The organism is Aeromicrobium changchenzhani (genome assembly GCF_057586615.1).
Window position 1 is genome coordinate 110,978 of the sequence record NZ_CM172480.1, and the last position, 228,132, is coordinate 339,109.

Here is a 228,132-nt window from a genome sequence, read left to right on the forward strand (position 1 = left end):
ACACGCTCTTCAACGGGGGACCGGGTGCAACTGGCCGGTCTTACAGCGATTACGACACGATCGTCGACTCGATCCGAACGAAGCTCCTGACCCTGCCGGCCGAGACCGTCGTACGCACTGGCCACGGCGACTCCACCACGATCGGCGCGGAAGCTCCCGGACTGGCCTGAATCCGGGCCGGCGGGGAGGTTCGTGCCACTCGCCGCAAGGGCGGTTGGTCGACGCGGTTGGTCGTTGCGGGGCATGATGGTTCGTATGGACGTTCTTGATCGCTTGCAACTCGATGTACCAATCCTGCAGGCGGGTATGGGTGGTGGCGTTTCCGGTGGTGCCCTCGCGGCCGCAGTTGCTGCCGCCGGTGGACTGGGCACCCTTGGGCTGGCCTCGCCGGCGACACTGATCGACGGTATCGAGATGATCCGCGAGCAGGCACCGAATCGGGCGGTCGCGGTCAACCTGTTGATGCCGTTCGTCCATCGCCGCCACATTGATGCCTGCCTGAAACAGCGGATCGACGTGGCGGTGCTGTTTTATGGCGGTGATGCTGAGCTGGTGAGTGAGTTGCAGGCCGCCGGAGTATTCGTCATGGCCCAGGTCGGCGTTGCGGCCGAAGCATCGGCGGCAATCGGATGGGGCGTCGACGGATTGATTGCCCAAGGCATCGAGGCCGGCGGCCATCTGCTCGGTCGGGAGCAGGCACTCGACTTCCTCGGAACGGCTCGCGACATTGCCGATGATCGACCGGTGTTCGTCGCTGGCGGGATCGCCACCGCCGCGGACACGCATACGGCATTGGCGGCCGGTGCGTCTGGGGTCGTGGCCGGCACGCGCTTCCTGCTCACCCACGAGTCCGGCGCACATCCGCTGTATCAATCACGGGTGCTCGGCGCGGCCGAGACCTTCGAGACGACACTGTTCGGTTTCGGCTGGCCAGCCCGCCACCGCGTGATCGCCAACGCCGCGACCCGTCGCTGGTGTAAATCCGACGGCAGCCTCCGCCGCGCGCCCGAGATCATCAACAATTTGAGTGCCAAGTTAACCCGCATCATCACCGATTCGATGATCGAGATCCTGCCTAAACTGCAACAGTCACGCATCCCGGCACTGTCGCCGACGCCGCCGCTCGCCGGAATGCGCGCGGCAACGGTCGACAACACTCCCCTCTATGCCGGCAACTCGGCATTACGGATCGACTCGATCGTGTCCGCCGCCGAAGCAGTCGCACTACTCGCTGACAACTGATCGATCATCGCCGGACGGCCAAAATGGGGCTACGGTGACAGCATGAGCGTTGAGGTCAAAACCGAACAACTGGGTGAGGCGCTCCAAGGCTATGGCTTCGCCTATCTCATCACGGTGTCTGCTGAAGCAGAGTCTCATGTTGTAGCGGTGACCCCGACGCTTGTTGATGACTCACTCGTACTCACCGATCTGGGTCGTCGTACCCGTTCGAATGCCGCTGCCCATCCCGCCGCGACTCTCGTGTGGCCGCCGAGGCAGACAGATGGCTATTCGTTGATCGTTGACGGCGAAGCCACTCTCAACGATGCGGGCCTGAGCATACGACCGTCACGCGCAGTGTTGCACCGCCCGGCGCCTCGACCCGACGGTGCGGCAGAACCGTCGACCGGCTGCGAATCGGACTGCATCGAACTCTGACTCGGCCCCATTCAGCGGGATTGCCGAGTGGCGAAAGGGGTGGGCGGGTACGTTGGTCAGCTGAGGTCGGTCAGCAGATTCCCGCGTTCGGCCCGACGACGGCGCTGCTCGGCCGGATCGGGGACGGGCACGGCGGCGATCAGCTTGCGGGTGTAGTCGTCATGCGGATTGCCGAGCACCTGTTCACGGCCACCGATCTCGACGAGCTTGCCGTTCTGCATGACCGCGACCCGGTTGGCCAGTGAGTCGACGACGGCCAGATCGTGGCTGATGAACAAGCACGCAAACTGCAGACGTTGCTGCAATTCCTTGAACAGTTCCAAGACCCGGGCCTGAACCGACACATCGAGTGCCGACGTCGGCTCATCGGCGATCAACAGATCCGGATCGAGCGCCAACGCACGGGCCAAGCTGACCCGCTGCCGCTGGCCGCCGGACAACTCGTGGGCAAACCGTTCGGCATACGCGCCGGGAAGTTCGACGCTCTCGAGCAGTGCGCGAACTTTGGCATCAAGCTCCTTGCCGCGCAGTTCACTCTGTACGCGTAGCGGTTCGCCGACGCTCTGGCCGATCGACATCCGCGGATTGAGCGATGACGCTGGGTCCTGGAACACGAAGCCAAACCGAGCACGCAGTGGCCGAAGTTGGCGATCGCTGAGTCCGGAGATTTCCTTGCCACCGACGCGGATCAGGCCACTCGTGGGTTGTTGCAGGCCGACCGTGGTGCGGCCGATCGTCGACTTACCGGAGCCGGATTCGCCGACAAGACCGAGTACTTCTCCGCGCCGTACCTCGAATGACACATGGTCGACGGCGCGGAACGCTGGCTGCCCGAACTTACCGGCAAATTCCACGACGAGGTCGTCGACGGCCAGAACCACCTCGTTGTCGTTGACCTGACCGGGGCCATCTTCCTGGCCGAGGTGTGGCACGGCATCGAGCAACAACCGCGTGTAAGGATGCTCCGGCGCGGTGAAGATCGCATCGACCGAAGCCTGTTCGACAACCTTGCCGCGATACATGACCACGACCCGGTCGGCAATGTCTGCGACGACGCCCATGTTGTGGGTAATCAGCACGATCGCGGTACCCAACCGGTCACGCAAAGACAGCAGGAGTTCAAGGATCGCGGCCTGGACCGTGACGTCGAGTGCCGTCGTCGGCTCATCGGCGATGATGACGTCGGGATCGCAACAGATCGCCATCGCAATCACGACGCGCTGCTTCTGCCCACCGGAGAGTTGGTGCGGGTAATAATCCACTCGCTTGGTCGGATCGGGCAATCCCACCAGGTCGAGCAGTTCAATCGCGCGGGCACGAGCGGCTTTCTTGCTCATCTTGTCGTTGTGCGCCTGGAGACTCTCGATGATCTGCCAGCCGACTGAGTAAACCGGGTTGAGTGCGGTCGACGGCTCCTGGAAGATCATCGACACCTTGTCGCCACGAATTGGGCGCAACTGCCGATTGGATAGGCCGAGGAGTTCACGGCCCTCGAGTTTGGCCGAACCCGTGACATGAGCGGTGGGCGGTAGGAGGCCGAGTACGGCCCGGGAACTGACTGACTTACCGGAGCCGGACTCGCCGACGACCGCGACGACCTCGCCGGGCGCTACCTCGAAGCTGACGCCGTTGACGGCGTGCACGGAGCCGGAGTCGGTCTGGAATGTCACCGATAGGTCGGACAGCGAGAGGACAGCAACGCGTTTTTCACCCGACGCGGATCTCGATACGGACGCTGAGTGCCCTACTCGATCGTCGGTGGCAGCGGTGACGGGGATTGACGGCCCTTCGGCAGCGACAATCGCGTCGAACTCATCGGCGATCTCCTGCTCATCAGCCGATGTTGTCTCCGCGCCACGCGTACGTAGCAAGGGGTTGACGATATCGTTGAGACTTTCACCGACAAGCGTCGCGCCGAGCACGATCAGGACGATCGCGAGGCCTGGGTAGACGCCGGTCCACCAAATCCCCGAAGACGCATCGGGCATCGCCTTGTTGAGGTCATAGCCCCATTCGGCGGCCGCGGACGGTTCGATGCCGAAGCCGAGGAAGCCCAAGCCCGCGAGCGTCAGGATCGCCTCGGATGCATTGAGCGTCCCGATGATCGGCAACGTCTGGGAGACATTAGAGAAAATGTGCTTGAAGAGGATGCGCGGCGTACGGACGCCGACGACGCGGGCCGAATCGACGTAGGGCTCGACCTTGACCGCGACTGTGGCGTTGCGGATGACGCGGTAATACTGCGGGATAAACACCACCGTGATTGAGATGGCCGCCGCAAGGATTCCGGCGAGCGCACCGCTGCTGCCACCGGACAACACGATCGACACGACGATCGCGAGGAGCAGCGACGGGAACGCATACAGCGCATCCATGATCAGCAAGAGCACTCGGTCGAGCCAGCCGCCGAGGAAGCCGGAGATCAGGCCAAGCGGTACGCCGACGACCCCAGACAACACGACCGCAAGGACAATGACTTCGACCGCGGTACGGCTGCCGTAGATGACTCTGGACAACACATCGGTGCCGCCGACGGTCGTTCCGAACCAGTGTGCCGCCGATGGCGCCTGCTGGGTTCCGAAGATGACGCCATTGGCGCGGTCGGCGTTGAACGGATAGGGGGCAAGCCACGGCGCGAAGATCGCGATGAGGACAAACAGCGCCATGAGAACGAAGCCGAACAGCAACATGAAGCGCTGCAGTCCGTGGCTCGAGCGAATGAGCGAAAACATGTCAGAACCTCACTCGTGGGTCGACGAACGCGACAATCACGTCGATCAAGAAGCTCGTGATCGACACGATGACCGCGATGACGGTCACGATGCCTTGGACCGCTAGGAAGTCGCTCGCGATCATGTATTGGGACAGCTCGTAGCCCAGGCCCTTCCACTCGAATGTCGTCTCGGTCAGGATCGCCCCGCCAAGCAGTAGTGCGATCTGCATGCCCATCACGGTGACGACGGGGACGAGCGCATTGCGGAAGGAGTGTTTGTTGAGCACCCGTCGCTCAGAGATGCCGCGGGCCCGCGCCGCAGTGACATAATCCATCCGCGAGGTCTGCAGCAGATTGATCCGAATCAGCCGGATGAACACCCCAGCAGTTAGCAGACCCAGCGCAACTGCAGGTAGCACGGCATGTTGGAGCACATCGAGGATGTAGTCCGGATTGCCCGAGATGAGTGCGTCGACAATCATGATGTGGGTTCGCGGATGAACGTCTTGGAGTGCGAGCTCGGTGAAGGTGGAGGCTCGCCCCGAGGACGGCCAGCCGAATGGTGTGAAGGCTAATTTGAGCAGCAGGCCGACGAAGAACACCGGTGCCGCATACACGAGAATCGAGAACAGCCGAATCGCAACATCGGGGAGCCGGTCACGATAACGGGCCGCGAGCCGGCCGAGCGGGATGCCGATGATGAAAGCGAGCAGCAGCGACCAGATTGCGAGCTCCAGGGTGGCCGCGCCGTTCTGCTTCAGAATCGTTGACACGGCGCGATTGTCGGTGAGCGTGTGACCGAAATCGCCGTGCAGAATGTTGGTGATGTAGTCCCAATACTGGGTAAGAATCGGTCGATCAAAGCCGGCCGCATGTTTGCGCTCGGCGATCTGCTGAGGGTTCAGCCGCCCGCCAAGTGCGGCGGTGATCGGATCACCAACGACGCGCATCAGGACAAACACGAGCGTCACCAAGATCCAGATCATCGGGGCGATCAGGGCCAGCCGCACCAGCAGATAACGGGTGAGTGGGCTCAGCCGTCCCCGCTTGGGTGAACTACTGGCGGGAGGCCCGGTGGGGGTGAGTATTTCAGCAGTTGCCATGACGCAAAAACCTTGTCAGATGCGTTGAAAGAGGGGCGGGTTCGGCGTGTGCCGAACCCGTCCCTCCTCGCTTGGTGATGGGTTGATCAGCCCTTTGACAGCGATGTGAAGCGGAACTTGAACGAAGCGTCCAAGGTCTTGTCGAGGCCGTCGATGTTGCTACGACCGATCGCAACCTGCGAACCGGTCAGCAACGGCAGATAAGGAATCTGCTCGGCGACCCGCTGCTGAACCAAACCGAGCGTCTTCTCACGCGCGGGCTTGTCGGCATTGGTGCGCTCGCTGTCGAGCAACTTCGTCATAGCCGGGTCCGACCAATCGGTCTTGTCCTCGTTGTAGTGCGACTGGGTGAAGTTGCCACCCTTCTTCGCTGCAACATCGTACGGCGACAGGAACGGTGACAGGTAATTGTCGGCGTCGGGGAAGTCCGGGAACCAACCGAGCTGGAACACCGGGTAGGCGTCCTTCGGATAATTCTTGGCGTATTCAGTCCACGGATCAGAGCTGAGATTGATCTTGAACAGCCCGGTGGCTTCGAGTTGACGCTTGACTGCCTGGTATTCCTGATCGGAGTTGGAACCGTAGTGATCGGGGTTCCATTCCAGCGGGACCGTGGCGGGGGTCTTGACGCCCGCATCGGCGAGGAACTTCTTGGCCGCATCAAGATTGGGCTTGTCGCCATACAGATCCTTGAACGGCTCAGTAGCACCGGCCTGGGCCTTCGGAACCATCGAATACGCCGGCGTAAAGGTGTCCTTGTAGACCTGCGTCGACAACTCCGAACGATCGACCGACGACGCGATGGCCTTCCGAATGGCCAGCTTCTGCGTGTTGTCCTTGCCAGGCATTGTCTTCAGGTTGAACACGATGTAGCGGAGTTCGCCGCCGGCACCGGTGTGCACCTTGACGCCCTTAGCCTTCGACAGATCGGCGATGTCGGTCGGGGTCAACGAGCGGAACGCCACGTCGATGTCGCCGTTCTTGATGTCCAGCTTCAGGTTCTCTGGCTTGGCGTAGTAGCGCATCGTGATGGTGTCTTCTTTGGCCTTGCCATAGGTGCCCTGATAGTCCGGGTTGGCCTTGAACTCCGCGATCTGATTCTTGTTGTACTTGGCAATCGTGTACGGGCCGGAGAAGCCGTTGGCCTTGATCGCGGCGTCATCATCGAGCACCTTGTCCGCCGGATAGGTCTCCTCATCGACGATCGGACCGGCCGAGGTCACCAGGATCTGCGGGAAGGTCTGGTCGTTCGGCGCATTGAGCGTGAAGACGACCGTCTTGTCATCTTTCGCCTCGACCGATTTCATCGCGCCGAGCAGCGAGGACGGACCGTTGTCAGCGTTGATGGTGACGATGCGCTTGAACGAGTAGGCAACGTCCGAGGCGGTGAGCGCGTTCCCATTGGCGAATTTGAGGCCGTCTTTGATCGTGCAGGTGTATTGGGTCGGCTGCGTGAACGCGCACTTGGAGGCCGCATCAGGCGTCAACTCGGTGCTGCCGGCCGGAAAGTTCAGGAGGTATTGATAAACCTGCGTCTGAACCGTCATCGAACCGTTGTCATATGAACCAGCTGGATCGATCGAGATCACTTGGTCGGTCGTGCCGACAATAAGACCCGACGCTTTGTCGCTGGTTCCGGACCCACAGGCTGAGAGCACCATGCTCACGAGCGCCGCGCTGGCGAGGAGTACTGCTCCCCGACGGATCTGTTTCATTCTTCTCCTACTGTCATGCCGAGCATGCGGCGTGGAAAGTTGGCCCGCTTGGCCGAACCCGCGTCCAAATAGTGGACAGTGTCGTCTTGGGCACGCTACACCTAAAACTGGCAGTCCTCGGGGCGCCAAATATTTCAATTTGACTACCTTGCGACTGTCGGCGGATGGATCCGTGACGGTAGTCTTGGCGCCATGACCCACAATGAACATTTGGCCTCATTCGATCCTGAAATCGCGGCCGCGATCGATGCTGAGCTCAACCGCCAGCAAACGACGCTCGAAATGATTGCATCGGAGAACTTCGCCCCGGTCGCCGCGCTCGAAGCGCAGGGCAGTGTCCTGACCAATAAGTACGCCGAGGGCTACCCCGGCAAACGTTATTACGGTGGCTGTGAATTTGTTGATGTCGTTGAGACGATTGCGATCGACCGGCTCAAAGAGCTGTTCGATGCCAGCTATGTCAACGTCCAGCCGCACTCGGGCGCCACGGCCAATGCGGCCGCGATGCACGCCACGATTTCCGCTGGCGACACGATTCTGGGTCTGGATCTGGCCAATGGTGGTCACCTCACCCACGGCATGAAGCTCAACTTTTCCGGCAAGCTTTATAAGGTCGTGCCCTATCACGTCGTCGTTGATACCGGCTTGGTCGATATGGATGAGGTGCGCCGGTTGGCGCACGAGCACAAGCCGCAATTGATCATCGCTGGGTGGTCGGCCTACCCGCGCCACCTCGACTTCAAATTGTTCCGTGAGATCGCCGACGAGGTCGGTGCGAAGCTCATGGTCGACATGGCGCACTTTGCCGGACTCGTCGCTGCCGGACTCCACCCGAGCCCGCTGCCATACGCCCACATTGTCACCACGACGACGCACAAGACGCTCGGCGGACCACGTGGTGGCGCCATTTTGACCAACGACGAAGCGGTCGCCAAGCGCATCCGTTCGGCCGTGTTCCCCGGCCAGCAGGGCGGACCGCTTGAGCATGTCATCGCGGCCAAAGCCGTTGCCTTCAAGATGGCGGCCGAGCCAGCGTTCAAGGAGCGGCAGCAGCGCACCATCGAGGGCGCCAAGATTTTGGCCGCGCGCTTCATGGCCGACGACATGGTCAATGCCGGTGTCACCGTCCTGACCGGCGGCACCGACGTGCACCTTGTGCTTGTCGACCTGCGGGCCTCCGAGCTTGACGGCAAGCAGGCCGAGGACCGGCTCCACGAAGTCGGCATCACGGTCAACCGCAATGCCGTTCCCAATGACCCGCGGCCACCGATGGTGACCTCGGGCCTGCGCATCGGCACCCCGGCCTTGGCCACCCGTGGCTTCGGCGCCGAGGAGTTCACCGAGGTCGCCGAGATCATTGCTGCGGCGCTTCAGCCCGGGGACATCGACACCGCAGGGCTGCGCAAGCGCGTGACGGTGCTGGCTGAGCGGTTCCCGCTCTACGCGGAAATCAAACCCTTCACGCAGTGACCAATTCTCCGCGAGCGTGGCGCCTGTGGTTTCGCCCAACGCTTCTCGGCCTTCATACCTTCGCGATCGTCGCAGTTGCAGTCTGCGTCGTCGCGGGCTTGTGGCAGATGGGTGTCTATGACTCCCGGCAGCAACATGAGCGCGCCGACAAGCAGCAGGTGGCGACGGTCGCGCTTGAAGGATTGTGGGGGGCCGACGATGCGTTCACCCCTGAACTCAACCACCGTCCGGTCACGGTGAAGGGACGTTTTGCGGCTGCCAAAGATCAGGTGTGGGTTGCCGACAAGATCGAGGCCGGGCGTACCGGTTATTGGCTACTCGCCCCATATATCGTTGCCGGCGGCGATCAGGCCCTGATGGTCGTACGTGGTTGGTCGCCGACCGCGGACGCATTGCCTGACGTACCGGCGTTGACCGAACTCAGCGGCGTACTCGAAGCCGGTGAGGGCAGTGGCGCGCCGCTGGAGAATCACGTGATCGGAACGGTGCGCCTACCGGCGCTGATCAATGCGCTGCCGTTTGGTCTGTATTCGGGCTATGCGGTCAGTACGACGCCGGCCGCGGCCGGCGGCCTGACGATGGTCACCCCACCGCTTCCCGATGTCCCGTGGACCGCCGGGCTGCGCAACCTCATGTACGCGCTCCAGTGGTGGGTGTTCGCTGCGTTCACGGTCCTGATGTGGTGGCGAATGTGCACCGAAAGCGTGGCCGCAGCCAAGCAGAAGGTAATCTGACCACGTGCCAAACAACAACTTCAGGGCAGCTCTTCTGCGTTACCGCGTCATGGCCAATATCGTCGGCACCCTGCTCATCGTCCTGGTGCTCGTCGGACTCCCGCTCAATGAGTTGCATCGGCTCAATGAAGCTTGGTTCCCCGAAGGGACCAATGCGCAGCAGGTGGGTTCATGGATTTCGCAGTACCTTGGCGTCGCGCACGGCTGGCTCTACATGATCTTCTTGGTCATGGCGGCGCTGTTAGCCCGCAAGTCCAAGTGGTCGATCCCGTTCACGGTCACGACATTGCTCGCCGGAACGGTCCCGATCGTCAGCTTCTGGGCCGAACATCGCGCCACCAAGGCCGTGCAGGCCTCGAACCCCGAACTCGTCTGACTTCCCCCGTCACCCCGGAGGGGTCAGCGGCCGGTGAAGACTGCCTTGCCGGGTCCGTCGTCGAGGAATGACTTCATGCCGTTGCGCAGGTCCTCGGTCTCGAACAGGGCAGATGCAATCGTCGTCGTATGAGCGTTGGCCTCGGGGATGTCGCCGTGTTCGAAGTGCCGAAGGATGTCCTTGGCGGCGCCGAATGCCATCGTCGGTCCGACCGCAAGATTGGTCGCGAACTCGATAGTTGCTTCTTCGAATCCTTCGACCGGCAGAATGCGGTTGACGACATTCCATGACTCCATCGCGACTGCGTCGTAGGCAGTCCCGGTGAACACCAACTCTTTGGCACGGCCGACGCCGGCACGACCGGCAAGCCGCTGGGTGCCACCCATCGTCGGAGTGAGACCGATGACGCGCTCGACGAGTCCGAATTTGGCCTTCGGGGTCGCAAGGATGATGTCGCAAGCCAACGCAACCTCGAAGGCCCACGTCAAAGTGAGCCCATGTGCAGCGAAGATTGTCGGATAGTTCAACGCGGCGATCCGGTCGGGCAGTTCGAGCATCCGGTCATAGAGCGCTTTGGTGTCGGCGACCGACGTACGTGCTTGGAACTGTGACACGTCGACGCCGCCGGAGACGACCTTGCCCTCGGCGCGGATGATCAGCGCGCGCGGCGGTTGTTCGGCAAGCGTATCGAGGGCTTTATCGAAATCGTCGTGGAGTTCGAGCGAATACAGATTGACCGGGGGCGCACTGAAAGTCAGCACCGCGACATGATCGGCGGTGCGGGTGATCTCGATGCTCACTGAAGACCGAACGGGTCGATCTTCTTGGTGGCTTCCTTCGGTGTTTCCACCGGATCTGCGAGGTTCACCCGATCCTTGGTCGGTTCCGACTCGAGAACTTCCTCAGCGGTCTGGATATGAGTGGCCGATGGCGCAGGGAAAGGCTCGGGTTGGTCAGCGACTGGCTCAGCGACCTCGACGACCGGCTCAGCAGTAACCGGTGCTGGCGCAGCGGCAGGCTTGGACGCGGGTACAACCGGGGCCTCGTATGAACCGCCCTTGTCGGCGATCGCATTCTTAACGGCCGCGGCAATTCCAACAACGGAGCCGAGCAGGATTAACTTGCGAAGCAGGTGGCGCTTCTTCTTTGTCTGTGTCGTGGACATGATCCAAACCTACCTTCAAATGCCCAATCGGGCCGGGGCGGTGCACCCGATGAGAGTACTTGGCCGCACATGTGAGAATAGTGCGAACCGATTGAGAGGACCACAACGTGGCTGAACAGCTTATTGCGACCTTGAAAACCAACAAGGGCGACATCGCGATCGAACTTTTCCCGAACCAAGCTCCGAAGACCGTCGACAACTTCGTTGGTCTCGCCGAAGGCACGAAGGAATATCACGCGGATGGCGGCAAAAGCAGCGGGCCGTACTATGACGGCCTCGGCTTCCACCGCGTCATCAAGAACTTTATGCTCCAGGGCGGTTGCCCAATCGGCACCGGAACCGGTGGACCGGGATTTCAGTTCGCCGATGAGTTCCACCCAGACCTGCAGTTCGATCGTCCGTATCTGCTGGCAATGGCGAATGCCGGACCGGGCACGAACGGATCGCAGTTCTTCATCACGACGATCCCGACCGACTGGCTCAACCGCAAGCACACGATTTTCGGCGAGGTGCTCGACGATGAGAGCCGTAAGATTGTCGACGCCATCGAGGCAGCGCCGACCGGTCGTGGCGATCAGCCAGTCGAGCCGATTGTGATCGAGACCGTGCAGATCGAACGGCGCAGCTGAATTATGTCCGAACCCGCAGCCGCTGACCAGCGGTGCTACCGGCATCGTGATCGCGAGGCCAACATCGTTTGTCAGCGCTGCGGGCGCAACATCTGTCCCGAGTGTATGCGGGACGCGTCGGTCGGATTCCAATGTCCTGACTGTGTGAAGGAAGGCGCGAAATCTGTGCGCGCGCCCAGAACCGCGTTCGGCGGCACCATCGCACAACACGGTGTCGCGACGATGGCGTTGATCGGTATCAATGTCGCGGTATTCATCGCGATCTTGGCCGCTGGCGGCAACTCGAGCCTGCCCTTTGAGAACGGCGCGATGCTGCCGCTCACCTCGACCGATCAGGCTGGCCATGTGCTCACCGGAGTCGCCGACGGCGGCTACTGGCGATTGCTCACTGCAGCCTTCCTGCACGAAGGCATCCTGCATATCGCCTTCAACATGTATGCGCTCTATCTGTTCGGTCCATTGGTCGAACGCGCGCTGGGGATCACCCGCTATCTGGCCTCATACTTCACGATGGCGATCGGGTCGTCAGCGTTCGTCTACTGGCTGGCCGCTGAACACGGGTTGACGATCGGCGCCTCGGGCGCGATCTTTGGCCTGTTCGCGATGGCACTCGTGTTCTTAATCAAAGCCAAGCAGGATGTCCGCTATCTCTTGGTCCTGTTGGCAATCAATGCGTTCATCAGCCTGCAGGGCAATATCAGCTGGCAGGGCCACCTTGGCGGCTTCCTTACCGGCCTCATCCTGGGTGCCGGTTTCGCTTATGCACCGCGGGCCAGGCGGCAGCAGGTGCAGATCGCGATGTTCGTCCTGTTGTGGGTCGCGATCATCGCCGCGACGGTTCTGCGTACCGTCCAACTAACCAGCTGAACCCGCCGAGTGGCGCAGCGATGACGGAAATTGACGCTTGTTTCGTCATCCTTGCGCCACTCGGCGGGGGACGGACGTGAATTACATGGTTGTGGTTACCCACAGGGTTTATCCACAGTGTGGATAATGACAGTCGTGTAACTCATTCCCACTTCATGGCGAAGCCGAACGATGCCACGATGAAGCTCATACCGATTACGAGGTTCCAACTGCCGAGACCGGTGATCAACGGGATGTTCACATCGATGCCGTTGGTTGTGTAGAAGACGACGATCCAGACCAGACCGATCAGAGCCGACGCCATCATCGCCGGGCCAGCCCAGCGATTGCCGACACGCTTGGGCTGCGGACCTTTGGGTTGCTTGGGCATTTTCGGGATTCTCTTCGCCACGGATCTTCCTTGATGTCGGGACGTGGCGTCGGGGCCACATTGATTGCTGCTCTGGGTTAGCGTAGTCGCCGGAAGCAGATGTGAGGAGTGCGGTATGGCCAAGAGTAGGGTTGGAGCGCATGCTCGCGACCATTGGCCGCTTGCCGTCTTGACGATATTTGCAGTGACCGGCTTTCTCTTCGTTGCTAGTGCTGTGACCGCAGGTGGCTCCGATCTGCGACCGGCCGGCGATGACGTGACGTCACTACTCAGCTCCCGTGCGCACCGCATTGATGTACGTCGTGAGACGGCGGCCCAATTGCGCACCGAGATTGACGCGCTGTCGGGGACGGTTAGCGACAAAGCATTGAAACGGCAGTTGAAACGCGCCGACAAAGCTCGGGCGGCGACCGGGTTGACGAAGATCAGTGGCTCGGGAATGCGGGTCACTCTCACCGACGCTCCGCGGTCCGTCGTGGTGCCCGGTCTTGACCCCAATGCACTCGTGGTCCATCAGCAAGACATCCAAGCATTCGTCAATGCATTGTGGTCAGGTGGCGCCCGCGCAATCACGTTGCAGGGCGAGCGACTGATCTCGACCACCGGAATCAAGTGCGTGGGCAACACGGTCGTTCTTGACGGTGTGCCGTATTCACCGCCGTATGTCATCGAAGCGGTCGGCGATGAGTCTTCACTCGACTACGCCCTGTCCACTTCCTCAGATGTCGAGACGTATGGCAAATATGTGGCGGCCTACGATCTCGGACTCAAGGTGGAGAAGCTTGACTCGATGACCGCAAAGCCGTATGCCGGAACGGTCGCATTAAAGTATGCGGCCGTCCCGGCGAGCTAGCGACCGCTAGCCGTCGGCGCCATCCGTCGGCGGTACGTCGGGGGTGGGCGGTGTTTCAGATCCAGGATTGGTCGACACAGTAATCGTGACCGTGTCGCCCGGCGATGCCGTTTGACCTGCGGGTATCGACTGAGCGGTCACCGTGTCTTTCGGTTCGGTGGAGGCTGGATCTTCTTTCACTGTGCCCTTGAGCTTGGCGTCCTTGAGTGCTGCGAGCGCATCGTCCTTGGTCATGCCCGCGAGATCAGGGACCGTGACCCGGCCCTTGGACACGAAAAGCGTCACCGAACCGCCAACGGGCACCGACTGGCCCGCCAGCGGCGTACTGTTCAGCACCTGACCCGCGGGTGCAGGATCGTCGACTTCCTTCTTGATGACCTTGAATTTGTATTGATCGGCCTCGAGTTGCTGTTTGGCGACCTTGTATTGCAGCTGCCGGACATCAGGCATCGACACCGCTTCGGGACCGGTGCTGACGACCAGGTCAATTGCGGTGCCCTTCTCTGCTGAGTCGTCGGCTTTGGGCTTCTGCTCGGACACAAGGTCTGCCTTGACGTCAGCGGACGGCTGCTTCTCGACGTTACCGAGGACAAATCCCTTGTTTTCCAGCGACCGCTTGGCGGTGTCTAGGTCCTTGCCAACCACATTCGGCACCGTGACCATGACCGGTGGCGGCTCCTTGGTCATCTGCATGACCGCGAAGATCGCGCCGCCCAACAAGATGAGTGCAACCAAACCCCAGGCCCACCAGCGCCCGTTGCCCTTCTTGTCATTGTCATCGTCGTCGGGAGTTACCGGAAGCGTTCCGGTCGGCGGCGGCAGGACCGCTGCTGGAATCGTCGTCGTGGCCGCTGGCATCGCCTGAGTGGCCGCGGCAGGCGCTTCGATCACGTGGCCGGCATTGAGCCGTTCAATATCCATCCGCATCTCCGCGGCACTCTGATAGCGATCATCGGTGCGCTTGGCGAGCGCCTTGGCCACAATGGCGTCGATGCTCGCACTGACATCGGGATTGAGTTGCGACGGCGGGCGCGCTTCTTCGCGTACGTGTTGGTAGGCGACCGACACCGGGCTGTCACCGACGAACGGTGGGCGACCGGTCAGGAGTTCGTACAGCAGGCAGCCGGTCGAATAGATGTCGCTGCGCGCGTCAACGGTTTCACCGCGGGCCTGCTCCGGGGAGAGGTATTGTGCTGTGCCGATCACGGCGGCGGTCTGGGTCATCGCTGAGGACGCGTCGGCGATCGCGCGGGCGATCCCGAAATCCATCACCTTGATCTGGCCGGCCGGGGTCAGCATGACATTGGCCGGCTTGATGTCACGGTGGACTATGCCCGAACGGTGCGAATAATCCAGGGCGCTCAGAACATCGGCGGTGATGTCGAGCGCGCGTTCGGGCAGGATCTTGCGACCATCGCGCATGACGTCGCGCAACGTCTGCCCTTCGACGTACTCCATGACGATGTAGGGCGCGACGTGGCCGTCCTTGCCGAGCGCCTCGCCGGTGTCATAGACGGCAACAATGGCCGGATGATTGAGCGAAGCGGCCGATTGCGCCTCGCGGCGGAAGCGTTCTTGGAAGGTTGGATCGGTCGCGAGGTCCGAACGCAGTTGCTTGACCGCGACGGTACGTCCCAGCCGGAGATCACGGCCGACTCGTACGTCGGCCATGCCGCCGCGTCCGAGCAGGCCACCGAGTTCGTAGCGATCGCCTAAACGTATGGGCTCGTCGGGGGTTTCGGTCATAGTGTCATTCTCCGAAGGGGTTGAGGGAAGTGTGGATTGATCCAAGTGGGTCGCGCCCATCGGCGTTCGGGCGCCAAGCTGACTCGGGGTCTCGCAAATAAATACTCACTTGTTAAGCACTGCCTCCATTACTGCGCGCGCAATTGGTCCGGCGAGTTTGCCGCCGGCGATCTCGCTTCGGCCGGTGTTGCTTGATTCAACCAGAACCGCAACGGCCACCTTGGGATTCTTGGCGGGCGCGAACGCTACGAACCACGCGTAGGGCGGACGTGATGGGGTTGATTGGGCGGTGCCGGTCTTAGCAGCGACCTCGACGCCGGGGATGCGGGCCACCGTCGCGGTCCCACGGTCGACGACACTCACCATCATTTGCCTGAGCTTCGCCGCGTTGCTCGAACTCATGGCCTGGCTGAGCCGGGACGGGGTGGTCTGGTCGAGAACTTTGAGATTGGGTGAGCGGAGGGTTTTAACAATGTATGGCTTCATGACGGCGCCGTCATTGGCGATGCCAGCGGCGACGAGGGCCATCTGTAAGGGGCTGGTGGCGACTTCATACTGCCCAATGCCGCTCTGTGCCAATTGGGTGTCTTCGAGCTTCGTCTCTCCGCTGGTGAAGTGACTATCACTGCCGGCCAGACCGTCGAGGGGATCAGTGCCGAAACCGAATTTGGCGGACTGCGCGGCGAGATCGTCTTGGCCGACGCGCAAGGCCAAGTTGCCGAAGGCCACATTGCATGACACTTCAAGCGCCCGCTGGAAGGTGATCTTGCTGCCGCCACAATTGCTGTTGTTCTCATTCGTGAGTTTGTATTGCTTGCCGGGGAATGACAGCGTCGCGCCGGCCTTGATCTTCGTGTCCGGATCCACGCCGAGTTTATCGAGCGCCGCGGCTGCGGTGACGAGTTTGAAGGTCGAACCAGGCGGCAAAATCTGCTGCGTTGACCGATTGATCATCGGCTGGTTCTTGTCGGCATTGAGCTTGGTCCAGGCTTTTTGGACCTTGCTGAAGTCGTGGCTGGCGAGAACGCTGGGATCGTAGCTGGGTTGATTGGCCATCGCCAAGATCGCACCGGTGCTCGGATCAAGGGCGAGGACTGACCCTTTGGCGTTCTTGCCCAGCGCGGCGAGACCGGCGGCGGCCGTCTTCTGTGCCAGTGGATCGATCGTCAGTTCGACGCTGCCGCCCTTGGGCTTCTTATTGGACAACAGGTCGACGACGCGGTTGACGAACAGTCGATTGTCGCTGCCCGAGAGGACGCTGTTTTGTGACCGTTCGAGGCCCGATCGGCCGTAAATGTAGGAGTAGAAGCCGGTGATCGGCGCATACAGTTCGCCGTTGGGATAGCGACGCTGGAATTTGTATTCATCCTTGCTGGAAACGCTCTCGGCGATTGGCTCACCCGCGACGAGAATCGCGCCGCGATCGCGTGAGAACTCCTCGTTGATGACGCGCCGGTTGCCGTCATGCGCGTTGAGACTGTCAGCGTCGACGAACTGGACGTAATTGATGTTGAGCAGAAGGGCCAAGAACATGACAAGGCAGGTGATGGCCATGACGCGGATTGGCTTGTTCATATCGCCTTCACCACCTGAGTGGGTTCATCGCGGTCGAACGTCTCGATCTCCGGCGCGGGGCGACGTGTCTGATCGCTGATGCGCAGCAAAAGGGCAATAATGGCCCAATTCATCAGGATCGAGGAGCCGCCATATGAGAGAAATGGGGTGGTGAGTCCGGTGAGCGGGATCAGCCGGGTGACGCCGCCGACCACAACGAACACTTGGATCGCGAGCGAGATCGCAAGTCCTGCGGCCAAGAGTTTGCCGAAGGCATCTCGGCAGACCAGGGCGATGCGCAAGCCGCGTTCGACGATCAGGCCATAGATCACCAGGATCGCCATGAGGCCGGCAAGGCCAATCTCCTCGCCAAGGGAGTCGGCGATGAAGTCTGAGTAAGAGAACGGTGTGAGGTCGGGATTGCCGAGGCCCCAACCGCGTCCGAGCACTCCGCCGTGGGCGAGCCCGTAGAGCCCGCTGACCAGTTGGCCGTTCTGATCGAGATTGCCGAATGGGTCGAGCCAGCCATCGACGCGTACCTGCACGTGTCCGAAGAAGGCGTAGCCGAAATAGGATCCCGCAAGGAAAAGGGCGCCACCGACCAGCAGCCAGCCCGGACGCTCGGTGGCTATGTAGAGAAGTACGACGAACAGGCCGAAGAACAGCAGGGATGAGCCGAGATCGCGCTGGAAGACAAGAATCCCCAGGCTCACGAGCCAACCAGCGAGGATCGGCCCGAGATCCCGACCTCGTGGCAGATCGATGCCAAGAACCCGACGACCGGCCAGTGCGAGGGCGTCGCGTTTGACGACGAGGTAGCCCGCGAAAAAGATCGCGAGGCAGATCTTTGCCGCTTCACCAGGTTGGAAACCCATGGGGCCGACATGGATCCAGATGCGTGAACCATTGACGGTGCGACCGATCCCGGGGATGAGCGGCAGGATCAGCAGGACAATCGCGGCCAGACCGAAGGTGTAGGTCGACGCTTGAAGGGTCCGATGATCGCGGACGATGATCAGAATTGCGGCGAAGGCGATGAGGCCCAGCAGGGTCCACATGAGTTGGGGATTGGCCAGCGCCGACCAATTCGGGTCGCGCGCGCCGCGTGCAAGGTCGATGCGGTAGATCATTGCCAGCCCGATGCCATTGAGGCAGATGACCAGCGGTAACAAGACCGGATCGGCATACGGGGCGACTCGGCGAACGATGACGTGCGCGATGATTGCGAGTGCAATCAAGCCAGCGGTGAGCTTATAAACGCCGGCCGGGATGGTTCCTTCGACGCCAAGACCGACCGCGCAGTAGGCACCGATCCCAATCAGGACCGCGAGAATCGTCAGGAAGAATTCGGCACCGCGTCGTTTCCGCGGAACCCACGTCGGTGTTGCGTTGGCCGATGAGCTCATAGGCGTTCCACGAACTGGCCGAGGGTTGCCTTGGTGGTGGCTTTCTTGGTCGGCTTATCAGTCGGTTTCGGTTTGTTGGTCGGTGTTGGCGTTGGTGCCGGCGGCAAGAAGGCTTCGAGATTCGCGACGATTTCGCGGGCGTCCGTGAGGCTGGATGCCTCGATGCCGGCGCGAATCTGCTTCTGGCGGAAATCTGAGAGTGACGACGTTTTGATCGTGGTCACGGTATTGACATGCTGCAAAGCCAAGCCGGGTACGTCGGCTTGTACGCCGCGGTAGATCGTGACGTAGCCATTGTTTGACGCGACGAAGTATTGCTTCTGGCTCCAGTCGTAGGCGACCTTGCCGACACCGGCGAGGATCGCGGCGAGCACGATGAGACCGATCAACCACTTCAGCCAACGAAGCCGTGCGGGTGGCCGCGGAGCGTAGCGGGCTTCCTCCGGATCAAGCGGAACGGGAGGACTGTCCTTGCCCAGGTCAGCGCCGGTGCGAGGCCGTGGCTGGCCGGCGGCGGCACCGACAAGCTGCGGCTGACCGTTGGCGCAGGACAGACTCTCGTCAATCGGGTCGTCGGCGGCAACCATCTCGCCGATGACAACGGTGATGTTGTCGTGGCCGCCGCCTTCGAGTGCGAGTCGGACCAATTCGGTCGCGGCAAAGTCGATCGTCTCCGCGCCGAGGGCCGTGGCAATGAGGTCATTGTCGACCATGTCGGGCAGGCCGTCACTGCACAACAGATAACGGTCGCCGAGCTCGGGCTCCACGATGCTCAGGTCCGGATCGTTGTCGTCGCGGCCGAGCAGCGCGCGTAGAATCAGCGAGCGATGTGGATGGTGGCGGGCCTCGGCGAGAGTGATCCGGCCCTCGTCGACGAGGCTCTGCACGAACGTATGGTCGTCGCTGACTTGTGTGAGTTCGCCGTCACGGAGCCGGTAGGTGCGGGAATCGCCGATGTGCGCCATCGCGAACTTCTTGCCGTCCCAGAGCAACGCATCGAGCGTCGTGCCCATGCCTTCGACGGCCGGTTCCTGCTCGATCAGTTCGCCGAGTCGGTCGTTGGCACGGAGTACGGCGCCGGCGAGCACCTCGACCGAATCACCTTCCAGTGGTCCGTCCAGTTTGCGGATGACATGCATCGCCTCGGAGGACGCAAGGTCACCTGCTGCGGCGCCGCCCATACCGTCGGCGAGGACAAGAAGACGGTTGCTGGCGAAGCCGGAATCTTGGTTGTTCGTGCGCCGCAGGCCGGTATCGGTCAGCGCTACGTAGCGGTACGTCAGCTCAGTCATGGGCTATTTCCGTAGTTCGACGATGGTTTTGCCCAGGCGCACGGCGATGCCTATTCCGATCGGCGTCGGGGCGGTGAGGCGCTGGCTGCCGAGGTAGGTGCCGTTCGTCGAGCCGAGATCTTCGACGAACCACTGCTCGCCGTTGGTGGCGAAACGGGCGTGGCGGGTGGATACATAATCATCATCAAGTCGTATGGCCGCATCGGTGCCGCGACCAAGCAGGATCGGTTTGTCGCCGAGCGGGACACTCTGACCGGCATTGGGACCGGAGATGATCTGTAATTTGGTCGGGGTGCCACGTGCGGGCTTGCGCGGTTTGGTCTTTGCGGCTGGCCGCTGTTTGGCTTTCGGCGCACGCGCGGGTGCGGGAGCCTTCGCGCCGAAGATGTCGGAGCGGATCACCGACACCGCGGAGAGTACGAACAGCCACAGCACCGCGAGGAATCCGAGCTTGATCAGCGTCAGGGTGAGTTCGGACATCAGCGGTCCGACTTCTTGGCGATGCGGATCGTGAGAGTCGTGTTGCCCATACGGATTTCGGAGCCGTCGATGATTGCCGCATTGGACACTCGGCGACCATTGACGATGACCCCGTTGGTCGACTGCAGATCGATGATCGCGACGGCGGTTTCGCCCTCGACGTTGTAGATCTTGATCTGAGCGTGGCGCCGTGAAATGCCCGGATCGTCGATCCGGAGATCGGCTTCGGCGCCGCGGCCGATGACAACGCCGGGCGCGGTGAGCGGATGCTTCATGCCGTTGACCTCAAGGATCACCTCCGAACGAGTCAATGCGGTGTCGGTCATACTTTGTCCGGCGACCGGCGTGACTGACGCATTGGTCGAACTTTTGACCCGAAAGCGCCCGGTGCCCAGGTCGCCGGCCTGTTTGAAACTGATCGCAATTGGCCCGGACAGCGTGTAGCGCTGTTCCTTGACATGTTCCTGCACGAGGGTCGCGAGCTCGCGTGCGAGGGTGTCACCGAACTGGGTCAGTCGTTCGTGGTCGGGAAGCGAGAGCTCGACGACGAAATCATTGGGAACGAGCTTGCGCTCCCGCGACAAGATGTGAGCAGAGTTGTCGACCTCGCGCTGGAGCGCAGCGGCGATCTCGACCGGCTGCACAGCGCTGCGGAAGGCGCGCGCAAATGCGCCGGTGACAGCACCTTCGAGGCGCTGTTCAAAGCGTTGTAACACTCCCGCCATCGGACATCACCCCTTCGTGGTCACTGGAATACCTTTGAATCGTATCGGTCGGGTGTCAATCGTTGGTGATCCGGCGCAGCCGTACGGACGAATTAACGATGCAATTGGCCTGTTAGAGTTGTGCCTCGGTTCAGACATGACAGTTGGATCGATCAATACAGGTGACGCGCGAGTGGCGGAATGGTAGACGCGCTGGCTTCAGGTGCCAGTGTCCGAAAGGGTGTGGGGGTTCGAATCCCCCCTCGCGCACCCAAGTTTCTCCCGCCCTTGGTGGGCGGTGGATGAGCAACCTAATTGAGTCGTCATTACGTTGCTGAGGCACCGCCCAGCAGCGTAATTGACTCGTCGCGCATCTGGATCTTGCGGATCTTGCCGGTCACGGTCATCGGGAAGTCGTCGACGACATGGACATAACGCGGGATCTTGTAGTGCGCGAGCTTGCCGCTGCAGAACTCGCGCAGCAGCTCGGCATCCAAGGACGCCCCGGCCTTGAGTTGAACCCAGGCCATGAGTTCCTCGCCGTACTTCTCATCGGGAACACCGATCACCTGCGCGTCGACAATGTCCGGATGCGTATAGAGGAATTCTTCGATTTCACGCGGATAGATGTTCTCACCGCCGCGGATCACCATGTCTTTGATGCGGCCGACGATCGAGAGGTAGCCGTCGGCGTCTTTGATCGCGAGATCGCCGGTATGCATCCAGCCATCGCGCAGGACCTCGGCAGTTTTCTCCGGGTCATTCCAGTAGCCGAGCATGACTGAATAGCCTTTCGTGCAGAATTCGCCGGTCTCGCCGGCCGGCAATTCCTCGTCGGTGAACGGGTCAACGACTTTGACCTCGACGTGCGGATGCGCGGTTCCGACGGTTGACACCCGCTTGTCGAAGGTGTCATCGACACGGGTTTGAGTCGAGACCGGGGACGTCTCGGTCATGCCGTAGGCAATCGTCACCTCGGGCATGTTCATCTCGTCGATGACACGTTTCATGACCTCGGCGGGGCAGGGCGATCCGGCCATAATGCCGGTACGCAGGGAGGTCAGGTCGTAGGACGAGAAGTCCGGCACCGCGAGCTCGGCGATGAACATGGTCGGCACGCCATACAGCGATGTGCAGCGCTCGGCCTGAACCGCCTCAAGGGTCAGAACCGGGTCGAATCCGGGTGCCGGTATGACAACGCACGCGCCGTGGCTGGTGGAGGCGAGGTTGCCCATAACCATACCGAAGCAGTGGTAGAACGGCACCGGTACGCAGATTCGGTCTTGCTCGGAGTAGCCCAATATTTCGCCGACGAAATAGCCGTTGTTGAGAATGTTGCGATGGCTGAGCGTTGCGCCCTTGGGGAACCCGGTCGTGCCGGAGGTGTATTGGATGTTGATTGGTTCCTCGGCTGACAGCGCCACGGAGATCGGCAGGGTGTCGACGTCGCCGGCTCCGTCAATGAGCGCTTGCCAGGATCCGTCACCGATGAATACGACGTCCTCGAGAGTCGTGATGTCGGGGCGGACCTCCTCGATCATGGCCCGATAATTGCTGGTCTTGAACTCGATAGCGGACACGAGCAATTTGATGCCCGATTGGTTGAGGACATAAGCGAGCTCGTGGGTCCGATAGGAAGGGTTGATGTTGACCAAGATCGCGCCGATGCGCGCAGTCGCATATTGGATCAGGAACCACCCCACGCAGTTCGGTGCCCAGATCCCGACCCGGTCGCCCTTCTCGATGCCGATCGCCAGCAGGCCGCGGGCGAGTTCGTCAACCCGATCCTCGAGCTCGGAATAGGTGAAGCGGGTCTCACCGGCGACATCGACAACGGCTTCGCGTTGGGGCCAGTCGGCGACCGCGCGGCGCAGATTGCTGTCGATCGTGTCGGTTAGGAACGCGGTTTGGGAGCCATCGGAATTCGTAGTCACCCTCTATTTGTGCCACGCTCTCGGTCGTCGCGCAAGGGTCGGCGGCGCTGGCCGGCGGGATGCTCCGATAGCGTTGGCCGCATGATTTCTTCTCGGGTCCTGCTGGAAATCGACGGTCCAGTGGCGTATGTGTGGCTCAATCGGCCGGACAAGCTCAACGGCATTGACCTTGCCGTGTTGCATGATTTGGTCGTTGCGGCCAAGAAGATCCGCCGGGACCGAAACGTCCGCGCGGTGATCATCCAGGGCAACGGCGATGCGTTCTGCGCTGGCCTCGATTTCGCGAGCGTGCTCAAAGATCCAGTCAAAGTCCTGCGATCGTTCGTCGCCAATCCGATCCGCGGGACTAATCTCTTCCAGCAGGCCAACTGGGTCTGGCGGGAGCTCCCAGTTCCGGTGATCGCCGTGACCCATGGCCGCTGTTACGGCGCCGGTTTGCAATTGGCGCTGGCGGCTGACTTCCGGTTCACGACGCCGGATTGTGAGTGGTCGGTGCTGGAGGCCAAATGGGGTCTTGTGCCAGATATGAGCGGCACGGTCGCGTTGAGTGAAGTCGTCACCGCCGATGTGGCCAAACGACTGACCATGACCGGCGAAATCATCACCGGCAAGGCCGCGAAACAGATCGGCCTCGTCACCGGTTCCAGCGCCGATCCACTCAAGGATGCACTCAAACTCGTCGAGCAATTGTCGACGCGTTCGCCCGACTCGGTGGCAGCCTCCAAAAGACTGCTCAACGAAACTCGGCGCAGCCGGCCGCGCCGCGCCTTCCACATCGAGCGGGCTCTTCAGCTGTCGATGTTGCTCGCGAAGAACACCAAGATCGCGCGTCGCGCCGGCTTTGCTCGGGAAGCTGCCGAGTTCGGTCCCCGGACTTTCAACGGCTGAGCACTTTAAGGGCTGAGCAGCGCATACGTCGTGGTTGTTAGGCTAACTGCGTGACCGATCCCCAGCTGCAGCCCGAACCTTCGAAGAAGGTTGCCAATCAGTACGAGCGCGATTATGACTACACGCAGTATTGGAACAACCGCGACTACGAGAACGATGCCGAGCGCATCGCGATCCGTCGGCTAATTGGCACGCGTCGCTACCGGCACGCGGCCGACATCGGCGGCGGCTTCGGTCGGCTGTGCCTGCTGCTGAGCGAGTATGCCGATCGGGTCACGCTCGCCGAGCCGGCGCTTAGTCAGCTCGAAGCGGCCAAGGATGTGTTGAAGGGGACTGACATCGAGCAGGTCCAGATGCAGGCCGATGACCTCAAATTCGAGGATGGATCGCTTGATCTGATCACGATGGTTCGCGTTATGCACCACATACCTGAGCCGAGTGAAGAGTTCGCTGAGATCGCGCGCGTGTTGGCGCCGGGCGGCACGGCGATCATCGAGGTCGCCAACTACGGGCACTTCGTCAACCGGATGAAGCACAAGCGGGCCAAGAAACCGCTACCGACTGAGCCGGTCAGTATTCGGTCTGCCTCCGATGAAGCCGATGCGATTGCGTTCGTCAATCACAACATCGACACGGTGCTCGGCCAATTACGTACCGCTGGGCTTGAGCTTGACGAGAAGCTATCGGTGTCGAATCTGCGCAGCCAGAAGATCAAGAAGGTCGTCCCGCACAAGGTCATGCTGGCGGTCGAGAAGGTCACCCAGAAGCGGCTCGCCAAGAACAACTTCGGTCCCAGCATTTTCCTCAAGCTCACCAAGGCCTAACCGCCCTCCCCAAGATTTGGCCGATTTTGCCCATTTTCGACGTTAAAAGTTCGAGAAAACGGAATGATTTCGGCCAAATCTTGGGGGCTGGACGTGGGTGCTGATTCACTGGGGTGGTGGAATCGACCTACACGACTGTCGCGCGTGCCGCCACCGCCGAGCTTGAGATCAAACGCTCGCGCTTTCGCTGCGATGTGGCACGGGTCGACACCGATCGGGATGCGCGTCATTTCATCGCGGACATTCGGCGGCAGTTCCGCGACGCCACCCATCACTGCACGGCATTCGTGCTCGGACCAACCGCTCAAATCCAGCGCAGTAACGATGACGGTGAGCCTTCCGGCACGGCAGGTATGCCGATGTTGGGCGTGCTGACCGGACGTGGGCTGAGTGACGTGGTCGCCGTCGTCACACGTTATTACGGTGGCACCCAACTTGGCGTGGGCGGACTCGTCCGTGCGTATGGCGATGCGGTTTCGGCCGCGCTTGACGAGGCCGGTGTCCGTCAACGGGCGATGCATCGATTGATCGAGGTCACAGTTCCGGCCGCCGATGTGGGCAGACTCGACAACCAACTTCGTTCGATCGTCCAGGTTCGCGACATCTCGTACGGCGAGCTGGCGACTTTAATGGTTGCTGTGCCAGTCACCGAGGTCATTGGTTTCCATGACAAGCTCGCGGCCTTTACCTCAGGTGCGGCGACCGCCGTTGAAATCGACGACGAATGGGCAGATTGCGTCTGAGCGGTGGCCGATTTCCTCCCGTTTCTGACGCCGGAACGTCGATAAAAGGGATGGTTGCGGCCAAAGCTGGGGGACCCGATTCGGTGAGCATCGCCAAAAAATACAGTATCGTCCGTTGGCGTGGAGAGTTCTTATGTGGTGGTCGGCGCCGGGATGGCGGGTCTCGTCGCTGCTGACCGGTTGGTAACTGCGGGTCACGACGTCACCGTTCTTGAGGCCCGCGATCGGGTGGGAGGACGCATCCTGACCGAGGATGTGCCGAGGTTTCCTGGCCTGCGAGTGGACTCCGGCGGACAATGGGTCGGGCCGGATCAGCGCGCATTGCAGGGCGAGTTAGACCGGTTCGGGTTGCGGACGGTCGAGCAGAACGACGGACGTAAAACCGTCTTGAGCATTCGTGGCCGGATGACGCGTTACACCGGAAGCACGCCGAACCTGGGGCCACTGGTGTTGGCGGATGTGGGCCAATCGCTGTTGCGTTTCAACCGGCTTGCCGCTCGGATTGATCTGCAGCAGCCGTGGGCAACACAGAATGCAGAGCGACTCGACAGCCAGACGTTCGAGACGTGGATTCGCCATACCTGCCGGACGCCCAAGGGCCGGCAGTTCTTCCGGATCGGGTGCGAGGCGGTGTTCGCCACTACGGCTGGCAATCTCTCCCTGCTGCATGCGCTGTTCTATTGCAAGTCGGGTGTCAGCTTCGAACATTTGTTGAGCACTCAGGGCGGTGCTCAACATGCGCGGGTGGATGGCGGTATGCAGCAGGTTGCCGAACGACTTGGTGCGCAGCTCGGCAATCGGGTTCGGCTCGGTGAGCCGGTGGAGTTCATCGGCCAGGACCCCGAGCACGTACTCGTGCGCACGACCGAGGGAAGTTATTCGGCGAGCCAGGTGATCGTGGCAGTCCCACCAACGTTGGCCGGACGCATCACCTACGATCCGCCGATGCCACCGGTGCGGGACTCACTGACCCAACGGATGCCGCATGGTTCGGTCATCAAGACCCACACTGTTTATCAACGGCCCTTCTGGCGCGATGAGGATTTGAGCGGTGAGGCGGTTGCGGACACCTCGCCGGTGAAGGTGGTTTTCGATGCCTCCCCAGTCGGTGTTGACGGGCCCGGCGTACTCCTGGCGTTCATTGAAGGCGCTGATGGGTTGAAAATGTCGTCGCGGACAGCGGAGCAGCGCACTGCTGCAGTGACCGGCGCGTTGGTCCGACTGTTCGGCGAGCAGGCACGGAATCCACTCGCGTACATCGAGAAAGACTGGACTGCGGAGGAATGGACTCGTGGTTGCTACGGAGCGCACCTCCCACCCGGTGCGTGGACACAGGTCGGCGCGGCATTGCGGGCACCTGTCGGCAGGATTCACTGGGCCGGCACGGAGACTGCGGTGCGCTGGTGTGGCTATATCGACGGTGCCATCAGTTCGGGTGAGCGGGCAGCCGTCGAGGTTTTGCGAGATTTGGCCGATTTCCCACCATTTCCCGCGAGAAAAGCTTGAAAAATGGGATGATTTCGGCCAAATCTTGGGGACGCGGGTTAGGCGTGCGGGGTGCGGATCCGGCGGATTCGGAGTAGCGCGATCGAGACGAGGACAAGCCACACGCCCATCAAAGTGACCTCGATGCGTTGTGGCACGCCGAGGTGGTCGTTGACCAAGAACAGTTCGAACTCGAATGCGGCGCCGACCGTTCCGGCCCAAGCCACCACGATCAGAGCCGCGACGACCAACGCGGTCCGGCGCAAGACGACCGGTGCGCCGATCTGCCAGGCTACGACGAGCAGGCACAGCATTGTCATGGCGAAGAAGAAATCCTCGCCGGCGCTGGTGACGGCGTGCAGGGTGTCAGCGAAGCCGAGTTGCCCGCGATCGGACAACCGGGCACATGCCGCCTTGGCGGTGGCGGCGCACGGCAACGGTGATTGGGAGTCCGAAATCGTTGAAATCCCAAACAACAGCAACGACACCCAACCCAATACTGCCCAGCGGGTTCGGATCGTTGAGCGCAACGCGGCGATGCTGCCAATAACGAGCAGGATTCCCGCCGCCAGATCGATCCCGCGGAACACCCATCGATTGGGCTGGTCATCGGCGGAGAGTTCGCTGATGTAGCTCGTGGCCGCACTCAAATGGGTTGGCACGATCCACTGAATGAACCAGGCGGCATACAAGATTCCGCCGACCGCAATCGAGATGGCAGCGATCCGGCGGGTCACCGTTCGCCTCGGCGGATCGGCCGGGTCAATGGGAACGGCAGCGTCTCGCGGATGCTCCGACCGGTCAACAGCATGACGAGCCGGTCGACGCCCATACCGAGGCCGCCGGTCGGCGGCATGCCGTATTCGAGTGCCTCGAGGAAATCTTCGTCGAGTTCCATCGCTTCGATATCGCCGTGTGCGGCTTTGACTGACTGGGCGCGCAACCGGCGACGCTGCTCGATTGGATCGGTCAGTTCGGAGTATGCGGTCGCCAGCTCCATCCCGAAGGCGACGAGATCCCATCGTTCGACGAGATCGGGATTGTCGTCGCGGGACCGGGTCAGCGGCGACACCGAGGTTGGAAAGTCGATGTAGAACGTCGGCATGACAGTTGCCGCTTCGACAAGTTGTTCATAAAGCTCGAGGACGATCTGACCGGCATCCCAGGTGTCCTGCCAGGGCACTCCGACGCCGTCGCTGAGCTGTTGCAGCTCGGCGATGCTCGTGGCTGAATCGATCGGAGTGCCAAGCGCCTTGGACACGGCCGTATGCACCGAGACCACGGCCCATTTCCCCGATAGGTCGACCGCGTCGAAGCCACCCGAATCATTCGGACGCATCGCGATCGATGTGCCGTACGCTGCGGTCGCCGCCGCTTGAATGAGCTCGCGACAGGTGTCGAGCATGCCGCGATAGTCGCTGTGTGCCTGATAGGCCTCGAGCATCGTGAACTCGGGATTGTGGGTTCCATCGGCGCCCTCGTTGCGGAAGGTTCGGCCAATCTCAAAGACTCGTTCCATTCCACCGACGCAGAGTCTTTTGAGATAGAGCTCGGGCGCGATGCGCAGATAGAGATCGAGGTCATAAGCGTTGATGTGCGTCAGGAATGGGCGCGCATTGGCGCCGCCGTGGACCGGCTGAAGTACGGGCGTCTCGACCTCGAGGAAGCCCTGTTCGTGCAGCGAGGTGCGCAACTGGCGGAGGACATTGCTGCGCAGGCGGGCCAGATCACGGCTGTCTGGATTGACCGCGAGGTCGACGTAGCGCCGGCGCACGCGGCTGTCTGGATCGGTCAGCCCGAGCCATTTATTGGGCAATGGATGCAGGCATTTGGCGCTCATCCGCCACACGGCGCCATGCACGCACGGAGTGCCGGTCTGGGTATGACCAGTCGTGCCGCTGAAGTCCGCCAGATCGCCGAGGTCGAATTGACGAGCGAATCCGGTCAGAGCAGGAATGCCGAGACTGGCCTGATCGAGAACGATCTGCGCGTCTCCGCTCCAGTCGCGCAGGTCGACGAAGATGACGCCGCCGTGATCGCGCATACGCATGATCCGGCCCGAAACCGTGACCGCGGTGGCGGGCTTGAGCGCGGCCACGTCGACAGCGTTGTGGGTGATCGTCGCCGCCGACGGATAGGCTGCATCGCCCTGCTCGGTGACGCGAGCCAATTTGTCCAACCGGGTCCGCATCTGCTCGGACACGGGTCGTTCGGCGACCATCCGGCTGCGCTCTTCGGCCTGGTGTTGGACGATCGCCGCCAACTCGGTGGCGCTCAATCGCGGCGGCTGAATTCCGCGCCGGGAGCGCAGTCGATCAGGAATATTGACGAAGCCCTCGGCGATCCCCGAGGCGAAGCCGACACGGACCAGCATGCGGGCGTCGTCGTAGCAGAGGAAACGTGGATTCCAGTGCGGCCGGAATTTGACGTTGGACCGGTACAGCGCCTCAAGTTGCCACCACCGTGAGAGCAGGATCAGCGCTCGACGCCAGGCGCGAAGGACTGGTCCAGCGCCGATGCGGCTGCCCTCTTCGAATGCCGCGCGGAAGACCGCGAAGTTGAGTGAAATGCGGGCGATCGAGAGTGCTGGGCCGCGCCGGGCGAGCTCGGCGACCAAGAATTCGATGACGCCATTGGGCGCTTGCGGATCGCGGCGCATCAGGTCCAGTGATACACCGCTTGCTCCCCACGGCACGAATGAGAGGAGCGCAATCAGGTGGCCGTCGGGGTCGAGTGCCTCAACCAGCAGGCAATCACCATCGGCCGGATCGGCGAGTCGGCCGAGCGCCATTGAAAAGCCACGCTCGGTCTCATCGCCACGCCATTTCTCGGCACATTCGGTGACCAATTGCATGTCCTCGGCCGGAACCTTGCGGTGGCGGCGGACCCGCATCGTGATCCCGAGTCGCTCGATCCGGCGTACGGCCTGGCCTACGACGTGCATGTCGCGGCCCTCGATCGAGAATGGTCCGGTTTCGATGATCGCCTCGTCGCCGAGCTGGATGGCATTGAGTCCGGCCGCTTCGTAAGCACGCGCGCCGGCCTCACTGGCGCCCATGACCGCGGGCGTCCAGGCATACTCATCGGCAAGCGCCTGCCAGGCGGCGATTGCCTGCGGCCACGCCTGAGGATCGCCGATTGGGTCACCGCTGGCCAGGCATACGCCGATCTCGACGCGATAGAGAATTGCGGCTTTGCCACTTGGCGCGAACACGACGGCTTTGTCGCGGCGGGTCGCGAAATAGCCGAGCGAATCACTCGCTCCGGACGTCGCAAGGAGCGCGCGTATGGCTTCTTCCTCGGCCGGCCGCAAGTCAGCACGCATCCGCTGTGACTGGAACACAATCGCCACGGCGCCCAGCAGGGAGATCGCGCCGAAGAAGCCGAGCAGGTCGCTGACCCAGTCTTTGGTCTTGCCGTCGAAGGAGGAGTTCTCAATCAGCCCACCAAAAACTTTGTTGACGGTCCACGCGAAGCGTTGGCTGCCCGGGAGGCTGCCGTGCAGTGCCTCAACGATCATGAAGCCACCGATAACGCTGACGGCAAGGCTGGCGGCCAACACGGTAAGCGCCTTCAGAAACGAGGCCTTCCGTACGCGCGTGCGGAAATGTTTGCGCGCCACCAGCACCAGCAGCAATCCGGCACCGGCAATGACGGTCGCGGTCACGCCCTTGAAGCTGTAGGTACGCAGCAATCCCTCGGTCGCCCCGAGATTGATCGTCAGAAATACGGTGAGCGCCCACCAACCGGCGCGTTTGCGGGTTGTGGCGGCCGCCGCCAACAGGCCGAGGAAACTCGCATATGCGAGGTTGGGCGAGAACAGCAAAATGTAGTTGTCGACGAAGTCGATCAGCGGTTCGGCTACGTGCCGCAATCGGGGTATCACCGCAAGGACCGCACAGGCGATCGCCCACACGCCCAGGAACAGGCCGGTCGCGCGCGGTACCCATTCGAGTGAACGGTCGCGGCCACGAACAGCCATGATCACTTCAGGACGTCGAGTCGCTTCAAGACGTTGCGTACGTGTTTGAGCGATGATTTTGAGGCGAGGCCAGTCGTGTCATGGAAGTAGAGGCCATCGCCGAGCAACTGAATCGTGCGTGCCAACGACTCATCATTGAGGTCGTCGGCGAGGATCGTGAACCAGGCATCGCGCAACTCGGCGAGGGCGAGCGCCGCCCGGGAGTCGTTCTCCTGCGCGATCCGGCCGGCGGCGATCAGTGCCCGGTCAAAGTCGCTGCCCGAGTCGACTGAAGTGGTCAGGTAGTAGTCGACCGGGCCCTGCTTGGCGGCGCGCATGCGGTCGGCATCGACGGCACCCTGCTCGCGCAGTCGGTTGAGCATCGACTCAACCAGATCGTCCTTGCTGTGAAAGTGATAGAGCAGTCCGCCTTTGGAGGTTTCCGCCTTCGTCGCCACGGCGTCGAGCGTTGCGGCGCGGCTCCCCTCGGTCACCAAGAGTTCCTCAAACGCATCGAGGAGGCGATCTCTGGTCGAACGTTCCGGTGCCGTCATGGTCGACAGTCTAGCGATGTAGATCACGTCATTTCAGTTTGGCGACTGTACCGGCCAGCCGGTACAGTAATCAGGTTGTGTTTGCGTCTACGAGAGGAGGAATCATGACCACGATCGAGCATCTGTCACACCCTTATCGAGGCGGTGAGCCGCAGCGCGTACGGGCCGGCGTACGCGAATGGATCGCCCTAGCCGTGCTCATGATTCCGGTGCTGCTCACGTCGATCGACAACACCGTCCTGAGCTTTGCGCTGCCGCAGGTTTCGACCGCGCTCAAACCGACCGGCACGCAACTGTTGTGGCTGGTCGACATCTATCCGCTGATGCTGGCCGGTCTGCTCATTCCGATGGGCAGCCTTGGTGATCGTTTTGGCCGCCGGCGTCTGCTCGTCATCGGCGCGGCTGGTTTTGGTCTCGTGTCGATCTTTGCGGCCTACAGCCCCTCGGCCACTTCGCTGTTGCTGGCGCGCGCGATGCTCGGCGTGTTTGGTGCGACGCTGATGCCGTCGACCCTCTCGCTGATCCGCAACGTATTCCTCGATCGGCACGACCGCCGGCTCGCGATTGCGACCTGGGCGGCGATGTTCTCAGGCGGTGCCGCGCTCGGTCCGATCGTCGGCGGCTGGCTGCTTGAGCATTACTGGTGGGGCTCGATCTTCCTCATCAACGTGCCGCTGATAGTCCTGTTCCTGCTGCTCGCGCACTTCTTCCTGCCGGAGTCGAAGGACCCCAACCCCGGCCGGGTCGACGGGTTCAGCATCGGTCTGTCGATGACCGCGATGCTACCGATCGTGTTTGGTATCAAGCAGTTCGCCGAGAACGGTCCGAGCGACCTAGCGGTCGGATCATTCATGCTGGGGATCATGAGCGCCGGCGCGTTCATCCGCCGGCAGGGCCGGCTCGCGACGCCCATGCTCGACCTCACGCTGTTCCGCAATCGTGTCTTCAGCGGTGCGATCATGGCCAACCTATTGAGCCTGATGGGCTTTGCCGGCTTCATCTTCTTTGCCGCGCAGTTCCTCCAACTCGTCGTCGGTCTCCGCCCGTTGGCAGCAGCCATGGCGTTGCTGCCTGGGCTCATTGTGACGGTGGCGTCGGGTTTTCTCGCCGTACGACTGGTTCGCTTCATACCGGTGCATCTGCTGGTCAGCGCGAGCTTCGTTCTGTCAGCGACCGGGTATGCGATCGCGGCCTTCGTCGGGACTCCGTCGATGCTCTCGATCATGATCGCGTTCACGGTGCTCGGCCTGAGCATCGGAATCGCCGAAACGCTCACCAACGATCTGATGCTCACCAGCGTCGCTCCGCACAAGGCGGGGGCGGCGTCGGCAATATCGGAGACTGCATACGAGATTGGCGCAGTGCTCGGCACCGCCGTCCTTGGCAGCATCCTGACGGTGACTTATCGTGGCAATTTGCGGGTCCCCATGGAGGCTCGCTGGGCCAATGGGCAGTCCGAGTTCCAGACCCTCGGTGGCACGTTGGAGGCGGCAGCGCACTATCCCAACGTCATCGGTTCGGACTTGGCGCATTCGGCTCAGCTGGCCTTCGATCTGGGTATCCAACGGTCGTCCGCGGTGGCGATCCTAATTGCGTTGGCTGCGGCCGTGCTGTCCTACCGTGCGCTCCGAGGGGTTCAGCGCGACGACTGAGCCGATGTTGCCTGCGCACGTATGTTGCCTGCGCACGTATGTTGGAAGTGGCCAGCCGGTCATCGAGAGTCTGGAGTGCAACGTGCCCATTACCGCCAGCGGTTATAGCCACATCCGGATCACCGTCACCGACAACATCGCACTTGAGCTGACCGCACCGACTCACTGAGCCAATACTGGGTGGTGCCCGGGACGTCGAGATTTCGCCGATGACGTGCTTCGCCGATGGTCTTGATGGCACGATGACCACATGATCAGGTGGATTGCGGTCTTGGCAGTGTTCCTTGGCGGCGTTGGATTTGCGGTGCTCGCGGCCGCATTCAGCGCATGGTGGCTGGTCGTTGCCGTTGTGCTGTTGGCGTTCGGGCTGCTCGGAATCTACGATCTGCTGCAACGCCGTCACAGCGTCACCCGGAGCTATCCGATCATCGGGCATCTGCGTTTCTTGCTCGAGACGATCCGTCCCGAGATGCAGCAGTACTTCATCGAGACAGCGACCGATGGTGTCCCCTTTGACCGCGAGACACGTGACCTCGTCTATGACCGCGCCAAGGGTGCCAAGGGGGAGGAACCGTTCGGCACCAAGCGTGATGTCAATGCCGTCGGGTACGAGTTCGTCGCGCATTCGATGCGGGCGAAGCCGGCCACCGACGCGATCCCACATGCCACGCTCGGTGGTCCAGAATGCACCCGGCCGTATGACATCGCGCTGCTCAATGTGTCGGCAATGAGTTTCGGCGCTCTGTCAGGCAACGCGATCGAGGCGCTCAACGGTGGTGCTGCGCTCGGCGGATTCGCCCATGACACCGGCGAGGGTGCCATCAGCCCCTATCACCTCAAACATGGTGGCGATCTGATCTGGGAAATTGCTTCGGGCTATTTCGGGTGCCGGACCGAAGACGGTCATTTCGATCCCGAACGGTTCGCCGCAAATGCGCAGCGGCCGACGGTCAAAGCCATCTCGATCAAGATCTCTCAGGGCGCTAAGCCGGGCTTGGGTGGCCTCTTGCCCGGTGCCAAGGTCACCGCGGAGATTGCGGCGACCCGTGAACTTCCGGTCGGTAAGACAGTGGTGTCGCCGCCAACTCATACGACCTTTTCGACCCCAGTCGGGCTGATCGAATGGATCGGGCAGCTGCGTGAACTCAGTGGCGGGAAGCCGGTCGGCTTCAAACTGTGCATCGGCTCAAAACGGGAATTTCTCGCGATCTGTAAGGCCATGGTTGAGCTGGAGTCGTACCCCGATTTCATCATTGTGGATGGCTCCGAGGGCGGCACTGGCGCCGGCCCGGTCGAGTTCGAGGACAACGTCGGTATGCCGCTGACCGAGGGGCTGATGTTCGTCCAGAACGCGCTCGTTGGCTCGGGCGTACGTCAGCACATCAAGATCGGCGCCAGTGGCAAAGTCGCTTCCGGCATCGACATCGTCAAACGACTCTGTCAGGGCGCCGATTTCACGATGGCGGCGCGCGCGATGATGTTCGCGATCGGCTGTATCCAGGCGCAGAAGTGCCACACCAATCGCTGTCCGGTGGGTGTTGCGACGCAGGACCCGGGGCGGGCTCGGGCCTTGGTCGTTGAGGACAAATTGATCCGTGTACGCAACTTTCAGGCCGGTACGGTGGGCAGCGCCAAGCAGATCGTGGCGTCGATGGGGCTCGACTCATTCGACCAGCTCAATCCACGTAAACTATTTCGCCGCGTAAACCCGAATGTCACCCAGACCTATGCGGATCTGTATGAGTGGCTTAAACCCAATCAGCTGTTGGTGGCACCGCCGACGAGTTGGTCGCATGATTGGGACCTGGCCAATGCGCACGACTTCGCCCCCGTCCACATCGACGAACGCGTAGTGACGCCCGCCCAGTGATTCGACCCGCCCCTCGGACCAACGGTGAGGGTTTTGGACCGCATACCGACATCAATCCCTCATTGTTCGTCCACGGTGGTTTCGGTGGATCAGGTGGGAATGAGGCTTCGCGCCTTGCTACCGGAGGTGTCCAGCGCTTCGCCGAGCTTGGCCAAGGCAGCAGCAACCTGAGCGAGGACGCCTGCCATATTGAGCAAGTCTTGGCCGAAACCGGTCAGGTCGGCACCAACGTCGGTTAGGCCGGCGGCGGCGCCGGTTAACTGTCGGGCCGGACCACCCATCAGTGGTACTTTGCCGAACTCATCGGCCGCGCGGTTGATCAGTCCTGAAGTGTGAGTGAAGCCGCTAGACATTGCGCCGAGTGATCCGGCGCCGTGCGCCATCGACACCATCATTCCGCCGTTGCCGTCCTCGCCGACGAGGGCGACCGACGCGGCTCGCGCCTGCGTGGCAGCCTCACTAAGCCCGGTCGACAGGGTGGTCAAGAGATCTGGCAACTGCCGGGCGAACTTGGCTGCGGCGATCAGATCGTCCTTGCTTTCCCAAACGAAGTCGACCACGACTGGGAGTTTGCGTGGGTCGACCGTACCTAACAGTTTGCCAAAATCGACCATAGTGCCCGTCCTTCCAGAAATGTCCGCTCAGTCTAGGACCCGAGCAGTGCGTTCGCCGCCATGTTCGCGAGGAGTTCGCGCATACGCGCGGCATTGATTCGAGCGCTGTACGGAGTCGAGTTGATCAGGCCGAATGTCGCCTGCGCCGCCGCGCGGGCTTCGGCCTTGTCCAGAACGGGGCGCAGTTGCCGAAGCGTTGTCACCCAAATGTCGATGTAGGCGAGTTGGAGTGCGCGCACATCCTTGCGTGCGATCTCGCCGAGATTGGCCCATTCGCGTTCTTGAATGATGATGAGATCAGGATGGTCAAGCGCGAACTCGATATGCCAGTCGATGAGCGCGTTCAGTGCGGCGCGGGAATCATCGGCGGCTGCGGAGCGTGCTTGACCGGTGACCAACAAAGTTTCGCTGATCGAGGTCAGCGAGCTGGCCAAGATCTGGTCCTTGCTGTCGAAATGTTTGTAGAGCGCCGGGCCGGAGATGCCACAGGCGGCGCCGATGTCATGCACCGAAACGCCGTGGAAACCGCGTTCGGCAAACAGTTTCGCGGCGATGTCGAGGATTTGCTGTTGGCGCGCCGTGGTCATGTGGCCAGCGTAGACCATTTAGGTTAATGAGTGTTAACCTAAAAATATGCGTGAACTCGTCTCCGAACTCCATGACCGACTGGCCGCCGTGCGCCTTGGCGGAAGCCAAGCGTCGCGCGACCGCCACGTGTCCCGCGGCAAACTTCTCCCACGAGATCGCGTCGACCACCTACTCGATCCGGGCTCGCCGTTCCTCGAGTTATCGCCGCTGGCCGCATACGGACTGTATGGCCGCCCCGAAGACGAATACAGCGTCCCAAGCGCGGGCCTGATTGCTGGCATTGGGCGAGTCGAAGGGCGCGAATGCGTCATCCTCGCCAATGATGCGACGGTCAAGGGGGGCACCTACTATCCGATGACGGTCAAGAAGCATTTGCGTGCCCAGACGATCGCCGCCGAGAACAACTTGCCCTGTATTTATCTCGTCGATTCCGGCGGCGCCTACCTACCGATGCAGGACGAGGTGTTCCCCGATCGGGAGCATTTCGGCCGCATCTTCTTCAACCAGGCCAATATGTCTGCCCGCGGCATTGCCCAGATCGCGGCGGTCATGGGGTCGTGCACGGCTGGCGGCGCCTACGTACCGGCGATGAGCGATGAGACCGTGATTGTCCGTAATCAGGGAACGATCTTCCTCGGTGGCCCACCGCTGGTGAAGGCCGCGACCGGCGAGATCGTAACGGCCGAGGACCTCGGTGGCGGCGACGTCCATGCGCGCCAGTCCGGTGTCGTGGACCATCTTGCCGATGACGACACGCACGCACTCCAAATCGTTCGCTCGATTGTCCGTACGCTCGAGCGCCAGACGCCGCCGAGCTTGGCTCGCTATGAGACCGAGGAGCCGGCCGAGGACCCCGAAGGGTTGTATGACGTCGTCCCGATGGATACGCGCAGGCCCTACGACGTACGCGAAGTCATTCGGCGAGTTGTCGACGGCTCGCGGATGCACGAATTCAAGCCGCTTTATGGCGAAACGCTGGTCTGTGGTTTTGCCCGAATCTGGGGCTACCCGGTTGCAATCGTGGCAAACAACGGCATCCTGTTCTCCGAATCCGCGCTCAAGGGCGCGCACTTCATCGAACTCGCCAATCAGCGCGGCATCCCACTCGTATTCCTGCAGAACATCAGCGGTTTCATGGTGGGTCGCGAGTATGAGGTCGGCGGCATCGCCAAGGATGGCGCCAAGCTCGTCACCGCGGTCGCCTCCAGCGTCGTACCCAAGTTCACTGTCGTGATCGGCGGTTCGTTCGGCGCCGGCAACTATGGCATGTGCGGTCGCGCCTACGATCCGCGCTTCATGTGGATGTGGCCCAACGCTCGTATTTCGGTCATGGGCGGCGAACAGGCTGCTTCGGTCCTTGCCCAGGTCAAGCGTGATGGTATCGAGAAGCGCGGCGGCGACTGGCCCGTGGAGGAAGAGAACGCTGAGAAGGACGCGATCCGCGTCAAGTTCGACGAACAAGGCTCGGCCTACTATTCCACCGCCCGGCTCTGGGACGACGGCATCATCGATCCGATCGACACCCGGCGCGTGCTCGGCATGGGACTCGAACTGGCCGCGCACACACCAATCCCCGAGCCGCATTTCGGCATCTTCAGAATGTAAGGCTGGTTACGGTCATGAATTTCTCTTCTGTACTCATTGCCAATCGTGGCGAGATCGCGGTCCGGGTGATCCGGGCTTGTCGCGAGGCGGGTCTACGCAGCATCGCGGTTTGCTCCGATGCGGATAGCGCGTCGCCACACGTACTACTCGCCGACGAGGCGGTCCGAATTGGTCCAACTCCGGCTGCGGAGTCCTATCTCAACATCGAGCGAATTCTCGAAGCGGCTCGTACGTCCGGCGCTGAAGCAATCCATCCGGGTTATGGCTTCCTGTCTGAACGCCCCGAGTTTGCCCGCGCGGTAGTCGAAGCAGGCCTCATTTTTATCGGTCCGAATGCCGATGTGATGGACCAGATGGGTCGCAAGGATCACGCCCGGGCAATCGCCGAGCGGGCCGGCGTACCCGTCAACCCGCAGTATGACGAAGCTGCTGTCCCGGCTGACGCCTATCCGGTGCTGGTCAAGGCCGCGGCCGGCGGTGGCGGCAAAGGTATGCGTGTGGTGCGGGCCGCCGACGAGTTGGCTGCGGCGATCGCCGCAGCTCGGCGCGAAGCTGCCTCGGCCTTCGGCGACGACACCTTGCTGATCGAGCGTTATGTCGAGGGCGGGCGGCACATCGAGGTGCAGGTCATTGCCGACCAACACGGACACGTGCTGCACCTGGCCGAACGGGACTGCTCGGTCCAGCGGCGGCACCAAAAGGTCATCGAGGAAGCGCCGGCCGAGGGGATCCTCGACGCGGTCCGGCAGACGCTGCATACGTCGTCGGTCGCGCTGTGCCGCGAGGTCGGCTACACCAATGCGGGGACCGTCGAGTTTCTCGTCAAGGGCGAGGACGCCTATTTCCTGGAGATGAACACCCGCCTGCAGGTTGAGCACCCCGTCACTGAGGCAATCACGGGGGTCGATCTGGTGCAGTGGCAGTTTGCGGTCGCCGCCGGCGAAGAGTTGCCGCTGGCCCAGGACGAGATTGGCGTCGATGGGCATGCGATCGAGGTCCGCATCTATGCGGAGGATCCTTACACCGGTTTCCTTCCGCAGGGCGGCGTCGCGCATGAGGTTTTCTGGCCGCTTCATCAGGCTCGAGTCGAAGAAGCGTTCCGCAGTGGCCAGACCGTTTCCACCGCCTACGACCCGATGCTTGCCAAGATCATCGTCCATCGCGCCAATCGTGCCGAAGCGCGCACCGCGATGCTCGAAGCACTCGATCACACCGGCGTTTTCGGCGTGACAACAAATGTCGGTTTCCTGCGCCGCATCGTGGCTGGCGAGGAGTTCGCAGCCGGCGACATTAATACCGGCTGGCTTGACAGCGACGGCTCCATCGAGGTCCGGACCAAGCCCGAACTCCCGGCCGAAGCGGCCGAGGCTGCCGCCCGCCGGTGGGCGCAGACCGTGGTCGTTCCCGATGAAGATCCGTTCGGCGTGGGTGATTCTTGGCGCTCAGGTGGGCCCGCAGGCCAGATTCACGTGCGCCTCATGACTGGCAGCGGTGAACTCCTGGACTATTCCTTTGAGCAGGCTGACGCCGCGACCAACGATGCTGTGCCGATAGAACATTTGGTCGTCGCTGACCCACGCGGCGTCTCGATTGCTTGGCAAGGTGAGTCATGGCGGCTCGACCTACCCGATCCGATGCGCAAACTCGCCGCCCTCGCCTCGACCGAAGCTGATGTCCTTTCGCCCATGCCCGGCACCGTCCTCGAGGTCACTGTCGCGGTTGGCGATGAAGTCGTCGTGGGCCAGACGCTTGGCATGGTTGAGGCGATGAAGATGGAACTTGCACTCAAGGCTCCGTATGACGGCCTGATCGCTCATGTCGGCGCGATCGTCGGCGAGCAGGTGCCATTGGGCCATGTGTTGTTCACCGTGGATCCGGTCGATGTGGCCGAGGTGTCCGCATGAGTTTGCCAATGGTTGTGCCTGATCCATCGCTGCCGTCGCGGGTCACGATCTACGAGGTCGGCGCGCGTGATGGACTGCAGAATGAGTCGCTGGCGGTGTCGACGGAAGTCAAGGCCGAATTCATTGCGCGGCTGATCGACGCGGGATTATCGATCGTCGAAGCCACGAGTTTTGTTTCGCCCAAATGGGTGCCCCAGTTGGCCGATGCGGCCGAGCTGGTGTCGCGGCTCGACCTCAATGGACCGGTGCAGCTGCCGGTCCTGGTGCCGAATGAGCGGGGCCTTGATCGGGCGCTCGACGCGGGCTGCACACATGTCGCGGTGTTCGGTAGCGCCACCGAGACCTTCGCCGCCCGCAACCTCAACTCGACCCTTGACGATCAATATGCGATGTTCGAGCCGGTCGTCACCCGCGCATTGGCCGCCGGCGCGGACGTACGCGCTTATCTCTCGATGTGTTTTGGCGACCCGTGGGAGGGCGCCGTCCCGGTTAATCAGGTCGTCAACGCTGGGCTTCGGTTGCTTGAGATGGGGGCATACCAACTCTCCCTCGGCGACACGATCGGCGTCGCCACGGCGGCCCACGTCGGCGCGCTGCTCGATGCCTTCGGTGCGGCCGGTGTCGGCGTCGACAAGTTGGCCCTGCACTTCCATGACACCTACGGCCAGGCGCTGGCCAACGCCCACGCCGGACTCGTCAACGGCGTCACAACTTTCGACGCTTCGGCTGGCGGGCTGGGCGGCTGCCCATATGCGAAGAGCGCAACTGGCAATCTCGCCACCGAGGATCTCGTCTGGATGCTGACCGGCCTCGGCATCGAGCACGGCGTCGACCTTGAATCGTTGGCCACGACGAGTCATTGGATGGCCAGCCAGCTCGGTCGCCCCAGCCCCAGCGCCGTCGTACGAGCCCTCACCGCCTAACCCGTCGCCGAGTGGCGCAGATCTGTCAGCGAGAGGCGCAAATTCGGGGATTTTGGGCCCGGAAAACCCCGAATCTGCGCCACTCGCGGGGTGGGGATCGCGGGGGTGGGGCTACTTCTTCCGGAAGCGTCGATCTTTTAGCTGGTCTGCTGTGTAGGTGCCGATGCCATAGGTCGAGGCGCCATCGCTGGCCGCGCCGACTCCGCCACCGAGCAGCGGTATGCGTCGGCCGATCAACGTGGCAGCGCGCCGACCGGCGACCTTGCCGAAGAGTTCGGTCGTGACCTCGGCGGCGATGTTTCGATCCAACTGAGGATCATGCACCGGTGAGGTCGCCAGCGCCATCGGCGAGGACGGAATCTTCTTGCCCTTGATCAATTCATCGACCGTGTCTTTGCCGAGCATGCACGCAAGGATCGCGTTGCGGACCCGCGGATCCTCCAAATCGTAGCCACGAAGGTGCGCGATGCCGGCCACGAGATGGCACTGCACCAGGGTCACACCGACAACATTCGCCGGTATAGCGATCGTCGCGGTGGTGACCCCACCGAGATTGGTGACAAAACCCTGAGCACCGGCGAGCGCAGTATGCAGCCGGATGAGGCTACGGATTGCGTTCTCGATATCACCGCGCTGGGCGACGAGTTTGGCATTGGCCGATAGCGCGGCAGATTTCATCGGGCCATAGCCATCAATCGCGTGATCCAATAGGGCTCGAATGTAGTTCGACGCGAACTTCGGCCCGAACTTCGTGCCCGCCGACCCTGCGACGCTCTTACCGATTCCCATGCTGCTCAGCATAGGTGCTGACCTGTGACGATGGTTAGGCTTCTAGGCGTGGGACAGTCATGGTCGGAGTCCGTCGGTACGCCGGAGTGGCTCAGCGAGGCGCAGGAGTGGATCCATGATGCCCTCGCCAATCACCAACTGAGAATTACCGGCCGGATCGAGCAGCCACGCATACGGCCGTGGTCAACCCAGCTGATCGTCCCCACCAACGACGGACAGATCTGGTTCAAGGCCAACTGCCAGCCCAACCGATTTGAAGCCCGGCTGCAGCAGGTACTCGCGGGACTCACCCATGGCAACGTCGCGACTCCGTTGGCGATTGACCCCGTCCGCGGTTGGATGTTGACCCGCGACCATGGCCCGTCGCTCGGCGATCAGCATGAGCCGACGCTCTCGGACTGGCAGCGCATCGTTTCGCATTCGGCGCAGATGCAGCGACTGCTCGCGGACGAGGCGCCGGTCGTATTGGCCACCGGCTTACCGAACTATTCGCCGTCGACCGTCGTCGAGAGATTTATTGGTCTGGTCGAACGCCTCGGCGGTCTTCCTGCCGAGCATCCGAGCCATCTCAACCGGAACCAGATCGTACGCCTTGAGCTGGCCCAGGATCGAGTCGAATACGCGGCCACACGATTGGACGAGGCTCCGATACCCGCGACTTTCGTCCAAGGTGATCTGCATCCGGGCAATGTATTCATCGAGCGCGAACAACTCAAACTGTTCGACTTCGGTGATGCGCAATGGGCCTTCGCCTTGGAGGAACTGAGTGTGCCTTGGGGCTGGATCGCAGACAAGCACACGGTCGAATGGGAGCCGGTCCGTGATGCGTATCGGGAGCACTGGCGTGATCTGGTCACTGATCGTGAGTTCGACGCATTGTGGGGCGCAACCGGAATCGTGCAGGCAGTCAATCGCAGCGCGACCTGGTGGCGCGCCCTGCATGGCGCGTCCGCCGCGGAATTGATCCAGTGGGGCGGTAGCCCGGCGTCCCATCTGCGCAATGTGCTCGAGGCGCCGATGAACCCGAGGCATGGATGAGGCCGCAGGCAGTTCCGCCGAGCAGTTGGAACTTCGAGCCGAGTCAATGGCCGCACGACGATTGCGTTGCGGCCGGCGCTGATCTCGAACCGTCGACGATCCTGCACGCCTATTCCAAGGGCGCTTTCCCGATGCCGGGCGATGACCTGTTGCTCTGGTGGTCGCCGCTGCACCGCGGCGTCCTAGAACCGGGCGCACTTCGGATAACGCGATCGCTGCGTAAGTCGATGAAACACTTCACCATCACGACCGATCAGGATTTTGAAGCGGTCATCGATGCCTGTGCTGATTCATCGCGTCCCGGAGCGTGGATCGACAGCGACATACGGACCGCGTATGTGCGTCTGCACCGACTCGGTTGGGCGCATTCGGTCGAAGCCCGGGACGACGCCGGTGAGCTCGTTGGCGGGTTGTATGGATTGTGTTTGGGTCGATTATTCGCCGGTGAATCGATGTTCCATCGACGTACCGATGCGTCAAAAGCAGCACTCGTCGGGCTAGTCGACCTGCTCGAAGACACCGCCGATTGGCTCATCGACGTCCAATGGCAGACCCCGCATTTGGCCAGCTTGGGCATCACGACATGGCCTCGTGACCGCTATTTGGCGGCCATTCAGGACCGAATCGGACCCCCATTTCCTCAAATTTGGCGATAAATCAAGGGAATTTACCCAAAACACAGGGTATGTCCGGGGTTTTTGCGTCAGGAATCCATACACTTAGTGCCGTATTAGACCCGAGATCTATGAGGAGTACCCGTGGCTATCAATCGCAGTGACTTGGTTGCAGCTCTCGCTGCCAAGGCAGACACCAGCAAGACCGAAGCCGATTCGATCCTGTCGGCATTCAGCGAAATCCTGATCGATGCCGTGAGCAAGGGCGAAAAGGTTCAGATCCCCGGCATTCTTTCGGTTGAGCGCGTCAAGCGTTCGGCGCGTACCGGCCGCAACCCCGCGACCGGCGAAGCACTTCACATTCCTGAAGGCTTCGGCGTCAAGGTCAGCGCCGGCTCGAAGCTCAAGGCAGCTGCCAAGTAAGACCACCGCAGAACCCAGAAACGCCGCCGGGCTTCCGGCGGCGTTTCTGCGTTGTCCGGATCGGTGTTCAGACGATCGGGCGGCTGGCTTCTTCCCAGGCGATCATGCCGCCGGCGACGTTGCTGGCGTGATGACCGTTGGCGACGAGCCATGCAGTGGCGCGAGCTGATCGGCCGCCAGAATGGCAGATGACGAGGGTCTCGACCTGTGGGTCAAGCTCGCCGTGCCGATCGACGAGTTCGCCGAGCGGAATGTGGGTGGCGCCGTCGATGTGCCCGTCGGCCCACTCGTGGTCTTCGCGCACGTCAAGAACCAGCAGATTTGCCGGTAGCGGATTAGGGATGACATCGACAGTAACTGTGGGTATGTCTTGCTCGTTCATATAGCTATACTGCCGGTTCGGACGCGGACCGCGACAGACAGGGGGCGGTTATGAATGAGAGCTATCCGCTTTACCTATTCGGCACTAGTTATTTGGGCCCAATTCGCCAAGAACGGCACCGAAGCTGTATTTTTGGTGCTATGCAATGGAACGGGAACGATACGGCGTGCGCCGGCGCGATCCCTGACGGTGCCGTCGGGGGCCTTAGGTGAAGCCGTCCGACACGATTCGACTCCCATTTGAGATGTCGACGCCGAGCATTGCGCGCACCAAGCTTGCGGGCTTCCTGACCATTAATCGCGCCTCACCAGAAGTCATCGATGATGCCTTGATCGTGATCAGCGAGATGATCGCCAATGCGGTCAGCCACGGGCTCCCCACGTCCGACGGCACAGTCGAAATCTCCTGGACGATCAACTCCGGCCTGCTGGAACTGAGTGTTTTTGATGCCGGCGAAGGTGCCTCGCTTAAGCCGATTGACTTCGATGAAGACTCGTTAAGCGGTCGCGGCCTCTCGATCATCAACCGTGTCGCCGATCGCTGGTGGGTCGACATGAGTGGCGGCACCCGCGTCAGCGCAGAACTCGGGCTAAGCGCGCGCCGCTAGCCACTCAATCGCGCAGCAATCATTCGCCGGGCGCGTATGCCGAGGACATCCAAGTCGGTTTGCCTACTAGAGTCCTCACCCATGGGTAAAAAATCACGCCGCAAGGTCAAAGTCGTCAAAGAACAGATGCCGTATGTCGTGCGGACGTTCGCGGGGCTGCCCGGTGAATGCGACCTGATCGCATTGCGCGAAATGGTTCCGGCGGCGACCGGAACGCTCAAACTCCGCGATTCCGATCGGGTTATTCGGATGTGTTCGCTGCTTCCCGGCGCGACGCCCGGCATCGTCCGACCCGACGGGGAGATCTGGGTTGGCCTGCAGGTGACCCACAACTTTGGCGACATCAGCCGCGATCTTGCCCATGTCGTTGAGTTGGCGCTCGAAATCGAGCCGGGCAATCCGGTCGTCATGGATGATCCCGGCGTCGGCCCGCGACTGCAGGACCTGGTCGACGATTCGGTGCCATTCGCAGTCGAGGTGCATGCCGGTTTCGACTTCTGGATGGTTGAGTCCGAGCGCACCAACGACACCGAAGCGTTGCTCGAATCGGCCAATAATTCGGCCGATCCGACCACCCGGTTGACGAGCGTCGAAGCCGCATACTGGACCGTCATGGGTGGACGTACATTCCTTCGTTGGGTCATGCCCGAGGATGAGGATCAAATCCTTAACGCGCTGGCCCGGTTGCACGTACGCGGTGAGTCATCACTTGGTGAGGGCAACCGGCTGATCGGAATGTTCCGCACGCACGCGCTGCTCGTCCCGGTCTGGGAGCTTCCCACCGGCGTTACTGCTGCTGATGTCGAGCAGCCGGCTGCCGACTTTAAACAACGGCTTGATGAAGCGCTCGCCGACACGACCGCATTGACTGCCGAGGAACGTTCGGCCCGTAGCGGACTCGCGAGCCGTCAACTTACGATCCGCTAACCCCTCCAACCCGCTGAGCGAGTTACTGCGGCTGGGCGGGCTGGCGGGTTGCCACGTTGAAACGATTCCACACGTTGATCGCGGCGATCGCGAGGACCAGCGTGCCCAACTCCTGCTCGTTAAAATGCTTGGCCGCCTCGGCCCACACGTCATCGGGCACCGGGTCGGGCTGATCAGCAATCCGGGTGACACACTCGGTCAGCGCAAGCGCAGCGCATTCGGACTCAGTGAAGTAAGGAGCCTCGCGCCACGCAGCCACCGACCAGATGCGCTCATCGGATTCACCGGCCTTCTTGGCGTCGCGGGAATGCATGTCAACGCAGAAGCTGCAGCCATTGATCTGGCTCGCACGTAGATAGATCAGTTCGAGCGGCGGCAACGCGCTGCCCTCGGCTGCGTTGTGGGCCGCCTTGCTCAACTGGATCATCGCGTCCATGGCACCTGGAACGACCATCGCGGGTTGGTTCATGCGTGCTGGTGGCATTATTGCTCTCCTTGGTTGATTCACCTTCGACTATGCCACCGTGATTTCAACCGGTTCGACCGCTGTCACATGCTTATGCGGGATCGTGAGTCACAGCGGATCGCGCTCGATCGGGCAGGACATGCAGCGTGGGCCGCCGCGTCCCGAACCGAGTTCGGAGCCGCTGATCGCGAGCACCTCGATGCCATGTGCCTCAAGACGTGCGTTGGTCTGTTCATTGCGCTCATAGGCGACCGCAAGCCGAGGCCCGACCGCGAGGGTGTTGTTGCCGTCGTCCCATTGCTCGCGCTCAGCCGTGACCGGGTCGAGGCCGGTGTCGATCTGGTGCAAGGTGTCGATGCCCATGGCGTCAGCGGCGGCCTCGAAGAACGGCCGGGCGGGAGCCACCTCGAGGTCGTCGTCACCCCAGGTGACAGCGAGCGCACGTAGCGACGTTGCCATGTTGGGATACATGATCACGGTGTCGACATCGACCATCGTCACGATCGTGTCGAGGTGCATTGTCGCGCGCTCCTGAGCGATCGGCACGGCCAGCAACGTATGGGCGAGGCCAGCGGCCAGCGACTCTCGGGCGAATCGCTCGAATCCGGCCGGGGTGGTGCGTTCGCCAACGCCAACCGCGATGACACCGGGTGCAAGCAGCAAGACGTCGCCGCCCTCGAGATGTTCGCGATGCGCGCCGTGGACCTGTGGAGATCCAGCGAAAAGTGGATGGTGTTGATAGATCAGTCCAGTTAACTGGGTCTCACGGCTACGCGCAGGCATCGCCAATGAGGTCACCGCAACGCGGTCGCGCAGCCATACCGACGAGTCACGGGTGAACAGCAGATTGGGCAATGGCTCAATGATGAAGTCCTCGGGTGCCAATAGACTCGTCACGATCCCGCGGAAGTTTGTGACCTCGTCATTGCGTACGCCTGAGGTGAGCATCAGAGCCAGTCGATCGGGAGCGAAGCCATCGAGTATCGCGGCAACATGCCGCCGCAAACCGTCACCAAGATGTAGGCCCGAGGTGGCCTGCTCGATCGCCTGTTTGCGCGCATCTTCAAGGCCGAGCGTCTCGGTCAGTAGATCGATTAGATACAACACCTCAACGTCATGTGAGGTCAGGGCCGCAGCGAATGCATCATGTTCATCCTGCGCGCGACCCAACCAAGGAATGGCGTCGAATAGCAGCGAATCGTTGTTGTGTGGTGTCAATCGGGCGAGTTCGGGACCCGGCCGATGCAGCATCACTTTACGGAGTCGTCCGACCTCACTGTCCGCGCCAAAACTCATGTCTCCACACTACGGCGAAACGCGATGTGGCGGTTCGACACGGGCGGGGCATACGCTCGTGTTGTGGATTGGACTGAATATGATGCTGCGCTGTTCGACCTCGATGGGGTGATAACACCGACCGCCGAGGTACATATGCGTGCCTGGCAACAGATGTTCACCGAATATTTTGCGACCCACGAGGTCACCCCGCAGTACACGACCGAAGATTATTTCGCCCAGCTCGACGGCAAACCGCGCTACGACGGCGTGCGCTCGATGTTGCAATCGCGCGCGATCACGTTGCCCGAAGGCGAGCCAACCGATGCGCCCAGCACGCAGTCGGTATGCGGCCTCGGCAACCGCAAGAATGCCGTGTTCACGGAGCTGCTTGAGTCCGAGGGCGTGACCGCCTACCCGGGTTCGGTGCGCTTGGTCGAATTGCTCAAGGATCGCGGTATGCCGATGGCGATCGTGTCGAGCTCGGCCAACGCCGCTGATGTGCTGGCTGCTGCGGGCCTCCAGGCGGACTTCGAATTCGTTGTCGGCGGCAAGGAGGCCAAGGCCGCCGGACTCGCGGGCAAGCCAGCGCCGGACACATTCCTGTATGCCGCAGAGCGATTGGGCGTGCCAAAAGAGCGCGCCGTCGTGTTCGAAGATGCCCTCTCAGGGGTTGCTGCTGGCCGTGCCGGAAACTTCGGCCTGGTCGTCGGCGTGGACCGCGGCGCAGGCGCGGACGAACTCCTCAAATCCGGCGCGGATGTCGTCGTAAGCGATCTGGCGGAGCTGCAGTGATCATTGATGCGACCGGCCCCGAACCGGGCGAAGACGGACCCCCCGATGTCGCACCACCCGTCGCAGATTATCTCGATCGGTTGCGTTTCCCGGTCGATGAATGGCGCTTTCACGAGGCGCAGTTTGACGATTCCGATCTAGGCCGCACTGAGACACTGTTCGCGCTCGGCAACGGATATTTGGGAATGCGCGGCAATGTCGAGGAGGGCCGCGAGACCCATTCGCATGGCACATTTCTCAATGGTTTCCACGAAACCTGGCCGATCCAGCACGCCGAGGAGGCATACGGCTTCGCACGTGTCGGGCAGACGATCGTCAACGCACCCGATGCCAAAGTCATACGGCTGTATGTCGATGACGAACCGCTGCTGCTCCCGGTCGCCGATCTTCTTGACTACAGCCGGACCCTCGATTTTCGTAGCGGAGTCCTTGAGCGCGAGATCCTGTGGCGGACGCCCGGGGGCAAACGCGTACAGATCCGATCGAAACGCATGGTGTCCTTCACCCAGCGCCACTTAGCGGTCATGACGTTCGAGGTCACCCTGCTCGATGAGCGCGCCCCGGTGGCGATCTCCTCGCAAATTCTTAACCGGCAAGACGGGGAGGACGAATATCACGTCCGCGAGGCCGCGATGGGCGAAGGAGTCGATCCGCGCAAGGCCGGTCGTATACCGCGTCGTGTGCTGGAGCCACAGGAGCACGATTTCAATGCAGACACCGATCGGATCACGCTGGGCTATCGCTGCGCTCAATCGAAGATGACGCTCGGTGTCGCAGTTGACCACACGATTGAGACCAGCAATCACTACACAAAGCAGATCCAGGTCGGCGAAGACACCGGCAAATTGACCTACCGAATCGACGCCTATCCGGGGCATCCGATCACGCTCACGAAGGTTGTGGCCTATCACACCTCACGCGGTGTGCCGTCCCGCGAGCTCATCGATCGCTGTCATCGCACGCTTGATCGCGTCGTGGAAGAAAGCATCGATCATCAGTTCAAATGCCAGCAGATCTGGCTCGACGGATTCTGGGAACGTTCGGACGTCGAGGTCGCCGATCAACCAGAGATTCAACAGGCGCTGCGCTGGAATCTGTTCCAGGTTGCGCAGGCCAGTGCTCGGGCCGAGGGCAACGGTATACCGGCCAAGGGCGTCACTGGTTCGGGCTATGGCGGTCACTACTTCTGGGACACTGAGATCTATGTCTTGCCGTTCCTGACTTACACGACCCCGCAGGTATCCCGAGCAGCATTGCGCTTTCGCTACGGGCTGCTGGACGCCGCACGTAAGCGCGCGGTTCAACTTTCCCTGCGTGGTGTGCTGTTTCCCTGGCGCACGATAAATGGGGAGGAGGCTTCTGCCTATTACGCTGCCGGCACCGCGCAGTATCACATCGATGCGGATGTCGCCTATGCGTTGAGCCAATATGTCAACGCAACCGGCGACGAAGATTTCCTCAAACGTGAGGGCATCGACATCTTGGTTGGCACCGCTCGTATGTGGGCCGATCTGGGGTTCTGGCGGGAAGAGGGAGAAGGGGAAGACGGCACGTTCCATATTCACGGAGTGACCGGTCCGGATGAATACACGACCGTCGTCAACGACAATCTGTTCACAAATGTCATGGCGCGCTTTAACCTTCGGCACGCGGCCCATTCGGTCCAGAAAATCAAGGAAACGGACCCGGCCGCATACGAGCTGCTGGTCCGCCGACTCGAGCTCGATGAGCGTGAAATCGTCGAATGGCGCAAATATGCCGATGCGATGGCGATCCCGTTCGATGCCCACATCGGCGTGCATCCACAACACGATCACTTCCTCGAGCGCGAGGTGTGGGACCTACCGAAGACGCCACTGGACAAGCGGCCGCTGCTGCTGAATTACCATCCGCTGGTCATCTACCGTCTCCAAGTGATCAAGCAGACCGATGTCGTGTTGGCATTGTTCCTGCAAGGGGACCACTTCACCGCGGAGGAAAAATTCAATGATTTCAGCTACTACGACCCGATCACAACCGGTGATTCGACGCTGTCGGCGGTCGTGCAGTCGATCATCGCGGCCGAGGTGGGCTATCACGAGCTCGCATTGCGTTATTTCTACGCCGCGCTGTTCGTCGATCTGGCCGACCGGCACGCGAACACCGCCGATGGCGTCCATGTCGCGTCGACCGGCGGAGTGTGGAGTGCGCTCGTATGCGGTTTCGGCGGCTTCCGTGACCAGAGCGGTGAGTTCTCGATCGACCCCCGATTGCCCGACGATTGGTCGTCGCTGGTTTATCGGGTGACGATCAAGGGCACTCGGGTACGCGTCGAAGTGACAGCTCAACAGATCGAGTTGACCGTCGAGGACGGTCGAGCGGCCAGCTTCGTCATACGTGGGGAGAACGTCACGGTGACCGCAGACGAGCCCGCACGAGTCGAGCTGAAGGGTCAAGGTCCGCGGGTTGAGGGCGAGCCCAAACCACCATGGGGCACGCGCCGCGCCGATGGCACGATCATCGAGGCGACCGTCCCGAGCGCAGACTGATTCAGCCCGTCAACATCCCGTATCTACACTACAACTCCGGCGCTTACACGACGGTATGGACCCCGTCCACTATCACGATCCAGATCGACGGCAAGACGTGTGTGAACAATCGTTGGAATTCCGGGGATCCGAAGATCGGTCCCTTTGACTAGCCGTTCTTCCTCGCGCTGACCCAGGCTCTCGGCATCGGCGGCAATGCGTTTAACGCCGCCTCCACGCCGTTGCCCGCGACGACGCAGGTTGACTACGTGCGGGTTTGGGACGGAGTGCCGACGGAACCGACGCAGGCGAACAACTCTCTTGCAGGGGCCGACCGCTATGACACTGCAGTCAAAATCTCCCGGTAGACCGTTCAAACCGGATGTCACGGCCGTCGTGGTGGCCACCGGCAAGGGCTTTGTCGACGGGCTGTCGGGCAAGTCCACCGGCGCGCCGTGCGACAGTATGGTGCTATGACAACGCGCGAAGAATTTATCGCTGGCCTGCCGAAGGCAGAGCTCCACGTTCACCATGTCGGCTCTGCCTCACCGGCGATTGTGGCGGAGCTGGCACAGCGACATGCTGGCGCAACGTCGGTACCTACCGACCCGGAACGGTTGAAAGATTTCTTCACCTTCACTGATTTTGCGCACTTCATCGACGTCTATCTTTCGGTCGTCGATCTGATCCGCACGCCCGAGGACATCTGGACGCTCACCTATGAGGTCGCCCGTGACCTGGCCAAACAGAATGTGCGGTATGCCGAGTTGACGCTGACGCCCTACACATCGGTGATCCGTGGCATCGCTCCGGAAGCCTTTTGTGAGGCCGTCGAGGATGCGCGGATGCGGGCTGCGAAGGACCACGGCATCGAGCTGCGCTGGTGCTTCGACATCCCGGGTGAATCGGGTCTGCCAGCTGCCGACCTGACGATCGATGTGGCGCTCAAGCAGCGCCCGGATGGGCTGGTCAGCTTCGGTCTTGGCGGCCCCGAGATCGGTGTCCCGCGTCCGCAGTTCCAGCCGCACTTCGAGCGTGCCCGCGCTGCTGGGCTGCACAGTGTTCCACATGCTGGTGAATCAACCGGGTCGGAGACAATTTGGGATTCAATCCGCTCGCTCGGCGCCGAACGTATCGGCCACGGCATCGCCGCCGCACAGGATCCCGAACTCATGGCGCATCTCGCGGCGGCCGGCATACCACTGGAGGTGTGTCCGACCTCGAACGTCTGCACGCGTTCGGTGCCGTCGATCGAGGCGCATCCGCTGGCGACACTGGTAGCCAATGGCGTGCCGGTGTCGATCAATTCTGATGATCCGCCAATGTTCGCCACAACGCTTAATCAGGAATACGCGGTTGCCGCTGACCTGCTTGACCTTGATTTCGGTGGGCTTGCCGATCTGGCCCGCGCGTCTGTTCGTCAGTCCTTCCTCGATCCCGAGGGCAAGGACGCCATCCTTGAGGAGATTGATTCCTATGCCAAGCCATCGAGCTGATATTCCTGCGACTGATCCGGAGGACTGGCAGGATGAACCAGTGATTACCGTGTCGTGGAACCTCGCTTCGGGCGAGAAGGGCGTTGTCGAGCTTGTCGGAGATCAGAAATGGATCTTCGGTCGGGCTGAGAGTGATAAATTCACGCTTGGCACCGATGCGACCAACGTCAGCCGTTCGGCGCTGATCATTCGCGACAGTGGCCCGGGCCCGGTTGTCTTCCGCGGTCAGCGCGACAACGGTTGCTCGGTCGGCGTGCTGATCGACACCGGTGAGACCGTGTGGCTCGATGAGGGCACCGCCCACAATCTGACCGCCGACGCACACAGCATCGAGTTCTATATCGACGACGACCTCTATCTCAACGTCAATGTGTCGTTCGATGCGCGCCCCTCCGTCGTCGAACGGCAAAGCCTCTAACCGTCAACACCCCCCGCGCCGCTTTCGCCGAGTGGCGCAAATTCGGGGATCTCCATCGGTAAAAACCCCGAATCTGCGCCACTCAGGGCACAAATCTGCGCCACTCGCGGGACGCGGAGTCTCGGCGAGCAGTGCTCAGGTCAACGGGGCTGGGGCCAGCGGAACGCGGATGAGCAGCACTCCGGGTTGAATCTGTGCGGTCATCTCGCTGCCTTCGCCGACCGGATCACCATCGAGCTGCATCGGCGTCGGCCGTTCAGCCCGTATGACGATCTTCTTGCCGGTCATACGGTCGAGCTTTTCGTTCGTACGCTTCTGTCGGCTGATGACACGGATGACAATCGCCAACCAGCCGAGGAACCGCTTGGGCGCGATGACGACGACATCGAGCAACCCGTCGTCAATCTCCGCGTCGGGGAGCAGCGGAATACCGCCCTGGAGAAAGCCGACATTGCCGACCACGATCGTACGGGCGCGGAACTTAACGAATTCGCCGTCGTCGACCGAGATCGAAACCCGTACTGGCGCGAAGCGCAAGGCCTTGACCCCTGCGACGAAGTAGGCGACCCAACCGACCTTGGCCTTGAGTTGGTCATCGACGCCGTTCATGATCGCCGCATCCATACCGAGCCCGGCCATGACCAGGAACACGCTTTCTTCGGTCGAATCGGTCGTGAAAGTCGCCAGATCGATCGCACGATCCTGCCCGGAGAACACGACGTCGAGCGCATCTTTGACGTTCAGCGGGATACCGAGGTTGCGGGCAAGCAGGTTGCCGGTGCCGTGTGGAAGGATCCCGACGGCCACACCGGTGCGGGCGATCTCATTGCAGACAATGCGGATCGTGCCGTCGCCACCGGCGGCAACGATCATGTCGACGCCGGACTCGAGAACCTGTTGCGCCTGGCCGGCGCCAGGGTCCTCGATCGTCGTCTCCCAGAATGTCGGTTCAAGCCAGCCGTCACGTGCGGCGGCTACGCGTACGCGGTCCTTGAAGATTTCGATGTCGCCGACTTTGATCGGATTGAACACGACCGCGACCCGTTTGCGGCCGGTGCCGACGATCGCGGCCAAAGCATGCGGGTGGCGGGCGGCATCGCCCATCATGACCGCCCACAGCGCGAGCACAATGAAGCTGCCGAGACTGAGGCCAGCGATCACGTCGCTGAGATAGTGAACGCCGAGGAAGATTCGATCGGCGGCGATCGCGAGGCCGAACAGAACCCACAGGGTGATGATCAGGCGCCGCTTCCAACCGCGGCCGGTCAGGATGATCGTTAGCAGGATCGCGACCGTGCAGAACAACCCGGCGCCGGTGGCATGACCACTCGGGAATGAATAGCCGCCGATTGTTGACAACGGCTCCGACCAGTGCGGACGATCGCGCGAGAAGAGCTGTTTGAGCAATGCAGCGCCCGGCACTTCGATCGCGGTGGCAAGCACGATCCATGCGGTGATGCGGCGCTCATGGCGCCACCACGCATACGCCGCAATGACGGCCATGACGACGATCAGTGTTGTCGTACTGAAGATGGTGGCCACATGCTTCAGGAAAGCCACCCAGGTGTCGTTGCCGCTGCTGATGTCATAAGCCGTTTGGGCGACATTGCGGTCGATAGTGCGCAGGAATGATGGGTCGGAGCCCACGAGCGTCGCAACCGTGACGAAGATCAGCGCGAGGACGCCGATAAACGTGCCAACGAGCCCCGGCCGGGTCGGCTGGGCGCGGCGCAAATCGAACGGCACAGTCGTTCCTCTTCGGTCGGGTTGGCGTAATGGTGCAGTCGTCCTAGGTTAGTGGACGCCGCTGCGCCGATGAGTGCCGCGCCGATAGGATTGGTATGTGATTGATCCCAAGCTCCTTCGCGATGACCCCGAATCGATCCGCCTGTCGCAACGTCGCCGCGGAGAGTCCGACGAGATCGTCGACCAACTCGTCAGCGCCGATGAACGCCGTCGAACCTCGATCGCCGCGTTTGAGTCGGTCCGCGGTGAACAGAAGAATCTCGGCAAGCTCATCCCCAAGGCGCAGGGCGAGGAGAAGCAGCAACTGTTGGCGCAGACCAAGGTGCTCAGTGACCAGGTGAAGGCTGCGGCTGTCGAGCAGGACGCCGCGGCGCTTGAGTTCGATGTGCTGATGCGGTCGCTGCCGAACATCACCTCAGCGGAGGCACCGGTTGGTGGCGAGGACGATTTCGTCGTACTGGACACGGTAGGAACGCCGCGTGATTTCGCGGCCGAAGGGTTCAAGCCGAAAGATCATCTTGAGCTTGGCCAGATTCTCGGCGCGATCGACACCGAACGCGGCGCCAAGGTCAGTGGCGCCCGCTTCTATTACTTGACTGGTTCGGGCGCGCGGCTGGAGTTCGCGTTGACCCAACTCGCGATGGCCAAGGCAGCCGAATGGGGTTTCATTCCCATGATTCCACCGGCGCTGGTCAAGCCCCGTGCGATGGAGGGCACCGGGTTCCTCGGCCAAGCGGCCGACGATGTCTACTACCTGCCCAAAGACGATCTCTACCTTGTGGGCACGAGTGAGGTTCCGCTCGCGGCCTATCACTCCGACGAGATTCTTGAGGCCGACACATTGCCGCTTAACTACGCAGCGTTCAGCCCCTGTTTCCGTCGTGAGGCGGGTTCATACGGCAAAGACACCAAGGGCATTTTCCGCGTGCACTGGTTCGACAAGGTTGAAATGTTCGTTTACACGACCCTCGAGAATGCGGCCGCGACGCATGAACGGCTCCTTGCCTTTGAGCGTGAATGGCTCGATTTGCTCGAACTTCCTTACCGCGTCATCGACGTGGCTTCGGGTGATCTCGGCGCTTCGGCGATCCGTAAGTTCGACTGCGAGGCGTGGATTCCGACGCAGGAGAAGTATCGCGAAGTGTCCTCGGCCTCCAACTGCACCCAGTTCCAGAGTCGGCGCCTCGACATCCGGGTGCGCACGGACGAGGGCACCGTTCCGGCCGCCACGCTCAACGGCACGCTGTGTGCCATGACTCGTACGATCGTCGCGCTGCTAGAGAATCATCAGCAAGCCGACGGATCGGTACGGATGCCAGCCGCACTCGTCCCGTTGGTGGGCGCAACGTTGGAGCCAGTCAGTTGACCTTTTCACCCAAGCTGATCGCGCTTGACGTTGACGGGACACTCGTCGATGGCGATAACGTCATGAGCCCGGCGGTGCATGACGCGGTCCATGCGATCCGTGCACGCGGTATCGAAACGGTCATCACGACCGGTCGCTCAATGCCGGGTGTCATGGACACCGTTGGCCTACTTGACCTCCCCGGGGGCACCGCAATTGCCAGCAATGGCGCCGTCGTGTTTTCGTTCAACCCGCCGACCGTCTTGCAGTCGGTGACGTTTGATGCAGGTCCGGCGGTGCGAATGGTGCTGGAGCAGGTACCAACGGCGATGGTCGCGGTTGAGGACGTTGGGGTCGGCTATCGGGCCAACAAACCGTTCCCGGACACCCAGATCAGCGGAAGTATCACGTTGCACGATCTCGATGAGCTCATTGCGCATCCGGTTGCGCGCGTCATCATTCGGGCCCCGGAGGTGCCGACCGACGAGTTTGCGGCAATGGTGCACGATCTCGGCTTGACCGGGACGTCCTACTACATCGGTTATTCGGCCTGGCTCGATCTGGCTCCCGAGGGCGTCTCGAAGGCCTCCGGGCTCGAGTTTGTCTGTGAACGGCTAGGCATCGCACGGGCCGATGTCCTTGCCGTCGGGGATGGTCACAACGACTACGAAATGCTCGAATGGGCCGGCCGTGGTGTCGCGATGGGCCACGCCCCCGATCGGATCAAGGCGGTGGCTGACGCGGTCACCGGCACAATCGACGACGACGGCCTCGTCGCCGAGCTCGCGCGATACCTCTAGTCGCCAAATTTCGGGGATCGGGGATTAAATGAGGCGACTCGACTCGAGCTCGTCGAAGCAATCGAGGACCTCTTCGACCGTTGGCGTACGCCGGATTGGCTGATCAGCCTCGGGCGCCTGAGACCCCCGGGCCCGACGCAGGTGGCGTTTGACCGTGGAGGTCGAGCAGCCGAGGCGTTGAGCCAACTGGATGCAGGTGTCATCGGGGTGCGCATTCCGCGCCAGCAGCACCGCTTCGTGGTCGATCGGACCTGAGCCCGTACGTGGTGCAGCCAGCGGCCCTGCGTTCGGTTGCATGATCTCGATCCCCAACTTGCGTCGGATCGACATCCGGTCGGCCTCGGTCGTACATGCGGCAAAGCCGAACACGTCGACCTCAACGACCGCCCGATATAGACAGTCGACAAGGAACGGGCAGCCGGCGCAATTGCGATGCGCATCTGCTCGTTGTCGGTCGAAGTGATCCCATTCGGCTCGAGTTGCAGTAGTCCTGGTGGGTGGACTCTGCAATCTCTCGTCGAGATACACCTCTGGTGTGTGCGCGCATGGCGGCACATAGGTTTCTTCCAAGATGGTCATGGGCTCCCTCTTCCCGTCTCACCAAGGAAAAGCCTAGAGGTACATTCCGCCTGCCGCATCAGAACGGCCAGATGTAGTCGAATCGTTATTTTCCGGCGCACCATCGGGAGCAGACCCCGGCAAGGCCAACCGGATGTTCTGCAGCTGCGACTGGGCCGCGACTTGCTGGGCATACAGGGCGGCTTGAATGCCGTGAAAGAGCCCTTCGAGCCAACCGACGAGCTGGGCCTGGGCGATACGAAGTTCGGAGTCGCTCGGTGCCTTGGAGTCGAATGGCAGGCTCAGACGCTCGAGTTCTTCGACGAGTTCGGGCGCGAGGCCGTCCTCGAGTTCCTTGATCGACTGGTCATAAATATCACGCAACCGGACGCGGCTGGCCTCATCGAGCGGGGCCGCCTTCACTTCTTCGAGCAGCTGACGGATCATTCCGCCGATACGCATGACTTTGGCTGGCTGTTCAACGAGATCGGCAATCGGCGATGCCTTGTCGACAACGCGGATCGGCTTGCCGTCCTGTCCGATGACCGGGGACTCCTGCTCACTCATATGTCCACAGTAACCAGTTGGGAAACTATGGTGCTCAGACTTTCAGTAGCACCTTGCCGATGTGGCTGGAATCCTCAATCATCTGATGCGCAGCGGCGACTTCCTCGAGCTCGAAGATCCGGTGGATCACGGGCTTGATCGTGCCGTCACGAAGCAGTGGCCAGACTTGGCCGACCATGTTGTCGACGATTACTGCTTTCTCCGTGGTTGGTCGAGCGCGCAGCGAGGTCGCCATGATCGCGGCGCGCTTACGCAGGAGTGAATTGAGATTAAGTTCAGCCTTGATACCGCCCTGCAAACCGATGACGACTAGGCGCCCTGCCGTGTTGAGGACCGAGATGTTTGCGGCAAGATATTTTGCGCCGATGATGTCGAGGATGACGTCCGCGGCGATGCCCTCGTCGGCAAATACTTGGGCGAAGTCCTGTTCGCGGTAGTTGATCGCCAGATCGGCGCCGAGATCGCGGCAGAAGGCGAGCTTCTCGGCAGTGCCCGCAGTGACGACGACGCGCGCACCGAAGGCCTTCGCGAGTTGGATCGCCATCGTGCCGATACCGCTGCTGCCGCCGTGGACCAGTAGCGTCTCACCCGGCTGCAACTTGGCCATCATGAAAACGTTCGACCAGACCGTCGAGGCGACCTCCATGAGGCCGGCGGCATCGACCAGATTGACGCCGATCGGAACGGCCGCGACCTGACCGGCCGGCGCGATTACATACTCGGCGTAGGCGCCACCGGACAACAGCGCGCAGACCTGTTGGCCGATTTGGAAATGCGTCACGCCTTCGCCCATGGCCTCGATCGTGCCTGAGCATTCGAGTCCGAGCACGGGGGTCGCACCCGCCGGTGGATCGTAGAAGCCTTGTCGCTGCAGCAGGTCGGCTCGGTTGACGCCGGCCGCGACAACCTTGATGAGCACTTCGCCGGAGTCGGGCTCGGGTATGGGGATGTCGACGACAGTGAGGGCATCGACCCCACCTGGTTCGTTGACCACAATTGCACGCATCCCCACACCGTAGTTGTATGGCCGCTGCTTGTGCGAGTCGGGAATCTCAGCGGGGGCTGACATAATAGTTGTATGCGCGTAGCTCTCATCCAGTTCGGTCCGGTGACCGACACGGCTGCCAACCGGGCCACGATCGATCAGCGGCTCGGTGAATTGAGCGCCGACGACGGCCTCGATCTAGTCGTTCTGCCCGAAGCCGCGATGTTTGACTTCGGCCGCCCTGACGACGATCTAGCTGCCGCGGCCGAGCCGATCGACGGCCCGTTCAGCGCCCTCTTGTCCGATCACGCTCGTCGATTGGGTGCGACTGTCGTGGGTGGGATGTTCGAGGCGACCGACGGATTGCCGTACAACACTCTCGTCGCGTTCGGACATGATGGCGCGCTCGTGCAGACCTACCGCAAGATTCACCTCTACGATTCATTTGGTTATCGCGAATCTGACCGGATGCGTCCCGGCCCAATCGACCCGGCGGTGCTCAACATCGCCGGGCACACGGTCGGCCTCATGACCTGTTATGACCTCCGGTTCCCTGAGCTTGCCCGGGCGCTTGTCGATGCCGGCGCGGAAGCGTTCATAGTTCCTGCGGCTTGGGTTCAAGGCGAGGGCAAACTCGAACACTGGACGACGCTGCTCCGTGCGCGCGCAATCGAGAACACCGTTGCCGTGATGGCCGCCGCGCAGTGTGGCACGCGCTACGTCGGTAATTCATTGGTTGTTGATGCTTTGGGTTCTATTATTGATGCGGCGGGTGATGATCCCGTCATCCTGCGCAGCGATCTCGATTTCGACGAGATTGCGCGCGTACGCCAGCAGAATCCTTCGTTGGCCAACCGACGGATCCGGAGTCCTAGATGAGTCGAACCCCGCCTGGTGGGCGCCGGCGACTCGATACGACGGTTCCTGCCGACTACGACATGCCCACCCGCGAACCACGTATCGGATCACGGTCGCTCGTCCGGCGGATCATCCTCGGTCTTTTCGTCCTGTGGGTTCTGGCCGCGCTTGCGGCCGCCACGGCCGTTGTCGCGGTTGGCGCGCCAGCGGGGATCGAGCGACCGGCAGCACTGGTTCTCATGGTCACCTTTGCAATCGGACTAACCCATCGCGGCGGCGGCCGGATGCGGCTCTGGGTGCCACTGGTCGCCGTGCTCGGCCTGGCGACCGTGGTCATCCAGTCGAATATTTTGCTGGCGGCCTCGGCGGCCATGACAGCGATTCTTGGCGCGGTTCTCGCGGTGGTCAACACTCGCCCGGCGAGGTCATTGCTGGCCGCAGTCCGCGAATATGTGATTGCGCTGATTGTCGCGTTGGTCGGTACGGTGGGCGTTGCCGCCTGGAATGCGCCGGTCAACTATCAACGCTTTAACCTTTTCGTTATCGGTGGGGCTCTGACTCTGGCGATCGCGATGATGTGGAACCTCGGCGCGGGCCTGCATGGCGTCGGCAAACAAGGGCTATTGATTCCGATCGGCTTCGCCATCTTGCTGGTCATTTTGTTCACCTACAGCAGCTTCGTGCGTGCGCACGGCTCCCAGTCCGTCGTCGATACCATCGGCAACATGGTCGTCTGGCTGCGGCAGAACATCGGCGGCGTACCGCGCCCGGTCGAGGTGTTGATCGGTTTCCCGGCGCTTTTGGTCGGCGTCAGCGTACGCGCGAAACGCCGCGAGGGCTGGTGGATTCTGGTGTTCGCGGTTATTGGCACCTCGGTGGTGACAACGTCGCTTGTTACGCCCAGCGCGCTGCCGTCGTATATCGCCCTGTCGACCCTTTACTCGGCTGTATTGGGACTGGTCGTCGGCCTTATCGCGCGGCACATTGTCATCCAGGAACGCTCTTCGAGGGCGGCCCGTGCGATCGAACAAATCGAGCGGATCGAACCACCTCGCATCGCGCCACTGAAGTAATGAAACAATCGCTGAGGGCACCCGGTTTCGGTCGGGTGACTTGGAGGGGTGCCGGAGTGGCCGATCGGAACCGCCTTGAAAGCGGTCGTTGGCGGAAACGTCAACCGCGGGTTCGAATCCCGCCCCCTCTGCGCTATGGAAATGATGACTGCTTCGACGACCTACCGGCTTGATCGGCGCTTCGCCCTGCAACTTTTTGGATGGCGCATGGTGTTGGCTGGCGTCAGCGCGATAGTCACCTATCTCGGTTTCGGACTGGGTGGCTTTGGCCGAACAGTCGGCTGGGCGTTCCTCATACTTACGTTCGGCTTCGTCTTGCTTGCGGTGTGGTCGATGGCGCGGCCGCCGCTCGTCGCGAAGCTCACCGCGCAGGGGTTCAGACTTGGCCGGGTGGCGATCGGTGAGATGCGCTCGGGGCACTGGTCCGCGGTCGAGAAGGTCGACAGTCAGGCGGGCCCTTCGGGTCTCCAGCTGGTTGTCGTTCTCGACGGTGGTGCAACCGGGGCCGTGCCGCTGATGCTGGTCCCACGTCGAGCCAATGATCTCCAGCAGGATTTCCATGCGCGGTTGAACGTCGCCAACGGCTACAAGCGCATCAATTAGCTCTCGGCCCCACGATTTGAAGCCTTGGGCACCTATGATCGTGCTGTTTCGATCGCAAAGGCTTCAAATCGCGTCGCAGGTGTCCCGATTGGCTTCGAGATAGTTCGACCGGGTAGCCTATGCAAGTTGCTGCTTTGGTGTTTTTGGCCGATGGAGTGACATGGAGGTGTCGCATAGTGGCCTAGTGCGCCCGCCTGCTAAGCGGGTTGAGGTTTAAACCTCTCGCGAGTTCAAATCTCGCCACCTCCGCCGTAAGGCAAGTGAACATGTTCCGTAGGAATTAGGAGTTCACTCCGCCGTAAAAGCAAGGAGCAAGGCTCGGGAAACTAGCCTTGCTCCTTTGCTAGTTATTGGGCAACGCGAGCAGGGCGGAACTCGCTCCGCCGTAAGGCGCGGACCCTTCGGAGGCGGGAAGGACCGGGTCCAACAGGCTCAGGCCGAGTTCAGTACGAGTAGGACTGCTCCGGCGCCGACCAGTGTGACTCCGAGCCATTGCAACGGCGCGAGGCGTTCTCCGAGTAGAAGCACCCCGAACAGCGCCACCAGGATCACGCTGAGTTTGTCGACGGGAGCAACGAGCGCCGCCGGGCCAAGTTTGAGCGCCCGGAAATAGCAGATCCACGAGGCCCCGGGGGCTAAGCCGGACAGGATCAGGAAAATCCATGTTTTGGTCGACAACTCGCCGGGCGAGTGAAATTTGCCCAGCGCCATGAGAATCAGCCCAAGCGTGAATAAGATGACCACGGTACGGATGAAGGTCGCGACATCTGAGTCGACGCCCGCGACGCCCACCTTGGCGAAGATTGCCGTCATCGCGGCAAAGACAGCCGACAGTAGCGCCCAAAAGGTCCACGTTCCGACGAAAGCAGTCTCCATGAATGGTCCATTCGAGTCGACCTGTGCGGAGAATTCCGACAGGATCACAGTATGCGCGTTCATCACCTGAGTTGTGGGTCCATGCACCCACCGTTTATGTCCGAAGTCATCTGCCATGTACTGCTGTGCGAGAGCGACGACGGTCTGGTGCTGGTCGACAGCGGCCTGGGTGTCCACGACTTCGCCATGCCAAAACGTATGGGGCCGGCCCGTTTCTTGCTTCAGCCGTCCCGCGATGACGCCAAGACGGCGCTACACCAGATCGAGGCACTCGGCTTCTCAGCGGGCGATGTCAGCCATATCGTCCTGACTCATATGGATTTTGATCACATCGGCGGTATCGCTGACTTCCCCGCCGCAACGGTCCATACGACGACCGAAGAGTACGACTGCGCGGTCGTCAATCCGGACTTTATGTCGAAGCAGCGCTATTCTCCGCAGCAGTGGGCTTACGGTCCGACGATCAAGACCCATGCGGGCCCCGGTGAGGCGTGGCGCTTTGGCCTGAGCGGCATCGACGTGTTGCCTGGAATCACCTACCTGCCGATGCCTGGCCATACGAAGGGGCACGCCGCAGTGGCGGTCGATGCGGGCGAACGCGGCCTTCTCATCCACGCTGGCGATGCGGTGTTCGATGCCAGCTCGTATGCGGATGTGTCGCCGTCGGGTCGAGCGCTTACAAAAATGGGTCTGATCCGAACTTTCGAAAAAGTCATGGCCGCCGATCGTAAGAAGATCGCCGGCAATCATGCGACGCTGGCGCGGCTCAACAACGAAGACGGCGTGACGGTCTTCCCCGCCCACGACAAGCGCATTCTTGACGATCTCGCCGGACGCTGATGCAGCGCGACTCAGAACAGCGAGATGAGCTGGCCCCGACCTTCGCGTAGGGTTTCTCGATACGACTGACGGATTGAGCATCAGCCGCACCTTCGCCGCGAGCCGCGAGCTCGTGTTCGACGCCTGGACTCGACCAGAGCATTTCTCGGTTTGGTTCGGTACCGCCGCCGTTGAGGTACCGCTCAAGACGTTGACGATGGACGTACGGCCCGGCGGTGCATGGAGCGCTGTGATGCTACCTGCCCGACGGCAGCACGATCGACTGGGTCGGTGAGTATGAGGTCGTCGATCCGCCAGCGCGGCTGGCATTCACGATGACTGACAATCCTGCGGGTCCAGCTCGTGGCCTCGTGACTGTGCTGTTATCCGAAGTTGACGCTGGCACCGAGATGGCCATGACGCAGGCCGGCATGGACTTCACCGACGAGCAGGTTGCGCAGACTGTGGCCGGCTACAACGGTTTCTTCGACACGATGGAGCAGGTCCTCGCTCAACTGGCGTGACGCACAGGCAGAAGAGGCCCCGCGCAAACGCGCGGGGCCCCTTGCTGTCTTGTTTTGATGCTCAGGCGTTGAGGCGCGCCTTCAGGCCGTCGAGTTCGGTCCAGAGAACGGCCGGCAGGTCGTCGCCGAACTTCTTGAACCATTCATCGATTTGCGGGATCTCGGCCTTCCACTCGTCGGTGTCGACGGCGGATGCCTTGGCCAACTGATCTTCGGATACATCGAGGCCGTCGACATCGAGGGCGCCGGGAGCGGGCACGTAGCCGATCGGGGTCTCGACGGCTTCAACCTTGCCTTCGAGGCGATCCACGACGTACTTGAGAACGCGGCTGTTCTCGCCGAAGCCGGGCCACAGGAAGCCACCGTCTTCGTCACGGCGGAACCAGTTCACGTAAAAGATTTTCGGCATCTTGGCGGCATCGTTGTTTTTGCCCATGTCGATCCAGTGGCTGAGGTAGTCACCGGCGTTGTAGCCGATGAACGGCAGCATCGCCATGGGATCGCGGCGAACAACGCCGACCGCGCCGGTCGCGGCGGCCGTGGTCTCCGAGGAGAGCGTGGCGCCCATGAACGTGCCGTGGTCCCAATCGCGGGCCTCGGTGATCAACGGGATCGTGGTCTTGCGACGGCCACCGAACAAGATTGCGTCGATCGGGACACCATTGGGGTCGTCATATTCGGGCGCAACAATCGGGCACTGCTTGATCGGCGTGCAGAAACGGCTGTTCGGGTGCGAGGACGGTTCGTCCGAGTCAGGAGTCCAATCGCGGCCCTTCCAATCGGTCAGGTGGGCCGGCTTCTCGTCGGTCATGCCCTCCCACCAGACGTCGCCGTCATCAGTGAGGGCGACGTTGGTGAAAATCGAGTTGCCCTTTTCGATCGTTTCCATCGCATTGTGGTTGGTGCCGTAACCGGTGCCAGGCGCAACACCGAACAGGCCGAACTCGGGGTTGACTGCCCACAGACGGCCGTCCTTGCGGATCCGCATCCAAGCGATGTCGTCTCCGACGATCTCGGCGGTCCAGCCGGGGATCGTCGGAGTGATCATTGCAAGGTTGGTCTTGCCACAGGCGCTGGGGAACGCAGCAGCGACGTACTTGACGGTGCCCTCGGGGTTGGTGAGCTTGAGGATGAGCATGTGCTCGGCCATCCAGCCCTCGTCGTGCGCGATTGCCGAGGCGATGCGGAGCGCGTAGCACTTCTTGCCGAGCAGGGCGTTTCCCCCGTAACCCGAGCCGTAAGACCAGATCGTGCGCTCTTCGGGGAACTGCACGATGTACTTGGTGTCATTGCACGGCCAAGAGATGTCGGCCTGGCCATCAGCGAGCGGCATGCCGACCGAGTGAAGAGCAGGAACGAAGTCCGCGTTCGTCGATTCGATCGCGCTGAGGACTTCGGCGCCGATTCGGGCCATGATGCGCATTGAGGTGACGACGTATGCGGAGTCGGTGATCTCGACACCGAACATCGGGGATTCAGCATTGATGTGACCCATGACGAACGGGATCACATACATCGTGCGGCCCGTCATCGAACCGTCGAAGAGCGGCCTGAGCGTCGCCTTCATCTCACTCGGGTCCATCCAGTTGTTGGTCGGGCCGGCGTCGGCCTCATCAACACTGCAGATGAAGGTGCGAGCTTCGACGCGTGCAACGTCGGAAGGGTCGGAGGCACACCAGAAAGAGTTGGGCTTCTTGGCTTCGTCAAGCTTGACGTAGGTGCCGGCTTCAACGAGGTCGCCAGTGAGTTTGTCCCACTCGGCGTCCGAGCCGTCGACCCATTGGATACGGTCCGGCTTGGTGAGGGCGGCTACCTCATCGACCCAAGCCTGAAGCTTGGTGTGAGTCGAACGGTAAGTTGTTTCAGTTGTATCTGCAGACATTCTTTATCGTTCCTTCTCGCGCATCGCGGGCCAACCGCATTGACTCGCACTCTCAGTATCTGTGCCATCGAACTGAGTAGCTGATGTGGATATGGGGGGCTGTCAAAAATCGATTACGGACCCTTCGAGCGTACGCCCGATCGTTGTCCTGTGGGGCTGGGGGGCCAGTGGAATCGGTCACATGCTGGACAGTCGAGGGGTGTCACGATTGACCGGATTTCATTCGGAGTGTGTGACACGCTAGACTTTTGCAGGCCTTCGGGCCGCGCGCTCGTAGCTCAACGGATAGAGCATCTGACTACGGATCAGAAGGTTGGGGGTTCGAATCCCTTCGAGCGCACCATGTCGCTCCTGCCGTTATTGGCAGGAGCGATTTTTTTTGTTGTGCAGACCACAGACGTGCAATCCGCGGCTTTAACAAAACTCAAAGCGGGGTCCTTAGGGTTGGCTGTTTCTCGCCCTGAATCTTGAAGGACCGGTCTGTCATGCCAAATGCTCGAAATTTGTTGATTGCTTTCGCGGCTGTCGGCGGGTGGGGTCATTATCATCGCGTCGGCCTACGAGGACACCGGTAAGCAATTGGGTGAAGCCGAAGTTCGTACCGACTGTGGAAAGAGTTGACGACATGCATTCATACGCGAAGAAGATCTGGATCGCTGCCGCTGCTGCAGTGTTGATGGTCGGCCTCACTGCCTGTGGGGGTGATTCAACGCCTTCTGCGGATTCGTCCACGAGTGGCAAGGCTGCGAGTGGCGATAGTGATCGCGCGTTCGGAGTTGATTCGAGCGGCATGGGCACCGCGATCAAGGCCGGCACCAAGGCTGATCGGGTCGAGTTCAACGACGGTACTTTTCGGGCGCACTTCAAGTCCGGAAGCACCGAGGACGCCGTCGCCTGGACCAAGTGCGGTGTGCTCCAACTGCTTGGCGCGGGTGAGAACCTTTTCCTCGTCTTCCCCGACGGCGAACTCGACTGTTCCAAACGCAACGCTGACTAACTGGGCCGGTCCGCGGACTCCAACTCAACAACTTTCAGGTGCAACATGAGGATGAGCCGAGTGTTTGGATCGGCCAGATCCACGGCGCAGGACTTTGCCGCCCGTTTCAGCCTATTGCGCATGGTGTTGGGATGAACATGGATTGCTTTGGCGGCCGAGGCGTAGTCCCCGCCGGCAGCAAGGAAGGCCGCTGCCGCCTCAACCAGTCGTGTGTCATGGGTTCGGTCGTAGGCGCGTAGAGCTGTGAGCGGGCTCAGCTCGTTGTGTGTGTCCAGGAAGCCCGCGGCCTGGAGCGCGATGACGTCGGCGAGCCGCTCGCGCAGGGTTGCAACTGTGCCGACACTGCCAGTGGCGAGTAGCGCACCTAATGCGAGGTCGGCATCGCGGCGGGAGGCATTGATGTGCTGGGGATCGTCAACTTGTTGGCCCAACCCAATGGTTAGTTGACGTCCTTGTCGGGAGCGGGCTAGGAAGCCGGTCAAGATTTTCTGGGTTCGCTCCAGATTGGCGCCCACCACGGAATACGTCGCGTCGTCGAGGTGGGCGGTGATCGAACGCGGTGCCATGGCCCCGAGGTGGATTGCCACCGACCGAGCCAACCCTGACTCGATCACTTCGCCGGGGCCGGAAATGGCCGCGACGACCAACGGGGCCTGCAGATCAAGTTCGCGGGCGGCCTCGACCGCTCGCGTGCCGCCCGCCAAGAGCCGAAGCACCAACCCACGGCGTTCGCGCGATGATGCGTCGGAGCGCTCGCGTTCCTCGCCGATTAGCCGGCCCACGATCGGTGCCGCATAGTGCAGCACGGCTTCCTGTTCGGCGGTTGGTGCCCGTTGGACCGCAGCCCAGATCGAGCCGAGCAACATACCGTTCTGGCGAACTGCGATGACGGCACGAGGCGTCATGCTTGCCGCCGGCAGATCAACGTAGACGACGTCATCGGTGGCTTGGAGCCGGTCGAAGACGCCCGCCGCAGCCAGCGCGGTGCGGAACTTCAACGGAACTTGGCGCGACAAAATCGTGCCAATGCGAGCCTCGTCGACGGCTTGTTCGCCGCCGGAATAAGCCATCACGATGGTGTCGGGGTCCTCGATTGTTACGGGTGCGCCGAGTAGTTCGGCGATCGAGTTGGCGATGGCTGCGAGCCCGCCATCGTTGAGCTCCATACCCGCAATCTACGCGCCTTGGCCGATTGCACAAGACGTACGTCACAACGCTGGCCGAATTGTCATCCCCAGGCCCGAAATCAAAGGCCAGAATGGAAGTATGAGTGCACCCAAGAATGTCATCGTTGTCGGCGCCGGAATGGTCGGCCTTGCCACTGCCTGGCATCTTCTTGAAGACGGCGTCAACATCACCGTTGTCGATCGCGTCGGCGTTGCCGCTGGCTCGTCTTGGGGTAATGCCGGTTGGCTGACTCCGGCGCTAACTTTGCCCCTGCCCGACCCATCTGTGCTCGCCACCGGTATCCGCGAGACGCTGAAGCCCTCGTCGCCAGTCTATGTTCCGTTCACGCTGAATCCGCGGTTGATCAAATTCCTAATCGGCTTCGCCCGCCACTGCACACCGGGCAAATGGAATCAGGCGATGGATGTCTACAGCGAGGTCAACAAACTCGGGCTGAGTGCCTATGACGAACTGCACGATGGCGGCGTCAAAGAGATGACGAAGAATGCTGATCCATTCCTAGCCGGTTTCAATTCTGAATCCGACCGCGACAGCCTCGTCACCGAGCTTCGCCATGTTGTGGAAGCCGGCGGGGAGAGCGATTACGAACTGTTGTCCGGCGCCGAGGCTCGTGCGCTTGAGCCAGCGCTCGGTGACGGTGTGACCCACGGGATTCTGCTGCGCGGCCAACGTTTCATCAACCCCGGTCGCTTCGTCCACTCGCTCGCCGACTCCGTCCGCGAACACGGCGCCGAGATTATCGAAGGCCGCACCGTGCTTGACGTCAAGGACCGTGGCGCTGCCGGTGTTGATGTCATCACCGACGGCGAAACGCTGCACGCCGATGCAGTTGTCCTTGCGACCGGCACCTGGCTGGGCAAACTCGCTCGCGAGTTCGGTGTGAAGAAAATCGTCCAGGCCGGACGTGGCTACAGTTTCACCGTCCAGCCCGACCATATGCCAGTCAACCCGGTTTATTTCCCGGCTCAACGCGTCGCCTGTACGCCGTTGGGTGACGGTTTCCGGGTCGCCGGAATGATGGAGTTCCGCAAGCCAAGTGATCCGCTGGACCCGCGCCGGATCAAGGCCATCATCGATGCCACCGCGCCGATGCTAACCGGCGTCGACTGGGATGCGCGCACTGACGAATGGGTCGGTTCGCGGCCATGCACTGCGGACGGGCTGCCGCTCATCGGTGCGACGAAATCGCCGCGGGTCTTCGTCTCTGGCGGTCACGGTATGTGGGGGGTCGTGCTCGGCCCACTCAGCGGCCGGCTGCTTGCCCACCAGATCACGCGTGGTGAGACCCTGCCAGTGATGCAGTACTTCAATCCGCTGCGCTGAGCGGGCAACCGTGCTGATTGCGCCGGGCGCACTTCAAGGACGCTAGGATCGACGACGACGCAACGTCACTCGGTAGGAGCGATCATGATTCGTCTGTGGCATGGGGCTCTTGCGGTGCTGGTTTCGTTCGCGTTGGTCGGACAGATCGCGCTCACAGCTGACCGGGATCGTAGCCTGATCAATTTGTTCAGTTTCTTCACGATCGAATCGAATCTCCTGATTCTGATCGCGTCGGTTCTGCTCGCCATACGGCCGGATCGGCATGAGCCGTGGTTTGCGGTCCTACGATTGGCCGGACTTACCGGCATCACGGTCACTGGAATCGTCTATGCGACGGTGTTGGCTGGGAGCGCGGACTTCACCGGCGTCGAATGGTTGTACGACAAGATCTTCCACTATGCAGTGCCGGTCGCCGCAATCTTGGGATTCGTCTTGTTCCGGCCGCGGACGCGCTTCGCTCGGAGCGACATGGTGTGGATCGCTTGGCCGCTTTGGTGGTTGGGCTACACCTTGATCCGCGCCGGTGTCAGCACGCCGGACTTCGTTATTGCGAACGGGCAACACTCATATGTGCCCTACGACTTCCTTGACGTCCAACGGCACGGCTCCGCATACGTGATCGTCAGCGGGATCATCGTCACGGTGCTGCTGGTCGGCATCAGCTGGCTGTATACGAAATTCAGCAGCCGCGCTGACTTGCTTACGTCATAAGAGTCGAGGGCTATAGACCTCGCGCGTTATGACGTAACGCGACTCGGCGCGCCAATGAGGCCGCGCTTGTCGGCGAGCACCTCGAACAGATAGGTGCAGAACGGCGGGATACTTGAGCCGATCGCGACAACCGTGGTCTTGAGGTTCCAGTCGAAGGTCTTGCGGGCGAGGAAGCAGGAGATGACATAGCTGATGAAGATGACGCCATGGATCATCCCCATCACCGGCACGCCGCCTTCGATTCCTGAGTTCGGATCGTCCTGAACGACGTACTTAAAAAACATCGCGATCAGGAGTCCCGCCCACGAGAAAGCCTCGGCGACCGCAACAGTGCGGAAGATCGAACGCATACGGGCAGAGGTCATATCGGCTAGAGTCACGCGTCCAACCGTACCCACGTAACACCAATGTCATGAATTGCGGCGACAATAGGACCATGGCATTCCTGCTCCGCGTCGAACTTCCCGACACTCCCGGATCGCTGGGGGCACTTGCGTCGGCACTTGGTGGCGCTGGCGCCGACATCGAAGCGATTGAGATCGTTGAGCATCGCTCGGATGGTATTGCCGTCGATGACGTGCTGCTCGAACTCCCACCGGATGTCATGCCCGATGCGCTCGTCACAGCTTGTCATCGACTTGATCGCGTGCTCGTCCACTGGGTTTCGCGCTATGCCGCCGGTGCCAATCTGCGCATGGATCTTGAGGCAGTCGACACGTTCACTCAGAATCCGCGCCACGCGCTCGAACGGCTTGTGGAGGTACTCCCTGACACTTTCCGGATGGATTGGGCGCTCACGCTGCGCACCGTCGACGGCAAGCCGGTCATTCGGCATCGGTCTGCGGCCGCACCGGACACGCTTCCCGATGGGCCACAGTGGCTTGACGTTCGCAAAGCCAAAGTGCTGCCCGAAATTGCCGAATGGGACTCGATGATCGTCGCGGCGGTGCCTGGCGTTGATCGTGCCGACGAACCTTTCGTCGTGCTCGTCGGCCGTCATGGCGGGCCCGCCATTTTGACCTCTGAGCTCGCTCGCTTGGCCCACATGGTCGGTCTGGCTTCCAGCGTCCAAACCGTTTGACCTGTCGGCGCGCCTAATGCTTGGGCGTCACCGGCGTATGCGCGTGGTGGCTGCGGCCAAGGGCGGCAACTTCCTTCTCCATCTGCGGCACCGTCTTCGTTGCCATGCGTCGCATCAGCGGCCAGACGATGGGCGAAGCTGTCAGCGCTTTGGTCCAATTGGCGGCAAGCACGCCCTTGGGGACATACACGCGTGACTTGCGTTTGGCGAAGCCGGCGATGATCAGTTCGACACAATCGTCGACCGTTGTCGTGCCGTTGGCGGGCCACGGCAACTTCTTACGGATCTCCTTGAATGACGGCAGATCGGCCTCGGCATTTCGGACGATGTCGGTGTCGATCCAGGACGGATGGCAAACACCGACGCCGATTCCGAGATGGGCGACCTCCTGCTTGGTCGCGAGTCCCAGCGCCTCGGCGCCAGCCTTGCTGGCGTTGTAGGACGCGAGCCCCGCAAGCGGAGTGAAGGCGGCGAGGGAAGCCACGACTAACGCGTAGCCCTTGGTCTTTTCAAGGTGCGGGATTGCCGAGTGTAGGGTTCGGTAGACGCCGTTTACGTTGACGTCGATAACGCGTTCGAAGGATTCGTTGTCGATCTGGCGAACCGTGCCGTAGGACGCGATGCCCGCATTGGCGAGGACGTAGTCAAGACGGCCGAAATGATCTGCGGCCGCGTCGATCGCGGTGGCGACGGCCTCAGCATCGCGGACATCAGCCTCCCACCATGCGGCGCGATCGCCAATAGCGGCAGCCACTTCGGCGAGCAGTTCGGGTTCGAGACCGACCAGCGCGACGCTGCCACCCCGGGCCGCGAACTCGCGCGCGACGCCCGCGCCGATCCCGCGTGCGGCGCCAGTGATCAGGGCAACTTTTCCGTCAAAACGCTTCGTCATACGAATCAAGATACCGTCGGTATCTGGTATGCGCCACTATCGGTGTCAGATATCTCATTCGCTGTCCGATGGGCTCGTGTCTGCGCCCACAGATAAGGTCGGCGCATGAGCGTTTCGGACATCTTTGATGAGTCAGCCTGGCGGGTAGTGCCCGGATTCGAAAACCTAGTCGACCTGACCTATCACCGTGCGGTTGATCAGGGGACCGTACGCATCGCGTTCAACCGCCCCGAAGTCCGCAATGCATTCCGGCCGCAGACTGTCGATGAACTTTTGGCCGTGCTCGAGCATGCGCGTATGAGTTCGGATGTCGGGTCCGTGTTGCTGACCGGCAATGGGCCCTCAGCCAAGGACGGCGGCTGGGCCTTCTGTTCCGGTGGTGACCAGCGCATCCGCGGCAAGGCTGGCTATCAATATGCCGAGGGCACGACGGCCGACTCGGTTGACCCGGCGAAGCTGGCACGACTGCACATCCTGGAATGCCAACGGATCATCCGGTTCATGCCGAAGGTTGTCATCGCCGTCGTACCCGGCTGGGCGGCCGGCGGTGGCCACAGCCTGCACGTCGTATGTGACCTGACGATCGCCTCGGCCGAACATGCCCGCTTCAAGCAGACCGATTCAGATGTCGGCAGCTTCGATGGTGGCTTTGGTTCGGCCTATCTGGCCCGTCAGACCGGACAGAAGTTCGCTCGCGAGATCTTCTTCCTCGGTGATGAATACACTGCCGATGATGCCTATCGCATGGGTATGGTCAACAAGGTCGTCCCGCATGCCGATCTCGAGCGCACTGCGCTGGAATGGGCCGCGAAGGTCAACTCCAAGAGCCCGACCGCACAGCGGATGCTCAAGTATTCGTTCAACTTGATCGATGATGGATTGGTCGGCCAGCAGGTGCTGCTGGGCGAGACTACGCGGTTGGCATACATGACTGATGAGGCCCAAGAGGGTCGTGATGCGTTCCTCGAGAAGCGCAAACCCGACTGGTCGCCATACCCGTACTACTACTGATCTGACCGACGTACACGTCCTATCGAGCAGGGCATGCGAAAGTGTTTGTATGCGCTCATCGCGAAACTTGCTGATCGTGGCTGGCCTACTCCTCGTCGCTGGTGTCCTGCTCGTGACGACGGCAAACAGTTCCAACTCGTTCGGCTGGTTCGCCTACGCGCCTTTGAATGACTCGGTCGCGCCCGGCTGGTTCGTTGTGCTGAGCGTGGGCCAGCTGATCGGCTGGATTGCCGGCTGGCTGGCAAGCCTGATCGTCACCGCGATTATTGTGCGTCGTTTCGCGGGCCGACGCTCAATTGGCAAAGAAGATTGCCCGGAGTGAGCCGCGGCTTCCGACGTGAGTGGAGGGATCGCGGCCCAGGTCAAGTTGACCACCACGTGAGATGTGGATCTCACTGGGTGGCCCGACTTCTGCGGAGCCGATACTGTGCATCAGATGGAGACTGTCGCTGAAGAACAGGCCCACCCTGGGGCCCGTCTGGGTGTCGTCGCCGAGTCAAGCCCGGGTGAGACCCGTGTCGCTGCGACGCCGGCGACCGTACGCCAACTGATCACCCTCGGCTACGAGGTATCGATCGAATCGGGAGCCGGTTTGGCCGCGAGTTTTACCGATGCTGCCTATGCAGAAGCAGGCGCGACGATCGGTTCGACCACCGAGGTGTGGCACAACGACATCGTGTTCAAGGTCAATGCGCCGAGCACCACGGAGCTAGATCTCCTCGCCGACGGCGCAACGCTCATCAGTTTGCTCAACCCGAGACTCGACCCAGATCTGGTTGAGGCACTCGCGCAGCGGCCGATCACAGCACTTGCGATGGATGCCGTACCGCGCATCTCGCGCGCCCAATCGCTCGATGTGTTGAGTTCGATGGCCAACATCGCCGGCTATCGCGCGGTTGTTGAGGCGGCCCATGTCTTCGGACGTTTCTTCACCGGCCAGATCACGGCGGCAGGCAAAGTTCCGCCGGCCAAAGTTCTCGTTGCCGGTGTTGGTGTTGCGGGTCTTGCCGCGATCGGCACCGCCAGCAGCTTGGGCGCGATCGTACGAGCGACCGATCCGCGTGCAGAGGTTGCTGATCAGGTTGCCTCGATCGGCGGCGAATATCTTGTCGTCGACGTCGAGACCGAACAAAGCACCGATGGCTATGCGAAAGCGACCTCGGAGGATTACGACCGGCGGGCCGCGGAGATCTACTCCGAGCAGGCCGCCGAGGTCGACATCATCATCACCACGGCGCTGATCCCCGGCCGCGCCGCACCGATCCTCATCACCGCTGACGATGTCGCGAGCATGAAGCCCGGCAGCGTCATCGTCGATATGGCTGCGGGGCTTGGCGGCAACGTTGTTGGATCGAAGGCCGGCGAGGTCGTCGTCACCGACAACGGGGTCACGATCATCGGCTATACCGATCTGGCCGGGCGTCTCCCCACACAGGCCTCACAGCTCTATGGCACCAACCTGGTCAACCTGATGAAACTGCTCACGCCGGGCAAGGACGGTCAGATCGTCCTCGACTTCGACGATGTCGTCCAGCGCGGCATGACGGTCGTACGCAATGGTGAGAAGACATGGCCGCCGCCACCGGTTCAGGTGTCAGCCGCGCCAGCTGCGTCAGCCGTCGAAGTCAAACCGGCCGAAGAAAAACAACCCATGACTGCAGCGCGCAAATTTACGCTGATCGGCATCGGGATCGCGGCGCTGTTCTTGGTTAACGCGTTCGCACCACAGCCATTGCCGCAACACTTCACGGTGCTCGTGCTGTCGATTGTCATCGGCTACTACATCATCGGCAAGGTGCACCACGCGCTGCATACGCCGTTGATGTCAGTCACCAATGCCATCTCCGGCATCATCGTGGTCGGCGCCGTCATCCAAGTGATGCAGGACGACGTGACAACCCAGGTCATCTCCTTTGTGGCGATCCTGTTGGCCAGCATCAACATCTTTGGCGGTTTCGCCGTCACTCGCCGCATGCTCGCGATGTTCTCGAAGGGCTGATCTTTCACACATGACCGCTGTATCTGTTGCCAGCGCGGCCTATATCGTCGCTGCTCTGCTGTTCATCCTGAGCCTCGCCGGCCTGTCCAAACACGAATCCGCCCGCCAGGGTGTCGTCTACGGCATCGTCGGTATGACGATCGCGCTCGCCGCGACAATCTTCTTGGCGATCCAACATGCCGAGTCATTGGGCGTCACGCTTCTCATTATCGCGATGCTGATCGGCGCGACGATCGGCCTGCAATTCTCCCGCACGGTCGAGATGACCGGTATGCCCGAACTCATCGCGCTACTGCACAGCTTTGTCGGTCTGGCCGCCGTGCTTGTCGGCTGGAATGGCTACCTTGAGCCCGGCCATGTGCCAGCCAATCTCGAGGGCATCCATCTTGCCGAAGTGTTCATCGGCGTGTTCATCGGCGCCGTCACGTTCACCGGCTCGATCGTTGCCAACCTCAAACTGTCGGCCAAGATGAAGTCCGCGCCGCTTGTGCTGCCGGGCAAGAACATCATTAACCTCGGTGCGCTCGTCGCCTTCGTGGCGCTGACCGTCGCTTTCGTGATCAGCCCCAACATCTGGTTGCTCATCGCCGTGACCGCGGTTGCGTTGGCGCTTGGTTGGCACCTCGTCGCGTCGATCGGCGGCGGCGATATGCCGGTTGTCGTGTCGATGCTCAACAGTTATTCGGGTTGGGCCGCTGCGGCTGCGGGCTTCCTGCTCAACAACGACCTGCTGATCGTCACCGGTGCGCTGGTTGGCTCTTCCGGTGCTTACCTGTCCTACATCATGTGCCAGGCGATGAACCGCTCGTTCATCTCGGTTATCGCCGGCGGCTTCGGTGCGGTTGCCCAGAGTGGTGATGAGAAGGACTACGGCGAGTACCGTGAGACGACCGCAGTCGATACGGCTGATCTGCTCAAGGATGCTAAATCGGTCATCATCACGCCCGGCTATGGTATGGCGGTCGCACAGGCCCAATACCCAGTCGCTGATCTCGTACGCAAACTTCGTGATCGTGGCATCGACGTCCGTTTCGGTGTCCACCCAGTCGCCGGTCGTCTCCCCGGCCACATGAACGTTCTCCTCGCCGAGGCGAAGGTTCCCTATGACATCGTCCTCGAAATGGATGAGGTCAACGAGGACTTCGCCGAGACGTCGGTCGTTCTGGTCATCGGCGCGAATGACACGGTCAACCCGGCTGCTGCCGAAGATCCGTCCAGCCCGATCGCTGGCATGCCGGTGCTGCGGGTCTGGGAGGCCGAGAACGTCATCGTGTTCAAGCGGTCAATGGCACCTGGCTATGCCGGCGTGCAGAATCCGTTGTTCTTCCGCGAGAACACTCAGATGTTGTTCGGTGACGCGAAGGAACGTGTCGAGGAAATCATCCGCGACCTCTGATCGCCGGTCACCCACCCGCTGACCTCACCAACTCAGCGGGTTAAGTGGAAGTTAATCAACGACACCGTACAAGCGGTCGCCGGCGTCGCCCAGTCCGGGGACGATGTAACCCTTCTCGTCGAGCTTCTCATCGAGACCGGCAGTGACCAGCAGGACGGGGATGTTGACGCCTTCGAGCTCTTTTTCGACGCGGGCGATGCCTTCGGGTGCCGCGATCAGACATACCGCGGTGATGTGATCGGCGCCGCGATCGACCAAGAACTGGATCGCCATCGTGAGCGTGCCGCCGGTGGCCAGCATCGGATCAAGGACAAAGCACTGCCGTCCGGCCAGATCATCGGGCAACCGCTCAGCATACGTCTCGGCGAGGAGGGTCTCCTCATTGCGAATCATGCCCAGGAAGCCGACTTCGGCGGTGGGCAACAGCCGCTGCATACCCTCGAGCATGCCGAGGCCGGCGCGTAGGATCGGTACGACGAGCGGATGCGGATTCGACAACCGAACGCCCGACGTCGCTGCGACGGGGGTCTCGACTTGGACCGGCTCAACCCGGACGTCGCGCGTTGCTTCGTAGGCCAGAAGCGTCACCAACTCCTCGGCGAGCCGACGGAAGGTCGGCGAATCGGTGCGCTTGTCGCGCAGAACCGTAAGTTTGTGGGAGATCAGCGGATGATCGGCGACGTGAACCTGCATGGCATGAAGCCTAGCGTGAAGTCTGGGTCCTCTGGCACCATCACAGGTGGAACATCTAGGGCAATCGAAAGAGGCGTCGTGGACGAGAACGATGTGGACTTCGCCGTTGCCGCCTATCGCGACGAGGGTGTTTGGCAACTCGCCGAGATCGATACTGGCCTCGCCGGCGACATCGATGACCTGTTGGCGGTCCTTAGACGTTTCCCGTCGGAGTCGGGCGTACTCGGCCTGGTGTCGGTAAGCGACGAATTTTTCGTTGTCGTGCGGGTCATCGGATCGAAGGTGCGTCTGCTCCTCTCCGATGTGACCGCCGTAACTGACTGGCCACTCGCCAGCGGAGTTGCCGATCTCCTCGACGTACCCGATCCCGAGGATGACGACCAACCGCAGCCGGCCGGCGATCTCGACATCATCAGTGATCTGGGTATGCAGGCGATCGAGCTCGGTGTTTTGTGTGATGATCACGATCTTTATCCCGAGGATATCCTCGTGGACATTGCGCGCCGCATCGGATTCGGCGAAGACTTTGAGGCGTTGATCGGGTGACACGAAAACCAACTCCGTGGGTCGCAGCAATGGCTGAGGCGATCAGTCTCGCCCGCAGTGCCACCGATCACGGTGATGTTCCGGTTGGCGCGATCGTGCTCGATCCTGACGGCGCGATCATCGGGACTGGATTCAACACCCGTGAGAAGCTCGGCGACCCGACCGGTCATGCGGAAATCAATGCGATTCGCGCGGCGGCGGAGACGTGTGGCTCGTGGCGGCTTGAGGGTTGCACGCTCGTCGTCACCCTTGAACCCTGCACGATGTGCGCAGGCGCGATTGTCGCCGCCCGCATCGAACGCCTCGTGTTCGGCGCGTTCGACGAAAAAGCCGGGGCCGTCGGCTCCTTGTGGGATGTCGTGCGCGACCGCCGACTCAATCACCGCCCCGAAGTGATCAGCGGCGTCCGCGCCGACGAATCAACCGTGCTCCTGCAAGAGTTCTTCGCCACCCACCGGTGACAGTTTCCCAGGATATCGTGGGAAACCGTCACTCTTCACAGGTTGCAACCTGTTAGAGGAGACAGTTTTCTGTGAGAAGTTAGGGCGTGTTTCGGACATCCGAGATCATCGGGCTCGTCCGTATGTTCGCTGCCGCCGAACCGTGTCTTGTAGCGGCCGAGTTGCCGGCCCAAATATGTGGTTGGCCGCCATGAGATCGCCATTGAATGTAGTGGATTCATCGGTGTACCGTCGCGGACGGGTTGAGTAGATTCGCAGACATGACAGGCTCTCGGCACCCGGATCTGGCTGGGCGTCATGCGCTGGTCACCGGAGCGGCAAGTGGTATCGGCCGCGCCTGTGCGCAACGGCTGGCCGACGCCGGCGCCCACGTGACAGTCGTGGACCGGAATTCAGTCGGAATCCACGAGGTGGCACGTGCCGTGCAGGGCGAAGCGTTGGTGGCCGACATGTCTGACCCCGCCTTCATCGACCGCCTCGACCCGGCGATCGACATTGTGGTCAACAACGCCGGGTTCCAGCACGTAGAAGCATTGACCGAGTTTCCCCGGGAAACATTCTCGGCGATCTTGCGCGTCATGCTTGAGGCGCCGTTCTGGGTCATCGCCCATGCATTGCCACATATGTACGCAGCCGGATGGGGCCGAATCATCAACATTTCTTCTGTCCACGGGCTCGTTGCGTCGCCTTATAAGTCCGCTTATGTCGCGGCCAAACACGGTCTGGAGGGGCTGTCCAAGGTAACCGCGCTGGAGGCCGCCGAGCATGGGGTCACCTCCAACTGCATCAACCCGGGATACGTGCGTACGCCGCTCGTCGAGAACCAGATCGCCGCACAAGCGAAGGTCCGAGGAGTGAGCGGGCAGGACGTCATCGAGCACGTGTTGTTGGAACGGTCGGCGATCAAGCGGCTGCTCGAGCCCGAGGAGGTCGCTGAGATGGCGGCATTTCTATGTAGTTCCGCTGCGGCCGCTGTGACTGGGGCCTCCATGGTCATGGATGGCGGATGGACCGCCCACTGACGCAGCGAACGCCTACTCGACGTATGTCGGCCGCACACGAGACAATCGGTGCCATGTGGACCGACTATCTTGAACTGCTCGCCGTGGACGCCGCCGCCATCGAGTACGAAGGCCCGGTCCTTGCCGCCCGAGAGCGTGGCGAATCTGCTGAGGACATCGAAGAACTCGAACGCGGCAAGGCCATCGCGCTTCGGGTTCGGGACAAGTTGCTGACCCAGCAGCGCCGCGGCCACGAGATCACCGCCCTGTATGAAACCGCTAACGACCTAGCTCGATTGACCGATCTTGACTCGGTCCTCGAAGCGATCGTGCACCGCGCCCGCCAGGTCCTAGGGACGGACCTCGCTTACCTCACGATGAACGATCCCGAGCGTGGCGACACCTATATGCGGGTCACGGATGGTTCCACCTCGGCCGCATTTCAGCAGGTCCGGCTCGCGATGGGCGAAGGCCTTGGTGGCCGTGTGGCACAAAAGGCGATGCCCTACTCGACCTCGAGCTATTTCGAGGACGAGCGCTTCGACCACACGCATGCCATCGACAGCGCGGTCAAGGAAGAGGGATTAGTCGCCATCCTCGGCGTCCCATTGAGGCTCGGCAGCCATGTCATCGGCGTACTGTATGCGTCCAACCGGAGCAAGAGACCGTTCTCCCAGGCCGAGGTGGCGTTGCTCGGCTCGCTGGCGGCTCATGCTTCAGCGGCTATCGACAAGGCACGGTTGCTTGAGGAGACCCGAATTGCGCTCCAGGAGTTGCGCGACGTCAACGTGCTGCTCCGTGACCACGGTGAGTCAGTCGAACGGGCCGCCGCAGCCCACGAAAGGATGGCCCAGCTGGTGCTGCGCGGTGGTGGTGTGGAGGATGTCGCGCTGGCCCTTGTCGAGGTGATCGGGGGACCGCTCCTAGTGCTGGACGAGGAAGGTCGGACGCTCAGCAAAATTGGTGACGTGAAGCGTCCCGCGAACTCCGATCTCGTCAAACTCATCGCCGCATCGCAGTCCAGCGGGCACGCCAAAAGTTTGACCAGCGGCAACGCGACCTGGTGGTCGTGTGCCATCAGCGCCGGGCCGCAACATCTGGGCGCGCTCCTGCTGCAACGCACCGACGGTTTCGAGGACGCCGACCAGCGCATCTTCGAGAGTGCTGCGGTCGTGACCGCCCTACTGATGCTGAGTCTGCGCTCAGGCGTAGAGGCCGAAGACAAGGTGCGCGGCGAGCTGCTCGAGGACATACTTCGCCATGGAATTGCGGATATCGAGGGGCTGACTGAGCGTGCGCGCCGGCTCGGCAATGACTTCTCACTGCCCCAGACCGTCCTCGCCATCGACCCCGAGGGTGCCGATCGCCCGCGCCTCGCGCGCGCCGTCGCGGGCATTGCCAGCCGACACGCTGGCCTGTCAGGTTTGTATGGCGGCCGGATCGTGCTCGTCGTCCCCAACGCCGATCCGGGTGACATGGCACGTGACCTGGCGCAGAAATTGAAGCAGAACCTCGGACATCCGGTCACGGTCGGCGCAGCGGGACCTGCGACTGGACTTGCAGCGATCACCGCCGCCCATGCCGAGGCGATCCGCTGTGTCGGTGCACTCCGGTCACTAGGCCGAGCTGGCGATGGCTCGGGTGCATCGGAACTGGGGTTCGTCGGCCTCGTTCTCGGCGAGGAGCCCGATGTGCGTAGCTTCATCACCTCGATGTTGGGTCCGCTCTTCGACTACGACACCCGTCGCGGCAGCGATCTCGTGGGGACGTTGCGTACGTATTTCGTTGCTGGTGGCAACCTGTCTCGCACCCATAAGCTGTTGCACTTGCACGTCAACACCGTCACGCAGCGACTTGAGCGAGTCGGCCAGCTCATCGGCACGGATTGGCAGCAACCCGAGCGTCAGCTCGAGCTGCAGGTGGCGCTACGCCTATATCAGATCGCGAACGTCGACGCCACGTAGTGGATTAAGTACCCATATAAATACTGGTAATTGTGGATAGTTACCCCATATCAGGGTGTGACGTACGTCGCTAACGTTGAGCAGGTGACGCCACCCATGATCAGCACCCACTCGCTTGCCAAGGATTTCCATGGCTTCCGGGCTGTCGACGGCGTCGACCTTGATGTCAAGGCCGGCTCGATGCATGCGCTCGTCGGGCCGAACGGCGCGGGGAAGACTACGCTGTTCAATTTGCTGAGCGGCTTCATTCAGCCGTCCGAGGGACAGATCGTCATCGACGACATCGATGTCACGTCGATGGCCCCAGAACAGATCGCAAGAACGGGCGTGGCCCGTTCCTTCCAGATCACCAGCCTGTTCGCTGAACTCTCGTTGATGGAGCACGTTGAGTTAGCGATCCAGGGTCGAGCCGGTGACGGTATGCGGTTCTGGCGCTCCGATAAGCGGCTGCGCGACTACGGCGATGAGGCCCATGATTTGTTGTGCCAGGTGGGACTCGACGAGCATGCCGCCCGTGCCGCAGGCACGCTGTCATACGGACAGAAACGAGCACTTGAGCTGGCCCTCGCGCTTGCGCTCAAACCCAAACTGTTGCTACTCGATGAGCCAACCGCTGGCATGGGCATCGAGGACATCGCACGCACGATCGACCTGATCGCTCGGGTCCGAGAAGGACGCACCATCGTCATGGTCGAGCACAACATGAAGGTGGTCGGTAGCCTCGCAGACCGGGTCACTGTGCTTCAGTTCGGCCAGGTTTTGGCGTCGGGAAGCTATGACGAGGTCCGCATTGATCCCCGTGTTGTGACTGCGTACCTAGGAGCCTCCGTTGCTTGAGATCAGTGGGGTTTCCGCACGATACGGCGAGGCGCGAGTGCTTGAGGACATCTCTTTTGAGGTCAAGCAGGGCGAGATCGCCACCCTGGTCGGCCGCAATGGCGCTGGCAAGACCACTCTCCTGCGCTGCTTGATGGGCATCCATCGTTCGATGGCGGGTCGAGTCGTGTTCGACGGAGTCGACATCTCGCACCGTCCCGCACATGCACGCGCACGGCTCGGGCTGGGCTATGTACCCGATGACCGGGGGATCTACGCGAGTCTCACGGTCGAGGAGAATTTGCTGCTACCGCCGGTTGGCAAGTCGGGTGGCTGGCCGATCGACAAGATCTACGAGACGTTCCCGGTCCTAGCCGAGCGTCGCCGCCAGAGCGGCACCCATCTATCCGGCGGTGAGCAGCAGATGCTGGCGATCGCTCGGGTACTGCGTACTGGCGCGAAGATGCTGCTTGCCGATGAGCCCACCGAGGGCCTGTCGCCACTGCTTGTCCAGCAGATCGGCGACATCTTCCGCAGCGTCAAGGAAAACGGCGTCACGGTCCTGCTGATCGAGCAGAACCTGCACTTCGCCACCACCTTGGCCGACCGTCACCATCTGATTGTCAATGGCCGCATCGTCGAGGCACTGGCGAACTCCGAAGTGAGGCAGCGCGAGCACGAACTCCTCGAATACCTCGGCATCTAACCGAATCTCACCAAACAGATAGGGATCGTTCATGAAAACACTACAGAAGGCCGCCGCCGTCGCATCCACCATGGCCATGGCTTGCGCGATGACAGCCTGCGGCAGCGGCGGTCCCGGCGGAGGCTCCGGGGACAAGATCAGCGGGGACAAGGTAGTGCTCGGCGTCATCACCGATCTCTCGGGCGTTTATTCCGAACTTGCTGGCGAGAAGTCGGTGGCGGCGGTCGAGATGGCCGTCGCCGACTATAAGAAGAAGTATGGCGACAAGGCGGTGACCGACAATATCAAGGTGGTGTCGGCCGATCACCAGAACAAGCCAGAGATCGCCAACACCAAGGCGCAGCAGATGTATGACCGCGACGGCGCGGATGCAATCTTCGATGTGCCGACGTCGTCGGCCGCACTGGCAGTCGCCAATATCGCCAAGCAGAAGAAGAAACTGTTCTTCGACATTGGCGCGGGCACCACCGAGCTCACCGGTGCTCAGTGCAATGCATACACCTATCACTACGGCTACGACACCTACATGCTTGCTCACGGCACGGGTGCAGCCTTGACGAAGGCAGGTGCGAAGAACTGGTACATCATCTACCCCGACTACGCCTTCGGCCAGGACATGAACAAGAGCTTCGTCGCGGCCATCAAGAAGGGTGGCGGCAATGTCGTCAAGTCCGATGCGACGCCATTCCCCAATGACAATTTCTCCACCTTCATGACGAAGGCGCCAGGGCTCAACCCGAAGCCGGACGTACTCGGAACCATGCAGGCCGGCGGCGATCTCGTCAACGTCGTCAAGCAGTACAACGAGTTTGGGCTCAAGGCCAAGGGCGTCGGTCTTGCCGTCGGGCTGATGTTCGACACCGACATCGCGTCGATCGGGGTGGATGCGCTTTCCGGCACCCAATTCACGACCGCCTGGTTCTGGAACCTTGACGATAAGAGTCGTGCCTGGGCCGACAAGTTCAAGGCGAAGACCGGCGACCGACCGACCTTCGACCACGCAGGCAACTACTCTGCGGCCACCCAATACCTCGAGGCGATGCAACGGGCCGGGACCGATAACGCCGACAAGGTCAACAAGGAGCTCAACGGTCACAAAGTCAATGACTTCTTTGCGCGCAACGGCACCATCCAGGCCGGCGATCACAACCTGTCACACGACGCCTATCTCGTGAAAGTCAAGGAAAAGGCCGACATGAAAGAAGCCTCGGACTTCACCGAACTCGTCAAGACCATCCCGGCCGACGAGGCCTTCCAACCAGCCGCTGACAGCGGCTGCTCGATGGGCTGACCGCGCCGATGACTGAATTGCTCCAGCAGATCTTCACCGGACTCGTGAGTGGCAGCTTCTACGCCCTGCTCGCCCTCGGGCTCTCGGTGATCTTCGGAATGCTCGGTGTGGTCAACTTCGCCCACGGCGCGTTCTACATGCTGGGGGCATTCGGCGCGCTGACCGCGCTGAACACCTTCCACGTCAACTTCTGGCTCGCACTTGTGCTGGTCCCAGTTGTCCTGGGGGTGTTCGGCATGGTCATCGAGCGCACCATGGTCCAGTGGCTCACCGCGCTCGACCCGCTGTACAACTTCCTGTTGACGTTTGGGCTCGCGCTGATTCTGCAGGATCTTGTACGCCTCAAATACGGGGTCTCCTCGCAGCCGTACTCCCGCCCGGATGCGCTCAAGGGATCGTTCAATCTCGGGCTGTTTGACTATCCGCGTTACCAGGTGTTCGTTCTGGTCTTCTCCGTCGCGCTGTCGATCCTTGTATGGGTCGTGCTGACCCGAACGCGGGTCGGCATGATCGTGCGGGCGTCGACCGAGCGACCTGAGCTCACCGGCGCGCTCGGCATCAACGTCGGACGGTGGATCACGCCGGTGTTCGGTTTTGGCGTGGCGCTCGCCGGGCTTACCGGAGTCCTCGCGGCACCGATGCGGGCGATCAACTCCGGTATGGGTGCCGATCTGATCATCGTCGTGTTTGCGGTGGTGGTCATCGGCGGGCTCGGCTCGGTCTTTGGCTCGGTCGCGGCCGGCTATCTCATCGGCATGCTGACCTCGATCGGCAACTACTACTTCCCGTCACTCTCACAGAGTTTGGTGTTCGTCCTGATGGCACTCGTGCTGCTGTTGCGCCCGGCTGGTCTGTTCGGGGCTAAGGAGAGCGTCTCGTGATCATCTCGCGGTTCATGCAATCGGCGCGGCCGACACAATGGCTGTTGCTGGGGATCGGCGTACTCGTCGCTTTGGCGCTGCCGTGGTTCATTTATCCGCCAGTCGCGACCGACATCATCGCGTGGGGTCTGTTCGCGGTCGCCCTCGACCTGCTGCTCGGCTACACCGGCCTGCTCTCGTTCGGCCACGCCGCGTTCTGGGGCGTTTCGGCCTATACGACCGGAATCATCTCCATCCATTTTGGTGTTCCCTTCTACGTGTCCGTGCTGGGTGGCGGACTCATGGCGGCACTGATTGCCATCCCCATCGGCTATCTTTCGGTGCGCCAGTCGGGCATCTATTTCGCGATGGTCACACTCGCCTTCGCTCAACTGATCTATTACACGGCCAATCAGTGGAGAGCTGTGACCGGTGGCGAGAACGGGCTGCAGGGCATACCCCGCAATCTATTCGGTGTGGACTTGTCGGACTCATTCACTTTCTACTACGCGGCCTTGCCGGTCATCATGCTCGGCGTGTTCGTCGCCTGGCGGATCGTGCACTCGCCATTCGGCCGAGTCATTGTCGCGATCCGGGAAAATCCGGACCGTACGCGCTCGCTCGGCTACGGCATCGGCCAGTACAAGATCATCGTTTTCGTGTTATCGGCTTTCCTCGCCGGCATCGCGGGTGGCATCTTCTCGACCAACCATGGCTTCGCATCGCTGCAAGAGGTCTACTGGACGACGTCGGGCAAGGTTGTCGTGATGGTCGTCCTCGGCGGTATGGGCACGCTGTGGGGAGGTTTGCTCGGCGCTGGCATTGTGGTGCAACTCGAAGACTTTCTGGCCACCGCCGGCGTCGATGCCAATGGCATTGTGACCGGCTCGATCTTCATCCTGACGGTGTTGCTGTTCCGCAAGGGCATCTGGGGCACCGCCTCGGCGTTGGTGCACGCTCGAAGACGGCGCCGTGCGGCCGATCCAGTAGCCGATCCTGAGGCGGAGGAATCTTCGCCGGTCGAGGCGGGTCGTACGCTGTCCGAGTGAAGGCAGAGGCATACCGACTGGTGGAGGCGCCACGGCGACTGACGCTTTCGGACCGGTTCTTTGGCCGTTTCAATCGGGTTGGTTTGCGCGGCGTACTCGCCGACACCAACCGGCTGGCGGCCCGGGCGGACGTACCGGGCGAGGCGGTCAGCAGTGGTCTGGTTTGGCAGCGTTCGGATGCCCAAACGAAGCGCTGGTACCCACAAGGCATCACAACGTCGGCCGATGCCTATGGCGCCGACACTGACGCGGGACGTTACGAGGGGCGACCCGTTGTCATCGTGAGTTGGTATGGCCACGGGCGGCTCGGCTGGCTGCTGCTCGGCTCCCGGATCTCGGTGCTGGACCTGTCCGATGAGGATGCGCCGCGCTACCGACACGTGCTGCTGGTGGCGCCGCGGCGTCTTCTCGGTAGCAACTGGCTGCGTCCCGTACGCGTTCATGCTGGCGGCATCGTTTGGTACGGCCGTTATCTCTATGTTGCCGGGACCAAGAAGGGCGTGCTGGTATTTCGGCTTGATGACATTGTGCGAGTCCAAAACCGTGCTCGTACTAGCGGCTATCGTTATGTTCTGCCGCAGTTCACGTCGTTCATGGCCCAGAACGATCCCGACGCAGCGCCGATGACATATTCGTTCATGTCGCTGGATCGGACCGGTGCGGTTGACCACCTTGTTGCCGGTGAATATGGGCGCAAGGGCGGGACTCACCGGCTGATGCGCTTCGCGCTGGACCGCAAAACCCAATTACTTAACACCGACCATCGAGGACATGCCAGTCCGGAGAGCGCGTTCGATCGGCAGGTCGAACGTATGCAGGGCGCCGCGCTGGTCGACGGGACCTGGGTGCTGACCGCCAGCCGTGGTCAAGAGAACCCCGGCGACCTTTGGGTCGGCCAACCCGGTGAATTCACGATCCGCCGTGGAGTGTTGCCGCCAGGCCCCGAGGACATCACGTTTTGGCCTGGGCGGGGCGAGCTTTGGAGCCTGTGTGAGTGGCCGGGACAACGGTGGGTCTTCGCGATCGACGCGAAAGTTTTGACGGCTGATTCCCAGACGAACCAATGATGGGCCAAGATGGCGGCATGCACCCACTTCGCGAATTGAGTCTTGAACAACTCCGCCGCCGTACCAGCATCAAGTGGAGTTTCTACGAACCCGATGTGTTGCCGTTGTGGATCGCAGAGTTGGATGTCAACATCGCCGAACCGGTCAAGGAGGCGCTGCTCCGCGCAGTGCGTGACAGCGACACCGGTTATCCGGACCTCGTGCCCTATCCGAAGGCGCTCGCCAGCTTTGCTGCCGACCGCTGGGGTTGGACCGGCCTCGATCCGGCACGCACCTCCCAGGTCGCCGATGTCATGGTCGGGGTCTCTGAGGTGATCCGACTCATCTCTGCGCCCGGCGATCCGGTCGTCATCAGTCCGCCGGTTTATCCGCCATTTTTCGGCTTCATCGCCCACGCAGAGCGGTCGATCGTTGAGGCGCCGCTCGGGGAAGACGGCCGGCTCGATCTGGTCGCGCTTGAAACGGCCTTCGAGCGGGCAACGTTCGGCGGGGTTCAGGTCACCTACCTACTGTGCAATCCGCACAACCCGAATGGCGTCATCCATACGTTCGAAGAATTGTCTTCGGTTGCCGAACTGGCCACGCGGTATGGGGTCAGGGTCGTCGCCGACGAGATCCATGCGCCATTGGCGGTTGGGACATTCACGCCATACTTGTCCGTCCCCGGCACAGCAAACTCGTTCTCGGTCATGTCGGCGTCGAAGGCGTGGAATCTGGCCGGCGTCAAAGGTGCTGTCATCGTCGGCGGCGAGGGCACGGTCGACGATCTGGCGCGTATTCCCGAGATCGTCTGGCATGGGCTCAGCCATTTGGGTGTCATCGCCCATTCGGCGGCGCTGAATGATGGGCGCGACTGGCTCGATGCGCTCAAGGTCGACCTTGAAGAGAACCGCAAGCTGCTCGCGTCGTTGTTGGCCGAGCAGTTGCCGGAGGTCGTATGTCATTCAGATCCAGGCACGTATTTGGCTTGGCTCGACTGCCGGGCTCTCGACCTCGACGACGACCCGGCGGCAGTATTCCTTGAGCGTGGCCGGGTCGCACTCATCCCAGGTCCCGATTTTGGTTCGCCCGGCGCAGGTCACGTACGCCTCAACTATGGAACGACGCCGGAAATCCTTGCCGAGGCGGTCCGCCGTATGGCGTCAGCCGTCTGACTTTGGCTAACCGTCCCCAGGATTCGGACGCGATTGGGGGTTCACTGCCGACGTCTAGTAATCTCTTTCGCGGTGGCGTGTCCGAGCGGCCGAAGGTGCAACACTCGAAATGTTGTGTGGGTTTATCGCCCACCGTGGGTTCAAATCCCACCGCCACCGCCATAGAGAAACCCCTAGTTTTCCCCGGAATGCCGGCGAATCTGGGGGGTTTTCTTTTTGCTCAAATATCGGTTTTGGGCACACTTTTTTGACGATGCCCGATGTGGGTGAGAAATGGGCCATTTCATTGTGCTGAGAGGTGCTCGCGCGACTCTCGGCAGCCCAGAAGAGAGCGTTTCGCCAGGCACCTAGATCGAGTCTGGCCCGACACCGATCCTTCAACAAGTGTCTAGTAGCCGCGTATGACTGTTAATCGTAAGGCGCCTCTGGGCCTGATTCTGGGTCTTTTGCCGTCCTGTATGCCGAACCCCAGCTCCGGACACCCCAATCTGTGAAACCAGATCGGCTGCTTTACCGCCCGCATTCCCGCAAGCCGGGCCTTGGCCGGGCGCCCGTAAGAGGATCTGTAACCGGGGCAGGATCCTTCATCGGTTGCGTTGTGGGTTTGGTGTTGTTGTCGCTGTATGTGGGCAGTGCGCACGGCGGCGTTAGTGTTGCGATGTCTGCCCGCATGGGTTGACGTTTCGCCGAGGATTGTCTTGAATATTCCGGTACAAGAATCGCATCAGTGTCATGTCAATGCCGCGATGGGGATTGTTGGTAACGAGGCGAGGCTGTCCGGTCGCGGTGCCACGTTATGGTGGGCGCATCAAGCGCTGGGGGGTGTTGAGGTGGTGGCACGCACCGCGGGGCCGTTCGATTATCATCCGGTCACTGGCGACGCGATTCGTGCGTCAGCCGAAGCACCGGCCCACAATGCTGGTGTGATCCAATCCTTGGTCGGTGAGCTTGAGATCGATGAGAAGCGGATCGCTGGGGCGGTCGAGGGCGATATTGTGTCCGGTGTGGTCGCGAATCCGCGAGCCGCCAGAGCCGCCGCGCGAACGCTTGCCGCGAATGGTTTGTATGCGGTTGCTTTGATCAATCGGTTCGGCGGCCATGTCGACACATTTGATGACAGTGTCAATCGGATCAATGTTGACTTTCACAGCAGGGTTAATGCGGCAGTGTTCTCCGAACAGCACGACCCGGATGTCAAGGCGGGCACCGTCACGATCGATCGTCCCGCGATCGGGTCGATGGTCAAGGCGCAACTCATGTCCCGTTATCTCAAGTCCGAGGCCGTCCTCGATGAGGATGCCGACGCCATCGCTACCGACTTCAGTCAGGGTCCGACCGACGAAAACGTCCGTGATCTCATTCGCGCCGGTCTGATCTCGTTGGCTGCGGCCTCGCTGTGGCCGACGCTCGTCCTGACCGGCGACGATAAACGCAAAGCCTTCGATGCTGCGGTCGCGGCCATGGTGATTCGTATGATCGCGGCTGGAACGCTGCCGGCCGGTGTGGAGGGCATGAGTGCGCCTGAGTTCCGGGAGTATTTGATTGATCATCCCGATGTGGCGACCACGCTGATGAAGCACCAACCGTTGATGGGTAACGGTTGGCCCGAATCGGCGCTGGCTGGCCTGGTTGGCTCGTTCGTGACCACGCCGGGCGGTGCGGGTGAGGTGATGGAGCGGCGTCGCCACGATGCGCGGGCGCTGTTTGAGTCCCTCGGCCCTGGCAGCGCGTCGATGCTGGCGATGTTGTTCCCTGCCACGGTCGGCAATTTGTCGGGGGTGCCGTTCGCGAACCGGGCCGATGCGAACACGGTGGCGGTGATCGCGGCGCTCGATGGCGAACGCGGCAGCCTCACCGATCTGCAGTCACGTCACGAACACCATCAGCACGACGGGGACTTTTTGGGGCGCAATAACGACGATCTTGGGGGTCCGATCGGCGACGCAGAAGATCGCATCACATTGTATGAGTCGATCTTGGCGAACGACCGTCACATTATTGTGTTTGACCCGGCCGGCGATGGGGCGATCGCCGAACTCCACGGCCCGATCGGCGCCACCACCAAGAATGTGGGCGTCCTCGTTCCGGGCACCGGCGCCGATATGGCTAACTTCCAAGACACGGCGACGCGATCCAAGCTGTTCGTCGATGCCAGCAGCCCTGGTGAGTTGTCGATGATTTCGTGGTTGGGCGGCGATATGCCCGACAGTGTTGCCAAGGATGCGCCGTTCGCGAGTTATTCGCGTGATCTCGGTCCCGTGTTGGCCAATTTCTCGAACGACGTGCGCCAAGAAATCGACCAGTCTCCCGGCGCCAGCAACACGATCCACACCACCTACGCCGGACACTCCTACGGCGGTGCGGTGGTGGGACGTTCGGAATTGGCTGGGCTGGACGCCGACCGGGTCATGCATGTTGAGTCCGCTGGTATGGGCCACGACATCGCTACCCCCGCCGATCTGCCCACCTCGCAAGCCGGGGTGGATCGTTATTCGATGACCGCGCCGGGTGATCCGATCGGCTACAGCCAGGGCCGCGGCGAGGACGCGGCCGATATCGTCGAACAGTCGACCAAGGTTCCGGTTAGCGACGATGTCGGCCATGGCGCCGATCCCGACACGTTCCCTGGCACTCAACGGTTGGACACGGGCAACAAGGTCGGCTCTAACGAACCCAACATTGGTGCCGACGCACACGGCGGAGTGTTCCAACCGAAATCTGATGCGTGGGAGGACATGCGTCAAGTGTTCATCGGTGGTACGGCGACTGGTTATCGTGAACCGGCCTACGATTGGGAGGCCGGCCATCTGGGAACCTTGACCTTTCCACACCGGGTGCAGACCGGGTGGGAAACACCGGGTGAAAGGATCGACATCCCATGAAACCTTCTGCCGTCCTCGTCGCCCTTGTCATCGCATTCGCCCTCATCGTCGCCGGTTGTGGCGATAGCAAGGAGAACCAGATGAAGAAGATTAACGAAGTCGCCGCGCACGCACGAACCGACATCGATGCCCTCGCCGCGCAGGTCGGCACCGACCCCGAAATCAGACAAAACGACATCGGCGACTGTGTGCCGGGCCGTGATGATTCCGGCAAAGACCTCATCTACATCGTGCGGGTGAAAGTCAAACCCGGCACCCTCGCCCGACTCAGAGGAGAGATCGCCGACAACCTCCAAGCTAAGGGCTGGACCCCCCATCCAGGACCCGGAGACGAAGAAATCAGCTTCACCAAAGGCACCACCACGATGGGCGCCCGCGTGTGGGAAGACGATGGAATCGCTTCGGTCAGTGGCTCCGGTGGCTGCGTGAAATGAACACCCGACTCCTCCTCGCCGCCCCCTTCGCACTCGCTCTGGTTCTCGTTCTCGAGAATTCAGCGTGTGAAACCAACCCGACTGCTTTACCGCTCACGTTCCCTTGAGCTGAGTCATGGCCGGGCGTTCTGTCAGGGGAAACCAGCCCGGCGAAGGAACTGCGCGCGCACACGTTGGCGCTCAACACTGCTCGCGTCCCAATCGTCCCGTAAGCCCCGCCCGGTGGGATTTCCGATGAGCGGGGGCCAAACGGTGACGCTCAGCAGTATGTCGGAACGGGTGATCGGGCACGCCCGTTGTTCCGCCGGCGAACAGAACCTCACCGCGCAACGCAAAGTATTTGTAGATCTTGGCATGGCTGAGAAGTGCATTTATGTCGATCATGGACTGACTGGCACGAACCGCGAGCGACCCGGACTGCGCGAAGCGCTCGCGGCTTGTCGTGCGGGGGATACCGTCGTGGTCGCCAAAGGCGATGGCCGACTTAAGGGCAAGAAGCCGAGACTCAATCCGAAGCAAGGAGCGCACGTGGTCGACCGGTACGAGGCGGACGAACGCACGACCGCCGAACTGTTCGGCATCGCCCGCTCGACGGTGTACCGGGCCATTTAGCGTGCGGAAATAGCTGCCATTTAGTGGTCGCTGCCGCGGTGGCGGCGGGGGAGTGGCAGAGTCATTTACGTGGAGTCGGGTTCGCTCTCGACGGGTATCGAATCGAGGACCGCGGTGAATTTGTCTTCGGCTGGAACTAGGTCACGTTCGGCCGCTGATAGCTGGTCGAAGGTGTATGAGGCCACAGCCATCGGTGAGGTGGAGCGTGCCAACGCATATCTGACGGTGTGCTCGTTCTTGCTGCCGCATATCAGGATCCCGATGGTGTCGCCATGGGTTTGGCGTCGGAGCCGGTCATCGACCAGGGCCACGTAGAAGTTGAGTTTGCCAGCGTATTCGGGTTGAAACTTTCCGGTTTTGAGCTCGACAACGTAGTAGCGCAGTTGCTCGACATGAAAGAACAGCAGATCGAGATAGAAGTCGTCGCCGTCGACCTCGAAATGGACTTGGCGGCCGACGAACGCGAACCCGTGTCCTAACTCGCGGAGAGTTTCGGTGATGCGGTCCATGAGTCCTTGTTCAAGGTCGCGCTCGGCTACCGCGCCAGAGAGGCCGAGGAATTCAAAGGAATAGGGATTCTTGGACACCTGCTGGGCCAGTTCTGAGTCTTCGGCGGCAAGGTGGCGGGCAAAGTTTGACGGTGCGGTGCCGGTGCGTTCAAGGCTTTTGTTCATGATCATGTTCATCAGAACGTTGCGAGACCAACCGTATTCGAGGGCGGCGGCGGCGTACCAGGAGCGTGCGCTGGCGGTGTCCAGTTTGTCCAACAGCACAGTGATGTGGCCCAGGGCAATTGCGCAACAGCCTGTTGCGCAATTGGTTCGGTATCCCAGGAGCGTGCGAACGTGGTCATGTATTGAAGGTTCCGGGGTGAGAACCCCTTCATCTGCGGGAACTCTGCCCGCAGATCTTCAGCGAGCCGACGGATGACTCCAGCACCCCACTGTTCTCGATGCTGCTGTTCAAGGATTCTGTTGCCGATGTCCCAATACAGCTCGACGAGCTGGGTGTTGACGGTTCGCTGGGCCGTCAATTGGGCCTGCTGCACGCGGCTCTTGAGCGACGTCAAGAACCCGGTGTAGTCCTCCGGCAGCGCGAGATTACCCGGTTTAGTCACGCTGATCATCGTATCGGGCCAACACCAGACCATGGTCGGCTCGCTCGAACCCTCCCGATTCACTTGGTGGGGGAGCGCCACCGTTCCTGTGCTGCCTGACGGCTCATGCCAGCCGCGTGGCCGATCGTCTGCCACGTTTGTCCGGCTGCTCGGGCGTAGGCGACGGCCTCGTTGAGCCGTTCGGCCTCGGCAGCAATGTTCTCCTGTGCGTGCCGGATGGCGGCAAGGGCGTCGAGGGGGGAGAGATGGATGCTGAGCCAGCGCGCGCGAGCAGTCTCGGCGACGTCTGGTCGTTCGCCAATAGCACTCGCCGGCTCGCCGGGCGCCGCATAGATGCGACCGGAATCAATATCTTCGAGCATCGGAGTCGGTACCCGCTGCCACACCTCGCCCACCCAGCTAGAACCATCGCCGGCCCCAGCGCCTGCACCGGCAGCTGGCGCGCAGTCACAACACAGCCGCCAACCCACGACCTCATCATCAGAGCGTTGCTCATCGCGACCGGTGTAGTTCCCGGCATCGTCACGGACGTGAACGACTGGCCCGTCAGCGTTGCTGGTCGACGCCGCTGATCCATCGGCGAGAACCGCCTCAAGGAAGCCCTCATGCTGTCCGTCGTTGCTGATCCATCCCATACCCGCTATTGTGTCATGAAACCTTGGCAGGGGATAGGCTTCTGTCAGGCTTACTTGACATATTGATTGTTATTGGACAAGCGAGTAGGCCGACTAGAAGTAGATGAGATGACTCGTCATCACTACGAATCTGGGACTGATGCCGTCTTTGTTCAGATCGAGGGCGCCTAGGTCACCGGGCGCGCCCTTGGTGACGGCCAAAGCCCAGCGATGGGCTGACGGCATTAAGAGTGGAAGGAGTGGGCGTCGCGCTGACTCGCGCAATGAATGCATCAGTATGCAAACTGTCGTCATATAGGCTACGCTTTACATACTAAGGAGGAATCATGACTCGACCACCCCTGGCGCTAACGCAAGCACCTCTGCGCACTCTGCGGCCCAAGGATTTGGCTGATCTGTATGTCAACCCTCGTGCCGAAATGGCTCGCATGATCGACGCGGGTGCTGTCAAACGTCTCGCGTATGGCTATGTCGTGGCAACTCCAGACGACCAAGGTCACGGTTGGAAGCCGACGATTGAGGCCGCCGGCGCTGGGATCGCGGCAGCGATCTTCGGACAACGCAATGTCGTTCTCATGGGCGTTTCCGCAGCCCGCTTCCATCAAGCCATCCCGCGTGCAATCGGCAACGTGGTCGTTGCGGTGCCTCGTCAGCATCGCCCCGTCGAGCTCGAAGACGGGGGCCAGGTTCTCTTCGTTGCGCGCAACACCGACGGCCTCGATGCACGCCTTGAAACCTTTGAGACCGGCCAGGCGCTCGTCACTACTGTCGAACAAACTCTCCTTGATCTAGCTAAACGTCCCGAACTCGGCGGCGACGTAAACGAAGCCCGAGAAGCAATGCGGAATCTCCTGCCGCGAATCGACGAGGACCGGCTCGCACGGCTAGCGCGCGAACAACGAGCCGTGACAGCCTTGGAGCAAATTGAGGCTTTGCGGTGACTGATCGACACGGTGCCGCGAATTCAGAGGGCGGCCAGTTCACGGGGCGCGTCCATCAGCGGTCTGGTAGACCCCTCGCGCAGTCGATCGGCCTCAGCCAGAATGATCTAGCCCGAGTGCAAGAGCAGTTCGGTGTCGGTCCCGACCAGGTTAGGCGAGACCATCTGATCTCGCACCTGCTCGGGGCACTAAGCACGATGCCCGAACGCGAGGACTTGATCTTCTTTGGAGGGACCGCGCTCTCTCGCACACTGCTGACCAATTCGCGCCTCAGCGAAGACATCGACCTGATCGCAACCGGCAACCGGACCCAGATGGCTTCGGCGATCACCGAAGCTTTCGAGTCTGGGCTCTCACGAACTCATGGCAACATCGAATGGCTGACGCCCCTTACCCGAACCAAGGGCGCAGAACCAGCGGTTCTTCAAGTCGATGGCCCCATCCGGGTACAGATCCAACTGCTGTCCTCAGTGGGCTACCCAGACTGGCCCACCGAGATTGCCGCCCTTGAGCAGCGCTACTTGGATGCGCCACGAGCAAATCTACGGGGGCTGACACCGGCCGCCTTCGCAGCAGCAAAAATGTTGGCATGGCAGGGCCGCCAAACACCCCGCGATCTCTACGATCTTTGTGCGCTCAGCCGCGAAGGGCATATCGGTGCCGAAGCCGCGGCCCTCTACCGCCAATGGGGGCCAACGGGCAACGACCCGGCGCCATACCTTTTCACAGAGGCGCCCACCGATTCGCAATGGCAAAAATCACTGGGCCACCAAACGATTGTCGAGATCGGACCTAACGTCGCGCTTGAAGAAGTAAGAGTGGCGTGGTCCGAAGCCACGAGCCAATAGCCAAGCCCGAGGATACCCGCGAACATCACGATCACGAACAAGAAGACAACCACGACTGCCCTGACCTGCCCCGATAGAACACCCGACTTGATCGGTTCTCAGGTAAATCCAGAGTTTCCCCTGACTATTTGATGTCAAGAGACTCCGATGGGTCAGTGTGTCGATCGGCGGTTGGACGTCTTGTCAACGTCAATACGTCAGTCAAGCATTGTCGTGCTGACCGGCCTTCTTGCGCGCGTCATAGAAGCCCAGGATCGCGTAACCGGCGGTAAACCCGATAGTGCCGAGAGCGCCAATCGTGAGCGCCTTACCCAAGTGGTTCCCAGAATCGTCAACTGCCAACTGTGTGAAGAGCACGCCGATCCAGAGGCCGGTGAGGACTTGGACAAGCCCTGTCAGGTTGTACATCAGCACTTCTCCGTCTTCCATCGTTGCAGGGTATGAAACGGGAAAATTGGTGTTCGCATGAAGTGAACTTCAACGCACTTGCCCTTCTTCGCCGCTGACGTAAAACTCTTTCCAAGTGAATAGGCAAATGCTACGACGACCGCGCCGCACGCGGCCCTTCCGAGCACGTGTGGGATTTTGCCACAAAAGGTCGCCACGAACGCAGTAATTGGGCCCCCCGCTGCGGGCGCTTTCTTCGCAATTGCTTTCGTTTCGCTCTTGGTGAACTTCACACATGTTGAGGTGTAAAAGTCGCAGTTAAACACTTTGGGATCGGCGGTGATCGGATAGGTGTAGTTCCCGTCCGTGTGGTCGACTATTTGGGTTAGTTGGTTTGTGCCCGAGAGTACGAATCGTGTCGGGACTGGCTTACCGTTCGCATCGTGTGCCCATGGTGCTTCGATTGCGGCTAGTGGTTGGCCGTCGGTGTCGACGATGCTTGCCCCGCCCTCATCGTCGAGGATGGTCTGGGACCCGGTTGGTCCGCTGATCGGGTAGGTGTACTGCGACGGTGCGTCTGCCGATCCGAGAATGGCGGCTAATTGCACCCCAGTGTCGGTTGGATTCACGATGACCGATGTGGTGTCCGATTGACTTCGATACACCTTGAGCCCGCCGGCGGTGACGCCGTCTTTGCGATTGGCTGCGTCCGGCAAGCCGATCGAGACCTCGTCCGCCGACTGTGGGCTAAGAACAACGCCGGTTGATGCATCTTTGGAGATCGCTAGTTCGGTTGCTTTGGACGCAACTGTTTCGGCCTTCAGATCTCCCTGACCAGTCAGAGCAGCAGCCGATTCGCCAACCGATGGGGCCGCAGGCTCGCCAGCGTAGGAAGGAAACGCGGTCACGACCAAGGCAAGGGTTGCGGTCACCGCAACAGCGCCGATGGATTTACTGATATTCATTCATCCCCCGATGAGTTCAGACTAAATGTGGCTGCAGGTTAGTCGCTACGCGTAGGCTCCCACAGCGATGCTCAATCGGTCAATGGAGGCTCCACAAGAAAGCTAAACCCGTGACAGCAGCGTTTGACCTGTCTCGAGTTTTCCGGACGGTTTGGTCCGTCCGGGGTGTCGACGACGCTCGAAAATGAGGCCATAATGCCGATGCGAAACGAAGCCACTCAGACAGATTGGATGAGTGATTTCTGTGAAAGGTTGGGCGTTGATCAGCCGGCTTGTCGCGGACGGGGTTTCGCGTCGGCAGGTTGCACGGGACTTGATGATCGGCAGGGCACCTATCGACCGTGTGGTGGCTTCAAATCGGCCGCCGAAATACGAACGAGAACCGGTTGAGACAGCGTTCACGACGTTTGAGACCAGGGTTCGTGCGCCGCTGGTCGAGACGCCGGACATGCCGGCGACGATGATCGCTGAACGGGTCGGTTGGGACGGCTCGATCACCTGGTTTCGCGACAACGTGCGCCGGCTGCGGCCTGGGCATCGAAGGATCGATCCGGCGGACCGGTTGGTCTGGGAGCCAGGCGACGCGGCGCAGTGCAATCGATGGTTCCCGCCGAAGAAGATCGGCTTAGGAGCGTGGGTCAGTAACACGCCGGTCGGGGTCCGGGTCGTTTTTGATGGAGCCGCACACGATTCTGCAATTGCTGTCCAGCCAACTGGCAGCGGCGTCCGCACTGTGATTGATATTCAAGCAGCCGATGCCCCCGAATCATACGACTTCGTCCTCGGTGGTGACATCGCAGAACTGGCCCTCAACGAGGACGGAAGTGTCACCATCAACAACGACGCCGGTGACGCGAACGGCGAGATCACGCCACCCTGGGCCTACGACGTCAACGGCACGTCAGTGCTGACCCATTACGAAGTGAACGGCACCACGCTGACGCAGACCCTAGAACACAAAGGCGGAGACTACGCCTATGGGATCGTGGCAGACCCTCGCATCACGCATGGGCGGGGTGTCTACCTAAACCTCACAGGGACGGAAGTGAGAATGATCGGCGCGACCACATACGCCGCGGCGTCTGTCGCCTCAATCCTTGCGTGCAACTTTGCGAAACTTCCGTCTGACGTTGGGGGGTAGTGAAAGTGCTGTGCATGACCCTCGGTGTCACAAGTGTACTTTCCATGGTTAAGAGAATCACCAAGATCGCAAAGACCACGAGGGTCAGCAACTCTAGTTGTTGCCAAACCATGCATCAGTCCCGATTGACTTGGCGCAGGCTAGACAGATGTTGGAAGCGCAGGCCTGTCGGTTGCGTCGCAGTCTGGCCGATTCACAGACACATTACGGCCCCGATGCCCACCCCACACTCGATAACGATGACGACGACATTTATGTCGGAAGGGATTGATGCATAGGGCAGGTCACCTTGACCTGCCCTGTGAAGATTTCGGTCTTCGTTGGAAGGATGTCTGTTATGCCCAAGCACTATCCCGGAAACACCTTTAAATCCACAGTCCCTTGCCGCGCTCGATGCCCGGGCCAGCGCACTGGGGGACGCCCAGCCCAGCGACGTGTGGGGCACAGAGTTCAACGACGAAGTCGACCAAGAACCAGTGTGCCGGCCGGCACGGCGGTGCAGCGACACTGTGGCACGACGGACCAGCCGCCGCTGCCGACTAAACGGGCAAGCCTAAAGGCTGGACCGGGGGAGCATAGACGCCCGCGGCGGTGCCGCCAGCGTCATATCGGGTAGGCAGCAAAGCAGCCGCTCGGCATACATCGGACGCCAAGAGATGAGGGACACGATCATGACCCAGCACAACGCTGACCAGGCCAGTAACCGAGCCGATACGGCACGGACAAGTTCTTCGAAGCCACCTATGGAGATCTCGAATGGCTCGAGGTCGCGTGCATCCAGCACGACATCGCCCACAGCCGTTGCCCAGGGCGACGCTCGAATGCTGAACGATGAGACGCGGTTCAAGCACTCGAAGAAATCGCGTGTAGCGTCGAGCATCACCGACCGCAGGTCTGCAAGATTCGTTGCTGAACTTGGCCGGATTAGCAGAACTGACCGCGACAACGGAGAGAGACCGTCCGCTGGATTCGGCTAGTCAACGATTCCCTTAGCCCACCCGGACATGCGGGCGACTGAAATTTCTAGTAGCCCGGATTGACGCGTCTGGGCCACTCCGCCAGCGGACCGGTCCTTGGGAAGGGCTTACATTTGGCGTGTCAACTAGGCAAACGCTTCGCGTCTGTGCGCCCCGAAGTATGTCGGTGGTTCCCGGCGTTCTCGTAGAACGCGCATTGTTTGTCGGTCATCGCTAACTCGAGATGGTATGCACCGAGTTCTGCCGACAGCAGTGCGTCCCTGATGGCTGACGAACGGATCGACTAGATAGGCCAAACGTTTGACTGGTTCTAAGCCCACCAACCGATATAATGGTCTCCACTGGAAGTGACGCAACGCCACCCCGCAACGGGGACGGCGTCCCATCGGGTTTGGCCATTGTCGTCTGGGAATTTCGTACTGCATGCAGAGCTCGCAGCATCTGACTGCGGGGCCAGGAGTCGTGGTCCGACAAAGTAGACCGCTGCAGCGGCAAGCACCGCCATGGCGAGGAAGATTTTAATCGAGGACCTCATTTGAACACTGTAACGTTGCCCGGCATGCTGAGCTTCCACGCCGGAACGTATTGGTTCGTGGCCTTCGCGAAGATGCACCACGTTGAGTGGCAGACGGACGGCGTGCGGTTGCCCCGCTGGAGGAACACCTTGGCTTTGTCAGTCGAGGAATTACCCTTCTTGGTGCGGAAATACGTCTTGTACTCCTTGTCCGGCTTCAAATCCCGGGCGTCGGACGTCCCAACGGTGAAAGTCAGCTCATTACCGCCATCCATAAACTTGGTGTCTTTGTACCCGTGCGGCATAGTCGTCGACCACGCTTCAATCGAGTTGTGGAAGTAGTGGAGGCCGTCGTAGTTGTACGTTGTGAAGTCCGGCTCGAAAGTGACGTCGTCGTAGCATTTCAGGGCGGTGAGTCGCGAGTTAGTTGTCCACTCGAAGTTCGTTTGGCCGTATCGCATACCAGCAACTGAGGATGCCCCGGAGGAGCCTTTCACCCAGTTCGGTCACCAAGTCTTGCCACAGTCGCTATCTGAGACCAGAGCAAGATCACTGTTGTCCTTCTTGACCGCCGTCATGCCCTCTGGGACCACGGCAGGAGCCTCGGAAAGAATCACCTGGGAGAACTCGACGCCGTCGTGCGCATCCGTTGTCGCTTTCTCTAGTGTCGACTGGAGATCCGGATCGTGGGTCACGCCCTCGTTCAGATTCGACATATCTATGAGAGTTCCCATGACTGCTCCGTCGAGATCGTCCAGCGCTCCGGCACTAGTGGCGTTCACGCCAACGGTCAGATCGAGATCTTTGCCCTCGAACACTGTCGTCACTTCCTCGACTTTAAGGTGCTCGTCAGCAACCAGAGTTTGAACCTGATCAGCGGTCACACTTCCATTATCTGGCTCGAGGACAGTTGGGGTCTCGGCTGCGGCAGCGTCGGTTTGAGTCACATTCGTGGCGTGCGTCGAATTCGAGCTCGGCGATGAAGGCTCCTGACTGCCGGGGACCGCAAAAACGCCAACCAGGGCGGCGACCAGAAGAAGCCCGCCAACCCGCGGAATATTGACGAATTTCATCATGTCGTAATCCTCTGAATCCCGCGAGGAGCCAATCCGCGCCTCAACCGTTGACGAACTTTAGCAGCGCCCGGGGCACAACGGACGGAAACGCGACAAAAGCACACCGCCAGTCGGTTGTTGTCTCGATCGACCGGGCAGACGATGGCGCATTCGGCCACCCTGAATCTTGTGATCACCGGTTGTTCGGGAAAATTGTTAAGGAGGTCGATTCGGCGTTGACGCATCTCGGAGATGGGCCCGAGTCGGATTGACCCGGTGGGTCCCGCTTGAGTTGGCATAGTCGCCGGGGTTGAGTTCGCCATCTCATCGAAGAAACTTCACTGTTACTTGATCGAGCTCAAACCCTCGTCATAACCATCGGGATGAAAGCGAGCCTCACGGTGATCGCCTCATCGGCAACGCTCGTCATCAAGTAGTTGCGCCGTTCTGAACTAGTGTTCGCAACTGCCACGCTCAGAAAATTCGGGTGGCCCAAGATCTGGTGATGTGCCTTCTCGATGATCTCCGATGCGTTCCTGGCCTTGATGAACAGGATCAGCGCGGCCTTAACGTCCTGCCACCCCAAATAGCTGAGGAGCTGATTGATGCCGCTCGTGAACGCGGCTGGACCCTTCCAGAATTTGCACTCGCCGATGAAGACGTTCTTTCCGTCTTGACGGATCAAAATGTCAGTCCTTCCCCGCGTTGTTCGCCCCCTCGCCGATGACGAACATTTCTCTCTCGTCTTCTCGCTGAAAATTTGCGTTGAGCATGAAGACAAACCAGTCGCGGAGGGCCTCTTCGGGGGGTGCCCCTATGTGGTTTGTCAAGCGGCGAGTTGGTGTTCGGACTCGTAGAGGGTGCCGTCGCGGAGCATGGCGTAGAGGACGTCGCAGCGTCGTCTGGCGAGGGCGATGAGTGCTTGGTTGTGGCGTTTGCCTTGCGTGATTTTGCGGTCGTAGTAGGCGCGTGAGGTTGGGTCGCGCAGAGCTGCGAACGCGGAAAGGAACAGTGTCCGTTTCAAGATCTTGTTGCCGCGGCGCGAGGGATGCTCACCTCGTATTGAGGAGCCGGAGCGTCGGGTGACGGGTGCGAGCCCGGCATACGAGGCGAGGTGGCCTGCGGTGGCGAAGTCCTTGCCGGAGACCTCGGTGAGGAGTCTGGCTGCGGTCCTGACGCCGACTCCGGGCATGCTCATCAGGACGGGTTGAAGAGGGTGAGCCTCCACGAGACGCTCGACTTCAATGGCGATCTCTGCGCGTTGGCGGCGCAGTGCGGCCAGCTGTTCGGCCAGGCGCGGCAGCACCATCGATGCAGCATTGGTGCCCACCACGACGACAGTCTGCTCGCTCAAGGCATGGGTGATCGCTTCGGCGAGGCGACGGCCCATGCGGGGTGCAAGCTTGCTCAGACGGTTGCCAAGTCGGGTCGTGCCGGCTTGTTTCATCGCGGCGGGTGATGGGTATTTTTGCAGGAGATCCAGCACTGCTGGGTGATCGAGACGAGGTCCCAGAACTCTCTCCAATGCGGGGTGGATTTGGGTGAGGAGACCACGAATCCGGTTACTGGTGGCGGTGGTTTGGCCCACGAGATCATCGTCGAAACCGCAAAGCATGGAGAGCTCAGCCACCTGCTCGTCAGCGAGTTGAATTGACCGCAACGCATGTGGCAACGTTCGTGCTGCTTGGGCGATGGGGGCACCTCCCTGCACGCAGTGCTAGGGGGAATCGCGGCGTCCCGGGCGTCGGTCTTTGCTTCCCCCGCATGCAGGTCCGCGATGCGGCGCATCGCTAACCCGGGAAGATAACCGACCAGCACGCCTTCGGCCTGGGCGACGGCGATCGGGAGAGCCCCAATTGTGGCGGGTTGGTCCACGACGAAGAGCACTCGACCGTGCTGTTTGAGTTTCTCGATGACCTCACGCAGCTTCGCCTCATCATTGGGCAAAGCTTTGTCATAAAGCTGTTTCCCGGCCCGGTCTAGTGCGACTGCGTGATGCTCGCCCTTGCCAACATCGACCCCGATGAAGACGTCGACCTGATCATAATTTTCGATTGCCACCGTGTCCTCCGTTCGATTAAGTCGGCCCGGAACCACGGCGGTGAGTCTCGGCATCCACGTTACGAACGGCCTCGGCAGAATGCCGGGTCGAGCCCCTATCAGCGATCACTCACTGCCAACCAGGCCCGGTGACAACACCCCCCGGATCATGAACGACTGGGGGTAACAATCATGCCGAGCCTGGCAGGCCAACACCCTCAAAGAATCACACAATCAAGGGATACAAAGAAAGTAACGGGGGAGGATCAATTGCTTGGCGCTACGTGACCGGTGCTCGAGAGCGTTACCAAAACGGATGACGGTGCGGAGAACAAGCTCGTACGTGTGGTCTGCGAGCGTCCACCCTCCGGCCGCGACAGTCGGTTTAGTTATCCTGACCGACCTTGGCTTGGCCGGGATCTCCATGACCCGGTCAGGTGGCACCGGGGCGGTAGGAATCTCCAGCGCCTTGATGAGCTCGCGCGACCTCCTTCTACCGGCAGCTCTCGAACGAAGGCGTTCGAGAACTGCGGTTCGCACGTGCACCTTTGCCTGGTCTATGTCATTGTTGATGGCACCAACCCACGCAACGAGCACACTGGTCTGAGCCGCGATCGTTCGATTGACCTCGCGTTTTTCCTGGCTGGCGAAGTACTCGAGCGTCAAGAACTTCTCATCGACATCGCTGTGGAAGGGAGTTCGCGGCGGATTCGATGGCTTGAACGAGAAGTAGCCCTGGTGCGACTTGTGCGGGATCTTCAATGCGATCAAGTCGGTTACCCCGCCACCCTGCTCCGTGGGGTTGGTCGCTCGGTTCGTCGGAGAGGGCGGAACCTCAGGTCCGCGGATCGACGTTCAGTAGGGGTATTGATAGTTCGCGGGCTTCCCGGCTGTCGGCGGTGCCGAACTCCGCATGGGGATGCTCCCTGAACGATGAGCGACAAATAAGTAGTCGAAGTCGCCGTTCGCTTGGGGTACAAGATTGACGCAGCTCACGATTCACAGACCATGCGATAGCCAGACGATCTACCCCTTGTCTTGTCACTTGGTACTGTGGGCGGTACCATTAAGTATGCCAAGCGTCGTCAAGATTCTCGAAGCGATGCGGCGAAGTACGAAGAATGTGGATTACCAAGATCTATTGAAGGTCTGTGTTGAATACTTTGGCGAACCCCGCACTACCGGTGGATCGCACGCGGTGTTCAAGATGCCTTGGGTTGGAGACCCGAGGGTCAACATCCAGAACGACAAGGGCAAAGCAAAGTCGTACCAAGTCCGTCAGGTCTTGACAGCGATTGAAAAGTTGGAAGATGAAGGGAAGCAGCCATGAGCAAGGTCGCAGATAAGCCGCGTCTGGTGGATCGGTTTTCCTACTCAGTTTCCTACTCAGTCGACGACAATGGGTTTGTGGCTACGGTTGCTGAGTTCCCGTCGCTGTCGTGGATCGCCGAGGAGCGACGAGTAGCCGAAGACGGCCTGGTCGCCCTGGTCGAGGAGGTGCTCGCAGATATGGAGCAAACTGGCGAGCCTGTGCCGGAGCCGTTCGGTGAGCGCACATTTTCAGGCAGGTTCAACCTGCGGCTACCGACCAGCCTCCACCGCGAACTGGCACTGAGGGCCGAGCGTGAACACCAAAGCCTGAACACCGTCGTGGTCAGCCTGCTGTCTCGGCGCGCATAACCCACAGAACGGGCCGCTGGTGCACCCGCCATAAGCGGTATTCGCCGCGGCAGCGTTGTGCGATCGCTACGCCTCAACCGGGAGTGCGCGCGATCTTCTGTAGAAGGTGGCGCGCGACGTGCCCAGATCGCGGGCGACTTGTGCGGCCGGTTCGCCGCCGTCGACCAGATGGACGGCGCTGCGGATTTGGCTGTCGGTAACCCGTTGGGGTCGCCCGCCCAGGTCTTTGCCGGCGTCGCGGCGTTTGCTGATCGAGTCGGTGATCCGCTCGCGTTTGATGTCGTGTTCCATCTGCGCCAGAGCGGCCATGATCGTGAACAACATCGACCCCATCGGTGTTGATGTGTCGACGTCGCCGCCGCCGAGGTTCAACACCCGCAGGCCCGCGCCCCGGTCGCGGAGCTCTTGGGCGAAGTCGAGCATGTTTTGTGTCGATCGTCCAAGCCGATCCAGCGTTGCGATGACGAGCGTGTCCCCAACCTCCAGAGAGTCGAGGGCGCGGTCGAACTGTGGGCGCGAAGCACGAGCCCCCGAAACGCCATGGTCGACATACAGGTCATCGCGTCGAACGCCAGCAACGATGAGGTCGGCTTCTTGCCGATCGGCCGATTGTGGTCGTGTTGATACGCGTGCATATCCGATCAGTCTCGTCACGACGCTCCAGGTGTCTCATAACTGATATGTGGTGCTTTTTGTCAAGTGTGCATGGTGAAGCGGCCTCCCTGATGGCTTCGGGGAGGCCGCTTCTTTGTGACCGGGTCAGGAGGTCTGGAGGAGTGGTCAGCGTGTCGTTGGCGACGCGCGGTCAGACAGGGGGTACCTCCCGCTTGCGGGGGAATATGCGCGGGTTGGTTACCGCAGGACGGACTGTTCGGCTGGAACGCTTCCGCTGGTCTAGAGATCGAGCGTGACCGGCACTGTGAATTGACGGCTGCTCATAGTTATGTCGCGGGTCGTTCCACGCGCTGCGGCCATCCTCTGCTCGTGGCCCGGAACTCGTGGGGTGTGCCCTTATTCGAGGGTGGCCAAGGACCAGCACCAGCCGGCGAGCTCACGTGCGATAGCGACGTTCGCGATCACTGGTTTCTTTTTGCGGTCGGTGAAGGTTTGCCACCGTTGGTTCAGCCGTCGGTTGCCTTCATGTCCGCGGACTCGTGCCGGCGCTGGTGCCAAGTCCCATCGGGCGCGCATCGTGGCGCCGGGATTGCGATAGGTCTTGCGGTGATGCCAGGCGGCCTCGACCAGCAACCTGCGCGCATGAGTATTGCCGGTCTTGGTGATCGACCCCTGGGAGCGTGAACCGCCAGAGGAATACTCAGTCGGCACGAGTCCCAGATAGGCGCCGATCGTGGAACCTGTGAACCGGTTCCAGTCGCCGACCTCAACAGCCAGACCGAACGCTGTCAGCGTCGAGACGCCACGCAGACAAGCCAGCCGGCGAACGACATCGGTGAACTCACTGTCGGCGGCCATCTGGGCGATCGCGTTGTCGAGTCGATGACGACGCTCAATGGTCAAAAGCATCGCCTCATAAGCCGAGTCGAACGTCAACGCTCGGGCCGGCTCGGCGAAGGTGTGAGAACGCAACCAGGCGTCGTGTTTGCCCGTCCAGGCCTGGCCGCCTGAATAGACGATCCCTTGGCGGAGCAGAAACTTCGAAAGCCGATGCCTCGTGCGCATCAAATCGGATCGGGCATCCTCACGGGCACGGACCAGATCCCGGGCCGCTTCTTGTTCGACGCCTGGAATTGTGACTTCGACGATCTCACCCAAATGCATCAACCGGGCCAGATGCTCGGCATCCCTGGCATCGGTTTTGACCCGATCACCGCTGGGGCGTTGCAACTTCGACGGCGCCGCTACCAGGCAATCGACATCGGCAGCAAGCAGAAACCTCGCCAACCCGAACCCGGTCGGGCCAGCCTCATAGACCACTCTCGTCGGCTGCGGCAAAGATCGGACCCAGGCCAGAATTTCGCCATTGTCAGGGGTCAACTTTCGCCGAAACAGCTCACCAGTCTGACCGTCGAGCGCACAACCAACGACCGACCGAGCGTGCACATCCAAACCAATACTCGTACGATTTCTTAACACCGGGGCCTCCCACAATGTTGGATAGGCCGGGCAGGGAACTCTGTCCGGTAACCCACGAGTCTTGTGTGTGAGGTCCCGGCCCGCAACCCCTCAGCAAACCCAAGCGGTCACTACATACCGTCTAGTAGTGAATACAAAGATTCAAACACATGGTTATGACACATAGTTATGAGAATCGCCGGAGGCCGGAACTATGCGGTTTTAGGATGCGGATTCGGATCGCCGACGAGACGTCTTATATCCGTAGGGATGCGAGACACCGATGCAGCGTTCTCGAGCTCGTGGATACGGCGCCCCGAATACAGTTCATTGGTTGCGACGAACACTAGAAACCGCCATCGGCTTACGAGTGCACTGCGACTGTATGAGGCTCCGCTACGGGTGTCGAGGATCCTCATTCCATGGCTCCACGAGGAGGGTGGGCCACTCGCGTAGCCATCGTGCGGTTTTCGTCTCGTAGACGTCCTGACCCTGCGTGTCAGGGTGAGTTGAGGCCGCACCACCGCCGACCGTATATGGACCGCGGCTCATGGTGGTCTTGGTCGTCGTCACTCTGTTCTTTACGAGGAACCTCGACTTTTGGTCGCAGATTGTCGTTCTGTTAGCCGTCGCGGTCGTTCTTGGGGTCCTGGGTGGCGTCACGCTGACCACCCATCGCCGACCGGCGCAGCCGCCGCGACACTGGCGAGTGGCCCCGGGGTAGCCACGGCTGCGCGTGTTCACCGGGCGACGGCCCCTCTCGCGAAACCGGACCTGCGTCTTTCCACCGCAAATGCTTCGGGTGAACGGGGTCCGCACTCGTCTCCACGAGGGTGAGCATCTCAGGTTTTCGCGAGAGCCCGAACCGCAGACTCATTCATCGCGACGGCAACGGCGTCTAGGTCGTCCTCGAAGAGGTCGGCGTAGACGTCGAGCGTCATGGCTGCGGACTTGTGGCCGAGCATTCTCTGGACGGCTTTGGCGTTGGCGCCTGATGAGATCGCAAGGGACGCTGCGGTGTGGCGGAGGTCGTGGGGTGTGAGGCGGGGGATGCCGGCGCGGCGGACAGCACCGGCGAACCATCCACCGGAGGAACCATCGGTGCGGGTACGGCGTCGAAATTCTCCGTTGGGTCCGGGGAAGAGCAGCCCTTCGGGCGGCTTGTCGGCGCATGCTTTGTCGAGGACAGGGTCGAGCATCTGGAGGTATGGCACTGAGCGGCGTTCGTGGTTCTTGGGTGAGCCGATATGGATCTCGGTTCCGACTTCGACAGCGTTGCGCTCGATCGAAAGGCGGCATCGCGGACACAGAGCGCGATCATCTCGCCCCAGCGGATACCGGTGTATGCGAGGATCAGGACAACACCGGATGAGTCGCCTGCTTCGCGAGCGAACTGGTCGACTTGTTTGTGGTTGAGGTAGACACGTCCGCGCATGACCTTGCGCTCACAAAACGGGGCCGACGCTCTCATCTTGGCCCAGGCCACCGGTCCCGAGAACAGCCGCGAGAAGAGGATCGGTGAGATCCTGGATGAGTACAACGACAGCAGCGACGGTGTGACCAGCGTGCTGGGCGGTGGCCGCACTCCTGCCGATGTTCGTCGCACTCGTCTCGATCATCGGCTCCCTCGCCATTCTCAACGGGCTGACCCGGGTCACTGACGTCAGCATCTTCGCGATCAACCTCGTCACCGCGTTGGGGTTGGGCCTCGGCGTCAACTACGCCCTTCCCGCGACGCGGGTACGTCCGTCGCGTTCGAGCCCGCGGAGCGTTTGGCTCAACATTTTCTGCGAGATGCCCTCGATTCGGCGCACGCGCCGTCCTAGGAATGTCAACTATTTCGCCCCGAACTCGAAGCGATCCGATGAATCGCGTGTATGGCAGAGCCTGCCGCTCCGGATCTGTCAGGATTAGGCCGACGCTAGGAGATCTTCATGTCAGACGGGCAGGCTTTTCCGCCGCCAGGGGAACAGCCGGCTCTGCCGCCCCAAACGTGGACCAACCCGAACCCGCCGCCGGGGTGGGCTCCTGTGCCTGGAATGCTCGGCGCGGCACACAAACCTGGGGCCATGCCGCTTCGCCCGCTCAGCCTGGGTGACATGTACAACGCGGCGTTCCGGATCATCCGATTCAATCCCAAAGCCACAGTCGGCTCGGCTGTACTGGTGGCCGCTGTCACGATGATGATTCCGATCTTGGTCAGTGCAATCGTCACCTTCACCTTGGGCGCCACGTTGGATGAGAATGGCGAGATCACCTCGGACACCAGCCAGAGTGATCTGGTCGGAACGGTGGTGTCGTTTGGTTCCCTTGCGATCGGTACGGTTTTGCTCCAGCTCGGGCTGATCTTCGTCACCGGAATGGTCGCCCATGTCACATACGCAGCGGCGATCGGACGACGTTTGACCCTCGGCGAGGCGTGGGCGGCGACGCGGGGGAAGCGGTGGAAACTCCTCGGCCTCACCTTCGTGGTCAACATCGCCACGACGCTGGCTTTCGCAATGTATGTCGCTCTATGGATCCTAGTGGTTGTGGTCTCGGATTCGCCGTGGCCGATCGTGGCTTGGGGCGTGATCAGCGTCCCGGCGTTCATCGCCGGGATGATCTGGTTCTGGGTGCGCGTCTACTACCTGCCGGCTCCAGTCCTGATGCTTGAACCAGTAGGCGTGTTCGGTGCGATCAAGCGTGGCTATGGATTATCCCGTCGACAGTTCTGGCGGATCTTCGGCATCGGCCTTTTGACCGTGCTCATCACTACGATCGCGGGTTCCGTGCTCAGCGGCCCCATCTCCCTGATTGGCCAACTCGCCTCCTTGGCCTTCCCCGAGTACGCACTGCTCGGACTCGCGCTGACCCAAGCGATCGCCTCGGTCGTCTCGTCCGCATTCGTCGCCCCGTTTACCGCAGCGGTGACATCCCTGCAATACATCGATCAGCGCATGCGCAAGGAGGCGTTCGACGTTGAACTGATGGCCCGTGCAGGGATTACGGGTTCGTGATTCTGTTCGCCGTAGGCCGCCCAATCGACCCTTCCCCGGGCGAGGCCGAGTCGTTGCTGCGGCACGAGTTGTTGAAGCCCGAATACTTCAACGACAACTGGCTCCAACGTCTTCTGGACTGGCTCCAACGCATACTTGATGGAGGCATATCTGCGACAGATGGTCTCTCCCCGCTGACCACTTTCGCCGCGATGTTCATCGGGATTCTCCTGCTCGGAGCGCTGGTATGGCTGGTAAGCCGGGTCCGCAACTCCGCTCGAGTCTTCAACGTCAAAGAAGTTGAATTCACCGACCTGGCTGTCACCGCAGGCCAATTACGTGCCCGCGCCGAGACAGCCGTGGCCGAAGGACGATACGCGGAGGCCCTCGTCGAAGGCTTCCGAGCGCTCGCGGCGCGCCAAAGCGAGCGCGGTCGTCTCGACAACACCCCGGCGACGACGGCGCAAGAGACCGCACGATCGCTCTCGGGGGAGTACCCCCAGCAAGAAGCGTGCGTTAACAGATCCGCCACCCTTTTCGACTCCGTGCTGTATGGCGATCGGCCGGCAACCCACGATCAGGCTGTTGATGTGTTGGCGCTGGACGATGAACTCCGGAGCACGCGATGACGACGACGGTGACCGCTACGAGCCGCTGGCGGCGTCATGGCGCCACGTTGGTCATCGTGGGTGCCTTCCTGCTCGCGGTCATCGTGGCTGCACTGCTCGGCTCGGGCGGCGAGAGCCGAACCGCGCGCTACGATCCCGACAACGCGGGGCCCAGCGGAGCGCAAGCGCTGGCACGCGTGCTCGACGACCAAGGAATCGATGTCGCGGTCGTACGCTCGGCAGACGAACTGGATCGCACCAGCGCCGACCGGGACACCGTCGTGGTCGTGACCTCGACAGAAGACCTCGGGCAGGTCACTGCCGACCGATTGTTGAAGCATGTGCGCGGGAGCCACCTCATACTCGTCGACCCGGGGCCTGAGTTGGTCGGAGTTGCCGGCCTCTCGACGCAGGTCAAACGGGCTACCGTCACAAAGGGCCTCGCCGCCGCCTGCGCCAATCCTCTTGCCAAAGGGCTCACCTTGGAGGTGGATTCCGCGCTCTTCTACGGCGGCGGTGACGGATGCTTCGCCGACGATCAGGACAGCTCGGTGCTGCAGGAACGCGGCGAGGTGACGCTATTCGGCGGCGGTCAAGCCATGACGAACGACCAGATCCTGCGCGGCGCCAATGCGGCAGTGTCCCTGCGTCTGTTGGGTCAGGGTGAGCGCGTGATCTGGTATGTCCCCCGATTCGAGGATCTGACGGCCGGGGATCAGTTCGGCGTCGGCGCACTACTGCCGCGCTGGATCAAACCCGGATTGTGGCTGGCCGGGATCGCCGCTATCTTCCTGATCCTGTGGCGCGCCCGTCGGCTCGGACCCTTGGCTACCGAACCCTTGCCCGTCGTCGTCAAGGCCATTGAGACGACCCTGAGCCGGGGCCGCATGTATCGCAAGGCCAAGGATCGATCGCACGCCGCGACGACCTTGCGAAGTGCTGCCCGTGCCCGACTAACCCATCAACTCGGCCTGCCTGCCAGCCATGACCAGGATGCGCTGATCCGTCAACTGGCGAACCATGTCGGCCGGCCGGTGGCGGAGATCGCGGCACTTGTCAGATCCGACGCCGAAGCTCCCCCATCTGATCGCGATCTAATGCAACTGGCCCGCGACCTGAAAGAACTCGACCGAGAGGCACGCATCACATGACCGAGACCATTTCAACGCTGGCCGAAGATTCCGAAGATTCCGATGAGCCGGGGTTGCGGCAGCGACTATTGGCGATCCGCACGGAAGTCGCGAAAGCCGTCGTTGGCCAGGACGCCGCAGTCTCCGGCCTGCTCGTCGCAATGTTGTGCGGCGGTCATGTGCTGATGGAAGGAGTGCCGGGCACGGCCAAGACGTTGCTGGTGCGCACCATCGCGGCAAGCTTGTCCGTTGATGTCCGACGCGTCCAGTTCACCCCGGACCTGATGCCGGGCGATATCACCGGCTCGATGGTGATCGATGGCAAGCAGGGCGAACTCAGCTTCCGCGAAGGGCCCGTCTTCACTAACATCCTGCTGGCCGACGAGATCAACCGGACACCGCCCAAGACTCAGGCCGCTCTGCTGGAGGCGATGGAAGAGGGACAGGTATCGGTCGACGGCATCTCCCGCCCCTTGCCTAGGCCATTCCTGGTCGCCGCGACGCAGAACCCGATCGAGTACGAAGGCACCTACCCGTTGCCGGAGGCACAACTCGACCGATTCCTGCTCAAGGTGGTCCTCCCCATACCCGGCCGTCAGGACGAGCTGGAGATTCTGAACCGGCACGCCAACGGGTTCGATCCACGAGATGTGGCCGGGGCAGGCGTGACGCCGGTCGCGTCCGCGGCCGACATAGCAGCGGCGCAGATTGCCGTCCAGAAGGTGCAGGTATCGGCTGAAGTGAGCGGTTACATCGTCGACATCGCACGCGCCACCCGTGAGTCGCCGTCGTTGTCGTTGGGCGTCAGCCCGCGCGGTGCGACCGCGTTGCTGCGCTCGGCGAGGGCATGGGCATGGCTCGTGGGGCGTGATTTTGTGACGCCCGACGACGTCAAATCGCTCGCTCAAGCCACACTCGTGCACCGGCTTGGCCTGCGCCCGGAGGCCGAGCTCGAAGGTGTGGAGGTCGCGCAGGTGCTCGCCTCGGCACTTGGCTCGGTGCCGGTGCCTCGATGACCGAGATTTCCTAATGGCCATCTCGGGTCGCGTGCCGTTACTGATCCTGCTGGGCTTGATCCCGGTCGTTCTGATGCCAGCTCGGAGCACGGTTGCGCTGTGGCTCGTTGTGGTGCTGTTTGTCTGCCTAGGCGACTGGTTGCTTGCTCCGCGCCCTTCATCGTTGAGCTTCGTGCGGGAGCCGGTTGGCTCGGTTCGGCTGGGTTATCCGACCCAATCGGTTCTGGTTGCCGACAACACCTCCGGACGTCGCGTCCGAGCGCTCATACGTGATGCGTGGCAACCGACCGCCGGCGCCAGTGGCAACCGTCATCGGGTCCGACTCATGCCGGGCGATCGAACCCGCCTCCTGACGCCGCTATTGCCGCGACGTCGAGGCGACTTGCGGGCCTCCGGCCTGACCGTGCGGTGCCCGGGGCCGCTCGGTCTTATCGCCCGACAGCGGACTCTCGACCTTCCCGGCGCCATTCGTTCCCTGCCGCCCTTTGAGTCACGCAAACACCTGCCGTCTCGCCTGGCACGGCTGAAAGAACTTGATGGCCGTACTGCGGCGCGGGTGCGCGGTCAAGGCACCGAATTCGACTCACTGCGCGAGTATGTTCGTGGCGACGATGTGCGCTCGATCGATTGGCGTGCTTCGGCGCGAACTAGTCAAGTGGTGGTCCGCACGTGGCAGCCCGAGCGTGACCGTCGGGTCGTGCTGGTCCTCGATACGTCGCGCACATCGGCCGGCCGGGTCGATGACGTGCCTCGCCTCGACTCCGCGATGGATGCGGCCTTATTGCTCGCTGCACTGTCGGCACGCGCTGGCGACCGGGTCGACTTCGTGGCCGGCGACCGGCGGGTACGCGCGCGAGTGCGCTCGGCCCGCGCCCGTGACATCGCCGCAACGCTGCAGGATGCGATGGCCGGCCTCCAGCCCGTAATCGCCGAGGCCGATTGGGGTTCCCTGACCAGCGCCGTGCAGCGGTTAGGCCGTCAGCGGGCACTCGTCGTCCTGCTCACTCCGTTGGAGCCATCGGCCACCGAAGCCGGTCTGCTCCCCATACTTCCCGCGCTGACCCGGCACCATCGCGTCGTCATCGCCTCGGTGCGGGACCCAGCTCTCGAACGACTCGCGGCTGCCCGCGACACCATCGATGAGGTGTATGACGCCGCCGCTGCAGAGCAGGTCTTGCGCCACCGTGCGCGGACGGCCGAGCTGCTCAAGAAATTGGGGGTCGATGTGATCGATGTCGATGCCGAGCGGCTGCCACCTGCGTTGGCCGACCACTACCTGTCGCTCAAGGCCAAGGGCCTGCTCTAGGACCTGATCACGCCTGTGAGGCGACGCCGGCCTCAAGCCGGGACGCGTCGATGTCGCCGGTGTGGCCTCGACGGAACGCATTGCGGCCAAGCACAAACACATACGCGAAGAAGCAAAGCTCCGCCGCGACACCGATCCCAATCCGAGCCCAGGTCGGCAGGCCGGACGGTGTCACGAAGGCCTCGATGATGCCGGAGACAAGCAACACCACGATCAGCCCGAGTGTGACGGTGGCAGCGGTGCGGCCCTCCCGGGCAATCGAGGCAGTTCGAGTCAGGTCGCCCGGCTCGATCCAGGACCAGAACAAGCGCAACCCGACGCCTCCGGCGACGAAGACAGCCGTCAGTTCGAGGAGACCGTGCGGCAGGATGAGCCCCCAGAACAGTTCTCCCCGGTCATGTCGAATCATGATCGAGCCGATGACAGCCAGATTCAAGATGTTGTTGAACAGGAGCAGAACGACCGGGATTCCCAGTATCCCCAGGGCGATGCAGAGCGCGGCGACCCAGGCATTGTTGACCCAGACCTGCGCTGCAAAGTGGCTGGCCGCGTATTCGCTGTAGTAGTTCTCGAATTTGCCATTGACCAATCTGTCGACCTCGGCGCGCGAGAGCAATCCCTGTTCCACCCGAGGATGCTCCAGCAACCACAGCAGCATTACTGCGGCCAGGACGACATTGGCGGCCACACAGCCCAACCACCACCGCCGCAGGCGATAGAGCGCCGCGGGGAATCGGGTCACAAAGAAGCCCAGCAGGTCGCGCCAGGTTGTGACATGGGCACCACCGGCCTTGTTGCGGGCACGGGCGAGCAGCGAGGACAGATAGGCGACCACGGATGCGTCGGGAGCCGAAGTCCGCACGACCGACAAGTGGGTGGCGATCTGTTGGTAGAGATCGACGAGTTCGTCGCTTTCGGCCCCCGAGAGCCTGCCAGCATGAATCAACTGTTCGAGGCGCGACCACTCCCTTGAGTGGGAGATTACGTAGGCATCGAGGTCCACACCCGATAGCGTAGGCGAATCATGACCGCACCGGAGTTCGCGACTCTCACCACCGACGATCTCGTCACTGGCGAGGCAGTTGCGCTCGACCTGCCCCCTGCCGGTCTGGCTTCGCGAATTGCCTCTGGCTTGATCGACTACCTAGTCACAATGGTGTTGTTGGTCATCATCGTCGTGATTGCTTTGGTGGCCTCACTTCGCGCTGACGGAGCTTTGCTCGCGACCGCGATGATCGGTACCACGATCGTCGTCTTCATCGTCGTTCCCACGACCGTCGAGACGCTTACCCGGGGCAAGTCGCTGGGGAAGTTGGCATTTGGGCTGCGGACCGTTCGTGATGACGCCGGGCCGATCAGTTTTCAGCATGCGCTGGTTCGTGCCCTCATCGGTTTTGTCGAGATCTACGCGCTCGGCGGTACGCCGGCATTCTTCTCCGCGCTGATCAGTTCGCGTGGCAAACGGCTTGGGGACTTCGCCGCCGGGACGTATGTCGTGCGCGAACGGGTCAAGTTGCAACTCGCTCCACTGGTGCCGATGCCGCCGCACCTTGCGGTGTGGGCGGCCCATGCGGACATGACCGCGCTGCCGACCGGGCTGGTGCTGGCCGTACGTCAGTTTCTCTCCCGCTCGTTGACAGTCGACCCGGCCGCCGGCGTTTTGATCGCTGGCAAACTTGCCGATGAGGTGGCGAAGTGCGTCGCCCCGCCACCGCCGGTGGGCACCGCACCGGGAGACTTCCTCGCCGCGGTTATGGCGTCGCGCCGGCAGCGCGACTTGGCCCGACTCGAGCGCGAGGCCCGCATCCGCGCGCAACTTATCTCGAAGGGCTGACTCGTCCCCTGCTCTTGTCGGATGGCAGGGTCGGGTCGGGAAGTATCGATGCCCGGTTGGAGTTGTTTAAGGTGTGAAGCTCTCGATTCTCGATCGGTCACGAACGCGAGCCGGACGGCCAGATGCGGAAGGCCTGATCGGTTCGGTCGAGCGGGCGATCAATGCTGAGGCGTTGGGCTACGACCGATTTTGGGTTGCGGAGCATCATGCGGTGCCCGGCATTGTTAGCGGTTCACCGGCGGTCCTGTTGGCCGCGATCGGCGCCCATACGACAAAAATTCGATTGGGCTCAGGCGGCGTGATGCTGCCCAATCACCAGCCGCTCGTTGTCGCGGAACAGTTCCTCATGCTCGATGCGCTCTATCCCGGCCGGATTGATCTTGGCCTCGGCCGTTCGCGCGGCTTTACCGCGCCCGTGCGCGACGCCTTGAGATATGACGTGGACGCACCGGACACCTGGGAGGACGACTTAATCGCCCTAGGTGGCTATCTCAGCGGAACGAACTCGGTCACGGCGCGGCCGCAATCGACAAGACCGATTCCGATGTTCGTTCTGGCGACCGGCCGGGGCATGACGATTGCCGCTCGGTTAGGACTGCCCATTGTCGTGGGTGGCCCGATTCTCGAACAGGAATCGTTGCCCGAGACGCTCGACGGCTATCGTCGGGACTTCCGTCCGACGGCGCTGGTCCCCGAATCCTCGGTGACGATTTCGCTCGACGTGACCGTGGCCGACGATGAGCCGGCGGCCCGTGAATTGGCGTTGCCTGAGGCCTGGGCGATGGCGCGGGCGAAACAGGTCGGCGAGTTCCCGCCGCTGGAGTCGCCCAGCTCAATACGGGTGCAGGACTGGACCGGCCAGATGCGCAGCCGGATCGAATCCGCACTCGACCGGGCGGTTCTCGGCAACCCCGAAACAGTCGCCAATAAGCTCGACGAACTGGTGACGAGGACTGGGGCCGACGAGATCATGGCATCCACTTCGACCTACGATCGGGAGGCACTCCTGGCTTCGGATGCGGCGCTGCGTCAGCTCGTCTAAGTGTGACGGGAAGTTGTTGGATCCGGCCGGTTTACTTGGCCGTCCCCTTCGCGGTCTTCTCGGTGACTTCGATCGCAGTGGCCTCCTCGAGTGTTGGCGCGCCACCACCTAAGCGCGCGGGCACCCAGTGTGCGCCCGCAGGGTTTTCGCCGTATGTGGTCTGCACCTCCCTGAGGAGGTCTTGCATCGCGGCACGAACCGCGGCGGTCAACGTCTCAACATCGCCTTCAGGAGGTATCGGTGCGCCGACGCCGATCGCGACGGGCGTCTTGGTGCGACCGAAATCATTGGGATGGCCTTTCGGCGCAATCCGCTGTGAACCCCAGACGATGGCCGGAATGATTGGGACGCCGGCTTCAAGTGCCATACGGGCCATGCCGGATTTGAATTCCTTGAGTTCATAGCTCCGGCTGATCGTGGCCTCCGGATAGATCCCGACGACTTCGCCGGACTTGAGCTCGTGGACCGCCGCGACGTAAGCATTGTGCCCTGCGGAACGGTCGACGAGGATGACGCCACAGCCCCACATCAGCCAGCGCAGGATCGGGTTCTTTCGGAGCTCGATCTTGCCCATGAACCGGATGTGTCGCCTGTCGTCTTTGATTGCGGACATGGCCATGTAGGTGAAGTCGAGATAGGAGGTGTGGTTGATCGCGATGACTGCGCCACCGGCAGCCGGGAGCCGCCGAGGGCCGATCCGGATCATCCGGTGCCCCAGGACCAGATTGAAGAGCCGGAGAATATGCTCCAGCGTCCAATAGATCATGGTTCAGGCTAGTGGCTCGATTCAGAATGAGTCGAGAAAACCAACGATCTTTGTCACGGGTCAGCGTCCCTTTTTTCGCGGAGTCTAGCGACATATGATGCGATTAAGTTGAATCGGTTGGGAGGAGACAACGTCATGGAACTCACGCATACGGGCGCGACGGGGCCCGTTGAATCTCTCAGCGTCGAGGAATGCTGGCGGCTGCTTTCGTCGGCAACACTTGGTCGGCTTGCCGTGAGTGTTCAGGACCTGCCGGAGATATTTCCAGTCAACTTCGCCGCTGTCGACGGCCGGATTCTGATTCATACTGCGCCGGGGACAAAATTGGTCGAACTCTTAATCAACAGCAACGTCGCGTTCGAAATCGACGATGTGGGTGCTGATGAGGCATGGAGCGTCATCGCCAAAGGCACTGCCCGCATCGTCGACACGGTCACCGAGATCACTGCGGTTGACGAATTGGCGGTGCATTCATTGATGCCGACCCTCAAGTACATCTACATTGAGATCGTCCCAAGTGAGCTGAGCGGTCGTCGCTTTAACCCTGGACAAAGCCACGAACCGAGCGTCGTCGACTTCTTCCTGTAGTCAGCTGGTAGGTGCGTGGCGGCTGGCGGCCAAGGGCGATCACGGCGTCCGAGTGCGACCGAAGATGCGCCGAAGCCAGGACTCAGAAGTGTCGGGCTCGTCCACGTGCCCGGCGCACCACTGGTCGGCTGCGACTCTGGCTCGGACCTGAGCGATGTGGCTTCCGCAGCCGGCCCAGGTGGTCTTATTACAGGTGCGGCATCGAACTGCCCTACACATATATTTCTCCCCTCAGACCGACTCGGCGGCAGGATCGGCCGCGTCGGCGAATTCGCAGAACGCATCGAAGGCGCGCGGGCCGTAGATGGTCGCAGGCCCGCCGTTCATAAGAAACGTGACGCCGATGGCCTCGGCCGCTTCCTGGCGGGTGGCGCCGGCGCGGACCGCAGCCTGCGCATGTGAGGCGATGCAGCCGTCGCAGCTCTCGACAACGCCGATAGCCAGCGCGATCAGTTCTTTGGTCTTCACTTCCAGCGAGCCAGCCGCAAACGATGCTCGGTGTAATTCACCAAACCCTTGGTAAACCTCGGGGATCGCCCGCCGAAGTGCCCGATGTAAGGGCGAGAGTTCGTCGAGCACGTCTTTGCCGTGCCCATGGGTGTTGATGGTCATGGAGCTCACTTTCGATTGTTGTTACTTATACCCTAGGGGGTATAGCTAATCCCGTCAAACACTTCCCGTGACCGTCGCGAAGGTGCGAGACACGTTGGCCGCGCAAGGCTTCGGCATCATCACCGAGGTCGATATGAGCGCCACGCTCAAGACCAAGCTCGGCGTCGACCTGCCGCCACAACTCATCTTGGGCGCGTGCCGTCCTGAGCTCGCTCACCAAGCGCTGTTGGCAGATCCTTCGATCACGGCGCTACTGCCGTGCAACGTAGTTGTTCGCTCGATCGACGAAGAAACGACAGTGTTGGAGGCGTTCGATCCGGCCTTTATGGCGCAGCTTGCCAGCGGCGATGTGCTTCACGCCGTCGTACGCATGCTCGAAGAAGGTCGTGATTGCGAAGACGTGGTCACTCAGTTGGCAGCCGCATCGAAGGCGCTTGATCGTGCGGGATTCGCCATCGTCGCCGCCGGACTGCAGCAATGCGTCGCCGATGGTGGTACCGACAGCCTGAACGCCAAAAAGTTAGAGAAACTGTTTCTGTCGCTGGCTTAGGGCATTATCTCGGCGCTCGGACAGCACCGATGATGACGCAAGGTCTCCGGCACAATGGTGCAATGCAACCGATGCCGATCCTAGATCTTCGTCTCGCCGGCGATCCAGCCACCGCTGACCAGTTCCGCAACCAGCTGCGACGGGCGACTCACGAGGTCGGCTTCTTCTATCTGATCGGGCACGGCATCGATCCGGACTTGATGGCCGACATCGTCACGGTGTCGCGAGAATTCTTTGCTTTGCCCGATGAGTCCAAGCTCGCGATCGAGATGGTCAACACGCCATATTTTCGTGGCTATAACCGCGTCGGCGGCGAGCTCACCCAGGGCAAGGTCGACTGGCGCGAACAGATCGACATCGGCCCCGATCGTGAACCGCTGGAACGCCGCGCGGGCGACCCGGACTATTACCTTCTCGAAGGACCGAATCAGTGGCCAGCCGAGCTGCCCAGGCTCCGCGAGGTCGTCGAAACCTGGCAGAACGCCCTCAAAGGTGTGGCAGATCAGTTGCTTGCCGAGTGGGCCGAATCGCTCGGCCAACAGCGTGCTGTCTTCGAGCCTGCCTTCGGCGACGATCCGGCGACCTTGCTTAAGATCGTGCGCTATCCCGGCCGGGTTGAAGGCGGGACGGATCAGGGCGTTGGTTGGCATAACGACCCGGGCGTACTGACGCTGCTCCTAGTTGAGTCGGGCAAAGCCGGCTTACAAATCGACCATGAAGGTAAGGCCGTGGATGCACCGCCGATCGATGGTGCTCTGATCGTCAACATCGGCGAAATGCTCGAACTGGCTACTGACGGCTACCTCAAGGCGACCAAACACCGAGTCATCGCGCCGGACCCGGGCACCGATCGAATCTCGGTGCCTTACTTCCACAACCCTTCGCTGCATGCGACCTTCCCCAAAATCGTCCTTCCACCGGAGCTTGCGGCTGCGGCGCGCGGGATCACCGAGGACCCGGCCAATCCGATTTTGGGTGTCTATGGCGACAACATGCTGAAGCCCCGTCTTCGCGCGCATCCCGATGTTGTCCGGGCCCACCACCCGGATTTGATCCCACGCTAGTTGGCGTCGCGAGGAAGCCCGCCAGCTAAATGCTCGCGGTCAGAGCGTGCCGACGAACGGCAGGACCAGCCGGCACGGAACCTTGATCGGATGTGCCGGATTGAGCGCATTCAGCACGAGCGCCGCCGCGACCGGTGAGGCAACAATTTGGAAGTGCTCGCTCAGATCCAGCGCGCATACGTTCTGCAACACGATATTGGTCTCGCCGGGCTCGATGCCGCTGGTGTAAGGCTGGACGAGTTCGTCGTACGTGGTCACGATGTTCGTGTAAGCGATGCCGGGAACCTTGGTCGTGCCGCCAGCGCGCATCTTTGCGGTGAAGGCCGAATTGGTGAGCAGTTGTGGGCCCGACGCGAAGTAAGGGTTGAGCGACTTGACGATGAGCGGGGTCACTCCGAATGGAGTCCCATGGACGACCACCGAGTTTAATCCGGCGACATTTGTGCCGTGCCAGATCGGTGCGAGCGACACATACTTGTCGATGAACTTCGCCCCATCGAGGTATTTGGCGTAATAGTTCGGGATGACAGTGCCTTCGGAGTGCCCAACAATGTCGACCTTTTTGGCCCCGGTGGTCTTGAGGACTTCAGCGATGAATGTCTTGAGCTGTGCGGCACTCTGCTCCATGGGGCCGAAGCCGCCGAACACCTGGTTGGCCGGATTGGGCAACTGCGGCGCTTGTCCATAGGTGAGTGCAAAGACGCAGTAGTCGTTGTTGGCAAGGAGCGGGGCGTAGGTCTGCCAGTTCGTGCTCTTGTTGCCAGTTAGGCCATGAACGAGCACGACCGGATTGGGGTGCGCGGCGGATGGCTTGCACGCCCAGTCGTTGGCGCCGGGCGGGTCGGCGTTAATGCCGAGACCGGCGATCACCGCCGAGGGCAGGAATGAATAGGGGACCGGAAGCGGCTTCGTTGCGGCGTTGGCCGGTGCGACGGACAGGACTCCGAGTCCGAGCACGAGAGCTCCGGCAACGGTGGCGATACGGCGGATCAGCATGAAGTCCCCTCGGTGAACAATTGCGTAACTTTAAGTTACACGTCAATTCGCGTGACGGCGATATGAAAGCGTCGGTGCGCGCGTACAGTGACCACTCGATGAGGAGCACCAAGATGATTGACATCGAAGCTGCCGACGGTCTTGCCGAGGCATATGTCGCACGGCCCGACGCAGAGGACTATCCGGGCGTGCTGTTCTTCATGGACATCTTCGGGCTGCGTCCACGCCTCCGCGAGATGGCTGACCGGATCGCCAGTTGGGGCTATGTCGTGCTCGTGCCGAATCTGTTCTACCGGTCCGGTCCGGTTGCGGAGCTGGCACCGGACACGGACCTTAAGATCCCCGGAAATCGTCGGGCGTTCTTGGAGATTGGCATGCCGCGGATGAAGGCGTTGTCGGTGCCCCGTGCGATGGCCGACACCGAGCCATACCTGAATGCGCTGCAAAAATTGTCTGGCGGGAGCGGCAACCCGGTCGGAATCACCGGCTATTGCATGGGTGGTCGGCTTTCGTTGCTCGCTGCCTGTGTGTATGCAGACACGATCGTGGCGTCGGGTTCTTTCCACGCCGGTGGCCTTGTCAGTAGCGCCAAGGACAGCCCACATCTAGGTGTAGGCCAAGCACGTGCCGAGCTCTATTTCGGTCACGCTGGCAATGACCGCTCGATGACCGCCGCCGCGATTGCGACGCTTGATGCCGAACTCGAACGGACCGAGTCGTCCTATACCTCCGAGGTGTATGCCGGCGCCAGTCACGGATTCACGATGGCGGACACCTCGTCCTACAGCGACGTTGCTGACGAACGTCATTTTCACGCGCTAGAGGCTTTGCTGGCCCGCAACCTCCTCGCCTAACCCTGGGGTGGTGGCTCAGCCACGATGTTGTTGCCGAGTACCGTGGCTCAGCCACCACTCAGGCGGCAGTGAGGATCCGAATAGTCCTTGACCAGGCGGCCGAGCTCGGATCGATGAGGGCGAAGTGGTCGCCCTCGACCTTGATGAGTTCGGCCTCGGCGCCGGCGGCTTTGGCGGCGGCGACATAGTGGGTCGACTGATGCAGCGGCACGTTGTTGTCCCGGTTCCCGTGGATGCACCACACCGGAAGGTCAAGTGGGACTTGCTGGATCGGATCGGCGGCGGCAAGTGGCGCGTCACCCATAAAGGCCTGCACGGCATCGCTACCGAGATGTTCGGCCGCTGCGGTCACAAGATCGAGTACACCTGCCTGAGCGATGGCTCCGGTCAGCTTGACTTGTGGTTCGGGTCGGGCGCCAGCCCATACCGCCAGCTGGCCACCTGCGGAATGCCCGAGGGAAATCACGTTGGCCGTCGGCACGTCCGACATCGAACCCAACTTGTCGATCGCGTTGCTAACATCGTCGCCGGTCATGGGCCAGCCACCACCGTCGCCAACGCGTCGGTACTCGATGTTCCACGCGATCCAGCCGCGTTGAGCGAGGTCCGCGGCGAGCGGCCGGCCGAGCGACAGATCGTATGCCGACTTCCAGAAGCCACCGTGAATCACGACGACTACTCCACGCGGCGTGCCGGTTGGACGGGTAAGTTCACCGAATTGTGCGGGACCACTTCCGTAGCTGATCTTTTGGACTTTGTGAGGCTGCGATGAGCGATCGGACACGGTGTGACCTCCTTTCGGCGAACAGGCCGCGAGTGCGCCAGCCGCCAGGAGCATGATCGCGCGGCGTCGGTCCATAGTCCCAGCAAAGCCGATGTGCGGGCAGCCTGCCACCCGAGGCGCGCAAGCGGTGGCCGAAGGCGCCCGTCGAACCGGTAGAATCGGAGTCTGATGAACTCGGCAGGAGCTGCAGTGTGAATTCGCACGATCTCGACACCTACCTTTTGGTCGGTTCGGGCGTGTTGGTCTTGGCCATTCTCGCGGTCCGTATCTCCGCCTCGGCAGGCCTGCCCAGCCTGTTGCTCTACTTGGGCATTGGTCTGGTGTTGGGGAGCTCCGGCATTGGCATCGACTTCGCCAACGCCGATCTCGCACTTGCCCTCGGCCTTGCCGCGCTGGTCCTCATCCTTGCCGAGGGCGGGGTGACGACCAAGTGGGAAAACGTACGCTCATCCATGGTCTTCGGGACAATTCTGGCCACAATCGGCGTCACTATCAGCGTTGCTGTCGTTGCGCTGGGCTCGCACTATCTCCTCGGTCTCGACTGGCAGATCGCCGTCTTGCTGGCCGCCGTGACATCGCCGACCGACGCGGCTGCCGTGTTCTCGGTGCTCCGTGCATTCCCGCTGAAGCATCGTGTGTCCGGCGTCCTCGAGAACGAGTCGGGCCTCAATGATGCACCGGTTGTCGTACTCGTCGTGGCGATCAGCGCGGGCAACATCGCCGACACATCGCCACTCGAATTCATCGCGCTCATCGTCTTCGAGCTGGTCGTCGGCGCGGCGCTTGGTTTCCTGATCGGTCGACTCGGCGCACTCATCCTGCGCGTCGTCGCGCTGCCCGCATCGGGCCTGTATCCGATTGCGATCCTTGCTCTGTCAGTACTCGCCTATGGAGTTGCCGGGAGCTTACACACCAGTGGATTCGCGGCCGTCTACATTGCGGCGCTCGTCCTGGGCAACGCTGATCTACCGCACCGGGCGGCGACTCGGTCATTTGCCGAAGGGATCGGCTCACTGGCGCAAATCGGGCTATTCATCATGCTTGGGCTGCTGGCCAATCCGAGCGAGATCCGCTGGTGGCACGTATGGACCGCAGTTGCGGCTGGTGCGATCCTCACGTTTGTCGCGCGGCCGCTGTCGATCATGGTCAGTTCGATCAGCCAGCATTACGGCAAACGCGAGCAGATCTTCATCGCTTGGGCAGGCCTTCGTGGTGCAGTGCCGATCATCCTGGCAACAATCCCGCTAGCCAATGGCGTCGAGGACTCGCGCGATCTGTTCAACATCGTGCTTGTGTTCGTCATTATTTATACGCTTCTCCAAGCACCGACACTGGGCTGGCTGGCACGGCGCACAGGCGTACTCACCGACGCGCCGCGCGATGTCGAGGTCGAGGCCGCGCCCCTGGAGAAGATCTCGGCCGATCTTTTGCAGATCCATGTGCCTGAGGGCTCGCGGCTGGCTGGCGTCGAGGTTTCGGAGCTGCGACTACCGCGTGGCGCTTCGGTTTCGTTGGTCGTACGAAATGGCGAGATCAGCGTCCCGCGCGGCTCGTGGCGCATACGTCTTGGTGATGACCTGTTGATCGTGGCACCGCGTCAACTCCGCGAAAAAGTTGAGCAACGGCTCCATGCAGTTGGTAAGGGCGGGCGACTGGCGGGCTGGGGGCGAGGCGCTGACTCGCCTGGTCCGGTCAGCTGACTGGAACGAGCGGTAGGCAAAACTCGAGCGTGCGATCGGACTTGATCTTGCGAGCGGATTTCGGTATCAACTTGCTGTAGCCATCGCCAACCACAACTGTGACATCCGATCCGAGATCCTTGTTCGGCGCAATGAACGTCACCTTTTGTTTGAACTGTTTGACGACCAGTTTGACCCGTGGATCATTCTTGTCAGCAGTGACAATCGCGACCTTTTTGACGTCTTGTCCGGCTGGAACCACATCTTTAGCGTTGCCGATCTTGCCGGCAAGGAATCCATTGCGCTGCAGGTTGATGCTGACGCGGTTGGCGAGTCCGGAGCGTTGGCTCGAGTTGTAGATATCGACGCTGACGAGATTGGTCGTGACGTTCTCGCCAGCCTCGATGGTTCGGCTCTCACAGGTAGGACCGGAAGTTGAGTCAGCCTTGGCTGAGAGCAACTTGGCGCCGAACAGGCTGCCCCCAAAGAATACGATCACGGCCATCACCAGTGTGAGGTGTGCCTTGCTCATACAGTCCTGCCCATCGTGAGTACTCGTGCGTGAATCGTCTGTCGTTGTTGCAGCGCGGCTCGTACCGCGCGATGTAGACCATCCTCGAGGAAGAGTTCCCCGTTCCAGGCCACGACGTGCGCGAACAAGTCACCAAAGTATGTCGAGTCCTCATCCAACAGGTAATCGAGGTCCAATTGGGTCTTGGTTGCTACCAGATCGTTGAGGCGTACCTGAGTCGGCGCGATCTCGGCCCATGCGCCCTGAGTTAAGCCATGAGTCGGGTATGGACGACCCGGGTTTACGCGCTTGAAGATCACTCTCGCAGTGTAGACAGGCAGACGTGAATCCGGCGCTTGCCTTGCGCGTATGGCGGCGTATGGCCTCTTCCAACATCACGATTTCGAAACTGGGAAGAATTTCGGACACATAAGTGTTGTTTAGACTAAGTAGGTGCGGAAAGATGGGTTACGAGTCGTTATTGCAGGTCGGCAATCGATGCGGAATGTGACGGATGGAGGCAACAGATGTATGCGTCGCCATCGGTGCTTGTCCGGGGTAAGTTCGCGGCCGTCAGCGCAACGATCACCGGTGCCAAGGTTCGACGTGGCGCCATCGAACTGGCATTCCTGACCTTCCTGTATGTCGGCTACAGCGCTTCACGCTTGCTGGCTTCGAATGATTTTTCTGCCGCGCGAGGGCACGCAATAGGCCTGCTTTCTCTTGAGACGGGGTGGCGCGTCGCGCTGGAGAAGCCCCTCGATGAATTCTTTGCCGACAACAATCTGGTCGGTCTGTTCGGAAGTTACTGGTACGCCACGACGCACTACATCGTCACTGCGGCGATTCTGCTGTGGCTCTATCACCGTGGCGCGGCGCAGTACGTGACTGCACGGCGGGCGCTCGTTGCCGCGACAGTTATTGGATTGGTTTTCTATCTGCTCATGCCGACCGCGCCGCCGCGGCTCCTTGACGGAAGCTACGTCGACATCCTCAGTCAGCACGCGCATGCCGGTTGGTGGGGCGCGGATGCCTCGGCGCCGCGTGGACTCGGTGGGATGACGAATGAACTCGCGGCTTTCCCGTCGCTGCATGCCGGCTGGGCGCTGTGGTGCGCGATTGTGCTCATTCGGGCCAATGTTCGTCCGCTGTTCCAGCACCTCGGCGTCATCTATGCGTTGATTACGACAATTGTCATCGTCGGCACGGCCAATCATTGGATCCTTGACGCTGCGGCCGGTTGGGCCGTTGTCGCGATTGGCTGGCTCCTCGTATTGACGTGGGAGAAGCGAAGCCCGTTGGTTGCGCACGAGGATCTGATGGTTCAGCGTCGGAGTTCCGGCTCGGCGCTCTCCCGACCTACGGTGACGTTCGAGCCCTCGTTATCGCTTGCGGGTCGGAGTCGTACGCGCGATGGCGCCGTCGCGCATTTGATCGGCAAACACCAGCGGGATAGCGGCGCGCAAGCTCATTGGCAGTGCGGAGATAACAACAAGCGCCACAAATCCGCTGAGGAGCTTGTCAGCGAGCGAAGTCAAAATATTGGACAGTCCGAGTGCCACGGCGAAAGTGTCAAGAGAATTTTCTATCAGTTGAGTGATGACGTCATGCCCTACGCGAAGGTCGTGCCCGAGGAAGGTGGCGATGATAGGCACCGCGATGAGTGAGCAGGCGAATGCGGTGATGACGTTCAGGGCGAAGAACCGTGCGAGTGATCTTCCCATTCCCCAGCGACGAACACCGTAACCCCAGATCAACGCGCCGGCGATGTTCACCAGCGCGAACGGCAGCGAGATCCAGCCACTGCCAATGCTGCCAATAATGTTGGTTGATGCACCGACAGTTACGCCGTGCCAGGGGCCAAGGGCAATCGCAACAATCGCCGTTCCCACCATGTCGAGGTAGATCGGGAAGTTGAAGAAGTCTACGAATTCTCTGCCTACCAGGTTCAATGCGACGCAAGACACCATCAACACGGTGCTCTGTTTCACTGTGGGCCTCTGTACAGGATCGGCTTGAACGAGGCGATCTGACTTGTTGCGGCGGGGTGCTACCCATTCCTCGAGTATCGATTCATCGGCACCCAACGCATGAGCTATCTCCCGCAAAAGCGGCATGTTGATACGGGAGCGCCCGGCCCGAAAGGCATCATGCACGCTCGAACGCGCTATGCGTGCGGCATACTCCGAGGCGCCTTGTTCCAATCGCCGTTCAGCGATCCTCCGCGCGATCTCGGCAAACGATGGATCACCGGCCGACAGCCGCAGCGCGTAAAGCTCCTCAGACAGATGATCCCACCGGCTCTCCACGGGATCATCGGGGGAGCCGTTATCGCTGGTCACAACGGTCCTCCAATACTTCGTGATGCCGGTAGCCAAGAGCCACGCCCGTACTTCTATTGCGAGATTGTACCGGCGCTGAAGCCTCAGGATGAGCGATTTTCAGAAAAATAAGATATTTGTACAAGACAGGCTGTGATCGGGGTCAGCGATCCAAAAGCAGGCCTACTCGGCGCTAGTCAAGCGACGAAATCGGCCCACGTTCCATGGCGCAATGGCTGTCCGAGAATGTCCGGGAATGCGAAACGCTCGAGATTTTGAGGACAAACGCTGCTGTGAGGGTCAAGGTACTGGGGCGGGTAGTTCGGGAACCTAATCAGAATCGAGAATTTCATGTCATTTCGTACAGCTGTCGTGGTTGGGCTCGGCATCGCGGTGGCTAGCGCCTTTGTTGCCGTGCCGGCGAGCGCTGCCCAAGATCCATCACCGTCCGGGAAATTGACGATCACGTCTCCCGACGTCAAGGCGACGCCAAGTGTCTATGGTGATAAGTGGCGCCCGCTCTGGAGCACCGATTTCACTTTGAAGTATGCAGACACGGCCCCACCGCTCAACGCAAATCGTTACCCCGACGGTGCGGACTATTCAGTTCTTCGAATCTCTGAGCAGGTGGGCGAAAAAGAGTCACCACAGGTGGGCTATGACGTGGGAGACGGTTCGGGAACGATGCGGCTGTGGGGTCTTCCAGGCAAAGCGGACCGGCCGTTTACGGTGTATCTGGAAAAGGGAGCCTACAACGAGTTCGATGAAGACTACGAGATCCTGGATGTGAGCGCGCCGCTGTCCCTGAACTTTCCGACCCCGGTAGGAGCCCCCAAGCTCGCGACGGTAACGCCCGACAAGAATGCGAAGATAGGCTCGAAGCCTTCTCCTAATGGGACCAAAGGCACTCCGCTCGTTGCCGGCAAGACTGTCTATATCAAGTTCAACGGGGAGTGGGAGGCGGGCACAGCCTTTGATACGCGTATTGGTTTGGTATCCGGGGCGAAAGGTAAAAAGATCCTCTTCTCAGGTTATTCGGGGAAGAACAAGCTGCCTAAGGGCGCCAAAGCATCCACCTTGGTCAGTCAGCACGGCGCGCTTGTGACGTCGTTCGTGTTGCCGAAGTCGGCGGTGGGCAAGGCGCTGTTTGTCACAGTGGTTGGTAGCAAAGCAAATCGCGCCGCCTGGGGTTTCAACTTCGAAAACATCCCGGCAGGCTTCCCTGTTGTTGCGGGGCAGCCGACGAGTTGGGTGAAGTCCTTTGGCAAGAAGTCTGGGACGGCCAAGACCGGCAAGACGGTCAAAGTGTCGTCGGTGACCTACAGCAAGTCGGGCAAGAAGGCGAAGCTCAAGTCGAGCCACCAGTGGTACTCCAACGGCAAAGCCATCAAGAAGGCAACCGGGAAGTCCTACAAGATCCCGAAATCGCTCAAGGGTAAGACGCTGACGGTCAAGGTCTCGACTTACAAGACGAACATGGAGAAGCGGTCGAAGACGCTGTCCTTCGGCGAAGTGAAGTAGCAGCAAAACGCCGAGTGGCACGTACCTAGGCTCATCGGGATGATTTGAGCCCAAGTACGTGCCACTCGACTTGCATTGGCGGAGGATAGGGGATTCGAACCCCTGAGAGCTTTCACTCAACCCGCTTTCCAAGCGAGCGCACTAGGCCACTATGCGAATCCTCCGCGCACGAGGCTACCGGTCGGGTCCCCATTCGTACCAATCGGGATGGCCCGTTAGGATTGGCGCAGCCCCTCACGCGGCGGTATCTCGCTTAACTCCCCCAGGGCCGGAAGGCAGCAAGGGTCGGCTAGCTCTATCGGGTGCGTGGGGGGTCCTTACGTCTCAAAACCGATTAACGTCATCCCGAACGGACCGTATGGCCTACGTTCGGGATGACGTTAAAGGTCAGGCGAAGGCGTCGACGACGTCGTGGTCTTCGACGGTTGCGGCCAAGCGTCCCAGGTGTTCGCGGCCGTCGCCGAGCATGTGCTCAAGCGCAGTCAGATGGCTCATGTAGTGGCCAACTGAATATTCCGCAGTCATGCCGATGCCGCCGTGCAACTGGATCGCCTCTTGACCAATATGTCGACCGGTCCGACTGACGATGGTCTTGGCGCGCGATGCTGCCGTGATCGCATCGCCATCGGCGTCGAGCACAAGCGTCGCCCAGGTGACCATGCTCTTGGCCAGTTCGAGCGACACATACATGTCGGCGGCACGGAAAGTGAGTGCCTGGAACTTGGACAGCGTCACGCCGAATTGCTTGCGTGTCTTGAGATAGTCGGTCGTTGTGTTGAGCGCGACTTCCATTGAGCCGACGGCTTCGTGGCAGTACGCGATCTGGGCGCGGGCGACTGCGACGGCGATAGCCGCACTCTGATCCGTGCCAGCCACACCAAGCGGTGTCGCCGGGGTGTTGTCGAACCTGACCCGGGCGGCGCGGCCACCGTCATGCGTCTTGTAGCCGTCACGTGAAAGACCAGTGGCGTCGGCATCGACAGTGAACAGCGCCGTGCCGCCATCAACTGCGGCCGAGACGACAAGTAGGTCAGCCCGAGCGCCACCGAGGACGGGCTCCTTAACCCCAGAAAGCGTCCACGAGTCGCCATCGCCGGAGGCAACGACCGACACCGCGGCGAGCTCCCAGCGGCCGTCGGGCTCATTGCCTGCGAAGGCGGGAACCAGCGTTCCTTCGGCGATCGGGCCGAGCAGAGCAGCGCGCTGCTCATCGGTGCCAACTGATGCGATCAGGCCGCCGGCGAGCACAATCGCTTCGACGAATGGCTCAGGGGCGAGTACGCGGCCGACTTCTTCGGCGACGATCGAAACTTCGATCGGGCCAGCGCCCATACCGCCATCAGCTTCGGCGAACGGAAGTCCGAGGACGCCCATCTCGGCGAGTTTGTGCCACGTCTCATCGGTCCAGCCGTGGCCGTCATTGGCGACCGCGCGACGGGTTTCTGATGAATCGTAAACACCGTTTAGGAGGCCGCGAACCGCGTCGCGAAGAGCAATTTGTTCTGCATCAAGTGTGAAGTCCATGTCAGAGTCCCAAGATAGAGCCGGCGATGATAGTGCGTTGCACTTCATTCGAGCCGCCGTAGATGGAGGCCTTGCGGAAGTTGAGGTATTGCGGCGTCGAGACCTTGGTCCAATCGGGCAGATCTGAATCGTCGCCGGCAAATGAGGCCAGTGAAGCGGGCCCCGCGAGGTCGACGAACAATTCGGTGACGGCCTGCTGGAGTTCGGTGCCGCGCAACTTGAGTACCGACGAGGCCGGGTGCGGCTTGCCGTCAGCGGAGTGGGCCACCACGCGCAATGCGGTCAGTTCGAGGGCAAGGAGTTCATTCTCGAGTTCGGCGATCCGGGTCGCCACCATGGGATCGTCCAGCAACGACGATCCGCGCGGGCCGGCAGTCTTGGCGTGCTCTTTGGCTTGGGCGAGTTGCCGCTTGGTTGAGCCGACCGGCGCAACACCGACGCGTTCGTTGCCGAGCAGGAACTTGGCGTAGCTCCAGCCCTTGTTCTCCTCGCCGACGAGATTCTCGACCGGGACGCGGACGTTGTCGAAGAAGACCTCGTTGACCTCGTGGCCGCCGTCGATCAGTTCGATCGGGCGCACCGTAAGGCCGGGAGTTGTCATGTCGATGAGCAGGAATGAGATTCCCTGCTGGCGCTTCTCGGCATGCGGGTTTGTGCGTACGAGGCAGAAGATCCAGTCGCCGTACTGACCCAGCGTTGTCCACGTCTTCTGTCCGTTGACGACGTATTCATCGCCGTCGCGGATCGCGGTCGTCCGCAATGAGGCGAGGTCTGATCCGGCGTCCGGCTCGGAGAAGCCTTGCGACCACCAGATATCGATATTGGCGGTCTTGGCGAGGAATCGTTCCTTGATTGCCTGCGAGCCGAAGGCAGCGATCACCGGGCCGACCATCGAAGCGTTGAAGGCGAGCGGGATCGGTACGGAGGCGAGTTGCATCTCCTCGTGCCAGATGTGCCGCTGCAGCGGGGTCCAGTCACGGCCGCCCCATTCGACCGGCCAGTTCGGCACGGCGAGCCCGGCAGCGTTCAGTACCTGCTGGGAGCGGACGAAGTCGTCTTTGGTGAGTTCCTGCCGTGCCGCGACCCGGTCGCGAATGTCCTGGGGAAACTTGGTGGTGAAGAACGTACGCATCTCTTCGCGGAATGCGGTGTCCTCGGCCGACAATTGCAACTTCATGAATCGACTCCAGATGGTGTGCGCGGAATGATCGGACTACTAGTGAATCACCAGAGTACGCTGGCCTGCTAAGCGGTTGCTTATTTTTTCTTCCTGACTGAGCGTGCCCGCAACGGACCGACCAGTCGTGGACCGGCCAGACGCTGTTCGAGTCGACGAGCCTCTCGTTTGAGCGGCTGGGCAATATACTCGCCCAAGATCACGCCTGATGACAAGGAGATCGCGATCGCACCAGCGTTGACGAGAGCGAGGACGCCGGCGTTATCGCCCTCGGCCATCAGCGCGAGCGCACGGTAAATCGACAAGCCGGGCAACAGCGGGACAATGCACGAAACGACAATGACCAGCGGCGGTACGCGGGCCCAGCCGGCGGCCGAATAGCTCACGATGCCAATGCCGATCGCGGCAATTGCTGCTGCCCATGCGGGGCCGATGTCCTTCTGCGTCATAAGGAAATAAACTCCGGTTGCGGTCCCGCTCACGACCGCGATCGGCAGAAGTACGCGCAGCGGAGCATGGACCGAATAGGCGAATGCCGCCGCGCATACAGCGGCGCCGAAGGTCATGAGGGGCAGATGCGACCACTCAGTTGCGCCTGGCCTGAGGAAGATTTCGACGCCGAGTAATGAGCCCAGCGAGAGCCCACCACTCACGCCGACGATGATGCCTGCCGTGGCGATCATGACTTCGAGCAGCCGCGCGCTTGCGGTGATGTAGAAGCCGGTGAGCGCATCCTGCACTGCACCGATAAAGCCGAGCCCGGCCAACAGCATGACGATGTTGGCGGTGATGACAAGCGACGGATCGACGTTGATGTTGGTCGCCGCGACGCCGATCGCGAACATGCTGCCCAGCAACCCGCCAGCAGCTTGCTGGTAGAAGAACGGGAACCGTTGCCGGGCCAGGTAGCGCTGCATCATCTCGATGCCCATGGCAGCCAAGGCGGCGATGACAACGACGACCCAGTCACCGCCCAGTAACAGGGCGACACCAGCGCCGGTGACTCCCCAACTGAGCGTGATTGCCCATTTCGGCCGACGGTGACCCGATGAGGCAAGTTGCGCCAACGTCGTACGTGCCTCATCACGCGTCACCTCATTGAGTAGCAACTTTGTGACGAGATGATCCACGATGGTGAGATCCTCGTAGTCGAAGCCGCGTTGAGTCACGTGTCGGGTCTGGAACAGCGCCGGCTCATCGTTGGTGGGCTGATAGCTGATTGTCAGTGCGGTGAACGTCACGTCAACCGCCGCGCCGCGTAGCCCCAGATGGTGGACTAATGAGCCCATCGTGGCGCTGACATCGGGCGCACCGGCGCCATTGGACATCAGCATTTCGCCTACGCGCAGTGCGAAGTCGAGAGTCTTGTAGACCTCTTTCGACTCGGGCATGAATCCATTGTGTCGTTAAGCCGTGCGAGCGATTAGTCAACCCTCCGCCATGGTCAATGTGGGTTGGCGTCGTTAGGGTTGGCGTCGTGGATGCACCCCTTGCGCTTTATCGTCGTTATCGCCCCGAAACATTCGCGGAGGTCATCGGTCAGGACCATGTCACCGAGCCGCTTCGGCATGCGCTCGCGGCTAACAAGGTCAACCACGCCTACCTCTTCTCCGGGCCGCGCGGTTGTGGCAAGACGACGAGTGCCCGGATCCTCGCGCGTGCCCTCAACTGCGAGAAAGCGCCGATTGCTGATCCCTGCGGCGAATGCCAGAGTTGTCGTGATCTGGCCCGCGGCGGCCCCGGCAGTATGGACGTTATCGAGATCGACGCCGCCAGCCACGGCGGTGTCGACGATGCCCGTGACCTGCGCGAACGGGCGTTCTTCGCGCCGGTCAGCAGCCGCTACAAGGTCTACATCATCGATGAGGCCCATATGGTGTCGCCGCAGGGTTTCAATGCGTTGCTCAAACTGGTGGAGGAGCCCCCGCCGCACCTGAAGTTCATTTTCGCGACGACCGAGCCGGAAAAGGTCATCGGCACGATCCGCTCGCGCACCCACCACTACCCGTTCCGCTTGGTGCCACCAAAAGTGCTGGGCGACTACCTCAACCAGTTGTGTGCCGCTGAACACGTCAACCTTGACCCGCTAGCGCTTCCGTTGGTGGTGCGCGCCGGAGCAGGTTCCGTACGCGACACGCTCAGCGTCCTTGATCAACTGTTGGGCGGTGCCGGACCCGATGGCGTGACGTATGACTTGGCGTCCACCCTGCTGGGTTACACCCCCGATTCGTTGCTCGACGAGGCGATTGATGCGCTGGCCGCACATGATGGCGCGACCGTTTTCGGTGTCGTCGACAAGGTCATTGAGACTGGTCAAGATCCGCGCCGGTTCGCTGAGGATCTGCTGCAGCGACACCGCGATCTGATTATCGTCTCCGCTGTTCCCGGTGCGCTGCAAAGTGGTTTGCTCGACGTACCCGGAGATCGTGCCGAACGGCTTACCAGCCAAGCGTCCCGTTTCGGACCATCGGATCTGACCCGCGCTGCTGATCTGATCGCCAGCGGGCTGCTTGAGTTTCGCGGTGCGACCGCCCCGCGGCTCCTGCTTGAGCTCATGTGTGCGCGTATTTTGTTGCCCGCCGCCGATGACTCGGCCCAAGGTTTCCACGCCCGCCTCGATCGGTTGGAACGCCGACTGGATATTGATCCGGTTGCTCCTGCAGCAGCAGTTGCCGCCGGGCCGCCGATGCCTCCGGTGGCGTCCCCTGCCCCGCCCGCTAGCACTGCCCCTGCACCCGATCCTGTGCCGGCCCCTGCACCGATCCCTGCGCCGATAGTCGAGCACCAACCGACACCTGAGCCGGCCGCCGAAGTCGTGGCCGCTGAGGAGCCGGAGCCGGAGTCGGTGCCGGTACCCGAACCAGTAGTCGCCCCAGCCTCAGCCCCCGACGCCGCCGAACCGGTGACGGTTCACGCGGGTGCGTCGATCGCGATCGCCGACGTACGCCGGTTGTGGCCCGACATCCTAGAGACGGTCAAGGGGCTGCGCCGATTCACCTGGGTCATGCTCAGCCAGAATGCCCAGGTGACGTCGCTCGACGGCGATACGTTGACGATCTCGCTGATCAACGCGGGTGCTCGTGACTCATTCCTCAAGAGTGGTTCCGATTCGGTGTTGCAGCAGGCCGTCCATCAGATCCTGGGCGCATCGTGGCGGATCGACACGGTCATCGACCCCTCAGCTCAGCCGCAAGCTGACACTGCCACCGCGCCAGCCGGAGCACCGCCAGAGCCCGTCGCATCTCAAGGGATCGGTGCATCGGCCGCTGTACGCGAAGCTGTTGCCCATCCACAGGCGCCGGTTGCCGACGAGGATGTCGATGCCGCAGCCAATCGCAATGACCCAGTGATCGATACCGAACAGATCGACCCCGAGCAGTTGGTGGCTCGCGAGTTGGGCGCTGAGATCATTGAAGAAATCGCCTCCGACGGACGTTGAGCTGGTCCGACGGCGCCTCAACACGCTATTGGAGCCGGTCGACATCCTTCGTCTGGTCCGGGACGAACCAAATCTTGTCGCACTAATTGGGGCCTGGCAGCAGGGCGATGCGCTCATCGGTTTCAATCCCGAGCGCTTTGCCGAGGATCCGTTCGACGCCGTCGATCTGGAGCCGATCGACGCCGTCGGTGCATTTGGCGGTGGGTGGATCGGTGCATGGGGATACCAGCTCGGCACTCGACTCGAGCGACTTCCTGATCCACCGCGCCGACCGATCCCGCGCCCGGACTTCTCAATCGGTTTCTATGACTATGTCCTTCGCCATACTGCCGGCGCCTGGTGGTTCGAAGCACTGATCACGCCATCGCGGGCCGCGCTAATCGAGGCGGAGTTCGATCGCCTCTGTGGGTTGCTCGCCGGTCCGGTGCGTGCCGCGGTCCCGTATGACGTTGGCAGCTTCGACATGACCCCATCGCCGGACACACACAAAGACGTCATCGCCAAGACGCTTGAACATATTCGCGCCGGCGACATCTTCCAAGCCAATCTTTGCGTGCGACTTTCGGCGCCGTTCTCCGGCGATCCGCTCGACGTTTTCTGCCGGGGAATTGAACGGCTCCGACCCGCATACGCCGCGTTCGTTCGAGCTGACGGCGGCGCGCTGGTGAGTATGTCGCCTGAGCTGTTTCTGCGTCGGACTGGTCGCGATGTGCTGTCCTCGCCGATCAAGGGCACCGCGCCGCTCGATGTCGATGCGCAGACGCTCGCGGCCTCGGCGAAGAATCGGGCCGAGAACATCATGATCGTTGACCTGATGCGCAATGACCTCGGCCGCGTGTGCGTGCCCGGAAGCGTGCAGGTTCCGGCGATCAACCGGGTGGAGCAGCATGCCGTATGGCATTTGGTTTCAGATGTGAGTGGGCGTCTGCGGCCTGAGGTCAAGGATTCGGAATTATTGCGCGCGACGTTCCCGCCGGGTTCGGTGACCGGTGCGCCGAAGGTTCGGGCGATGACAATCATCAATACCCTCGAGGCGACTGGCCGTGAGGCCTATACCGGTGCGATCGGCCATGTCAGTCCCTGCGCAGGGCTCGAGCTCAATGTCGTGATCCGTACCTTCGAGTTTGCCGGTGACCGGGTCTGGCTGGGTGTCGGCGGCGGTATCGTGGCCGATTCGACCACGAGCGGTGAATATGCCGAGTGTCTGGTGAAGGCGCGCCCGCTGATCGAAGCGATCGGGGGGCGGCTCGAGCTGACTGCTGATCTTGATGTTTTGGCGCAAACGGCTAGCACCGGCGTGGCGGGTGCTGACATCGGGAGCGAGGTGGATGCATCGCTCGGCATCTTCGAGACAATGTTGGTACTCAGTGGGCAGGTAATCGAGGTCAATCGGCATCTGGCCCGACTTGAGGCGAGCCTGCGGGCGGTTTACGGCGCGGAACTCCCGAGCGATCTGGCCGAATCAATCGATCGAGCGGCGAAACAACTGCTGGGCAGACAACGGCTCCGGGTGACGCTGTCGTCGGGCGGCGATGCCACGATCGTCGCCGCACCGCTGGGCGCCGATGTCGACAGCTGGACGCTGATCCCGCGGACGATTCATGGTGGCCTTGGCGCCCATAAATGGGCCGACCGTCGACGTCTCGACGGGCTGTCCCGGCCTGACCAAGACCTGCTGTTGGTCGACGCCGATGGCGCCGTGATGGAAACCGGTCGGGCGTCGGTGTTTGTGGTTGGCGATGACGGTGTCCACACCCCGGCGCTCGATGGCCGTATTCTGCCCGGCACCGCGCGCGCCCGAATCATCGAATTCTTGGTGGCGGCCGGCATACCAGTCTTCGAACGACGACTCGTGGCCGACGATCTCTCGCATGCAACGGAAGTGTTCGCGACCAATTCGCTGCGCGGTGCCGTCCCGGTTCTCGACTGTGAAGGAATCGGCCGCTGGAATACTGGCCGAATCACCCAATGGCTCCGCGCGCACTGGGAGGGTGGTGGATCAGCCACCTCAAAGCAGTCAAATACGGTGGCTCAGGCACCACCCGCTGGGGCGGGAGGTACAAATGGGGCGCGGGTCCTATTGATCGACAATTACGACTCGTTTGTCCACAACTTGGCGCAGTATTTTGGCGAGCTCGGCGCGGCCGCATCAGTTGTTCGCAATGATGAGATTTCTGTCGCTGAGTTGTTAACGGCTCAGCAACGCGGTGAGATCACCCACCTCGTACTGTCGCCGGGCCCCGGCACGCCAGCCGATTCAGGGATCAGCAACGACGCGATCGCTCAACTCGGGCCGCTGATCCCGACGTTGGGCGTGTGTCTGGGGCACCAATCCATCGGTCAGGTGTTCGGCGCGACGGTCGTACGGGCGAGCGAGATCGTTCACGGCAAGCCATCGCTGATCCATCACGACGGGCGAGGCATATTCGCCGGGCTTGCCGATCCACTCGTCGCGGCGCGCTATCACTCGCTCGTCATCGATCGCGCGACGCTGCCCGATTGCCTTGAGGTCAGTGCGGCCACGCCGAGCGGTGTGATCATGGGCGTACGGCACCGAACTTATCCGATTGAGGGGGTTCAGCTGCACCCCGAGTCGATCCTCACCCCGACCGGCCACGCGATGCTGCAAAACTTTCTGCGGACTTCGCCAGAAACATAGCGAGGGGTCACTCGCTATGTTAGTGTCGGCTCCACTCCAGGAGGTTGACCATGACGGAAATGGATCTAGTCATCAACGGCGGTACCTACTTCGACGGCACCGGATCTCCGGGCGTCCGTACCAATATCGGCGTGCTCGACGGGCGAGTCGCCACGATCAGCCCCGACCCGATCGCTGTCGGTCCCGCAACCCGGATCGTCGAGGCCGCTGGCCACTGGGTCATGCCCGGATTCGTCGACGTGCACACCCATTACGACGCCGAGCTCCAGGTGGCGCCGGGCCTCAATGAGTCCGTACGCCACGGCGTCACGACGGTGCTGGTCGGCAACTGCTCGCTCTCCACGATTTACTCGACGCCGCTCGATATCGCTGATCTTTTCAGCCGGGTCGAAGCGCTCCCGCGCGCCCACGTCCTCAAGGCCATCGAAGGAGCGAAGACATGGTCGACACCGCAGGGATGGGTCGACGCGATCGAACAGCTACCGCTCGGGCCGCACGTCGCATCCTTCCTGGGTCACTCCGATGTGCGCGCTGATGTCATGGGACTCGGTCGATCGACCGACCCCAAGCAGAAGGCGACGACCGAAGAGATGATCGAGATCGAGCGCCGGCTCGGGGACGCCCTCGATGCTGGTTTTCTCGGTATCTCGGCTATGACCAACCCTTGGGACAAGATCGATGGCGACCGCTACCGATCCCGTGCGCTCCCGACGACTTACGCGAGTTGGAAGGAATTTCGCCGGCTCGCCAAGGTTCTGCGCAAGCGGGGCGCTGTTCTTCAGGCTGTCCCAAATCTCAACAAACGCTACGACATTCTCTTCTTCCTCGCGATGGCGACCGGGCTGCTCCGCAAACCGCTCAAAGTCTCCATGCTCGCTGCCGCCGACCCCAAGGCCGATCCGTGGATCCGGCGCATTTTCGGACCATTGGCATGGGTGACCAACCGAATCGGTCGAGGCAAGTTCACCTGGCAGCACCTTCCGACGACGTTCCGGGTGTGGGCCGATGGCATCGATCTGGTCGTATTCGAAGAGTTCGGCTCAGGCCGTGAAGCTCTCCATCTCCGTGAGGAGATGGGCCGCAACGAACTGCTCAGCGATGAGGCCTATCGGCGCTGGTTCCGCCGGGACTTCGACAAGCGGTTCTCCCCAAGGGTGTGGCACCGCGACTTTGATGACGCCGAGATCACCGAGTGCCCTGATGCGTCGCTGGTCGGCAAGCACATCGGTCAGGTCGCCCGCGAGCGCGAGCTGCATCCCGTCGACTGTTATCTCGATCTCGTCGTCGAGCACGGCACCAAGTTGCGCTGGAAAACAGAGATCGCCAACGCCCGACCGGAGGTGCAGGACAGCCTGATCAATCGATACGGCGTCACGATCGGCTTCTCCGATGCCGGCGCGCACCTTCGTAACATGGCGTTCTACAACTTCGGCATCCGGCTGCTTAATCGCGTACACCAGGCACAGAGCAAGGACAAGCCGTTCATGTCCGTCGAGCAGGCCGTCTACAAGCTTACCGGCGAGCTCGGCGACTTCTATGACCTCGACGCCGGCCGGATTGCGGTCGGCGACCGTGCCGACATCGTCGTGATCGATCCGGCCGGGCTGACCGATGCGGTCGACGGTTACTACGAGTCCGTGATGCCCGAATTCGGTGGGGTGAGTCGCATGGTCAACCGCAATGACGAAGCCGTCGCGGCGACAATCGTCAGTGGAGAGGTCGTTTGGCAGGACGGCGAGTTTGCTGACGGCTATGGCATGTCGCTCGGCACCGGCCGGTTCCTGCGCGCCAAGGAATCCCGCGGAACCGTGACACCGGTTCGGCGCTTTGAGCGCCAGGTGGCACAGTAACGTCGGTGACCACCACACGACCACGCCGAACTCAGGCCGAACGCCGCGAAGGCACGATCGCTGCCCTCGTTGATGCGGCGGTGATCGCGCTCGGTGAGATCGGGTATGCCAAAACGACAGCCGGAGAGATTTGCCGTCGTGCTGGTGTCTCGCAGGGCGGAATGTTCCGCCATTTCGACTCGCGGCTCGACCTGATCATCGCCGCCGCCGACGCCGTCCGCGACCGTCAATTCGAGCAGTTCCGAATTGGGATCACAGCGCTCGAGCAGATTACGATCGAGGACTGCCTCGTCCTGCTGCGCAAGGCATGTCGGGCCCCAATGAACGCCGCTTGGTATGAGCTTATGGTCGCCGCCCGAACCGATGCGGAGCTCCGTGAACGACTCGAACCCCTCGCGGCTCGCTTCCACCGGGAGATCCTCGAGCTCGGCCGCGCGCTCCCGGTCTCGGGCGACATCCCTGAGGAAGAGCTCGATACCGTTCTGCTGTCGCTCGTCCACCTCCTCGACGGCGAGGCGATCATGGCTGCCGTTCACTCCCACCCCGATCAGGAGAACCAGCGCATCGATCAACTCGTACGCCTCCTCGCCGGTGAACGCCTCTACGAGCCGGGCGCGCCAGAGGTCCGACCCCATCGCCGCCAACTAGACTGAACGCCTTATGTATGACGGTGTGATCCAGGATCTGATCGATGAGCTCGGCCAACTGCCCGGCATCGGCCCCAAGAGTGCTCAGCGCATCGCCTTTCACCTGCTCGATGCCGATCCCGATGACGTACGCCGCTTCGCTGCGGTTCTCGTCGAGGTCAAGGCGAAGGTGCATTTCTGCAGCACGTGCGGCAACGTCACGCAGGAGCCGGAGTGCCGCATCTGCACCGATCCACGCCGTGATCCCACGGTCCTCTGTGTCGTTGAAGAGTCCAAGGACGTCGTGGCGATCGAACGAACCCGTGAGTTCCGTGGCCGCTATCACGTGCTGGGCGGCGCAATCTCGCCGATCGCCGGCATCGGGCCGGATCAATTGCGCATCAAACAACTCGTTCAGCGGCTGAGCGATAACGCGATCGAAGAAGTCATCCTGGCGACCGACCCCAACCTTGAGGGCGAGGCAACCGCGACCTATCTGATCCGGATGCTCACACCGCTGGGGCTCAAGGTCACCAAACTTGCCAGCGGTCTGCCGGTCGGCGGCGATCTTGAGTATGCCGATGAGCTCACGTTGGGCCGTGCATTTGAAGGCCGCAGAGCAATTAGTTAGCCTGTCCAAATCGCCCTACGGCAGGAGAGATAGCAATATGAGCAACGTCCCCCCAGAACCTCAGGACTATGTGACAGGCCCGGACGGGCTTCCCCGGCACCCCGGTTCACCCGAACAGCCCATGCCCGAACCGGCGACGCGCGCCGATCAGCCCCAATCGATCCAACTTGCGGTCAAATTGATGCGGGTCGGAGCCGTTCTTGCCGGCCTGTCGCTGATCGCGACCGTTGTGACCTTAGGTTCGTTGAAAGACCAGATCCAAACTGAGCTGCGCAAGACCGATCCCAATGTTGCGCAATCGACCATCGATGCTTCTTACGCGGTCGCTATTGGGTTTGGGATCGTCATTGGTCTGATCGGCATCGGGCTGTGGCTTTGGCTGGCATGGAAGAACGGTCAAGGTCGCAGTTGGGCGAGGTTCGTTGCGACGGTGTTGGCTGGCCTCAACGTCCTGTTCACCCTTTTCAGCTTCGTCAGTTCGGAGGCGTCATCGGTTTCTGCGGGGCTGTCGGTCGTCAGCATGATCCTCGGCGCGGTCATCGTGGTGCTGTTGTGGCGCAAGGATTCCAACGAGTTCTATCTGTCACAGGCGGCGCGGCTGCATCGCTGATTGCCCAGGCGCGGATTGATTAGAAGAACGCTGATCGACCGCACCCTGCGTCACCCGGTAGACTTTGATTGGCGCAGCGTCGCGCCGGCCGTTACTTTCTACTGCGCTAAAGCAGTTCAACATCAAGGAAAAACCTGTGGGCATTGTCGTGCAGAAGTACGGCGGCTCCTCGGTTGCCGACGCAATCGGTATCAAGAGGGTCGCCCAACGAATTGTCGCGACCAAGAAAACCGGTGCGGACGTCGTCGTCGTCGTATCGGCAATGGGCGATATGACCGACGACCTGATGGATTTGGCCAACGAGATCTCCCCGTTGCCGCCGGGCCGCGAACTCGACATGCTGCTGACCGCGGGCGAGCGGATCTCGATGGCGTTGCTCGCGATGGCAATCGGCAATCTGGGCCAGGAAGCGCGCTCGTTCACCGGATCGCAGGCCGGAGTCATCACTGACTCGCGGCATGGCCGCGCCAAGATCATCGATGTCACTCCCGGCCGGATCGAGGCCGCGCTGGCCGAGGGATCGATCGCGATCGTTGCCGGTTTTCAGGGCGTTTCGCAGACCAGTAAGGACATCACGACGCTCGGCCGTGGTGGGTCGGACACGACGGCGGTTGCTCTGGCGGCCGCATTGGACGCCGATGTTTGTGAGATTTACAGCGATGTCGACGGCATCTTCACCGCCGACCCACGGATCGAACCGCGCGCCAAGCAGGTCCCGTGCATCTCCTATGACGAGATGCTCGAAATGGCTGCCAATGGTGCCAAGATCCTGCATCTGCGGTGCGTTGAGTATGCGCGCCGCTACAACATGCCGATCCACGTACGATCGTCATTCTCGAATAAACAGGGCACGTGGGTTGTTGACGCCGACGCGATCGAATCCACGTTGATCAAGAATGGGGCCACCATGGAGCAAGCCATCATTTCCGGCATCGCGCATGACCGCAGTGAAGCCAAGATCACGATTGTTGGAGTCCCTGACAAAGTCGGCGAAGCGGCCCGCATTTTTGCTGTGTTGGCCGAGGCCGAACTCAATATCGACATGGTCGTGCAGAATGTCTCGGCCGCCACGACCGCGCTCACCGACATCTCATTCACGCTCCCGCAGGCCGATGGGCAGAAGGCCATGACCGCGCTTGCCCGGTTGCAGGAAGAAGTGGGCTATGAGCGACTCCAGTTCAACGACACGATCGGCAAGGTGTCGATCATCGGTGCCGGTATGCGATCGTCACCGGGCGTCACGGCGAAATTCTTCCAGTCACTGGCTGACGCTGGCGTCAACATCGACATGATCTCGACCTCAGAGATTCGCATCTCGGTCGTGGTTGTTGAGAATCAGGTTGATGACGCGGTTCGCGCTGCGCATGAGTCGTTCGGTCTGGGATCCGATGACGTGGAAGCGGTAATTTACGGAGGTACGGGACGATGACTCGCATTGGTGTGGTTGGCGCGACCGGTCAAGTCGGCATGGTCATGCGCAAACTGCTCGAGGAGCGGGATTTCCCGGTCACTGAGATCCGCTTCTTTGCCTCGGCGCGCTCGGCCGGCAAGACGCTGCCCTGGAAGGGTGAGCAGATTGTCATCGAGGATGCCGCGACTGCCGATCCGACTGGACTCGACATCGCGTTGTTCTCCGCGGGCGCGACGGTTTCGCGTGCGCAGGCACCGCGGTTCGCGGCGGCTGGCGTCACGGTCATCGATAACTCGTCGGCCTTTCGTAAGGATGCCGACATCCCGCTAGTCGTCAGTGAGGTCAACCCTGATGACATCGCGACGGCCGCCGGACACATTATCGCCAACCCCAACTGCACGACGATGGCGGCGATGCCGGTGCTCAAGCCGTTGCATGACGAGGCCGGCCTCGTGCGGCTGACCGTCAGCACTTATCAGGCGGTGTCTGGTTCGGGCGTCGCCGGTGTCGAAGAGTTGCATTCACAGGCGCTGGCCGTCGTGGACAAAGCCAATGAACTCGCACACGATGGGTCTGCGGTCGAGTTCCCCGCACCGGTGAAGTATGTTGCGCCGATCGCCTTCAACGTCGTGGCGATGGCCGGTTCAATTGTCGATGACGGCTCGTTCGAGACCGACGAGGAACAAAAGCTGCGTAACGAGACCCGCAGAATTCTCCATATTCCTGAACTGCGTGTGTCCGGCACTTGCGTACGTGTGCCGGTGTTCAGCGGTCATTCGCTGTCGATCAATGCGGAGTTCGCCCGGCCGATTTCGGTGGCGCGCGCGACCGAGTTGCTCGCCGGTGCGCCGGGCGTCAAACTCGTCGACGTGCCGACGCCATTGCAGGCGGCGGGATCCGATCCCAGCCTCGTCGGCCGAATCCGTCAGGATGAGGGCGTCGACAACGGGCGGGGCCTCGCGCTGTTCGTAAGCGGCGACAACCTGCGCAAGGGCGCCGCGCTCAACACCATACAGATTGCTGAACTGCTCGTCTGAGGCTCAACGTTTCACAGCTGATCGCGCAAAACCACGAAGGCATCGATTCCCTCAGGATTGGTCAGTGCGCCCTTAGCGACGGCGCGCTCAACTGGGACGCCCTGCAGGATCTTCTTGGCTGGCACCTCGAGTTTCTTTCCCGAAAGCGTATGTGGGAGTACCTCGACGTGTTGAATCATGTCGGGAACGTGCCGGGGTGACAGATTGGTGCGCAGGGCACCGTTGATCGCCTTGCGCAATTGGTCGTCGAGGGTGCGATCGGCCCCAAGCGACACGAACAAGATGAGCGTACCGGCGCCGCCTTCATCGTCCTCGAGATGAACGACCAGGCTGTCACTGACTTCGGGAAGTGCCTCTACGACGGTGTAAAACTCGGCCGTTCCGAGGCGCACTCCACCGCGGTTGAGGGTCGCGTCGCTACGCCCGGTGATCGTGCAGGTCCCGCGTTCGGTGATCGTGATCCAATCGCCGTGTCGCCAGACGCCGGGAATGTCCTCGAAATAGGCGGCCCGATAGCGGGACCCGTCGGTATCACCCCAAAAGCCGACTGGCATCGATGGCATCGGTGCGGTGATGACGAGTTCACCAAGGCTCCCGATGACCGGCTGGGCGTTGACGTCATACGCCTCGACGGACGCACCGAGGCATCGGCAGGCGATCTCACCGGCATAGACCGGAACATTGGGCGCTGAGCCAACGAAGCCTGAGCAGACATCGGTACCACCGGATAATGAACCGAGATGGACCGTGGGGCTGACCGCGTCATACACCCAGCGGAAGCCTTCGGCGGGAAGCGGGGCGCCGGTCGAACCGACGCCGCGTAACGCCGAGAGATCCGCGATGTCTTTGGGGACGAGGCCTTCCTTGCGGCATTGCAGCAGGAACGGTGCGCTGGTTCCGAAGTAGGTGACCTTGAGTTCATCGGCCAGGTGCCACAACATCGAGGCGTCTGGATAGCTCGGATGGCCGTCGAACATGACGATCGTGGAACCAACGCCGATCCCGGAGATGAGGAAATTCCACATCATCCAGCCGGTGGTGGAGAACCAGAAGAATCGATCCTGCGGGCCGAGATCGGTCTGGAGTGCGAGTGATTTGAGGTGCTCAAGGGTGATGCCACCGTGGCCATGGATGATCGGCTTGGGCAGTCCGGTGGTTCCGGAGGAGAACAAGATGTAGAGCGGAGCGTCAAAAGCGACCCGCTCAAACTCCAAGGGCGCGGACTCGGCAGTGAACTCGGACCAGACGACCGCGCCAGCGCGGACCGATGCGTCTGGATCGAGATAAGGAATTTCGACCAGCGTCTCGACACTCGGCAGGGCAGCGTGGATCGCGTCAACCTCGGCCCGTCGGTTGATGTCCTTATTGCCATAGCGATAGCCGTCGACAACGACGAGAACCTTGGGCGCAATCTGCTTCCAGCGATCGGTGACACTTTGCGTGCCGAACTCTGGCGCACAGGAGGAGAAGATCGCGCCAAGGCTGGCAGCGGCCAAGAGCACAACTAAGGTTTCGGGGATATTGGGCGAATAGGCGGCTACCCGATCACCGGCGGTCACCCCCGCCCGGATGAGGCCGGCACGTGCCCGAGCAACCTGATCACGAAGTTGTGCGGCGGTCAGGCATACGTCGGCACGACTCTGCGAGCGGGCGACGACAACGACGTCATCGTCGTTCCGGCCGGGCATACGCAGCATCGCCTCGGCATAGTTCAGCCGGACGTCAGGGAACCAGCTCGCGCCGGGCATCGAAGCGCGTTCGAGTGCCACGGTCGGCGTGCCATCGGAGGGTATGTCGAAGAAGGTCCACACCGACTGCCAAAAGGCATCGAGATCGGTCGTCGACCACTGCCAGAGCGCTTCATAATCATCAAAAGTCAGGCCGTGTTCGGAGCGAACCTGAGCGAGAAAGTCATCCAGCCGTGAATGCTGATCGGCCGGCGGAGTCCACAGAATACTGCCCATAGAGGCAGTCTTTCAGACCCCGCGTGGGCTGCTGTCGGCGACAGCAATCAAGCGATGCGAGATCGCAAACGCGGCAGCTCCAAGTATGGGCATGATCAACCACGCCCATACCGAGTTGATGACGCCGAGAAAGAATCCCATGATTATGACCAGCTCGAGGCACAGGGCGAGGAAACTGGTGATCCGTGGCTGCCGTACATACCATTTGGCGAGCAGGAATTCACCCAGCGCGAAGGCGATGAAAGCGACAACCACGACGGTCAGCGAGCCCCATCGGCCGCCGCCGGTCGAGACGCCGCGCAGGTGACTGAACATTGTCAGCAGCAGGCTGGTGATAGCGACCACGGCGACACCGACCAAGGCACCGACAGAGGCAGCTGCCTTGGTCTGATCGATCCGTGGCAGTGAATAGTGCCGAAGTGAGTAGATGCTGTCTGAGAGGGTTTCGCCGGTGCGGCGTGTGGCATCCTTGACGCCGCCAAGTGTTGCAGAGGCGGCCCGAGCAGTCTGCGTTCCGACAGCTTTGCCGGTCGCGCCGGCCTTCTTGCCGATCGCGAGCGGCGGCCGGCTGGGGCGAACTTTTGTGGTCGAGTTCGTTGCCTTGGTGGCTTTAGCCGACTTGGGGGCTTCGGCGCGTGGGGCGGACGGAGTCGGCGTGGCGCTTGGGCGTCCGTAACGAATCGTGGTCGACGGAGGTGCCGCTGGTCGCTTCACCACGGTCTTCTTGACAACCCGTTTTGCAACCTTGCGTGCGGGTTCCTGCTCGTCGGCCATGGCCTAAGTCTTCCACACAGTCGGTGGCTTGGCTTAGGAGTCGGGTTTCAATTCGGTCACGTCAGGGTGCCGATCCGCACAACCCCGAGATTTGTTCGAATTGCGACCGAACCCGTGGCTTGAGTTCAGGGGGTCGAATCTGAACATATCGTGGGGTACGACCACAGTGGAAAGGGCCCGCACCAAAGAACGGTGCGGACCCTTTCACAATGGTGGGTCGTTTAGGAAACTGCCCTGACCTGCATTGACGTAGCCCGTACCTGGACTCTTTCCCAGGCTTATCCGGCTCGCTTCCCAGAAGTCTTGATGTCGAGAGAGGTTGCGGGCTTAGTCAAACCGAAGGCTCCAACGCCTAGTTTCCTCCGTGCGCGCTTAGAACGGAGTAATGCTGTTAAATACAGATTAGTTCGGAACTTGGTACACTAAGTACATAAAAGTTCGTCTCTGTCGGAGGTTTTTGTGGTTAACGAGATCATCTTCACCGATGACGCGCCCGCGGCGACTCTGTCGGATCAGGTCAGCCGTGGCGCTATCCGTCGACTGGCGACCGGTGTGTACACGACGAACCTACAAGATTCTCCTGAAGATGTCGTTCGGCGCAACCTTCACCAGATCGTCGGCAAGCTCATGCCCGATTCAGTCATCACCGATAGGTCCGCCAGGTCAGGCAACCCTGTCGATGGAGTTCTCTACGTCTCCCGTCCAGGTCGTGCAAGGCAGCTCAACCTGCCAGGGGTCACGGTCAATGCGCGAGCCGGCACCGGGCCAGTAGCTGACGACATTCCGCTGCCTGGCGGCACGTACATCGCATCCAAGCCCCGAGCCCTGGCGGAGAACTCGGCCCCCTCCAGGTCAAGAAGCGGAACGCGGAGGACGCTGAGCCAGGTCGAGCTCGAGGACTGGGTTGACTTCATCTGCCAAACCGAAGGCGAGCAGCGACTCATTGCCTGGCATAAAGAAGCCGAAGAACTGGCCCCTCAGCTAGGCGTTGGCGCGAAGCACCTCGACCAGCTGCGATCCGCGATTGGGGTCGCGGTCGGAACCAAGGATGCGACAAGCAAGACCTCCAAGAACCTTGCGAGCCGGCGTGCGGGGCACCCCGTCGACCAGGCACGAGTCAAGCTCTTCGGCGAACTCGCAGAGACGTTGCGGAAATCCGCCCCGCAGAACAATCCGGAGCGTGCCGTGCCCGGACAGCCGGGGTACGGACAGTTCCTCCCCTTCTACGAGGCGTACTTCTCCAACTACATCGAAGGGACCGAGTTCACCCTGGACGAAGCCCGCCGAATCGTGTTCGAGAGTTACGTCCCCGCGCAGAGGTCGGCAGACGCCCACGACATCCTCGGCACCTACATGCTTCTCCAAGACGCCGAAGGGATGAAGCGAACCGGCGCCGACGTTGACGAGTTCGTTGAGCTCGTCAAGTCTCGGAATGCCACCATCATGAATGGTCGCAAAGACAAAGGCCCCGGCCAGTTCAAGCTCGACAACAACCGCGTGGGCGAGACCTTCTTCGTCGACCACGAATGCGTCGAGGGAACGCTCCGCGCCGGTTTCCGGTACCGCGATGGACTGGACACGCCCTGGGAGCGGGCTGTTTACACCGCGTTTGTCGTGGCAGAAGTCCACCCTTTCGCTGACGGGAACGGGCGAACGGCCCGAGCGATGATGAACGCCGAACTCACTGCTGGCGGCCAGAGCCGAATCATCATCCCGACCGTCTATCGGGGAGACTACCTAGATGGCCTCCGGCTGTTGTCGCGGCGCGGTGAAGCCGACATATTCATCAAGTCGATGCGGTACGCCCACGACTTCACCGCGAGCATCGACTTCACGGACTATGCGCTCGCCGAGCAGCAACTAACGGAAGCCAACGCCTTCAACGAGCCAGACAGCCCCGACCGCCTTCGTGTCCTCGGCACTCGGCCGCCCATCATCGCCAACAGCCAAGTAGCTTCGCCTGTCGATCAGAGAAGTCGAGGCATCTCAAAACCCGGTACTCACGCGGGGAACTTCAAAGCAAAGCCGCAAAGCCGTCCTGGGTGCGGCCTGGAATAGGGCTGACGCTCGTACGCAAAGACTCGATCACGACGACGATCAGGAGCAAGAAGTCCATGAAGATGACGATGAGGAAGAAGAAGTCGAGGTCGAGGAGTGCAATGGCTTGGTCGAGGACGTTGCTTTCGTCGCTCACGCGGCTTTCTCCTGATGTTCGGTGAGCACGTTGTATAGCGTCGAGCGGCTGACCCCGAGTTCTCTGGCGACCGCCGCTTTCGGCACCCCGGCCGCAATGCGTTCTTGAGCCTCGGTGACCTGTTCGGCAGACAACGCGGGCTTGCGACCCTTATACACGCCCTTTGCCTTTGCCTTCGCTATCCCTTCAGCTTGCCGCTCCCTGATGATTGACCGTTCGAGTTGGGCGAAGGCGCCGAGAATGTGCATCTGAAATTCGGCGTACGGGTCGCTCGCTCCGGGTTTGAACACGAGCTGCTCTTTGGCGAACTCAACGGTCACCTCGGTCTGCGACCCCAATCGCCCACATGCCCCGAAATTCTGTCAGGTCCAGTCGGTCTCTATCCCGCTCGAAGCCGGGCTCAAACATGCCCAGGAGTATCCGTACCAGTCACCCCCGTGGCGGGCCTTCTACCCGATGCGCAACACCGTCGAAAGTACCAAAGCCGGGCTGAAGAAATCAGCGACTCACGCCCTCGATCAACCCGAGGTCTCATTCGGGAACTCGACAATGAACGACTCCGAGCGAGAAGCCAACGTGAAAGCCAACGCCCGAACCTAGCTGGCCGGCCACGCCCCACCATTCACCAGAACGGCCAGCTACACAGCCCTGCCCTGAAACACAGGTCAGGGCCTTTTGCGTTCCCGATGCCGGGATTGAACCTGCATTAACGACCCGAAATCGACCCCGCAGGGGCCATTTCTGGCAAACAAAAGACGCCCACCGAAGTGAACGCCTTTTGTCTTGAGTTTCCCCAATATCTTCGAGCAGTTTCCCCAACTACTCATGGTCGGGCTGACAGGATTTGAACCTGCGGCCTCGTCGTCCCGAACGACGCGCGCTACCAAACTGCGCCACAGCCCGATTTCCCCGTTTAATGAGGACCGAGTGAGTCTATCCCAGTAAGGGTGAGCAGCGTTGCCTCGGGGCGGCATGCGAATCGTACCGGCTGATATGGCGATGTGCCGATCCCAGCGGAGACATGCAGCCACGATGGATTATTGCCGTCGACCGAGTGCCGGCTGATGCCTTTGACACGTGCGGTGTCCAGATCGCAGTTGGTGATCAGTGCGCCATATCCGGGTATGCATAGCTGTCCGCCATGGGTGTGACCGGCAAGAATCAGCGAGTAGCCGAGAACATTCCATCGATCGAGCACCCGAAGGTAGGGAGCGTGGGTCACACCGATCGCGAGATCGACATCAGTGCGTGCCGGCTCGTTGTCGAGCTCGTCCAGGCCGAGGTGGGGGTCGTCGACGCCGACAAAGGCGAGCCGCTTGCCGTTGACCATTAGTTCGGCATGCCGATTGGTCAGGTCATGCCAACCGCGGCGGGTGAACGACCCCCTCAGCTCACGCCATGGCAGGTCGAAGGGGGGCAGTTTTATGTTGCCGTTCGCATCAAGAAGCTCGGCATTGCTGCTGCTCAGATAGCTTGCGGGATTCTTGGGCTTTGGCGAGATGTAGTCATTGGAGCCGAATACGAACACGCCGGGCAGGTCGAGCAGGTCGCCATACGCGCGCAGAACTGACGGCACCGAACCCTTGCCAGCGATGTTGTCGCCAGTATTGATGACGAGGTCCGGCGCCAGCGCGGCGAGGCTGTGCAGCCAGGCCTGCTTCTTCGCCTGGCCGGGCATCATATGAACATCGGACAGGTGCAGAACCCGCAGCGGGTCCGATCCGGCTGGCAACACGGGCACACTGAACTCACGTAGTGCGAAGTTTGTCGCCTCCCACAGGGAATAGGCCAATCCAGTGGCGGCGGCCGCGACCGGCCAGAGCAGTTTATTCACAGGCCAACACTGTCATAGGGCATGAAACTGCGACACTGGATGTATGTCAGCCCTCAAGGATCAACTCCGTACCGACCTCACCGCCTCGATCAAAGGCCGTGACGCGTTGCGCTCCTCGACGCTGCGAATGGTGCTCACGGCAATCACAAACGCCGAGGTGGCTGGCAAACAGGCACGCGAACTCACCGACGACGATGTCATCACGGTCCTTGGCGCGGAAGCTAAGAAGCGACGCGAGGCTGCCGAAGCCTTCGACGCCGGCAACCGGCTGGAGCTAGCACAGAAAGAGCGCGATGAAGCCAAAATTTTGGCTCACTACCTACCCGAACAGCTGACTGCCGATGAGATCCAGGCCATCGTGACCGCCGCGGTTGAATCGGTCGGTGCGGCCGGACAGGGTATGAAATTCATGGGCAAGGTCATGGGCGTAGTCACGCCACAGGTCAAGGGCAAGGCTGACGGCGGCGTGATCGCCGCCGAGGTCAAAGCACAACTCGGCGCTTAGCCGCCGTTGTTACCGCCCGGTTTTCCCGGTTTTCCCGGTTTTCCCTGGTCGCCGTTATTGTCTGACTTCTTCTTGTCCTTCTGTGGGGGGGCAGCGATTGGTTGGCCTGCTGGCGGAGCGTTAAAATTGGTTGGCGTCAGATAGTTCTGGATTACGCCCATCGCGAGTTTCCACATCGGGCCGGCCAGTGAGCTACCACCAACGGAATTGAAGTTGAGGAAGCGTCCGTTCAGGGTGCTGCCAGCCAGCGACGTCGGTACGCCATTGGGCTTGGCGCCGGCGATCATTGAGGCGGTAGAGAGTTCGGGCGTGTAGCCGACGTACCAGACCGACAGGTTGTCATTGGTCGTGCCGGTCTTGGCGGCCGACGGGATCTTTAGCGCCGTTCCATTGGAGTAGCCGAAGCCGCCGGGCTGCTGAAGTCCCTTGAGAATGTCGTTGATCTGGGCGGCTTCGTCTTTCGACATGATCTTCGTGCATTGCGAAGTGAATTTCTTGATTGTCTTGCCGTTGGCGTCGAGGATCGCGTCGATCGGATTGGGCTTGCAGTACTTGCCGCCGGAGGCTGCGGTCGCATAGGCGGCGGCCATGTCAAGCGGGCTTACTGAAACGACACCCAAGGTGAACGAGGGGACTTCCTGGCTGGCGGGCACTTTGATCCCCATGGATTTGGCCGCCTTGATGACATTGCACAGACCGGCGTCTCGCTCCAACTGGGCAAAGTAGGTGTTCACCGACCGCCGCGTGCCCGTGTACATGTTGAACGTGCCGTTGCCGGTCGAGTTTTTTACCGGGAATGCGCTGGTTCCGCCACCTGTACAGTCAAAATAGGTGCCGGGCGGGATGACCATCGAGCCGGGTGAGTTGTAGGATTTGCTGACCGGAATGCCCTTCTTGAGCGAGGCCGCGACAGTGAAGTATTTGAATGTTGAGCCGGCTTGGAAACCTTGCGAATTGCCGTAGGCAGGAGGCACGGTGAAGTTGATGAACGACTCGCCCTTTTTCTTGTCTCTGCCCATCGGGCGTGACTGGGCGAGAGCGCGAACCTTGCCGGTGCCTGGTTCGACCATTGCCAGCGCACCGATCGCGCGGTCCTTGGGAGCAACGGTCTTCTTGACTGCCGAGTTCGCGGCTTTTTGCATACGCAGATCAATGTTCGACTTGATTGTCAGGCCGCCGCTCTCCAGTTTCTGTCTGCGGGCGGCCTCCGTGGCACCGAGATCGGGATCTTCCATGAGGACGCGTCGAGCGTAGTCGCAGGAGAATGCGGCAACTGTGCCGACACAACCGTTGGGGTATTTAGTGATCTTGAGACTCAACGGTTCAGCCATGAGTTTCTCGGCGTCAGCGCTGCTGATTTTGCCCAGCTTGCCCATCACCGAAAGAACGATGTTGCGACGCTGCAGCGCACGTTCGGGGTAGACCCTCGGGTCGAGCTGGACCGGGTTCTTGACCAGCCCAGCAATGGTCGCTGCCTGTTTGACGCTGAGTTTGTCCGGGCTCACCGAGAAATAGTGGTAGGCCGCGGCCGAGATGCCGTAGGCACCATCACCGAAATAAGCGATGTTGAGATAACGCTCGAGAATCTCCTTTTTGGTGTGCGATTTCTCGTAGGAGATCGCATACTTGAGTTCGCGGATCTTGCGCGACGGGGACTTCTCAGTCGCGGCCCGAATCTGCGCCCGCGTTGTCGCCTGCTGTACGAGGGTGAGTTTGACCAACTGCTGCGTGATCGTGGAGCCACCCTGGGTCTGGCCGTCCGAAGCATTGTTGACGAGCGCGCGCAATGTGCCCTTGAGGTCGAGTGCGCCATGTTCGTAGAAACGGTTGTCCTCGATCGACAACAGCGCGTCCTGCATGTTTATTGAGATGTCCTTCAGCGGGACATCCTGACGATTTTCCTTGTAGAAGTACGCGATCAAATCGCCGTTGGAGGCCAACAGACGCGTCGTCTGGGGGTTAGGAGTCTGCCGCAACTCAAGCGGAAGGCTGAGCGCTTCCTGACTGAGGTTGTTGGCGGTGACCGCCACGAAGGTGGTGGCAGGAATCAAGAGCGCCGCGACCATGATGCCAGCGATTAAGCTGAGTCGAGCCATCGCCGCGATGATTGAACCTCGCGAGGAATGCTCCTGCTCGTCTTGAAGACGAGTGCGCAGGCTGGAGCGAAATGAATCCCAAGACATGGGGCTAAGCGTACGGGACTGAGCCACAATCCTTCGCCGGCGAGCCCGTATGGCCCAAAAGTACTACGTGAAGATGAGCAATCGCGGTCTTACCACACCCGGCTCACTTTCGTACGCTATTAGCAGGAGTCACACTGGTCACATTTTAATGGCCGTTCTCGGGGAGGAAAACCACATGTCATGGAATGACAACTGGGCCGCTAAGGCGGCCTGCAAGGGTGACACGGATGCATTGTTCGTTCGTGGCGCCGAGCAGAATCGGGCCAAGCAGCGCTGTGCATCGTGCATCGTGCGGGCCGAATGCCTCGCAGAAGCACTCGACAACAAGATCGAATGGGGCGTTTGGGGCGGTATGACTGAGCGTGAGCGCCGTGCGCTGCTGCGCCGCAAGCCCAACGTGACCGCTTGGCGCAAGGTGCTGCAAAACTCGCTCTGAGCTATTTCGCGGCGAGTAGCTGGCCGATCGTTCTTAACCCGTCAAGGTCATGGACATCGCTGGCTAGGGCCGGGACGGATCGAGTGGGGACCGACGGGTGCGATGCCGTGAAGCTTCGCTTCAACCGTGTTTCACGGGTTTCGATCGTCGCGCGTTCTGCATGCACGTTCAAGAGTTCAGCCGTGGCTTTGTCTGTGGCCGAGCCGTCGGCCAACCGCATTGCCGCTGACTCGGCATCGGCGCGACCGATATTGCGCGCGGCCACGACGCTCACCCGATTGACGACGAGACCGGCGAGCGGCATGTTCTCGTTGGCAAGCCGTTCGACGAAATAGGCCGCTTCGCGCATTGCATCGGGTTCGGGTGAAGCGATGACCAAAAATGCCGTATGCGATGCCTGGAGCAGCGCGTACGTCTCCTCGGCCCGGCTGCGGAAGCCGCCGAAAAGCGTGTCGAAGGCAGCGATGAAAGTTTGAACATCGGTGAGCAACTGGGCGCCGATGATCTTGTTGATCGCACCCGTCACCATCCCGAAACCAGCGTTAAAGATTCGGGCGGGACCCTTGGCCGGGGCCAACATGAGTTTGATGAAGCGGCCATCGAGCAGCGATGACAGTCGTTCGGGCGCGTCTAAGAAGTCGAGGGCCGACCGCGATGGCGGGGTGTCGACGATGATTAGGTCCCACCGTGAGCCGGTCCCGCTGACCGCGCCGGACTCGGCGTGGAGCTGTCCCAATCTTTCCATCGCCATGTATTCCTGCGTGCCAGCAAATGAGCTCGACAGAGCGACATAGAACGGATTCTTGAGAATCTGTTCGGCCTTTTCGGCGGAGGCGTGTGCAAGCACGACATCATCGAAGGTGCGCTTCATATCGAGCATCATGGCGTCGAGCGAGCCGCCGTTGCTGCCGGTGCCAGCGACCGGCCGGGGCACGTTGTCGAGTGCGGTAAGCCCCATCGCCTGGGCGAGTCGCCGGGCCGGGTCGATCGTCAGGACACATACCTTGCGGCCCTGCTCGGCGGCGCGCAACGCCAGCGCGGCCGACGTCGTCGTCTTGCCGACGCCGCCCGATCCGCAGCAGACGATGATCTGGGTGTTGGCGTCGGCCAGTAGCGCGTCAACGTCGAGTGCTTCGGCCAATTGGCCACCGCCAACGCGTACCGCAGACCGATTGCCACGTGTTCGAGGCGCCGTCTGGGCCGGCTTACTCATAGGACACCTCCGGACTTCAACTGCTCGGCGAGTTCGAATAACGCACCCAAATCGACGCCATCACGAAGGAATGGCAACTCAGCCAAGTTGGTCGCAGCGTCGGAGATCAGGGTGCGTTGATTGGCCTGTAATAACTGGCGTTCGAGGTGAGCTTGGCCTTGTTCGATCAGGGCGGGCGCTGAACCCGATTCAAGCCCGGCGCGGTTGAGGCTGGCACCGACCTTGGCAGCGTTCAGTGTTCCGTTGGCAAGGGATGTGGCCGTGGATGCGGAGATCAATGATTCGCGGATGAGGTTGAGGATGACATGGCCGACGGGGAGTTGCTCGCCGGTGAGCTCGACAATTCCGTCCATTGTTTCCTGGACCGGCATCTCTTCGAGCACCGTGACGAGATGGATTTTGGTGGACGCGGCGCGCATCATCTGCATGATCGAATCGGCCTGGCGATTGATCGGCCCGATCTTGGCGAGTCCGGCGAGCTCGGAATTGACGTTGAGGAATCGGGTGATCCTGCCCGTCGGCGGGGCGTCGAGGATGACTGCGTCATAGGTGAACTTCGAGCCGGTCTTGCGCCTGACCGCCTCGTAGACCTTGCCCGTCAGGAGTACGTCGCGGACGCCCGGCGCGATCGTTGTTGCGAAGTCGATAATGCCGAAACGGTCTAGCAGTTTGCCAGCCCGGCCGAGGCGGTAGAACATGTCGAGATATTCGAGCAACGCGGCCTCTGGGTCGATCGCGAGCGCATACACGTCGCCGCCGCCGAGCCCGACCGCGATGCGTCGTTCTTCGTACGGCAGCGGGGCCACGTCGAAGAGTTGGGCGATCCCTTGGCGTCCCTCGACCTCGCATAGGAGGACCTTGCGGCCTTTGCCGGCGAGCGACATCGCGAGGGCAGCGGCGACCGTCGTCTTTCCGGTGCCGCCCTTGCCGGTCACGATGTGAAGTTGCGAATAGAGAGCCACGGACAAACCCTATCGTCAGGGAATAGTCTTGTAATAAGTCTGGCGAGATAGAGTCAGGCCATGACGCAATGGGAATACACGACAGCACCGGTTCTAGTGCACGTGACCAAACAGATCCTCGATAATTTCGGCCAGGACGGCTGGGAACTCGTCCAGGTGGTCCCGGGCATAAATCCGGAGAATCTTGTGGCCTACTTCAAGCGACCGGTGGTCGCATGAGCGCGGTCGAAGATCGGCTGAGTGAGCTTGGGCTGGCCGTCCCCGGTGTGGCCGCTCCGGTCGCTGCTTATGTCCCGGCGGTGCGCACCGGCAATTACATCTTCACGTCCGGCCAGCTGCCGATGCAGGAGGGGCAACTGGCCCGTACCGGCAAGGTCGGCGCTGATGTGACGCCCGAACAAGCCGCCGAGTGTGCACAGTTGTGCGCGCTCAATGCGATTGCCGCAGTCAAGGCCGAGATCGGTGACCTCGACAAGGTTGTTCGCATCGTGAAGGCGGTCGTGTTCGTTGCGAGTACGCCGGACTTCACCGGGCAGTCCAAAGTCGCCAATGGCGCCAGCGAACTGTTCGGCAATGCCTTCGCAGAGGCGGGACGGCATGCTCGCAGCGCGGTCGGTGTAACGACGTTGCCTTTGGATTCGCCCGTCGAGGTCGAACTTATCGTCGAGGTCAGCTGACAATGCTCATACCGGTTCCGCCCGCCCTCGCCGTGCACGTCGAGAAGCGGAGCGGGGCAGTTATTACCGAGCCCCGCAACGCTTCCACGGTCGTGTTGGTCCGTGACGGTGTCGCGGGACTTGAGGCATACCTGCTTCGCCGCCAACAGACGATGAAATTTGCGCCGGGAATGTATGTGTTTCCCGGTGGCGGCGTCGACGCGGCAGATGCCCGCACCGATGTGCCGTGGGTGGGTGATCCGCCGTCGGTATGGGCTGAGCGTTTCGGTTGTAACGAGGAGATCGCGCGCGGATTGGTATGCGCGGCGGTACGCGAGACATTCGAGGAGTCCGGCGTGTTGTTGGCTGGGCCCGATGCGGAATCGGTCGTGGCCGACACGAGCGGTGCCCAATGGCAGGCCGCGCGGGTGGCGCTGGAGGCGCATGAGTTGTCGTTTGTGGAATTCCTGCTCGCACACCAACTCGTACTGCGTACCGATCTGCTCGGCGCATGGTCGCATTGGATCACGCCGACCTTTGAGCCGCGGCGATTCGACACGCGGTTCTTTGTCGCTTTGCTGCCGGCAGGTCAATCGGTAGGACATCTTCCCAGCGAAGCCGACCACGCGTCCTGGGTGCCGTTGGCCGACGTTCTCGTGGCTGTCGATGCAGGGGACGCTTCGATGCTGCCGCCGACCCACATCACCTGCCGCGAACTGTCCGAGTTGTCCGGAGTGCAGGTGCTGTCGGCGGCCGCCGAACGATCGATTTTCCCGATCATGCCGGAACTCGTCGAGATTGACGGCAACTATTTCCTCCAAAACCCCTTGGGAGAACACAATGGCTGATTCTGCCGCGATCATCGTGACCGAGCGAGCCTCGTTCGTGCTGGCCGACAATCCGGGCATCATGACACTCGAGGGCACCAATACGTGGATCTTGCGTGAACCCGGTGCCGCTCAATCAGTCGTCGTTGATCCGGGGCCGCTCGAGGAGCAGCATCTACAGTCGGTCCTCGCCGCCGCCGCGCCGGTCGGACTCGTGCTGATCACGCACCGGCATTTCGACCATACCGAGGGCGCCGCACGCTTTACCGAGCTTTGTGGGGCGCCGGTACGTTCGACCGATCCGCAGTTCTGTTCGGGCGCCGAACCCCTCGTCAATGGTGAGGAGATCGTCGTTGACGGATTGGTGATCAACGTGCTCGCAACTCCGGGGCATACCGCCGACTCGACTTGTTTCCGATTGTCGGACGAGGCATCGCTGCTTAGCGGCGACACGATCCTCGGTCGGGGGACGACGGTCGTCGCTTATCCCGACGGAACCCTCGGGCCATATCTTGATTCTTTGGCGCTGATCGGACAGTTCACCGATGAAGGCCTCGTCGAGCGCATTCTTCCGGGCCACGGACCGGTCATTGACGATCCGGGCGCTGTCGTCAACGGCTATCTGGATCATCGGGCCGAACGGCTCGATCAGGTTTTGCAGGCGGTTGAGGGTGGGGCTTCCACGCCTCGTGAAGTCGTCGAGCTGGTCTATCAAGATGTCGATCCGGTCCTCTGGGCCGCCGCCGAACTCTCCGTGGCCGCCCAGATCGACTACCTCAACGAAACCAACTAGTCCCCAAGATTTGGCCGAAGTACTGCCGTTTTGATGAGATTTTTGTTGGATTCTGGGCATTTAGCGGCCAAATCTTGGGGATCGATGAGCGCCTCCGTGGTTTTCCACAGACGATCACGATGTCTGGGTTCTCCACAGATGTGCTTAAAGAGGTAGGACTTTTACCTGCGGTAGCAGCACCCTCGTCGTATGCACTCGATCCCGCAGGAGCTTTACGGCCGGCCATTCACCAGCGCAGACGCTGCCGCCTATGGCGTGACGCCGAAGATGTTGGCCGGGCGACGGTTCGTCGAAGTGTTCTCAGGCGTGCATCGGACCGCAGACACGGTCGACTGTTTCGACTTGCGCGTGCGCGCGGCCGTGCTGGTCCTCCCGCCGGATGCCGCGGTCAGCCACGTCACCAGTTTGCGTTGGCGCGATTATGACGCGGTGCCGGCATGGCCCCTGCATTTCTCCACCAATCAGCGTTTGCATGTCGAACGTCCTGGGATTGTGGTTCACCGGAGACAAGGTCGATTGAGTTCCAACCTTGTCCGCGAGATCGCGATACTGGGACCAGATCGTACGTTTGTGGACGCTGCGACACAGCTGGACGACAGGCAGTTGCTTCGTGCGGGGGATTGGTTGGTTTCGAGCGGCCATACTGACGTCCTCGACCTGCGTGCGTACGCCGTGATGTCACATCTTGATGGAGTGGAGCACGCGCGAAGGATTGCTCCATTTGTCCGCGACCGGGTGGAGTCGGTTCGGGAGTCGGATGTCCGGTGGGTGGCTCTGACATACGGCTTACCCGAACCGGAGGCGAATCTATACCGCGTTGGCGCAACGTGGCTATCGCGGACCCCGACCAAGATTTGGCGGTTAATATCCCAAAACTCAGCCTTATCCGAAGAAAAACGGGATGAAATCGGCCAAATCTTGGGGACGGGGACTAGCGGGCGCGCTTTTGGAGTCGTTCGAGATCCATGATGACGACGGAGCGAGGTTCGAGGCGGAGCCAACCGCGAGCAGCGAAGTCGGCAAGTGCTTTATTGACCGTTTCGCGTGAGGCGCCGACGAGCTGGGCCAACTCTTCCTGAGTGAGGTCGTGGTTGACGTGGATACCGTCATCGGCACGGCGACCGAAGCGGCCGGCCAGATCTAGCAGCGCTTTGGCAACGCGGCCGGGAACGTCGGAGAACACGAGATCGCCGACGACCTCATTCGAGCGGCGCAGCCGGCTGGCCAACTGGAACAGGAGCGCACGGGCAACATCGGGATGCTGGGCGACCAGAGGGAGTAGCGCGTCGTGGCTGAGTGCCTTCATCGAGCAGTCGGTGACTGCCGTCGCGGTGGCCGAACGCGCACCCGGATCGAACAGCGAGAGCTCGCCGAACATCTGTCCTGGGCCGAGTATCGCCAGCAAGTTTTCGCGACCGTCTGAGGATGTGCGACCGAGTTTGATCTTGCCGTCGGTCACGACGTAGAGCTGATTGCCCTCGTCGCCCTCATTGAACAGAACGTCGCCGCGTTTGATCGTAATCGCATTCATCGAAGCATCGAGAGAAGCCGCCGCTTCGTCGTCTAGGCCCGAGAAGAGTGGCGCCTGGCGCAGCACATCGTCGTTCACAGAGAATCCTTAATCGCTTGTAACTCCGGTCACAGTCTGTCCTAAGGGATAGCACATTTCCACACCGAGGGTCGATTGGTTCGCGAAATTCTCCTCACACGTAGTCTTGACCGCGTGCCGAACCAGACTGTCAGTCCACCCAAACCGGACGTGTCATTGGTTCGCCGGGCCCGAAAGATCAACCGGGTACTCGCCCAAACCTATCCCGACGCGGGCTGCGAGCTCGATTTCGCCGATCCGTTCCAACTTCTTGTCGCCACGGTCCTGTCCGCCCAAACGACCGATCGGCGCGTCAATGCCATTACTCCCATGCTGTTCGAGCACTACCCCGATGCGTATGCGCTCGCGGGCGCCGACCGGACGGCGCTGGAGGAAATCATTCGGCCGACCGGATTCTTCCGGGCCAAGAGCGACAGCTTGTTGGTGCTGGCCGCAGGGCTGGTCGAGCGGTATGACGGTCAGGTGCCCGGCACGCTCAAAGAGCTCGTGACGCTCAAAGGGGTCGGCCGGAAGACTGCGAATGTTGTCCTCGGCAATGCGTTCGATGTTCCAGGAATCACGGTTGACACGCATTTTGCCCGGCTTGTGCGACGGCTCGACTGGGTCGCCGCGGACATTGTCAAGGATCCGGTCAAGACCGAACACGCAGTCGGTGCGCTGTTCCCGCGCAAGGATTGGACGATGCTCAGTCACCTGCTGATCTGGCATGGCCGACGTCGCTGTCATGCCAAAAAGCCGGCTTGCGGCGCCTGCCCGGTCGCGCAATGGTGTCCCTCGTATGGGATCGGTCCGACTGATCCGATCGAGGCGGCGGCGCTCGTCACGACCCAGGGACCGGCATGAACAAGGTGGCCACGCTTGCCGTGTTTCTGCTGCTGAGTATGACGGCCTGCGGCGGTGCCGCACCGACGGCGACTCCGCCCACCAAAAGCAACGTTCCTGCCACCAAAACCACCGCCGCACGCCTGCCCGCGATTAGCTTGGCTGACCTCGACGGCGGCGCCGCGGTTGATCTGGCCAGAGTGACGGGGCCGGCGGTCATCAACCTGTTCGCTACCTGGTGTGGGCCGTGTCGGGCCGAGTTGCCGGTGTTCGCCCGAGCCAATAGGACGCTCGGCGACCAGGTCACCTTCATCGGCATCGATTTCGCCGATCCGGATCAGCGAGGTGCGCGTGCACTGGCGAAAACAACGGGCATCACCTATCAATTGCTCGCCGATCCGGACTCGAAATTGAGAAAAGATCTGAAGGTTATCGGCTTGCCGCAGACCGTATTCGTTGATGCGCAGGGCACAATCGTGGCAACTGAACGCAGAGCCTTCGACTCGTACGCCGATCTGAGTGCTGCTCTTGATTCTCACCTGGGGGTGACACCATGACCGGTCCGACCGCGCCCCGGGCGCCGCTGCCTGAATGGCTCGACCCCTTGGTCCACAAGCTCTCCGGCGTTGAGGCCGAGACACTGGCACCACGCTTTCCGCATCCGCCCGCCGACGCGCGCCGCGCCGCCGTACTCATGCTGTTCGCCGACGGCCCTCGCGGCCCAGACGTACTGCTCACACTGCGTGCTTCGACGCTGCGGGACCATGCCGGCCAGATCTCGTTCCCGGGCGGATCGTCCGACGCTGAGGATGCTGATGCGGTCGCGACGGCGCTTCGCGAAGCCGATGAAGAAGTCGGGATCAAACCCGCCGAGGTTGAAGTATTCGGTGCGCTACCGAAGTTGTGGTTGCCGCCCAGCAACTTTGCGGTGACAACAGTTCTTGGTTATTGGCCTAACCCGCGTGAACTTCAGGCCGTGGATGCGGCCGAAGTCGAAACGGTGTTCCGTGCGCCGATCGTCGAGTTGATGGACCCGGCCAACCGGTTCGTGATGATTCATCCCAACGGTTGGCGTGGGCCGGCGTTCAACGTCGTCACCGAGACTCCATTGTGGGGATTCACCGCCGGCGTGGTTGCCCGATTGTTCGCTGCGGTGGGCTGGGAACAGCCCTGGGACGACTCGATCGAGCGACAATTGCCGGTGGTTTGGTGAACGTTCTCGACATCATCCTCCTGCTGGTTTTGGTTGCCTACTCGATTTCCGGCTACTACCAAGGCTTCGTGATCAATCTCGTCGCTTCAATCGGGTTGATTTTCGGCGGCTTGTTGGCCGTCTCGATCGTTCCCCACGTCATGGGCGATTCGGTGCCTACCGTGACGACGTCGCTCATCGCCCTCTCGGCTGTCGTGGGCGTTGCGGTGATCGGGCAGGGCATCGGTACGTACGTCGGCACCGATATCAAAGACAACATCTCGTGGCAGCCATTGCGCTGGGTCGACGCGGTCGGTGGCAGTGCGCTGAGCATCGTCGCGGTGCTGTGTGCTTCTTGGGCGCTGGGCTATGCGGTCAGCGGAACGCAGATCCCAGTGATCTCGAAGGCCGCACGCGGATCGGAAATTCTTCGAACCGTCAATGGCGTCATGCCAACCGGCGCGACCGATGTGCTTGATGCGTTCAATCATGTGCTCGACACCAACCTGTTCCCGCGTTACCTTGAGCCGTTTGAGAACGAGCAGATCAAGCCGATCGAGGCGCCGGACGACCAGGTTCTCGCGTTGCCAGCAGTGGTCCGTGCGAGCAAGAGCGTCGTCAAGATACTTGGTGCCGCCGTGTGCAATCGGGGAATCGAGGGCTCAGGCTTTGTCTATGCGACCGATCGGATCATGACCAACGCGCACGTCGTTGCCGGGGTTCGAGACCCGTTCGTGGTCATGGGGAATCGGCGGGTTCAGGCTGACGTCGTGCTGTTCGATCCGCGTCTTGATGTTGCTGTTCTGGCAGTTCCGGGCCTCGGCCTTAACCCGCTCTCCTTCGACGAGAACGGACGGGCCGGTATGTCCGCCGCGGTCCTCGGCTTCCCCGAAAATGGCCCATTCGATGCACGTGCAGCGCGCATACGTATGCAGCAAAACATGCAAAGCCCCGATATTTACAATCACGGTCGGAACGTGCGCAGTACGTTCGCGATTCGCAGCCTCGTACGGTCGGGCAACTCGGGCGGGCCGCTGGTCTCTGATGATGGCAATGTGCTCGGCGTTATCTTTGCGGCCTCGATCACTGACAAATCAACCGGCTATGCCTTGACCGCGAAGCAAGTCGATGCGGCGGCCAAGGCGGGCATCCGAGCCGCTGACCAAGTCTCGACCGGAAATTGTGCCTAATGCGTGGACCGGTCGCATTTCTCTGTGGCGTTCTTGCGTTGATCGCTGGACTTGTGACGCTGCCAATCGCGTGGGTTGGCCACAATATCGCCAACGAAGATGGTTACGTCGCCTTCACCGAGCCGTTGGCGACCAACCCCGGCTTTCAGACGGCGATTGCAAACGCGCTGGCCACCGGTCTCGTCGAGAAGGCCGGTTTGCCTGATGTGACCCGTAAGCCGGCGCAAGACGCGACCGCGGCCGCTTTGCTGAACCTTTCAGCGCAGCCGGGCTGGGTTCAGGCGTGGGACGACACCCAGCGCCAGTCGCATCAGATCACGCTGGGCGATCAGCGCAATCTTCCTGCCGCACTTGATGCCAGCAATCGACTGGCTGTGGACTTCGGACCGATGGCGCAGTTCGTGGTCAAGATCGTCAATCAACAGATCCCATTTCGACTGCCCGCACCGCAACAGTTGATCGTGACGGTCGGTGGCGATCAGCAGACCCACGTCATCGAACAGCTCCGCAAGACACCCGACTGGTCACGTACTGGGCTGTTGGTGACGGGGCTGTTAGCGGCCCTGTCGCTGGTTGCGGCGCGGCGTCGGAGCGTGGCGCTCGCCTGGCTCGGCGCAGGCACCATCGTAGTGGCGGGCGTTGCCTATCTGGCGTTCTACGGCGGTGCCTCGTTCATCGCCGGCCGCGACACCGCAACATCATCGTTCGCTCAGGCAATGACGGGAGCGTTGATCGAGCGGAGCCGCACCTCATTCGGCCACTGGACGTTGGTCCTTGCCGGGGTCGGCGCGGCAGCTGTGGTGGTCGGCGCCGTCGCTCGGCTAGTGTTCAGCGGTCGGTCGAGGTCTTGACGTGCTGGCCCTTGAGCGCAGCCGGGATCGCCTTGGCTGAACGGATCGTCTTCTCCGGCGCACGAATTTTTTTGAGCTTACGTATGCCGATCAGGATCAGCAGTATCGCCAGCACAACGTAGGCGCCGGTCACGATCAGGAACGCCCAAGCGGGATGCAATCCGGTCATCGTGATGAAGTAGGCGATCGTGAAAGAGCCGAGAATGATGATCAGCAGTCCGAAGAAGCCAGCAATAGCTAGCAGTGCGGCACCGATTCCGGCGGCCTTGGCACTGACCGTGATTTCCGATTTGGCGAGCGCGATCTCCGATTGCACCAGCGCAGAGATATCTCTGCTGGCATCGGCGACCAGCCGGCCGATTGTCGGTTCGTCCTTATTGCTCATGAAGTCGAGCCTATCGGTATTGCCCGAAGCTCGGGCGGTGAGCCTGCAACGTTAATCGATGATTTCTTCGTTGCCGGCTCACCGCCCCGAGACAGACCGATGGTCAGTCCTCGTCCTTCGACGTTGCCATGCCAGCGCTGATGAGATCCATGATCCCGGAGTCGGCCAAGGTGGTGGCGTCGCCGACCTCGCGGTTCTCGGCGACATCGCGTAGTAGTCGCCGCATGATTTTGCCCGATCGGGTCTTGGGCAATTCGGGAACGATCATGATCGACTTGGGCTTGGCGATCGCGCCGATTTCCTTCGCGACATGATCACGAAGTTCCTTGACGACATCGGCACCACCGTCACCGGCCGATTCCCGCAGGATCACGAAAGCCACGGGTGATTGACCAGTCATCGGATCTGCCGCGCCGACCACGGCGGCCTCCGCAACCTTCGGGTGCGACACCAGTGCGGATTCGATCTCGGTCGTGGACAAGCGGTGACCGGAAACATTCATGACGTCGTCCACACGGCCCAGGAGCCACAGGTCGCCGTCACTGTCCTTCTTGGCGCCGTCGCCCGCGAAGTACACGCCGGGGAAACGGGACCAGTAGGTCTCTTTGTATCGCTCGTCGTCGCCCCAGATGGTGCGCAACATCGCCGGCCATGGCTCAGTCAGCACAAGGTAGCCGCCAGTTCCGTTGGGGACCGACTTGCCGGCGTCGTCGACGACGTCAGCGCTGATGCCGGGGATGGCCTTCATGGCTGAGCCGGGCTTGCCTGAAGTGACGCCGGGCAGCGGGCTGATCATGATCTGGCCGGTCTCGGTCTGCCACCAAGTGTCGACGACTGGCGTCTTACCGCCACCGATCGTGTCGCGGTACCAGATGTATGCCTCCGGATTGATCGGCTCGCCCACTGATCCCAGCAGTCGCAGTGAGCTGAGATCGTGTTCGGCGGGGAACTCGGCGCCCCACTTCATGAACGTACGGATAGCTGTCGGCGCACAGTAGAGGATCGTCGCCTTGTACTTTGCGATGATCTCCCACCAGCGGCCCTTGTGCGGGGTGTCGGGTGTGCCCTCGTACATAATTGATGTCGTCGCATTCGCGAGTGGTCCGTAGACGATGTAGGAGTGGCCGGTGACCCAGCCGATGTCGGCGGCAGTCCAGTAAACGTCTGTCTCAGGCTTGAGGTCGAAGACCGCCCACTGGGTGTAGGCGCAGCCGACAAGGTAGCCACCGGTGGTGTGCAAAATGCCCTTGGGCTTGCCAGTCGTGCCGGAGGTGTACATGACGTAGAGCGGATGCTCGGCATCAAAGGATTCAGGGGTGTGCTCGGTCGACTGCCGGCCGACAACGTCGTCCCACCAGAGGTCTCGACCTTCAGTCCAAGCGGTGTCTTGGCCGGTTCGCTTGACGACGAGGACGTTGCGCACATCAGGGCATTCCTCAAGAGCTTCGTCGACGGCGGGCTTCAGCGCCGACGCCGCGCCACGGCGGTAGGCGCCGTCGGCGGTGATGACGATTCGTGCGTCGCAGTCAATGATGCGGTCGCGAAGTGCAGTGGAGGAGAAGCCGGCGAAGACAACGGTGTGCGGGGCCCCTAGCCGCGCACATGCGAGCATGGCGATGACAGTTTCGGGAATCATCGGTAGGTAGATCGCGATGCGGTCGCCAGTCTTAACTCCGAGCTCAATCAACGCGTTGGTGGCCTTGCAAACCTCGTCCTTGAGGTCGCTGTAGGTGATGGTGCGAGTGTCGCCGCCCTCACCCTCAAAGTAGTAGGCGACCCGGTCGCCAAGACCATTCTCAACGTGCCGATCGACACAGTTGTAGGCGGCGTTGAGCTTGCCGCCGACATACCATTTGGCGAACGGGGCGTTCTCCCAGTCGAGCACTTCGGTGAACGGCTCGGTCCAGGTGATCCGTTCGGCCTGCTTCTTCCAGAAACCGAGCCGGTCGGCATCGGCTTCGGCATAGGCGTCGGCCTTGACGTTCGCGTTCGCGGCAAATTCTGCCGGTGGATCGAAACGGCGGGTTTCATTCGCGAGATTGCTGATCGCGTCTTCAGTCATGATTACTCCTGGGTTGGACGTCTCAATTGTATTGTGTCCCACGCCACATCTTGAGCGGCACGGGGTTGCAGGGGAGTCGCTCCACCTGCGCGGGCCGAAGCAAGCGCATCCCCCCGCGAATGGCTTGCTTCGACTCGTGGATCAGTTACGTGGACCGACCGGAATTTTCGTTTCGCCGAAGGTCGCATTTGTGACCCCGGCGAGGACGCCGTACCAAGCAGCCGCGGCGGTTGCGAGACCGAAGTAGCCACCGATGTGGGTCAGCGTTTCCTGCTCCCAGAACTCGCCGAACGCGAGGAAGAAGAAGGTGATTGTCAGAAGCACGAATACGGATAAAATTACGGTGTTCGTGCGCGTGGCGGCGACCGTCATGATGGCGGTGAAGATTGCCCAGGCCAGAAGAAATGCGCCGATGCCCTGGTGCAGTTGTTTGCCCGCACCGGAGAGATCGGTGTGACCGGTCAGGTACCAGAACGACACCCAGAAGGCGCCGTAGGAGCAGAACGCGGTTGCGCCGAAGGTGTTGCCCTTGGCAAATTCCCACAACCCGGCGGCGAACTGGGCGATACCGCCGTAGGCGAGCGCGAGACCGAAGACGACCGGTTCAACCGGTGCGTGCAGAATATTCGAGTTTACGAGGCTGAGGACGAAGGTGGTGAGACCGAAGCCGGCAAGACCGAGCGGTCCGGGATCAGCGATATGGGAGCCGGGTATGGGCCGGTCGACGACAGACATAAGATCTCCTAGTGGTGGTCTGGGCGCCAAGGCGGCGCTTTCGTCTTCAGTCTGGCGCCGGAGATTCGCTGTCGGGAAGGGCAAAACCGGTGCCGTATGTGAACGGCGTCACATTATCGGCGGAAGGCGTGTGAAGATGCGACGAACGGCTGTCGTCACGCGCCGAACGGTCGGCGCCGGTGGATCGCCTCGGGATCGTAGGTGCCTCGATCGACGTCGAGATATTCGGGCGTATGCAGACGGACCATCGCACGAATGACATTGGGCGGGCGCTGCCGTGCCGTCGCCAGTGAGACTCCGATCATCGTGGTTAGGGCAAGCGGTACGGTCCACGCCGCGGGCTGCGCGATGAGGGCGCCGGCCCAGTTGGTGGCGGTGAATCCAACTAGCGTCGCGATGACCGCGCCGGCTGATAGGACACCCCCGACGACCATGCCAGCAATCGCGCCGGTGGCGGTCAGTCCGCGCCACCAGATGCCGAGTAGTAGCAGCGGGAAGAACGTCGACGCGGCGACAGCGAAGGCGAGTTCGACCGCACGGGCGACGGGTAGCCCACTCGTCGCAATCGCGAGGACGAGCGTCACCAGGACAGCTAGGCCCGTGGCAAGGCGGAACGCTCGGACGCCCTCGATTCGCCCGCCGAGCAGGTCTTGGCTGATGACGCCGGCGATTGACACGACGAGCCCTGACGATGTCGACAGGAACGCTGCGAAGGCCCCTGCCCCGAGCATTGCGACACCGAGATCGGCGGCAGCTCCGTGTAGCAACGCTGCCGGCAGGTCGAGCACAACCGAGTCGGTGTGGCCGGTGCGTACGAGGTCATATGTGTAGATCCGCCCGAGGACGCCATACACCGTGGGAAGCAGATAGAAGATACCGAGCAGGCCAAGCACGCCGAGCGTCGTTCGACGCGCCGCGCGGCCGTCGGTGTTCGTGTAGAAGCGAACGACGACATGCGGCAATCCCATCGTGCCGAGGAACGTCGCGAGGATCAGTGAATAGGTCAGGTACATCGCGTGCGGGCCAGAAAGTGGGTCGACCCAGTCAGTCAGATGCACCGTGGATACGCGCGGGGACCCGTCACCGTGCCAGTGGCCGAGGAGGATGAACACGGGCAGGAGGAGCATCGTGAACTTGAGCCAATACTGAAACGCTTGGACGAGCGTGATCGATCGCATTCCACCGGACAACACGATGATGCAAACGATGACCGCGACGGCAGCACCGCCGACCCACGTCGGTGCGCCGATGATAGTGCGCAGGGTGAGGCCGGCCCCTTGGAACTGCGGCAACAGATAGAGCACGCCGATTAAAACAACGAGGAAGCTTGCGACCAGGCGCGCGGGCCGGGACTCGAGCCGAAATTGGGCGAAGTCGGCCAGTGTGTAGGCGCCCGATCGGCGCAGTGGGGCGGCCACGAACACGAGAAGTATCAGGTAGCCGGCGGTCCACCCGACCGGGAACCATAGGGCGTCGACGCCATGGGCAAGGACGAGGCCGGCGACACCAAGGAAGGATGCGGCGGAGAGGTATTCGCCACTGATCGCCGACGCGTTGACGATCGGTCGTACCGAACGGGAAGCGACGTAGAAGTCGCTCGTGGTGCGGGAGATGCGAAGCCCCAACGAGCCAATCGCCAGGGTCGCAAGCGACACGGCGACGACCGCGGTCAAACCCGCTGCGGTGTTCACCGCTGATCCAGCAGATCGATGAAGGCCGCTTCATTCCGCTCGGCGTGTATTACGTAGTACCAGCCGAGCGCGAGCAATAGGGGATAGGCCAGAAATCCCAGCAGGAGCCACGGCAACGGAATGCCGGCGATATGCGCAGCAGACACCGCCGGTACCAAGCGGAATACGAGCGGCAGCGAACCCAGGGTGGCCGCGACCATCAGAACGATGACGATCGCTAGGCGCAACTGGGCACGCACGAGCGAATCGACGAGCGCTTCGCCGAGCGCGGTCTGTGCGTCGATCTCCTCGGCCATGTCGAGCTGGGTGCTCCGGGCGCTGTCTTGGCGTTGGAGGCGTGCGCGCTGGGGAGGCTCATCGTTCACGGCACGACCCCAGGCTTCGCATTGCGGATCAATAGGTCTTTGAGGTCTCGCGTATGGCGCCGGCTTACATCCAGTTCGACGCCCCCGACGATGACGGTGCAGCGACCACCTTCCTGGCGAACCTCGCTGATGTTGTGCGAGCCGACGAGGAATCGGCGGTGGATCCGGATGAAGCCAGCATCACGCCATTGTTCCGCGAGCGTCGACAGCGCAATCCGCAGCAGGTGACCGCCCTCCACAGTGTGGAGACGTACATAGTCGCCCTGAGATTCGACATAACGGACGTCGCTGCGCTGGATGAACCGGGTGACCCCGCCAAGTTCGACGGCTATCGTTTCGTCGTCCGTCGTCACGGGCAGATCGTCCTTGGCAAGGATGCGTCGAACGGACTCACGGGCCCGTTCGGATCGGACCGGCTTGAGCAGGTAATCGACGACATTGATCTCGAACGCCTCGACGGCGTGCTGGTAGTGGGCGGTCACGAACACGATCGCTGGCGGTTGTTCGAAGCGCGACAACACCCGGGCGAGCTCAAGTCCGGAGAAGCCGGGCATGGCAATATCGAGAAATACAGCGTCGGTGGGCTTCTCCTCCAAAGCCTGCAGGGCCTCGACCCCAGATGCCACCTCGATCACCGAGGCGATCCGCTCGTCCTCGCGGAGGAGGAAGCCTAGTTCGTTGCGGGCAGGCGCCTCGTCATCGGCGACAAGTACGTGAAGACCCGGATTCGGCATGGATGTCACGATACGTTAGCCCGCGGCTTCGGACGGATGTGCGCGTGGAGCAAATTTGGGTACGCGCATTGTGACCTTGGTGCCGGCACCGGCCTCGGTCTCGACGACCAGGCCGTATTCATCACCGAAAGTGCTCCGTAGGCGCTCGTCGACATTGCCTAGGCCGATGGAGTCGGCGCTGGGGTCGCCGTTGAGGGCGCGTTGGACCTTGTCTGGTGCTTCGCCGACGCCGTCATCCTCGATCGTGATGATGATCGCCGGTCCGGCATCTTCGGCAAGGATTGTGAGGTGGCCCTGTGTGGTCTTGGGCTCGAGACCATGCTGGACGGCATTCTCGACAAGTGGTTGCAGCGACAGGTAGGGCACGCTGACCGGCAATGCCTCGGGAGCGACGCGGAGCGTCACATGGAGTTTGTCGCCGAACCGCGCTCGCTCGAGGGCCAGATATTGCTCGATCGAGCGGAGTTCCTCGGCGAGGGTCGCATATTCGCCGTGTCGCCGGAAGGAATAGCGGGTGAAATCGGCGAATTCGATGAGCAGTTCGCGCGCCTGCTTGGGGTCAGTTCGTACGAAGGAGGCGATCGTCGACAGGGAGTTGTAGATAAAGTGCGGTGAGATTTGTGCGCGGAGAGCTTTCAGTTCGGCCTCGGCCAGACGCGAGCGCGCTTGATCCATTGCCGACAGTTCCAACTGGCCGGTGACCCAGCCGGACACCTCATTCGTGACGCGGATGATGCTGGCACCGGCCGTCGGGACCAGTGCTTGGAGCGTTCCGATCACCTCACCGTCGATCGTGAGCGGCGCTGTGATGACGTAGCGCATTCCGCAGTCGACGATGGGGCAGTCGACCCGATCGACACGGGTTGCGCCGTCGGCCACGACAGCCGCGGTGGCCCGCAATGCGTCCTCGCGGTGGTGCTCGCCGCGTCCCTCCCAGCCGAGGATCCCGTGTCGGTTGCTGAGCACGAGTCCGGGTGCCGACAGCAACGAATGGAGCGATCCGAGCGCTTTTGCAGCCGATGCCGGATTAAGTCCGTCGCGCAGGGGTGGCGCCGCACTGTTGGCGGCGTGCAAGATTCGGAACGTCGTTCGGTCGGCCTGGCTGCCGAGATCACGCCGCCGGGCGAGCCACCACAGGGGTACGACGATCACGACCGCGAGGACCCCGATCACGGCGAGGGCGGTTCGAACACTGTCCACTCCGTGAGCGTAAACCAGTCCCGCCTTCGTACTTCCCCTTCACCCCGCAGCCCTTCCCCGCCGAGTGGCGCAGATTCGGGGTTCTTTGGATCATTTTTGACCGAATTTGCGCCATTCGCTGGCAGATTTGCGCCACTCGACGGAGGGGAATCAAAATTGATCTGAAGCGGTCCGTAACCTCACCGATTCCGTCTCGTTAATCCCTATGAACCCGGCTAAACTCCCTCCTGCCGGGTTGCCCCTGCTCAAGCAGAAAAAGGTCCGATCCGTGGCTCCCTCCCGGTCGGACCTTTGGCATTCCCCCACCCCGCCACTCGGCGGGCGGTTAGCGGGCGCCGAGGCGGCGGGAGATCTCGGTGGCGGTGGCCTTGGTCGAGTCCACGAGCCGCTCGCCCGGCTCAGAGCGCTCCACATCCCACGTGACAGCGACACTCGCCCGAATCGCGGTCGACATGATCGGCGCTGCGACCGAGGCGAAACCGGGGGTCACCTCTCCATCCTCGGTGGCATAGCCGCGCCGCCGGGTGGCGCTCAACATCCGCCGCAATTCGGTCGGTGACTGCGGACCCTTACCGGTACGGCTGCCAAATGCCGCTTTATTGGGATAGAGCGCACGGATCTGAGCGGCCGGAAGCGTAGCCAGAATCGCGCGGCCCGACGCGGTCAGGTGCGCGGGCAGGCGTACGCCGACATCGGTGACGAGCGGCGGCCGGCCGGGAGCGCGTTCCTCGATGATGTAGAGAACATCGGCATCGGACAGCATGACCAAGTGCGCCGATTGGCCAATGGCATCAACGAGTTGGGCCAGCGGTATGCGGGCCAGCCGAGCCAATGGTTCCTGTTGAGCAAAGCCGTAACCGACCTCCCAGGCCGCGACGCCAATCCCCCAGGTCCGGTCGTCCGGATAGTGGATGACGAAATCCTCGGCGGCCATCGCGGCGAGCAGATGATAGGCCGAGGATCGAGGCAAGGTCAGTGCGTGCGAGATATGGGCCGCCGACACGGGAGCGGGTTGCCCGGACAGGAACTTCAGGATCTGCAAAGTGGCTGTGGCGGCCGGCACCGGTCTGGTCATTGGCGCTCCCTGTCTCGCATCCGAGACACTATATCGGGAATCGATCTGGTGCGAGGCCACCGTGAGCGAGTCCAATAGAGTCATGGTCCTTGTTGGAGTCGGCCCGCTATCTGCCGATGATGTTGTTGCCGTTGCCCGCCACGATGCCGCCGTCGAGATCGGTGCCGACGCGATCGCTGCAATCGGCCGTGCACGGGCGCACATCGAGCGCCTCGCTTCGTCGGATGTGCCGGTCTATGGAGTCTCGACCGGCTTCGGTGCCCTGGCACAACGCCACATCGCCCCCGAACTTCGTACCCAGTTGCAGCGCAGCCTGATCCGCTCACACGCCGCGGGCGCCGGACCCCATGTTGAGCGGGAGGTCGTTCGTGCCCTGATGCTGCTGCGACTGTCGACGTTGTGCACCGGTCATACCGGTGTACGTATCGAGACTGCGCAGACATACGCAGCGATGCTCAATGCGGGGATCACTCCGGTTGTCCATGAATACGGCAGTCTTGGTTGTTCGGGCGATCTCGCGCCGCTCGCGCATTGCGCGTTGGTGCTGATGGGCGAGGGACGGGCCACGGTGCTTGATGAGGCTGGTGGCGAACGACTGACCACCGGTGCGGAAGCGCTTGCTGCCCATGGCATTACGCCGATCGAGCTTGCCGAGAAGGAAGGCCTTGCTCTGATCAACGGCACCGACGGGATGCTCGGAATGCTGGTTATGGCGCTTCACGATCTGCGCAACTTGCTTGACACCGCCGACCTTGCCGCCGCGATGAGTATCGAAGGGTTGATGGGCACCGACCGGGTTTTGGCCGCTGATTTGCAAGCGCTTCGGCCGCATCCGGGACAGGCCGCGAGCGCCGCGCATATGCGCGAAATTCTTGCGTGCTCGCCGATCGTCGCGAGTCACCGTGAGGGCGACGGCCGGGTGCAAGATGCTTACTCGCTGCGATGCTCCCCGCCGGTTCATGGCGCAGCGCGCGACACGATCGACTACGCCGCGACAGTTGCCGGCCGCGAGCTCGCCGCAGCAATCGACAACCCAACCGTGCTCGACGACGGTCGAGTCGAGTCCAATGGCAACTTCCACGGTGCGCCGGTTGCTTATGTTTTGGACTTCCTCGCGATTCCTGTGGCCGATGTGGCGAGCATGAGTGAACGACGTACGGACCGTTTCCTCGATGTCACACGCAGCCAGGGCCTGCCGCCGTTCCTGGCCGATGATCCGGGCGTTGATTCCGGCCACATGATCGCGCAATACACACAGGCCGCAATCGTTTCCGAACTCAAACGGCTCGCCGCGCCGGCCAGCGTCGACTCGATCCCGTCCAGCGCGATGCAGGAGGACCACGTCTCGATGGGGTGGTCGGCGGCACGCAAACTGCGCAAGTCCGTCGATGGGCTCGGACGGGTCCTTGCGATCGAGATTCTGACCGCCGCCCGCGGCATTGATCTGCGGGCGCCGCTGCAGCCGTCGAAGATAACTGGCGATGCCATTCGGAAGCTCCGCGAACACGTTGAGGGTCCCGGCCCCGATCGCCATTTGGCCCCCGAAATCGAAAAAGCAACCCAACTCGTACTCGGCGGCGCCTTCACCGCCCGCGTCCAAGGAGATCAGCCATGACAGACACTCACCCCACCGTCCGCGCGGCTCGCGGCACCACGATCACCGCTCGTTCGTGGCAGAGCGAAGCGCCGATGCGGATGCTGATGAACAATCTCGATCCTGAGGTTGCCGAGCGTCCGGAGGATCTCGTTGTTTATGGCGGCACGGGCAAGGCGGCCCGAAACTGGGATTGTTATGACGCGATCGTGCGCACGCTTCTGACCCTCGCCGATGACGAGACGCTGCTGGTCCAGTCAGGCAAACCGGTCGGCGTTTTCCGCACGCATGAATGGGCGCCGCGCGTGCTGATCGCCAACTCCAATCTCGTCGGCGATTGGGCGACCTGGCCGGAGTTCCGCAAGCTGGAGGCTGAAGGGCTGATGATGTATGGCCAGATGACTGCTGGTTCGTGGATCTACATCGGTACGCAGGGCATCTTGCAGGGAACGTATGAGACCTTCGGCGCGGTGGCCCGGAAACTCGCTGCCGAAGGCAGGCATGAGCACAGCGACGGAACCCTCGCCGGCACTTTGACGCTGACGGCGGGTTGTGGCGGTATGGGTGGAGCGCAACCACTCGCCGTGACGATGAACGATGGCGTTGTGTTGATCGTCGATGTTGATGAGGATCGTCTCGAGCGGCGGGTCAAAAATGGCTATCTCGACGAGTATTGGGCCGATCTGGACACCGCTATCGATCGCTCGCTCGAGGCAAAGGCCGCCCGCGAGCCACGATCGGTCGGCGTTGTGGGCAATGCCGCAACTGTGTTCACCGAGCTGTTCGACCGCGGGGTGGCGATCGATATCGTCACTGACCAGACCAGCGCGCACGACCCGCTCAGCTATCTGCCCGAAGGCATCAGCGTCGCGGATTGGCATACGGACGCTGCCGCCGATCCCGAAGGCTTCACCGATAAAGCCCGCGCCTCGATGGCCAAGCACGTCAAGGCCATGGTCGATTTCATGGATCGTGGCGCCGAAGTGTTCGACTACGGGAATTCGATTCGTGAAGAGGCTCGTCTCGGGGGCTTCGACCGGGCCTTCGAGTTTCCGGGGTTCGTGCCCGCCTACATACGGCCGCTGTTCTGTGAGGGCAAGGGACCATTCCGCTGGGCTGCGTTGTCGGGCGATCCGGCCGACATAGCTGCGACTGACCGAGCGATTCTTGAACTATTCCCCGCGGACGAGCACCTCGCGCGGTGGATCACGAAAGCACAGGAGAAGGTCCGCTTTGAAGGACTGCCAGCGCGTATCTGTTGGCTCGGCTACAAGGAACGGCATCTCGCCGGCCTCAAGTTCAACGCGATGGTTCGCTCCGGTGAGATCAGCGCGCCCATTGTCATAGGGCGTGACCACCTCGACTCGGGTTCGGTTGCCTCGCCATACCGCGAGACCGAGGCGATGAAAGATGGATCCGATGCAATCGCCGACTGGCCGCTGCTCAACGCGTTGCTTAACACCGCCTCGGGCGCGACCTGGGTGTCGATCCACCACGGCGGCGGTGTCGGGATCGGCCGCTCCATCCATGCCGGCCAAGTCACGGTTGCCGATGGCACCGATCTCGCTGCGCAGAAAATCGAGCGAGTTCTGACCAATGACCCAGGCACCGGCGTGATGCGCCATGTCGATGCGGGCTACGAGCGGGCGGAGGAGGTTGCGCGTGAGCGGGGCCTCCGTGTCCCGATGTTGGAAGGGTGAAAGCGGTGCCTAGTCGCCAAGATTTGGCGGGAAATGCACCGTTGTTTAGACTATTTTGGCGCAAGATCGGCCAAATCTTGGGGATGGTGTGATGCTTTCCGACATTGCATCGATCGGACGGGATGCGCATACCGGCGGTTATCGGCGGTATGCGTGGACTGGCGCCGACATGGAAATGCGCGAATGGTTCGTCGCCCAGGCCGAGGCCCGTGGGCTCGATGTCCACGAAGATGGCAACGGCAATCAGTTCGCCTGGCGTCAGCCAGGCGACCGACAGAACAGCGTGTGGCGTGGCGAGGGCCAAAATGCTCTGCTGATCGGCTCACACCTCGATTCGGTCCCCGATGGCGGTGCGTATGACGGCCCGCTCGGCGTCGTGTCGGCCTTCGCCGCACTTGACCGGGTGGGCGAACTCAACCGGCCGCTCGTCATCGGCAACTTCGCCGATGAGGAGGGTGCCCGTTTCGGCATTGCCTGCGCCGGCTCGCAACTGTTAACCGGTGCGCTCGACCCGGAACGAGCGCTCAGCCTCAAGGACCACGATGGCATCACGATGGCCGAGGCGTTGACGGCGCGCGGCCGCGATCCGCGGGCAGTCGGGGCCGACCCCGACCTGCTGGCAAGCATCGGCACCTTCGTCGAACTTCACGTCGAACAGGGCAAATCACTCATCGATTCCGGTGCTGCGGTTGGTGTCGCAAGCGCGATCTGGCCACATGGCCGATTCCGTTTCGACTTTTGCGGCGAAGCCAATCACGCCGGCACGACCGCGATGGCCGATCGGCGTGATCCGATGATCGCCTATGCCGCTACGGTCCTCGCCGCGCAGCGGTTGGCGACCGAGTCGGATGCGCGTGCCACCTTCGGCAAGCTTGTGGTCGAACCGGGTGGAACCAACGCCATACCGTCGCGCGTCACAGCGTGGCTCGATGCGCGTGCCGCCGATGACACGACCTTGGAGTCGATCGTTGATGGGCTGGTGGCTGCCGCCAACGAAGCCTCCGAACGCACGAGCCTCGAGATGGTGACCGAATCCCGCAGTCCCGCGGTCGACTTCGATGTGCCGCTGCGCGACTCGCTCGCCACGCTGCTTGACGCCCCTGTGTTGCCGACCGGTGCTGGTCACGACGCGGGAGTGCTGTCCAAACACCTGCCCACCGCGATGTTGTTCGTCCGCAATCCGACCGGGATCTCACACTCGCCCGAAGAGTTCGCCGAGGACGCCGACTGCCGGGCCGGAGTCGATGCCTTGGTGCGCGTGATCGAGTCGCTGCAATGATCACGCTGCCGGCCTTCGCCAACTGCCACAGCCACGCCTTCCATCGAGCGCTGCGCGGACGCATCACCGGTGCCGATTCGTTTTCGCCACACACTTTTTGGCAGTGGCGCGATCAGATGTATGCGTTGGCGGCCACGCTCGACCCGGATCTGATGTTCGATCTTGCCCGGGCGACTTACGCTGAGATGCGGCTGGCCGGGATCGGCGTGGTCGGCGAGTTCCACTACCTCCACCACGGGCCGAACGGTATGCCATACGACGATCCGAATGCGATGGGCGAAGCGATGATTGCCGCGGCTCGTGACGCCGGTATCCGGATCTGTCTGCTCGACACGTGCTATCTCGCGGCCGGCTTTGGGCGTGCTCCGGAAGGGGTCCAGCAACGCTTCAGCGATGGCAGCGCCGAAGCCTGGGCGTTGCGCGTCGGGGATCTCGCGGCGCATTATGCGACGGCTGATGATGTTGTGATCGGGGCCGCGATTCACTCGGTACGGGCGGTGCCAGCCGAGCAATTGGCGACGGTCACGGCCGCATTGCCAGCCGCACCGCTGCACGTACACCTATCCGAGCAGCCCGCCGAAAACGACGAATGTCTGGCAGCGACCGGCCAGACGCCGACCGACCTACTGGCCGCTGCCGGGGTCTGGACAAATCGCACCACTGCCGTCCACGCAACCCACCTGAACAGCAGCGATATCGAAATGATCGGTGCCGCGAATGCCTACGTATGTTTCTGTCCGACCACAGAGCGCGAACTTGCAGACGGGATCGGTCCGAGCGTCGCGCTGCGCGCTGCCGGTGCACGACTGACACTAGGTTCGGATAGCAATACCGTGATCGACATGTTTGATGAAGCCCGCGCGGTTGAGATGAATCAGCGCCTCGCCAGTGGCGTCCGCGGCGCCTGGAACGCGCGCGAACTGAGTGCGGCGGCCACGTTCACGGGCTATCAGTCGCTGGGATTCGCGGCCGGGGATCAGATCCAAATCTCAACCGATTCGGTTCGTATGGCCGGCGTCATCGAACCGCTGTGGGCGGCGACCGCGGCCGACGTTGTGGCTGATATCGACGCGGCTGCTGTCGCTGCAGACTTGCGCCGGGCCATCGATGCATGTTGGAGTCGGGCATGAGCCTGCTCGTCACCAATATCGGTGAGCTCGTCACCTGGGGCGAAGAAGCGATTCTTCACGACGCTGCGTTCGTCGTCGAGCGTGGCGGGATCGTTTGGGTTGGACCGCGACGGAGCGCCCCGCCGGCCGATGCGGTTCAGGACGTTGGGGGAGCTGCGGTCATACCCGGCTTCGTTGATTCACACAGTCACCTGGTTTTCGCGGGTGAACGATCTGCTGAATTTGAGGCCCGTATGACGGGGGAGCCATACGCCGCCGGCGGCATTCGTACGACTGTCGCTGCGACCCGAGCTGCGACCGATGAGCAATTGGCTGCCAATGTCGCGCGGCATCTCGCCGAAATGCGAGCACAGGGTACGACAACAGTCGAGATCAAGAGCGGCTACGGTCTGACCGTGCGCGATGAAGCGCGATCGCTGGCGATCGCGAAGGAATTCACGCCAGAAACCACATTTTTGGGCGCCCACGTGGTGCCCGACGGAACCGAGGTTGCCGCCTACGTCGATTTGGTGACTGGTCCAATGCTCGAGGCATGTGCGCCGTATGCCCGCTGGGTCGACGTGTTCTGCGAGGACGGCGCATTCGGTGCCGATGAAGCGCGGACGGTGTTGTCAGCCGGCCAAGCGGTCGGACTGATCCCACGGATCCACGCGAACCAACTCGGGTTTGGCCCAGGTGCTCAGGTCGCGGCAGAGGTGGGCGCTGCCGCTGCCGATCATTGCACCTATTTGACCGACGCCGACATCAGCGCGTTGGCCGACGCGGGCGTCGTGGCAGGGCTGCTGCCGGGGGTCGAGTTCTCGACCCGCCAGCCATACCCTGATGCGCGGCGCCTTCTTGATGCCGGCGTGACGGTGGCACTGGCGACCGACTGCAATCCGGGCAGTTCCTACACGTCCTCAATGCCGTTTTGTATTGCTGTCGCGGTTCGAGACATGGGTATGAGTCCGCGCGAGGCGCTCTGGTCGGCCACGATGGGCGGTGCGGCATCGCTCCAGCGTGGTGACATCGGCCGGCTGTCAGTTGGCGCAAAAGCCCATTACGTCGTGCTCGACGCACCGTCCTACGTACACCTCGCTTACCGTCCGGGTGTCCCGCTCGTCTCGGCGGTGAGTTAGCGCACTACTCCGCGTCGAGGTAGAACCAAGCTCCGTCTGCGCGGGCGAATCGGCTGACTTCAGTCTGCTCGCCGGCGCCATCGGGATGGCGATAATAGGCGCGGAACGCCACGATGCCTTGATCGTCGAAGATCCCGCCCCGGGCGGTGCGATCGATGTCGAGGTGGTACCACCGCCGCTCTAGGTCGAGCTCGAGTGTCGCTGGTCGGGTACGTGGATGCCAGGTGCTGAGCAGGTAAGCGGTGTCGCCGAGAGCGAAGGCCGTGAATCGGGACCGCATGAGTTGCTCAGCCGTTGAGGCGCGCCGCTCGCCGCTCAGTAACGGATAACAGCACGTGCCGAAAGTGTTGCCACTCAGGCACCGGCAGCGATCCGTTGCATCGGTTATGGTCAGGCCTTTTCGGGATCCTCAGGCAATGTCGGCCTCGGATCGTGCGAGCCGCCCTCGGCGATCATGAACTTGCCACCCTCGAAGTCGCCCTCGGCCTGCTGCGTGTCCACATCGGATTCGCGGCCAACGGTCGGCTTCTCCGCAGGCTCGGGGGTTTCGTCGGGGCCGTCATTGTCAGATCCGCTGTCAGCAGCAGCAGCATCATCGAAGGACAACTGTTCGTGTGCCGCAGCCTTATCGGCCCCGGAACTGACTTCTTGCGCGGTCGGGGATGCGTTCTCCAACGGTGCGACATCATCGGCCACCGGATCGGGCGTTGCGCCGTCTTCGACCGAGGTGATCTCAGCAGCGGACTCGACAACTTCTTCGTCCTTGACCGGCTCAGGCTTCGGCTCCGATTCGGCCTCAGCCGCCGAACTGGGTTCGGACTCCGACTCCGGCTCGGACGCTGGTGCCTTTTCGGGCTCAGCAGTCTCCGGCGCCGCGCTGGTGCCGGTGTTGACTGGTCCGACGTTGGCTTCGGCGGCGGCTTCCTTCTCGGATGCTGACTGCGTTGCGCCGTCTGAAGTGGCGTCAGAGTCGTCAGCCGGGGCCCTGTCGTCCTCCGCGGCCGATTCGGTTTCGCTTGCCGCCGCTGTCGCAGTCGCCTGTTCGGCTTCGGCGACGACATCGGCAGTTTCGGCTGGTTCAGGTGCGCGCTTGATCGAGGCAAGCAGCATCTGCGCGACGTCGAGAATCTCGACTTCAGGGCGAGCATTGCCTTCGGACTGCTGCAGGGTCAAACCATCGGAGAGCATGACGCGACAGAACGGGCAACCGACCGCGATCTGGTCGGCGCCGGTGGCGACGGCCTCTTCGGTGCGATTGACGTTGATGCGAGTGCCGATGGTCTCTTCCATCCACATCCGCGCGCCGCCGGCGCCACAGCAGAAACTCTTCTCCTTGTTACGCGGCATCTCCTTGAACGTCGCGCCCGGGATTGCGCCGAGTAGTTCGCGCGGAGCTTCATACACCTGATTGTGGCGACCGAGGAAGCATGGATCGTGATAGGTGATCGTCTTCTCTTCGACGGCTCCGGCGGTCGGTGCGACCGGAGTGAGCTTGCCTTCACGCACGAGTCGGTTGAGCAATTGCGTATGGTGAACGACTTCGAGCTCGATGCCGAGCTCGGAGTATTCGTTCTTGAGCGTGTTGAAGCAGTGCGCGCAGGTGGAGACGACCTTCTTGACCTTCGTCTCCTTGAACGTTTCGACGTTCTGCATCGCGAGTTGCTGGAACACGATCTCGTTGCCGGCACGCCGCGCCGGATCACCCGTACACGTCTCGCCGTCGCCGAGGATGCCGAACGTGACGCCCGCGGTATTGAGCAGTTCGGCAACCGCCTGGGTCGTCTTCTTGGCACGATCCTCGAAGGCGCCAGCGCAGCCGACCCAGAAGAGCCATTCAACCGAGTCAAGATCCTCAATGTCACGACCGACCTGTTTGATCTCGAAATCGAGGCCCTTGGTCCAGTCGAGCCGGCCCTTGGGATCCATGTTCCACGGATTGCCCTTGCGCTCAAGACCCTTGAAAATGTTGTTGAGCTCGCTGGGGAAGTTGGACTCGACGAGCACCTGGTAGCGGCGCATGTCGATGATGTGGTCGACGTGTTCGATGTCGACGGGGCACTGCTGGACGCAGGCACCGCAGTTGGTGCACGACCACAGAACATCGGGATCGATGACGCCGAACATCTCTTCGAGGCCGATCAGCGGGCGATCCAGCTGAGCCTGCTGTTCTTCGGTGCGTTGATCTTCGGAGATGTCCAGCAGCGGAATCGTGGCGTAAGCGTGATCGCGCAAGCCCATCATGAGCAACTTCGGCGAGAGCGGCTTCTCAGTCGCCCACGCGGGACACTGGCTCTGACAGCGGCCGCACTCGGTGCAGGTGGAGAAGTCGAGGATGCCCTTCCACGTGAAGTCTTGGACCTTCCCGACGCCGAGCTTCTCGAAGTCTTCTTCGTCGAGGTCGTCCATCGCCTCGAGATCGAGCGGCTTGCCCTTGACATACAGGGGCGTTGCGGCGCCGAGCGCGGTGCCGCCGTCGGATTCGCGCTTGAACCAGATGTTCGGCCAAGCAAGGAAACGGTGCCAAGCGATGCCCATCGTGAGATTGCGTGAGATGACCAGCAGCCAAACCAACGCGAGCACGATCTTGAACATTGCGACGAAGTAAATGATGTTCTCGTTGGCCGCGGCCGACGACGGATAGAGGTCGCCGATCCAGGACGCGATCGGGAAATGTGCGCGTGTCGCACTGTCGTGTCCTAGCGCCTGACCGAGGTTAAATTCGGCACCGCGGATGAAAAGAATTGCCGCGCCCTCGACCATCGCGAGGATCTCGACGAAGTAGGCCTGCCAGAACGACGAGCCATAGAAGCGGCTGCCGCGCTGCAAGCGTCGTGGGTGTTTGACCTGACGGTAAATGATCAGGTAGATGATGCCGATTGTGCTGAGCAACCCGATGATCTCGCTGAACCATTCATACGGGTACCAGTGGCCGATTAGCGGCCAGACGAACTCGGCGTCGAAGATTTGGACGAACGCCGATGCGACGGCCGTGCTCAAGAAGATGAACGCGGCGAACACGAACCAGTGCATGATGCCGATCGCGGTCCACTGCAACATGCGCGTATGACCGACGGTCTCCTTGAACATCGTCAGCGAGCGCGATGTCGGCTTGTCGGTGCGGCCGATTGCCGGTTGGCCACCCCGAATGACGGCGGTCATATCGATGATCGCCTTCACCAACACCGGGATGGTGACTGCGGTCAGGATGAGCGACACCACAATGGCGAAGGTTCGCATGTCATCTCCTTAGGACGAGACGTGTTCGACAAAACAGTAGTGTGTTGGAGCGGTTTGTGCGCACTAAGGCATGCCATACCGACGGTTTGTTCCAACCTCGATAGAGCGCTGCTCTTAACAGAAAACTGTCACTTCTCACAGGTTGCAACCTGTCAAGAGTGACAGTTCCCCAGGATATCCTGGGAAACGTTTTAACGGGAGGGGCGTTCGCCCTTGACGGGGATCAGCGGTATCGCGATTAGCGGGAACAGTGCGACGATCGCGAAACCGAAGGCATAGCCGTGCCCGGTGATTGCGGCACCGATCAACGGCGGCACGGCCGCGGAGGTCAGGAATTGGCCGGTGTTCTGGGTGCCGAGGGCTCGGCCCGACCAGTACGGGCCACCGATCTCGGCCACCGAGGTGAACGCAAGGCCGTTGTCGGCAACGGTGATGATCGACGCGATCACCATCAACGTGATCGCAAGCGGAGTTCCCTCGAGCAGGCCGAGGGCAAGCATTGACAACATCGCCGCGACCGAAACGATGCGCATCGGGCCCAATCTGCTGCCGACTCGATCGGACCAAACGCCGGCGCCGACCCGACCGGCCGAACCCAACAGTTGGACCGCGGCGATGAGCGCGCCTGCGGCGAACGCGGACCATCCCTTATCGCTGATGAGCCAGACAACCGCATATGTCCACACGGTGAATTGTGGGATGACCAGCAACATGGATGACACGTGAATCCGCCACAGACGATCGTCGCGGCGGTAAGGATTCACCAGATGACCGAGATCGGCGGCTTGCTGCCGGGTCGGTCGCGGCGGATCGACAATGAGCAGGCCGATCAAGAGCGCGATCAAACACAGGCAGGCCGGGACCAGGATTGCGGTGAACAGGCCGAAATTTTTGGCGGTCACCGGGATGATCAATGCGGCGAGTCCGACGCCGAGCGGTTGTGCGGTCTGGCGGATACCCATCGCGAAGCCACGCTGATCGGCGGGGAACCAGCCGACAACGATGCGCCCGCTGGCTGAGCTGGCGCTGGCGCCGCCCATGCCGCCGAGGAACAGGAAGACGGCGAGCGCAGCGTACGAGTGGGAGGTGAAAGCCGCCGCGAACGCCGAGACGGTGATGAGCGTCATCCCGTATGCCATCGAGCGCCGCTCACCGATCCGGTCGACCACCGCGCCCCAGAGGATCAGCGTCAGCGTCGTACCGACGAGCGGGGCTGAAGCGATCAGACCAGCGTGAACGAGCGAGAGTCCGCGTTCGAGGTGGAGCAGCGGGATGAGGAATGGTGCCGCGCTGATGAACACGGTGCCAGCGATCTGTCCGGCCATGCTGACTGCCAGCATCAGCCATCGATTGGGCGTGCGCTCAGCGATCATCAAGCGACATCATATTCCTCCGCATGGGCGGTGCCCCAGCAACCTAATCCCGCCGCAATTAGGTGGCTGAGACACCGCCGGGGGAGTCGAGAGGTTGCTGAGACACCGCTCAACGGGTGAAGGTACCGACCGAGGCCAATGCCTCGCGCAGCAGCGCGCCTCTGCCACCTTCCATATCGTCCAGGACTTCGGTGCTCAGCGCCTCCTCCGGCGTGAGCCAAGTGAGTTCGAGCGCATCCTGGCGGGGCTGGCAGTCGCCGGTGACCGGGATGACGTAGGCGAGCGCAACCGCATGCTGGCGCGGGTCATGGAGCGGCGTGACGCCCGGCAGCGGGAAATATTCGGCCACCGAGAACGGCACTGTGCTGACTGGCAACTGCGGAAAGGCAGTCGGTCCGAGATCTTTCTCGAGGTTTCGAAGCAGCGCGTCGCGGACTGATTCACCGTGCATGACGCGGCCTGAAACGAGCGTTCGGGTGAGTTCGCCAGTTGTTGCCGATCCGCGCAGCAGTATGCCGATTAGCTCGACATGGCCGAGTGCATCGATCCGTACGGGCACCGCTTCGACATACAGAATCGGCACTCGTGATCGCGTCTCCTCGAGTGCGATGTCGGAGAGCCAGCCGGGATTGGGATCGGGAGTGCGTACAGAAGCCATAACGCATTCTCGCAGTTGCTACGTTTCTTCCCATGACTGAAACGCCCGATGCGGACGCAATCGCTCTCGCGCAGCAACTCCTCGACGATGCGCGGGAGGGAAATGCCGAGCACCTGACGGCCTATTTGGACGCGGGAGTGCCGGTCGAATTGACCGATACGGCGGGCAACACCCTGCTCATGCTGGCGGCCTATCACGGTCATACGTCGATCCTGGCAGCACTTATCGAGCGCGGTGCGAACGTTGATGCGATCAATGATCGTGGCCAGTCGCCGATCGCCGGTGCATTGTTTAAAGGTGACGAAGAAGTTGTCGCACTGCTGCTCGCCGCGGATGCGGATCTCGATGTAGGCACGCCCTCGGGCCGGGCTGCAGCCGAGATGTTCGATCGCACGGACCTGCTGGGCGGTGTCTGAGCAACCGCATCGGCGGCTTGGGTTCAAGGGTCGTGGCAACACTCGGCAGGCTGAAAGGTTGCCCAGCCACCGCCGGGTCGGGTTGGCTTGAAGGAGGTACGCTGGACTCACATGACAGGGGAGCGCCTTGCAGACGGTGCTGAGAGTGCGGATCCACCGCAGACCCTTGAACCTGCTCCGGTTAGTACCGGCGAAGGGAGTCCGCATGACAACATCTGTGCAACCCTCCAAAGTCCGTGAGTTCTTTTCTTATCGGACCATCGATCTGGTCACCATCGCCACCTTGGGTGTCGCCTTCGGTGTCATCTTCTGGGGCTGGGGGAAGCTGTATGAGCCGATCAGCAACCTGCTCAACCTGAGCTATCCGCCATCGGCGGGTCTCATGGTTGGCCCCTGGCTGATGGCCGGTGTGGTGGGCGGTCTAATCGTCCGCAGAGCCGGCGCGGCGCTCGTGACCGAGATCATCGCGGCTGCTGTGTCCGCATTGGTTCCCGGCGGGACCCAATGGGGTATGAGCGTGCTGGTTTCGGGATTCTGGCAGGGCCTTGGCGCCGAATTGATTTTGGCGGTTTTCCTCTACAAACGCTTCGGCATCTTTGCGGCGGCGCTTGCTGGCATCTTGTCGGCGGCCTTCGAAGGCGCGTATGAATGGCAGGCCTATTACCCCGATTGGGAATGGCCCTACCGGTTTGCGCATCTGGGCTTCCTGGCTGTCTCGGGTGCCATCATCGCGGGTGCGGGTGGCTGGGCGTTGACGCGCGCGCTCGCCCGAGCTGGCGTGCTTGATTCCTTCGGGCCGGGGCGCGAAGCCAGTCCCGAGGTGTGACGTCCATGGCCGCCGGGGCTCGTTTCTGCGGGTTTTCCTGGCGGCCGCTCGGTCGTCGTGAGCCAGTGATCGCTGGCTTCGATCTCACCATCGAAGCTGGCGAGCGCGTCCTCATCACCGGGCCGAGTGGCGCCGGAAAATCGACCCTTTTGTATGCGCTTGCAGGCGCTCTGGGAACCACCATCGCCGGGGACAAGAGCGGTGACGTTGAGGTGGACGGCCGCATCGGCTTGCTATTGCAAAATCCCGGCGATGCCGTCGTCGCGGAGCGCATCGGACGCGATGTGGCATTCGGGCCAGAGAATCTCGGGTTGTCGCGAGTTGAGATCGCCCGGCGAGTGACCGCTGCGCTTGCGGCGGTCGGGCTCCCATACCGTGCAGATCACTTCACCACGGCACTGTCCGGCGGGGAACTCCAGCGGCTCGCGCTAGCCGGCGTACTCGCGATGGAGCCGCAGTTGTTGCTGCTTGATGAACCGACATCGATGCTTGATGAGATTAATGCGACGGCCGTACGACGGGCAATCATCGATGCTGCCGGCGATTCGACCCTCATCGTCGTCGAACATCACATCGGCCCGTGGCTGGAGCATGTTGATCGGGTCATCGTGCTCTCCAAGGATGGCTGCATAGTCAGCGATGGACCACCCACCTCGTTGACGGCGGCGAACCTTCCGGACGGTGTCTGGGCGCCCGGGCTGCCGACGCCAACGCCCTTGGAGATTCCCCAAGCGTTGGTTCAACCGCGCGCCGATCCGCTGCGCATCGCGCTGAGTGAGGTGAGCGTCGATCTGCGTACGCGCACTCTTCGCGGTGCCGAGACATCACATGCGCTGACCGCATTCAGCGCGGATCTCGAACCGGGCGCAATCACGGCGCTCAGAGGACCGAGCGGCGCGGGCAAATCCACGGCGCTGGCTACTTTCGCAGGCCTGCTCACACCACGATCGGGGACCGTCACCCCCCGCGTGAATGCTTGGCGATCACCGAAACTTGCCGGCGCAATCGGCTGGGTCCCACAAAATCCTGAGCACGGATTCCTCGCACGGACAGTCGCCGAGGAAGTCGAAAAAACCTCTGCGCGGCTCGGCACCGTAGTTGATACGGGTGCGCTGCTCGACGTATTCGGCCTCAGCGCTCTGGCTCAGTCCAGCCCCTATCGATTGTCCGGCGGTGAGCAGCGACGGCTAGCCCTTGCTGCTGCACTGGGGCATCGGCCAGGGGTGGTGCTCCTCGACGAGCCGACGGTCGGTCAGGACCGCAATACCTGGGCGGCGGTCGTTGGCTGGTTGAGTTCGGCCGCACGCGGGGGAGCTGCGACGGGTGTGGCGACCCATGATGGCCTCATCGAGAGCGATGTTGAGATCCAGCTAATGACGGGCCGGGCCGTATGAGGTCATGGATCGTGCGGGTGAACCCGCTCGTACTTATGTCGATCGGATTGTTCTCGCTGCTGGGATCATTCACTATCCGCGATCTGCAGATCGCACTCATCGCACTCGGCGTGTACGTCGTTGCGGCTGTCCTGCTGTTGCCGTCGTGGAAGTACCCCCTGCTGTGTTTGGCATTCACGTCAGTCGCGGCCTTATCAGTCGTCTACTCCACCTGGCGTGGCGGCGGTCATGATGAGCGGGAGGCGGTAACTGCTGGCGTTCGGATTGTCGTGCTTGCTTGGCCGGGCTCGGTTGCGCTCGGATTTGTCGACGCGGCGAGGCTGGCCGACTACCTTGCCCAAACGCTGCGCCTTCCGGCGCGTTTTGTTGCCGCCTTCTCCGCTGCGCTCCAGCGTTTTGCAAGTCTCGGCGCGTCGTGGCAACAGCTCGATCGGGCACGTCGGATTCGCGGTTTTGGGCCATCGCGCAATCCCATCGCTACGGGAGGCTATGCCGCGAACATGTCCTTCGGTTTGCTCGTCTCCGCATTGCGGGGGGCATCCCAGTCGGCGATCGCAATGGACGCCCGTGGCTTCGCAACCGCCCAGCATCGGACCTGGGCCGAGCCAGCGCTGTGGGCCCGGCTCGACCGGGTTGGCCTGGTCGTCGCGTTCGCCCTCGGCGCGGTAGCCCCCGTCCTGATGATTCTGTGACACTGGCGGCATGCGTATTCGAGGGGCTCTCACCAGCATTACTGTTCTTGCCCTGACACTGGGCGCGTGCGGCGCTAAGGCCGATCCCGGCCAGGAAAGTTCGGTCTCATATGCCGGTTACACCGCGGACAAGCCGGATCTGATTGGTCTGAAGTCCGCCGTCGTCACGCTCGCCAACGGAAACAAGTTGGCTGTTGTGTTGCCGAACAAGAAGCGGGCCATGATCCAGCGCTTCTCCGCGGCGGCACGAAAATGGACCAAGCCGGCCCTCCTTTACACCGCGGTGGCTCGTGAGTGCGGTGATGTCGAGGTCGCTACGGGTGGTAAAACCGTTGCTGTCCTGCTCTCCTGCGATGTGGATTACGCCGAGGATCAGGCGCCGACGAAGAGCGTCGCCCTCGTCAGCACCGACCTTAGGACGTGGCATCGTCAAACTCTTGCCGGCGAATCGGCCGGCAGGGTAGGGGTGTCACCGCGAGGGAAGTACGCGGTGTTCAGCGCCGACAGTAATTGGCACCCGCTGAGATGGAGCGCAGCTGGCTTCACCCCGATCGCAATCAAGGACACCGGTAACAACACAGGCCTCGTGATCGCCAATGACGATGGGCGCATCGCCGTCGCCGATGCCGATCCGAAGGCCAAGAATTGCACGCTCAGGTTCCAGTACGCCGCCAGCAGTGCCTCAGTCATCCTCGATCCGACCGGTAAGTATGGCGAGTGCAGCGACCTCATTCTCGATCTGTTGGATGCCAACACGGTGCTGGCCGGAGGTGGCCTCGCTGGCGACGACTTCACGTTGGCCCGTGACAAGAACGACCGCTGGTCGGTCAAACACATCGCACCGGTCAATGCCCCGGGGCTCAAGAACTATTCGGACAATCCGAAGACCGCAATCAGCTCCGAGATCTTCGCGATCACAGATGGCACGCTGATCTCGATTGGTTCGCCCGACCGCCGTCACATTGACGTCCAGACCTATGACGCTGCCGCCGGGCGGTGGCGCAAACCGGCGACCGTATATGACCGGGGATTTCCCGGCTGTACGAGCCTCGGCTTGGATAACGTCGACCGCCGTGCGGTCTTCGGGTTCGAGATCACCTGTTACCCGACGGCTCATGTCAACGGTTCCTACCGACCGAACGTCAAGGGTGATATCGGCTCCGCGGCGCCATACGACGGTCGGATGATTCTGATCAGTCGTGACGGTTCTGACTGGGATCACTATGAGCTCGGCACCCGTTCGGCGGTGTGGTCAGACGACGGTTCGTACGTGCTGATTCCCGGCAATCCGGTCAGATTGGTCGGGGCAGGCGAGGCAACTAAGTTGGGTCCTGGTGACGGTCCATGCGACACGTTCTTCGTGACTAACGGTGGTACGGCATACCGAATAGGCGACGCCGATGGTACGCACCGTGGCTGGCCGACGACGCTGCAGAAAGCCGACGGCAAGTCTTGGCAGGCGGTTGGCCCGGTGCCGGTCTCGCCACCGAAATCGGGCGCCTGCGTCTACGCCAACAATGAAGGCTTCGAAGGTCATCTGTCCTGGACCTACTGGCGTAGGTACGCGTTCGCGCCCGGCTATGACGGCAGCAGCAAGATGTGGCTCGAAGTCCGCCCGGCCGGCGACTCTTGGAAAGTGGTCAAGAGCGATCAGGGCTGACGGAGTTCATGATTGTTGTCCGAGTTGGGACCGAGTGATTTGCTTGAGCGAGCAATTCGACGAAGTAGAGAGCAGCCTGCCGTGAGTTTTTGGATAGATCCGAATGCGCTGACGCCCCCGTATGAACAGCTTCGTGAGCAGTTGCTGGCCCAGATTGCGTCGGGAGAGTTGGCTGCTGGAGCCAAATTGCCAACGGTGCGTGGACTTGCCGAAGAGCTTGGACTGGCGCCGAACACCGTCGCTAAGACTTACCGGGAACTCGAACGCCTTGGTGCGGTCGAAACCCGTGGTCGGCGCGGCACCGTCGTGCGATCGGCGCTGCCGCAGGCTGATCTGGCGGCGAGCATTGCGGCGCGCGAGTTCGCTTTCCGTATGCATGATCTGGGTCTGTCGACCGCGGCTGCGCTCGCTCTAGCCGAAGCAGCTCTGGCAGAGTCTCGATAGTCACCGAAGGGTCTGGCGCAAGCAGGTTCCGTACCGTAGGCTGCAACTAAGCAAGCGCTTAGCAAACCTTCGGAGGACTCATGCGCACATTTGAGAGCGTCGCGGCCTTTGCCGCCGCAGTCGGTGAAGACATCGGCACCAGCGACTGGTTGACGGTCACCCAAGAACAGATCAACCTGTTCGCAGATGCGACCGGCGATCATCAGTGGATCCACGTTGATCCCGAGCGTGCTGCGACTGGCCCTTTCGGCACGACAATCGCGCACGGCTACCTGACGCTGTCGCTGCTTCCGGTGCTGCTCGAGCAAACCTATTCCGTCGAGAATGTCGCGATGGGCATGAACTATGGCGCCAACAAGGTCCGGTTCCCCGCTCCGGTGCCAGTCAATTCGCGGCTCCGCGCCTCGGCGAAACTGCTCGAGGCCACGCCGATTGCGATTGGTACGCAATTCGTCCTGCAGGTTGCCGTCGAACGCGAGGGCACCGAGAAGCCGGTCTGTATTGCCGAAGTCGTCTACGTGATGGCAGGGGCGAACTAGCCATGGATTTCGGTTTTGACGCAAAGACCCTTGCCCTTGTCGCACGCGTCGAGGACTTCATGGCCGCGGAGGTCTATCCCGCCGAAGCGGTCCTGAGCGAGCAGATTGAGCAGGCAATCAAAGCCGATTCCTGGGACCGGCCTGCGATCATTGGGGAAGTCCGGGCGAAGGCGAAGGCTGCCGGCCTGTGGAACTTCTTCCAGCCGCAGGGAGCCGATGGCAGCGCCGGTCTGACCAATGTGCAATATGCCGCGATTGCGGAGATCACCGGTCGCAGCCCGCAACTCGGTCCCGCCGCGTTCAACTGCGCGGCACCCGACACCGGCAACATGGAAGTGCTGACGATGTTCGGCACCGAGGAGCAGAAGCAGAAGTGGTTGGAACCGCTGCTGGCCGGCTCGATCCGCTCCGCCTTCGCGATGACCGAGCCGCGTGTCGCGTCGTCGGATGCAACCAATGTCGAGCTCAGCATCATTCGCGATGGCGATGACTATGTCATCAACGGCCGCAAGTGGTGGATCACCGGCGCGATGAACCCCGAGTGCAAAATCTTCATCGTCATGGGCAAGACCGACCCCGACGCTGATCGACACCGTCAGCAATCAATGATTCTGGTCGAACGCGACACCCCCGGCCTGGAGATCATGCGCGGAATGCATGTCTTCGGCTATCACGACCGGGATCATGGCGGCCACGCCGAGATCAACTTCGACAACGTACGAGTTCCGGCCAGCAATCTCATCGGTGGCGCGGGTGAAGGCTTCGCGATTGCCCAAGCGCGGCTCGGGCCCGGCCGAATCCACCATTGCATGCGCTCAATTGGCATCGCCGAGCGTGCCATCGAGTTGATGTGCGCTCGGGCCTCCGAACGAATTGCCTTCGGCAAGCCGTTGGCCGAGCAAGGCGTCATCCGAGACTGGATCGCCGAGTCCCGGGTCAAGGTCGAACAGTTGCGACTGCTGGCACTCAAGGCGGCTTGGCTCATGGACAGCCAAGGCAACAAGGCCGCTCACACGGAGATTCAGGCGATCAAGATTGCGACGCCCGAGACGGTCCAATGGATCCTCGACAAGGCGATGCAAACCCATGGTGCAGCAGGCGTCAGTCAGGACTTCCCGTTGGCTGAATGGTTCGCCGGTATGCGCACGCTGCGCTTCGCCGACGGGCCGGACGAGGTGCACAAGAATGCACTTGCCCGCAATGAACTCAAACGCCAAGCGCGACGAGCATGACCGATCCCTTGCAGATCGATGCAGGGACCAACGCAATTGTCACCGGTGCAGCAAGCGGAATCGGCGCGGCGATCGCGCAACGCCTGCTCGAACGCGGCGCGTCGGTCGTAATCGGCGATCTCGATGCAACCCAGTTGGCGACAACTGCTGACCGGTTTGCCGTCGACCATCCGGGCCGGGTCACCGCTGTCGCCGGCGACGCTTCGGATGCGGAGCACGTGGCGGCGTTGATCGACGCCGCCGGAACAGCCGATCTATTCGTCGCTAACGCCGGAGTGTTCACGGGCTTTGGACTTGACGCAACTGATGCCGAGTGGGCGCTGTCGTGGGACGTCAATGTTATGGGCCACGTGCTCGCGGCCCGCGCACTCATTCCCGGGTGGTTAGACTCTGCTGATACCGACCGGGTCGGCGGCTGTTTCGTCAGCACGGCCTCGGCCGCCGGCCTGCTGACCCAACTCGGTTCGCCGACCTACTCGGTCACCAAGCACGCGGCCGTGGGCTTCGCCGAATGGCTTGCCGCGACGTATGGCGACCGCGGCGTACAGGTCTGCTGTCTGTGCCCGATGGGCGTACGAACAAATATGCTCGTTGAGGGTGAGACCAGCACCGACGACGACGCGCGACTTGGGATGAAGTCGGTGACCAGCGCCGGTCGAACGCTCGACCCGCTCGATGTCGCCGACGCATTGTTGGCAGCGATCGCGGCTGGCACTTTCCTCGCATTACCGCATCCCGAAGTCGGCACGATGTACACCAACAAAGCCGCAGATCAAGATCACTGGATCAGCGGCATGCAGCGCTTCCGCAGATCACTGGAGCAGTAGAGCTGGCCGCTGCGCGGGGCGGTTCAGCCTGCTTAGCGTCGCGCGATCGCCTCAGCCATGATCTCGGCCATGCCGGCATAACCCCGATCATTGGGGTGGAAGTGATCGGCGGAGAGTTTGCCCTTCCACTTGCGCGTGCGTGGATCGCGGCACTCAGCCAAAACGAGTCCGCGCGCCTCGACCGCCCTGTCGAGGATTCGGTTGAACTCATGTGCGGCAGCCTGCGGACCCGGCTGGTTGGCAATCACGGTGCCGGCCGGCAACCTGTCGACGAGCTGCCGGAGCGAGTTTGGCAGGGCGGGACGGAAGCGTCGATTGAGGACGTCGTTGCTGCCAATGATGACGGTCACTAGATCGGGCTGGACGTCGAGGGACTCCATCATCGGAATCTGGCGTTCGAGGAGGTCATTGACCCGGCCCCCGTAGAACGACAGGTTGACCAATCGGTGCTCGGGAAGCCGCTCGGCGAGCTGTCCCGCCCAGCCGCGGTCGTACCCGCTGGCGCCGACGCTCTGCGCCATCGAGTCACCGAGAACGACCCACAACGGGCCGGATTCGGCGAGCGCCACGCGATTTTGCTGCTCCCATCGGTGAGCGTAGGGCTCGATCTGAGCCTGGACCGTGCGAACACCACGCAGCACCTTGCCTGCGAGTGTCACGATCGGACCGGGAGGGCGTCCGCTCAGATTGGAGTACTCGAAGCTGATTTCAGTCACGACATCATTATTTCAGGTGGGCGGGCGGCCTGCAGTGCGAAAATTCGTAGAGCAGGACGGCTTCAACCGATCGGCTGGTCGAGTTGCGGCCATCGATCTGCCCAAGGCGAAGCGGCCTCGATCTGGGCGCACAGCGCGAACAGTTCGCCGTCGGCGCCCGGCTTACCGGCGAGCATGACGCCAATCGGCAGACCGTCCTCCCAGTGCAACGGCAGACTCGCTGCGGTTTGGCCGCTCATGTTGTAGAGCGCCGTGTAGGGCGTGAACTGCAACTCCCGATGGTGGTCTTCGGCCGGATCACCGGACTCGTTGAACCAGTCCACCGGCTGTGGTGGCCGCGCCAGCGTCGGGGTGAGAAAGACGTCATAATCGGCCAAGTCGACGAGGATCTGACGTGTTGTTTCCTGGATGAACTGCATCGCGCCGAGCAATTCGGGACCGGTCGTCCGGCGTCCTCGTTCGCGCCAGTAGCGGGTGTTGGCGCGCAGCGTTGGTTCGGCCTCAGGCGGTATGGGAGCGGTCGCGATGCCGGTCGACCAGATGATATTGAACTGTGGTTCTAGTGCCTGCGGGAACGGATTGGCGATGTCGACGACGTCGTGGCCGAGCGACTCGAGCAAACGACTCGCCTTCTCCCATGCGGCAATCGCAGCCGGCTCGGGCGCGATGCCTTCGAGGTAAGTGGCCGACCAGCGTGCGATGCGTAGCTTCTTTGGGGTGCGGGACAGCCAATCGGTGAAGCGGAGCGGCGACCTCGAAAGCGTCCGCTGGTCGCCGGGCATTGGTTCCGCCATCAGGTCGAGCAGCGCTGCCGAATCCCGTACGGTGCGGGCAAGCGGTCCGTCGCTTGCTAGTCCGAAAATGTCGCCGCTGCCCGGACCGGCACTGAGCCGGCCGCGACTGGGCTTGAAGCCGAAAATGCCGCAACAACTCGACGGGATCCGGATTGATCCGCCACCGTCACTGCCCTGAGCGAACGGTACGAGTCCGGCCGCGACCGCTGCGGCCGCCCCGCCGCTTGATCCACCAGCATTCCGGCTGGTGTCCCACGGCGTACGGGCGGGCCCGATGAGGTCGTTGTCGGTGTAGGAGGACAGCCCGAACTCGGGCGTATTGGTCTTGCCGAGGCTAATGAGTCCGGCGTCCTCCAGAAGATCGACGACCCAGCCGTTGGCCGGTGGCACGAACTCGCGCATCACGGTCGAGCCGAACGTCGTACGCACCCCAGCGGTCGGATTGAGGTCCTTGAACGCGGTTGGGACGCCAAGGAACTGGAGGACCTCGGCGCCTGTGCGCCTACGTTGATCGGCGGTGGCCGCCCGTTCGAGCGCTTGTTCGGCGGTTACGGTGATGAAGGCGCCAAGCTGTGCGGCATATGAGCCGATGCGGTCGAGGTGATGCTGGACGAGCTCGACCGAGGAAACGTCGTGGCCGGCCAGAAGTTCGGCTTGAGCGGTTGCGTCCAGTTCGTGAAGTTCAGTCATGAGACCGCCAGCCTCAGGCGCGCTTCACCGCAGTCAGCAGGACGACGGCGTCGGTCAAGGCTTCCAGGTTGTGCCGCATATCGGGGATTGTGAGCAGTTGGCCCAGACCCAACGAGACCTGCTTGTGTGTGGTGCCGATACTGACCTTGCCCGCGAGGACCTGGACGGTCGCCTCGCCAGGATTTTCGTGATCGTCGAGCCGGGTGCCCGCAGTCAAGGCAACGATCGTCTGCGTCATGCGCGTTTCGGGACCGCCAGCGACTTTCTTCGCGGCCCGCCCAGCGGAGGAATCCTTGGCCTTTTCGAGAAGTGCGTTGGTCTGGTCGATGATGCTGATCGTTTCCATGCTCATAGTTCACCAGCAGGGAAGAAGCAGCGCAAGACAGGCCACTAGAATTGGCCCGTGGCCACCCCGAAGATACTGCTCTATTACGCGTTCGTCCCGCTTGCCGATCCGACTGCGATCAAGCTGTGGCAGCACACGCTCGCGGACTCGCTCGGATTGCGTGGTCGCATCATTGTTTCGGCGGACGGTATCAACGGCACGCTCGGTGGCGATGTCACTCAGCTCAAGAAATACATCAAAGGCACCAAAGCCTATTTACCGTTCAAAGGCATCGACTTCAAATGGAGCGAGGGCAATGCGGACGCCGATGGTCGTAGCGCCGACTTCCCACGGCTCAGCGTCAAAGTTCGCAAGGAAATCGTGACCTTCGGTGTCCCCGACGAGTTGTCGGTCGATGCTGGCGGTGTCATTGGCGGCGGTACGAAGCTCTCCCCACAGGACCTGCATACCCTCGTGGCCGAGAAGGACATCGTGTTCTTCGACGGACGCAACAAGCTCGAAGCCGAGTTGGGCCGGTTCAAGGGCGCGATCATCCCCGCTGTCGACACGACGCGCGAGTTCATCGCCGAGATCGAGAGCGGCAAGTACGACCATTTGAAGGATCGGCCGGTCGTGACTTATTGCACCGGCGGGATTCGCTGCGAGGTCCTGACGCCGATCATGAAGAGCCGCGGCTTCAGCGAGGTCTACCAACTTGACGGCGGCATCGTGCGTTATGGCGAGGCGTTCAAGGATGACGGATTATGGGAGGGCTCGCTGTATGTTTTCGACGGCCGCCGGACCATGACATTTAGCGATCACGCAGCCGTGGTCGGCCACTGCTATCGCTGCAGCGGTCCGACCAGCCGGGTTGAGGACTGTGTGGACGAGTCCTGTCTGGAACAGCTCGTGGTTTGTGACGGCTGCGCCGCCGATTCTCCCGCGGCGTGCCCTGCGCACACCTGACCGAGGGCGATTCCTGGCTCTGGGTCTCAGGAACCCCAACGCCAGGTCGCCATAACTGCCTGGCTGACCGACTCTTGCTTTGCGAGGCTCACATCGGGGCTGAACGAGAACGTGATCACGAAATTCGCCTTGTTGTGGACGACGCCGAACTGGTTGACGAGATATTTTGTGCCATTCTGGCTGGCTCCACTCGTAACGTGAGCGGCGGTCTCCCCATCGAGGTCCTGGCGCGGATGAACTTTGATATTCGACGCGTTGGAGCCCTCGAGTTCTTTTACAAATGCCGCCTCGAACTTGTCGATCTCGGTGACGCTGGCCGGCTCGACCTTGACGACGTTGACGTTGTCGGCGAAGCCGTCTTCGTCGGTCCGGTCGACCGCGAGACTGACGACTGATGGCACCTTCTGATCCGGTGCGGTCCATCCCTTTGGCGCTTTATAGGAGAAGTCGTCGGTCGAGAAAGACTTGCCGGTGGCCGCGGCGGCGGTCGAGGTTGTTGTCGTCTCAGTCTTGTCGGGATTGGCGGTGTCTGTGCCGCCGCAGGCAGTGAGGGCAAGGGCTAGTGCGGCTACCGGGGCAGCTGCGCGGATAAGTCGAAACATGGCATTAACTTTATCGGCACGGCGCCCAACAGCCAGCTGGTGGTAGGCATGTGACGCAGGTCATTCAATTCTGATTTGTCTGCGGTTCCGACCCCGCGTAATGTCGAAACGAAACTGTTTCGTATCGCTGGAGGATCCATGAGTCGACTGACTGTCGAGCGGCTGAATGAGCTGTATTCAGGCACGCTTGCGTTGGTCGCCGAGCACGGCTACGACAAGCTCACGATGGACCAAATCGCCGAGGCGACTAAGAGCAGCAAGGCAACGCTCTACCGGCAGTGGGGGAACAAGACCACGCTGGTCGTTGAAGCGATGCGGTGCATCGGTCCAGGCGAGGAAGAAATTCCTGACACCGGAACACTGCGTGGAGATCTGTTGGCGCTCGCCGATCCTGACACGACCAAGAACAAGAACGATTCGGACCTCATCATCGCGATCATGCATGCGATGGGGAACAACCTCGAACTGGCCGACGCGGTCCGTACCGAGATCATCGGACCGGCATTCGAGCGCGTTGGGATCATGATCGGGCGGGCGGTCGATCGAGGGGAGATCCCGGCCGACAATCCGGCCCTGCCATTCGTGAACCTGTTGCTAATGGCGCCAGTCGTGCTCAGTGCTCTGATCGACGGCACCGACCCCGATCCCGCATATATACGCCGCTACTTCGAGGGCGTGCTCCTTCCTGCCCTCGGCATTCACTGACCTTTTCCCACCATTTCCTAGGAGAACCCCCATGGCTTGGCACCTTTATCGCCTCGGACGCTGGTCGTTCCGTCACCGCCGGATCGTTGTGTCGTTTTGGCTCTGTCTGCTTGTCCTGATGGGGCTCGGCTCGGCCACACTGTCGGGCAAGACATCCGATCAGTTCAGCCTGCCCGGCATCGAGTCCACCCAAGCCTTCGATCTGATCAAGGCGCGTACGCCGGACGCCGCTCCCGACGGAGCCACCGCACGGATCGTCTATCAGGCGCCGGAGGGTCAGAGCCTGAAGACAGCCGGCAATAAGAAGGCGGTCCTGGCGGCAATCGCGTCGACTAAGACCGATCATGTCGTGGCGACCTCCGATCCGTACGCGTTGGGCACCGTCTCGAAGGACGGCCGCACCGCTTACGCGACGGTGTCCTACTCAAAGACTTCAATCGAACTGACTGACGCCGACCGCTCGGCACTTGAGAGCTCCCCGACCGATGCTCGTGCCGCTGGCTTGAAGGTTGCTATCGGCGGCGATGCGCTGCAACAGGTGCCCGAGAGTGGCACGACCGAACTGCTCGGCATCGGAGTCGCAATTGTCGTCCTGATCATCACGTTCGGCTCCTTGCTGGTCGCCGGTATGCCGTTGCTGACCGCTCTGATCGGGGTTGGAATCGGCATTTCAACGATTACCACGCTTACCGGCTTCATCGATCTTGGCTCGACCACGCCGATTCTGGCGACGATGCTTGGTCTTGCTGTCGGTATCGACTACGCATTGTTTATCGTGTCGCGCTATCGACATGAGGTACGCACTGGCAAAGACTACGAAGAAGCCGCTGGCCGCGCGGTCGGCACGGCCGGGTCTGCAGTCATCTTTGCGGGACTTACCGTCATCATCGCCCTCGCCGGACTGTCAGTGGTCAACATTTCCTTCTTGACCGAGATGGGTCTCGCGGCGGCCGGAACGGTTGCGGTTGCGGTATTAATTGCATTGACAATGCTCCCGGCGTTGTTCGGTTTTGCTGGGCGGCGGATTGCTTCGGGCAAACTGCCCTTCCTCAAAGCGCGCGACCCCGAGGACGGGAGCGGCACGCTTACGAATGGCCGTCGCTGGGCTGACTTCATCACCCGGCATCGGGTGGCAACCTTTGTGACCGGTCTATTGGTCGCAGGCGTCGTCGCCATTCCAGTCGCCTCGATGCAACTTGCGCTGCCCGATGACGGCACTGCCGCGAAGGACAGCGGTCCGCGACAGGCATACGACTTGATCGCCGAAAACTTTGGTGCGGGCACCAATGGCCCGCTGCTCGTTGTGGTCGACACCAAGAACGCAGCGGATCCGGAGGCGGCCGTGACCCGCGTCGTTGCGAAGGTCAAGGGGATCAAGGCCGATGTCGCCGCAGTCGTCTCGCCAGCGCCTGATCCGAAGGACAGCAAGGCAGTTACGGCCTATCAGGATCAGCTCGATAAGGCGCAGTATGCGATGGTCACGGTGGTTCCCAAGAGTGGTCCATCGGATGCGAAGACGCAGGCGTTGGTCGATGACATCCGTTCGGCGGTGAAGGGGACGGAGGCCGACACCGGCGCGCGTGCTCTGGTGACTGGTCAAACGGCGTTGGGTGTCGACATCTCGGAGAGTCTTGCGACCGCGTTCCCGAAGTATCTACTTGTCGTGGTGGGCTTCGCTTTCCTCCTGCTGACGATCGTGTTCCGTTCGTTGCTGGTGCCGCTCAAGGCTGTCGTGGGCTTCCTGCTTTCAGTCGGAGTTGCCCTCGGCGCGACCGTCGCGGTGTTCCAGTGGGGTTGGTTCGCAAATCTCATCGGCATCGACAAGTCTGGGCCGGTGCTGTTCATGCTGCCGCTGTTGCTGACCGGCATCTTGTTTGGTCTTGCGATGGACTACGAGGTCTTCCTGGTTTCGCGGATGCGGGAGGAATACGTACACGGCAAATCTGCGGGTGAAGCAGTTGTCTACGGCTTCCAATATGGCGCGCGGGTCGTGACTGCGGCCGCTGCGATCATGATTGGTGTGTTCGGCAGCTTCGCGCTCGGCGATGATGCTGTGGTCAAGTCAATCGGCTTCGGCCTTGCAATCGGCATCCTTGCCGATGCCTTCCTGGTCCGTATGACTTTGGTTCCGGCATTCATGGCGTTGTTGGGCGATCGGATGTGGTGGTTGCCGCGCTGGCTGGACCGCATACTGCCCAATCTCGACATCGAGGGTGAGTCGCTCGCGCTTGAGTCGGTGGCCGTGCAGGACAAGGAGTTCACCTCCGCCTGATCCACCGATCCGGCTATGTCGGCTGGTTCGTATCCGTACCCGGTTGCGAACCAACGTCGAGGACTACCATGGAGACTGCGAAGTGAGGGGTGGCCGTGACGGTTGATCGTCCTGTCGACTGGGATCCGCGATCCGATGACGTGTTGGCTGATCAAATCGCCGCATACGACGAGATGCGCGGCCGGTGTCCGGTGCCATTTAGCTCGAGCGGGAACTGGGCCGTATTGCGGCACGACGATGCCCTGACCGTGCTCGATGATTCCGTGACGTATTCCAACTCGGTGTCGCAACACCTGTCGGTTCCGAATGGAATGGATCCACCTGAGCACACCGTTTTCCGCAGAATTGTCGATCGCTATTACCGCTCCGCGCCGATGGTAGCGTTCGAACCAACCTGCCGACAAATCGTCACCGAACTCATCGATGAGCTGCCGCGGGTGCGCGAAGTCGACTTCATGTCCGAGTTCGCCGAGCCCTTCGCGAATCGACTGCAGTGTGCGTTCATGGGGTGGCCGGATCGGCTGCGCGCGCCACTGCGCGAGTGGACGAAGAAGAACCATCGGGCGACTCTCGCTGCAGACCGCACCGCGATGTCAGCGGTCGCGATGGAATTCGACTCCTACATTCGCGAGCAACTCGACGAGCGGCGCGCTGCGGGCCAAGCCGCACCAGATGACGTGACCACAGCACTGCTTCGTGAGACGGTCGAGGGTCGCGCCCTGACGGACGAGGAGATCGTTTCAATCGTGCGGAACTGGACTGTCGGGGAGCTCGGGACGATCGCCGCCAGCATCGGAATAATCGGCGGTTATTTGGCTGAGCATCCCGCACTGCAGGCTCTCCTGCGTGCGGATCCGAGTCTTGCGGAGCGAGCGAGCGATGAAATTCTGCGTATCCATCCGCCGCTCATCGCGAATCGACGGCGCACGACGTGTCCGGTGAAACTTGGCGGCCGCGACATTCCTGAGGGTGAGCGACTGCTTGTCGTATGGGCTTCGGCAAATCGGGATGAAGCGGCTTTCGGCGACCCCGATGCATTCCGTCTCGATCGCGACCCGTCGCAAAACCTCCTGTATGGCAGGGGAGTCCACTACTGTCCGGGCGCTCCACTTGCGCGGCTCGAACTGCGGGTGTTTATTGAGGAACTCCTCGCCGCAACGACGCAAATCAAGCTCGGCGCCGACACCGAAGCAATCAACGCGCACTACCCAGCCAGCGGATACGCATCGCTCCCGATCATCCTCAGCTGAGCGGTCGGCGACGCGATGCTGCGGCTGATCCTGCGCGGGCCCTAAAGTCGACGTCATGACCGATCTTCGGGATAAACACGTGATCGTTACCGGTGGTTCACGGGGCATCGGTGCCACGATTGCGGGTGAAGCCAATGCTTGCGGTGCCCGGATCTCGCTCATCGCACGCGGCGCGGAAGCTCTCCGGAGCACTGCGGAATCCATCGCGGCAGATGTCTGCTGGCAGGCCTGCGACGTGACGGATGTCGAGTCGCTCAGCACGGCCATTCGAGCGTTGGAATCACGATCGGGGCCCTGCGATGTCCTCGTCTGTTGCGCCGGCACAGCGCTGCCAGGGCGTTTCGTGGATGTTCCGGTGAACGAATTCGACGCCCAATGGCAGCTCAACGTGCACGGCTCCGTCGCAGCAGCGTTAGTGCGCGGCGTCCAACGCAATAAACCCAGTGTGACCGTTGACAATGCAACTCGAGTCTTCCGCCACTTCGGTGGCTTGCTTGAGCCGGCGATCGGGTGGTCGTTCAGGCGGACAATGCGGCAAGTGCGAGGCAGCCACTAATTCACTCCAGCGTGGACACGCCAGGTCCGTCAAGATCACTCAGCGCTACGGTACGACCCGAGATGGCGAGGAGTAGTGACAATGCGGGGCCGTTGACTTCGGGGCCGCTACCAATCGAGAGATCCGTATCGGTGGCTTGCAATCGGACGGCAGCAATGCGTTGCTTGGCACCACCAAGAGCGACCGATGTGCGTGCTTGGTAGCGAAGCGATTGGACGACCGCGGCCAACGGATACTGGCGCCTAATCCCAAGTGGTCGCCGGATGTCCTCGCCGTGAATGACCTCCTCGACGAGCCGGCTGTCGAGTGGCGCCGGTGGCGTCGATGTTCGGGCTGTGACCCGTCGAAGCCGTTCGAGCGTTTCGGGTGGAGTGGCACCGCGTTCGTAGGTGATGCCCTGCGCGTTTTGCCGATCGAAGTCGAATCGTGCGCGAATCAAGCCCTGGATGAAACTCAGACGCGTGCTGTTGGCATTGTCGATCAGGTGAGCGGCGACGTCGTGGACAGTCCAGTCGGCGCATAGTGAGGCGTGAGTCCACTGATCATTGGTGAGGTTAGCGAGGTCATTGGTCAGGGCCATACGTTCCGCGTGCACGATGGGCCAAATAGCACTCATCGAGACACTCTCTCACGCCCGCTTCGGCACGCCGGGCACTCTTACCTGTGGGAGCGCACGCGTCCAACGTGGATGACCAAGGCGGCTAGGCTCGGACGAAGAAAAACGGGGCAACGGGACGTTGGATTAAGGGACTTCCCAAGTCCGAGAAACCGTGGTCGAGGATAGACATGGGTGGTGGCGACGAAGGACACGGTTTTGGGCAAGGCCTCGACCAAGAAACTGGGCTACAGCCGGTGGGCTGAACCCGTGCGCATCACTACGCCGCCCGCTGGCCTGTGTCGGCCCGGTCAGGAGCGCGTGAACCGCCAGGTCATCATGATGCCCTGAACGGCGGACGAACTGACCGCCCGTAAGTCTGCATCGGCGTCGACGAACAACGTCTTGAGTTCTTGGTCGGGCTGATAGGTGAGGAGCTTATCGGCGACGGGCGTCCAAATTTTGTCGCGGAGCTCCCACAGCACCGGCTCGCGTGCAGAGTATTTCAGTGACACCTTCGCGGTGTTCGGACGTCCGCCGCCGAGATACCAACGTCCATCGACCTTAAGCGCGGTCGGCACGTATGACACCTTGCCGGTGGCATCGCTCAGTGGCACGGCGGTGTGCAGTTTCCTGTCTCGTACGATTTGGACGGCGACTTGGTCAGCATTGTGTTGGCCGGTGTCGTGGCCCACCCATACGAGCGTCGCTGCGCCTGCTCCGTCTTGTAGGGCAGAAAGCGAGGTGTTGGGCGGGCCCGATCCGATCCGTCGCCAGTGGAGCTCTGCATCGTCGGCATACCAAATAGTGGCACGTTTAGTCGTGACACCAGTGACGGCGACGAGACCGCTGCCCGTCGATCCGATGGCGTCGACAGCGGTGTTCTGCGGGAAGGCGCCATCGCTCCACCGGCAGTTGTCGATCTCGCACCGCAGAAGCGACGCTTCGTCGAGCTTGTGGGTTCGATCCCGTTGGCGAGTCGTCACGACGGCAATATCGGTCGTGCCGAAGCGTGCTAACGCCGCGTCGACTGTCCCGATAGCACCATTAATCTCGTTACTGCGTAGGTCGACCGGCAGCCTGATCGGATCGGCAGCCTGCATCCGGTCGCTCGAGCGCGCCAACTTCGAGCCGGTCCAGGCCAGGGGACGCTCCGTCGTGGTGAGGTCGTCAAAGTCGACGTTCTTGGGCGTGGTGGCGACGGCAACCCACGGCGCTCCGTGGCTGCCCGGCAGAGTTGCGACAGCGGCTGGTTCGGCGTTCTTGCCGCCGGGCAGCATTACGTCAAGGCTCTGCTTGGCGAACTTTGCGCGCGCGATCGGATCGACGAGCGTCATTTGTCCATGCTCGATGCCGAGTTTGATTGACGTACGGCCATCTGTCTCGAAAACCGGGAATGCGTAGTCGTCATAGATCTGGAGTTGGATGTCGGTCAGCGTGGCAGCGAGCGGCGCGGCGCTATCGTTCTCCCGAACCTGCCACGCGATAACAGCCAGCACCACCATGAAACCGACACCGGCACCGACGATCCACCACCAAAACTTGGACAAGATCGACCCCCTGAATCATGTACTTAGCTGATGAATCGTAGAACACGTCATTCGGGCGGGACCACTCACCCGCTATCACTGCCGCCCTTACGATAGCGGCCCGCACCCTCGTGTTCGATCGGTTGGGTCGGTTGTGCACTAACTGTTTCGGTGGCGATCATCGCGGCGGAAGGGACACCACCTCATACGGAAGAACCCGCGCAACGGTCAATTCAAGTTGCGGACTGCCGTACGCGACTTACAGTTGCGAGATACGCGAAACCCATGCGATTGGCCCTACGAATCGCCCCAGAGCCCGGCGGTCGGGACCGCTAACGCGGCGTAACCCAAATCCCTATCTCATCTGGAGATCACCGTGAAGCTCAAGACCGCATTCGTAAGTTTGGCAACTGTTGCACTTTTGGTCGGCACCGCTGGTTGTGGTTCATCAGAGCAGGATTCGGGATCAACGTCGCCGAAGTCGAGCTCGTCCGCGCCGAGCTCTGACGGCTCGGACGCCAGCACCTCGACCACGATCGTCATCAAGGACTTCGAATACAAAGTACCGAAATCGGTTGCTCCTGGCGCCACGATCACCGTTAAGAACGAAGACACCGCGGCCCACACGGCGACGGCGGACGGTAAAGGCGACTTTGACGCCAAGGTTGACGCGGGTGGCACCGCAACCTTCACCGCACCGAAGCAACCGGGCACCTACAAGATCAAGTGCACCTACCACCCCAACATGTCTGGAACCTTGGTGGTCAAATGAGCACAGGTGAAGCCACTCAGATGACGTCAAGCTCCCTGGCGCTGTGGGGTTTGCGCATTCTCACCGCGGTGATGCTCATCGTCGACGCAGTCGTGCATCTGCAGCAGGCGTCCAATTATCAGCTGGCTGCGCCCGGCGGCATCGGGGAGGGCAACATCTTCCGCATCGAGGCGATCGTCGCGATCGGCGTCGCTGGCTACGTCCTACTCATTGGCTCCCGGCTCTCGTTCATCCTCGCGTTTCTCGTCGCCGCGAGTGCTTTTGCAGCAGTCGTGTTCTACCGCTATGTGAATGTCGGCGGTTTCGGCCCGATCCCGGCAATGTATGAACCCATCTGGTTCAGTTCCAAGGCTTGCAGCGCGGTTGGCGAGGCGGTCGGTGCGCTCAGCGCGGCGATTGGCATCGTCGTCGTGGGGCGTCGCGCCCGCTCCTGATCGGCGCGATTACGCCGCCGCCTGCGACCTTGGCCGTGGAACGCATCAGTCGCCGAGCTGCTCGCCACTATGCTGAGGGCATGGACACCGCCGCTGAGATCTTCCTCTTGTTGACGAACGACGAAGGTGGCCCGGCAAGTTGGGGTACGCAGAGTGCGTGGGCGCTGAGTGCTGCGGCGATCGCAGATCTCTTGATCGAGGAACGACTCGTTCTGGAGGATCAGAAGGATCCCAAAGTGCATGTCGCGGACTCGACGCCGACCGGTCGAGCAGCACTCGACAAGGTGCTCAACCGCGTCGGCGAGAAGGATGGTGCGAAGCTGTCTGCCTTGGTCCAAGACCGGAAGCTCAATCCGGAAGCCGAAGTCGTCGAGCTGCTCGTCGATAGGGGCGTCGTCGGCGTTGTGCCCTCAAGAATGCTTGGCTTGGTTGCCGAGAAACGCCCGACCCTTGACCCACAACCCGAACGCGAGATCCGCGACCGCTTGCGCAGCATCCTTGCCGGTGGTCGCCCGTCGGCGACTGACGCGACGTTGTTGGCGATCCTTCAGGGCCTCGGCGTTGCCAAAAAGGTGCTCGCCGAGGAGTCAAACGGTATGTCGGCGAAGGACGTCAAACGTCGTATCGAAAACGCGTCCAAGGAGGTCGCCGTCGGGGCGGCGGTCAAGCGGGCGATCGACGGCTTGAACGCAGCGATCATCACCGCGGTCATCGTGCCGATAGTCATCGCGGGCAGCTGACGAAACGCCGGGAACGTGGCTCAGATTTGTTCTGACTCGCCGCTGCGACGACGGCAGCGCCATACTCGCACGGCCGTTTTCTTCTTCACCACGTCCTCGGATTCGGGTTCACTGGTCATCGCCGTTCTCTCCAGCAGCGGTAATCTTGAGCCGCGCAAGCTGACGCAGGTCTATTGGGTGGTCCTCGAGGGAGCCGCAAGACGATGCCGCAATATGTGCGTGTGCATCGTCCTGTCGCTCCCGATGCGGTCAGCGGTGCCGCGACTCCGGTGCGCCGTTCAAACCGCAATGTTTCGGCTACGCTGGCCGGCTTTGACCCGTCAGCGGCGCGTGCGGATAGCGACGGTACGAATCATGGGGTGTTCGCGATCCACGTAGTGTCCAGCGGGGCCCTCAAAATGGATCCGGCGACTGGAGCCTGGGACATTGCCGAAACGTCGAGCGGCACCAATCCGCTCGGCGGGGAAGTGTTCGACAGCCCTGAATTCGAGGAATCGGCCGAGGGACAGACGCGGGCGAACGGCGAGGACGACACTCTGAAGGAATAGTGCTGCTCGACCCTCCGGCCGCGTCATGCGATCCATGTGGGGGCGGCCCGTTCAGGATCTGATCGGCATACCGGTGTCGATCGGCTCACCCGAAACGCGAACCGCCAGGCCGTCGCCATGAAAAGCTAGGTGGTCCCGAATCGACATGACGCCGGCGTATGGGTTCGGGTAGTACCACGCGCCGTCCTTGACTCCTGCCACGTCAAGGTAGGAGGCCTCACCCTTGTAGGGGCAGTACGTGTGGGTTGGGGAGACCTCCAAGAATCCTGCCGGGACATCCTCGCGGGGGACATAAAAACGGTTGGGTAGGTGCCCTTCGGAGAGCACCAGCGCTCGGCGCGTCTCGGCTATCACTTCGCCACGCACAAGCAGTTCGACCGGCCGCGAAGTGCGGCGCACATCGATCCGGGTGTAAGGGTCTCGCGGGTGCCCTCGGGTCTCCTCGTCCTCGTCGAACCACGCATTCATCGCATCCCAGTAGAAGGCGACGTATCCCGCCAGCCAAGATGCCTCTGGCAGGGGTTCGAGATAGCCCCAGACGGCATTCTCCGCAGTTTGACCTCCGGCCTCGACGTCCCAATACGACGCGTCGCCCTTAAACGGGCAATGTGTTGGGTGCTCGGTCGGCGTTAACTTTGCGAGGACATCTGCCCGGGGGACATAGAGCGCCACCATCAGCTTGCTCTCGTGCAGCAACATTGCGCCTAACGAGTCCAGGACCAACTCACCGCCGAGAAAGGCGCGGATTCGTCGTGGAAACGAATCGAAGAACAACCGGTGTTGCGGACCGTCGATTTGGTAGTTGACTGTGGCGGGTCCGGTGCTGGACAGAGGGCGGTTCGGACCAAGAGTGAGAGACATATGGATATTGTCCCTCCCTGCGCGGCTTGGCGGAGCCGGTCACGTAGTTCGTCGATCCTCTTATTCGTGCGTTGTTTCGGACGCATGTGGTTTGCGGCGAACTGCGGCCGTGACGCCGGTACCAATACCCGCGACAATGATGATCAGACCACCGATTCGAAAGAGCTTCGGTGAAGTCTCATACTCACGGATCTTGTTGTAGCTCTCCGTCGAGATTGCGCAGCCACTGTTCTCATCGACGAACCCGGAACTCGCCGTGTTCTGCGGAACGCATTCACCTTTCGGCGGCCCGGGTTGCAACACGATCATCAGAACGCCGATGGCGATGATGGCTGCCGCTGCGATGAACATCTTCATCCGTGTCGTCATGGCAAGTGATTAGATCACACCGTTACTTCGGGGCAGTCCCGTTGACGGGTCCGGCGCCGACGACCCACTGAAACTGTTTTACTGACCGGTGCGACCGTCGATGCATTCACGCAAAAGATCAGCGTGGCCCACGTGACGTGCGTACTCCTCAATGAGGTGCACGATGATGTCGCGGGTTGCTACTTCATTCCCGTGGACTTGGACGAGTTTGTCTAGGTCCAGGGAGGCGCATACTTCGCGGGCGTGTGCGACTTCGTGGCGCCAAGACGTCCATGCGTCGGCAACGACCACTTCGTCGGGGACCGCTTGGTGGAAGTCTAGGTCGGGATCGTCGCTGGATCGGTACAGCAAGGGAAGTTCTGGGTGGCCCTCAAACACGCGGCGGGTCCAGGAGTGCTCGACTCGGGCGAGGTGGCGGATCAGTCCCAATAGCGACATCGTCGAGGGCGGTACCGAGCGCGCCGCCAGTTGTTCGGCAGTCAATCCCTCGCATTTGAGCTCGAACGTCATGCGGTAGCGATCGAGGTACTCGGTGAGGACAGCCTTCTCACCTCGACCTGTCGGGATTGTTCCCCTCGGGTCGTCGGAGGCGTCGAGCCACATGCCGTTGAAGTTCATACGGTCGATACAAGCAGCGCTTGCTTATTCTGCGCAACCTGTCACCGGGGTGCGTTGATTTCTATGGGCGGACGTCGTAGGTGCAACTTGGTGACTGAATTCGCTTGGACCGACCCGGAATTTTTCTTCTGCTTCGAGAGTTGATAACATTAGACTCAAGTCAGTTGATGCGAGTTAATCAACTACTCACAGACATTGCACAATCACATCCAGTAGGAGGAAACATGGCACGAGCGGTCGGAATTGACCTCGGAACGACCAATTCGGTCGTTACCGTACTCGAAGGTGGAGAACCCACCGTCATCGCCAACGCCGAAGGCGCCCGCACCACCCCGTCGGTCGTTGCCTTCGCCAAGAACGGCGAAGTTCTGGCTGGCGAAGTCGCCAAGCGTCAGGGCGTTACCAACGTCGACCGTACGATCCGTTCGGTCAAGCGTCACATGGGTACCGACTGGAACGTCGACATCGACGGCAAGTCGTTCACGCCGCAGCAGATCTCGGCCTTTGTGCTGCAGAAGCTCAAGCGTGACGCCGAGGCTTACCTCGGTGAGCCGGTCACCGATGCCGTCATCACAGTCCCGGCCTACTTCAATGACGCCCAGCGTCAGGCCACCAAGGAAGCCGGCGAGATTGCGGGCCTCACGGTCAGCCGTATCGTCAACGAGCCCACCGCGGCCGCACTCGCATACGGCCTGGACAAGGGCGACGAGCAGACCATCTTGGTGTTCGACCTCGGTGGCGGCACCTTCGATGTCTCACTGTTGGAAATTGGCGACGGCGTCGTCGAGGTCAAGGCCACCAGCGGTGACAACAACCTCGGTGGTGACGATTGGGACCAGAAGATCGTCGAGTGGGTCGTTGAGAAGTTCAAGGCCAGCAACGGCCTCGATCTGACCAAGGACAAGATGGCGATGCCGCGCATCCGCGAGGCTGCCGAGCGCGCGAAGATCGAGCTGTCCAGCTCGCAGTCGACCTCGATCAACCTTCCGTACATCACCGTTGACGCCGAAAAGAACCCCGTGTTCCTCGACTTGACGCTGACCCGCGCGGAGTTCGAAAAGATCAGCGCTGATCTGCTCGAGCGCACCAAGAAACCTTTCCACAACGTGATCAAGGACGCTGGGATCAGCGTCGATGGTATCGGTAGCGTCGTCCTCGTCGGCGGCTCGACTCGTATGCCTGCAGTCTCCGATCTGGTCCGCAAACTGACCGGTGGCAAGGAGCCCAACAAGAGCGTCAACCCCGATGAGGTTGTCGCGGTTGGTGCGGCACTCCAAGCCGGCGTCCTCAAGGGCGAGGTCAAGGATGTTCTGCTGCTTGATGTCACGCCGTTGAGCCTCGGCATCGAGACCAAGGGCGGCGTCATGACCAAGCTCATCGAGCGCAACACGACAATCCCGACGAAGCGCTCGGAGGTCTTCACGACCGCCGACGACAATCAGCCCTCCGTCGCGATTCAGGTTTACCAAGGTGAGCGCGAGATGGCGGCCAACAACCAGTTGCTGGCCACCTTTGAGCTGACCGGCCTGCCGCCAGCGCCGCGTGGTGTCCCGCAGATTGAGGTCACCTTCGACATCGACGCCGACGGCATTGTGCACGTGTCCGCCAAGGACCGTGGCACAGGCAAGGAGCAGTCGATGACGATCAGCGGTGGTTCGGCCCTGTCCAAGGACGACATCGACAAGATGGTCAAGGACGCGGAGGAATACGCCGAAGAGGATCGTAAGAAGCGCGAAGAGATCGACACCCGCAACCAGGCCGAGTCGCTTGTCCATACGACCGAGAAGTTCGTGGCCGAGAACGGCGACAAGATCGGTGCGGAGCTCAAGGATGAAGTCGAGGCCGACACCGCAGCGCTGAGCGAAGCGCTCAAGGGTGAGGATCTCGAAGTCATCCAGGGCGCAGTGTCCAAGCTGGGCGAATCTAGCCAGAAGATGGGCACCGCGATGTATGAGGCGGCGGCTGCGGAGCAGGCAGCAAATCCGGCTGCAGATGGTGCCTCGAGTTCGGACTCGGCCGACGACGATGATGTCGTCGATGCTGAGATCGTCGATGATGAGGGTGAAGTTAAGTGATCGCCCTTCGATACGCCCCCTCGTTTTTCGAGGGCTACTCAGGAGCCGCCCATGTCCGCCGATGAGCCGATGGATCCGGATGTCGTAGAGCCGGTCGAGGAGTCGGAGGCCCCTGCGGCCGCCGACGCCTCGGCCGAGGCGTCGGCTCCCGAAGAGCCGGCCGTGCCGACCGCTGAGGAACAACTCGCCGAGCGCACTACCGACCTGCAACGACTGCAAGCCGAGTACGTCAACTACAAGCGCCGCGTCGACCGTGATCGGGTGTTGGTCAAGGCGCAGGGTGAGGCCAGTGTGCTTCGTTCGCTCCTGACGGTGCTTGATGACATTGGTCGTGCGGACGAACACGGCGAGCTCGTCGGCGGCTTCAAAGCCGTTGCCGATTCGCTCCAACGAGCGCTCAAACGCCACAAACTCGAAATTTTCGGGGCCAAGGGTGATGAATTCGACCCGCGGTTGCATGAGGCGTTGTTCCACGCTGGTGAGTCGGCCGAAGTCGCGACGACGACGGTCGATTCGATCATTCGTACCGGCTATCGCGTCGGCGAAGAGGTCCTACGGCATGCGCAGGTCAGCGTCGTCGATGCGGCCAGCGAGCCGATGGCTGAACCAGCGGCGCAGGACAACGGCGAATCGAAGTAGGGAGGTGTTCGCGTGAGCAGCAGTGATTGGGCGACCAAGGACTTTTACAAGACCCTTGGGGTCAAGAAAGACGCGTCAGCGGCCGAAATCAAGAAGGCCTATCGCACGTTGGCGCGCGACAACCATCCCGACTCCAACCCGAATAACAAGCAGGCCGAGGAACGCTTCAAAGAAGTATCCGAGGCCTACTCAGTGTTGTCCTCAGTGGACAAGCGCAAGGAGTACGACGAGCAGCGCAGCATGTTCGGACAGTTCCGCCAGCCCGGCGGATTCGGCGGCGGCGGGGGTGGCGGCGGGGGTGTCGGAGGTCAACAGGACTTCGACATCTCCGACCTGCTCGGCGGATTGTTCGGTGGCGCGCGTGGTAGTCAGGGGCGACGCGCACGGCCGCAGGCACGGCGCGGCGGCGACGTCGAGACCGAGGCGACTATTGCGTTCGAGCAAGCGGTCGGCGGAGTCACGCTGCCATTACGGATGACCAGTGATGAAGCGTGTCCGACCTGCAACGGCACCGGCGCCAAGCCAGGCACCGTGCCGAAGGTCTGCGGCAAATGCCAAGGCAGCGGTATGCAAACCGGCACTTCTGGTGGGCTCTTCGCCATGACGGAGCCGTGTGAGGAGTGTCGCGGACGGGGCATGGTGGTCGAGCATTCGTGCAAGACCTGTCGGGGCTCGGGCCGGTCGCCATCCAGCCGGACCATGCAGGTCAAGGTGCCAGCGGGGGTCAAGGATGGGCAGAAAATCCGGTTGCGTGGCAAGGGCGGCAAAGGTGAGAACGGTGGCCCTGCTGGCGATCTACTGCTACTCGTCCACGTCAAACCGGACCGGATCTTCGCCCGCAAAGGGGACAATCTAACGATCACGGTTCCCATCGCGTTTGATGAGGCCGTGCTCGGCGCCCAAATCCAGGTCCCGACCCTTGGCGGTGCTCCGGTGACGATCCGCATACCGGCTGGCACACCCAATGGACGTACGTTCCGGGCTCGGGGCAAGGGCGCGCCGCGGAAGGGCGGGACAGTCGGCGATCTTCTGGTAACGGTCGACATTCATGTTCCAGCTGACCTGTCCGAGGCCGCACGCGCTGCGGTCGAGGTATTCCGTGATGCGCAGGCCGATGTCGATCCGCGGGCAGAATTATTCGGGACGGTGCCGTCATGAGTGGTTTCACCGCCGCCAATCCCATTGGTGGATTTAAGCCGCCAGGGCCCGAGGCGAAGGTCTTCGTGATCAGTGTGGCCGCGGAGCTCTCGGGATTGCATCCGCAAACACTGCGCACCTACGACCGGCTCGGACTTGTCGCGCCGGGACGTTCTGGTGGCGGCGGGCGGCGCTACTCGATCCGCGACATTGAAGCGCTGCGCACGGTCGCCAAATTGACCTCAGAAGGCCTCGGCCTAGAGGGCGTCAAACGTGTCCTCGAACTTGAGCACCAAGTCTATGCCTTGCGCGAGCGCGTCGTCGAACTCCAAGTCGAACTCGCCGCCGCGCATCACGCGTTGAGTACGACGCAAAACCTCCCAGCGCTGGTCGCCAGCCAACAGATCGCTGTCTGGAGTAAGAAGCGTCGCTGACGAGTCACTCACGTGCGCTGAGGAGTCACTCACGTGCGCTGAGGAGTCACTTATAAATGACTACTCAGCGTATGCAAACGACTCCTCGGCATTGGTAGGTTGTAGCCACCGCTGCTACTAACCGAACGGAACCACACGTTGTTCCAGAAGATCCTTGTCGCCAATCGTGGCGAGATAGCCATCCGTGCCTTCCGTGCCGCCCATGAATTAGGCGCGCATACGGTCGCAGTTTTCCCGTATGAGGATCGAGGCTCCGAGCACCGAGTGCGGGCCGATGAGGCGTATGAGATCGGCGAGCGTGGCCACCCGGTCCGCGCCTATCTCGATCCGCAGATCATCGTCGCGGCCGCGGTCAAGGCCGGCGCTGACGCAATCTATCCGGGCTATGGATTTTTGAGTGAGAATCCGGATCTGGCCGAGGCATGCTCGGACGCCGGAATCGCGTTCATCGGTCCGGGGAAGCATGTCCTCGAACTAACTGGCAACAAGTCGACCGCGATCACCGCTGCCCGAGAGGCCGGTGTGCCGGTACTCAACTCCGTACCGCCCTCCTGTGATGCCGATGAATTGATTGCTGCATCGGAGCAGCTGAACTATCCGTTGTTCGTGAAAGCTGTCGCCGGTGGCGGTGGGCGCGGCATGCGCCGGGTCAATGACCCGGCCAAACTGCGGGCGGCGATCGATGCATCAATGCGTGAGGCCGATGGGGCATTCGGTGACCCGACCTGCTTCATCGAGGAGGCAGTGGTCAACGCCCGTCACATCGAAGTCCAGATCTTGGCCGACTCCGCGGGCAATGTGATTCATCTATATGACCGCGACTGCTCGGTGCAGCGCCGCCACCAGAAGGTGGTTGAGCTCGCACCGGCACCGAATCTCGATCCGGCAATCCGTGATCGACTCTGTGCTGATGCGGTCAAGTTTGCGCATGCGATCAACTACGAGTGCGCTGGCACGGTCGAGTTCCTGCTCGATGAACAGGGTCGCCATGTGTTTATCGAGATGAATCCACGGATTCAGGTCGAGCACACCGTGACGGAGGAAGTCACCGACGTCGATCTGGTGCAGGCGCAGATGAGCATCGCGAGCGGCGCGACGTTGCCCGAATTGGGGTTGACCCAGGACCGGATTGTGCTGCGCGGCGCGGCGCTGCAGTGCCGGATCACGACTGAGGACCCGTCCAATGAGTTCCGCCCCGACACCGGCCAGATCTCGACCTATCGGTCCCCTGGCGGGCCGGGCGTCCGGCTTGACGGCGGGACGACCTACACGGGGGCGGTGATCAATGCGCACTTCGATTCGTTGCTGACCAAGCTGACCTGCCGGGGTCGTGACTTCGCCGAGACGGTCGAGCGTGCGAGCCGTGCACTCGATGAGTTCAAGGTGGGCGGCGTTGCTACCAATATTAATTTCCTCAAGGGGCTGCTGGCCGACGAAGACTTCCGAACCGGTCGGGTCAGTACGACCTTCATCGAGGAGCATCCGGGGCTGATGGCTGCCCATGCAACGGGGGATCCGGGCGCAAAATTGCTCAACTACCTCGCCGACATCACCGTGAATCATCCGAACGGCACCGCGCCCATCACCTTGGATCCGCGTGAGAAACTGCCGCCGATTGATCTCAAGGCGCCCGCTGCGCCTGGCTCACGCCAACTGCTGGAACAACTCGGACCGCGCGATTTCGCCGCCGCACTGCGGGCGCAGAATCTGATCGGTGTCACCGACACGACGTTCCGTGATGCGCATCAGTCGCTGTTGGCGACGCGCGTGCGTACTCGCGACCTCGTCAACGTTGCCCCCTATGTGGCTCGGATGACGCCGCAGTTGTTCTCAATCGAGGCGTGGGGCGGCGCGACCTACGACGTGGCATTGCGCTTCCTCAAGGAGGATCCGTGGAGCCGGCTCGAACAGTTGCGCGCCGCGGTCCCCAATGTGTGTCTGCAGATGTTGCTGCGCGGGCGGAACACGGTCGGCTACACCCCCTACCCAGTCGAGGTCACCCAGACGTTCGTCGCCGAGGCCGCGCGCACGGGCGTTGACATCTTCCGCATCTTCGACGCGCTCAACGACATCGACCAGATGCGCCCGGCAATCGATGCCGTACGCGAGACCGGCCGCGCAGTCGCCGAAGTCGCGCTCTGTTATACCGGCGACCTGTCCGATCCGGATGAGAAGCTTTACACGCTCGATTACTACCTGCGCCTAGCCGAAGAGATCGTCGACGCCGGCGCCCACATTTTGGCGATCAAGGACATGGCGGGGCTGTTACGTGCGCCAGCGGCCCGGACTTTGGTGACCGCGCTGCGTGAACGCTTTGACCTGCCGGTCCATCTGCATACCCATGACACCGCCGGCGGACAGCTCGCGACACTAGTGGCGGCAATTGATGCAGGCGTTGACGCGGTCGATGCCGCCTCTGCTGCATTGGCGGGTACGACCAGCCAACCGCCCCTGTCCGCATTGGTCGCGGCAACCGATTTCAGCGCCCGATCGACCGGTCTGGACATCGACGCGGTCAACGATCTCGAACCGTTCTGGGAAGCCACCCGCCGGCTATATGCGCCGTTCGAGACCGGACTGCCAGCCCCGACCGGCCGCGTCTACACCCACGAGATCCCCGGCGGCCAACTGTCCAACTTGCGCCAGCAGGCCATCGCTCTGGGTCTTGGCGAGAAGTTTGAACAGATCGAAGACATGTATGCCGCCGCCAACGACATCCTGGGCAATCTGATCAAGGTGACGCCCTCGAGCAAAGTCGTCGGTGATCTCGCCCTGCACCTTGTTGCTGTTGGCGCCGACCCGGCTGAATTCGCTGAGGATCCGGGCCGCTTCGACATTCCCGCGTCAGTCATCAGCTTCCTCGCCGGTGACCTCGGTGACCCGCCCGGTGGTTGGCCCGAACCATTCCGCACCAAGGCGCTCGCCGGCCGCACGGTCAAGCCGGTTGTCGAAACGTTGTCGGAGGAGGATCACGAGAGCCTGACCACCGCGCCGCGTGAAACCCTCAACCGGCTCCTGTTCCCTGAGCCGACAAAGACCTTCGAACAAGCCCGACAGGACTACGGCGACATCTCGCAACTGCCGACCGCTGCATTCTGGTACGGCCTGCGCGCCGACACCGAAACCGAAGTCGAATTCGAACCCGGCAAACTGCTGCTGTTCGGACTCGAAGCGATCGGCGAGGCCGATAGCCGCGGTATGCGTACGCTGATGGGCACGATCAACGGCCAACTGCGCCCGACCGTCGTACGTGATCGTTCGGTCGACGTCACCGCGACCCAGGCCGAGAAGGCAGATCCGGCCAATGCGAAGCACATCGCCGTGCCGTTCGCCGGCGTCGTCACTCCGATCGTCGCCGAGGGCGATGCCGTGACCGCCGGTCAGGTCGTCGCGACAATCGAAGCGATGAAGATGGAAGCGTCGATCACATCCGCCAACGCCGGAACCGTCGGCCGCCTCGTCATCGCCTCAACCGGCCAAGTCCAAGGCGGCGACCTACTCCTCGAACTCGCCTGACAACCGCCGCGCCGCCGGTGACAGTTTCCCACGATAACCCCGGGAACTGTCACTCCTCACAGGTTGCAACGTGTGAGAGGCGACAGTTTCCTGTGAGAAGTTGGACTGTCTTGCAGCGCGCCTAGCGTTCAGCGAGGAGTTCGCGCAGCTGCGCGGCGACCTCGGCTGCGATCGCAGTGGCGAACCCCTCGGGATCGACATCCGCGCCAGCGCCCTCGGAGACGATGCTCTGAATCGTTCCGGCCGCGAGCAGATCGACTGCCCGAACCTTCTGACTTTCGGCCATCTGCGGCGCGTGGTCGACATCGCCGAAGACAATCGCGCTAGCACCCTCGGGCGGTAGCGGTGAGAGCCAGGAGTGTTCGGCCGCGATGATGCGGTGCGCGGGCAGCAGCGCGAGCGCCCCGCCGCCACAGCCTTCGCCGAGCAGCACTGACACGGTTGGCACTTTCATAGTCGCCATCGTGCTGATGCAGCGGGCGATCTCACCGGCGATCGACTTCTCCTCAGCGGCCGGCGAAATGTCGGCTCCGGCGGTGTCGATGAAGGAGACGAGCGGAAGTCCGAGTTCGTTGGCGAGTTTCATGCCGCGACGAGCTTCACGCAATGCGGCCGGTCCCATCGGTTCGGCCGGCGTCTGCGTCCGACGGTCCTGGCCGACGATGACACACGGTTGGCCGTCCAAACGGGTGAGGACGGTCAACATTGCACTATCGCGTTCGCCCTCGTCGGTGCCTTGCAGACGTATCGTGTCGGCGCCGCCGAAGCGGATGATTTCGCGAACGCCCGGACGGTCTGGGCTGCGGGTCGTAAGGATTGAGGCCCACGCAGACTCAGGTGCGGCCAGCGGATCGGTACGTCGTGTCAGTGTTCCGGGCGTGGCCGGGTCAATCAGCAGACTGAGTGCGCGGTCAACCACTTCGGCGAGGTCCTCGGTCGAGACAACAGCGTCGATGATGCCCTTCGCCGCAAGGTTCTCGGCCAGTTGGACGCCCGGTGGGAAAGCGCGGTCGGTCAGCAATTCATAGACCTTGGGGCCCAGAAAGCCGATCAGCGCACCGGGTTCGGCGACCGTGATGTGACCAAGCGATCCCCATGAAGCGAAGACACCGCCGGTGGTGGGATGGCGCAGGTGTACGAGGTAGGGGAGACCGGCTGCTTTGTGGTCCATGATCGCCCGCGAGATCTCGATCATCCGTACGAAGGCGGGCGTGCCCTCCTGCATACGAGTGCCACCCGATGAGGTCGTGGCAAGGATCGGTAGCCCCTCGGCTGTCGCGCGGCGCACCGCAGCACTGATCCGGTCGCCTGCGGCTACGCCGATCGACCCGCCGAGGAAACGGAATTCGTTGGCGATGATCGCGACCGACCGGCTGTGCATGAGGCCACGGCCGGTGAGTACCGATTCGTCGAAGCCGGACCGGGTGGCAGCGGCTTCGAGTTCGCGTTGATAAGCCTCGGGGTGAGCCGAGATGTCGATCGGCTCGTCCCAAGACTCAATCGGTCCGTCAAGGACGATGTCGATCAGTTCGCGTACGGACGGGCGGGTGGCCATGAAGCCTCTTTCACTCGGGATTGAACGACTCGGAGTTGAACGATTATTCAGTGGCGTCGAGCCAGGCTCGAACCGACTCGTTGTGCTGTCCCAGCGTCGGCGGCGCGATGTTCTGCGGACGTGATCCACCGTAAGGATTGTCGTCCAAGCGCAACACCGGACCCGGCAGCTTGAGTTGACCTTGGGTCGCGTGCTCGACGTCGATCAGCAGGCCCTGGGACTTCACCTGCTCCCATTCGTAGACCTCGTCGATCGTGCGTACCTTGCCCGCGGGTACGCCGATTTCGTCGAGCACTGTCAGCCAGTGTTCAGCCGGTTCGGCGGCGAAGACCGCTTCGATCAAGGCAATTAACTCATCCTTGTGATCGACCCGGTCGCCATTGGTTGCGAAGCGCGAGTCATCGACGGCAACACCGATCGCGGGCGCGAACTTCTGCCACAGGCCTTCGGAGCCGCAGGAGAGTTGGATCGGAGCGGTCGCAGTATGGAACAGCCCGTATGGCGCGATCGATGGGTGGTGGTTGCCCGACGGGCCGGGGACCTGATGGCCGACGGTCCAACGGGTGCCTTGGAAAGCGTGAATGCCGATGATGCCGGCGATGAGCGAGGTACGGACGACGCGGCCCTTGCCGGTGTTGGAGCGTTCAAACAGGGCCGCGACGACACCGTAGGCGCCATTCATACCGGCCAACAGATCGGCGATCGGCACCCCAACCTTGGTCGGCTCATCCGGGTTGGAACCCGTAACGCTCATGAGGCCAGCCTCGCCCTGGGCGATCTGGTCGTAACCCGACCGGGACGCCTCGGGGCCGTCGTGGCCGAAACCGGTGATCGATAGGATCACGAGGCGGGGATTGAGTTCGTGCAGTTTTTCGACGCTGAAGCCGAGCCGGTCAAGTACGCCGACCCGGAAGTTCTCCATTAGGACGTCAGCGCGCCGGACCAGCCGGGTCAGGACGTCCTTGTCAGCTTCGTCCTTAAGGTTGAGGACGATTGACTCTTTGTTGCGGTTGGCCGACATGAAATAGGTCGACTCGCGCTCATCACCATCACCAACAAACGGTGGCCCCCAACCGCGACTGTCGTCGCCGGTCGGACTTTCAACCTTGATGACGCGGGCGCCGAGGTCACCCAGCATCATGCCCGCATGGGGTCCCGCGAGTGCACGCGTCAGGTCAAGGACAAGGATCCCGTCGAGAGGCCCACCGTTTGTTGATTCAGTCATGATGAGTATCGATCAGCTCAGGTCGACGATTGCTGCGACCGGCCCGCCGCCATCGGGACCCTGGTGGGCCGCCGAGACTGACACAAACACGGCCGGATCGCCGGTGACGGAGGCTGCGACGCCACCGACCGCGGACTTGATCTGGCGGTGCCAGTGCACATCGGAATCGTCGAGCATCGCATTGCGGCGACCGCGGACCATGCCGTCTTCGCTGACCTCGCACTTGAGGAACACGTTGACGAGCTTGCCGTTGAGGTCGCTGGACAGCGGGCGCTCGGGCAGATCCAGACCGGCATCCTTGATGGCATTCCAGATGCCCTCGGTGTCGAGCGCATCCTTCATGACGGAGTGGCCGACACGGTAGTGGCCGCCGACGCCGCGGGCGTTGCCCACGACGACAACCTGTGCCTGGTCGAGTTCGACTCCTGAGGAGCACGAAGCGACGGCCGAGAACAGGCTGCGATCCTTCATGATGTCAGCATCGGTCGGCATCTCGATCTCGCCGAGTGCGACTGCGATTCCGAGTGCTGTGGTGCCGTTGGACAGGTCCATCGACTCATGGGTGTGCTCGGTCCATACGGTTTTGCCGCGGCTCTTGGCGTCCTGGATCGTGTGGATCGTGAGCAGCGGTGTTTTGGTCTGTACGTAGTGCACATCGGCCGGGTCGGTGATGCCGGCCTGAGCCATAGCTTCCTTGACGGCAACCGAGACCTTTTCGACCATGGCTACGCGGCCGATATCTTCGGGCAGCAGCGTCTCGCTCATGGCGAAGCCGACGGTTAGGCGCGGCTCATCGGTCTTGATGGTCTTCTCTTCGGGCAGCGTCGCGAAAATCGTGGCGTGGGGGCTGATGACACCGTCGGTGCCGCCGGACCATACGACCGGGATGTGGTGGACCTCGTCGTATGAACGGGTGCCCTTCTCCAACAGGACCTCGCGGAAGGCACGGTCGGCGATGATGCGGGTGTAGTCGTTGACACCGCCGTTGCCCTCGGTTTTGCCGATGATGGCGATGACGCGATCGGCTTCCATGCTGCCGTCGTCGATCAGTTTGGCGAGCTCGCTTGCGTCGGCAACTGAATGGATCGGGACTTTGCGGACTTCAATAGCTGATGGCACTTGACGAATCCTTCCTTGGGGGGTGGTGGTGCTGGTTCAGTTGTGCACGACGCGCGTGCCCAAATGGCCGTCGATCGCTTGGGCGATGCGTGGCAGTGAGGTGATGATTCCGGTGCCGTGACCGGCCTCGGCGAAGCGGGTCACGGCCTCGATCTTGGGGCCCATTGAGCCGGCTGCGAAGCCTTGATCCTTCGCGATGCAACGCATCTCGTCGGCGGTGACTTCGCCGATCGGCTTGGCGTATGCGGTGCCCCAGTCGGTGACGGCTGAGTCTACGTCGGTTGCAATAACGAGCAGATCAGCCTTGATCTGGCGGGCAATGAGCGACGCGGTCAGGTCTTTGTCGATGACCGCCTCGACACCTTCGAGGGTGCCGCTCTCGGTGCGGATCGTAGGGATGCCGCCGCCGCCGGAGCAAATAACGATGTAGCCGGCTGCAACCATTGCGTCGGCGGCTGGGCCGTCGAGGCATTCAAGCGGCTCGGGCGAGGCGACGACACGGCGCCAACCACGGTCCGCGACCTCGATATAGCGCTGGCCGTGCTCGATCATCACGCGGGCCTCGTCAGCGGGCAGATAGCGGCCGATCGGCTTGGTTGGGTTGGCGAAGCCGGGGTCGTCGACCGAGACGAGGGTTCGGGAGACAAGAGTTGCGGTACGGCGATCAAGCCCGCGTGCCGTGAACTCGTCATCGAGTGCATTCATCAGCAGCATGCCGATTGTGGCCTGCGTCTGGGCCCCGCACCAATCGAGGGATACCGGCGGGACCTGGCTTGCCGATAGTTCGTTCTTGACCAAGAGGTTGCCGACTTGGGGGCCGTTGCCGTGCGTCAACAGGATGTCGTGGCCAGCCGCAATCAGATCAGCGATTGGCGGTGCTGCTGCCACGATGGCGGCGCGTTGGTCCTCGGGGCGGGCCCGACCGTCAGCCGAGGTCATGGCGTTTCCGCCGAGGGCAATCACAATGCGCATACTTGAAACTTAGGCCGGAGATGTGTTGTGGCGCACGGTCAAGACAAGCCAACACATTCGCCAGTCTTCGGCAGGTTGTGCCAAAAGCCCGGAAACGTACTCCCCTGGGGTGGTGGCTCAGCCACCGTGTTTGGCAACAACACCGTGGCAGAGTCACCACCCTTCGGGGCGACGCTGATTGAGCCGCATCGCTATGCTCGATAGACGACAACCGAGGTTGAGGAGTTTGTCATGGGGTTCGATCAATATCACGAGCCGGCCGCGGAACTTTCCGCTGAGACGCGCACATTTGCCCGCATGTGCGCGAATTTGACCGAAGAAGCCGAGGCAATCGGCTGGTATGAACAGCGGATGTCGATTGAGCCAGATCCGGTCTCTCGCGCCATCATGGAAAATTCGCTCGGCGAAGAGTTTAAGCACTTCAGCATGGAACTGGAGTTCCTGATGCGGCAGAAACCATTGTGGCGTGAGACCGCCCGAGGAATTCTCTTTCAAGACGGTGACATCGTCGAGAATGGCGAAGCATCGGAGGAAGCGGCTGGATCTGACGACGCGGAGGCCCCGCCCGAACAATCAGCGTCCGCGTCACTGGGTATCGGCAGTTTGAAGGAAGGCACAGTATGAGCGGCAATCATTTACTTCGTGAGCATGCACCGATCACCGAGGCTGGTTGGGAACTTCTCGACTCGGAGGCCAAGGAGCGTCTGGTTGGTGCTTTAGGAGCACGCCGGTTCGTCGATTTTTCCGGTCCACACGGATGGAGTTATGCGGCGACCAATCTGGGTCGGACCACGCGGCTCCAAGAATCCCCGGTCGATGGGATCGAGGCCCGGCAACGCCGAGTGCTGCCGCTCGTCGAGGTGCGCGCCGACTTCGCCGTTTCGCGCGAAGAGTTGCGTGACAACGAGCGCGGGGCGCCCGACGCCGATCTCGCCGATCTTGCTGAGGCCGCGATCCGCATCGCCTCGATGGAGAACAAATGCGTCGTCCACGGCTGGCCGGAGGCCTCAATGGTCGGCATTGTGGATGCATCGCCCTATGACGCAGTGCCGCGGGTTGCCGACTTCCGCGACTATCCCGAGCGGGTTGCTCAGGCCGTCGAGACGCTGCTGAAGGGCGGGGTCAGCGGTCCGTATGGGCTCGCGGTCGGTCCCGACGACCACACCGCCATCATGGAATCAACCGAGCATGGCGGCTATCCGCTGTTCGATCACCTACGCGAAGTCCTCGGCGGTCCGATCGTCTGGAGCCCGGGTGTAGCTGGCGGCGTCGTGATGAGCCTGCGCGGCGGCGACTTCCTATTCGAGTCGGGCCAAGATCTTTCGGTGGGATACAGCCACCACGACCGCGACAACGTTTATCTCTACCTGGAGGAGTCGTTCAGTTTCTACTCTGCGACTCCGGAGGCGGCCATCGCACTGGCGGCGAGCTGAGCCGGTCAGAACAATTGCCTGCTCAACCGGCACCAAGCTCGCGCTGTAATGCGGCCTTGATGCCGGTTGGGGTGCGCCCCAAAATCGCCTCGAGCGGCAACGATCCGACGAGGAGCCCGTAGTGGTCGTAGTAGTCGAACATTGACAGCAGCCAGTCGCGAATCCGTGGCTCGAGACCGGCACCCTGGTTGGCGATCCAATCGGCCGGATCGATGCGGTTGGCCGAAACATTCGTCCCAAGCACACCCCGCGCAACTGCGGCAACGTCGGCGATACTCATACGATCGGGCCCGCCAAGCTCGTATGTCGCCCCGTCATGGCGCGGGTCAAGGATTGCATTGGCGGCGGCTTCGGCAACATCGGCCAGATCGACGAAATTGAATGGTTTGGTCACGCTGTAGGGCTGGTCGAGAGTCGGCGGCGTCGACTGCAGCGCGGGCAGAAAATTCTGCAGATATGGACCGGGTTGAAGGATCGTCCAGGCGATGGGCAGGTGCCGGATGAGATCCTCGGCGATGGCCTTGCCCATGTGGTGCGGCATCGTCGGTGCATAGGGCATCGCGACCGAGTGGAAAACAACTTTGCGAACGTTAGCATCCAGCAGCGAGCCCAACAGGTCACTTATGAACGTCGGCTCATCGGGATACATATTGGGTGCGATCAAGTAGACCGCGTCACTGCCTCGAAGCGCCGCGACCGGATCGGTGAGCTCGGCTCGTCCGAGCGGACGCACCACGACATCGTGCTGCCGCAGTGCGGCGGTGACGGCGCGCCCGGTCTTGCCGTGCCCGCCGATCACCGCCACCTGCGTTGGTGCCAATTCAGAGCCAATCAACCTCGGCCGAGGTTGCGCCGCCGCTGAGCTGGGCGTAACCGGGACCGCGATCGAAGAACGCATCCTCGCCGCGGGCGCCGCGGATCCGGTCGCGTTCGGTGTTGGTTGCTGCCGCGTCATACGCAAGGTCGTCGGTGTCCCGCGATCCGGTCAGTACGACGCCATAATCGGTGCGCGCGGACTCGGCCGAAACCTTGCCCCACACGACATCGCGAACGACCATGTCGAGATCGCGATCAAGCGGATCGCCCCAACCGCCGCCACCGGTCGTACGGATGCGCAGCGTCTCGCCAGCCAGGATCGGCTCAGCATCAGCAAGCGCGTCGACATGGCGTTCCTGCGGCGTCCCGGGATTGATGACAACCTCGAAAGATTTGCCGGCCTTGCCGCCCTTGACGCCCCAGCAAGCCAGGATTGAACGGTCCGCGATCGACATGAAGTTGGCATCCTTGAGCATCCGGATGTGCTTCTCGTAGCCGAGGCCGCCGCGGAACTGACCGGCTCCACCTGAATCCATCGCGAGGCCGAGGCGCTCGACGATGAACGGGAAACGCGATTCGGTGAACTCGGTCGGCAGGTTGCGCGAGTCGGGAACGACGTGGATGGTGTCTTCGCCATCGGCGTAGTAGCGACCACCGGCACCCCCGCCGAGCACTTCGCGCATCAGGTAGGAACGGCCTTCCATGTCCTCGCCATAGACGCCGGTGTAACGGATCGTCTCCTGATCGGCGGGCATCCTTCCGTCGACTGCCTTGGCGATGACGCCGGCGAGTACGCCCAGCAGGCGCAGGATGACGAACGTACGCGCGTTGGTCGGCGCCGGGAAGATCGGCGTGAGTAGCGTGCCCTTGGGCGGGAACCGCATCTCGATCAGCGGCACGATGCCCTCGTTGACATCGAGTTCGGCCATACGCTCGGGTGATTCGGCGAGGTTGCGCAGAATCGGAGCGAGCCACTTCTTGAGGAAGACACCGTCGGAGTAATCGCCGCAGTGGTTGATGGGGCCCTTGGCCTGCGGCGATGTGCCCGCAAAGTCAAGGATTAGTCGTTCGCCACCCTCGTCCTCAGCCGAGGTGCGGGTCAGCGTGATGCGTTGGGTATGCAGTTTGGGATCGTCGACGCCATCGTGCTCGGCGTAGTCTTCCCATACCCATTCGCCGACGGGGATTTGGCTGAGGATTTCACGACGATACGTCTGCGTTGTGCGGTCGATTATCGCGTCAAAGCAAGACTCGACGACCTCACGGCCGTAGCGGTCGAACAACTCACCGAGGCGGCGCGCGCCCATGAGACATGCGGAGCATTCGGCATCAAGATCGGCCGCGAGTGCGTCAGGCATACGCGAGTTGCGGGTCATGATGGCGAGCGCGGAACGTACCGGCTTACCGGCATCCCACAACTTGATCGGGGGGACCATGAGGCCCTCTTCGAACACTGAGGTCGCGTTGCTGGGCATCGAGCCGGGGACCGCGCCGCCGATGTCGTCGTGGTGCCCGAAAGCCTGGACGAATGCGACTACCTGGGGCTTGCCGGTGGCCTCGTCGGTATGGAATACCGGAACCGTGACGCACAGATCGGGAAGGTGCCCGATGCCGCCTTCGGACTGATAGACGTCGTTGTGGAAGAACACATCGCCGGGCACCATCTCCTCGAGCGGGAAGTCCCGCGCGATCGGATGAACCAAGGCGCTGTACGAACGCCCGGTCAGTTTGCGCAGCAACCGGTCGTGGATGCCAGCGCGAAAATCGTGCGCATCGCGAATCATGGGGGACCGGGACGTGCGCGCGATGGCGGTCTCGACTTCCATTTCGACCGAGGCAAGGCTGCCTTGGACGATCTCGACGAGCACCGGATCAGCTGAGGCGCCGGCGTCGTCGGTGAGTGAGCCGAATGGGAACTGGGTAGGGGCTTTCTGGGAGGTGGTCATCGGGCGACTCCTTCGCGAGTGACGATGATGTTGAGGAAGTTGTCGACCTTGGCGACGAATCCTGGGTGGACCGGCACGGTCGAGCCGAACTCCTCGATCACGAGCGGGCCCGAGATCGTGGTGCCAGCGGTCAGATCGGGACGCCAGTAAACGGGGGTTTCGACGTAGCCGTCTGCGGTGTCGAAGCAAACTGCGCGACGACTGGTTGGTGTCGGCGTGACAGCGGCTTCCGTGACAGCGGCGGCCTGGAAATCGGGTCGTTGAATCGGGCCGACGCCGGAAACGCGCAGGTTGACCCATTCGACCTGCTGCGTGGTGTCGTTGGCAAAGTCGTAGCCATAGAGCGCGCGGTGCTCGTCGTGGAAGAGTTGTGCGGTCCGGGTGGTCAGTTCCTCGTCAATCGGTCCCTCGCCGAGCGGCACACGTACCTCGAAGGCTTGTCCGAAGTAGCGCAAGTCGGCAGTGCGCACGAAGCGATGTTGCTCGGCCGGGAAACCTTCCTTGTCGAGTGCCTCGCGGGCACGGTCGGTGAGTTCGTCGAAGTAGTTCGCCAGGATCGGCACCTCGATCTTCTCGTGCAGGGTGACGTGGGTCTGGACGTAGTCGTTCTTGACATCGACCGTGAGCAGGCCGAACGCCGAGACGTTGCCCGGATTCGGCGGGACGAGAACGGTCGGGATGTTGAGGATGTCCATCAGGCGGCACAACAACAACGAGCCGGAGCCGCCGAATGTCGTGAGCGTGAAGTCGCGGACGTCAAGACCACGTTTGACGGTGATCTGGCGGAGTGCATTGGCCTGGTTCCACGCCGAGATCTCGAGGATGCCAGCGGCACATTCTTCGGGGCTGAGGTTCAACGTCGCAGCGAGTTCGACGACACCGGTACGAGCAGCGTCGGCGTCGAGAGCGATCTCGCCACCGAGCAGGTGCGCTGGGATGCGACCGAGCATGACATGGGCATCGGTGATGGTGACTTCGGTGCCGCCCTTGCCGTAGCAGATCGGACCCGGATCGGCGCCGGCCGAAGCCGGTCCGACTTTGAGCGCGCCCTCGGGGGACAGCCAGGCGATCGAGCCGCCGCCAGCACCGACCGTGACGACATCGATCATCGGGATCTTGCTCGGATAGACGCCGACCGAACCTTCAGTTGTCAGCGTGGGTTCGCCGTCGATGACGACTGATACGTCAGTTGAGGTGCCGCCGCCGTCGCAGGTGAGTACGTGGTCGAAGCCAGCGTTCTGGGCAATCAGGGCAGCACCGAGCGCGCCAGCTGCGGGGCCGGACAGGACCGTCGTGATCGGTTGGTTGACGACCTCGTCGGCACTGAGCACGCCACCATTGGACTTCATGACGTAGAACGGGATCGTGCCGGTGAAGGCGTCGAGCCGCGCTTTGATGTTGGCGATGTAGCGCGAAACGCTGGGCTTGACCGAGGCGTCAACAAGCGTTGTCATCGAGCGTTCATATTCGCGGTACTCCCGCAAAACTTCCGACGAGACCGAGACGATCGCGTCAGGATGCTCTTCGGCGACGATCTGGCGCATGCGTTGTTCGTGCGACGGATTGGCGTATGAGTGCAGCAAGCAGATGCCGAGCGTATTGACATTCTTGGCCTTGAACCAACGGGCGATGCCGCGCGCCTGTTCTTCGTCGAACGGGCGGATCTCATTGCCCTGGAAGTCGAGGCGGCCGATAACGGTCTTGACCAAGTCCCGGGGGACGATGCGGTTGGGCTTGACCCAGAAGTAGGAGTTGCCATAGCCATCGGGGACTGACTGGCGGGCGATTTCGAGCACCGACTCGTAGCCGTCGTTGGTGATGAAGCCGACGCGCTCGATTTTGCCCTCAAGAAGTTGGTTGGTCGCGACCGTCGTGCCGTGACTGACCGCGCTGATGGCGGCACCGCTGTCAGCGGGCAAGCCCACTTGCTCAAGCACTTTGTTGACGCCGGCCATGAAGCCATCGGCGGGATTTGCTGGGGTTGACGGGGTTTTCGTGGTGAAGATCTCCCCGGTCGATTCATCGAAGGCGACGACGTCGGTGAACGTTCCTCCGGTGTCGATGCCGATCCTGATTCTGCGTTCCTGAGTCACTACTTGATCCTCCTGGGTCATGGCTCAATTCCACCGTGGTCAGGCGTTCCAGACCACGGCATACATGGCCGTAGGATCGAATCATTCTTGTTGACAGTTGCCAAGATCCGGATCACACTCGCCTGTCTTCCCTGTCTTCCCTGTTGCGTGGTGACTCAGCCACCGTGTTCGTGGCTGACACGGTGGCTGAGCCACCACGCCTCCGAGGCGCTGCCCCAGCAGTTTCCTGACGTCGAGGTGGGACACTGGAACATGTCCGACCCGAAATTTGTCATCGTTGGCGCTGGTCAAGCCGGCGGCACCGCAGCCCTAAAACTGCGCAATCTCGGCTTCGCCGGAACAATTGAACTCATCGGGTCCGAGCCGCACATTCCGTATGAACGCCCGCCGCTGTCGAAGTCCTACTTGAACGGTGAGCCGTACCGCTCCCATGATTTGCTGCCGCATGAGGAGTGGTATGCCGAACACGACATTGCGTTCCGGATGGGATGTACCGCGGTCGGGATCGATCGTGCGCAGCGCCATGTCGCGCTCGACGACGGCACCCGCGCTGACTACGACAAACTATTGATCGCCACCGGATCGCGTCCCCGGCCGTTGACTATCCCGGGCGCCGACGGCCCGCGCGTGTTCTATTTGCGCACTCTCGAAGACTCTCAAAAATTGGGTGCTCAACTGCGTGCCAACACCGGACTCGTGATCGTCGGCGGCGGCTGGATCGGACTTGAGGTTGCGGCGGTGGCCGCCGACAAGGGTTGCGATGTCACGATTGTCGACCCACATAAAGTGTCACTTGAGTCGACCTTGGGCGAGGCCGTTGGCGGCTTTTTTACGGACGTGCATCGCGCCCATGGCGTCGAATTTCACTTCAACACACGAGCCGTCGAGATCGCCGACGAAGGCGAAACGAGCGTTGTCACCCTCGATGATGGGCAGACGCTGCGGGCCGACTGCGTGGTTGTTGGAATCGGCGCAATACCCCGAACCAACCTGCTCGATGCGGACTTGCTGGCCGCTGATGGTGGCGTCAGCGTCGACATTCAGATGCGAACCGCTGATCCGAACATATTCGCAGCGGGCGATATCGCCAGCGTCGCGAATCCGTTTTATGGGGTGCCGCTGCGCAGCGAACACTGGACGAACGCCCTCATGAGCGGGAAGATCGCCGCTTCATCAATGCTTGACCTGGATTCGGACTTCGACCCCCTCCCGTTCGTTTTCACCGATCAGTACGACCTCTTCGTGGAGTATGCCGGTTGGCTGGCGCCCGGAAACTCGGCAGATGCTGTGGTCCGGGGCGATCTCAACGAGCGTGCCTTTCAGGCATTTTGGCTCGTTGCCGATCGAGTCGTGGCAGCGATGCACGTCAATCGCCGCGACGAAGGAATGGTTCCGTTGCAAACGCTAATCCGCAAGAAGACACAGGTCGATCCAAACCAGTTGGCCGATCCATCCATACCGTTGGCCGACTTGGTGCCCTGACTTGATGCCTTGAATTCGCGATCTGAAGCCTTCGTCACCTAAACGCGGCAGTTTTAGGTCACAAAGGCTTCAAATCGCGGGGGCTTCGGCGTCAGAGAGCCGGGCGGCGATCTCCCACTTTGGTCTGCTGCTCGAAGGCGTACGCGATCTCGAGCAACCGGCGTTCCTGATTCGGTGCGCAGACCAGTTGGATGCCGATCGGCAGGCCGTCAGCGGTGAAGCCAGCCGGCACCGAGATTGCTGGACAGCCGGTGACCGTGATGAAGTAGGCCGAACGCATCCAGTCCAGATAGGTGGCCTGAGCGCGACCGTTGATCGCCAGCGGATATTCCTCATCCGCGCTGAATGGCGGCACCTGGCTGACCGGCATCGCGAGGACATCGTGTTCGGTGAAGAACAGCCGCATCCGTTCGCTGAGCGTCGTACGTTGTTCATATGCGCGGGCGACATCAGCACCGGTCAGGGGAGCGCCGGCACGAATATTGTCGGCCAGCGATGCCTTGAACTCGTCCGGATGCTCCGCAAGCATTGCGCCGAAAGTGGCTTGGAAGCCCCAGGCGCGCAGCGTACGGAACGTGTCCTCGGCCTCGCTCAGATCGGGATCGGCGTCGACGACGGTTGCACCGGCGGTGCTGAAAACGTTGCGCTGGGCTGCGGTGACTTCGGCAACCTCGTGATCGACCTCGAAGGCGCCCGCCAGATCGGCCGACAGCGCCACGCGGAGGCCACGCAGGTCGCCGGTCAATGGTTCGGCAAAGACCGACCCGGGCGTCTCGCGTGCCAGCGGCGCTCGCGACGTTGGGCCAGCCATGACCGACAGCAGCAGCGCGACATCGGAGACGTTGCGTGCCATCGGGCCTTGAACGGAGGTGGCCTGCCAAGCATTGCTCTCAGGCCACTGGGGAACCCGACCGAGGCTGGGACGAAGGCCCACGACATTGCAGAACGAGGCAGGGTTGCGCAGCGAACCACCCATATCGCTGCCGTCGGCGAGCGGAACCATGCCGCTCGCGAGTGCTGCTGCGGCGCCTCCACTGGAGCCGCCAGCTGAGCGGGACTGGTCATAGGGGTTGACGGTCGTGCCGAAGATCGGATTGAAGGTATGCGAACCGGCCGCCCATTCGGGCACATTCGTCTTGCCGATCGTGACCGCACCCGCACCGCGGACGCGTTCGACCATCAACTCGTCCTGCTCGGGGACGTGGTTCCCGCGCAGCGGCGAGCCGGAGGTGGAGCGCCACCCGCCGACCTGATGGGTGTCCTTGAAGGCGAATGGCAGACCGTGCAACGCGCCGATCTCATCGCCGCGCGCCAGACTCTCATCGGCCGCGAGCGCGCCGGCCCGGGCTCGATCTTCGTCCAAGCTGACAATCGCATTGATCGCCGGATTGGTCGCCTCGATGCGTTCGAGGTGCAGGTCCATCAGCTCGCGCGCGGAGATTTCTTTGCTGCGCACGGCCGCAACCATCGCTCGGGCAGAGCTGAAACAGTCAATCGTCACGACAAACCGCCGATCAGCCGCGGTGGCGACTGGCGAGCGCCCCCGCGACGACACCGAGCAGCACGAGGCCAGCACCGACTAGCACGCCCTT

General features: G+C 61.8%; 225 protein-coding genes, 7 tRNA genes, 1 other RNA gene, 2 pseudogenes and 1 riboswitch (2 of these 236 only partly in view). Of the genes and pseudogenes, 138 read left to right on the forward strand and 97 right to left on the reverse strand.

Features of this window, described 5'->3' with window-relative positions; translation table 11 throughout:
• The 3 genes from AC2YB9_RS00625 to AC2YB9_RS00635 form a co-directional block, all read left to right on the forward strand.
• Positions 1-170 carry the end of an MBL fold metallo-hydrolase gene (locus tag AC2YB9_RS00625; RefSeq protein ID WP_487266829.1) on the forward strand. 436 nt of this gene lie to the left of the window's left edge, so 170 of the gene's 606 nt are visible here — the last part of the coding sequence; the start codon falls outside the window, past its left edge; its stop codon occupies positions 168-170.
• An 85-nt stretch (positions 171-255) separates the two neighbouring features.
• Positions 256-1,242, forward strand: coding sequence for an NAD(P)H-dependent flavin oxidoreductase (locus AC2YB9_RS00630; protein ID WP_487266830.1), 987 nt, complete (start codon positions 256-258; stop codon positions 1,240-1,242).
• 42 nt (positions 1,243-1,284) lie between these two features.
• Positions 1,285-1,659 carry a hypothetical protein gene (locus tag AC2YB9_RS00635; RefSeq protein ID WP_487266831.1) on the forward strand — a complete coding sequence of 125 codons (375 nt, stop codon included), beginning with the start codon at positions 1,285-1,287 and terminating at the stop codon, positions 1,657-1,659.
• A 56-nt stretch (positions 1,660-1,715) separates the two neighbouring features.
• On the opposite strand, the gene AC2YB9_RS00640 is transcribed toward AC2YB9_RS00635, so the two are convergent.
• From AC2YB9_RS00640 to AC2YB9_RS00650, 3 genes are all read right to left on the reverse strand, one after another.
• Complete coding sequence (locus tag AC2YB9_RS00640; RefSeq protein ID WP_487266832.1) at positions 1,716-4,391, reverse strand: dipeptide ABC transporter ATP-binding protein; 2,676 nt, start codon at positions 4,389-4,391, stop codon at positions 1,716-1,718.
• Position 4,392: 1 nt separating this feature from the next.
• Entirely contained in the window at positions 4,393-5,475 is a 1,083-nt protein-coding gene (locus tag AC2YB9_RS00645; protein WP_487266833.1) for an ABC transporter permease, read from the reverse strand.
• Between the two features lie 86 nt (positions 5,476-5,561).
• A complete protein-coding gene (locus tag AC2YB9_RS00650; protein WP_487266834.1) occupies positions 5,562-7,190 on the reverse strand; it encodes an ABC transporter substrate-binding protein in 1,629 nt (542 codons plus the stop codon).
• Between the two features lie 192 nt (positions 7,191-7,382).
• Here AC2YB9_RS00650 and glyA point away from each other — a divergent pair, with 192 nt between their 5' ends.
• From glyA to AC2YB9_RS00665, 3 genes are read left to right on the forward strand one after another with little or no spacing between them, the layout of a single operon-like run.
• Entirely contained in the window at positions 7,383-8,660 is a 1,278-nt protein-coding gene (gene glyA, locus AC2YB9_RS00655) for a serine hydroxymethyltransferase (RefSeq protein WP_487266835.1), read from the forward strand.
• Positions 8,657-9,394 (forward strand): SURF1 family protein, encoded by a 738-nt coding sequence (locus AC2YB9_RS00660; protein ID WP_487266836.1) that lies wholly within the window; start codon positions 8,657-8,659, stop codon positions 9,392-9,394. Before glyA ends, AC2YB9_RS00660 begins: the two co-directional genes overlap by 4 nt.
• A 4-nt stretch (positions 9,395-9,398) precedes the next feature.
• Positions 9,399-9,770 carry a DUF3817 domain-containing protein gene (locus AC2YB9_RS00665; protein WP_487266837.1) on the forward strand — a complete coding sequence of 124 codons (372 nt, stop codon included), beginning with the start codon at positions 9,399-9,401 and terminating at the stop codon, positions 9,768-9,770.
• Between the two features lie 23 nt (positions 9,771-9,793).
• Here AC2YB9_RS00665 and AC2YB9_RS00670 read toward each other — a convergent pair whose 3' ends face one another.
• Together AC2YB9_RS00670 and AC2YB9_RS00675 are read right to left on the reverse strand one after the other, a co-directional pair.
• The gene (locus AC2YB9_RS00670; protein ID WP_487266838.1) at positions 9,794-10,570 is read right to left on the reverse strand and encodes an enoyl-CoA hydratase/isomerase family protein; all 777 of its coding nucleotides are present in this window, start codon (positions 10,568-10,570) and stop codon (positions 9,794-9,796) included.
• Complete coding sequence (locus AC2YB9_RS00675) at positions 10,567-10,935, reverse strand: hypothetical protein (protein WP_487266839.1); 369 nt, start codon at positions 10,933-10,935, stop codon at positions 10,567-10,569. The genes AC2YB9_RS00670 and AC2YB9_RS00675 overlap by 4 nt, the downstream gene beginning before the upstream one ends.
• Before the next feature lie 107 nt (positions 10,936-11,042).
• Between AC2YB9_RS00675 and AC2YB9_RS00680 the strand changes: the two genes are divergently transcribed.
• Complete coding sequence (locus AC2YB9_RS00680) at positions 11,043-11,564, forward strand: peptidylprolyl isomerase (protein ID WP_487266840.1); 522 nt, start codon at positions 11,043-11,045, stop codon at positions 11,562-11,564.
• A gap of 165 nt (positions 11,565-11,729) precedes the next feature.
• Positions 11,730-12,431, forward strand: a complete 702-nt coding sequence (locus tag AC2YB9_RS00685; RefSeq protein ID WP_487266841.1) for a rhomboid family intramembrane serine protease — start codon at positions 11,730-11,732, stop codon at positions 12,429-12,431.
• A 142-nt stretch (positions 12,432-12,573) separates the two neighbouring features.
• Here the strand turns inward: AC2YB9_RS00685 and AC2YB9_RS00690 are convergent, their stop codons facing one another.
• Positions 12,574-12,801: a cell division protein CrgA gene (locus AC2YB9_RS00690; protein ID WP_487266842.1), complete on the reverse strand. Its 228-nt coding sequence runs from the start codon at positions 12,799-12,801 to the stop codon at positions 12,574-12,576.
• Positions 12,802-12,916: 115 nt separating this feature from the next.
• Here AC2YB9_RS00690 and AC2YB9_RS00695 point away from each other — a divergent pair, with 115 nt between their 5' ends.
• Positions 12,917-13,654, forward strand: a complete 738-nt coding sequence (locus tag AC2YB9_RS00695) for a DUF881 domain-containing protein (protein ID WP_487266843.1) — start codon at positions 12,917-12,919, stop codon at positions 13,652-13,654.
• Between the two features lie 6 nt (positions 13,655-13,660).
• On the opposite strand, the gene pknB is transcribed toward AC2YB9_RS00695, so the two are convergent.
• The 6 genes from pknB to AC2YB9_RS00725 all read right to left on the reverse strand — a co-directional run bounded on the left by pknB (position 13,661) and on the right by AC2YB9_RS00725 (position 20,857).
• Positions 13,661-15,400 (reverse strand): Stk1 family PASTA domain-containing Ser/Thr kinase, encoded by a 1,740-nt coding sequence (gene pknB, locus AC2YB9_RS00700; RefSeq protein ID WP_487266844.1) that lies wholly within the window; start codon positions 15,398-15,400, stop codon positions 13,661-13,663.
• A 105-nt stretch (positions 15,401-15,505) separates the two neighbouring features.
• Positions 15,506-16,975 (reverse strand): peptidoglycan D,D-transpeptidase FtsI family protein, encoded by a 1,470-nt coding sequence (locus tag AC2YB9_RS00705; protein WP_487266845.1) that lies wholly within the window; start codon positions 16,973-16,975, stop codon positions 15,506-15,508.
• The gene (locus tag AC2YB9_RS00710) at positions 16,972-18,360 is read right to left on the reverse strand and encodes an FtsW/RodA/SpoVE family cell cycle protein (protein ID WP_487266846.1); all 1,389 of its coding nucleotides are present in this window, start codon (positions 18,358-18,360) and stop codon (positions 16,972-16,974) included. Before AC2YB9_RS00710 ends, AC2YB9_RS00705 begins: the two co-directional genes overlap by 4 nt.
• Complete coding sequence (locus tag AC2YB9_RS00715) at positions 18,357-19,652, reverse strand: PP2C family protein-serine/threonine phosphatase (RefSeq protein ID WP_487266847.1); 1,296 nt, start codon at positions 19,650-19,652, stop codon at positions 18,357-18,359. The genes AC2YB9_RS00710 and AC2YB9_RS00715 overlap by 4 nt, the downstream gene beginning before the upstream one ends.
• A gap of 3 nt (positions 19,653-19,655) precedes the next feature.
• Positions 19,656-20,132: an FHA domain-containing protein FhaB/FipA gene (locus AC2YB9_RS00720; RefSeq protein WP_487266848.1), complete on the reverse strand. Its 477-nt coding sequence runs from the start codon at positions 20,130-20,132 to the stop codon at positions 19,656-19,658.
• A complete protein-coding gene (locus tag AC2YB9_RS00725; protein ID WP_487266849.1) occupies positions 20,132-20,857 on the reverse strand; it encodes an FHA domain-containing protein in 726 nt (241 codons plus the stop codon). Before AC2YB9_RS00725 ends, AC2YB9_RS00720 begins: the two co-directional genes overlap by 1 nt.
• Positions 20,858-21,023: 166 nt before the next feature.
• Between AC2YB9_RS00725 and AC2YB9_RS00730 the strand changes: the two genes are divergently transcribed.
• Positions 21,024-21,106, forward strand: a tRNA-Leu gene (locus AC2YB9_RS00730).
• A gap of 56 nt (positions 21,107-21,162) precedes the next feature.
• On the opposite strand, the gene AC2YB9_RS00735 is transcribed toward AC2YB9_RS00730, so the two are convergent.
• Complete coding sequence (locus AC2YB9_RS00735) at positions 21,163-22,770, reverse strand: AMP-binding protein (protein WP_487266850.1); 1,608 nt, start codon at positions 22,768-22,770, stop codon at positions 21,163-21,165.
• A gap of 81 nt (positions 22,771-22,851) precedes the next feature.
• Here AC2YB9_RS00735 and AC2YB9_RS00740 point away from each other — a divergent pair, with 81 nt between their 5' ends.
• The 4 genes from AC2YB9_RS00740 (at position 22,852) to AC2YB9_RS00755 (ending at position 26,731) form a co-directional block, all read left to right on the forward strand.
• Positions 22,852-23,658, forward strand: a complete 807-nt coding sequence (locus tag AC2YB9_RS00740) for a crotonase/enoyl-CoA hydratase family protein (RefSeq protein WP_487266851.1) — start codon at positions 22,852-22,854, stop codon at positions 23,656-23,658.
• A gap of 50 nt (positions 23,659-23,708) precedes the next feature.
• Entirely contained in the window at positions 23,709-24,482 is a 774-nt protein-coding gene (locus AC2YB9_RS00745) for a class I SAM-dependent methyltransferase (protein WP_487266852.1), read from the forward strand.
• 116 nt (positions 24,483-24,598) lie between these two features.
• Positions 24,599-25,225 (forward strand): YigZ family protein, encoded by a 627-nt coding sequence (locus AC2YB9_RS00750; protein WP_487266853.1) that lies wholly within the window; start codon positions 24,599-24,601, stop codon positions 25,223-25,225.
• Positions 25,226-25,345: 120 nt separating this feature from the next.
• On the forward strand, positions 25,346-26,731 hold the full coding sequence (locus AC2YB9_RS00755) for a flavin monoamine oxidase family protein (RefSeq protein ID WP_487266854.1): 1,386 nt from the start codon (positions 25,346-25,348) through the stop codon (positions 26,729-26,731).
• 38 nt (positions 26,732-26,769) lie between these two features.
• Here the strand turns inward: AC2YB9_RS00755 and AC2YB9_RS00760 are convergent, their stop codons facing one another.
• Genes AC2YB9_RS00760 through AC2YB9_RS00770 form a run of 3 tightly spaced genes read right to left on the reverse strand, consistent with a single transcriptional unit; the run spans position 26,770 to position 31,225 of the window.
• A complete protein-coding gene (locus AC2YB9_RS00760; protein WP_487266855.1) occupies positions 26,770-27,447 on the reverse strand; it encodes a DUF998 domain-containing protein in 678 nt (225 codons plus the stop codon).
• On the reverse strand, positions 27,444-30,692 hold the full coding sequence (gene lysX, locus AC2YB9_RS00765; RefSeq protein WP_487266856.1) for a bifunctional lysylphosphatidylglycerol synthetase/lysine--tRNA ligase LysX: 3,249 nt from the start codon (positions 30,690-30,692) through the stop codon (positions 27,444-27,446). Before lysX ends, AC2YB9_RS00760 begins: the two co-directional genes overlap by 4 nt.
• A 2-nt stretch (positions 30,693-30,694) precedes the next feature.
• Positions 30,695-31,225 carry a TetR/AcrR family transcriptional regulator gene (locus AC2YB9_RS00770; protein ID WP_487266857.1) on the reverse strand — a complete coding sequence of 177 codons (531 nt, stop codon included), beginning with the start codon at positions 31,223-31,225 and terminating at the stop codon, positions 30,695-30,697.
• Between the two features lie 104 nt (positions 31,226-31,329).
• On the opposite strand from AC2YB9_RS00770, the gene AC2YB9_RS00775 reads away from it, so the two are divergent.
• The 3 genes from AC2YB9_RS00775 (at position 31,330) to AC2YB9_RS00785 (ending at position 34,747) form a co-directional block, all read left to right on the forward strand.
• Positions 31,330-32,877: an MFS transporter gene (locus AC2YB9_RS00775; RefSeq protein WP_487266858.1), complete on the forward strand. Its 1,548-nt coding sequence runs from the start codon at positions 31,330-31,332 to the stop codon at positions 32,875-32,877.
• 4 nt (positions 32,878-32,881) lie between these two features.
• Positions 32,882-33,046 (forward strand): hypothetical protein, encoded by a 165-nt coding sequence (locus tag AC2YB9_RS00780; RefSeq protein WP_487266859.1) that lies wholly within the window; start codon positions 32,882-32,884, stop codon positions 33,044-33,046.
• Between the two features lie 81 nt (positions 33,047-33,127).
• Positions 33,128-34,747 carry an FMN-binding glutamate synthase family protein gene (locus AC2YB9_RS00785; protein WP_487266860.1) on the forward strand — a complete coding sequence of 540 codons (1,620 nt, stop codon included), beginning with the start codon at positions 33,128-33,130 and terminating at the stop codon, positions 34,745-34,747.
• Positions 34,748-34,836: 89 nt separating this feature from the next.
• On the opposite strand, the gene AC2YB9_RS00790 is transcribed toward AC2YB9_RS00785, so the two are convergent.
• Together AC2YB9_RS00790 and AC2YB9_RS00795 are read right to left on the reverse strand one after the other, a co-directional pair.
• Entirely contained in the window at positions 34,837-35,361 is a 525-nt protein-coding gene (locus AC2YB9_RS00790; protein WP_487266861.1) for a hypothetical protein, read from the reverse strand.
• 32 nt (positions 35,362-35,393) lie between these two features.
• Positions 35,394-35,948, reverse strand: a complete 555-nt coding sequence (locus AC2YB9_RS00795; RefSeq protein ID WP_487266862.1) for a TetR/AcrR family transcriptional regulator — start codon at positions 35,946-35,948, stop codon at positions 35,394-35,396.
• A gap of 46 nt (positions 35,949-35,994) precedes the next feature.
• Here AC2YB9_RS00795 and AC2YB9_RS00800 point away from each other — a divergent pair, with 46 nt between their 5' ends.
• From AC2YB9_RS00800 to AC2YB9_RS00810, 3 genes are read left to right on the forward strand one after another with little or no spacing between them, the layout of a single operon-like run.
• Complete coding sequence (locus AC2YB9_RS00800) at positions 35,995-37,554, forward strand: carboxyl transferase domain-containing protein (protein ID WP_487266863.1); 1,560 nt, start codon at positions 35,995-35,997, stop codon at positions 37,552-37,554.
• A gap of 14 nt (positions 37,555-37,568) precedes the next feature.
• Positions 37,569-39,458: an acetyl/propionyl/methylcrotonyl-CoA carboxylase subunit alpha gene (locus AC2YB9_RS00805; protein ID WP_487266864.1), complete on the forward strand. Its 1,890-nt coding sequence runs from the start codon at positions 37,569-37,571 to the stop codon at positions 39,456-39,458.
• Positions 39,455-40,381 (forward strand): hydroxymethylglutaryl-CoA lyase, encoded by a 927-nt coding sequence (locus AC2YB9_RS00810; RefSeq protein ID WP_487266865.1) that lies wholly within the window; start codon positions 39,455-39,457, stop codon positions 40,379-40,381. Before AC2YB9_RS00805 ends, AC2YB9_RS00810 begins: the two co-directional genes overlap by 4 nt.
• A 111-nt stretch (positions 40,382-40,492) precedes the next feature.
• Here AC2YB9_RS00810 and AC2YB9_RS00815 read toward each other — a convergent pair whose 3' ends face one another.
• On the reverse strand, positions 40,493-41,170 hold the full coding sequence (locus AC2YB9_RS00815) for a hypothetical protein (protein WP_487266866.1): 678 nt from the start codon (positions 41,168-41,170) through the stop codon (positions 40,493-40,495).
• Positions 41,171-41,218: 48 nt separating this feature from the next.
• Between AC2YB9_RS00815 and AC2YB9_RS00820 the strand changes: the two genes are divergently transcribed.
• From AC2YB9_RS00820 to AC2YB9_RS00830, 3 genes are all read left to right on the forward strand, one after another.
• The gene (locus tag AC2YB9_RS00820) at positions 41,219-42,208 is read left to right on the forward strand and encodes a phosphotransferase (RefSeq protein WP_487266867.1); all 990 of its coding nucleotides are present in this window, start codon (positions 41,219-41,221) and stop codon (positions 42,206-42,208) included.
• Entirely contained in the window at positions 42,205-42,864 is a 660-nt protein-coding gene (aat, locus tag AC2YB9_RS00825; protein ID WP_487266868.1) for a leucyl/phenylalanyl-tRNA--protein transferase, read from the forward strand. Before AC2YB9_RS00820 ends, aat begins: the two co-directional genes overlap by 4 nt.
• A 102-nt stretch (positions 42,865-42,966) precedes the next feature.
• Positions 42,967-43,245, forward strand: coding sequence for an HU family DNA-binding protein (locus tag AC2YB9_RS00830; protein ID WP_487266869.1), 279 nt, complete (start codon positions 42,967-42,969; stop codon positions 43,243-43,245).
• A gap of 67 nt (positions 43,246-43,312) precedes the next feature.
• Here AC2YB9_RS00830 and AC2YB9_RS00835 read toward each other — a convergent pair whose 3' ends face one another.
• Complete coding sequence (locus tag AC2YB9_RS00835; protein ID WP_487266870.1) at positions 43,313-43,627, reverse strand: rhodanese-like domain-containing protein; 315 nt, start codon at positions 43,625-43,627, stop codon at positions 43,313-43,315.
• A gap of 208 nt (positions 43,628-43,835) precedes the next feature.
• Between AC2YB9_RS00835 and AC2YB9_RS00840 the strand changes: the two genes are divergently transcribed.
• Both AC2YB9_RS00840 and AC2YB9_RS00845 read left to right on the forward strand, forming a co-directional pair.
• On the forward strand, positions 43,836-44,234 hold the full coding sequence (locus tag AC2YB9_RS00840) for an ATP-binding protein (protein WP_487266871.1): 399 nt from the start codon (positions 43,836-43,838) through the stop codon (positions 44,232-44,234).
• Between the two features lie 81 nt (positions 44,235-44,315).
• On the forward strand, positions 44,316-45,161 hold the full coding sequence (locus AC2YB9_RS00845) for a DUF5926 family protein (RefSeq protein WP_487266872.1): 846 nt from the start codon (positions 44,316-44,318) through the stop codon (positions 45,159-45,161).
• A gap of 22 nt (positions 45,162-45,183) precedes the next feature.
• On the opposite strand, the gene AC2YB9_RS00850 is transcribed toward AC2YB9_RS00845, so the two are convergent.
• Positions 45,184-45,645: a carboxymuconolactone decarboxylase family protein gene (locus AC2YB9_RS00850; protein ID WP_487266873.1), complete on the reverse strand. Its 462-nt coding sequence runs from the start codon at positions 45,643-45,645 to the stop codon at positions 45,184-45,186.
• A 90-nt stretch (positions 45,646-45,735) separates the two neighbouring features.
• Entirely contained in the window at positions 45,736-46,923 is a 1,188-nt protein-coding gene (locus AC2YB9_RS00855) for an arginine deiminase (RefSeq protein ID WP_487266874.1), read from the reverse strand.
• A 24-nt stretch (positions 46,924-46,947) separates the two neighbouring features.
• Between AC2YB9_RS00855 and AC2YB9_RS00860 the strand changes: the two genes are divergently transcribed.
• The 5 genes from AC2YB9_RS00860 to AC2YB9_RS00880 all read left to right on the forward strand — a co-directional run bounded on the left by AC2YB9_RS00860 (position 46,948) and on the right by AC2YB9_RS00880 (position 52,118).
• The gene (locus tag AC2YB9_RS00860) at positions 46,948-47,697 is read left to right on the forward strand and encodes an HAD family hydrolase (protein WP_487266875.1); all 750 of its coding nucleotides are present in this window, start codon (positions 46,948-46,950) and stop codon (positions 47,695-47,697) included.
• Positions 47,698-47,777: 80 nt separating this feature from the next.
• On the forward strand, positions 47,778-50,225 hold the full coding sequence (locus AC2YB9_RS00865; RefSeq protein ID WP_487268655.1) for a glycoside hydrolase family 65 protein: 2,448 nt from the start codon (positions 47,778-47,780) through the stop codon (positions 50,223-50,225).
• A 318-nt stretch (positions 50,226-50,543) separates the two neighbouring features.
• Complete coding sequence (locus tag AC2YB9_RS00870) at positions 50,544-50,681, forward strand: hypothetical protein (RefSeq protein ID WP_487266876.1); 138 nt, start codon at positions 50,544-50,546, stop codon at positions 50,679-50,681.
• On the forward strand, positions 50,678-51,700 hold the full coding sequence (locus AC2YB9_RS00875; protein ID WP_487266877.1) for an adenosine deaminase: 1,023 nt from the start codon (positions 50,678-50,680) through the stop codon (positions 51,698-51,700). The genes AC2YB9_RS00870 and AC2YB9_RS00875 overlap by 4 nt, the downstream gene beginning before the upstream one ends.
• The gene (locus tag AC2YB9_RS00880; RefSeq protein WP_487266878.1) at positions 51,681-52,118 is read left to right on the forward strand and encodes a hypothetical protein; all 438 of its coding nucleotides are present in this window, start codon (positions 51,681-51,683) and stop codon (positions 52,116-52,118) included. Before AC2YB9_RS00875 ends, AC2YB9_RS00880 begins: the two co-directional genes overlap by 20 nt.
• Before the next feature lie 135 nt (positions 52,119-52,253).
• Here AC2YB9_RS00880 and AC2YB9_RS00885 read toward each other — a convergent pair whose 3' ends face one another.
• Positions 52,254-53,864 (reverse strand): bifunctional phosphatase PAP2/diacylglycerol kinase family protein, encoded by a 1,611-nt coding sequence (locus AC2YB9_RS00885; protein WP_487266879.1) that lies wholly within the window; start codon positions 53,862-53,864, stop codon positions 52,254-52,256.
• 97 nt (positions 53,865-53,961) lie between these two features.
• On the opposite strand from AC2YB9_RS00885, the gene serS reads away from it, so the two are divergent.
• On the forward strand, positions 53,962-55,230 hold the full coding sequence (gene serS / locus AC2YB9_RS00890) for a serine--tRNA ligase (RefSeq protein WP_487266880.1): 1,269 nt from the start codon (positions 53,962-53,964) through the stop codon (positions 55,228-55,230).
• Complete coding sequence (locus AC2YB9_RS00895; RefSeq protein WP_487266881.1) at positions 55,227-56,009, forward strand: HAD family hydrolase; 783 nt, start codon at positions 55,227-55,229, stop codon at positions 56,007-56,009. The genes serS and AC2YB9_RS00895 overlap by 4 nt, the downstream gene beginning before the upstream one ends.
• A gap of 24 nt (positions 56,010-56,033) precedes the next feature.
• On the opposite strand, the gene AC2YB9_RS00900 is transcribed toward AC2YB9_RS00895, so the two are convergent.
• Genes AC2YB9_RS00900 through AC2YB9_RS00910 form a run of 3 tightly spaced genes read right to left on the reverse strand, consistent with a single transcriptional unit; the run spans position 56,034 to position 58,203 of the window.
• Positions 56,034-56,588 (reverse strand): WhiB family transcriptional regulator, encoded by a 555-nt coding sequence (locus tag AC2YB9_RS00900; protein WP_487266882.1) that lies wholly within the window; start codon positions 56,586-56,588, stop codon positions 56,034-56,036.
• Between the two features lie 33 nt (positions 56,589-56,621).
• A complete protein-coding gene (locus tag AC2YB9_RS00905) occupies positions 56,622-57,134 on the reverse strand; it encodes a bacterial proteasome activator family protein (RefSeq protein ID WP_487266883.1) in 513 nt (170 codons plus the stop codon).
• 34 nt (positions 57,135-57,168) lie between these two features.
• Positions 57,169-58,203, reverse strand: coding sequence for an NAD(P)H-quinone oxidoreductase (locus tag AC2YB9_RS00910; protein ID WP_487266884.1), 1,035 nt, complete (start codon positions 58,201-58,203; stop codon positions 57,169-57,171).
• Positions 58,204-58,212: 9 nt separating this feature from the next.
• Between AC2YB9_RS00910 and AC2YB9_RS00915 the strand changes: the two genes are divergently transcribed.
• From AC2YB9_RS00915 to AC2YB9_RS00935, 5 genes are all read left to right on the forward strand, one after another.
• A complete protein-coding gene (locus tag AC2YB9_RS00915; RefSeq protein ID WP_487266885.1) occupies positions 58,213-58,998 on the forward strand; it encodes a carbon-nitrogen hydrolase family protein in 786 nt (261 codons plus the stop codon).
• Positions 58,995-60,050, forward strand: coding sequence for a hypothetical protein (locus AC2YB9_RS00920; protein WP_487266886.1), 1,056 nt, complete (start codon positions 58,995-58,997; stop codon positions 60,048-60,050). Before AC2YB9_RS00915 ends, AC2YB9_RS00920 begins: the two co-directional genes overlap by 4 nt.
• A gap of 42 nt (positions 60,051-60,092) precedes the next feature.
• Positions 60,093-60,181, forward strand: a tRNA-Ser gene (locus AC2YB9_RS00925).
• 10 nt (positions 60,182-60,191) lie between these two features.
• Positions 60,192-60,653, forward strand: coding sequence for a hypothetical protein (locus tag AC2YB9_RS00930; RefSeq protein ID WP_487266887.1), 462 nt, complete (start codon positions 60,192-60,194; stop codon positions 60,651-60,653).
• A gap of 162 nt (positions 60,654-60,815) precedes the next feature.
• Positions 60,816-60,902 (forward strand) — tRNA-Ser (locus AC2YB9_RS00935).
• 183 nt (positions 60,903-61,085) lie between these two features.
• Here AC2YB9_RS00935 and AC2YB9_RS00940 read toward each other — a convergent pair.
• A complete protein-coding gene (locus AC2YB9_RS00940) occupies positions 61,086-61,592 on the reverse strand; it encodes an EamA family transporter (protein ID WP_487266888.1) in 507 nt (168 codons plus the stop codon).
• 33 nt (positions 61,593-61,625) lie between these two features.
• Here AC2YB9_RS00940 and AC2YB9_RS00945 point away from each other — a divergent pair, with 33 nt between their 5' ends.
• The 3 genes from AC2YB9_RS00945 to AC2YB9_RS00955 all read left to right on the forward strand — a co-directional run bounded on the left by AC2YB9_RS00945 (position 61,626) and on the right by AC2YB9_RS00955 (position 62,872).
• The gene (locus AC2YB9_RS00945; protein ID WP_487266889.1) at positions 61,626-62,369 is read left to right on the forward strand and encodes an MBL fold metallo-hydrolase; all 744 of its coding nucleotides are present in this window, start codon (positions 61,626-61,628) and stop codon (positions 62,367-62,369) included.
• 73 nt (positions 62,370-62,442) lie between these two features.
• Complete coding sequence (locus AC2YB9_RS00950) at positions 62,443-62,643, forward strand: SRPBCC domain-containing protein (protein WP_487266890.1); 201 nt, start codon at positions 62,443-62,445, stop codon at positions 62,641-62,643.
• A 28-nt stretch (positions 62,644-62,671) separates the two neighbouring features.
• A complete protein-coding gene (locus tag AC2YB9_RS00955; RefSeq protein ID WP_487268657.1) occupies positions 62,672-62,872 on the forward strand; it encodes an SRPBCC family protein in 201 nt (66 codons plus the stop codon).
• A gap of 61 nt (positions 62,873-62,933) precedes the next feature.
• Here the strand turns inward: AC2YB9_RS00955 and AC2YB9_RS00960 are convergent, their stop codons facing one another.
• Positions 62,934-64,754 (reverse strand): phosphoenolpyruvate carboxykinase (GTP), encoded by a 1,821-nt coding sequence (locus AC2YB9_RS00960; RefSeq protein ID WP_487266891.1) that lies wholly within the window; start codon positions 64,752-64,754, stop codon positions 62,934-62,936.
• Positions 64,755-65,021: 267 nt separating this feature from the next.
• Between AC2YB9_RS00960 and AC2YB9_RS00965 the strand changes: the two genes are divergently transcribed.
• Positions 65,022-65,097, forward strand: a tRNA-Arg gene (locus AC2YB9_RS00965).
• A gap of 282 nt (positions 65,098-65,379) precedes the next feature.
• Positions 65,380-65,751, forward strand: a complete 372-nt coding sequence (locus AC2YB9_RS00970) for a hypothetical protein (protein ID WP_487266892.1) — start codon at positions 65,380-65,382, stop codon at positions 65,749-65,751.
• On the opposite strand, the gene AC2YB9_RS00975 is transcribed toward AC2YB9_RS00970, so the two are convergent.
• Positions 65,748-66,917 (reverse strand): PucR family transcriptional regulator, encoded by a 1,170-nt coding sequence (locus tag AC2YB9_RS00975; protein ID WP_487266893.1) that lies wholly within the window; start codon positions 66,915-66,917, stop codon positions 65,748-65,750. The two genes, AC2YB9_RS00970 and AC2YB9_RS00975, sit on opposite strands and share 4 nt — an antisense overlap.
• A gap of 100 nt (positions 66,918-67,017) precedes the next feature.
• Here AC2YB9_RS00975 and AC2YB9_RS00980 point away from each other — a divergent pair, with 100 nt between their 5' ends.
• Both AC2YB9_RS00980 and AC2YB9_RS00985 read left to right on the forward strand, forming a co-directional pair.
• Positions 67,018-68,262 (forward strand): NAD(P)/FAD-dependent oxidoreductase, encoded by a 1,245-nt coding sequence (locus AC2YB9_RS00980; protein WP_487266894.1) that lies wholly within the window; start codon positions 67,018-67,020, stop codon positions 68,260-68,262.
• Between the two features lie 84 nt (positions 68,263-68,346).
• The gene (locus AC2YB9_RS00985; RefSeq protein ID WP_487266895.1) at positions 68,347-68,973 is read left to right on the forward strand and encodes a Pr6Pr family membrane protein; all 627 of its coding nucleotides are present in this window, start codon (positions 68,347-68,349) and stop codon (positions 68,971-68,973) included.
• Positions 68,974-68,999: 26 nt separating this feature from the next.
• Here the strand turns inward: AC2YB9_RS00985 and AC2YB9_RS00990 are convergent, their stop codons facing one another.
• Positions 69,000-69,353, reverse strand: a complete 354-nt coding sequence (locus AC2YB9_RS00990; protein ID WP_487266896.1) for a DUF3817 domain-containing protein — start codon at positions 69,351-69,353, stop codon at positions 69,000-69,002.
• A gap of 56 nt (positions 69,354-69,409) precedes the next feature.
• Here AC2YB9_RS00990 and AC2YB9_RS00995 point away from each other — a divergent pair, with 56 nt between their 5' ends.
• Positions 69,410-70,054, forward strand: coding sequence for an ACT domain-containing protein (locus tag AC2YB9_RS00995; RefSeq protein ID WP_487266897.1), 645 nt, complete (start codon positions 69,410-69,412; stop codon positions 70,052-70,054).
• 13 nt (positions 70,055-70,067) lie between these two features.
• On the opposite strand, the gene AC2YB9_RS01000 is transcribed toward AC2YB9_RS00995, so the two are convergent.
• Complete coding sequence (locus AC2YB9_RS01000) at positions 70,068-70,946, reverse strand: SDR family oxidoreductase (RefSeq protein ID WP_487266898.1); 879 nt, start codon at positions 70,944-70,946, stop codon at positions 70,068-70,070.
• Between the two features lie 105 nt (positions 70,947-71,051).
• On the opposite strand from AC2YB9_RS01000, the gene AC2YB9_RS01005 reads away from it, so the two are divergent.
• From AC2YB9_RS01005 to pntB, 4 genes are all read left to right on the forward strand, one after another.
• Entirely contained in the window at positions 71,052-71,957 is a 906-nt protein-coding gene (locus tag AC2YB9_RS01005) for a 1,4-dihydroxy-2-naphthoyl-CoA synthase (protein ID WP_487266899.1), read from the forward strand.
• Positions 71,958-72,006: 49 nt separating this feature from the next.
• The gene (locus tag AC2YB9_RS01010) at positions 72,007-72,279 is read left to right on the forward strand and encodes a hypothetical protein (protein ID WP_487266900.1); all 273 of its coding nucleotides are present in this window, start codon (positions 72,007-72,009) and stop codon (positions 72,277-72,279) included.
• 114 nt (positions 72,280-72,393) lie between these two features.
• On the forward strand, positions 72,394-73,956 hold the full coding sequence (locus AC2YB9_RS01015; protein ID WP_487266901.1) for a Re/Si-specific NAD(P)(+) transhydrogenase subunit alpha: 1,563 nt from the start codon (positions 72,394-72,396) through the stop codon (positions 73,954-73,956).
• A 10-nt stretch (positions 73,957-73,966) separates the two neighbouring features.
• Complete coding sequence (gene pntB / locus AC2YB9_RS01020) at positions 73,967-75,352, forward strand: Re/Si-specific NAD(P)(+) transhydrogenase subunit beta (protein WP_487266902.1); 1,386 nt, start codon at positions 73,967-73,969, stop codon at positions 75,350-75,352.
• A gap of 51 nt (positions 75,353-75,403) precedes the next feature.
• On the opposite strand, the gene upp is transcribed toward pntB, so the two are convergent.
• Positions 75,404-76,045, reverse strand: a complete 642-nt coding sequence (upp, locus tag AC2YB9_RS01025) for a uracil phosphoribosyltransferase (RefSeq protein WP_487266903.1) — start codon at positions 76,043-76,045, stop codon at positions 75,404-75,406.
• A 78-nt stretch (positions 76,046-76,123) separates the two neighbouring features.
• On the opposite strand from upp, the gene AC2YB9_RS01030 reads away from it, so the two are divergent.
• The 15 genes from AC2YB9_RS01030 to AC2YB9_RS01100 all read left to right on the forward strand — a co-directional run bounded on the left by AC2YB9_RS01030 (position 76,124) and on the right by AC2YB9_RS01100 (position 90,888).
• Entirely contained in the window at positions 76,124-76,591 is a 468-nt protein-coding gene (locus AC2YB9_RS01030; protein WP_487266904.1) for a tRNA adenosine deaminase-associated protein, read from the forward strand.
• A 29-nt stretch (positions 76,592-76,620) separates the two neighbouring features.
• On the forward strand, positions 76,621-77,052 hold the full coding sequence (locus AC2YB9_RS01035) for a nucleoside deaminase (protein ID WP_487266905.1): 432 nt from the start codon (positions 76,621-76,623) through the stop codon (positions 77,050-77,052).
• 260 nt (positions 77,053-77,312) lie between these two features.
• On the forward strand, positions 77,313-78,074 hold the full coding sequence (locus AC2YB9_RS01040; protein WP_487266906.1) for a 3-hydroxybutyrate dehydrogenase: 762 nt from the start codon (positions 77,313-77,315) through the stop codon (positions 78,072-78,074).
• Positions 78,059-80,017 carry a helix-turn-helix domain-containing protein gene (locus tag AC2YB9_RS01045; protein WP_487266907.1) on the forward strand — a complete coding sequence of 653 codons (1,959 nt, stop codon included), beginning with the start codon at positions 78,059-78,061 and terminating at the stop codon, positions 80,015-80,017. Before AC2YB9_RS01040 ends, AC2YB9_RS01045 begins: the two co-directional genes overlap by 16 nt.
• Before the next feature lie 96 nt (positions 80,018-80,113).
• Positions 80,114-80,854: an ABC transporter ATP-binding protein gene (locus AC2YB9_RS01050; protein WP_487266908.1), complete on the forward strand. Its 741-nt coding sequence runs from the start codon at positions 80,114-80,116 to the stop codon at positions 80,852-80,854.
• Complete coding sequence (locus tag AC2YB9_RS01055) at positions 80,847-81,539, forward strand: ABC transporter ATP-binding protein (RefSeq protein WP_487266909.1); 693 nt, start codon at positions 80,847-80,849, stop codon at positions 81,537-81,539. The genes AC2YB9_RS01050 and AC2YB9_RS01055 overlap by 8 nt, the downstream gene beginning before the upstream one ends.
• 31 nt (positions 81,540-81,570) lie before the next feature.
• Positions 81,571-82,830 (forward strand): ABC transporter substrate-binding protein, encoded by a 1,260-nt coding sequence (locus AC2YB9_RS01060; protein WP_487266910.1) that lies wholly within the window; start codon positions 81,571-81,573, stop codon positions 82,828-82,830.
• 8 nt (positions 82,831-82,838) lie between these two features.
• The gene (locus AC2YB9_RS01065; RefSeq protein ID WP_487266911.1) at positions 82,839-83,711 is read left to right on the forward strand and encodes a branched-chain amino acid ABC transporter permease; all 873 of its coding nucleotides are present in this window, start codon (positions 82,839-82,841) and stop codon (positions 83,709-83,711) included.
• The gene (locus AC2YB9_RS01070; RefSeq protein ID WP_487266912.1) at positions 83,708-84,739 is read left to right on the forward strand and encodes a branched-chain amino acid ABC transporter permease; all 1,032 of its coding nucleotides are present in this window, start codon (positions 83,708-83,710) and stop codon (positions 84,737-84,739) included. Before AC2YB9_RS01065 ends, AC2YB9_RS01070 begins: the two co-directional genes overlap by 4 nt.
• A complete protein-coding gene (locus AC2YB9_RS01075; protein WP_487266913.1) occupies positions 84,736-85,806 on the forward strand; it encodes a hypothetical protein in 1,071 nt (356 codons plus the stop codon). The genes AC2YB9_RS01070 and AC2YB9_RS01075 overlap by 4 nt, the downstream gene beginning before the upstream one ends.
• Before the next feature lie 17 nt (positions 85,807-85,823).
• The gene (locus AC2YB9_RS01080) at positions 85,824-86,960 is read left to right on the forward strand and encodes a MalY/PatB family protein (protein WP_487266914.1); all 1,137 of its coding nucleotides are present in this window, start codon (positions 85,824-85,826) and stop codon (positions 86,958-86,960) included.
• A 71-nt stretch (positions 86,961-87,031) separates the two neighbouring features.
• Positions 87,032-87,122 (forward strand) — tRNA-Ser (locus AC2YB9_RS01085).
• Between the two features lie 536 nt (positions 87,123-87,658).
• Positions 87,659-89,842, forward strand: coding sequence for an alpha/beta hydrolase (locus tag AC2YB9_RS01090; RefSeq protein WP_487266915.1), 2,184 nt, complete (start codon positions 87,659-87,661; stop codon positions 89,840-89,842).
• Positions 89,839-90,276 carry a hypothetical protein gene (locus AC2YB9_RS01095; RefSeq protein WP_487266916.1) on the forward strand — a complete coding sequence of 146 codons (438 nt, stop codon included), beginning with the start codon at positions 89,839-89,841 and terminating at the stop codon, positions 90,274-90,276. Before AC2YB9_RS01090 ends, AC2YB9_RS01095 begins: the two co-directional genes overlap by 4 nt.
• 234 nt (positions 90,277-90,510) lie before the next feature.
• Entirely contained in the window at positions 90,511-90,888 is a 378-nt protein-coding gene (locus tag AC2YB9_RS01100) for a recombinase family protein (RefSeq protein WP_487266917.1), read from the forward strand.
• 65 nt (positions 90,889-90,953) lie between these two features.
• Here the strand turns inward: AC2YB9_RS01100 and AC2YB9_RS01105 are convergent, their stop codons facing one another.
• Genes AC2YB9_RS01105 through AC2YB9_RS01115 form a run of 3 tightly spaced genes read right to left on the reverse strand, consistent with a single transcriptional unit; the run spans position 90,954 to position 92,640 of the window.
• Positions 90,954-91,562 (reverse strand): PDDEXK nuclease domain-containing protein, encoded by a 609-nt coding sequence (locus tag AC2YB9_RS01105; RefSeq protein ID WP_487266918.1) that lies wholly within the window; start codon positions 91,560-91,562, stop codon positions 90,954-90,956.
• Between the two features lie 11 nt (positions 91,563-91,573).
• Positions 91,574-92,005 carry a DUF1016 N-terminal domain-containing protein gene (locus AC2YB9_RS01110; RefSeq protein ID WP_487266919.1) on the reverse strand — a complete coding sequence of 144 codons (432 nt, stop codon included), beginning with the start codon at positions 92,003-92,005 and terminating at the stop codon, positions 91,574-91,576.
• 59 nt (positions 92,006-92,064) lie between these two features.
• The gene (locus AC2YB9_RS01115; protein ID WP_487266920.1) at positions 92,065-92,640 is read right to left on the reverse strand and encodes a hypothetical protein; all 576 of its coding nucleotides are present in this window, start codon (positions 92,638-92,640) and stop codon (positions 92,065-92,067) included.
• Between the two features lie 326 nt (positions 92,641-92,966).
• Between AC2YB9_RS01115 and AC2YB9_RS01120 the strand changes: the two genes are divergently transcribed.
• Together AC2YB9_RS01120 and AC2YB9_RS01125 are read left to right on the forward strand one after the other, a co-directional pair.
• Positions 92,967-93,581: a type IV toxin-antitoxin system AbiEi family antitoxin domain-containing protein gene (locus tag AC2YB9_RS01120; protein WP_487266921.1), complete on the forward strand. Its 615-nt coding sequence runs from the start codon at positions 92,967-92,969 to the stop codon at positions 93,579-93,581.
• Entirely contained in the window at positions 93,578-94,429 is an 852-nt protein-coding gene (locus AC2YB9_RS01125; RefSeq protein ID WP_487266922.1) for a nucleotidyl transferase AbiEii/AbiGii toxin family protein, read from the forward strand. Before AC2YB9_RS01120 ends, AC2YB9_RS01125 begins: the two co-directional genes overlap by 4 nt.
• Before the next feature lie 201 nt (positions 94,430-94,630).
• Here the strand turns inward: AC2YB9_RS01125 and AC2YB9_RS01130 are convergent, their stop codons facing one another.
• Together AC2YB9_RS01130 and AC2YB9_RS01135 are read right to left on the reverse strand one after the other, a co-directional pair.
• Complete coding sequence (locus tag AC2YB9_RS01130) at positions 94,631-94,858, reverse strand: hypothetical protein (protein WP_487266923.1); 228 nt, start codon at positions 94,856-94,858, stop codon at positions 94,631-94,633.
• The gene (locus AC2YB9_RS01135; protein WP_487266924.1) at positions 94,837-95,781 is read right to left on the reverse strand and encodes a hypothetical protein; all 945 of its coding nucleotides are present in this window, start codon (positions 95,779-95,781) and stop codon (positions 94,837-94,839) included. Before AC2YB9_RS01135 ends, AC2YB9_RS01130 begins: the two co-directional genes overlap by 22 nt.
• 235 nt (positions 95,782-96,016) lie before the next feature.
• On the opposite strand from AC2YB9_RS01135, the gene AC2YB9_RS01140 reads away from it, so the two are divergent.
• The gene (locus AC2YB9_RS01140; RefSeq protein ID WP_487266925.1) at positions 96,017-96,922 is read left to right on the forward strand and encodes a hypothetical protein; all 906 of its coding nucleotides are present in this window, start codon (positions 96,017-96,019) and stop codon (positions 96,920-96,922) included.
• Between the two features lie 1,508 nt (positions 96,923-98,430).
• Here the strand turns inward: AC2YB9_RS01140 and AC2YB9_RS01145 are convergent.
• The 5 genes and pseudogenes from AC2YB9_RS01145 to AC2YB9_RS01165 all read right to left on the reverse strand — a co-directional run bounded on the left by AC2YB9_RS01145 (position 98,431) and on the right by AC2YB9_RS01165 (position 102,279).
• Complete coding sequence (locus tag AC2YB9_RS01145; RefSeq protein ID WP_487266926.1) at positions 98,431-98,910, reverse strand: hypothetical protein; 480 nt, start codon at positions 98,908-98,910, stop codon at positions 98,431-98,433.
• 9 nt (positions 98,911-98,919) lie between these two features.
• Entirely contained in the window at positions 98,920-99,489 is a 570-nt protein-coding gene (locus AC2YB9_RS01150; protein WP_487266927.1) for a hypothetical protein, read from the reverse strand.
• A 337-nt stretch (positions 99,490-99,826) separates the two neighbouring features.
• Complete coding sequence (locus tag AC2YB9_RS01155; RefSeq protein WP_487266928.1) at positions 99,827-100,153, reverse strand: hypothetical protein; 327 nt, start codon at positions 100,151-100,153, stop codon at positions 99,827-99,829.
• A 141-nt stretch (positions 100,154-100,294) separates the two neighbouring features.
• Positions 100,295-101,583: pseudogene (locus tag AC2YB9_RS01160) on the reverse strand (IS110 family RNA-guided transposase).
• A 159-nt stretch (positions 101,584-101,742) separates the two neighbouring features.
• A complete protein-coding gene (locus AC2YB9_RS01165) occupies positions 101,743-102,279 on the reverse strand; it encodes a hypothetical protein (RefSeq protein WP_487266929.1) in 537 nt (178 codons plus the stop codon).
• 370 nt (positions 102,280-102,649) lie between these two features.
• On the opposite strand from AC2YB9_RS01165, the gene AC2YB9_RS01170 reads away from it, so the two are divergent.
• A complete protein-coding gene (locus AC2YB9_RS01170; protein ID WP_487268658.1) occupies positions 102,650-102,838 on the forward strand; it encodes a toxin-antitoxin system, toxin protein, HicA family in 189 nt (62 codons plus the stop codon).
• On the forward strand, positions 102,835-103,188 hold the full coding sequence (locus AC2YB9_RS01175) for a type II toxin-antitoxin system HicB family antitoxin (protein WP_487266930.1): 354 nt from the start codon (positions 102,835-102,837) through the stop codon (positions 103,186-103,188). Before AC2YB9_RS01170 ends, AC2YB9_RS01175 begins: the two co-directional genes overlap by 4 nt.
• Positions 103,189-103,254: 66 nt before the next feature.
• Here the strand turns inward: AC2YB9_RS01175 and AC2YB9_RS01180 are convergent, their stop codons facing one another.
• The 3 genes from AC2YB9_RS01180 to AC2YB9_RS01190 form a co-directional block, all read right to left on the reverse strand.
• Positions 103,255-103,842 carry a recombinase family protein gene (locus AC2YB9_RS01180; RefSeq protein ID WP_487266931.1) on the reverse strand — a complete coding sequence of 196 codons (588 nt, stop codon included), beginning with the start codon at positions 103,840-103,842 and terminating at the stop codon, positions 103,255-103,257.
• Positions 103,843-104,199: 357 nt separating this feature from the next.
• Entirely contained in the window at positions 104,200-105,282 is a 1,083-nt protein-coding gene (locus AC2YB9_RS01185; RefSeq protein ID WP_487266932.1) for an IS110 family RNA-guided transposase, read from the reverse strand.
• Positions 105,283-106,103: 821 nt separating this feature from the next.
• Positions 106,104-106,631, reverse strand: coding sequence for a tyrosine-type recombinase/integrase (locus AC2YB9_RS01190; RefSeq protein WP_487268660.1), 528 nt, complete (start codon positions 106,629-106,631; stop codon positions 106,104-106,106).
• A gap of 205 nt (positions 106,632-106,836) precedes the next feature.
• Here AC2YB9_RS01190 and AC2YB9_RS01195 point away from each other — a divergent pair, with 205 nt between their 5' ends.
• The 6 genes from AC2YB9_RS01195 (at position 106,837) to AC2YB9_RS01220 (ending at position 112,299) form a co-directional block, all read left to right on the forward strand.
• A complete protein-coding gene (locus AC2YB9_RS01195) occupies positions 106,837-107,175 on the forward strand; it encodes an MMPL family transporter (RefSeq protein ID WP_487266933.1) in 339 nt (112 codons plus the stop codon).
• 155 nt (positions 107,176-107,330) lie between these two features.
• Entirely contained in the window at positions 107,331-108,260 is a 930-nt protein-coding gene (locus AC2YB9_RS01200) for a hypothetical protein (protein WP_487266934.1), read from the forward strand.
• Positions 108,257-108,868: a DUF4129 domain-containing protein gene (locus AC2YB9_RS01205; RefSeq protein ID WP_487266935.1), complete on the forward strand. Its 612-nt coding sequence runs from the start codon at positions 108,257-108,259 to the stop codon at positions 108,866-108,868. Before AC2YB9_RS01200 ends, AC2YB9_RS01205 begins: the two co-directional genes overlap by 4 nt.
• The gene (locus AC2YB9_RS01210; RefSeq protein ID WP_487266936.1) at positions 108,865-109,998 is read left to right on the forward strand and encodes a DUF4350 domain-containing protein; all 1,134 of its coding nucleotides are present in this window, start codon (positions 108,865-108,867) and stop codon (positions 109,996-109,998) included. Before AC2YB9_RS01205 ends, AC2YB9_RS01210 begins: the two co-directional genes overlap by 4 nt.
• Entirely contained in the window at positions 109,995-110,993 is a 999-nt protein-coding gene (locus AC2YB9_RS01215; RefSeq protein ID WP_487266937.1) for an AAA family ATPase, read from the forward strand. Before AC2YB9_RS01210 ends, AC2YB9_RS01215 begins: the two co-directional genes overlap by 4 nt.
• Positions 110,994-111,006: 13 nt before the next feature.
• Complete coding sequence (locus AC2YB9_RS01220) at positions 111,007-112,299, forward strand: DUF58 domain-containing protein (protein WP_487266938.1); 1,293 nt, start codon at positions 111,007-111,009, stop codon at positions 112,297-112,299.
• Between the two features lie 7 nt (positions 112,300-112,306).
• On the opposite strand, the gene AC2YB9_RS01225 is transcribed toward AC2YB9_RS01220, so the two are convergent.
• Positions 112,307-113,302, reverse strand: coding sequence for a stage II sporulation protein M (locus AC2YB9_RS01225; protein WP_487266939.1), 996 nt, complete (start codon positions 113,300-113,302; stop codon positions 112,307-112,309).
• Between the two features lie 21 nt (positions 113,303-113,323).
• Here AC2YB9_RS01225 and AC2YB9_RS01230 point away from each other — a divergent pair, with 21 nt between their 5' ends.
• Complete coding sequence (locus AC2YB9_RS01230) at positions 113,324-114,133, forward strand: RDD family protein (RefSeq protein WP_487266940.1); 810 nt, start codon at positions 113,324-113,326, stop codon at positions 114,131-114,133.
• A 73-nt stretch (positions 114,134-114,206) separates the two neighbouring features.
• Complete coding sequence (locus tag AC2YB9_RS01235) at positions 114,207-115,175, forward strand: MsnO8 family LLM class oxidoreductase (protein ID WP_487266941.1); 969 nt, start codon at positions 114,207-114,209, stop codon at positions 115,173-115,175.
• 31 nt (positions 115,176-115,206) lie between these two features.
• Here AC2YB9_RS01235 and AC2YB9_RS01240 read toward each other — a convergent pair whose 3' ends face one another.
• Positions 115,207-115,941 (reverse strand): lysophospholipid acyltransferase family protein, encoded by a 735-nt coding sequence (locus tag AC2YB9_RS01240; protein ID WP_487266942.1) that lies wholly within the window; start codon positions 115,939-115,941, stop codon positions 115,207-115,209.
• 135 nt (positions 115,942-116,076) lie between these two features.
• On the opposite strand from AC2YB9_RS01240, the gene AC2YB9_RS01245 reads away from it, so the two are divergent.
• A complete protein-coding gene (locus AC2YB9_RS01245; protein WP_487266943.1) occupies positions 116,077-116,529 on the forward strand; it encodes a pyridoxamine 5'-phosphate oxidase family protein in 453 nt (150 codons plus the stop codon).
• A 39-nt stretch (positions 116,530-116,568) separates the two neighbouring features.
• Here AC2YB9_RS01245 and AC2YB9_RS01250 read toward each other — a convergent pair whose 3' ends face one another.
• Both AC2YB9_RS01250 and AC2YB9_RS01255 read right to left on the reverse strand, forming a co-directional pair.
• The gene (locus AC2YB9_RS01250; RefSeq protein ID WP_487266944.1) at positions 116,569-116,748 is read right to left on the reverse strand and encodes a hypothetical protein; all 180 of its coding nucleotides are present in this window, start codon (positions 116,746-116,748) and stop codon (positions 116,569-116,571) included.
• A gap of 12 nt (positions 116,749-116,760) precedes the next feature.
• Positions 116,761-117,141: a carboxymuconolactone decarboxylase family protein gene (locus tag AC2YB9_RS01255; RefSeq protein ID WP_487266945.1), complete on the reverse strand. Its 381-nt coding sequence runs from the start codon at positions 117,139-117,141 to the stop codon at positions 116,761-116,763.
• Between the two features lie 67 nt (positions 117,142-117,208).
• Here AC2YB9_RS01255 and AC2YB9_RS01260 point away from each other — a divergent pair, with 67 nt between their 5' ends.
• Together AC2YB9_RS01260 and AC2YB9_RS01265 are read left to right on the forward strand one after the other, a co-directional pair.
• A complete protein-coding gene (locus tag AC2YB9_RS01260) occupies positions 117,209-117,691 on the forward strand; it encodes a metal-sensing transcriptional repressor (RefSeq protein WP_487266946.1) in 483 nt (160 codons plus the stop codon).
• Positions 117,692-117,753: 62 nt separating this feature from the next.
• Positions 117,754-118,755 (forward strand): isopenicillin N synthase family dioxygenase, encoded by a 1,002-nt coding sequence (locus tag AC2YB9_RS01265; RefSeq protein ID WP_487266947.1) that lies wholly within the window; start codon positions 117,754-117,756, stop codon positions 118,753-118,755.
• A 39-nt stretch (positions 118,756-118,794) separates the two neighbouring features.
• Here the strand turns inward: AC2YB9_RS01265 and AC2YB9_RS01270 are convergent, their stop codons facing one another.
• Positions 118,795-119,751, reverse strand: coding sequence for an esterase/lipase family protein (locus AC2YB9_RS01270; protein WP_487266948.1), 957 nt, complete (start codon positions 119,749-119,751; stop codon positions 118,795-118,797).
• 113 nt (positions 119,752-119,864) lie between these two features.
• Here AC2YB9_RS01270 and AC2YB9_RS01275 point away from each other — a divergent pair, with 113 nt between their 5' ends.
• Entirely contained in the window at positions 119,865-120,605 is a 741-nt protein-coding gene (locus AC2YB9_RS01275) for a dienelactone hydrolase family protein (protein WP_487266949.1), read from the forward strand.
• A gap of 58 nt (positions 120,606-120,663) precedes the next feature.
• On the opposite strand, the gene AC2YB9_RS01280 is transcribed toward AC2YB9_RS01275, so the two are convergent.
• Complete coding sequence (locus tag AC2YB9_RS01280) at positions 120,664-121,464, reverse strand: alpha/beta hydrolase family protein (RefSeq protein ID WP_487266950.1); 801 nt, start codon at positions 121,462-121,464, stop codon at positions 120,664-120,666.
• Positions 121,465-121,580: 116 nt separating this feature from the next.
• On the opposite strand from AC2YB9_RS01280, the gene AC2YB9_RS01285 reads away from it, so the two are divergent.
• The gene (locus tag AC2YB9_RS01285) at positions 121,581-123,089 is read left to right on the forward strand and encodes a potassium/proton antiporter (RefSeq protein WP_487266951.1); all 1,509 of its coding nucleotides are present in this window, start codon (positions 121,581-121,583) and stop codon (positions 123,087-123,089) included.
• On the opposite strand, the gene AC2YB9_RS01290 is transcribed toward AC2YB9_RS01285, so the two are convergent.
• Both AC2YB9_RS01290 and AC2YB9_RS01295 read right to left on the reverse strand, forming a co-directional pair.
• The gene (locus AC2YB9_RS01290) at positions 123,082-123,600 is read right to left on the reverse strand and encodes a LytR C-terminal domain-containing protein (protein ID WP_487266952.1); all 519 of its coding nucleotides are present in this window, start codon (positions 123,598-123,600) and stop codon (positions 123,082-123,084) included. The two genes, AC2YB9_RS01285 and AC2YB9_RS01290, sit on opposite strands and share 8 nt — an antisense overlap.
• Positions 123,597-123,899: a type II toxin-antitoxin system VapB family antitoxin gene (locus tag AC2YB9_RS01295; protein ID WP_487266953.1), complete on the reverse strand. Its 303-nt coding sequence runs from the start codon at positions 123,897-123,899 to the stop codon at positions 123,597-123,599. Before AC2YB9_RS01295 ends, AC2YB9_RS01290 begins: the two co-directional genes overlap by 4 nt.
• A gap of 207 nt (positions 123,900-124,106) precedes the next feature.
• On the opposite strand from AC2YB9_RS01295, the gene AC2YB9_RS01300 reads away from it, so the two are divergent.
• Both AC2YB9_RS01300 and AC2YB9_RS01305 read left to right on the forward strand, forming a co-directional pair.
• Positions 124,107-125,246: a phosphatase PAP2 family protein gene (locus AC2YB9_RS01300; RefSeq protein WP_487266954.1), complete on the forward strand. Its 1,140-nt coding sequence runs from the start codon at positions 124,107-124,109 to the stop codon at positions 125,244-125,246.
• Positions 125,247-126,251: 1,005 nt separating this feature from the next.
• Positions 126,252-127,421 carry a hypothetical protein gene (locus AC2YB9_RS01305; protein WP_487266955.1) on the forward strand — a complete coding sequence of 390 codons (1,170 nt, stop codon included), beginning with the start codon at positions 126,252-126,254 and terminating at the stop codon, positions 127,419-127,421.
• A gap of 76 nt (positions 127,422-127,497) precedes the next feature.
• Here the strand turns inward: AC2YB9_RS01305 and AC2YB9_RS01310 are convergent.
• Positions 127,498-127,585 (reverse strand) — tRNA-Ser (locus AC2YB9_RS01310).
• 61 nt (positions 127,586-127,646) lie between these two features.
• Between AC2YB9_RS01310 and ffs the strand changes: the two genes are divergently transcribed.
• Positions 127,647-127,743: signal recognition particle sRNA small type (ffs, locus tag AC2YB9_RS01315), an RNA gene on the forward strand.
• Positions 127,744-127,808: 65 nt separating this feature from the next.
• Here the strand turns inward: ffs and AC2YB9_RS01320 are convergent.
• From AC2YB9_RS01320 to AC2YB9_RS01330, 3 genes are all read right to left on the reverse strand, one after another.
• Complete coding sequence (locus AC2YB9_RS01320) at positions 127,809-128,945, reverse strand: acyl-CoA dehydrogenase family protein (protein WP_487266956.1); 1,137 nt, start codon at positions 128,943-128,945, stop codon at positions 127,809-127,811.
• Position 128,946: 1 nt separating this feature from the next.
• On the reverse strand, positions 128,947-130,122 hold the full coding sequence (locus tag AC2YB9_RS01325; RefSeq protein WP_487266957.1) for an acyl-CoA dehydrogenase family protein: 1,176 nt from the start codon (positions 130,120-130,122) through the stop codon (positions 128,947-128,949).
• A gap of 80 nt (positions 130,123-130,202) precedes the next feature.
• On the reverse strand, positions 130,203-131,513 hold the full coding sequence (locus AC2YB9_RS01330; protein ID WP_487266958.1) for a threonine/serine exporter family protein: 1,311 nt from the start codon (positions 131,511-131,513) through the stop codon (positions 130,203-130,205).
• Between the two features lie 86 nt (positions 131,514-131,599).
• On the opposite strand from AC2YB9_RS01330, the gene AC2YB9_RS01335 reads away from it, so the two are divergent.
• From AC2YB9_RS01335 to AC2YB9_RS01370, 8 genes are all read left to right on the forward strand, one after another.
• A complete protein-coding gene (locus AC2YB9_RS01335) occupies positions 131,600-133,561 on the forward strand; it encodes a DNA polymerase III subunit gamma and tau (RefSeq protein ID WP_487266959.1) in 1,962 nt (653 codons plus the stop codon).
• Positions 133,533-136,220, forward strand: a complete 2,688-nt coding sequence (locus AC2YB9_RS01340; protein WP_487266960.1) for a chorismate-binding protein — start codon at positions 133,533-133,535, stop codon at positions 136,218-136,220. The genes AC2YB9_RS01335 and AC2YB9_RS01340 overlap by 29 nt, the downstream gene beginning before the upstream one ends.
• 50 nt (positions 136,221-136,270) lie before the next feature.
• Complete coding sequence (locus AC2YB9_RS01345; protein WP_487266961.1) at positions 136,271-138,070, forward strand: N-acyl-D-amino-acid deacylase family protein; 1,800 nt, start codon at positions 136,271-136,273, stop codon at positions 138,068-138,070.
• 5 nt (positions 138,071-138,075) lie between these two features.
• On the forward strand, positions 138,076-138,723 hold the full coding sequence (locus tag AC2YB9_RS01350) for a TetR/AcrR family transcriptional regulator (RefSeq protein ID WP_487266962.1): 648 nt from the start codon (positions 138,076-138,078) through the stop codon (positions 138,721-138,723).
• Positions 138,724-138,730: 7 nt separating this feature from the next.
• The gene (gene recR / locus AC2YB9_RS01355) at positions 138,731-139,327 is read left to right on the forward strand and encodes a recombination mediator RecR (protein WP_487266963.1); all 597 of its coding nucleotides are present in this window, start codon (positions 138,731-138,733) and stop codon (positions 139,325-139,327) included.
• Between the two features lie 37 nt (positions 139,328-139,364).
• Complete coding sequence (locus AC2YB9_RS01360) at positions 139,365-139,937, forward strand: hypothetical protein (RefSeq protein WP_487266964.1); 573 nt, start codon at positions 139,365-139,367, stop codon at positions 139,935-139,937.
• Positions 139,938-140,073: 136 nt separating this feature from the next.
• Positions 140,074-141,366, forward strand: coding sequence for an aspartate kinase (locus tag AC2YB9_RS01365; protein WP_487266965.1), 1,293 nt, complete (start codon positions 140,074-140,076; stop codon positions 141,364-141,366).
• Entirely contained in the window at positions 141,363-142,385 is a 1,023-nt protein-coding gene (locus tag AC2YB9_RS01370; protein WP_487266966.1) for an aspartate-semialdehyde dehydrogenase, read from the forward strand. Before AC2YB9_RS01365 ends, AC2YB9_RS01370 begins: the two co-directional genes overlap by 4 nt.
• Before the next feature lie 11 nt (positions 142,386-142,396).
• On the opposite strand, the gene AC2YB9_RS01375 is transcribed toward AC2YB9_RS01370, so the two are convergent.
• Together AC2YB9_RS01375 and AC2YB9_RS01380 are read right to left on the reverse strand one after the other, a co-directional pair.
• Positions 142,397-144,349, reverse strand: coding sequence for an acetoacetate--CoA ligase (locus tag AC2YB9_RS01375; RefSeq protein ID WP_487266967.1), 1,953 nt, complete (start codon positions 144,347-144,349; stop codon positions 142,397-142,399).
• Between the two features lie 12 nt (positions 144,350-144,361).
• Positions 144,362-145,123, reverse strand: a complete 762-nt coding sequence (locus AC2YB9_RS01380; RefSeq protein WP_487266968.1) for a hypothetical protein — start codon at positions 145,121-145,123, stop codon at positions 144,362-144,364.
• 459 nt (positions 145,124-145,582) lie between these two features.
• Between AC2YB9_RS01380 and AC2YB9_RS01385 the strand changes: the two genes are divergently transcribed.
• On the forward strand, positions 145,583-147,181 hold the full coding sequence (locus tag AC2YB9_RS01385) for a Fic family protein (RefSeq protein ID WP_487266969.1): 1,599 nt from the start codon (positions 145,583-145,585) through the stop codon (positions 147,179-147,181).
• Here the strand turns inward: AC2YB9_RS01385 and AC2YB9_RS01390 are convergent.
• From AC2YB9_RS01390 to AC2YB9_RS01405, 4 genes are all read right to left on the reverse strand, one after another.
• Positions 147,138-147,317: a hypothetical protein gene (locus tag AC2YB9_RS01390; protein ID WP_487266970.1), complete on the reverse strand. Its 180-nt coding sequence runs from the start codon at positions 147,315-147,317 to the stop codon at positions 147,138-147,140. The genes AC2YB9_RS01385 and AC2YB9_RS01390 overlap by 44 nt on opposite strands.
• Complete coding sequence (locus AC2YB9_RS01395; protein WP_487266971.1) at positions 147,314-147,655, reverse strand: helix-turn-helix domain-containing protein; 342 nt, start codon at positions 147,653-147,655, stop codon at positions 147,314-147,316. The genes AC2YB9_RS01390 and AC2YB9_RS01395 overlap by 4 nt, the downstream gene beginning before the upstream one ends.
• A gap of 488 nt (positions 147,656-148,143) precedes the next feature.
• Positions 148,144-148,220: transfer RNA gene (locus AC2YB9_RS01400), tRNA-Pro, on the reverse strand.
• Between the two features lie 10 nt (positions 148,221-148,230).
• Positions 148,231-149,151, reverse strand: coding sequence for a metallophosphoesterase (locus tag AC2YB9_RS01405; RefSeq protein ID WP_487266972.1), 921 nt, complete (start codon positions 149,149-149,151; stop codon positions 148,231-148,233).
• A 43-nt stretch (positions 149,152-149,194) separates the two neighbouring features.
• Between AC2YB9_RS01405 and AC2YB9_RS01410 the strand changes: the two genes are divergently transcribed.
• Positions 149,195-149,656, forward strand: coding sequence for a GatB/YqeY domain-containing protein (locus AC2YB9_RS01410; RefSeq protein ID WP_487266973.1), 462 nt, complete (start codon positions 149,195-149,197; stop codon positions 149,654-149,656).
• On the opposite strand, the gene AC2YB9_RS01415 is transcribed toward AC2YB9_RS01410, so the two are convergent.
• Positions 149,653-151,839 (reverse strand): transglycosylase domain-containing protein, encoded by a 2,187-nt coding sequence (locus AC2YB9_RS01415; RefSeq protein WP_487266974.1) that lies wholly within the window; start codon positions 151,837-151,839, stop codon positions 149,653-149,655. The genes AC2YB9_RS01410 and AC2YB9_RS01415 overlap by 4 nt on opposite strands.
• A gap of 175 nt (positions 151,840-152,014) precedes the next feature.
• Between AC2YB9_RS01415 and AC2YB9_RS01420 the strand changes: the two genes are divergently transcribed.
• Positions 152,015-152,275, forward strand: a complete 261-nt coding sequence (locus AC2YB9_RS01420) for a WhiB family transcriptional regulator (protein ID WP_487266975.1) — start codon at positions 152,015-152,017, stop codon at positions 152,273-152,275.
• Between the two features lies 1 nt (position 152,276).
• Here the strand turns inward: AC2YB9_RS01420 and bagB are convergent, their stop codons facing one another.
• Together bagB and bagA are read right to left on the reverse strand one after the other, a co-directional pair.
• Entirely contained in the window at positions 152,277-153,488 is a 1,212-nt protein-coding gene (gene bagB / locus AC2YB9_RS01425) for an ATPase BagB (RefSeq protein ID WP_487266976.1), read from the reverse strand.
• The gene (gene bagA, locus AC2YB9_RS01430) at positions 153,485-154,450 is read right to left on the reverse strand and encodes an ATPase BagA (protein WP_487266977.1); all 966 of its coding nucleotides are present in this window, start codon (positions 154,448-154,450) and stop codon (positions 153,485-153,487) included. Before bagA ends, bagB begins: the two co-directional genes overlap by 4 nt.
• 60 nt (positions 154,451-154,510) lie before the next feature.
• On the opposite strand from bagA, the gene sp36 reads away from it, so the two are divergent.
• From sp36 to AC2YB9_RS01455, 5 genes are all read left to right on the forward strand, one after another.
• On the forward strand, positions 154,511-154,669 hold the full coding sequence (sp36, locus tag AC2YB9_RS01435) for a Sp36 family protein (protein WP_487266978.1): 159 nt from the start codon (positions 154,511-154,513) through the stop codon (positions 154,667-154,669).
• Positions 154,666-155,127: a RidA family protein gene (locus tag AC2YB9_RS01440; RefSeq protein WP_487266979.1), complete on the forward strand. Its 462-nt coding sequence runs from the start codon at positions 154,666-154,668 to the stop codon at positions 155,125-155,127. The genes sp36 and AC2YB9_RS01440 overlap by 4 nt, the downstream gene beginning before the upstream one ends.
• A 2-nt stretch (positions 155,128-155,129) precedes the next feature.
• Complete coding sequence (locus tag AC2YB9_RS01445) at positions 155,130-155,954, forward strand: NUDIX hydrolase (RefSeq protein ID WP_487266980.1); 825 nt, start codon at positions 155,130-155,132, stop codon at positions 155,952-155,954.
• Positions 155,947-156,726, forward strand: coding sequence for an MBL fold metallo-hydrolase (locus AC2YB9_RS01450; RefSeq protein ID WP_487266981.1), 780 nt, complete (start codon positions 155,947-155,949; stop codon positions 156,724-156,726). The genes AC2YB9_RS01445 and AC2YB9_RS01450 overlap by 8 nt, the downstream gene beginning before the upstream one ends.
• A gap of 189 nt (positions 156,727-156,915) precedes the next feature.
• A complete protein-coding gene (locus AC2YB9_RS01455) occupies positions 156,916-157,695 on the forward strand; it encodes a hypothetical protein (RefSeq protein ID WP_487266982.1) in 780 nt (259 codons plus the stop codon).
• Here the strand turns inward: AC2YB9_RS01455 and AC2YB9_RS01460 are convergent.
• On the reverse strand, positions 157,658-158,335 hold the full coding sequence (locus AC2YB9_RS01460) for a Crp/Fnr family transcriptional regulator (RefSeq protein ID WP_487266983.1): 678 nt from the start codon (positions 158,333-158,335) through the stop codon (positions 157,658-157,660). The genes AC2YB9_RS01455 and AC2YB9_RS01460 overlap by 38 nt on opposite strands.
• Positions 158,336-158,449: 114 nt before the next feature.
• Between AC2YB9_RS01460 and nth the strand changes: the two genes are divergently transcribed.
• The 5 genes from nth to AC2YB9_RS01485 are packed head-to-tail and all read left to right on the forward strand — an operon-like array spanning position 158,450 to position 162,390.
• Positions 158,450-159,178 (forward strand): endonuclease III, encoded by a 729-nt coding sequence (gene nth / locus AC2YB9_RS01465; protein ID WP_487266984.1) that lies wholly within the window; start codon positions 158,450-158,452, stop codon positions 159,176-159,178.
• Positions 159,175-159,714 (forward strand): TlpA family protein disulfide reductase, encoded by a 540-nt coding sequence (locus AC2YB9_RS01470; protein WP_487266985.1) that lies wholly within the window; start codon positions 159,175-159,177, stop codon positions 159,712-159,714. Before nth ends, AC2YB9_RS01470 begins: the two co-directional genes overlap by 4 nt.
• The gene (locus AC2YB9_RS01475) at positions 159,711-160,370 is read left to right on the forward strand and encodes an NUDIX hydrolase (RefSeq protein WP_487266986.1); all 660 of its coding nucleotides are present in this window, start codon (positions 159,711-159,713) and stop codon (positions 160,368-160,370) included. Before AC2YB9_RS01470 ends, AC2YB9_RS01475 begins: the two co-directional genes overlap by 4 nt.
• Complete coding sequence (locus AC2YB9_RS01480) at positions 160,367-161,539, forward strand: MarP family serine protease (protein WP_487266987.1); 1,173 nt, start codon at positions 160,367-160,369, stop codon at positions 161,537-161,539. The genes AC2YB9_RS01475 and AC2YB9_RS01480 overlap by 4 nt, the downstream gene beginning before the upstream one ends.
• Positions 161,539-162,390 (forward strand): hypothetical protein, encoded by an 852-nt coding sequence (locus AC2YB9_RS01485; protein WP_487266988.1) that lies wholly within the window; start codon positions 161,539-161,541, stop codon positions 162,388-162,390. Before AC2YB9_RS01480 ends, AC2YB9_RS01485 begins: the two co-directional genes overlap by 1 nt.
• Here AC2YB9_RS01485 and AC2YB9_RS01490 read toward each other — a convergent pair.
• The 8 genes from AC2YB9_RS01490 to AC2YB9_RS01525 all read right to left on the reverse strand — a co-directional run bounded on the left by AC2YB9_RS01490 (position 162,368) and on the right by AC2YB9_RS01525 (position 170,637).
• A complete protein-coding gene (locus tag AC2YB9_RS01490) occupies positions 162,368-162,775 on the reverse strand; it encodes a phage holin family protein (RefSeq protein ID WP_487266989.1) in 408 nt (135 codons plus the stop codon). The genes AC2YB9_RS01485 and AC2YB9_RS01490 overlap by 23 nt on opposite strands.
• 103 nt (positions 162,776-162,878) lie before the next feature.
• A complete protein-coding gene (gene acs / locus AC2YB9_RS01495; protein WP_487266990.1) occupies positions 162,879-164,837 on the reverse strand; it encodes an acetate--CoA ligase in 1,959 nt (652 codons plus the stop codon).
• Positions 164,838-164,978: 141 nt separating this feature from the next.
• Positions 164,979-165,572 (reverse strand): acetate uptake transporter, encoded by a 594-nt coding sequence (locus AC2YB9_RS01500; RefSeq protein ID WP_487266991.1) that lies wholly within the window; start codon positions 165,570-165,572, stop codon positions 164,979-164,981.
• A 155-nt stretch (positions 165,573-165,727) separates the two neighbouring features.
• Positions 165,728-167,263, reverse strand: coding sequence for a sodium/solute symporter (locus tag AC2YB9_RS01505; RefSeq protein WP_487266992.1), 1,536 nt, complete (start codon positions 167,261-167,263; stop codon positions 165,728-165,730).
• Positions 167,260-167,628 carry a hypothetical protein gene (locus AC2YB9_RS01510; RefSeq protein WP_487266993.1) on the reverse strand — a complete coding sequence of 123 codons (369 nt, stop codon included), beginning with the start codon at positions 167,626-167,628 and terminating at the stop codon, positions 167,260-167,262. The genes AC2YB9_RS01505 and AC2YB9_RS01510 overlap by 4 nt, the downstream gene beginning before the upstream one ends.
• Positions 167,625-168,362 carry a LytR/AlgR family response regulator transcription factor gene (locus AC2YB9_RS01515; protein WP_487266994.1) on the reverse strand — a complete coding sequence of 246 codons (738 nt, stop codon included), beginning with the start codon at positions 168,360-168,362 and terminating at the stop codon, positions 167,625-167,627. Before AC2YB9_RS01515 ends, AC2YB9_RS01510 begins: the two co-directional genes overlap by 4 nt.
• Before the next feature lie 15 nt (positions 168,363-168,377).
• Positions 168,378-169,562 (reverse strand): sensor histidine kinase, encoded by a 1,185-nt coding sequence (locus AC2YB9_RS01520; RefSeq protein ID WP_487266995.1) that lies wholly within the window; start codon positions 169,560-169,562, stop codon positions 168,378-168,380.
• A 325-nt stretch (positions 169,563-169,887) separates the two neighbouring features.
• Positions 169,888-170,637 carry an IclR family transcriptional regulator gene (locus AC2YB9_RS01525; RefSeq protein ID WP_487266996.1) on the reverse strand — a complete coding sequence of 250 codons (750 nt, stop codon included), beginning with the start codon at positions 170,635-170,637 and terminating at the stop codon, positions 169,888-169,890.
• Between the two features lie 82 nt (positions 170,638-170,719).
• On the opposite strand from AC2YB9_RS01525, the gene hutH reads away from it, so the two are divergent.
• The 5 genes from hutH to hutI all read left to right on the forward strand — a co-directional run bounded on the left by hutH (position 170,720) and on the right by hutI (position 177,458).
• The gene (hutH, locus tag AC2YB9_RS01530; RefSeq protein WP_487266997.1) at positions 170,720-172,252 is read left to right on the forward strand and encodes a histidine ammonia-lyase; all 1,533 of its coding nucleotides are present in this window, start codon (positions 170,720-170,722) and stop codon (positions 172,250-172,252) included.
• Positions 172,249-173,931 carry a urocanate hydratase gene (hutU, locus tag AC2YB9_RS01535; RefSeq protein ID WP_487266998.1) on the forward strand — a complete coding sequence of 561 codons (1,683 nt, stop codon included), beginning with the start codon at positions 172,249-172,251 and terminating at the stop codon, positions 173,929-173,931. Before hutH ends, hutU begins: the two co-directional genes overlap by 4 nt.
• A gap of 91 nt (positions 173,932-174,022) precedes the next feature.
• Positions 174,023-175,210, forward strand: a complete 1,188-nt coding sequence (locus AC2YB9_RS01540; RefSeq protein WP_487266999.1) for an allantoate amidohydrolase — start codon at positions 174,023-174,025, stop codon at positions 175,208-175,210.
• Positions 175,207-176,340, forward strand: a complete 1,134-nt coding sequence (locus tag AC2YB9_RS01545; RefSeq protein WP_487267000.1) for a formimidoylglutamate deiminase — start codon at positions 175,207-175,209, stop codon at positions 176,338-176,340. The genes AC2YB9_RS01540 and AC2YB9_RS01545 overlap by 4 nt, the downstream gene beginning before the upstream one ends.
• A complete protein-coding gene (gene hutI, locus AC2YB9_RS01550) occupies positions 176,337-177,458 on the forward strand; it encodes an imidazolonepropionase (RefSeq protein ID WP_487267001.1) in 1,122 nt (373 codons plus the stop codon). The genes AC2YB9_RS01545 and hutI overlap by 4 nt, the downstream gene beginning before the upstream one ends.
• A 4-nt stretch (positions 177,459-177,462) precedes the next feature.
• Here hutI and AC2YB9_RS01555 read toward each other — a convergent pair whose 3' ends face one another.
• From AC2YB9_RS01555 to AC2YB9_RS01570, 4 genes are all read right to left on the reverse strand, one after another.
• Complete coding sequence (locus AC2YB9_RS01555) at positions 177,463-177,852, reverse strand: YchJ family protein (protein ID WP_487268552.1); 390 nt, start codon at positions 177,850-177,852, stop codon at positions 177,463-177,465.
• Positions 177,849-180,695, reverse strand: coding sequence for a (Fe-S)-binding protein (locus AC2YB9_RS01560; RefSeq protein ID WP_487267002.1), 2,847 nt, complete (start codon positions 180,693-180,695; stop codon positions 177,849-177,851). Before AC2YB9_RS01560 ends, AC2YB9_RS01555 begins: the two co-directional genes overlap by 4 nt.
• Before the next feature lie 191 nt (positions 180,696-180,886).
• Positions 180,887-182,068 (reverse strand): MFS transporter, encoded by a 1,182-nt coding sequence (locus tag AC2YB9_RS01565; RefSeq protein ID WP_487267003.1) that lies wholly within the window; start codon positions 182,066-182,068, stop codon positions 180,887-180,889.
• A 109-nt stretch (positions 182,069-182,177) separates the two neighbouring features.
• Positions 182,178-182,726, reverse strand: coding sequence for an NUDIX hydrolase family protein (locus AC2YB9_RS01570; RefSeq protein ID WP_487267004.1), 549 nt, complete (start codon positions 182,724-182,726; stop codon positions 182,178-182,180).
• Positions 182,727-182,758: 32 nt separating this feature from the next.
• On the opposite strand from AC2YB9_RS01570, the gene AC2YB9_RS01575 reads away from it, so the two are divergent.
• From AC2YB9_RS01575 to AC2YB9_RS01615, 9 genes are all read left to right on the forward strand, one after another.
• Positions 182,759-183,142, forward strand: a complete 384-nt coding sequence (locus tag AC2YB9_RS01575) for an ankyrin repeat domain-containing protein (protein WP_487267005.1) — start codon at positions 182,759-182,761, stop codon at positions 183,140-183,142.
• Between the two features lie 106 nt (positions 183,143-183,248).
• Positions 183,249-183,358, forward strand: a riboswitch (TPP riboswitch).
• Positions 183,348-183,968 carry an ECF transporter S component gene (locus tag AC2YB9_RS01580; protein ID WP_487267006.1) on the forward strand — a complete coding sequence of 207 codons (621 nt, stop codon included), beginning with the start codon at positions 183,348-183,350 and terminating at the stop codon, positions 183,966-183,968. Its footprint overlaps the riboswitch before it by 11 nt.
• A 5-nt stretch (positions 183,969-183,973) precedes the next feature.
• On the forward strand, positions 183,974-185,362 hold the full coding sequence (locus AC2YB9_RS01585; protein ID WP_487268553.1) for an ABC transporter ATP-binding protein: 1,389 nt from the start codon (positions 183,974-183,976) through the stop codon (positions 185,360-185,362).
• Between the two features lie 17 nt (positions 185,363-185,379).
• Entirely contained in the window at positions 185,380-186,054 is a 675-nt protein-coding gene (locus tag AC2YB9_RS01590; protein ID WP_487267007.1) for an energy-coupling factor transporter transmembrane component T, read from the forward strand.
• A 10-nt stretch (positions 186,055-186,064) separates the two neighbouring features.
• Positions 186,065-187,714 carry a hypothetical protein gene (locus tag AC2YB9_RS01595; RefSeq protein ID WP_487267008.1) on the forward strand — a complete coding sequence of 550 codons (1,650 nt, stop codon included), beginning with the start codon at positions 186,065-186,067 and terminating at the stop codon, positions 187,712-187,714.
• 81 nt (positions 187,715-187,795) lie between these two features.
• Positions 187,796-188,158: a GntR family transcriptional regulator gene (locus tag AC2YB9_RS01600; RefSeq protein ID WP_487267009.1), complete on the forward strand. Its 363-nt coding sequence runs from the start codon at positions 187,796-187,798 to the stop codon at positions 188,156-188,158.
• Between the two features lie 80 nt (positions 188,159-188,238).
• Positions 188,239-188,697, forward strand: a complete 459-nt coding sequence (locus AC2YB9_RS01605; protein ID WP_487267010.1) for a MaoC family dehydratase — start codon at positions 188,239-188,241, stop codon at positions 188,695-188,697.
• Between the two features lie 2 nt (positions 188,698-188,699).
• The gene (locus tag AC2YB9_RS01610) at positions 188,700-189,929 is read left to right on the forward strand and encodes an acyl-CoA dehydrogenase family protein (RefSeq protein ID WP_487267011.1); all 1,230 of its coding nucleotides are present in this window, start codon (positions 188,700-188,702) and stop codon (positions 189,927-189,929) included.
• Complete coding sequence (locus AC2YB9_RS01615; protein WP_487267012.1) at positions 189,926-190,756, forward strand: SDR family oxidoreductase; 831 nt, start codon at positions 189,926-189,928, stop codon at positions 190,754-190,756. The genes AC2YB9_RS01610 and AC2YB9_RS01615 overlap by 4 nt, the downstream gene beginning before the upstream one ends.
• 32 nt (positions 190,757-190,788) lie before the next feature.
• On the opposite strand, the gene AC2YB9_RS01620 is transcribed toward AC2YB9_RS01615, so the two are convergent.
• From AC2YB9_RS01620 to AC2YB9_RS01630, 3 genes are all read right to left on the reverse strand, one after another.
• Positions 190,789-191,472 (reverse strand): SGNH/GDSL hydrolase family protein, encoded by a 684-nt coding sequence (locus AC2YB9_RS01620; RefSeq protein ID WP_487267013.1) that lies wholly within the window; start codon positions 191,470-191,472, stop codon positions 190,789-190,791.
• Positions 191,473-191,534: 62 nt separating this feature from the next.
• Positions 191,535-192,956, reverse strand: a complete 1,422-nt coding sequence (locus AC2YB9_RS01625) for an amidase (protein ID WP_487267014.1) — start codon at positions 192,954-192,956, stop codon at positions 191,535-191,537.
• Between the two features lie 13 nt (positions 192,957-192,969).
• Complete coding sequence (locus AC2YB9_RS01630) at positions 192,970-193,302, reverse strand: cupin domain-containing protein (protein WP_487267015.1); 333 nt, start codon at positions 193,300-193,302, stop codon at positions 192,970-192,972.
• Positions 193,303-193,359: 57 nt separating this feature from the next.
• On the opposite strand from AC2YB9_RS01630, the gene trhO reads away from it, so the two are divergent.
• Positions 193,360-194,247 carry an oxygen-dependent tRNA uridine(34) hydroxylase TrhO gene (gene trhO / locus AC2YB9_RS01635; protein WP_487267016.1) on the forward strand — a complete coding sequence of 296 codons (888 nt, stop codon included), beginning with the start codon at positions 193,360-193,362 and terminating at the stop codon, positions 194,245-194,247.
• Positions 194,248-194,273: 26 nt separating this feature from the next.
• On the opposite strand, the gene AC2YB9_RS01640 is transcribed toward trhO, so the two are convergent.
• Positions 194,274-194,849, reverse strand: coding sequence for a hypothetical protein (locus tag AC2YB9_RS01640; RefSeq protein WP_487267017.1), 576 nt, complete (start codon positions 194,847-194,849; stop codon positions 194,274-194,276).
• Between the two features lie 138 nt (positions 194,850-194,987).
• Between AC2YB9_RS01640 and AC2YB9_RS01645 the strand changes: the two genes are divergently transcribed.
• From AC2YB9_RS01645 to AC2YB9_RS01660, 4 genes are all read left to right on the forward strand, one after another.
• Positions 194,988-195,554 carry a TetR/AcrR family transcriptional regulator gene (locus tag AC2YB9_RS01645; RefSeq protein WP_487267018.1) on the forward strand — a complete coding sequence of 189 codons (567 nt, stop codon included), beginning with the start codon at positions 194,988-194,990 and terminating at the stop codon, positions 195,552-195,554.
• 31 nt (positions 195,555-195,585) lie between these two features.
• Complete coding sequence (locus AC2YB9_RS01650; protein ID WP_487267019.1) at positions 195,586-197,826, forward strand: MMPL family transporter; 2,241 nt, start codon at positions 195,586-195,588, stop codon at positions 197,824-197,826.
• A 95-nt stretch (positions 197,827-197,921) separates the two neighbouring features.
• Positions 197,922-199,076, forward strand: a complete 1,155-nt coding sequence (locus AC2YB9_RS01655; RefSeq protein WP_487267020.1) for a cytochrome P450 — start codon at positions 197,922-197,924, stop codon at positions 199,074-199,076.
• Between the two features lie 55 nt (positions 199,077-199,131).
• Positions 199,132-199,632 (forward strand): SDR family NAD(P)-dependent oxidoreductase, encoded by a 501-nt coding sequence (locus AC2YB9_RS01660; protein WP_487267021.1) that lies wholly within the window; start codon positions 199,132-199,134, stop codon positions 199,630-199,632.
• Position 199,633: 1 nt separating this feature from the next.
• Here AC2YB9_RS01660 and AC2YB9_RS01665 read toward each other — a convergent pair whose 3' ends face one another.
• Both AC2YB9_RS01665 and AC2YB9_RS01670 read right to left on the reverse strand, forming a co-directional pair.
• Entirely contained in the window at positions 199,634-200,248 is a 615-nt protein-coding gene (locus AC2YB9_RS01665) for a maleylpyruvate isomerase family mycothiol-dependent enzyme (RefSeq protein ID WP_487267022.1), read from the reverse strand.
• A gap of 290 nt (positions 200,249-200,538) precedes the next feature.
• Complete coding sequence (locus AC2YB9_RS01670) at positions 200,539-201,777, reverse strand: hypothetical protein (RefSeq protein WP_487267023.1); 1,239 nt, start codon at positions 201,775-201,777, stop codon at positions 200,539-200,541.
• Positions 201,778-202,132: 355 nt separating this feature from the next.
• Between AC2YB9_RS01670 and AC2YB9_RS01675 the strand changes: the two genes are divergently transcribed.
• From AC2YB9_RS01675 to AC2YB9_RS01695, 5 genes and pseudogenes are all read left to right on the forward strand, one after another.
• Positions 202,133-202,528: a cupredoxin domain-containing protein gene (locus AC2YB9_RS01675; protein ID WP_487267024.1), complete on the forward strand. Its 396-nt coding sequence runs from the start codon at positions 202,133-202,135 to the stop codon at positions 202,526-202,528.
• Positions 202,525-202,962: a hypothetical protein gene (locus AC2YB9_RS01680; RefSeq protein ID WP_487267025.1), complete on the forward strand. Its 438-nt coding sequence runs from the start codon at positions 202,525-202,527 to the stop codon at positions 202,960-202,962. Before AC2YB9_RS01675 ends, AC2YB9_RS01680 begins: the two co-directional genes overlap by 4 nt.
• Before the next feature lie 80 nt (positions 202,963-203,042).
• Complete coding sequence (locus AC2YB9_RS01685; RefSeq protein ID WP_487267026.1) at positions 203,043-203,702, forward strand: GOLPH3/VPS74 family protein; 660 nt, start codon at positions 203,043-203,045, stop codon at positions 203,700-203,702.
• 15 nt (positions 203,703-203,717) lie between these two features.
• Positions 203,718-203,885, forward strand: a pseudogene (locus AC2YB9_RS01690) (BCCT family transporter); the annotation flags it as partial.
• Positions 203,886-203,923: 38 nt separating this feature from the next.
• Positions 203,924-204,250: a hypothetical protein gene (locus tag AC2YB9_RS01695; protein ID WP_487268666.1), complete on the forward strand. Its 327-nt coding sequence runs from the start codon at positions 203,924-203,926 to the stop codon at positions 204,248-204,250.
• A gap of 51 nt (positions 204,251-204,301) precedes the next feature.
• Here AC2YB9_RS01695 and AC2YB9_RS01700 read toward each other — a convergent pair whose 3' ends face one another.
• The 3 genes from AC2YB9_RS01700 to AC2YB9_RS01710 all read right to left on the reverse strand — a co-directional run bounded on the left by AC2YB9_RS01700 (position 204,302) and on the right by AC2YB9_RS01710 (position 206,098).
• Complete coding sequence (locus tag AC2YB9_RS01700) at positions 204,302-205,111, reverse strand: DUF427 domain-containing protein (protein ID WP_487267027.1); 810 nt, start codon at positions 205,109-205,111, stop codon at positions 204,302-204,304.
• A 60-nt stretch (positions 205,112-205,171) separates the two neighbouring features.
• Entirely contained in the window at positions 205,172-205,480 is a 309-nt protein-coding gene (locus AC2YB9_RS01705; RefSeq protein WP_487267028.1) for a hypothetical protein, read from the reverse strand.
• A gap of 78 nt (positions 205,481-205,558) precedes the next feature.
• Entirely contained in the window at positions 205,559-206,098 is a 540-nt protein-coding gene (locus tag AC2YB9_RS01710) for a DinB family protein (protein ID WP_487267029.1), read from the reverse strand.
• A gap of 224 nt (positions 206,099-206,322) precedes the next feature.
• Between AC2YB9_RS01710 and dnaK the strand changes: the two genes are divergently transcribed.
• The 5 genes from dnaK (at position 206,323) to AC2YB9_RS01735 (ending at position 213,899) form a co-directional block, all read left to right on the forward strand.
• Positions 206,323-208,173, forward strand: a complete 1,851-nt coding sequence (gene dnaK, locus AC2YB9_RS01715) for a molecular chaperone DnaK (RefSeq protein WP_487267030.1) — start codon at positions 206,323-206,325, stop codon at positions 208,171-208,173.
• Between the two features lie 51 nt (positions 208,174-208,224).
• Entirely contained in the window at positions 208,225-208,812 is a 588-nt protein-coding gene (gene grpE, locus AC2YB9_RS01720) for a nucleotide exchange factor GrpE (RefSeq protein ID WP_487267031.1), read from the forward strand.
• 12 nt (positions 208,813-208,824) lie between these two features.
• Positions 208,825-209,970, forward strand: a complete 1,146-nt coding sequence (gene dnaJ / locus AC2YB9_RS01725) for a molecular chaperone DnaJ (RefSeq protein WP_487267032.1) — start codon at positions 208,825-208,827, stop codon at positions 209,968-209,970.
• Positions 209,967-210,383, forward strand: coding sequence for a heat shock protein transcriptional repressor HspR (locus AC2YB9_RS01730; RefSeq protein ID WP_487267033.1), 417 nt, complete (start codon positions 209,967-209,969; stop codon positions 210,381-210,383). Before dnaJ ends, AC2YB9_RS01730 begins: the two co-directional genes overlap by 4 nt.
• Positions 210,384-210,521: 138 nt before the next feature.
• Complete coding sequence (locus tag AC2YB9_RS01735) at positions 210,522-213,899, forward strand: pyruvate carboxylase (RefSeq protein WP_487267034.1); 3,378 nt, start codon at positions 210,522-210,524, stop codon at positions 213,897-213,899.
• Between the two features lie 121 nt (positions 213,900-214,020).
• Here AC2YB9_RS01735 and AC2YB9_RS01740 read toward each other — a convergent pair whose 3' ends face one another.
• From AC2YB9_RS01740 to AC2YB9_RS01755, 4 genes are read right to left on the reverse strand one after another with little or no spacing between them, the layout of a single operon-like run.
• The gene (locus AC2YB9_RS01740; protein ID WP_487267035.1) at positions 214,021-215,454 is read right to left on the reverse strand and encodes a carboxyl transferase domain-containing protein; all 1,434 of its coding nucleotides are present in this window, start codon (positions 215,452-215,454) and stop codon (positions 214,021-214,023) included.
• Between the two features lie 43 nt (positions 215,455-215,497).
• The gene (locus AC2YB9_RS01745) at positions 215,498-216,679 is read right to left on the reverse strand and encodes a CaiB/BaiF CoA transferase family protein (RefSeq protein WP_487267036.1); all 1,182 of its coding nucleotides are present in this window, start codon (positions 216,677-216,679) and stop codon (positions 215,498-215,500) included.
• Positions 216,680-216,691: 12 nt separating this feature from the next.
• A complete protein-coding gene (bar, locus tag AC2YB9_RS01750; protein WP_487267037.1) occupies positions 216,692-217,798 on the reverse strand; it encodes a barbiturase in 1,107 nt (368 codons plus the stop codon).
• Positions 217,799-217,834: 36 nt separating this feature from the next.
• Entirely contained in the window at positions 217,835-218,770 is a 936-nt protein-coding gene (locus AC2YB9_RS01755) for a carbamate kinase (RefSeq protein WP_487267038.1), read from the reverse strand.
• A 231-nt stretch (positions 218,771-219,001) separates the two neighbouring features.
• Between AC2YB9_RS01755 and AC2YB9_RS01760 the strand changes: the two genes are divergently transcribed.
• Positions 219,002-219,394 (forward strand): ferritin family protein, encoded by a 393-nt coding sequence (locus tag AC2YB9_RS01760; RefSeq protein ID WP_487267039.1) that lies wholly within the window; start codon positions 219,002-219,004, stop codon positions 219,392-219,394.
• The gene (locus AC2YB9_RS01765) at positions 219,391-220,203 is read left to right on the forward strand and encodes a family 1 encapsulin nanocompartment shell protein (protein WP_487267040.1); all 813 of its coding nucleotides are present in this window, start codon (positions 219,391-219,393) and stop codon (positions 220,201-220,203) included. Before AC2YB9_RS01760 ends, AC2YB9_RS01765 begins: the two co-directional genes overlap by 4 nt.
• Positions 220,204-220,225: 22 nt before the next feature.
• Here AC2YB9_RS01765 and AC2YB9_RS01770 read toward each other — a convergent pair whose 3' ends face one another.
• From AC2YB9_RS01770 to AC2YB9_RS01780, 3 genes are read right to left on the reverse strand one after another with little or no spacing between them, the layout of a single operon-like run.
• Positions 220,226-221,023, reverse strand: a complete 798-nt coding sequence (locus AC2YB9_RS01770; protein ID WP_487267041.1) for an SDR family oxidoreductase — start codon at positions 221,021-221,023, stop codon at positions 220,226-220,228.
• A 1-nt stretch (position 221,024) separates the two neighbouring features.
• A complete protein-coding gene (locus tag AC2YB9_RS01775) occupies positions 221,025-222,965 on the reverse strand; it encodes a hydantoinase B/oxoprolinase family protein (RefSeq protein ID WP_487267042.1) in 1,941 nt (646 codons plus the stop codon).
• Positions 222,962-225,079 (reverse strand): hydantoinase/oxoprolinase family protein, encoded by a 2,118-nt coding sequence (locus AC2YB9_RS01780; protein WP_487267043.1) that lies wholly within the window; start codon positions 225,077-225,079, stop codon positions 222,962-222,964. Before AC2YB9_RS01780 ends, AC2YB9_RS01775 begins: the two co-directional genes overlap by 4 nt.
• Before the next feature lie 231 nt (positions 225,080-225,310).
• Here AC2YB9_RS01780 and AC2YB9_RS01785 point away from each other — a divergent pair, with 231 nt between their 5' ends.
• Entirely contained in the window at positions 225,311-226,540 is a 1,230-nt protein-coding gene (locus AC2YB9_RS01785) for an NAD(P)/FAD-dependent oxidoreductase (protein ID WP_487267044.1), read from the forward strand.
• Positions 226,541-226,631: 91 nt separating this feature from the next.
• Here the strand turns inward: AC2YB9_RS01785 and AC2YB9_RS01790 are convergent, their stop codons facing one another.
• Positions 226,632-228,116 (reverse strand): amidase, encoded by a 1,485-nt coding sequence (locus AC2YB9_RS01790; protein WP_487267045.1) that lies wholly within the window; start codon positions 228,114-228,116, stop codon positions 226,632-226,634.
• On the reverse strand, positions 228,055-228,132 hold the end of the coding sequence (locus AC2YB9_RS01795) for an SRPBCC family protein (protein ID WP_487267046.1). 573 nt of this gene lie beyond the right edge of the window; 78 of the gene's 651 nt are visible here — the last part of the coding sequence; its start codon lies off the right edge, out of view; its stop codon occupies positions 228,055-228,057. The genes AC2YB9_RS01790 and AC2YB9_RS01795 overlap by 62 nt, the downstream gene beginning before the upstream one ends.

Coding starts and splice junctions, on each gene's coding strand:
- AC2YB9_RS01005 (WP_487266899.1), top strand. CDS start 71,052: ATGAGCGTTTCGGACATCTTTGATGAGTCAGCCTGGCGGGTAGTGCCC.
- AC2YB9_RS01040 (WP_487266906.1), top strand. CDS start 77,313: ATGACAGGCTCTCGGCACCCGGATCTGGCTGGGCGTCATGCGCTGGTC.
- AC2YB9_RS01645 (WP_487267018.1), top strand. CDS start 194,988: ATGAGTCGACTGACTGTCGAGCGGCTGAATGAGCTGTATTCAGGCACG.
- AC2YB9_RS00795 (WP_487266862.1), bottom strand. CDS start 35,948: ATGACCACGGCGCGCCAACAGCAAATCCTCGACATCGCCGCGAAACTG.
- AC2YB9_RS01010 (WP_487266900.1), top strand. CDS start 72,007: ATGCGCTCATCGCGAAACTTGCTGATCGTGGCTGGCCTACTCCTCGTC.
- AC2YB9_RS01595 (WP_487267008.1), top strand. CDS start 186,065: ATGCGTATTCGAGGGGCTCTCACCAGCATTACTGTTCTTGCCCTGACA.
- AC2YB9_RS00845 (WP_487266872.1), top strand. CDS start 44,316: ATGGGTAAAAAATCACGCCGCAAGGTCAAAGTCGTCAAAGAACAGATG.
- AC2YB9_RS00835 (WP_487266870.1), bottom strand. CDS start 43,627: ATGAACGAGCAAGACATACCCACAGTTACTGTCGATGTCATCCCTAAT.
- AC2YB9_RS01470 (WP_487266985.1), top strand. CDS start 159,175: ATGAACAAGGTGGCCACGCTTGCCGTGTTTCTGCTGCTGAGTATGACG.
- AC2YB9_RS01370 (WP_487266966.1), top strand. CDS start 141,363: ATGACTCGCATTGGTGTGGTTGGCGCGACCGGTCAAGTCGGCATGGTC.
- AC2YB9_RS01640 (WP_487267017.1), bottom strand. CDS start 194,849: ATGTTTCGACTTATCCGCGCAGCTGCCCCGGTAGCCGCACTAGCCCTT.
- AC2YB9_RS00930 (WP_487266887.1), top strand. CDS start 60,192: ATGATGACTGCTTCGACGACCTACCGGCTTGATCGGCGCTTCGCCCTG.
- AC2YB9_RS01765 (WP_487267040.1), top strand. CDS start 219,391: ATGAGCGGCAATCATTTACTTCGTGAGCATGCACCGATCACCGAGGCT.
- AC2YB9_RS01300 (WP_487266954.1), top strand. CDS start 124,107: ATGTATGCGTCGCCATCGGTGCTTGTCCGGGGTAAGTTCGCGGCCGTC.
- AC2YB9_RS01305 (WP_487266955.1), top strand. CDS start 126,252: ATGTCATTTCGTACAGCTGTCGTGGTTGGGCTCGGCATCGCGGTGGCT.
- AC2YB9_RS01275 (WP_487266949.1), top strand. CDS start 119,865: ATGATTGACATCGAAGCTGCCGACGGTCTTGCCGAGGCATATGTCGCA.
- AC2YB9_RS00695 (WP_487266843.1), top strand. CDS start 12,917: ATGGCCAAGAGTAGGGTTGGAGCGCATGCTCGCGACCATTGGCCGCTT.
- AC2YB9_RS01015 (WP_487266901.1), top strand. CDS start 72,394: ATGGAGACTGTCGCTGAAGAACAGGCCCACCCTGGGGCCCGTCTGGGT.
- AC2YB9_RS01035 (WP_487266905.1), top strand. CDS start 76,621: ATGGCTGAGGCGATCAGTCTCGCCCGCAGTGCCACCGATCACGGTGAT.
- AC2YB9_RS01515 (WP_487266994.1), bottom strand. CDS start 168,362: ATGCCGAATCCGGGTCTTCACGTACTTGTCGCCGATGACGAGGCGCCT.
- AC2YB9_RS01420 (WP_487266975.1), top strand. CDS start 152,015: ATGTCATGGAATGACAACTGGGCCGCTAAGGCGGCCTGCAAGGGTGAC.
- AC2YB9_RS01685 (WP_487267026.1), top strand. CDS start 203,043: ATGGACACCGCCGCTGAGATCTTCCTCTTGTTGACGAACGACGAAGGT.
- AC2YB9_RS00880 (WP_487266878.1), top strand. CDS start 51,681: ATGCCAAGCCATCGAGCTGATATTCCTGCGACTGATCCGGAGGACTGG.
- AC2YB9_RS01560 (WP_487267002.1), bottom strand. CDS start 180,695: ATGCGAACCTTCGCCATTGTGGTGTCGCTCATCCTGACCGCAGTCACC.
- AC2YB9_RS01665 (WP_487267022.1), bottom strand. CDS start 200,248: ATGAGTGCTATTTGGCCCATCGTGCACGCGGAACGTATGGCCCTGACC.
- AC2YB9_RS01060 (WP_487266910.1), top strand. CDS start 81,571: ATGAAAACACTACAGAAGGCCGCCGCCGTCGCATCCACCATGGCCATG.
- AC2YB9_RS01760 (WP_487267039.1), top strand. CDS start 219,002: ATGGGGTTCGATCAATATCACGAGCCGGCCGCGGAACTTTCCGCTGAG.
- AC2YB9_RS00860 (WP_487266875.1), top strand. CDS start 46,948: ATGTGGCGGTTCGACACGGGCGGGGCATACGCTCGTGTTGTGGATTGG.
- AC2YB9_RS01500 (WP_487266991.1), bottom strand. CDS start 165,572: ATGTCTGTCGTCGACCGGCCCATACCCGGCTCCCATATCGCTGATCCC.
- AC2YB9_RS01320 (WP_487266956.1), bottom strand. CDS start 128,945: ATGGACTTCACACTTGATGCAGAACAAATTGCTCTTCGCGACGCGGTT.
- AC2YB9_RS00850 (WP_487266873.1), bottom strand. CDS start 45,645: ATGCCACCAGCACGCATGAACCAACCCGCGATGGTCGTTCCAGGTGCC.
- AC2YB9_RS01380 (WP_487266968.1), bottom strand. CDS start 145,123: ATGGCCGACGAGCAGGAACCCGCACGCAAGGTTGCAAAACGGGTTGTC.
- AC2YB9_RS01115 (WP_487266920.1), bottom strand. CDS start 92,640: ATGGGATGGATCAGCAACGACGGACAGCATGAGGGCTTCCTTGAGGCG.
- AC2YB9_RS01045 (WP_487266907.1), top strand. CDS start 78,059: ATGGACCGCCCACTGACGCAGCGAACGCCTACTCGACGTATGTCGGCC.
- AC2YB9_RS01000 (WP_487266898.1), bottom strand. CDS start 70,946: ATGACGAAGCGTTTTGACGGAAAAGTTGCCCTGATCACTGGCGCCGCA.
- AC2YB9_RS00635 (WP_487266831.1), top strand. CDS start 1,285: ATGAGCGTTGAGGTCAAAACCGAACAACTGGGTGAGGCGCTCCAAGGC.
- AC2YB9_RS01705 (WP_487267028.1), bottom strand. CDS start 205,480: ATGACGACACGGATGAAGATGTTCATCGCAGCGGCAGCCATCATCGCC.
- pknB (WP_487266844.1), bottom strand. CDS start 15,400: ATGACCGAAACCCCCGACGAGCCCATACGTTTAGGCGATCGCTACGAA.
- AC2YB9_RS00675 (WP_487266839.1), bottom strand. CDS start 10,935: ATGTCCACGACACAGACAAAGAAGAAGCGCCACCTGCTTCGCAAGTTA.
- AC2YB9_RS01135 (WP_487266924.1), bottom strand. CDS start 95,781: ATGAATATCAGTAAATCCATCGGCGCTGTTGCGGTGACCGCAACCCTT.
- AC2YB9_RS01740 (WP_487267035.1), bottom strand. CDS start 215,454: ATGGCCACCCGCCCGTCCGTACGCGAACTGATCGACATCGTCCTTGAC.
- dnaK (WP_487267030.1), top strand. CDS start 206,323: ATGGCACGAGCGGTCGGAATTGACCTCGGAACGACCAATTCGGTCGTT.
- AC2YB9_RS01450 (WP_487266981.1), top strand. CDS start 155,947: ATGGCTGATTCTGCCGCGATCATCGTGACCGAGCGAGCCTCGTTCGTG.
- upp (WP_487266903.1), bottom strand. CDS start 76,045: ATGCAGGTTCACGTCGCCGATCATCCGCTGATCTCCCACAAACTTACG.
- AC2YB9_RS01490 (WP_487266989.1), bottom strand. CDS start 162,775: ATGAGCAATAAGGACGAACCGACAATCGGCCGGCTGGTCGCCGATGCC.
- AC2YB9_RS01200 (WP_487266934.1), top strand. CDS start 107,331: ATGCCGCTTCGCCCGCTCAGCCTGGGTGACATGTACAACGCGGCGTTC.
- AC2YB9_RS00805 (WP_487266864.1), top strand. CDS start 37,569: ATGAATTTCTCTTCTGTACTCATTGCCAATCGTGGCGAGATCGCGGTC.
- AC2YB9_RS01360 (WP_487266964.1), top strand. CDS start 139,365: ATGAGCAACGTCCCCCCAGAACCTCAGGACTATGTGACAGGCCCGGAC.
- AC2YB9_RS00715 (WP_487266847.1), bottom strand. CDS start 19,652: ATGACTGAGCTGACGTACCGCTACGTAGCGCTGACCGATACCGGCCTG.
- AC2YB9_RS01230 (WP_487266940.1), top strand. CDS start 113,324: ATGACCGCACCGGAGTTCGCGACTCTCACCACCGACGATCTCGTCACT.
- AC2YB9_RS01745 (WP_487267036.1), bottom strand. CDS start 216,679: ATGACTGAATCAACAAACGGTGGGCCTCTCGACGGGATCCTTGTCCTT.
- AC2YB9_RS00740 (WP_487266851.1), top strand. CDS start 22,852: ATGATTTCTTCTCGGGTCCTGCTGGAAATCGACGGTCCAGTGGCGTAT.
- AC2YB9_RS00640 (WP_487266832.1), bottom strand. CDS start 4,391: ATGTTTTCGCTCATTCGCTCGAGCCACGGACTGCAGCGCTTCATGTTG.
- AC2YB9_RS01100 (WP_487266917.1), top strand. CDS start 90,511: ATGAGCGGGGGCCAAACGGTGACGCTCAGCAGTATGTCGGAACGGGTG.
- AC2YB9_RS01545 (WP_487267000.1), top strand. CDS start 175,207: ATGATCACGCTGCCGGCCTTCGCCAACTGCCACAGCCACGCCTTCCAT.
- AC2YB9_RS01250 (WP_487266944.1), bottom strand. CDS start 116,748: ATGTGTAGGGCAGTTCGATGCCGCACCTGTAATAAGACCACCTGGGCC.
- AC2YB9_RS01540 (WP_487266999.1), top strand. CDS start 174,023: ATGCTTTCCGACATTGCATCGATCGGACGGGATGCGCATACCGGCGGT.
- AC2YB9_RS01615 (WP_487267012.1), top strand. CDS start 189,926: ATGACCGATCCCTTGCAGATCGATGCAGGGACCAACGCAATTGTCACC.
- AC2YB9_RS00945 (WP_487266889.1), top strand. CDS start 61,626: ATGTCCGAAGTCATCTGCCATGTACTGCTGTGCGAGAGCGACGACGGT.
- bagB (WP_487266976.1), bottom strand. CDS start 153,488: ATGAGTAAGCCGGCCCAGACGGCGCCTCGAACACGTGGCAATCGGTCT.
- AC2YB9_RS01105 (WP_487266918.1), bottom strand. CDS start 91,562: ATGAACAAAAGCCTTGAACGCACCGGCACCGCACCGTCAAACTTTGCC.
- AC2YB9_RS00905 (WP_487266883.1), bottom strand. CDS start 57,134: ATGAGTGAGCAGGAGTCCCCGGTCATCGGACAGGACGGCAAGCCGATC.
- AC2YB9_RS01710 (WP_487267029.1), bottom strand. CDS start 206,098: ATGAACTTCAACGGCATGTGGCTCGACGCCTCCGACGACCCGAGGGGA.
- AC2YB9_RS01440 (WP_487266979.1), top strand. CDS start 154,666: ATGAGCGCGGTCGAAGATCGGCTGAGTGAGCTTGGGCTGGCCGTCCCC.
- AC2YB9_RS01570 (WP_487267004.1), bottom strand. CDS start 182,726: ATGGCTTCTGTACGCACTCCCGATCCCAATCCCGGCTGGCTCTCCGAC.
- AC2YB9_RS01210 (WP_487266936.1), top strand. CDS start 108,865: ATGACGACGACGGTGACCGCTACGAGCCGCTGGCGGCGTCATGGCGCC.
- AC2YB9_RS01290 (WP_487266952.1), bottom strand. CDS start 123,600: ATGAGCAAGGCACACCTCACACTGGTGATGGCCGTGATCGTATTCTTT.
- AC2YB9_RS01650 (WP_487267019.1), top strand. CDS start 195,586: ATGGCTTGGCACCTTTATCGCCTCGGACGCTGGTCGTTCCGTCACCGC.
- recR (WP_487266963.1), top strand. CDS start 138,731: ATGTATGACGGTGTGATCCAGGATCTGATCGATGAGCTCGGCCAACTG.
- AC2YB9_RS01245 (WP_487266943.1), top strand. CDS start 116,077: ATGGAACTCACGCATACGGGCGCGACGGGGCCCGTTGAATCTCTCAGC.
- AC2YB9_RS01150 (WP_487266927.1), bottom strand. CDS start 99,489: ATGATGAAATTCGTCAATATTCCGCGGGTTGGCGGGCTTCTTCTGGTC.
- AC2YB9_RS00960 (WP_487266891.1), bottom strand. CDS start 64,754: ATGTCTGCAGATACAACTGAAACAACTTACCGTTCGACTCACACCAAG.
- AC2YB9_RS00980 (WP_487266894.1), top strand. CDS start 67,018: ATGAGTGCACCCAAGAATGTCATCGTTGTCGGCGCCGGAATGGTCGGC.
- AC2YB9_RS01220 (WP_487266938.1), top strand. CDS start 111,007: ATGGCCATCTCGGGTCGCGTGCCGTTACTGATCCTGCTGGGCTTGATC.
- AC2YB9_RS00940 (WP_487266888.1), bottom strand. CDS start 61,592: ATGAACGCGCATACTGTGATCCTGTCGGAATTCTCCGCACAGGTCGAC.
- glyA (WP_487266835.1), top strand. CDS start 7,383: ATGACCCACAATGAACATTTGGCCTCATTCGATCCTGAAATCGCGGCC.
- AC2YB9_RS00995 (WP_487266897.1), top strand. CDS start 69,410: ATGGCATTCCTGCTCCGCGTCGAACTTCCCGACACTCCCGGATCGCTG.
- AC2YB9_RS00770 (WP_487266857.1), bottom strand. CDS start 31,225: ATGACGGCACCGGAACGTTCGACCAGAGATCGCCTCCTCGATGCGTTT.
- AC2YB9_RS00720 (WP_487266848.1), bottom strand. CDS start 20,132: ATGTCCGAACTCACCCTGACGCTGATCAAGCTCGGATTCCTCGCGGTG.
- hutH (WP_487266997.1), top strand. CDS start 170,720: ATGGTCCTTGTTGGAGTCGGCCCGCTATCTGCCGATGATGTTGTTGCC.
- AC2YB9_RS01485 (WP_487266988.1), top strand. CDS start 161,539: ATGCGTGGACCGGTCGCATTTCTCTGTGGCGTTCTTGCGTTGATCGCT.
- AC2YB9_RS01580 (WP_487267006.1), top strand. CDS start 183,348: ATGACAACATCTGTGCAACCCTCCAAAGTCCGTGAGTTCTTTTCTTAT.
- AC2YB9_RS01680 (WP_487267025.1), top strand. CDS start 202,525: ATGAGCACAGGTGAAGCCACTCAGATGACGTCAAGCTCCCTGGCGCTG.
- AC2YB9_RS01775 (WP_487267042.1), bottom strand. CDS start 222,965: ATGACCACCTCCCAGAAAGCCCCTACCCAGTTCCCATTCGGCTCACTC.
- sp36 (WP_487266978.1), top strand. CDS start 154,511: ATGACGCAATGGGAATACACGACAGCACCGGTTCTAGTGCACGTGACC.
- AC2YB9_RS00705 (WP_487266845.1), bottom strand. CDS start 16,975: ATGAACAAGCCAATCCGCGTCATGGCCATCACCTGCCTTGTCATGTTC.
- AC2YB9_RS01215 (WP_487266937.1), top strand. CDS start 109,995: ATGACCGAGACCATTTCAACGCTGGCCGAAGATTCCGAAGATTCCGAT.
- pntB (WP_487266902.1), top strand. CDS start 73,967: ATGACCGCTGTATCTGTTGCCAGCGCGGCCTATATCGTCGCTGCTCTG.
- AC2YB9_RS01345 (WP_487266961.1), top strand. CDS start 136,271: ATGACGGAAATGGATCTAGTCATCAACGGCGGTACCTACTTCGACGGC.
- AC2YB9_RS00900 (WP_487266882.1), bottom strand. CDS start 56,588: ATGACCATCTTGGAAGAAACCTATGTGCCGCCATGCGCGCACACACCA.
- AC2YB9_RS01265 (WP_487266947.1), top strand. CDS start 117,754: ATGCAACCGATGCCGATCCTAGATCTTCGTCTCGCCGGCGATCCAGCC.
- AC2YB9_RS01375 (WP_487266967.1), bottom strand. CDS start 144,349: ATGGGCAGTATTCTGTGGACTCCGCCGGCCGATCAGCATTCACGGCTG.
- AC2YB9_RS01255 (WP_487266945.1), bottom strand. CDS start 117,141: ATGACCATCAACACCCATGGGCACGGCAAAGACGTGCTCGACGAACTC.
- AC2YB9_RS00870 (WP_487266876.1), top strand. CDS start 50,544: ATGACACTGCAGTCAAAATCTCCCGGTAGACCGTTCAAACCGGATGTC.
- AC2YB9_RS00775 (WP_487266858.1), top strand. CDS start 31,330: ATGACCACGATCGAGCATCTGTCACACCCTTATCGAGGCGGTGAGCCG.
- AC2YB9_RS01475 (WP_487266986.1), top strand. CDS start 159,711: ATGACCGGTCCGACCGCGCCCCGGGCGCCGCTGCCTGAATGGCTCGAC.
- AC2YB9_RS00975 (WP_487266893.1), bottom strand. CDS start 66,917: ATGGAGCTCAACGATGGCGGGCTCGCAGCCATCGCCAACTCGATCGCC.
- AC2YB9_RS01065 (WP_487266911.1), top strand. CDS start 82,839: ATGACTGAATTGCTCCAGCAGATCTTCACCGGACTCGTGAGTGGCAGC.
- AC2YB9_RS00650 (WP_487266834.1), bottom strand. CDS start 7,190: ATGAAACAGATCCGTCGGGGAGCAGTACTCCTCGCCAGCGCGGCGCTC.
- aat (WP_487266868.1), top strand. CDS start 42,205: ATGAGGCCGCAGGCAGTTCCGCCGAGCAGTTGGAACTTCGAGCCGAGT.
- AC2YB9_RS01730 (WP_487267033.1), top strand. CDS start 209,967: ATGAGTGGTTTCACCGCCGCCAATCCCATTGGTGGATTTAAGCCGCCA.
- AC2YB9_RS01120 (WP_487266921.1), top strand. CDS start 92,967: ATGACTCGACCACCCCTGGCGCTAACGCAAGCACCTCTGCGCACTCTG.
- AC2YB9_RS00690 (WP_487266842.1), bottom strand. CDS start 12,801: ATGCCCAAGCAACCCAAAGGTCCGCAGCCCAAGCGTGTCGGCAATCGC.
- AC2YB9_RS01455 (WP_487266982.1), top strand. CDS start 156,916: ATGCACTCGATCCCGCAGGAGCTTTACGGCCGGCCATTCACCAGCGCA.
- AC2YB9_RS01700 (WP_487267027.1), bottom strand. CDS start 205,111: ATGTCTCTCACTCTTGGTCCGAACCGCCCTCTGTCCAGCACCGGACCC.
- AC2YB9_RS01240 (WP_487266942.1), bottom strand. CDS start 115,941: ATGATCTATTGGACGCTGGAGCATATTCTCCGGCTCTTCAATCTGGTC.
- AC2YB9_RS01325 (WP_487266957.1), bottom strand. CDS start 130,122: ATGAAGTTGCAATTGTCGGCCGAGGACACCGCATTCCGCGAAGAGATG.
- AC2YB9_RS00810 (WP_487266865.1), top strand. CDS start 39,455: ATGAGTTTGCCAATGGTTGTGCCTGATCCATCGCTGCCGTCGCGGGTC.
- AC2YB9_RS01175 (WP_487266930.1), top strand. CDS start 102,835: ATGAGCAAGGTCGCAGATAAGCCGCGTCTGGTGGATCGGTTTTCCTAC.
- AC2YB9_RS00875 (WP_487266877.1), top strand. CDS start 50,678: ATGACAACGCGCGAAGAATTTATCGCTGGCCTGCCGAAGGCAGAGCTC.
- acs (WP_487266990.1), bottom strand. CDS start 164,837: ATGACTGAAGACGCGATCAGCAATCTCGCGAATGAAACCCGCCGTTTC.
- AC2YB9_RS00800 (WP_487266863.1), top strand. CDS start 35,995: ATGCGTGAACTCGTCTCCGAACTCCATGACCGACTGGCCGCCGTGCGC.
- AC2YB9_RS00910 (WP_487266884.1), bottom strand. CDS start 58,203: ATGTCAGCCCCCGCTGAGATTCCCGACTCGCACAAGCAGCGGCCATAC.
- AC2YB9_RS01605 (WP_487267010.1), top strand. CDS start 188,239: ATGCGCACATTTGAGAGCGTCGCGGCCTTTGCCGCCGCAGTCGGTGAA.
- AC2YB9_RS01445 (WP_487266980.1), top strand. CDS start 155,130: ATGCTCATACCGGTTCCGCCCGCCCTCGCCGTGCACGTCGAGAAGCGG.
- AC2YB9_RS00780 (WP_487266859.1), top strand. CDS start 32,882: ATGTTGCCTGCGCACGTATGTTGCCTGCGCACGTATGTTGGAAGTGGC.
- AC2YB9_RS01410 (WP_487266973.1), top strand. CDS start 149,195: ATGTCAGCCCTCAAGGATCAACTCCGTACCGACCTCACCGCCTCGATC.
- AC2YB9_RS00985 (WP_487266895.1), top strand. CDS start 68,347: ATGATTCGTCTGTGGCATGGGGCTCTTGCGGTGCTGGTTTCGTTCGCG.
- AC2YB9_RS00920 (WP_487266886.1), top strand. CDS start 58,995: ATGAGTCGAACCCCGCCTGGTGGGCGCCGGCGACTCGATACGACGGTT.
- AC2YB9_RS01630 (WP_487267015.1), bottom strand. CDS start 193,302: ATGGAAACGATCAGCATCATCGACCAGACCAACGCACTTCTCGAAAAG.
- AC2YB9_RS01270 (WP_487266948.1), bottom strand. CDS start 119,751: ATGCTGATCCGCCGTATCGCCACCGTTGCCGGAGCTCTCGTGCTCGGA.
- AC2YB9_RS00970 (WP_487266892.1), top strand. CDS start 65,380: ATGCATTCATACGCGAAGAAGATCTGGATCGCTGCCGCTGCTGCAGTG.
- AC2YB9_RS01625 (WP_487267014.1), bottom strand. CDS start 192,956: ATGACTGAACTTCACGAACTGGACGCAACCGCTCAAGCCGAACTTCTG.
- AC2YB9_RS01755 (WP_487267038.1), bottom strand. CDS start 218,770: ATGCGCATTGTGATTGCCCTCGGCGGAAACGCCATGACCTCGGCTGAC.
- AC2YB9_RS01330 (WP_487266958.1), bottom strand. CDS start 131,513: ATGCCCGAGTCGAAAGAGGTCTACAAGACTCTCGACTTCGCACTGCGC.
- AC2YB9_RS01565 (WP_487267003.1), bottom strand. CDS start 182,068: ATGATCGCTGAGCGCACGCCCAATCGATGGCTGATGCTGGCAGTCAGC.
- AC2YB9_RS01415 (WP_487266974.1), bottom strand. CDS start 151,839: ATGTCTTGGGATTCATTTCGCTCCAGCCTGCGCACTCGTCTTCAAGAC.
- AC2YB9_RS01525 (WP_487266996.1), bottom strand. CDS start 170,637: ATGACCAGACCGGTGCCGGCCGCCACAGCCACTTTGCAGATCCTGAAG.
- AC2YB9_RS00855 (WP_487266874.1), bottom strand. CDS start 46,923: ATGAGTTTTGGCGCGGACAGTGAGGTCGGACGACTCCGTAAAGTGATG.
- AC2YB9_RS01610 (WP_487267011.1), top strand. CDS start 188,700: ATGGATTTCGGTTTTGACGCAAAGACCCTTGCCCTTGTCGCACGCGTC.
- AC2YB9_RS00645 (WP_487266833.1), bottom strand. CDS start 5,475: ATGGCAACTGCTGAAATACTCACCCCCACCGGGCCTCCCGCCAGTAGT.
- lysX (WP_487266856.1), bottom strand. CDS start 30,692: ATGGCTGTTCGTGGCCGCGACCGTTCACTCGAATGGGTACCGCGCGCG.
- hutI (WP_487267001.1), top strand. CDS start 176,337: ATGAGCCTGCTCGTCACCAATATCGGTGAGCTCGTCACCTGGGGCGAA.
- AC2YB9_RS00915 (WP_487266885.1), top strand. CDS start 58,213: ATGCGCGTAGCTCTCATCCAGTTCGGTCCGGTGACCGACACGGCTGCC.
- AC2YB9_RS01130 (WP_487266923.1), bottom strand. CDS start 94,858: ATGGAAGACGGAGAAGTGCTGATGTACAACCTGACAGGGCTTGTCCAA.
- AC2YB9_RS01050 (WP_487266908.1), top strand. CDS start 80,114: ATGATCAGCACCCACTCGCTTGCCAAGGATTTCCATGGCTTCCGGGCT.
- AC2YB9_RS01080 (WP_487266914.1), top strand. CDS start 85,824: ATGCACCCACTTCGCGAATTGAGTCTTGAACAACTCCGCCGCCGTACC.
- grpE (WP_487267031.1), top strand. CDS start 208,225: ATGTCCGCCGATGAGCCGATGGATCCGGATGTCGTAGAGCCGGTCGAG.
- AC2YB9_RS00630 (WP_487266830.1), top strand. CDS start 256: ATGGACGTTCTTGATCGCTTGCAACTCGATGTACCAATCCTGCAGGCG.
- AC2YB9_RS00815 (WP_487266866.1), bottom strand. CDS start 41,170: ATGGGAATCGGTAAGAGCGTCGCAGGGTCGGCGGGCACGAAGTTCGGG.
- AC2YB9_RS01785 (WP_487267044.1), top strand. CDS start 225,311: ATGTCCGACCCGAAATTTGTCATCGTTGGCGCTGGTCAAGCCGGCGGC.
- AC2YB9_RS00710 (WP_487266846.1), bottom strand. CDS start 18,360: ATGAGCTCATCGGCCAACGCAACACCGACGTGGGTTCCGCGGAAACGA.
- AC2YB9_RS01280 (WP_487266950.1), bottom strand. CDS start 121,464: ATGGACCGACGCCGCGCGATCATGCTCCTGGCGGCTGGCGCACTCGCG.
- AC2YB9_RS01585 (WP_487268553.1), top strand. CDS start 183,974: ATGGCCGCCGGGGCTCGTTTCTGCGGGTTTTCCTGGCGGCCGCTCGGT.
- AC2YB9_RS01095 (WP_487266916.1), top strand. CDS start 89,839: ATGAAACCTTCTGCCGTCCTCGTCGCCCTTGTCATCGCATTCGCCCTC.
- AC2YB9_RS00790 (WP_487266861.1), bottom strand. CDS start 35,361: ATGGTCGATTTTGGCAAACTGTTAGGTACGGTCGACCCACGCAAACTC.
- AC2YB9_RS01660 (WP_487267021.1), top strand. CDS start 199,132: ATGACCGATCTTCGGGATAAACACGTGATCGTTACCGGTGGTTCACGG.
- AC2YB9_RS01575 (WP_487267005.1), top strand. CDS start 182,759: ATGACTGAAACGCCCGATGCGGACGCAATCGCTCTCGCGCAGCAACTC.
- hutU (WP_487266998.1), top strand. CDS start 172,249: ATGACAGACACTCACCCCACCGTCCGCGCGGCTCGCGGCACCACGATC.
- AC2YB9_RS00725 (WP_487266849.1), bottom strand. CDS start 20,857: ATGGCGGGAGTGTTACAACGCTTTGAACAGCGCCTCGAAGGTGCTGTC.
- AC2YB9_RS01780 (WP_487267043.1), bottom strand. CDS start 225,079: ATGACCCAGGAGGATCAAGTAGTGACTCAGGAACGCAGAATCAGGATC.
- AC2YB9_RS00785 (WP_487266860.1), top strand. CDS start 33,128: ATGATCAGGTGGATTGCGGTCTTGGCAGTGTTCCTTGGCGGCGTTGGA.